This is a genomic window from Pseudomonas sp. AC239, assembly GCF_979258545.1.
Window position 1 is genome coordinate 3,628,396 of the sequence record NZ_OZ409864.1, and the last position, 226,665, is coordinate 3,855,060.

General features: G+C 60.0%; 210 protein-coding genes, 4 tRNA genes, 1 pseudogene and 1 riboswitch (2 of these 216 cut by a window edge). Of the genes and pseudogenes, 149 read left to right on the forward strand and 66 right to left on the reverse strand.

All coding sequences use genetic code 11. The features are described 5' to 3' along the window. The 3 genes from rluB to arfB form a co-directional block, all read left to right on the forward strand. Window positions 1–799, forward strand: the 3' portion of a protein-coding gene (gene rluB / locus ACZ0AZ_RS16530; protein ID WP_129999007.1) for a 23S rRNA pseudouridine(2605) synthase RluB. The gene continues 422 nt to the left of window position 1, outside the view; 799 of the gene's 1,221 nt are visible here — the last part of the coding sequence; its start codon lies beyond the left edge, outside the window; it ends in the stop codon at window positions 797–799. A 1,100-nt stretch (window positions 800–1,899) separates the two neighbouring features. Continuing rightward, entirely contained in the window at window positions 1,900–3,312 is a 1,413-nt protein-coding gene (locus ACZ0AZ_RS16535; RefSeq protein ID WP_039761099.1) for an amino acid permease, read from the forward strand. 224 nt (window positions 3,313–3,536) lie between these two features. Further along, complete coding sequence (gene arfB, locus ACZ0AZ_RS16540) at window positions 3,537–3,950, forward strand: alternative ribosome rescue aminoacyl-tRNA hydrolase ArfB (RefSeq protein WP_016771119.1); 414 nt, start codon at window positions 3,537–3,539, stop codon at window positions 3,948–3,950. Here arfB and ACZ0AZ_RS16545 read toward each other — a convergent pair. From ACZ0AZ_RS16545 to phhA, 6 genes are all read right to left on the reverse strand, one after another. Further along, the gene (locus ACZ0AZ_RS16545) at window positions 3,947–5,134 is read right to left on the reverse strand and encodes an MFS transporter (RefSeq protein ID WP_463538785.1); all 1,188 of its coding nucleotides are present in this window, start codon (window positions 5,132–5,134) and stop codon (window positions 3,947–3,949) included. The genes arfB and ACZ0AZ_RS16545 overlap by 4 nt on opposite strands. Before the next feature lie 112 nt (window positions 5,135–5,246). Beyond that, on the reverse strand, window positions 5,247–5,429 hold the full coding sequence (locus ACZ0AZ_RS16550) for a hypothetical protein (protein ID WP_039761215.1): 183 nt from the start codon (window positions 5,427–5,429) through the stop codon (window positions 5,247–5,249). A 70-nt stretch (window positions 5,430–5,499) separates the two neighbouring features. Further along, a complete protein-coding gene (locus tag ACZ0AZ_RS16555) occupies window positions 5,500–5,631 on the reverse strand; it encodes a hypothetical protein (protein WP_016771117.1) in 132 nt (43 codons plus the stop codon). Window positions 5,632–5,965: 334 nt separating this feature from the next. After that, window positions 5,966–7,159 (reverse strand): amino acid aminotransferase, encoded by a 1,194-nt coding sequence (locus ACZ0AZ_RS16560; RefSeq protein ID WP_463537748.1) that lies wholly within the window; start codon window positions 7,157–7,159, stop codon window positions 5,966–5,968. After that, complete coding sequence (locus ACZ0AZ_RS16565; protein WP_016771115.1) at window positions 7,159–7,515, reverse strand: 4a-hydroxytetrahydrobiopterin dehydratase; 357 nt, start codon at window positions 7,513–7,515, stop codon at window positions 7,159–7,161. Before ACZ0AZ_RS16565 ends, ACZ0AZ_RS16560 begins: the two co-directional genes overlap by 1 nt. Before the next feature lie 116 nt (window positions 7,516–7,631). After that, window positions 7,632–8,423: a phenylalanine 4-monooxygenase gene (gene phhA / locus ACZ0AZ_RS16570; protein ID WP_129999010.1), complete on the reverse strand. Its 792-nt coding sequence runs from the start codon at window positions 8,421–8,423 to the stop codon at window positions 7,632–7,634. A 393-nt stretch (window positions 8,424–8,816) separates the two neighbouring features. Between phhA and ACZ0AZ_RS16575 the strand changes: the two genes are divergently transcribed. From ACZ0AZ_RS16575 to ACZ0AZ_RS16840, 54 genes are all read left to right on the forward strand, one after another. After that, the gene (locus ACZ0AZ_RS16575) at window positions 8,817–10,379 is read left to right on the forward strand and encodes a sigma-54-dependent phenylalanine hydroxylase transcriptional regulator PhhR (RefSeq protein ID WP_039761109.1); all 1,563 of its coding nucleotides are present in this window, start codon (window positions 8,817–8,819) and stop codon (window positions 10,377–10,379) included. Window positions 10,380–10,723: 344 nt separating this feature from the next. Then, window positions 10,724–11,464, forward strand: coding sequence for a flagellar basal body rod protein FlgF (locus ACZ0AZ_RS16580; protein WP_129999011.1), 741 nt, complete (start codon window positions 10,724–10,726; stop codon window positions 11,462–11,464). A 45-nt stretch (window positions 11,465–11,509) separates the two neighbouring features. Continuing rightward, complete coding sequence (gene flgG / locus ACZ0AZ_RS16585) at window positions 11,510–12,295, forward strand: flagellar basal-body rod protein FlgG (RefSeq protein ID WP_016771111.1); 786 nt, start codon at window positions 11,510–11,512, stop codon at window positions 12,293–12,295. 51 nt (window positions 12,296–12,346) lie between these two features. After that, the gene (gene flgH, locus ACZ0AZ_RS16590; RefSeq protein ID WP_039761113.1) at window positions 12,347–13,042 is read left to right on the forward strand and encodes a flagellar basal body L-ring protein FlgH; all 696 of its coding nucleotides are present in this window, start codon (window positions 12,347–12,349) and stop codon (window positions 13,040–13,042) included. 27 nt (window positions 13,043–13,069) lie between these two features. Continuing rightward, the gene (locus ACZ0AZ_RS16595; RefSeq protein ID WP_052269122.1) at window positions 13,070–14,158 is read left to right on the forward strand and encodes a flagellar basal body P-ring protein FlgI; all 1,089 of its coding nucleotides are present in this window, start codon (window positions 13,070–13,072) and stop codon (window positions 14,156–14,158) included. An 11-nt stretch (window positions 14,159–14,169) separates the two neighbouring features. After that, window positions 14,170–15,486: a flagellar assembly peptidoglycan hydrolase FlgJ gene (gene flgJ, locus ACZ0AZ_RS16600; RefSeq protein WP_463537749.1), complete on the forward strand. Its 1,317-nt coding sequence runs from the start codon at window positions 14,170–14,172 to the stop codon at window positions 15,484–15,486. A 25-nt stretch (window positions 15,487–15,511) separates the two neighbouring features. Beyond that, on the forward strand, window positions 15,512–17,557 hold the full coding sequence (gene flgK, locus ACZ0AZ_RS16605; protein ID WP_073472814.1) for a flagellar hook-associated protein FlgK: 2,046 nt from the start codon (window positions 15,512–15,514) through the stop codon (window positions 17,555–17,557). A gap of 13 nt (window positions 17,558–17,570) precedes the next feature. Then, window positions 17,571–19,139, forward strand: coding sequence for a flagellar hook-associated protein 3 (locus tag ACZ0AZ_RS16610; RefSeq protein WP_039761124.1), 1,569 nt, complete (start codon window positions 17,571–17,573; stop codon window positions 19,137–19,139). Window positions 19,140–19,248: 109 nt separating this feature from the next. After that, window positions 19,249–22,836: a glycosyltransferase gene (locus ACZ0AZ_RS16615; protein ID WP_463570772.1), complete on the forward strand. Its 3,588-nt coding sequence runs from the start codon at window positions 19,249–19,251 to the stop codon at window positions 22,834–22,836. Window positions 22,837–22,990: 154 nt separating this feature from the next. Beyond that, window positions 22,991–24,925 (forward strand): calcium-binding protein, encoded by a 1,935-nt coding sequence (locus ACZ0AZ_RS16620; protein WP_463570770.1) that lies wholly within the window; start codon window positions 22,991–22,993, stop codon window positions 24,923–24,925. Between the two features lie 373 nt (window positions 24,926–25,298). Then, a complete protein-coding gene (gene rfbF / locus ACZ0AZ_RS16625) occupies window positions 25,299–26,072 on the forward strand; it encodes a glucose-1-phosphate cytidylyltransferase (protein ID WP_039761130.1) in 774 nt (257 codons plus the stop codon). Further along, window positions 26,054–27,136 carry a CDP-glucose 4,6-dehydratase gene (gene rfbG / locus ACZ0AZ_RS16630; RefSeq protein ID WP_039761132.1) on the forward strand — a complete coding sequence of 361 codons (1,083 nt, stop codon included), beginning with the start codon at window positions 26,054–26,056 and terminating at the stop codon, window positions 27,134–27,136. The genes rfbF and rfbG overlap by 19 nt, the downstream gene beginning before the upstream one ends. Next, entirely contained in the window at window positions 27,133–27,693 is a 561-nt protein-coding gene (gene rfbC / locus ACZ0AZ_RS16635) for a dTDP-4-dehydrorhamnose 3,5-epimerase (protein WP_129999016.1), read from the forward strand. The genes rfbG and rfbC overlap by 4 nt, the downstream gene beginning before the upstream one ends. Further along, on the forward strand, window positions 27,690–28,562 hold the full coding sequence (locus tag ACZ0AZ_RS16640; RefSeq protein WP_463537750.1) for an NAD-dependent epimerase/dehydratase family protein: 873 nt from the start codon (window positions 27,690–27,692) through the stop codon (window positions 28,560–28,562). The genes rfbC and ACZ0AZ_RS16640 overlap by 4 nt, the downstream gene beginning before the upstream one ends. Next, window positions 28,552–29,622, forward strand: a complete 1,071-nt coding sequence (locus ACZ0AZ_RS16645; RefSeq protein WP_463537751.1) for a class I SAM-dependent methyltransferase — start codon at window positions 28,552–28,554, stop codon at window positions 29,620–29,622. The genes ACZ0AZ_RS16640 and ACZ0AZ_RS16645 overlap by 11 nt, the downstream gene beginning before the upstream one ends. A 17-nt stretch (window positions 29,623–29,639) precedes the next feature. Then, window positions 29,640–30,377, forward strand: a complete 738-nt coding sequence (locus ACZ0AZ_RS16650; protein ID WP_039761138.1) for a cephalosporin hydroxylase family protein — start codon at window positions 29,640–29,642, stop codon at window positions 30,375–30,377. 54 nt (window positions 30,378–30,431) lie between these two features. Beyond that, window positions 30,432–33,347: a glycosyltransferase family 2 protein gene (locus ACZ0AZ_RS16655; RefSeq protein WP_463537752.1), complete on the forward strand. Its 2,916-nt coding sequence runs from the start codon at window positions 30,432–30,434 to the stop codon at window positions 33,345–33,347. A gap of 23 nt (window positions 33,348–33,370) precedes the next feature. Continuing rightward, window positions 33,371–34,372, forward strand: a complete 1,002-nt coding sequence (gene pseB / locus ACZ0AZ_RS16660) for a UDP-N-acetylglucosamine 4,6-dehydratase (inverting) (protein WP_110645058.1) — start codon at window positions 33,371–33,373, stop codon at window positions 34,370–34,372. Continuing rightward, window positions 34,369–35,529: a UDP-4-amino-4,6-dideoxy-N-acetyl-beta-L-altrosamine transaminase gene (gene pseC / locus ACZ0AZ_RS16665; protein ID WP_129999020.1), complete on the forward strand. Its 1,161-nt coding sequence runs from the start codon at window positions 34,369–34,371 to the stop codon at window positions 35,527–35,529. Before pseB ends, pseC begins: the two co-directional genes overlap by 4 nt. Before the next feature lie 27 nt (window positions 35,530–35,556). Beyond that, the gene (locus ACZ0AZ_RS16670; RefSeq protein ID WP_073472797.1) at window positions 35,557–36,177 is read left to right on the forward strand and encodes a pseudaminic acid biosynthesis-associated methylase; all 621 of its coding nucleotides are present in this window, start codon (window positions 35,557–35,559) and stop codon (window positions 36,175–36,177) included. Then, window positions 36,174–36,869 carry a pseudaminic acid cytidylyltransferase gene (gene pseF / locus ACZ0AZ_RS16675; RefSeq protein WP_463537753.1) on the forward strand — a complete coding sequence of 232 codons (696 nt, stop codon included), beginning with the start codon at window positions 36,174–36,176 and terminating at the stop codon, window positions 36,867–36,869. The genes ACZ0AZ_RS16670 and pseF overlap by 4 nt, the downstream gene beginning before the upstream one ends. Beyond that, a complete protein-coding gene (pseG, locus tag ACZ0AZ_RS16680) occupies window positions 36,866–38,371 on the forward strand; it encodes a UDP-2,4-diacetamido-2,4,6-trideoxy-beta-L-altropyranose hydrolase (protein ID WP_463537754.1) in 1,506 nt (501 codons plus the stop codon). The genes pseF and pseG overlap by 4 nt, the downstream gene beginning before the upstream one ends. Next, window positions 38,364–39,416: a pseudaminic acid synthase gene (gene pseI / locus ACZ0AZ_RS16685; protein WP_463537755.1), complete on the forward strand. Its 1,053-nt coding sequence runs from the start codon at window positions 38,364–38,366 to the stop codon at window positions 39,414–39,416. The genes pseG and pseI overlap by 8 nt, the downstream gene beginning before the upstream one ends. A gap of 227 nt (window positions 39,417–39,643) precedes the next feature. Continuing rightward, entirely contained in the window at window positions 39,644–40,570 is a 927-nt protein-coding gene (locus ACZ0AZ_RS16690; RefSeq protein ID WP_039761155.1) for a ketoacyl-ACP synthase III, read from the forward strand. An 87-nt stretch (window positions 40,571–40,657) separates the two neighbouring features. After that, window positions 40,658–41,947: a motility associated factor glycosyltransferase family protein gene (locus ACZ0AZ_RS16695; RefSeq protein WP_310407241.1), complete on the forward strand. Its 1,290-nt coding sequence runs from the start codon at window positions 40,658–40,660 to the stop codon at window positions 41,945–41,947. Beyond that, entirely contained in the window at window positions 41,944–42,210 is a 267-nt protein-coding gene (locus tag ACZ0AZ_RS16700; protein ID WP_024012098.1) for a hypothetical protein, read from the forward strand. The genes ACZ0AZ_RS16695 and ACZ0AZ_RS16700 overlap by 4 nt, the downstream gene beginning before the upstream one ends. Window positions 42,211–42,452: 242 nt before the next feature. Next, the gene (locus ACZ0AZ_RS16705) at window positions 42,453–43,304 is read left to right on the forward strand and encodes a flagellin domain-containing protein (protein WP_039761157.1); all 852 of its coding nucleotides are present in this window, start codon (window positions 42,453–42,455) and stop codon (window positions 43,302–43,304) included. Between the two features lie 73 nt (window positions 43,305–43,377). Further along, the gene (locus ACZ0AZ_RS16710; protein WP_039761159.1) at window positions 43,378–43,734 is read left to right on the forward strand and encodes a flagellar protein FlaG; all 357 of its coding nucleotides are present in this window, start codon (window positions 43,378–43,380) and stop codon (window positions 43,732–43,734) included. Window positions 43,735–43,816: 82 nt separating this feature from the next. Beyond that, a complete protein-coding gene (gene fliD, locus ACZ0AZ_RS16715) occupies window positions 43,817–45,265 on the forward strand; it encodes a flagellar filament capping protein FliD (RefSeq protein ID WP_039761160.1) in 1,449 nt (482 codons plus the stop codon). Window positions 45,266–45,394: 129 nt separating this feature from the next. After that, window positions 45,395–45,793, forward strand: coding sequence for a flagellar export chaperone FliS (gene fliS, locus ACZ0AZ_RS16720; RefSeq protein ID WP_041479013.1), 399 nt, complete (start codon window positions 45,395–45,397; stop codon window positions 45,791–45,793). Between the two features lie 11 nt (window positions 45,794–45,804). Then, window positions 45,805–46,101, forward strand: coding sequence for a hypothetical protein (locus ACZ0AZ_RS16725; protein ID WP_016771085.1), 297 nt, complete (start codon window positions 45,805–45,807; stop codon window positions 46,099–46,101). Between the two features lie 172 nt (window positions 46,102–46,273). After that, window positions 46,274–47,749, forward strand: coding sequence for a sigma-54 dependent transcriptional regulator (locus ACZ0AZ_RS16730; RefSeq protein WP_039761163.1), 1,476 nt, complete (start codon window positions 46,274–46,276; stop codon window positions 47,747–47,749). 110 nt (window positions 47,750–47,859) lie between these two features. Beyond that, entirely contained in the window at window positions 47,860–49,071 is a 1,212-nt protein-coding gene (locus tag ACZ0AZ_RS16735) for a sensor histidine kinase (RefSeq protein WP_129999024.1), read from the forward strand. A gap of 5 nt (window positions 49,072–49,076) precedes the next feature. Beyond that, window positions 49,077–50,459, forward strand: a complete 1,383-nt coding sequence (locus tag ACZ0AZ_RS16740; RefSeq protein WP_463570767.1) for a sigma-54-dependent transcriptional regulator — start codon at window positions 49,077–49,079, stop codon at window positions 50,457–50,459. Window positions 50,460–50,586: 127 nt separating this feature from the next. Next, window positions 50,587–50,916 (forward strand): flagellar hook-basal body complex protein FliE, encoded by a 330-nt coding sequence (gene fliE, locus ACZ0AZ_RS16745; protein WP_016771081.1) that lies wholly within the window; start codon window positions 50,587–50,589, stop codon window positions 50,914–50,916. A gap of 14 nt (window positions 50,917–50,930) precedes the next feature. Beyond that, window positions 50,931–52,718, forward strand: coding sequence for a flagellar basal-body MS-ring/collar protein FliF (fliF, locus tag ACZ0AZ_RS16750; RefSeq protein WP_463537756.1), 1,788 nt, complete (start codon window positions 50,931–50,933; stop codon window positions 52,716–52,718). Continuing rightward, window positions 52,711–53,730, forward strand: a complete 1,020-nt coding sequence (gene fliG / locus ACZ0AZ_RS16755; RefSeq protein WP_039761172.1) for a flagellar motor switch protein FliG — start codon at window positions 52,711–52,713, stop codon at window positions 53,728–53,730. The genes fliF and fliG overlap by 8 nt, the downstream gene beginning before the upstream one ends. A gap of 4 nt (window positions 53,731–53,734) precedes the next feature. Continuing rightward, complete coding sequence (gene fliH, locus ACZ0AZ_RS16760; protein ID WP_310407235.1) at window positions 53,735–54,541, forward strand: flagellar assembly protein FliH; 807 nt, start codon at window positions 53,735–53,737, stop codon at window positions 54,539–54,541. Further along, window positions 54,531–55,889, forward strand: coding sequence for a flagellar protein export ATPase FliI (fliI, locus tag ACZ0AZ_RS16765; protein ID WP_463537757.1), 1,359 nt, complete (start codon window positions 54,531–54,533; stop codon window positions 55,887–55,889). The genes fliH and fliI overlap by 11 nt, the downstream gene beginning before the upstream one ends. A gap of 6 nt (window positions 55,890–55,895) precedes the next feature. Next, entirely contained in the window at window positions 55,896–56,345 is a 450-nt protein-coding gene (fliJ, locus tag ACZ0AZ_RS16770; RefSeq protein WP_039761178.1) for a flagellar export protein FliJ, read from the forward strand. Window positions 56,346–56,536: 191 nt separating this feature from the next. Further along, complete coding sequence (locus tag ACZ0AZ_RS16775; RefSeq protein ID WP_129999028.1) at window positions 56,537–56,842, forward strand: STAS domain-containing protein; 306 nt, start codon at window positions 56,537–56,539, stop codon at window positions 56,840–56,842. A 5-nt stretch (window positions 56,843–56,847) separates the two neighbouring features. Beyond that, entirely contained in the window at window positions 56,848–58,551 is a 1,704-nt protein-coding gene (locus tag ACZ0AZ_RS16780; RefSeq protein WP_463537758.1) for an ATP-binding SpoIIE family protein phosphatase, read from the forward strand. 30 nt (window positions 58,552–58,581) lie between these two features. Then, window positions 58,582–58,929: an Hpt domain-containing protein gene (locus ACZ0AZ_RS16785; RefSeq protein ID WP_039761184.1), complete on the forward strand. Its 348-nt coding sequence runs from the start codon at window positions 58,582–58,584 to the stop codon at window positions 58,927–58,929. Between the two features lie 105 nt (window positions 58,930–59,034). Continuing rightward, complete coding sequence (locus ACZ0AZ_RS16790) at window positions 59,035–60,402, forward strand: flagellar hook-length control protein FliK (protein WP_463537759.1); 1,368 nt, start codon at window positions 59,035–59,037, stop codon at window positions 60,400–60,402. Between the two features lie 213 nt (window positions 60,403–60,615). Beyond that, window positions 60,616–61,119 (forward strand): flagellar basal body-associated protein FliL, encoded by a 504-nt coding sequence (gene fliL / locus ACZ0AZ_RS16795; RefSeq protein WP_016771071.1) that lies wholly within the window; start codon window positions 60,616–60,618, stop codon window positions 61,117–61,119. A 9-nt stretch (window positions 61,120–61,128) separates the two neighbouring features. Then, window positions 61,129–62,097, forward strand: coding sequence for a flagellar motor switch protein FliM (fliM, locus tag ACZ0AZ_RS16800; protein ID WP_003222890.1), 969 nt, complete (start codon window positions 61,129–61,131; stop codon window positions 62,095–62,097). A 55-nt stretch (window positions 62,098–62,152) separates the two neighbouring features. Next, entirely contained in the window at window positions 62,153–62,611 is a 459-nt protein-coding gene (gene fliN, locus ACZ0AZ_RS16805) for a flagellar motor switch protein FliN (protein WP_016771070.1), read from the forward strand. Then, on the forward strand, window positions 62,612–63,064 hold the full coding sequence (gene fliO, locus ACZ0AZ_RS16810) for a flagellar biosynthetic protein FliO (protein ID WP_463537760.1): 453 nt from the start codon (window positions 62,612–62,614) through the stop codon (window positions 63,062–63,064). After that, window positions 63,064–63,822, forward strand: a complete 759-nt coding sequence (fliP, locus tag ACZ0AZ_RS16815) for a flagellar type III secretion system pore protein FliP (protein ID WP_039761192.1) — start codon at window positions 63,064–63,066, stop codon at window positions 63,820–63,822. The genes fliO and fliP overlap by 1 nt, the downstream gene beginning before the upstream one ends. Then, the gene (gene fliQ / locus ACZ0AZ_RS16820) at window positions 63,819–64,088 is read left to right on the forward strand and encodes a flagellar biosynthesis protein FliQ (protein WP_016771067.1); all 270 of its coding nucleotides are present in this window, start codon (window positions 63,819–63,821) and stop codon (window positions 64,086–64,088) included. The genes fliP and fliQ overlap by 4 nt, the downstream gene beginning before the upstream one ends. 3 nt (window positions 64,089–64,091) lie before the next feature. Then, window positions 64,092–64,877, forward strand: coding sequence for a flagellar biosynthetic protein FliR (fliR, locus tag ACZ0AZ_RS16825; RefSeq protein ID WP_090282367.1), 786 nt, complete (start codon window positions 64,092–64,094; stop codon window positions 64,875–64,877). 3 nt (window positions 64,878–64,880) lie between these two features. Further along, window positions 64,881–66,020 (forward strand): flagellar biosynthesis protein FlhB, encoded by a 1,140-nt coding sequence (flhB, locus tag ACZ0AZ_RS16830; protein ID WP_129999032.1) that lies wholly within the window; start codon window positions 64,881–64,883, stop codon window positions 66,018–66,020. A gap of 298 nt (window positions 66,021–66,318) precedes the next feature. After that, window positions 66,319–66,657 carry a hypothetical protein gene (locus tag ACZ0AZ_RS16835; RefSeq protein WP_463537761.1) on the forward strand — a complete coding sequence of 113 codons (339 nt, stop codon included), beginning with the start codon at window positions 66,319–66,321 and terminating at the stop codon, window positions 66,655–66,657. Next, a complete protein-coding gene (locus tag ACZ0AZ_RS16840) occupies window positions 66,658–66,984 on the forward strand; it encodes a hypothetical protein (RefSeq protein WP_463537762.1) in 327 nt (108 codons plus the stop codon). 133 nt (window positions 66,985–67,117) lie between these two features. Here the strand turns inward: ACZ0AZ_RS16840 and ACZ0AZ_RS16845 are convergent, their stop codons facing one another. Further along, window positions 67,118–68,467: a hypothetical protein gene (locus ACZ0AZ_RS16845; RefSeq protein WP_463570765.1), complete on the reverse strand. Its 1,350-nt coding sequence runs from the start codon at window positions 68,465–68,467 to the stop codon at window positions 67,118–67,120. 347 nt (window positions 68,468–68,814) lie between these two features. On the opposite strand from ACZ0AZ_RS16845, the gene ACZ0AZ_RS16850 reads away from it, so the two are divergent. Then, window positions 68,815–70,083, forward strand: coding sequence for a cytochrome D1 domain-containing protein (locus tag ACZ0AZ_RS16850; RefSeq protein ID WP_463570763.1), 1,269 nt, complete (start codon window positions 68,815–68,817; stop codon window positions 70,081–70,083). A gap of 113 nt (window positions 70,084–70,196) precedes the next feature. On the opposite strand, the gene ACZ0AZ_RS16855 is transcribed toward ACZ0AZ_RS16850, so the two are convergent. From ACZ0AZ_RS16855 to ACZ0AZ_RS16865, 3 genes are all read right to left on the reverse strand, one after another. Next, window positions 70,197–70,556 carry a DUF6124 family protein gene (locus ACZ0AZ_RS16855; protein ID WP_463537766.1) on the reverse strand — a complete coding sequence of 120 codons (360 nt, stop codon included), beginning with the start codon at window positions 70,554–70,556 and terminating at the stop codon, window positions 70,197–70,199. Between the two features lie 539 nt (window positions 70,557–71,095). Continuing rightward, on the reverse strand, window positions 71,096–73,453 hold the full coding sequence (locus tag ACZ0AZ_RS16860) for an Ig-like domain-containing protein (protein WP_463570761.1): 2,358 nt from the start codon (window positions 73,451–73,453) through the stop codon (window positions 71,096–71,098). Window positions 73,454–73,772: 319 nt separating this feature from the next. Beyond that, window positions 73,773–74,132, reverse strand: coding sequence for a DUF6124 family protein (locus tag ACZ0AZ_RS16865; RefSeq protein WP_463570759.1), 360 nt, complete (start codon window positions 74,130–74,132; stop codon window positions 73,773–73,775). Between the two features lie 591 nt (window positions 74,133–74,723). Here ACZ0AZ_RS16865 and flhA point away from each other — a divergent pair. The 14 genes from flhA to ACZ0AZ_RS16935 all read left to right on the forward strand — a co-directional run bounded on the left by flhA (window position 74,724) and on the right by ACZ0AZ_RS16935 (window position 89,243). Next, the gene (gene flhA / locus ACZ0AZ_RS16870; RefSeq protein WP_463537768.1) at window positions 74,724–76,853 is read left to right on the forward strand and encodes a flagellar biosynthesis protein FlhA; all 2,130 of its coding nucleotides are present in this window, start codon (window positions 74,724–74,726) and stop codon (window positions 76,851–76,853) included. Between the two features lie 11 nt (window positions 76,854–76,864). Continuing rightward, window positions 76,865–78,205 (forward strand): flagellar biosynthesis protein FlhF, encoded by a 1,341-nt coding sequence (gene flhF, locus ACZ0AZ_RS16875; protein ID WP_415763314.1) that lies wholly within the window; start codon window positions 76,865–76,867, stop codon window positions 78,203–78,205. Between the two features lie 116 nt (window positions 78,206–78,321). Next, window positions 78,322–79,152 carry a flagellar synthesis regulator FleN gene (fleN, locus tag ACZ0AZ_RS16880; protein ID WP_016771060.1) on the forward strand — a complete coding sequence of 277 codons (831 nt, stop codon included), beginning with the start codon at window positions 78,322–78,324 and terminating at the stop codon, window positions 79,150–79,152. After that, entirely contained in the window at window positions 79,149–79,889 is a 741-nt protein-coding gene (gene fliA / locus ACZ0AZ_RS16885; RefSeq protein WP_039763595.1) for an RNA polymerase sigma factor FliA, read from the forward strand. Before fleN ends, fliA begins: the two co-directional genes overlap by 4 nt. 167 nt (window positions 79,890–80,056) lie before the next feature. Next, complete coding sequence (locus tag ACZ0AZ_RS16890) at window positions 80,057–80,428, forward strand: chemotaxis response regulator CheY (RefSeq protein WP_161986607.1); 372 nt, start codon at window positions 80,057–80,059, stop codon at window positions 80,426–80,428. A gap of 18 nt (window positions 80,429–80,446) precedes the next feature. After that, the gene (locus ACZ0AZ_RS16895) at window positions 80,447–81,235 is read left to right on the forward strand and encodes a protein phosphatase CheZ (RefSeq protein ID WP_016771058.1); all 789 of its coding nucleotides are present in this window, start codon (window positions 80,447–80,449) and stop codon (window positions 81,233–81,235) included. A gap of 53 nt (window positions 81,236–81,288) precedes the next feature. Next, window positions 81,289–83,562: a chemotaxis protein CheA gene (locus ACZ0AZ_RS16900; protein ID WP_129999041.1), complete on the forward strand. Its 2,274-nt coding sequence runs from the start codon at window positions 81,289–81,291 to the stop codon at window positions 83,560–83,562. A gap of 49 nt (window positions 83,563–83,611) precedes the next feature. Then, complete coding sequence (locus ACZ0AZ_RS16905; protein ID WP_463537769.1) at window positions 83,612–84,751, forward strand: protein-glutamate methylesterase/protein-glutamine glutaminase; 1,140 nt, start codon at window positions 83,612–83,614, stop codon at window positions 84,749–84,751. After that, window positions 84,751–85,491 carry a flagellar motor protein gene (locus tag ACZ0AZ_RS16910; protein ID WP_039763601.1) on the forward strand — a complete coding sequence of 247 codons (741 nt, stop codon included), beginning with the start codon at window positions 84,751–84,753 and terminating at the stop codon, window positions 85,489–85,491. The genes ACZ0AZ_RS16905 and ACZ0AZ_RS16910 overlap by 1 nt, the downstream gene beginning before the upstream one ends. Window positions 85,492–85,503: 12 nt before the next feature. Next, a complete protein-coding gene (gene motD, locus ACZ0AZ_RS16915; RefSeq protein WP_016771054.1) occupies window positions 85,504–86,394 on the forward strand; it encodes a flagellar motor protein MotD in 891 nt (296 codons plus the stop codon). A gap of 43 nt (window positions 86,395–86,437) precedes the next feature. Then, on the forward strand, window positions 86,438–87,226 hold the full coding sequence (locus ACZ0AZ_RS16920; protein ID WP_039763606.1) for a ParA family protein: 789 nt from the start codon (window positions 86,438–86,440) through the stop codon (window positions 87,224–87,226). Window positions 87,227–87,316: 90 nt separating this feature from the next. Continuing rightward, complete coding sequence (locus ACZ0AZ_RS16925) at window positions 87,317–88,270, forward strand: CheW domain-containing protein (RefSeq protein ID WP_129999044.1); 954 nt, start codon at window positions 87,317–87,319, stop codon at window positions 88,268–88,270. Between the two features lie 90 nt (window positions 88,271–88,360). Then, complete coding sequence (locus ACZ0AZ_RS16930) at window positions 88,361–88,846, forward strand: chemotaxis protein CheW (RefSeq protein ID WP_016771050.1); 486 nt, start codon at window positions 88,361–88,363, stop codon at window positions 88,844–88,846. A 1-nt stretch (window position 88,847) separates the two neighbouring features. Beyond that, window positions 88,848–89,243 carry a DUF2802 domain-containing protein gene (locus ACZ0AZ_RS16935; RefSeq protein WP_016771049.1) on the forward strand — a complete coding sequence of 132 codons (396 nt, stop codon included), beginning with the start codon at window positions 88,848–88,850 and terminating at the stop codon, window positions 89,241–89,243. A gap of 120 nt (window positions 89,244–89,363) precedes the next feature. Here the strand turns inward: ACZ0AZ_RS16935 and ACZ0AZ_RS16940 are convergent, their stop codons facing one another. Then, window positions 89,364–89,693, reverse strand: coding sequence for an EscU/YscU/HrcU family type III secretion system export apparatus switch protein (locus tag ACZ0AZ_RS16940; RefSeq protein WP_039763610.1), 330 nt, complete (start codon window positions 89,691–89,693; stop codon window positions 89,364–89,366). Continuing rightward, window positions 89,690–91,264 (reverse strand): flagellar hook-length control protein FliK, encoded by a 1,575-nt coding sequence (gene fliK / locus ACZ0AZ_RS16945; protein ID WP_415763311.1) that lies wholly within the window; start codon window positions 91,262–91,264, stop codon window positions 89,690–89,692. Before fliK ends, ACZ0AZ_RS16940 begins: the two co-directional genes overlap by 4 nt. 197 nt (window positions 91,265–91,461) lie before the next feature. Between fliK and ccmA the strand changes: the two genes are divergently transcribed. The 10 genes from ccmA to ACZ0AZ_RS16995 all read left to right on the forward strand — a co-directional run bounded on the left by ccmA (window position 91,462) and on the right by ACZ0AZ_RS16995 (window position 98,859). Then, complete coding sequence (gene ccmA, locus ACZ0AZ_RS16950; protein WP_463537770.1) at window positions 91,462–92,097, forward strand: cytochrome c biogenesis heme-transporting ATPase CcmA; 636 nt, start codon at window positions 91,462–91,464, stop codon at window positions 92,095–92,097. Beyond that, the gene (gene ccmB, locus ACZ0AZ_RS16955; protein ID WP_039763615.1) at window positions 92,094–92,762 is read left to right on the forward strand and encodes a heme exporter protein CcmB; all 669 of its coding nucleotides are present in this window, start codon (window positions 92,094–92,096) and stop codon (window positions 92,760–92,762) included. Before ccmA ends, ccmB begins: the two co-directional genes overlap by 4 nt. A gap of 98 nt (window positions 92,763–92,860) precedes the next feature. Next, on the forward strand, window positions 92,861–93,616 hold the full coding sequence (locus ACZ0AZ_RS16960; RefSeq protein WP_129999047.1) for a heme ABC transporter permease: 756 nt from the start codon (window positions 92,861–92,863) through the stop codon (window positions 93,614–93,616). Further along, complete coding sequence (ccmD, locus tag ACZ0AZ_RS16965) at window positions 93,613–93,789, forward strand: heme exporter protein CcmD (protein WP_039763617.1); 177 nt, start codon at window positions 93,613–93,615, stop codon at window positions 93,787–93,789. The genes ACZ0AZ_RS16960 and ccmD overlap by 4 nt, the downstream gene beginning before the upstream one ends. Beyond that, complete coding sequence (ccmE, locus tag ACZ0AZ_RS16970; RefSeq protein ID WP_016771044.1) at window positions 93,786–94,241, forward strand: cytochrome c maturation protein CcmE; 456 nt, start codon at window positions 93,786–93,788, stop codon at window positions 94,239–94,241. Before ccmD ends, ccmE begins: the two co-directional genes overlap by 4 nt. 3 nt (window positions 94,242–94,244) lie before the next feature. After that, window positions 94,245–96,233, forward strand: coding sequence for a heme lyase CcmF/NrfE family subunit (locus tag ACZ0AZ_RS16975; RefSeq protein ID WP_129999048.1), 1,989 nt, complete (start codon window positions 94,245–94,247; stop codon window positions 96,231–96,233). After that, window positions 96,230–96,766 carry a DsbE family thiol:disulfide interchange protein gene (locus tag ACZ0AZ_RS16980; RefSeq protein ID WP_024012128.1) on the forward strand — a complete coding sequence of 179 codons (537 nt, stop codon included), beginning with the start codon at window positions 96,230–96,232 and terminating at the stop codon, window positions 96,764–96,766. The genes ACZ0AZ_RS16975 and ACZ0AZ_RS16980 overlap by 4 nt, the downstream gene beginning before the upstream one ends. Further along, window positions 96,763–97,233 carry a cytochrome c-type biogenesis protein gene (locus tag ACZ0AZ_RS16985; RefSeq protein ID WP_016771041.1) on the forward strand — a complete coding sequence of 157 codons (471 nt, stop codon included), beginning with the start codon at window positions 96,763–96,765 and terminating at the stop codon, window positions 97,231–97,233. Before ACZ0AZ_RS16980 ends, ACZ0AZ_RS16985 begins: the two co-directional genes overlap by 4 nt. Then, the gene (gene ccmI / locus ACZ0AZ_RS16990) at window positions 97,230–98,429 is read left to right on the forward strand and encodes a c-type cytochrome biogenesis protein CcmI (RefSeq protein WP_039763619.1); all 1,200 of its coding nucleotides are present in this window, start codon (window positions 97,230–97,232) and stop codon (window positions 98,427–98,429) included. The genes ACZ0AZ_RS16985 and ccmI overlap by 4 nt, the downstream gene beginning before the upstream one ends. A 25-nt stretch (window positions 98,430–98,454) precedes the next feature. Continuing rightward, window positions 98,455–98,859: a hypothetical protein gene (locus tag ACZ0AZ_RS16995; protein WP_073472737.1), complete on the forward strand. Its 405-nt coding sequence runs from the start codon at window positions 98,455–98,457 to the stop codon at window positions 98,857–98,859. 184 nt (window positions 98,860–99,043) lie between these two features. Here the strand turns inward: ACZ0AZ_RS16995 and ACZ0AZ_RS17000 are convergent. After that, window positions 99,044–99,118: pseudogene (locus tag ACZ0AZ_RS17000) on the reverse strand (PIN domain-containing protein); the annotation flags it as partial. After that, window positions 99,115–99,582, reverse strand: coding sequence for a helix-turn-helix domain-containing protein (locus tag ACZ0AZ_RS17005; protein ID WP_463537771.1), 468 nt, complete (start codon window positions 99,580–99,582; stop codon window positions 99,115–99,117). The gene ACZ0AZ_RS17005 and the pseudogene ACZ0AZ_RS17000, both read right to left, overlap by 4 nt. Window positions 99,583–99,765: 183 nt before the next feature. Here ACZ0AZ_RS17005 and ACZ0AZ_RS17010 point away from each other — a divergent pair, with 183 nt between their 5' ends. Both ACZ0AZ_RS17010 and ACZ0AZ_RS17015 read left to right on the forward strand, forming a co-directional pair. After that, window positions 99,766–99,978 carry a type II toxin-antitoxin system HicA family toxin gene (locus tag ACZ0AZ_RS17010; RefSeq protein WP_076566640.1) on the forward strand — a complete coding sequence of 71 codons (213 nt, stop codon included), beginning with the start codon at window positions 99,766–99,768 and terminating at the stop codon, window positions 99,976–99,978. After that, window positions 99,978–100,382, forward strand: a complete 405-nt coding sequence (locus ACZ0AZ_RS17015) for a type II toxin-antitoxin system HicB family antitoxin (RefSeq protein ID WP_016771035.1) — start codon at window positions 99,978–99,980, stop codon at window positions 100,380–100,382. The genes ACZ0AZ_RS17010 and ACZ0AZ_RS17015 overlap by 1 nt, the downstream gene beginning before the upstream one ends. 50 nt (window positions 100,383–100,432) lie before the next feature. On the opposite strand, the gene ACZ0AZ_RS17020 is transcribed toward ACZ0AZ_RS17015, so the two are convergent. The 9 genes from ACZ0AZ_RS17020 to gcl form a co-directional block, all read right to left on the reverse strand. Continuing rightward, window positions 100,433–101,620 carry an MFS transporter gene (locus tag ACZ0AZ_RS17020; RefSeq protein ID WP_463537772.1) on the reverse strand — a complete coding sequence of 396 codons (1,188 nt, stop codon included), beginning with the start codon at window positions 101,618–101,620 and terminating at the stop codon, window positions 100,433–100,435. Between the two features lie 167 nt (window positions 101,621–101,787). Continuing rightward, window positions 101,788–102,786: a sulfate ABC transporter substrate-binding protein gene (locus ACZ0AZ_RS17025; RefSeq protein WP_042607566.1), complete on the reverse strand. Its 999-nt coding sequence runs from the start codon at window positions 102,784–102,786 to the stop codon at window positions 101,788–101,790. A gap of 102 nt (window positions 102,787–102,888) precedes the next feature. Continuing rightward, on the reverse strand, window positions 102,889–103,713 hold the full coding sequence (locus ACZ0AZ_RS17030; protein ID WP_039763624.1) for an ion transporter: 825 nt from the start codon (window positions 103,711–103,713) through the stop codon (window positions 102,889–102,891). Between the two features lie 21 nt (window positions 103,714–103,734). Next, a complete protein-coding gene (locus ACZ0AZ_RS17035) occupies window positions 103,735–104,649 on the reverse strand; it encodes an urea transporter (RefSeq protein WP_463537773.1) in 915 nt (304 codons plus the stop codon). A gap of 211 nt (window positions 104,650–104,860) precedes the next feature. Continuing rightward, complete coding sequence (gene pyk, locus ACZ0AZ_RS17040) at window positions 104,861–106,276, reverse strand: pyruvate kinase (RefSeq protein ID WP_073472724.1); 1,416 nt, start codon at window positions 106,274–106,276, stop codon at window positions 104,861–104,863. After that, window positions 106,273–107,547 (reverse strand): glycerate kinase type-2 family protein, encoded by a 1,275-nt coding sequence (locus ACZ0AZ_RS17045; RefSeq protein WP_463537774.1) that lies wholly within the window; start codon window positions 107,545–107,547, stop codon window positions 106,273–106,275. The genes pyk and ACZ0AZ_RS17045 overlap by 4 nt, the downstream gene beginning before the upstream one ends. A 160-nt stretch (window positions 107,548–107,707) precedes the next feature. Further along, the gene (locus tag ACZ0AZ_RS17050) at window positions 107,708–108,601 is read right to left on the reverse strand and encodes a 2-hydroxy-3-oxopropionate reductase (protein WP_016771028.1); all 894 of its coding nucleotides are present in this window, start codon (window positions 108,599–108,601) and stop codon (window positions 107,708–107,710) included. A 119-nt stretch (window positions 108,602–108,720) separates the two neighbouring features. Continuing rightward, a complete protein-coding gene (gene hyi, locus ACZ0AZ_RS17055) occupies window positions 108,721–109,503 on the reverse strand; it encodes a hydroxypyruvate isomerase (protein WP_056783872.1) in 783 nt (260 codons plus the stop codon). A 210-nt stretch (window positions 109,504–109,713) separates the two neighbouring features. Continuing rightward, window positions 109,714–111,489 carry a glyoxylate carboligase gene (gene gcl, locus ACZ0AZ_RS17060; protein WP_016771026.1) on the reverse strand — a complete coding sequence of 592 codons (1,776 nt, stop codon included), beginning with the start codon at window positions 111,487–111,489 and terminating at the stop codon, window positions 109,714–109,716. 268 nt (window positions 111,490–111,757) lie between these two features. Between gcl and ACZ0AZ_RS17065 the strand changes: the two genes are divergently transcribed. Further along, window positions 111,758–112,198, forward strand: coding sequence for a GlcG/HbpS family heme-binding protein (locus ACZ0AZ_RS17065; protein WP_039763634.1), 441 nt, complete (start codon window positions 111,758–111,760; stop codon window positions 112,196–112,198). Between the two features lie 212 nt (window positions 112,199–112,410). After that, window positions 112,411–112,869: an REP-associated tyrosine transposase gene (locus ACZ0AZ_RS17070; RefSeq protein WP_463537775.1), complete on the forward strand. Its 459-nt coding sequence runs from the start codon at window positions 112,411–112,413 to the stop codon at window positions 112,867–112,869. 102 nt (window positions 112,870–112,971) lie between these two features. Here ACZ0AZ_RS17070 and ACZ0AZ_RS17075 read toward each other — a convergent pair whose 3' ends face one another. After that, entirely contained in the window at window positions 112,972–113,580 is a 609-nt protein-coding gene (locus tag ACZ0AZ_RS17075; protein WP_039763637.1) for a TetR/AcrR family transcriptional regulator, read from the reverse strand. A gap of 135 nt (window positions 113,581–113,715) precedes the next feature. On the opposite strand from ACZ0AZ_RS17075, the gene ACZ0AZ_RS17080 reads away from it, so the two are divergent. Then, complete coding sequence (locus ACZ0AZ_RS17080; RefSeq protein WP_463537776.1) at window positions 113,716–114,630, forward strand: DUF808 domain-containing protein; 915 nt, start codon at window positions 113,716–113,718, stop codon at window positions 114,628–114,630. Between the two features lie 87 nt (window positions 114,631–114,717). On the opposite strand, the gene ACZ0AZ_RS17085 is transcribed toward ACZ0AZ_RS17080, so the two are convergent. Then, window positions 114,718–115,506, reverse strand: a complete 789-nt coding sequence (locus tag ACZ0AZ_RS17085; protein WP_024012144.1) for an MlaA family lipoprotein — start codon at window positions 115,504–115,506, stop codon at window positions 114,718–114,720. Beyond that, a complete protein-coding gene (locus ACZ0AZ_RS17090) occupies window positions 115,499–116,797 on the reverse strand; it encodes a hypothetical protein (protein ID WP_064365440.1) in 1,299 nt (432 codons plus the stop codon). Before ACZ0AZ_RS17090 ends, ACZ0AZ_RS17085 begins: the two co-directional genes overlap by 8 nt. Before the next feature lie 224 nt (window positions 116,798–117,021). Between ACZ0AZ_RS17090 and ACZ0AZ_RS17095 the strand changes: the two genes are divergently transcribed. Then, on the forward strand, window positions 117,022–117,390 hold the full coding sequence (locus ACZ0AZ_RS17095) for a hypothetical protein (RefSeq protein WP_463537777.1): 369 nt from the start codon (window positions 117,022–117,024) through the stop codon (window positions 117,388–117,390). A gap of 120 nt (window positions 117,391–117,510) precedes the next feature. Here ACZ0AZ_RS17095 and ACZ0AZ_RS17100 read toward each other — a convergent pair whose 3' ends face one another. Beyond that, entirely contained in the window at window positions 117,511–119,106 is a 1,596-nt protein-coding gene (locus ACZ0AZ_RS17100) for a glycoside hydrolase family 17 protein (protein WP_463570757.1), read from the reverse strand. Window positions 119,107–119,403: 297 nt separating this feature from the next. Between ACZ0AZ_RS17100 and ACZ0AZ_RS17105 the strand changes: the two genes are divergently transcribed. From ACZ0AZ_RS17105 to ACZ0AZ_RS17115, 3 genes are all read left to right on the forward strand, one after another. Further along, window positions 119,404–120,255 (forward strand): glycine betaine ABC transporter substrate-binding protein, encoded by an 852-nt coding sequence (locus ACZ0AZ_RS17105; protein ID WP_129999063.1) that lies wholly within the window; start codon window positions 119,404–119,406, stop codon window positions 120,253–120,255. A 250-nt stretch (window positions 120,256–120,505) separates the two neighbouring features. Next, window positions 120,506–120,817 (forward strand): DUF485 domain-containing protein, encoded by a 312-nt coding sequence (locus ACZ0AZ_RS17110; RefSeq protein ID WP_016771016.1) that lies wholly within the window; start codon window positions 120,506–120,508, stop codon window positions 120,815–120,817. Beyond that, entirely contained in the window at window positions 120,814–122,472 is a 1,659-nt protein-coding gene (locus tag ACZ0AZ_RS17115; protein WP_039763646.1) for a cation acetate symporter, read from the forward strand. Before ACZ0AZ_RS17110 ends, ACZ0AZ_RS17115 begins: the two co-directional genes overlap by 4 nt. A 963-nt stretch (window positions 122,473–123,435) precedes the next feature. On the opposite strand, the gene gltA is transcribed toward ACZ0AZ_RS17115, so the two are convergent. Beyond that, window positions 123,436–124,725 carry a citrate synthase gene (gene gltA / locus ACZ0AZ_RS17120; RefSeq protein WP_003222994.1) on the reverse strand — a complete coding sequence of 430 codons (1,290 nt, stop codon included), beginning with the start codon at window positions 124,723–124,725 and terminating at the stop codon, window positions 123,436–123,438. A 363-nt stretch (window positions 124,726–125,088) separates the two neighbouring features. Between gltA and sdhC the strand changes: the two genes are divergently transcribed. The 12 genes from sdhC (at window position 125,089) to ACZ0AZ_RS17180 (ending at window position 139,658) form a co-directional block, all read left to right on the forward strand. Continuing rightward, window positions 125,089–125,463 (forward strand): succinate dehydrogenase, cytochrome b556 subunit, encoded by a 375-nt coding sequence (sdhC, locus tag ACZ0AZ_RS17125; protein WP_016773673.1) that lies wholly within the window; start codon window positions 125,089–125,091, stop codon window positions 125,461–125,463. Beyond that, window positions 125,457–125,825 (forward strand): succinate dehydrogenase, hydrophobic membrane anchor protein, encoded by a 369-nt coding sequence (gene sdhD, locus ACZ0AZ_RS17130; protein ID WP_008049683.1) that lies wholly within the window; start codon window positions 125,457–125,459, stop codon window positions 125,823–125,825. Before sdhC ends, sdhD begins: the two co-directional genes overlap by 7 nt. A gap of 3 nt (window positions 125,826–125,828) precedes the next feature. After that, window positions 125,829–127,601, forward strand: coding sequence for a succinate dehydrogenase flavoprotein subunit (sdhA, locus tag ACZ0AZ_RS17135; RefSeq protein WP_024012149.1), 1,773 nt, complete (start codon window positions 125,829–125,831; stop codon window positions 127,599–127,601). Window positions 127,602–127,612: 11 nt separating this feature from the next. Further along, window positions 127,613–128,317 (forward strand): succinate dehydrogenase iron-sulfur subunit, encoded by a 705-nt coding sequence (locus tag ACZ0AZ_RS17140; protein WP_016773675.1) that lies wholly within the window; start codon window positions 127,613–127,615, stop codon window positions 128,315–128,317. A 251-nt stretch (window positions 128,318–128,568) separates the two neighbouring features. Beyond that, window positions 128,569–131,400, forward strand: a complete 2,832-nt coding sequence (locus ACZ0AZ_RS17145; RefSeq protein WP_042607586.1) for a 2-oxoglutarate dehydrogenase E1 component — start codon at window positions 128,569–128,571, stop codon at window positions 131,398–131,400. A 44-nt stretch (window positions 131,401–131,444) separates the two neighbouring features. Further along, window positions 131,445–132,668 (forward strand): 2-oxoglutarate dehydrogenase complex dihydrolipoyllysine-residue succinyltransferase, encoded by a 1,224-nt coding sequence (gene odhB / locus ACZ0AZ_RS17150; RefSeq protein ID WP_129999278.1) that lies wholly within the window; start codon window positions 131,445–131,447, stop codon window positions 132,666–132,668. A 108-nt stretch (window positions 132,669–132,776) separates the two neighbouring features. Next, on the forward strand, window positions 132,777–134,213 hold the full coding sequence (lpdA, locus tag ACZ0AZ_RS17155; protein WP_016773678.1) for a dihydrolipoyl dehydrogenase: 1,437 nt from the start codon (window positions 132,777–132,779) through the stop codon (window positions 134,211–134,213). Window positions 134,214–134,535: 322 nt separating this feature from the next. Then, the gene (sucC, locus tag ACZ0AZ_RS17160) at window positions 134,536–135,702 is read left to right on the forward strand and encodes an ADP-forming succinate--CoA ligase subunit beta (RefSeq protein ID WP_016773679.1); all 1,167 of its coding nucleotides are present in this window, start codon (window positions 134,536–134,538) and stop codon (window positions 135,700–135,702) included. Continuing rightward, entirely contained in the window at window positions 135,702–136,586 is an 885-nt protein-coding gene (gene sucD / locus ACZ0AZ_RS17165; RefSeq protein WP_016773680.1) for a succinate--CoA ligase subunit alpha, read from the forward strand. Before sucC ends, sucD begins: the two co-directional genes overlap by 1 nt. Before the next feature lie 360 nt (window positions 136,587–136,946). Beyond that, window positions 136,947–138,260, forward strand: coding sequence for a branched-chain amino acid transport system II carrier protein (brnQ, locus tag ACZ0AZ_RS17170; RefSeq protein WP_039763657.1), 1,314 nt, complete (start codon window positions 136,947–136,949; stop codon window positions 138,258–138,260). Between the two features lie 259 nt (window positions 138,261–138,519). Further along, window positions 138,520–139,257 (forward strand): DUF599 domain-containing protein, encoded by a 738-nt coding sequence (locus ACZ0AZ_RS17175; RefSeq protein WP_129999277.1) that lies wholly within the window; start codon window positions 138,520–138,522, stop codon window positions 139,255–139,257. Continuing rightward, entirely contained in the window at window positions 139,257–139,658 is a 402-nt protein-coding gene (locus ACZ0AZ_RS17180; protein ID WP_310407174.1) for an MAPEG family protein, read from the forward strand. The genes ACZ0AZ_RS17175 and ACZ0AZ_RS17180 overlap by 1 nt, the downstream gene beginning before the upstream one ends. Window positions 139,659–139,720: 62 nt before the next feature. Here the strand turns inward: ACZ0AZ_RS17180 and ACZ0AZ_RS17185 are convergent, their stop codons facing one another. Next, window positions 139,721–139,957: a hypothetical protein gene (locus ACZ0AZ_RS17185; RefSeq protein WP_008082962.1), complete on the reverse strand. Its 237-nt coding sequence runs from the start codon at window positions 139,955–139,957 to the stop codon at window positions 139,721–139,723. 158 nt (window positions 139,958–140,115) lie between these two features. Here ACZ0AZ_RS17185 and ACZ0AZ_RS17190 point away from each other — a divergent pair, with 158 nt between their 5' ends. From ACZ0AZ_RS17190 to ACZ0AZ_RS17205, 4 genes are all read left to right on the forward strand, one after another. After that, complete coding sequence (locus ACZ0AZ_RS17190) at window positions 140,116–140,592, forward strand: PaaI family thioesterase (RefSeq protein WP_056783901.1); 477 nt, start codon at window positions 140,116–140,118, stop codon at window positions 140,590–140,592. Next, window positions 140,589–141,041: a PaaI family thioesterase gene (locus ACZ0AZ_RS17195; protein ID WP_039763665.1), complete on the forward strand. Its 453-nt coding sequence runs from the start codon at window positions 140,589–140,591 to the stop codon at window positions 141,039–141,041. The genes ACZ0AZ_RS17190 and ACZ0AZ_RS17195 overlap by 4 nt, the downstream gene beginning before the upstream one ends. An 81-nt stretch (window positions 141,042–141,122) precedes the next feature. Continuing rightward, window positions 141,123–143,027, forward strand: a complete 1,905-nt coding sequence (gene htpG, locus ACZ0AZ_RS17200; protein WP_071171478.1) for a molecular chaperone HtpG — start codon at window positions 141,123–141,125, stop codon at window positions 143,025–143,027. Between the two features lie 69 nt (window positions 143,028–143,096). Continuing rightward, window positions 143,097–143,825: a dienelactone hydrolase family protein gene (locus tag ACZ0AZ_RS17205; RefSeq protein WP_039763667.1), complete on the forward strand. Its 729-nt coding sequence runs from the start codon at window positions 143,097–143,099 to the stop codon at window positions 143,823–143,825. Between the two features lie 86 nt (window positions 143,826–143,911). Here the strand turns inward: ACZ0AZ_RS17205 and ACZ0AZ_RS17210 are convergent, their stop codons facing one another. Continuing rightward, complete coding sequence (locus ACZ0AZ_RS17210; protein WP_463537778.1) at window positions 143,912–144,784, reverse strand: pirin family protein; 873 nt, start codon at window positions 144,782–144,784, stop codon at window positions 143,912–143,914. A gap of 61 nt (window positions 144,785–144,845) precedes the next feature. Next, complete coding sequence (locus ACZ0AZ_RS17215) at window positions 144,846–145,262, reverse strand: OsmC family protein (protein WP_463548269.1); 417 nt, start codon at window positions 145,260–145,262, stop codon at window positions 144,846–144,848. A 129-nt stretch (window positions 145,263–145,391) separates the two neighbouring features. Here ACZ0AZ_RS17215 and ACZ0AZ_RS17220 point away from each other — a divergent pair, with 129 nt between their 5' ends. Together ACZ0AZ_RS17220 and ACZ0AZ_RS17225 are read left to right on the forward strand one after the other, a co-directional pair. Continuing rightward, window positions 145,392–146,438, forward strand: a complete 1,047-nt coding sequence (locus tag ACZ0AZ_RS17220) for an amidohydrolase family protein (protein ID WP_129999270.1) — start codon at window positions 145,392–145,394, stop codon at window positions 146,436–146,438. 138 nt (window positions 146,439–146,576) lie between these two features. Continuing rightward, window positions 146,577–148,202: a methyl-accepting chemotaxis protein gene (locus tag ACZ0AZ_RS17225; RefSeq protein WP_129999269.1), complete on the forward strand. Its 1,626-nt coding sequence runs from the start codon at window positions 146,577–146,579 to the stop codon at window positions 148,200–148,202. 191 nt (window positions 148,203–148,393) lie between these two features. Here the strand turns inward: ACZ0AZ_RS17225 and ACZ0AZ_RS17230 are convergent, their stop codons facing one another. From ACZ0AZ_RS17230 to purM, 3 genes are read right to left on the reverse strand one after another with little or no spacing between them, the layout of a single operon-like run. After that, window positions 148,394–149,107, reverse strand: coding sequence for a DUF3108 domain-containing protein (locus tag ACZ0AZ_RS17230; protein WP_016773693.1), 714 nt, complete (start codon window positions 149,105–149,107; stop codon window positions 148,394–148,396). 8 nt (window positions 149,108–149,115) lie between these two features. After that, window positions 149,116–149,766 carry a phosphoribosylglycinamide formyltransferase gene (purN, locus tag ACZ0AZ_RS17235; protein ID WP_463537779.1) on the reverse strand — a complete coding sequence of 217 codons (651 nt, stop codon included), beginning with the start codon at window positions 149,764–149,766 and terminating at the stop codon, window positions 149,116–149,118. Then, window positions 149,766–150,824 (reverse strand): phosphoribosylformylglycinamidine cyclo-ligase, encoded by a 1,059-nt coding sequence (purM, locus tag ACZ0AZ_RS17240; RefSeq protein ID WP_463537780.1) that lies wholly within the window; start codon window positions 150,822–150,824, stop codon window positions 149,766–149,768. The genes purN and purM overlap by 1 nt, the downstream gene beginning before the upstream one ends. Window positions 150,825–151,197: 373 nt before the next feature. On the opposite strand from purM, the gene ACZ0AZ_RS17245 reads away from it, so the two are divergent. The 5 genes from ACZ0AZ_RS17245 (at window position 151,198) to ACZ0AZ_RS17265 (ending at window position 155,834) form a co-directional block, all read left to right on the forward strand. Beyond that, the gene (locus ACZ0AZ_RS17245; protein ID WP_129999266.1) at window positions 151,198–152,256 is read left to right on the forward strand and encodes a DUF2066 domain-containing protein; all 1,059 of its coding nucleotides are present in this window, start codon (window positions 151,198–151,200) and stop codon (window positions 152,254–152,256) included. Between the two features lie 34 nt (window positions 152,257–152,290). Then, a complete protein-coding gene (locus ACZ0AZ_RS17250; RefSeq protein ID WP_039763677.1) occupies window positions 152,291–153,364 on the forward strand; it encodes an AI-2E family transporter in 1,074 nt (357 codons plus the stop codon). Window positions 153,365–153,568: 204 nt separating this feature from the next. Further along, window positions 153,569–154,273, forward strand: a complete 705-nt coding sequence (gene hda / locus ACZ0AZ_RS17255; RefSeq protein WP_007919828.1) for a DnaA regulatory inactivator Hda — start codon at window positions 153,569–153,571, stop codon at window positions 154,271–154,273. Window positions 154,274–154,464: 191 nt separating this feature from the next. Beyond that, window positions 154,465–155,082 carry a C40 family peptidase gene (locus ACZ0AZ_RS17260; protein WP_016773699.1) on the forward strand — a complete coding sequence of 206 codons (618 nt, stop codon included), beginning with the start codon at window positions 154,465–154,467 and terminating at the stop codon, window positions 155,080–155,082. Window positions 155,083–155,297: 215 nt separating this feature from the next. Continuing rightward, window positions 155,298–155,834: a C40 family peptidase gene (locus ACZ0AZ_RS17265; protein ID WP_310407153.1), complete on the forward strand. Its 537-nt coding sequence runs from the start codon at window positions 155,298–155,300 to the stop codon at window positions 155,832–155,834. Between the two features lie 127 nt (window positions 155,835–155,961). On the opposite strand, the gene ACZ0AZ_RS17270 is transcribed toward ACZ0AZ_RS17265, so the two are convergent. Together ACZ0AZ_RS17270 and ACZ0AZ_RS17275 are read right to left on the reverse strand one after the other, a co-directional pair. After that, window positions 155,962–157,275 (reverse strand): PQQ-dependent sugar dehydrogenase, encoded by a 1,314-nt coding sequence (locus ACZ0AZ_RS17270; protein ID WP_463537781.1) that lies wholly within the window; start codon window positions 157,273–157,275, stop codon window positions 155,962–155,964. 66 nt (window positions 157,276–157,341) lie between these two features. Continuing rightward, window positions 157,342–157,926 carry a hypothetical protein gene (locus ACZ0AZ_RS17275; protein WP_039763683.1) on the reverse strand — a complete coding sequence of 195 codons (585 nt, stop codon included), beginning with the start codon at window positions 157,924–157,926 and terminating at the stop codon, window positions 157,342–157,344. Between the two features lie 163 nt (window positions 157,927–158,089). Then, a riboswitch (cobalamin riboswitch) is annotated at window positions 158,090–158,318 on the forward strand. 81 nt (window positions 158,319–158,399) lie between these two features. On the opposite strand from ACZ0AZ_RS17275, the gene cobO reads away from it, so the two are divergent. From cobO to ACZ0AZ_RS17345, 14 genes are all read left to right on the forward strand, one after another. Then, the gene (cobO, locus tag ACZ0AZ_RS17280; protein WP_129999262.1) at window positions 158,400–159,011 is read left to right on the forward strand and encodes a cob(I)yrinic acid a,c-diamide adenosyltransferase; all 612 of its coding nucleotides are present in this window, start codon (window positions 158,400–158,402) and stop codon (window positions 159,009–159,011) included. After that, window positions 159,008–160,390, forward strand: a complete 1,383-nt coding sequence (locus tag ACZ0AZ_RS17285; protein ID WP_463537782.1) for a cobyrinate a,c-diamide synthase — start codon at window positions 159,008–159,010, stop codon at window positions 160,388–160,390. Before cobO ends, ACZ0AZ_RS17285 begins: the two co-directional genes overlap by 4 nt. After that, complete coding sequence (gene bluB, locus ACZ0AZ_RS17290; RefSeq protein WP_463537783.1) at window positions 160,387–161,037, forward strand: 5,6-dimethylbenzimidazole synthase; 651 nt, start codon at window positions 160,387–160,389, stop codon at window positions 161,035–161,037. Before ACZ0AZ_RS17285 ends, bluB begins: the two co-directional genes overlap by 4 nt. Continuing rightward, window positions 161,034–161,942: an adenosylcobinamide-phosphate synthase CbiB gene (gene cbiB, locus ACZ0AZ_RS17295; RefSeq protein ID WP_463537784.1), complete on the forward strand. Its 909-nt coding sequence runs from the start codon at window positions 161,034–161,036 to the stop codon at window positions 161,940–161,942. Before bluB ends, cbiB begins: the two co-directional genes overlap by 4 nt. Further along, window positions 161,935–162,927: a threonine-phosphate decarboxylase CobD gene (gene cobD / locus ACZ0AZ_RS17300; protein ID WP_039763694.1), complete on the forward strand. Its 993-nt coding sequence runs from the start codon at window positions 161,935–161,937 to the stop codon at window positions 162,925–162,927. The genes cbiB and cobD overlap by 8 nt, the downstream gene beginning before the upstream one ends. Then, window positions 162,924–164,375: a cobyric acid synthase gene (locus ACZ0AZ_RS17305; protein ID WP_039763695.1), complete on the forward strand. Its 1,452-nt coding sequence runs from the start codon at window positions 162,924–162,926 to the stop codon at window positions 164,373–164,375. Before cobD ends, ACZ0AZ_RS17305 begins: the two co-directional genes overlap by 4 nt. Before the next feature lie 120 nt (window positions 164,376–164,495). Next, window positions 164,496–165,017: a bifunctional adenosylcobinamide kinase/adenosylcobinamide-phosphate guanylyltransferase gene (gene cobU / locus ACZ0AZ_RS17310; protein WP_463537785.1), complete on the forward strand. Its 522-nt coding sequence runs from the start codon at window positions 164,496–164,498 to the stop codon at window positions 165,015–165,017. Next, on the forward strand, window positions 165,014–166,069 hold the full coding sequence (cobT, locus tag ACZ0AZ_RS17315; protein WP_129999256.1) for a nicotinate-nucleotide--dimethylbenzimidazole phosphoribosyltransferase: 1,056 nt from the start codon (window positions 165,014–165,016) through the stop codon (window positions 166,067–166,069). Before cobU ends, cobT begins: the two co-directional genes overlap by 4 nt. Next, window positions 166,066–166,641 (forward strand): alpha-ribazole phosphatase family protein, encoded by a 576-nt coding sequence (cobC, locus tag ACZ0AZ_RS17320; protein WP_129999255.1) that lies wholly within the window; start codon window positions 166,066–166,068, stop codon window positions 166,639–166,641. The genes cobT and cobC overlap by 4 nt, the downstream gene beginning before the upstream one ends. Window position 166,642: 1 nt before the next feature. Then, window positions 166,643–167,365 (forward strand): adenosylcobinamide-GDP ribazoletransferase, encoded by a 723-nt coding sequence (locus ACZ0AZ_RS17325; RefSeq protein WP_463537786.1) that lies wholly within the window; start codon window positions 166,643–166,645, stop codon window positions 167,363–167,365. A 175-nt stretch (window positions 167,366–167,540) separates the two neighbouring features. Continuing rightward, on the forward strand, window positions 167,541–167,945 hold the full coding sequence (locus ACZ0AZ_RS17330) for a MarR family winged helix-turn-helix transcriptional regulator (protein WP_463537787.1): 405 nt from the start codon (window positions 167,541–167,543) through the stop codon (window positions 167,943–167,945). 52 nt (window positions 167,946–167,997) lie between these two features. Next, window positions 167,998–169,206, forward strand: a complete 1,209-nt coding sequence (locus ACZ0AZ_RS17335) for an MFS transporter (RefSeq protein WP_129999253.1) — start codon at window positions 167,998–168,000, stop codon at window positions 169,204–169,206. Further along, window positions 169,203–169,325, forward strand: coding sequence for a hypothetical protein (locus tag ACZ0AZ_RS17340; RefSeq protein ID WP_268747873.1), 123 nt, complete (start codon window positions 169,203–169,205; stop codon window positions 169,323–169,325). Before ACZ0AZ_RS17335 ends, ACZ0AZ_RS17340 begins: the two co-directional genes overlap by 4 nt. 54 nt (window positions 169,326–169,379) lie before the next feature. Continuing rightward, window positions 169,380–169,940 (forward strand): glutathione peroxidase, encoded by a 561-nt coding sequence (locus ACZ0AZ_RS17345; protein WP_039763707.1) that lies wholly within the window; start codon window positions 169,380–169,382, stop codon window positions 169,938–169,940. Window positions 169,941–170,150: 210 nt separating this feature from the next. On the opposite strand, the gene ACZ0AZ_RS17350 is transcribed toward ACZ0AZ_RS17345, so the two are convergent. From ACZ0AZ_RS17350 to ACZ0AZ_RS17360, 3 genes are all read right to left on the reverse strand, one after another. Then, complete coding sequence (locus ACZ0AZ_RS17350) at window positions 170,151–171,422, reverse strand: OmpP1/FadL family transporter (RefSeq protein WP_039763708.1); 1,272 nt, start codon at window positions 171,420–171,422, stop codon at window positions 170,151–170,153. Window positions 171,423–171,568: 146 nt separating this feature from the next. Beyond that, window positions 171,569–172,051 carry a hypothetical protein gene (locus ACZ0AZ_RS17355; protein WP_024012180.1) on the reverse strand — a complete coding sequence of 161 codons (483 nt, stop codon included), beginning with the start codon at window positions 172,049–172,051 and terminating at the stop codon, window positions 171,569–171,571. Window positions 172,052–172,321: 270 nt separating this feature from the next. After that, window positions 172,322–172,546, reverse strand: coding sequence for a hypothetical protein (locus tag ACZ0AZ_RS17360; protein WP_016773719.1), 225 nt, complete (start codon window positions 172,544–172,546; stop codon window positions 172,322–172,324). A 912-nt stretch (window positions 172,547–173,458) separates the two neighbouring features. On the opposite strand from ACZ0AZ_RS17360, the gene ACZ0AZ_RS17365 reads away from it, so the two are divergent. The 3 genes from ACZ0AZ_RS17365 to ACZ0AZ_RS17375 all read left to right on the forward strand — a co-directional run bounded on the left by ACZ0AZ_RS17365 (window position 173,459) and on the right by ACZ0AZ_RS17375 (window position 177,004). Continuing rightward, on the forward strand, window positions 173,459–173,782 hold the full coding sequence (locus ACZ0AZ_RS17365) for an SEL1-like repeat protein (protein ID WP_024012181.1): 324 nt from the start codon (window positions 173,459–173,461) through the stop codon (window positions 173,780–173,782). Window positions 173,783–173,957: 175 nt separating this feature from the next. Next, the gene (locus tag ACZ0AZ_RS17370) at window positions 173,958–175,322 is read left to right on the forward strand and encodes a DNA recombination protein RmuC (RefSeq protein ID WP_163012219.1); all 1,365 of its coding nucleotides are present in this window, start codon (window positions 173,958–173,960) and stop codon (window positions 175,320–175,322) included. Between the two features lie 162 nt (window positions 175,323–175,484). Then, window positions 175,485–177,004, forward strand: a protein-coding gene (locus ACZ0AZ_RS17375; protein WP_374046330.1) for an IS3 family transposase whose coding sequence is annotated in 2 segments (ribosomal slippage) — window positions 175,485–175,950 and window positions 175,950–177,004 — 1,521 coding nt in all. Because the reading frame shifts where the segments join, the coding sequence is not laid out codon by codon here. A 233-nt stretch (window positions 177,005–177,237) separates the two neighbouring features. On the opposite strand, the gene ACZ0AZ_RS17380 is transcribed toward ACZ0AZ_RS17375, so the two are convergent. The 3 genes from ACZ0AZ_RS17380 to ACZ0AZ_RS17390 form a co-directional block, all read right to left on the reverse strand. Beyond that, complete coding sequence (locus ACZ0AZ_RS17380) at window positions 177,238–178,113, reverse strand: DUF1720 domain-containing protein (RefSeq protein WP_463538786.1); 876 nt, start codon at window positions 178,111–178,113, stop codon at window positions 177,238–177,240. 365 nt (window positions 178,114–178,478) lie between these two features. Next, complete coding sequence (locus tag ACZ0AZ_RS17385; RefSeq protein WP_310407131.1) at window positions 178,479–181,949, reverse strand: hybrid sensor histidine kinase/response regulator; 3,471 nt, start codon at window positions 181,947–181,949, stop codon at window positions 178,479–178,481. 222 nt (window positions 181,950–182,171) lie between these two features. Beyond that, window positions 182,172–182,714 (reverse strand): TetR/AcrR family transcriptional regulator, encoded by a 543-nt coding sequence (locus ACZ0AZ_RS17390; protein ID WP_463537788.1) that lies wholly within the window; start codon window positions 182,712–182,714, stop codon window positions 182,172–182,174. A 103-nt stretch (window positions 182,715–182,817) separates the two neighbouring features. Here ACZ0AZ_RS17390 and ACZ0AZ_RS17395 point away from each other — a divergent pair, with 103 nt between their 5' ends. From ACZ0AZ_RS17395 to ACZ0AZ_RS17405, 3 genes are all read left to right on the forward strand, one after another. After that, the gene (locus ACZ0AZ_RS17395) at window positions 182,818–184,005 is read left to right on the forward strand and encodes an MFS transporter (protein ID WP_039763756.1); all 1,188 of its coding nucleotides are present in this window, start codon (window positions 182,818–182,820) and stop codon (window positions 184,003–184,005) included. A 115-nt stretch (window positions 184,006–184,120) separates the two neighbouring features. Further along, window positions 184,121–185,272 (forward strand): TDT family transporter, encoded by a 1,152-nt coding sequence (locus ACZ0AZ_RS17400; RefSeq protein WP_039763750.1) that lies wholly within the window; start codon window positions 184,121–184,123, stop codon window positions 185,270–185,272. A 96-nt stretch (window positions 185,273–185,368) separates the two neighbouring features. Further along, window positions 185,369–187,240, forward strand: a complete 1,872-nt coding sequence (locus ACZ0AZ_RS17405) for an MFS transporter (RefSeq protein WP_129999249.1) — start codon at window positions 185,369–185,371, stop codon at window positions 187,238–187,240. Between the two features lie 113 nt (window positions 187,241–187,353). On the opposite strand, the gene sugE is transcribed toward ACZ0AZ_RS17405, so the two are convergent. From sugE to rdgC, 3 genes are all read right to left on the reverse strand, one after another. After that, window positions 187,354–187,668, reverse strand: a complete 315-nt coding sequence (gene sugE, locus ACZ0AZ_RS17410; protein ID WP_024012188.1) for a quaternary ammonium compound efflux SMR transporter SugE — start codon at window positions 187,666–187,668, stop codon at window positions 187,354–187,356. Window positions 187,669–187,787: 119 nt separating this feature from the next. Next, window positions 187,788–188,753 carry a bile acid:sodium symporter family protein gene (locus ACZ0AZ_RS17415; protein ID WP_463537789.1) on the reverse strand — a complete coding sequence of 322 codons (966 nt, stop codon included), beginning with the start codon at window positions 188,751–188,753 and terminating at the stop codon, window positions 187,788–187,790. Between the two features lie 144 nt (window positions 188,754–188,897). Next, window positions 188,898–189,818: a recombination-associated protein RdgC gene (gene rdgC / locus ACZ0AZ_RS17420; protein ID WP_463537790.1), complete on the reverse strand. Its 921-nt coding sequence runs from the start codon at window positions 189,816–189,818 to the stop codon at window positions 188,898–188,900. A 159-nt stretch (window positions 189,819–189,977) separates the two neighbouring features. Between rdgC and ACZ0AZ_RS17425 the strand changes: the two genes are divergently transcribed. The 4 genes from ACZ0AZ_RS17425 to ACZ0AZ_RS17440 all read left to right on the forward strand — a co-directional run bounded on the left by ACZ0AZ_RS17425 (window position 189,978) and on the right by ACZ0AZ_RS17440 (window position 190,513). Further along, window positions 189,978–190,053 (forward strand) — tRNA-Val (locus ACZ0AZ_RS17425). A 19-nt stretch (window positions 190,054–190,072) separates the two neighbouring features. After that, window positions 190,073–190,149: transfer RNA gene (locus ACZ0AZ_RS17430), tRNA-Asp, on the forward strand. 192 nt (window positions 190,150–190,341) lie between these two features. After that, window positions 190,342–190,417: transfer RNA gene (locus ACZ0AZ_RS17435), tRNA-Val, on the forward strand. A gap of 19 nt (window positions 190,418–190,436) precedes the next feature. Further along, window positions 190,437–190,513: transfer RNA gene (locus ACZ0AZ_RS17440), tRNA-Asp, on the forward strand. 89 nt (window positions 190,514–190,602) lie between these two features. Here the strand turns inward: ACZ0AZ_RS17440 and ACZ0AZ_RS17445 are convergent. Together ACZ0AZ_RS17445 and ACZ0AZ_RS17450 are read right to left on the reverse strand one after the other, a co-directional pair. After that, window positions 190,603–191,772 carry a catalase family protein gene (locus tag ACZ0AZ_RS17445; protein ID WP_463537791.1) on the reverse strand — a complete coding sequence of 390 codons (1,170 nt, stop codon included), beginning with the start codon at window positions 191,770–191,772 and terminating at the stop codon, window positions 190,603–190,605. Continuing rightward, window positions 191,769–193,580, reverse strand: a complete 1,812-nt coding sequence (locus ACZ0AZ_RS17450) for a di-heme-cytochrome C peroxidase (RefSeq protein ID WP_463537792.1) — start codon at window positions 193,578–193,580, stop codon at window positions 191,769–191,771. Before ACZ0AZ_RS17450 ends, ACZ0AZ_RS17445 begins: the two co-directional genes overlap by 4 nt. A gap of 269 nt (window positions 193,581–193,849) precedes the next feature. Here ACZ0AZ_RS17450 and ACZ0AZ_RS17455 point away from each other — a divergent pair, with 269 nt between their 5' ends. The 7 genes from ACZ0AZ_RS17455 to ACZ0AZ_RS17485 all read left to right on the forward strand — a co-directional run bounded on the left by ACZ0AZ_RS17455 (window position 193,850) and on the right by ACZ0AZ_RS17485 (window position 201,984). Next, window positions 193,850–194,566: an FKBP-type peptidyl-prolyl cis-trans isomerase gene (locus ACZ0AZ_RS17455; RefSeq protein WP_016773732.1), complete on the forward strand. Its 717-nt coding sequence runs from the start codon at window positions 193,850–193,852 to the stop codon at window positions 194,564–194,566. 292 nt (window positions 194,567–194,858) lie between these two features. Then, complete coding sequence (locus ACZ0AZ_RS17460) at window positions 194,859–195,314, forward strand: YkvA family protein (RefSeq protein ID WP_016773733.1); 456 nt, start codon at window positions 194,859–194,861, stop codon at window positions 195,312–195,314. A 112-nt stretch (window positions 195,315–195,426) separates the two neighbouring features. Continuing rightward, window positions 195,427–195,768: a helix-turn-helix domain-containing protein gene (locus tag ACZ0AZ_RS17465; RefSeq protein ID WP_129999245.1), complete on the forward strand. Its 342-nt coding sequence runs from the start codon at window positions 195,427–195,429 to the stop codon at window positions 195,766–195,768. Then, a complete protein-coding gene (locus ACZ0AZ_RS17470) occupies window positions 195,765–196,136 on the forward strand; it encodes a hypothetical protein (protein ID WP_003223109.1) in 372 nt (123 codons plus the stop codon). The genes ACZ0AZ_RS17465 and ACZ0AZ_RS17470 overlap by 4 nt, the downstream gene beginning before the upstream one ends. Continuing rightward, window positions 196,137–196,541, forward strand: a complete 405-nt coding sequence (locus ACZ0AZ_RS17475) for an SEL1-like repeat protein (RefSeq protein WP_039764018.1) — start codon at window positions 196,137–196,139, stop codon at window positions 196,539–196,541. 242 nt (window positions 196,542–196,783) lie between these two features. Then, window positions 196,784–201,568 (forward strand): RHS repeat-associated core domain-containing protein, encoded by a 4,785-nt coding sequence (locus tag ACZ0AZ_RS17480; RefSeq protein ID WP_463570753.1) that lies wholly within the window; start codon window positions 196,784–196,786, stop codon window positions 201,566–201,568. Continuing rightward, window positions 201,565–201,984, forward strand: coding sequence for a hypothetical protein (locus ACZ0AZ_RS17485; RefSeq protein WP_083353261.1), 420 nt, complete (start codon window positions 201,565–201,567; stop codon window positions 201,982–201,984). The genes ACZ0AZ_RS17480 and ACZ0AZ_RS17485 overlap by 4 nt, the downstream gene beginning before the upstream one ends. 64 nt (window positions 201,985–202,048) lie before the next feature. On the opposite strand, the gene ACZ0AZ_RS17490 is transcribed toward ACZ0AZ_RS17485, so the two are convergent. Further along, entirely contained in the window at window positions 202,049–203,794 is a 1,746-nt protein-coding gene (locus tag ACZ0AZ_RS17490; RefSeq protein ID WP_463537793.1) for a bifunctional diguanylate cyclase/phosphodiesterase, read from the reverse strand. Between the two features lie 118 nt (window positions 203,795–203,912). Continuing rightward, complete coding sequence (locus ACZ0AZ_RS17495) at window positions 203,913–205,997, reverse strand: carboxy terminal-processing peptidase (RefSeq protein ID WP_165368417.1); 2,085 nt, start codon at window positions 205,995–205,997, stop codon at window positions 203,913–203,915. Window positions 205,998–206,135: 138 nt separating this feature from the next. Here ACZ0AZ_RS17495 and ACZ0AZ_RS17500 point away from each other — a divergent pair, with 138 nt between their 5' ends. Further along, complete coding sequence (locus ACZ0AZ_RS17500) at window positions 206,136–207,098, forward strand: zinc-binding dehydrogenase (RefSeq protein WP_129999240.1); 963 nt, start codon at window positions 206,136–206,138, stop codon at window positions 207,096–207,098. Window positions 207,099–207,212: 114 nt separating this feature from the next. Here the strand turns inward: ACZ0AZ_RS17500 and ACZ0AZ_RS17505 are convergent, their stop codons facing one another. The 6 genes from ACZ0AZ_RS17505 to ACZ0AZ_RS17530 all read right to left on the reverse strand — a co-directional run bounded on the left by ACZ0AZ_RS17505 (window position 207,213) and on the right by ACZ0AZ_RS17530 (window position 212,644). Then, window positions 207,213–207,866: an HAD family hydrolase gene (locus ACZ0AZ_RS17505; protein WP_129999239.1), complete on the reverse strand. Its 654-nt coding sequence runs from the start codon at window positions 207,864–207,866 to the stop codon at window positions 207,213–207,215. A gap of 112 nt (window positions 207,867–207,978) precedes the next feature. Further along, window positions 207,979–208,968 carry an ABC transporter ATP-binding protein gene (locus tag ACZ0AZ_RS17510; protein ID WP_463537794.1) on the reverse strand — a complete coding sequence of 330 codons (990 nt, stop codon included), beginning with the start codon at window positions 208,966–208,968 and terminating at the stop codon, window positions 207,979–207,981. After that, window positions 208,965–209,765, reverse strand: a complete 801-nt coding sequence (locus ACZ0AZ_RS17515; RefSeq protein ID WP_039763773.1) for an ABC transporter permease — start codon at window positions 209,763–209,765, stop codon at window positions 208,965–208,967. The genes ACZ0AZ_RS17510 and ACZ0AZ_RS17515 overlap by 4 nt, the downstream gene beginning before the upstream one ends. After that, window positions 209,752–210,588, reverse strand: a complete 837-nt coding sequence (locus ACZ0AZ_RS17520; protein ID WP_161984092.1) for an ABC transporter permease — start codon at window positions 210,586–210,588, stop codon at window positions 209,752–209,754. The genes ACZ0AZ_RS17515 and ACZ0AZ_RS17520 overlap by 14 nt, the downstream gene beginning before the upstream one ends. A 5-nt stretch (window positions 210,589–210,593) precedes the next feature. Continuing rightward, complete coding sequence (locus ACZ0AZ_RS17525) at window positions 210,594–211,400, reverse strand: alkaline phosphatase family protein (RefSeq protein WP_463537795.1); 807 nt, start codon at window positions 211,398–211,400, stop codon at window positions 210,594–210,596. Window positions 211,401–211,576: 176 nt separating this feature from the next. Then, a complete protein-coding gene (locus ACZ0AZ_RS17530) occupies window positions 211,577–212,644 on the reverse strand; it encodes an ABC transporter substrate-binding protein (protein ID WP_463537796.1) in 1,068 nt (355 codons plus the stop codon). A 351-nt stretch (window positions 212,645–212,995) separates the two neighbouring features. On the opposite strand from ACZ0AZ_RS17530, the gene phnR reads away from it, so the two are divergent. Then, window positions 212,996–213,709 carry a phosphonate utilization transcriptional regulator PhnR gene (phnR, locus tag ACZ0AZ_RS17535; RefSeq protein ID WP_129999235.1) on the forward strand — a complete coding sequence of 238 codons (714 nt, stop codon included), beginning with the start codon at window positions 212,996–212,998 and terminating at the stop codon, window positions 213,707–213,709. A gap of 179 nt (window positions 213,710–213,888) precedes the next feature. Here the strand turns inward: phnR and ACZ0AZ_RS17540 are convergent, their stop codons facing one another. The 8 genes from ACZ0AZ_RS17540 to minC all read right to left on the reverse strand — a co-directional run bounded on the left by ACZ0AZ_RS17540 (window position 213,889) and on the right by minC (window position 222,050). Next, window positions 213,889–215,223 carry an amidohydrolase gene (locus ACZ0AZ_RS17540; RefSeq protein ID WP_463537797.1) on the reverse strand — a complete coding sequence of 445 codons (1,335 nt, stop codon included), beginning with the start codon at window positions 215,221–215,223 and terminating at the stop codon, window positions 213,889–213,891. 63 nt (window positions 215,224–215,286) lie between these two features. Beyond that, window positions 215,287–217,440, reverse strand: coding sequence for a mechanosensitive ion channel family protein (locus ACZ0AZ_RS17545; RefSeq protein WP_129999233.1), 2,154 nt, complete (start codon window positions 217,438–217,440; stop codon window positions 215,287–215,289). 74 nt (window positions 217,441–217,514) lie between these two features. After that, on the reverse strand, window positions 217,515–217,691 hold the full coding sequence (locus tag ACZ0AZ_RS17550) for a hypothetical protein (RefSeq protein ID WP_165839208.1): 177 nt from the start codon (window positions 217,689–217,691) through the stop codon (window positions 217,515–217,517). A gap of 191 nt (window positions 217,692–217,882) precedes the next feature. Beyond that, on the reverse strand, window positions 217,883–219,172 hold the full coding sequence (locus ACZ0AZ_RS17555; RefSeq protein WP_064364632.1) for a M18 family aminopeptidase: 1,290 nt from the start codon (window positions 219,170–219,172) through the stop codon (window positions 217,883–217,885). Between the two features lie 178 nt (window positions 219,173–219,350). Further along, window positions 219,351–219,986: an RluA family pseudouridine synthase gene (locus ACZ0AZ_RS17560; RefSeq protein ID WP_463537798.1), complete on the reverse strand. Its 636-nt coding sequence runs from the start codon at window positions 219,984–219,986 to the stop codon at window positions 219,351–219,353. A 90-nt stretch (window positions 219,987–220,076) separates the two neighbouring features. Continuing rightward, a complete protein-coding gene (gene minE, locus ACZ0AZ_RS17565) occupies window positions 220,077–220,331 on the reverse strand; it encodes a cell division topological specificity factor MinE (protein ID WP_003223146.1) in 255 nt (84 codons plus the stop codon). Next, window positions 220,331–221,143: a septum site-determining protein MinD gene (gene minD, locus ACZ0AZ_RS17570; protein ID WP_007913953.1), complete on the reverse strand. Its 813-nt coding sequence runs from the start codon at window positions 221,141–221,143 to the stop codon at window positions 220,331–220,333. The genes minE and minD overlap by 1 nt, the downstream gene beginning before the upstream one ends. 169 nt (window positions 221,144–221,312) lie before the next feature. Continuing rightward, complete coding sequence (gene minC, locus ACZ0AZ_RS17575; RefSeq protein ID WP_041479318.1) at window positions 221,313–222,050, reverse strand: septum site-determining protein MinC; 738 nt, start codon at window positions 222,048–222,050, stop codon at window positions 221,313–221,315. Between the two features lie 117 nt (window positions 222,051–222,167). Between minC and ACZ0AZ_RS17580 the strand changes: the two genes are divergently transcribed. Together ACZ0AZ_RS17580 and ACZ0AZ_RS17585 are read left to right on the forward strand one after the other, a co-directional pair. Beyond that, window positions 222,168–223,100, forward strand: coding sequence for a lipid A biosynthesis lauroyl acyltransferase (locus ACZ0AZ_RS17580; RefSeq protein ID WP_122505993.1), 933 nt, complete (start codon window positions 222,168–222,170; stop codon window positions 223,098–223,100). A gap of 34 nt (window positions 223,101–223,134) precedes the next feature. After that, window positions 223,135–224,307: a patatin-like phospholipase family protein gene (locus ACZ0AZ_RS17585; RefSeq protein ID WP_463537799.1), complete on the forward strand. Its 1,173-nt coding sequence runs from the start codon at window positions 223,135–223,137 to the stop codon at window positions 224,305–224,307. Between the two features lie 91 nt (window positions 224,308–224,398). Here the strand turns inward: ACZ0AZ_RS17585 and ACZ0AZ_RS17590 are convergent, their stop codons facing one another. The 3 genes from ACZ0AZ_RS17590 to ACZ0AZ_RS17600 all read right to left on the reverse strand — a co-directional run. Continuing rightward, window positions 224,399–225,184 carry an outer membrane protein OmpK gene (locus ACZ0AZ_RS17590; protein ID WP_039763795.1) on the reverse strand — a complete coding sequence of 262 codons (786 nt, stop codon included), beginning with the start codon at window positions 225,182–225,184 and terminating at the stop codon, window positions 224,399–224,401. Window positions 225,185–225,556: 372 nt separating this feature from the next. Next, window positions 225,557–226,342, reverse strand: a complete 786-nt coding sequence (locus tag ACZ0AZ_RS17595) for an outer membrane protein OmpK (RefSeq protein WP_039763797.1) — start codon at window positions 226,340–226,342, stop codon at window positions 225,557–225,559. Window positions 226,343–226,504: 162 nt separating this feature from the next. Then, a protein-coding gene (locus ACZ0AZ_RS17600) for a nucleobase:cation symporter-2 family protein (protein ID WP_039763799.1) crosses the window boundary here: on the reverse strand, window positions 226,505–226,665 show its end. It continues 1,192 nt past the right edge of the window; 161 of the gene's 1,353 nt are visible here — the last part of the coding sequence; its start codon lies off the right edge, out of view; it ends in the stop codon at window positions 226,505–226,507.

Below are 226,665 nucleotides of genomic sequence, written 5' to 3' on the forward strand. Positions count from 1 at the left end.
GATGCACCCGTCCTACGAGATGGACCGCGAGTACGCCGTGCGTGTACGCGGTGAAGTCGATGACGAGATGATCGAACGCCTGAAGGCCGGCGTGGTGCTGGAAGACGGTCCGGCGCGTTTTACCGATATTCAACAGGCGCCGGGCGGTGAAGGCTTCAACCACTGGTACCACTGCGTGGTCATGGAAGGGCGCAACCGTGAAGTGCGTCGTCTGTGGGAATCGCAGGGTCTGGTGGTCAGCCGTCTGAAGCGTGTGCGTTTCGGTCCGGTGTTCCTCAACTCCGATCTGCCGATGGGCCGCTGGCGCGAAATGAGCCAGTACGAAGTCGACGTGCTCAGCGCCGAAGTCGGCCTGACCCCGGTGGCAATGCCGCAGCTGAACGCCAAGAGCAAGGACAAGCTCGAACGCATGCAGCGTAAATCGTCGCGGCCGATGGCCAAGACCGAGCGCGTACGCACCCTGCGTCCAGCCGCTGGCGCACCGACCGGGCCACGCCCGGGCCGCGAGCCGCAGATTGAAGGCGAGCGTCCTGGCCGCAAACCGGTTGCCCGTGATGGCGAGCGTGCACCGCGTCCGGCCAATGGTCGTACCGAGCGTGGCGAACGCGGCGCGCCTGCCGGTCGCGGTACGCCAGTAGCGGATCGTCCAGCCGACAACACCAACAAGCGCCCGGCCAAACCGGCGCCGAAGCGTCCAGGGATCAAACTGGTCGACGGCGACAAGCCCTCGGGCAAACGCCGCGGCGCACCGGCCGGTTCCGGTCAGCGCCCGGGTTTCGGTCGCAAGAAGCCTGAGTGAGGCAGCTGTGAGTTTCTAGCGGCAAGCTGCAAGTTGAAGCGGAAACGCCAACCGTAGGGTTGGCGTTTTTTTTCGTCTGGCGAAACTCATGTAGCGTCTGACAAGGCGCTTTCGCGAGCAGGCTCGCTCCCACAGAGGATTTGTACGCCGCAGATCCAATGTGGGAGCGAGCCTGCTCGCGAAGGGGCCAGTCGCTTAGAACATGAATCGTCCGTCGCAAACCGGCTTGTCATCCAGCGCCAACACCCCGCCGGAAAAGATCAGGTCCAGGTGATGGCTGCCCTTGGGGGGCGGTGAGACGTGAAAAACCTGGTTGAGGGTTTTTTAATAGACTTCTTGTTCTGTTTTTCAGGGTGGGTTTTCTTACTTGAAAACAAAAAACAGGCCTGCGAAATGTTTAGCAAGCTAGCGACCGTCAATTTGTAGGCGTCCTACGGAAATTTCTGATTCGGAAAATATTCGTTACGCCTTGTAAAGATAACCTGACGATATTGGCCCGCCAACGCGGTGATTTCCGGTCTCGCCCTCCGTTGTAAGGAAAAGCTTCCGTAACCCGACGGAGCGTGCGCCACGCAAGGCTCTGGCGCGCTTGTTTCCAGCCTCCAGTCAGGGTGTGATGCGCCCCATGCCTGTCGTGCAGGCGAATAACAAGAAGGAGGCGCAATGAACGCCGCGACTGATTTCCACTTCTCCCCGTGGGACGGTTTTCTCCTCGTCCCCGCCGATGGCCTGCAAAGGCCTGACTCACATTTTGCAGCCGCTCGAGACTGTCGAGGCGGACACACGCAATCCCGGCAACCGACACGCTGATCAGGCGGGTCTGGCAGCAGGGGGTTAGCGGTGTACAATGCGCCGCGTTTTAACTGTGACCCTCTGCGTAATCGCAAAAATCTCGAGGCTATCCGCCTTGTTCACTCCGCCGCGCCACAAGCGTGCCGGGTTCGATTTCGTCACAGATAAAAACAAACAGGTGACGCATGACCGTTGTAAATGAGCTGAACTCCTGGTGCCTGCGCTGGGGTTTGATCGGGGCTGCCTGAAATCGCAACCTTGCAGCAACGTCTACTGAACATCATCAAACCTTGCGTGAGACCTTTTTCATGAGTGGACAACCCTCGCAATCAGGCGAGCTTAAACGCGGCCTGAAAAATCGCCATATTCAACTGATCGCCCTCGGTGGCGCGATCGGTACCGGATTGTTCCTCGGTTCTGCCGGGGTACTGAAATCCGCCGGCCCGTCGATGATCCTCGGCTACGCCATCTGCGGCTTCATCGCCTTCATGATCATGCGCCAGCTCGGCGAAATGATCGTCGAAGAGCCGGTGGCCGGTTCCTTCAGCCACTTTGCCCACAAATACTGGGGCGGTTTCGCCGGTTTCCTCTCGGGCTGGAACTGCTGGATTCTGTACATTCTGGTGGGCATGTCCGAGCTGACGGCGGTTGGCAAGTACATCCATTACTGGGCGCCGGACATCCCGACCTGGGTCTCCGCTGCTGCATTCTTCGTGCTGATCAACGCGATCAACCTGGCCAACGTCAAAGTCTTCGGTGAAGCCGAATTCTGGTTTGCGATCATTAAGGTTGTGGCCATCGTTGGCATGATCGCGCTGGGCAGCTACCTGCTGGTCAGCGGCCACGGCGGCCCGCAGGCGTCGGTGAGCAACCTGTGGTCCCACGGCGGTTTCTTTCCCAACGGGGTGAGCGGTCTGGTGATGGCCATGGCGATCATCATGTTCTCCTTCGGCGGTCTGGAAATGCTCGGTTTCACCGCCGCTGAAGCCGACAAGCCGAAAACCGTGATCCCGAAAGCGATCAATCAGGTGATCTACCGCATCCTGATTTTCTACATTGGCGCACTGGTGATCCTGCTGTCGCTGACTCCTTGGGATAGCCTGCTGGAAACTCTCAATGCGTCGGGCGATTCCTACAGCGGCAGTCCGTTCGTGCAGGTGTTCTCGATGCTCGGCAGCAATACCGCCGCGCACATCCTCAACTTCGTCGTGCTGACCGCTGCGCTGTCGGTGTACAACAGTGGCACCTACTGCAATAGCCGCATGCTGCTGGGCATGGCCGAGCAGGGCGATGCACCGAAAGGCCTGGCGAAGATCGACAAGCGCGGCGTGCCGGTGCGTTCGATTCTGGCGTCGGCGGCAGTGACGCTGGTTGCCGTGTTGCTCAACTATCTGATCCCGCAACACGCGCTGGAACTGCTGATGTCGCTGGTGGTTGCGACGCTGGTGATCAACTGGGCGATGATCAGCTACTCGCACTTCAAGTTCCGCCAGCACATGAACCAGACCAAGCAGACGCCGCTGTTCAAGGCGCTGTGGTATCCGTACGGCAACTTCGTCTGCCTGGCGTTCGTGGTGTTCATCCTCGGCGTGATGCTGCTGATCCCGGGGATCCAGATCTCGGTGTATGCGATTCCGGTGTGGGTGGTGTTCATGTGGGTCTGCTACCTGATCAAGAACAAGCGCAGTGTGCAGCCGGTGGTGGCTGCAACGGCGAAATAACCGCGCAAGCAGACACGACAAACCCGGCCAGAGTGCCGGGTTTGTTGTTTTGAAATGGAAAAATCTGGCATCACACCGAACCCTGTGGGAGCGAGCCTGCTCGCGAAAGCGGTCCATCAGAAACATCTGCATCGACTGACACACCGCCTTCGCGAGCAGGCTCGCTCCCACAGAGGTTGAGTGAATCAGGTTATCCTGCACCCTCTGATTACGGACGCTTTTCCATGCTGGTGATTTCCAACAATGTGCATCTGCCGGATGCCGAGATCGAATTGACCGCCATCCGCGCGCAAGGCGCCGGTGGGCAGAACGTCAACAAGGTCTCCAGCGCCATGCACTTGCGCTTCGACATTCCCAACTCGTCGCTGCCGGAGTTCTACAAGGAACGCCTGCTGGCGCTGCGTGACAGTCGTATCACCAGCGACGGCGTGCTGATCATCAAGGCGCAGCAATATCGCACCCAGGAAGCCAATCGCGCCGATGCGCTGGAGCGGCTGGTCGAGCTGATTCTCAGCGCCACCAAAGTCGAAAAGAAACGCCGCCCCACCAAACCGACCCTCGGCTCGAAGAAGCGTCGGCTGGAGTCGAAAACCAAGCGCGGTAGCATCAAGGCCGGGCGCGGCAAGGTGGACTTTTAAGCCTCGCGGTATCTCGCCGTGTGCTTGTACAGATAGACACTCAGACCGAGTCCACTCAACGCAGCGAAGGCCGCGAACAGAAAGATCGACGCAAAGCCGAACCCCGCCGCAATCGCCCCGGCCAGCGGTCCGGTGATACCCAGCGACAAATCAATGAACAAAGAATAGGCACCGACCGCCGCGCCACGGCTGGAGGCCGGGACCAGATTCACTGCCTCCACGCCCAGCGCCGGGAACACCAGCGAGAAACCGAAGCCGCTCAGCGCTGCACCGGCCAGCGCCCAATGCGCATCCGGAGCGATCCACAGCAACAACAAACCCAAGGTTTCCACCGACAGGCAGGCAATCGCCACGCGGAAGCCGCCGAGGCGGTTGATCAGGTTGCCGAACAGCAGCCGCGCGCCGATGAAGCTGGCGCCGAACAGGCTCAGGCACAGCACGGCGTTGTCCCAGTGCTGAGTCGCGTAATACAGGGTAATGAAAGTGGCGATGGTGCCAAAACCGATCGAACCCAGCGCGAGCCCGCAACCATGCGGGAAGACTTTGCCGAGCACGTGCATGAACGGCAGGCGTTCACCGGCAACAATCGGTGCCGCAGTTTTCGGCCATGCCAGCGCCAGACCGAGCAAAGCGAGGAGGATGATGCTCACGCCCATGCTCCACAAACCCAGCCGGCTCACCAGCCAGACACCGAACGGCGCGCCGATCGCCAGGGCGCCGTAACTGGCGATGCCGTTCCAGGAAATCACTTTCGCCGTATTTGCCGCGCCGACGCGACCGATGCCCCAGCCAATCGAGCCGGAACCGACCAGGCTTTCCGCGCTGCCCAGCACCAGGCGGCCGATCAACAGGCTGATCAGGCTCAGCAGCGGCAGGTTCGGTGTCCACGCCGAGATCAGCATGAACACACCACTCAAACCGCAACCAGCGAGGCCGATCATCACCGCGCGTTTGCTGCCCTGGTTGTCGATGATCTTGCCGGCGTCCGGGCGGCTGAGCAGGGTGGCGAGGTATTGCACGCTGATCACCAGCCCGGCGATCACTGCGCCGAAACCGAGGTCGCTGTGGACGTAGCCCGGCAACACGGCGAGCGGGATGCCGATGTTCAGGTAACCGATGAAGGTGAAGAGGACGATGGAAACTACTTGCAGCGTAACCGCCAGCGGACGCTGGGGCTCGGATATAGACGACATGGGTAACGATCCACGGGAGCAGCCGATTAGATAGGCTGCTCATGATACCGGCGTGAACCGCTCAAGGGCGGGGAAAAGTAAAACTATTTGCCGGGCGGCGCGTTCAGGATTTCGCCGGAGCGACCAGTTGCGTGGTGACGAGGGCGGCGAGGGCATTTTCTTCGCTGCCGAAACGCTCGAGCAGGGCGGCCTGTTTCTCGGGTGAGAGGCGATTCCAGATCTCGATCATTTTCTCGGTGGCGCCGATCAGCACGGCAGCTTGGCTTTCGGAGAATTCGTCGGTCATGGCGGGCTCGGGTTTCAGGCAGTGTGGAAAGCGCATGTTAGCGCTTTCCACACGGTCTGTACGGCGGGTCTTACTCTTCGCTGTCGGCTTTGCGGCTGTCAGCGGCTTCTTGCGGCTCGGGCTTTTCGGCGCCGGCGTGTTGCGGGGTCGTCTGCTCAGGTACGTGCAGGCTTGGGAAGGGGAGATTGGGAATCTCGTGCATGGTTGCGCTCCTCGCTAAGTCTGTTGATAGATCAGGTGCTCCGCGCTTTACAAAGCCTGCGCAGGATACAGCAGGAAAAATGACAATCAGACTTTTAATTCAAATTAATGCGACAGATGGCCGCAGGGAGGGGAGGCGACCACAAAAACCAAATGTGGGAGTGGACTTTTGTGGCGAGGGGATTTATCCCCGATGGGCTGCGAAGCGGCCCCAACCCTGCGTTCGCGGAATGTCTGACACTCCGCGATCAACGGTTTACGACTGCTGCGCAGCCGGTCGGGGATAAATCCCCTCACCACAGGGCTCGCTCCCACAGGGTTTTGTGTTGCAGTAACTATTTGCAAGCGCTGGCGATGGCGTCAGCCAGCAAGGCGAGGCGGGTGGCGTCGATGCCGGCGACGTTGGCCCGGCCCGAGCTGACCATGTACACGCTGTGCCGCTCGCGCAGGGTTTTCACCTGTTCCGGCGACAGGCCGGTGTAGGAGAACATCCCGCGTTGCACGCCAATGTGCGCAAAACGCTCGCGCAAACCGTGGGGCTCCAGCGCTTCGACCAGACCGCTGCGCAGCTGCGCGATCCGCAAGCGCATGGCTTCCACTTCATCGGCCCAGCGCGCTTTCAGCTCTGGATCGGCAAGGATGGTCGCGACCACCGTAGCACCGTGATCCGGCGGCGTCGACCACAGGTTGCGGGCGATATTGGCCAGTTGACTGCGGATGTCGATGAGCTTGTCGGCGCTGGTCGCGCAGACGATCAGCGCACCGGTGCGGTCGCGGTACAGGCCGAAGTTCTTCGAGCAGGAACTGGTGATCAGCAGTTCCGGCACTTGCGCCGCGAACAACCGGGTCGACCACGCATCCTGCTCCAGACCATCACCAAAACCCTGATAAGCGAAGTCGATCAGCGGCAGTAGGTCGCGGTTGCGCACCACTTCCAGCACACGCTTCCAGTCGTCATGGCTGAGGTCGAAACCGGTCGGGTTGTGGCAGCACGCGTGCAACAGCACTACGTCGCCCTTCGGCACTTCCCTGAGCACAGCGAGCATGGCTTCGACATCGAGGCGGTTGTCGCTGCCGACGTACGGGTAGTGGCTGACCTTGACCTTGGCGGCGGCGAAGATGGTTTCGTGGATCGGCCAGGTCGGGTTGCTCAACCACACGCCTTTGCCCGGCAGGCATTGCGCGATGAAGTCTGCTGCCAGCCGCAAGGCACCGGTGCCGCCCGGGGTCTGGGTGGCGCCGGCGCGTTGTTCGGTGAGCAGTTGTGAGTCGGCGCCGAGCACCAGCTCATTGATGACCTTGCCGAACAGCGGGTTGCCATGGCCACCGATGTAGGTCTTGGTGTCCTGGCTTTCGACCAGTCGCGCTTCGGCGATTTTCACCGCCTCCGGGATCGGCGTCAGGCCCTGGGCATCCTTGTAGACGCCAACGCCGAGGTCGAATTTGCGCGGATTGGCATCCTGCGCATAGGCCTCCATCAAACCGAGAATCGGGTCGCCGGGAACCCGGCCGATGGCGTCGAAGTGCATTACTTGCGTCCTTCTGCGGTCTTGGCCACTTCGTCAGTGCGCGCGGCCATGATGAAGTCGTTGCGGTGCAGGCCTTTGATCGAGTGGCTCCACCAGGTCACGGTGACTTTGCCCCATTCGGTCAGCAGGCCCGGGTGGTGACCTTCGGCCTCGGAGATCTCGCCCACTGCGTTGGTGAACGCCAGCGCATGTTTGAAGTTCTTGAACAGGAAAACTTTCTCCAGCTGCATGATGCCGTCGCGTACTTCGATGTTCCAGTCAGGGATCTGCTTGATCAGGATCGGCAGTTCTTCATCGCTGACTTGTGGCGCATCGGCGCGGCAGGCTTCGCAGTGGGCTTGGTTCAAAGTCGACATGGTGTATTCCTGAAAACGAGTGTGTTTTTTCATTAAAGCGCGTGTGCCGTCAATGCCGTCACGCTAAAGCAAAGTGACAGCGACGGACAGACGCAATTGTCAGCAAAAGTCGCGGTTCAGGCGGCTTTGGGTTTCGGCGGAAATTTCGGCGCGTGCAAGCCCAACTGCATGCCCTGACGAACCATGGCCATGATGTCTTCATGGGCCACGTCGAACAGGCGCTTGAGGTTCGGCAGGACAAAGTACAGCGGTTGCAGGATGTCGATGCGATACGGCGTGCGCATCGCTTCCAGCGGATCGAAGCGTTGATGCTCAGGCTCGTCCGACAGGCAGTAAACGGTTTCTTTGGGCGAGGACAGAATCCCGCCGCCGTAGATGCGCTTGCCCTGCGGGGTGTCGACCAGACCGAATTCGATGGTCATCCAGTACAGCCGCGCCAGATAAACGCGCTCTTCTTTGGTCGCTTGCAGGCCGAGCTTGCCGTAGGTGTGGGTGAATTCGGCGAAGTAAGGGTTGGTCAGCAGCGGGCAGTGGCCGAAGATTTCGTGAAAGATGTCCGGCTCTTGCAGATAGTCGAGTTCTTCGCGAGTACGAATGAACGTCGCAACGGGAAACTGCTTGCTGGCGAGCAATTCGAAAAAAGTCTGGAAGGGGATGAGCGCCGGTACCCGGGCAACCTGCCAGCCAGTGGTCTCGCCGAGGACTTTATTGATCTCGGCCAGTTGCGGGATGCGGTCGTGGGGCAGACCGAGTTTTTCGATACCGTCCAGGTATTCCTGGCACGCGCGACCTTCAATCACCTTCAACTGGCGAGTGATCAGCGTGTTCCACACCGCATGTTCTTCGGCGGGGTAGTCGATAAAACCTTGCGCATCGGGCTCGCGAGCCACGTATTGCGTCTGCTTCATGCTGCTCTCCTGCTAGGAAATTCGTTTTTGTTATGTCCAGCGATGGCTAAAGGAATACCCCAGAGTGCGAAGGCGCGCAGCATGTTGAGCCGTGAGTGGGTAGGAAAATTCGACTGATTTCGTAAAGTTATCGTTACGCTTGGTCGGGTAATGCGCGTTTGCCGTGATTGGCGGGTTTGAAACGGGTCGGGACTGTCACATAATCTTGACAACTATCTGCGTGCCTCGACAGAAAACTCTGCCTCGGGCGCGCCACAAAACCCTGTGGGAGCGAGCCTGCTCGCGAAAGCGGTCGGTCTGACACATCGATGTTGAATGTGCTGGCGCCTTCGCGAGCAGGCTCGCTCCCACAAGGACATGTGTTTACCTCTCAAACCTGTCGGGCCTTTTTCTATGCGCATCAAAGTCCACTGCCAGAACCGCATCGGCATCCTGCGCGATATTCTCAATCTGCTGGTGGCGTACGGGATCAACGTTGCCCGCGGTGAAGTTGGCGGTGAGCATGGCAACGCGATCTACCTGCACTGCCCGAACCTGATCAACATCCAGTTCCAGGCATTGCGGCCGAAATTCGAGGCAATCGGCGGGGTGTTCGGTGTCAAGCGCGTCGGGCTGATGCCCAGCGAGCGCCGGCATATGGAATTGAATGCGCTGCTCGGCGCGCTGGAATTTCCGGTGCTGTCGATCGACATGGGCGGCTCGATCGTCGCGGCCAACCGCGCGGCAGCGCAATTGCTCGGCGTGCGCGTCGATGAGGTACCGGGGATTCCGCTGTCGCGCTACGCCGAGGATTTCGATTTGCCGGAACTGGTGCGCGCCAACAAATCGCGAATCAACGGCATGCGGGTCAAGGTCAAGGGCGACATCTTTCTTGCCGACATCGCGCCGCTGCAATCGGAGCACGATGACAGCGAGGCCATGGCCGGCGCCGTATTGACGCTGCACCGCGCCGACCGCGTCGGCGAGCGGATCTACAATGTGCGCAAGCAAGAGCTGCGCGGCTTCGACAGTATTTTCCAAAGCTCGAAAGTCATGGCCGCCGTGGTCCGCGAAGCGCGACGCATGGCGCCGCTGGATGCGCCGCTATTAATAGAAGGCGAAACCGGCACCGGCAAGGAACTGCTCGCGCGCGCCTGTCACCTTGCCAGTCCGCGCGGACAGTCACCGTTGATGGCGCTCAACTGCGCCGGGTTGCCGGAATCGATGGCCGAGACCGAATTGTTCGGCTACGGCCCCGGTGCCTTCGAAGGGGCGCGTGCCGAAGGCAAGCTTGGTCTGCTGGAACTGACCGCGGGCGGCACGCTGTTTCTCGATGGCGTCGGCGAGATGAGTCCGCGTTTGCAAGTCAAATTGCTGCGCTTTCTTCAGGACGGCTGCTTCCGTCGCGTCGGCAGTGATGAGGAGGTGTATCTCGACGTGCGGGTGATCTGCGCGACCCAGGTGGACTTGTCTGAACTGTGCGCGCGAGGTGAGTTTCGCCAGGATCTCTATCACCGCTTGAACGTGCTGTCGCTGCACATTCCGCCGTTGCGCGAATGCCTCGACGGTCTGACGCCGCTGGTTGAACACTTCCTCGATCAGGCCAGTCGGCAGATCGGCTGTCCGCTGCCGAAACTGGCCCCGGCGGCGATGGATCGCCTCAGCCATTACCACTGGCCGGGCAACGTGCGGCAATTGGAGAACGTGCTGTTCCAGGCGGTTTCGTTGTGCGACGGCGGTAAGGTCAAGGCCGAACATATCCGCCTGCCGGATTATGGCGTGCGTCAGCCGCTTGGCGATTTTTCCCTGGATGGACATCTGGATGAGATTGTCGGGCGTTTCGAGAAAGCGGTGCTGGAGCGGTTGTATTCCGAGCACCCGAGCAGCCGGCAGTTGGGCAAGCGGCTGGGTGTTTCGCACACCACGATTGCCAACAAGCTGCGTGAGTATGAGGTGGGCAAAACCTCCGAAAGCTAAATAGAGCCTTTGTGGCGAGGGGATTTATCCCCGATGGGCGGCGAAGCCGCCCCGCTTTTCCTTCCCAGCGACCTCATTTGCAGGCTTGGCGACTGCTGCGCAGCCGAACGGGGATAAATCCCCTCGCCACAGGATCGCCATCCACCCGCTGAACTGAGGATTGCCACCAACCGGCATGACACCGCCGGTTTTTCGTCTTCGAAACATTTCAAATTCCCCTCCGATTCCCTCAAGTCCCTTGTTTACCGGGCCTTTGCCCGCCAATAAAAAGTTGGTCTGCAAATTGCTTATGGCTGAGCAGTACAGCGGTGGGCGGCAAACGTCCGGCATGCAGAGGAAACACTGTGGACAAGTACCTTTATGTGGCAATGACCGGCGCCAGCCAGAACGCACTGGCGCAACGGGCGCATGCCAACAACCTGGCAAACATTTCCACCAACGGCTTCCAGCGCGACCTCGAGCAGGCGCGTTCGATGCCGGTATTCGGTGACAGCTTTCCGGCGCGTGCGTTTGCCATGAGCGAACGGCCCGCCACCGATTTCACCCCGGGCTCGCTGGTGCAGACCGGCCGCGACCTCGACGTCGCGGTGTCAGGCAACGGTTTCATCGCCGTGCAGAACCCCAACGGTGGCGAAAGCTACGTGCGCACTGGCAGCCTGAACATCGACGCCCTCGGTGTACTGCGTGCCGGCAATGGCATGCCAGTAATCGGCAACGGCGGCCCGATCGCCGTGCCGCCCGAGCAGCAGGTCGAAGTCGGCGAAGACGGCACCATCAGTATTCGCGCAATGGGCGAAGGTCCGCGCGTGATGGCCGAAGTCGACCGGATCAAGCTGGTCAACCCGGACATCAAGAACATGAACAAAGGTCTCGACGGTTCGATTTACACCAAGGACGGCCAGCCGGCGCAAGCCGACGCCAACGTCAAACTGGTCTCGGGTTTCCTCGAGTCGAGCAACGTCAATGCCGTGGAAGAAATGACTTCGGTGCTGGCCCTGGCCAAGCAGTTCGAGTTGCACGTCAAGATGATGAACACCGCCAAAGACGACGACCAGGCCATGGCTCGGGTCTTGCAGATCAGCTAATTATCAGAACGTCGCGCCGTAAAACAGGCGCACGAGGAGAATCGAATGCTTCCGGCTCTATGGGTTGCCAAAACCGGTCTGTCCGCCCAGGACACCAACCTGACCACCATTTCCAACAACCTGGCGAACGTTTCGACCACGGGTTTCAAACGTGACCGTGCCGAGTTCCAGGACCTGCTCTATCAGATCAAGCGTCAGCCAGGTGCCCAGTCGACCCAGGACAGCGAACTGCCGTCGGGTCTGCAAGTGGGTACCGGTGTGCGCATCGTCGGCACGCAGAAAAACTTCACCGCCGGCAGCCTGCAAACCACCGAGCAGCCGCTGGACATGGCCATCGACGGTCGCGGTTTCTTCCAGATCCTGCAGCCGGACGGCACCACGTCCTACACCCGTGACGGTACTTTCCACCTCGACTCCAATGGCCAGATCGTCAATGCCAGCGGTTTCGCTCTGGAACCGGCGATCATCATCCCGAACGATGCGCAGACCTTCACTGTCGGCCGCGACGGTACCGTGTCGATCACCATCGCCGGCAACCCGGCCTCGCAAGTGATCGGCAACCTGCAGACCGCCGACTTCATCAACCCGGCCGGCCTGCAAGCCGTGGGCAACAACCTGTTCCTGGAAACCGCGGCTTCCGGCGCGCCTCAGATCGGCACCCCGGGCCTGAACGGTTTCGGTACCACGCTGCAGAACACCCTGGAAACGTCCAACGTCAGCACCGTTGAAGAGATGGTCAACATGATCACCACTCAACGCGCCTACGAGATGAACTCCAAGGTGATCTCCACCGCCGACCAGATGCTCTCGTTCGTAACGCAGAATCTGTAATCCAGTCTTTGGGGCGGCCCGAGGTCGCCAGCAACACCGTGAGGTAGGGTCATGAAGCGCTTTGTATCTGTTCTGGCATTGAGTGGGGTCGTCTCGCTCGCGGGCTGCGTCGCCCCGACGCCCAGGCCCAACGACCCTTACTACGCTCCGGTGTTGCCGCGCACGCCGTTGCCGGCGGCCGCCAACAACGGCTCGATCTATCAGGCCGGCTTCGAGCAGAACCTGTACAGCGACCGCAAGGCGTTCCGGGTCGGTGACATCATCACCATCACCCTGAACGAGCGCACCCAGGCGAGCAAAAATGCCAACTCGCAGATGGACAAGAACAGCGACAACAAGATCGGGCTGACTTCGTTGTTCGGCTCCAGCCTGACCACCAACAACCCGATCGGTAGCAACGACCTGAGCCTCAACGCCGGCTACAGCGCCGACCGTTCGACCAAGGGCGACGCCAAGTCGGGGCAGAGCAACAGCCTGACCGGCTCGATCACCGTGACCGTGGCCGACGTGCTGCCCAACGGCATCATTGCCGTGCGTGGCGAGAAGTGGCTGACGCTCAATACCGGTGACGAGCTGGTGCGCATCGCCGGCATGGTCCGCGCCGATGACATCGCGACCGACAACACTGTGTCGTCGACCCGTGTCGCCGATGCGCGCATCACCTATTCGGGTACCGGCGCGTTTGCCGACACGAGTCAGCCAGGCTGGTTCGACCGCTTCTTCCTCAGCCCGCTGTTCCCTTTCTAGGTGGCTACGTTGAATCTGAAAAGCCTCATGCTGGCCGCGTTGTTGTTGCCGGTTGCCTTCACTGCACATGCCGAGCGGCTGAAAGACATCGCCAGCATTTCCGGCGTGCGCTCCAACCAGTTGATCGGTTACGGCCTGGTGGTCGGGCTTAACGGTACCGGCGACCAGACGACGCAGACCCCGTTCACCCTGCAGACTTTCAACAACATGCTCTCGCAGTTCGGCATCAAGGTGCCGCCGGGGTCGGGCAACGTGCAGTTGAAGAACGTCGCGGCGGTGTCGGTGAGTGCTGATCTGCCAGCGTTTGCGAAACCGGGTCAGCAGGTCGACATCACCGTTTCGTCGATCGGTAACTCCAAGAGCCTGCGCGGCGGCACTTTGTTGCTGACGCCACTCAAGGGTATCGACGGCAACGTCTATGCAATCGCTCAGGGCAACCTCGTGGTTGGCGGTTTCGACGCTGAAGGCCGTGACGGTTCGAAGATTACCGTCAACGTTCCGTCGGCCGGGCGCATCCCTGGCGGTGCCTCGGTTGAGCGTTCGGTGCCGAGCGGTTTCAACCAGGGCAACAGCCTGACGCTGAACCTCAACCGCTCCGACTTCACCACCGCCAAGCGCATCGTCGACAAGATCAACGACATGCTCGGCCCTGGCGTCGCACAAGCCATTGATGGCGGTTCGATCCGTGTGACTGCACCGCTCGATCCGAGCCAGCGTGTCGACTACCTGTCGATCCTGGAAAACCTTGAAGTCGATCCGGGCCAGGCCGTCGCCAAAGTCATCATCAACTCGCGCACCGGCACCATCGTCATCGGCCAGAACGTGAAAGTGTCGCCGGCCGCTGTCACCCACGGCAGCCTGACCGTGACCATCACCGAAGACCCGATCGTCAGCCAGCCGGGGCCTCTGTCCAACGGCCAGACTGCCGTCGTGCCGCGCTCACGAGTGAATGCCGAACAGGAAGCCAAACCGATGTTCAAGTTCGGCCCGGGCACCACCCTCGACGAGATCGTCCGTGCGGTGAACCAGGTCGGCGCGGCACCGGGTGACCTGATGGCAATTCTTGAAGCTCTGAAGCAGGCCGGCGCTTTGCAAGCCGACCTGATCGTGATCTGAGGCCGGCCCCCATGGATATGCGCAAAAGCGGTCTGGTCAGCAGCAGCGATTCGGGGTCCTACTCGGACCTCAATCGTCTGAATCAGCTCAAGGTCGGCGACAAGAACAGCGATGAAAACATGCGCAAGGTGGCGCAGGAATTCGAGTCGCTGTTCCTCGGCGAAATGCTCAAGTCGATGCGTTCGGCCACCGAAGCGCTCGGCCAGGACAACCCGCTGAACACGCCGGCCGCCAAGCAGTATCAGGAAATGTACGACCAGCAACTGGCGGTTTCCATGTCGCGGGAGGGCGGTGGTATCGGCCTGGCCGACGTGCTGATCCGGCAGATGTCGAAGAACAAACCGATGGCTCCGGGTGAGGCTGCCGCTGCGTCCGCCGCCAAGCAGCAGGAAGCGCTGGCCAAGGCCGCCGCCGTGCCGACGCCGATTGCCGCCGGGACCGTCGCCACCGGTCCGCTGTCCCGCGTCAACGGCGAGCGTCCGTTGTGGGCATCGCGCTCGGTGCATGCGCCGAACAACATCGACATTTCCCATCGCAACGACATGGCGCTGATCAATCAGCGGCGTCTGGCGCTGCCGCCGAAACTGGCCGATCGCTTGCTCGCCGGCCTGGTGCCGTCGGCGCCGAGCGTGGCCACTGCGACCACTGCAGCAGCGGCGACCAACGCCTTGCCGCAACGGGCTGCGACCACCGCCGTCAGCGGTTCCGGCGCGTTGTACAACGGCGACTGGCTGGCCCGTGCCGAAGAGCAGAAAGCTGCCGGCGGGCAGATGCAGGTCTACGGCCGCGCTATGGCGCAGATTCCGCTGGCACCGGCGAAGAAGGCCTTCAGTTCGGCCGACGAATTCGTCAACACCATGCTGCCGATGGCCAAGGAAGCTGCCGACCGCATCGGCGTCGATCCGCGTTATCTGGTGGCGCAAGCGGCACTGGAAACCGGTTGGGGCAAGTCGGTCATGCGCGCTCAGGATGGCAGCAGCAGCCACAACCTGTTCGGCATCAAGGCGAGCAGCAACTGGAAGGGCGATTCGGCCCGCGCGATCACCAGCGAGTTCCGCAATGGTGCGATGGTCAAGGAGACGGCCGAGTTCCGTTCCTACGCCTCGTACAAGGACAGCTTCCACGATCTGGTGACGTTGCTGCAGAGCAACAATCGCTATCAAGAAGTGCTGAAGTCGGCCGATAACCCAGAACAGTTTGTACGCGAGTTGCAGAAGGCCGGTTACGCCACCGACCCGAACTACGCGACGAAGATTTCGCAGATTGCCAAGCAGATGAACAGTTTTGAAAACTACGCTGCGGCGGGTGTCTCCACCACGCCTTTATAAGGCACCAGGTAATAAGGTCTGAACCATGAGTTTGCTCAATATCGGGATGTCGGGACTGTCGGCCAGCCAGTCCTCTCTGGCTACGACAGGCAACAACATTGCCAACGTCGACACCGCCGGTTATTCACGTCAGCAAACCGTGCAGGGCACCAAGTCCTCGCAGCAGTACGGCAGCGTTTTCATCGGCACGGGCACGACCCTGGCCGACGTGCGCCGGGTGTACAACTCGTACCTGGAATCGCAGCTGCACACCGCGACTTCGCTGGACAGCGAATCGGCCGCGTTCCTCAAGCAGGCGACGCCGCTGGACGCCATGCTGTCGGACACCAACACCGGCCTGACCGGTGTGCTGCAGAAATTCTTCACCTCAATGCAGGGCGTATCGACGTCGGCCACCGATGACACTTCGCGTCAGTCGGTGCTGACCGGTGCGCAGGCGCTGACCAGCCGTTTCAATACCTTGGCCAAGCAGCTCAACGATCAGAACACCACGATCAACGGCAGCCTCGGCGACATGACCGCCCAGGTGAACAAGCTCGCCACGGCGATCGCCAATCTCAACCAGAAGATCGGCGAAATCTCCACCAGTGGCGGGGCGCCGAACGACCTGCTCGACAGCCGTAACGAAGCCGTGCGTCAGCTCTCCGAACTGACCGGTGCCCAGGTCGTCGAGCGCGGCACCAGCTTCGACATCTATGTCGGCAGCGGCCAGCCGCTGGTCATCGGCAACACCACCAACAGCCTGAGCATGGTCGCGAGCAAGACCGACCCGTCGCGCATGTCGATCCAGATGGATCGCGGTTCGAGCACCATCGACATCACTTCGGTGATCAGCGGTGGCGAAATCGGCGGTCTGCTGACTTATCGCAAGGAAGTCCTCGACCCGTCGCTCAACGAGCTCGGTCGCGTCGCTCTGGTGATTGCCGATCAGATCAACAGCCAGCAAGCCCAGGGCATCGACAAGAACGGTGACTTCGGCGCGGCGATTTTCAACAACATCAACAGTGCCGCCCTGATCAGTCAGCGCAGCATTGCGAAGGATGGCAACAGCGCCGGTTCGGGCAACCTCGATGTGACCATCAAGGACACCGGCAAGCTGACCACCAGCGATTATCAGGTGACCTTCACCAGTGCCACCGATTACACCGTCAAACGTTCCGACGGCACCGATCTGGGCGCATTCAGCACCACGACCAATCCGCCGCCAGTGATCGACGGTTTCACCCTGGCCTTGAATGGCGGCGCGCTGAGCGCGGGTGACTCGTTCAAAATCACGCCGACCCGCAACGCGGCGGCGAGCATTCAGACGGTCTTGACCGATCCGAAGAAAATCGCTGCGGCCGGTCCGCTCACCGGCGTCGCCAGCGCCAACGGTCTGGGCACTTACACCCAGCCGACGCTCAGCGACAAGATCGACATCTACAACCCGACCGCCCAGGCTGACATGCAGGCGGCGCTGAAGAATTCGACGCCGGTCAAACTGGTGTTCGGCGCAGCCAGCGGCGGCAGCCAATCGTACAATCTGGTCGACGCCAAGGGCGCGACCATCGGCACCGGCACCATCGTGCCCGGCCAGTCGAACACGCTGAACCTGAAAGTCGGCATCGTCGACGCCAGCGGCAACCCGGTGATGGACACTACGGTCACGCCGAACGTGCAGAAGACCTTCACCGTGCAGACCACCGTGGGCGGCACGCCGAAATCCGGCGAGACCTTCACCATGAACCTGACCGGCGCGGCGTCTTCGGACAACCGCAACGCCCAGGCACTGGTCGCATTGCAAACCAAACAGACCGTGGACACCGGTTCGGCTAGCAAGGGCATCAGCCTGACCGACGCCTATAACACCCTGGTGACCAACGTCGGTACCAAGACCGCCCAAGGCAAGTCCGACAGCGCCGCGACCACGGCGATTCTGGAGAACGCCAAGGGTGCCCGCGATTCGCTTTCCGGGGTCAACCTGGACGAAGAAACCGGCAACCTGGTCAAGTACCAGCAGTACTACACAGCGTCTTCGCAGATCATCAAAGCTGCGCAGGAAACTTTCGCCACGCTGATCAACAGCCTTTAAGGAGTCGTAATTCATGCGCATTTCCACCGCCCAGTATTACGGAACGCAAGCTTCGGATTATCAGCGTAACTTCAACAAGGCTGTCGCCACCGCGAGCGAGGCGAGCAGCCTGCAACGCATCAACACTGCCGCCGATGATCCGATCGGTGCCGGGCGTCTGCTGCAGCTGGGCCAGCAGGCAGCGATGCTCGATCAGTACAAGACCAACGTCAACACCACCAAAAGTGCGTTGAACGTGCAGGAGTCCACGCTGGATTCGATCACCACGGCGTTGGCACGGGCCAAGGAACTTGCGCTGGCCGCGAACAACGGCACGATCACCGACAAGGACCGCCAGGCTTACGCCTCGGAGATGGGCGAGATCCAGCAACAAGTGCTGGGCCTGATGAACGCCAAGGATGCCAACGGCAACTACCTGTTCTCCGGTTCGAAAACCGATACCGCACCGTACTCGAAGAATTCTGACGGCACGTTCAGCTACAACGGTGACCAGACCACTATTGATCTGGGCATCGGCGACGGCATGACCGTGGGTACCAACACCACTGGTTGGGATGCGTTTCAGCAGACCATCAACACCGGCCGCACCAACACCAAAATGACTGCACCAGCCGTGGATGACGGCCGTGTCGTGCTGTCCAACGGCACCGTCGGCACTGCCGCTACCTACGACGCCAAGTTCACTGCCGGGCAGCCGTACACCATCGATTTCGTCAGCAGCACCCAGCTGAAGATCACCGATGCTTTGGGCAACGACGTGACCGCCGAGGCCAGCCAAAATGGCCTGATCAGCAACAGCAGCGGCGCCAATCAGACCGTCAGTTTCCGCGGCGTCGACCTCAAGCTGAACGTCAACCTGAAGGCCGGCGATACCAATCCGGACGCCGTTATCGCAGGGCACAGCTTCCAGCTGTCGGCCTCGCCGGACTCGTTCACCACCACGCGTAATCCGGGTAACCCGTCGACCAGCGTGATCACTGGTTCGACCATCACCGATCAGGCAGCCTACACCGCAGCTTTCCCGCAGGGCGGCGCGGTGCTCAAGTTCACCAGCGCCACCGATTTCGATCTGTATGCCGCGCCAGTGACCGCCGACAGCAAGCCGGTTTCCTCGGGCACGGTGGCCGGCGGTAACGCCACCGCTGCCGGTGTGACCTTCGCGCTGGGCAACACGCCGGCTGCAGGTGACCAGTTCTCGATCCAGCCGAACAATCACCAGACCCAGAACGTGCTCGACACCCTGGGCCAGATGATCACCGCGCTGAACACGCCGGTTGACGGCGACCCGGTTGCCAAGCAGAAATTGCAGGGCGCAATGGAGGCGGGCCTCGGCAACATCGACGCTGCCGCCAATCAGATCGGCACCGCAGTCACCACCATTGGTGCGCGCGGCCAGGCCCTGGACATGCAGGCCATCACCAACGACAGCCTGACCACGGCGAACAGCACGACCCAGGGTTCGATCCGTGATTCCGATCCGGCAGAAGTCATGACCCGTCTGACCCTGCAACAGACCATGCTGCAAGCCGCGCAACTGGCGTTCAGCAAGATCAGTCAGTTGGGTCTGTTCAACAAGATCTGATGATTGGCGGGCGCGAGCGCGCCCGCCAACGTTGTGCCTCTGTTAATGATTTTTTGCGGTATCAAGGGCTCGTTTTTGCGAGCGGGCTCGTACCGCCTGTGAGCCCGCCGTGAATTCACTTCCTCTCGTCAGCATTGCCATCCCTGCGTTCAATCCGCGCTTTTTCGAGCGCACGCTGAACAGTGCCGTCAGCCAGACTTACAGCAATCTCGACATCGTCGTGTGCGATGACAGTCGTGGTGACGAGATCAAGGACATCGTCAGCCTGGTCATGGAGCAAACCGGGGCCCAGGTGCGCTACGTTCGCAATCCACAGACGCTGGGGCTGGTGGGCAACCTGAAAGCCTGCCTCGAACAGGCGCGCGGCGAGTTCATCAAATTCCTGTGTGACGATGACCTGCTGTATTCGGCCTGTATCGAACAGCAAGCCCATGAGTTACAGCGCGAAGAAGTCAGTCTGGTGATCGCTCAGCGGCTGCTGTGGGACGCCAGCGACATCATTCTGCCGGCCCGTTTGGAAAACAGCTCGCTATCACCTGTGAGCGCCTTGCTCAAAGGCGACGATGTGCTGAGCATTTTCGAAAAATTCCCGGTCAATGTCCTCGGCGGTTTCAGCAGTGCGTTGTTCCGGCGTGCCGATGTCGCCGAACTGTTGCCCGCTCTGACTGAAGCAGGTGCATGCTTCGTCGCGACCCTGGATTTTGCCTTGTACGTGTGTCTGTTGCGGCGCGGCAACATGGTGACGTCGAACAATGTCCTGAGCGCCGAGCGACTTTACCCTGAGCGCCTGAGCGCGCAGCAACCGATGAAGGATGCTGCCGAGGTTGAACGCGAGTGGCTTTCGCAAATGCTCAAAGTACGCAGCGGCGAGTCGGCGCCCGCCAAGGGCTGGGTTCGCTACGTGCAACTGACCAGGGCCGACGAGTCGCCTCGCGTTTGGGAAGAACTGCCGCTTAGCCGTACCCTTGGTACCAAGCAAAGCCGCCAGGAACTGGGCGTGGGTGTCGACAGCTTCAGTTTCGGCGAGCTCTATGCGCAGTGGCTGGCGTGTCGGGTGCTGACCGATACGCAGCGCCAATGGCTGCCGGAAACCCTTGCTGGCTGGCCGCAGCAGCCGAGGATCGTGCCGATCATCATCGATGCACAGGGTAGCCGCGACGGTCTCGAGCGCACCCTGCAAGCGCTCGCTGCACAGGACTACCCACCGGAGCTGGTGCTGGTACTGTCCGTAGCCTGTACAGAAGCAGTGTTGCAGGATCGGGTGTTCCACATGCCGTTGCAGGATGACGGTCTGGAGCAGATCAATGCGCTGTTGCCGCAACTCGAAGGCGCCGACTGGTTCTATCTGTTGCAACCGGGAGATCGCCCTGTGGCACCGGCGTTGCTGGTGATGGCCGATCGCATCGCGCATTCGCGGTCGCTGACGTGTCTGTACAGTGATGAAGGCAGCGTGCGCGACGGCGAATCGGCGGAACCGGCGTTCAAACCGGACTTCAATCTCGACCTCATGCGCAGTTATCCGTACGTCGGCCGAGCGCTGGCATTCCAGCGCGAACGCTTCCTCGTCCTCGGTGGATTTGCGCCAACGTTCGCCGAACTGGCGCCACACGACATGCTCTGGCGGATGGTCGAAAGCGATGGCCTGCAGGTTGTCGGTCATATCGCCGAGGTATTGCTGGAGTCGAAATTCGACCTGTCGCAATGGCTCACCGAGCCTGGCGTAGTGGAGCAAAGTCCGCGAATTCTCGAGGCGCACCTGCAGCGCCTCGGCATTGCTCATGAAATCCGCCAGAACGGGCTGCTCAATCGTGTCGACTACCGTCACGCGCAGCGCCCTCTGGTGTCGGTGATCATCGTCACTCAGGACCAGACTGCCGCCTTGCAGCGTTGTGTCGAAACGCTGCTGGAGAAAACCGCCTACACCGAGTACGAATTGCTCCTGGTCGACAACGGCAGCGAAAGCGCCGAAGCGCTGGCCTGGCTGGACGGCATGGCGCAGTTGGGCAGCGACCGGATTCGCGTGCTGCGGTATGCGCAAAAGGGCGATGCCGCCGCTGTGCACAACTTCGCCGCGCGCCAGGCGCGCGGTGAGTACGTGCTGATGCTTAACGCCTTTGCGGTAATCACCCAGGCCGACTGGCTCGATGAGCTGCTCAATCATGCACAACGCCCTGAAGTCGGGGTGGTGGGCGCCAAGCTGTTCAACCCGGACGGTGGCGTGCTGCACGCCGGTCTCATCCTGGGGCTGAATGGGCCGGCGGGACTGCCGTTCTACGGCCAGCCGATGCAGTCGGACGGGTATATGCACCGACTGCAAGCTGTGCATGATCTGAGCGCGGTCGGTGGCGACTGCCTGATGATTCGCAAATCGGTATTCGAAGCGGCCGGCGGTCTTGATGAGCAGGATTTCAAGCAAACGCTCAGTGTCGTGGATCTGTGCCTGCGCATTGGCCGCGACGGTTATCTGGTGGTGATGAACCCGCACGCCGTGCTGGCGGTGGGTACGCAGCCGGTTATCGCGGCGACGGAGCAAGAGCAAGCGCAGCACGCCGAGGAGAAGGACACCTTCTATCAACGCTGGCTGCCACTGGTTGCGCGCGACCCGGCCTATAACGTCAACCTGACGTTGCAGGGCGTTGGCGCCAGCAACTTCAGCCTTGAACCGGGCCTGCGTACTGGCTGGAGCGCGTTCTCCAAGGCGCAACTGCCGAACGTGCTCGCGGTTCCGATCAACGCTTCAGCCATCGGTCACTATCGCATGAGCCAGCCGATGATCGAACTGGAAGCGGCCAACCGCGTGGAAGGGCGCATCTGTTACGGCTTGCCGTCGATCATCGATATCCAGCGGCAGGCGCCCGATGTGATTGTCCTGCAGGGGCGCTACTCAGAGCACGCCATTGATGAGATCCCGCCGCTGAAGAAGTTCTTCAATGCCCGACGGATTTTCGAACTCGACGACTATGTCATCGACGTTCCCCATCGCAATGCACATATCCGCAACATGCCGGGCAAGTCGGACATGGAGCGAATGGTGCGCCGAGCGATCGGCCTGTGCGATCGCGTGGTCGTTTCAACCGCGCCGCTGGCCAACGCGCTGTCGGACATGCACCACGACATACGCGTGGTGCCGAACATGTTGGCTCAGGACTTGTGGGGACACCTGCGCAGCCAGCGTCGCACCTCGAAAAAGCCCCGTGTCGGCTGGGGGGGCGGGACCAGTCACCACGGCGATCTGGCCGTGATCGCCGACGTGGTGCGTGAATTGGCCAACGAAGTCGACTGGGTGTTCTTCGGCATGTGCCCGGATGATTTGCTGCCGTACATGCATGAGTTTCACGGAGTGATCCCGCTGGATGTCTATCCGGCAAAACTGGCCAGCCTGAACCTCGATCTGGCGCTGGCACCGCTGGAGTTCCACATCTTCAACGACTGCAAGAGCAATCTGCGGCTGCTCGAGTATGGCGCCTGCGGTTTTCCGGTGGTCTGCACCGATACCGAGGCCTATCGCGGCTACTTGCCGTGCACGCGGGTCAAGACCAACACGACCGATGAGTGGCTGCAAGCGATCCGCATGCATCTGGCTGATCCGGATGCCAGCTATCGCATGGGCGATGAATTGCGTGAAGTGGTGCTGCGAGACTATGTTCTGCGCGGCGATAACTTGCGCCATTGGGAGTATGGCTGGCTGGCGGATTGAATTGCCCGCAAGGCTTCATTGAAAGGCGATCTCTCGGATCGCCTTTTTCACAGGTTCATTGATTTGTTTGAGTCGATCAGCGAGGGAATGCGCTCCGGACAGGCAACGCCCGCACTGACAGATCCGGTTTCAACAACCACGCAAGGAAGATGTAATGACAATTGTGAATGGAACGAGTGAAGCGGATGTTCTGCTGGGCACCGACAGCAATGACCAACTCTATGGACTGGAGTCGGATGATGTCCTGCTGGCAAGTACGGGATCGGATGAGCTTGATGGCGGTGACGGCTTCGACACCGCGATTTACTACGCAATACCCTCTGGAATCAACGTCGAACTGGCCGATGGTGCGACCACCGTCACCGGCCCCGAAGGCAAGCTCGATACGCTGATATCCGTTGAGAAGATCGTCGGCACCTTTTCCAACGATACGTTCAGCAGTTCGGTAGCCGGCGTGACGCTGGAAGGCAGCAGCGGTGACGATGTCTACATCGTCAGCGCCGAAGACGTGACCATCGTCGAGGAAGACTGGGGTGGCTATGACGAACTGCGCACCAGCCTCAACAGCATCAAGATGGCTGGCTTCGTCGAGAAGCTGACCTTCACGGGTACCGGTGATTTCAAGGCTTACGGCAGCGACACCGACAACGAGATCATCGCGGGTGCCGGTAACGACTGGCTGTGGGGTGGTGATGGTGCCGATCATTTCTTCGGGGGAGACGGTTACGACACCGTCAGCTACAGCGACAGCCTTGAAGGGGTGCGAGTCGAAGACTTCGCCAACTACGACGGCCTGACCATCGCCTATGGCGATATGTTCACCGGCATCGAGGCGCTTCAGGGCTCGGGCTTCGATGATGTGATTTATCGTCACAAGGACTCGATGAGTATCGATGGTGCGCAGGGCTACGACACTGTGAATTACCGCTACGCCTTCGACGTAGCCAATGTCGTGATCGGCAATGGCAGCAACCTCGCTGGTGACACACTGCTCAACGTGGAAGAGGTTATCGGTACCTCAGGCGCCGATCGTTTTGTCGTCAATGCCAGTGGTGTGAAGGTGGCTGGCGGTATCGGTGATGACGTTTATACGATCAACAGCACCGGTGTGACTGTCGAAGAAGACGACAGCTTCATGGGCGGTACCGATCATGTGTACACCAGCCTCTCCGAGTTGAAGCTGAGTGCGTTCGTTGAGCGGTTGACCTATACCGGCAGCAGCGATTTCACCGGCTACGGCAATGACGAGAACAATACGATCATTTCCGGGGCCGGGAACGATGTGCTGCTGGGCGGTGCGGGGGCCGATAACTTTGAAGGTGGCGCCGGTATCGACATCGTCAGCTATGACGACAGCGCTGAAGGCTTGAGCGCTTCGCTGAATTGGGGGGTGCAGAGCGGTATCGCCTTCCATGACGTCTACATCGACATCGAAGGCCTGCGCGGCAGCCAGTTCAATGATGTTCTGGAAGGTGAGTGGGGCGACAACGTCCTTGAAGGCGGTGGTGGTGACGACCAGATTCAGGGTGGCGATGGCAACGATCACATCTACGGCGGTCTGGCGTCCGGTCTCGATGCAGCCGGGCAGTCCGACACCTTGTTCGGTGGCTCGGGCGATGACGTCATCATAGCTGCGCGCGATGGTCTGTTTACCTGGGTCAGTGGCGATGAAGGCAATGACAACATTACCCTCGGGCGAGGCGTGGCCTATGGTGGGCAGGGCAACGACGTGTTGATCTTCAACGGCGCCGGCCCGTCGGGCCTGGGCGGCAGCGGGTTTGGCGAGCAGGGCGATGATACCTATGTGGTGGACACGTCTGCCTTGGTGACCATCAAGGATGAAGGGCTGGATGCCAACGACACGCTGATTCTGAACACGATCGCTGACGCCAGTCAGTTGAGCGTGACCCGTGTGGGCGATGACATTTATCTGCACAGTGCCAATGATGATAGCAGTGGCGTGCCGGACAACGGTGTGCGGCTGGTGGACTGGTATGCGGGGTTTGCGACCATCGAGCATGTTCAGACGGCCGATGGTCAGATGTATGAGCTGCCGGTGGGTGGTGACGGGTTTGCGCTGTTCGGGTAGTTTTTGCGCATCGTTGAAGTAAGGGATGGGTCTTTGGATTCATCCCTTTTTTGTTTTTGGGCTTGGCGACCTTTGGGCCGACCAGACTCTCGGGGTTTGGGTGAATATCCGTTTCTGCGGGTGTTGCTGTAAGAGCGAAACCGCCAGCGGCAGCACCCGCAATAACGGATAGGCCCCCAATCAAAATCTCATCCCCGTTCCCCACCTCCTCGACTCTGAGCTGGCGCGTTTCCTGCAAGTCCCCCTCAAATCGCCATAAAACGAGCGCTTGCGGTCATTGCACTCGCGCCCGGAACGGCAAAAGGTGTCGCCGCAAGGTCCGCAACGCTCAACGAAGCCATGCGCAGCCCGGTGAAGAACAAGAGGGGAGACGATGAAGGCAGTAATTTTGGCGGGTGGCCTCGGCACGCGGATCAGTGAAGAGTCGCACCTCAAGCCCAAGCCGATGATCGAGATCGGCGGCAAGCCAATTCTCTGGCACATCATGAAGCAGTATTCCGCCCATGGAATCCACGACTTCGTCATCTGCCTGGGCTACAAGGGCTATGCGATCAAGGACTTCTTCGCCAACTATTTCCTGCACACCTCCGACGTGACCTTCAACATGCGCGAGAACCGCATGGAGGTGCACCAGAATTACAGCGAGCCGTGGAGCGTCACGCTGGTCGACACCGGCGAAGAAACCATGACCGGTGGCCGGCTCTTGCGCACTGCGCCTTATCTCAAGGACGAGAAAGCCTTTTGTTTTACCTACGGCGACGGCGTCTCGGATATCGATATCGGCGCTCTGATCCGTTTTCATGAAGCGCACGGCAAGCTCGCGACCGTTACGGCCGTGCAGCCTCCAGGCCGTTACGGTGCGTTGCAACGCACCGGCCACCAAGTCATGGGCTTTACCGAGAAGCCGCGAGGTGACGGCGGCTGGATCAATGGCGGTTTTTTCGTCCTGTCACCGCAGGTGCTACCTTACATCGCCGGCGATGCGACCAGCTGGGAAGCCGAGCCGTTGATGCAACTGGCTGAGTTGGAACAGCTGCATGCCTACGAACATTCGGGCTTCTGGCAGCCGATGGACACCCTGCGTGACAAGAACCATCTCGAAGCGCTGTGGCAGAGCGGGGAGGCCCCATGGAAGCAATGGGCCTGAGTGCGGATTTCTGGCGTGGCAAACGCGTTCTCGTTACCGGGCACACCGGTTTCAAAGGCAGCTGGCTGACCCTGTGGCTGCAAAGCCTTGGTGCGCAAGTCAGCGGTTTTTCTTTGGATCCGTCCACCGAGCCGAGCCTGTTCCAACTGGCGCGTGTACACGAGGGCATCAACGATCAACGCGGCGATCTGCGTGACCTCGGCGCCTTGCTGGAAATCATCGCCGAGACCGAGCCGGAAATAGTCCTGCATCTGGCGGCCCAGCCTCTGGTGCGCGAGGGCTATCGCGATCCACTCGGCACCTATTCAAGCAATGTCATGGGTACGCTGAACCTGCTCGAAGCGATTCGTCAGGTCGGCGGCGTGCGCGCCTGTGTGCTGGTGACCACCGACAAGGTCTACGCCAACAAGGAATGGCTGTGGCCGTACCGCGAAGACGAAGCCCTCGGTGGCCACGATCCTTACAGCAGCAGCAAGGCCTGCTGCGAATTGCTCGCGCAGTCCTACGCCGCGTCGTTCTTCCCGGCGGACAAACATGCCGAACACGGTCTGGCCTTGGCTACCGCACGCGCCGGCAATGTGCTGGGCGGCGGCGACTTCGCCCCGGAACGTCTGATTCCCGACGTATTGAAAGCCTGGACCGCCGACGAGCCAGTGACCCTGCGCTACCCGCAGGCCGTGCGCCCTTGGCAGCACGCGCTGGAGCCGCTGGCCGGATATCTGCAACTGGCCGCCGCCCTCTACGAAGAGGGCCCGGAATACGCCGGTGCGTGGAACTTCGGCCCTGGTGAGGCCGACATGTGCAGCGTCGGTGAGGTGGTCGAACTGCTTGCCAACCGCTGGCCGCAGGCCCGTGGTCTGCGCATCGAACCGAGTGAGCTGCACGAAGCCGGTCTGCTGCGTCTGGACAGCAGCCGCGCGCGGCAGGGGCTTGGATGGAAGCCGCGCTGGACGCTGGAACAATGCCTGACGCAGACCCTCGGCTGGCATCTGGCGTGGCAACACGGCGATGACATGCGCGCCGTTACCTTGAACCAATTGAATCTGTACAGAGAGCGTTCATGAGCGATTACACCCTGCAGAAAACGCCATTGGAGGGCCTGTACCTCATTGAGCAGAAAGTCTTCTGCGATGAGCGCGGGCGGTTCGCCCGGCTGTTCTGCCAGAGTCGTCTGACCGTCCAGGGACGTCCTTTTGCGATCCGCCAGATCAATCATTCGCGCACGTTGGGCCAAGGTAGCGTACGCGGTCTGCATTTTCAGAAAGCCGGTTATGCCGAATCCAAGCTGATCACTTGTGTGCGCGGCGCGGTCTGGGATGTGGCGGTCGACCTGCGGCCGCAATCGCCAACGTATTTGCAGTGGCATGCGCAAGAACTGCGCGCCGATGATGGCCTCAGTTTTTTGATTCCTGCCGGTTTTGCCCACGGCTTCCAGTCACTGACCGATGAATCGGAAGTGCTGTACCTCACCGATGCCGATTACGCACCGGAGCATGAAGCGGGTTTGTCGGCCATTGATCCGGCACTCGCGATCTCATGGCCGCTGCCCGTCAAGAATTTGTCAGCCAAGGATTCCAGGCATCCGCTGCTCGACAAACAGTTTCAGGGAGTCGAGCTTTGACGGCGACCACCACCACTGTGCTGGTCACTGGCGCCACCGGCTTCGTCGGTCGCCACTTGGTCGGCGCTTTGCTTTCCAAAGGCTGCAAAGTGCGTGCGGTTGCGCGCACCCTCGACTCTGCTCGCAGTTTGCCGTGGTTCGCGCAGGTGGAATTTGTCGCCGCCGATCTGCATGCGCCAGACCTTGATGTCGAGCGCTTGGTTGATGGCGTGGATGTCGTCGCGCATCTGGCCTGGAGCGGCTTGCCTAACTATCAGGCGCTGTTTCATTTCGAACGCAACCTGCCGGCCGATTACGCGTTTCTCAAGCGTGCGGTCGTGGCAGGGGTGAGCCAGGTGCTGGTCACCGGGACTTGCTTTGAATACGGCTTGCAAAGCGGCCGGTTGGCCGAGTCGGTCTTGCCCCAGCCTTGCACGCCTTACGGTCTGGCCAAGCACACCTTGCGCCTGTTCCTTGAAGCATTGCAGCGCGAGCAGGCGTTCACCCTGCAATGGGCGCGGTTGTTTTACCTTTATGGCGAAGGGCAGAACAGCAACAGCCTGCTGGCCAGCCTCGACCGCGCCATCGATGGCGGTGAGGCGCAGTTCAATATGTCGATGGGCGACCAGCTGCGTGATTATCTGCAGATTACCGAGGCGGCCGCGCAATTGGCTTCGTTGATCGGCCGGCCTGATGTCGACGGCGTCACCAACTGCTGCAGCGGCCAGCCGATTTCCGTACGCGCGCTGGTTGAACAGCGTGTCCGCGAACGCCAGTCAACGATCAAGTTGAACCTGGGCCATTACGGTTATTCCGCCCATGAGCCCATGGCGTTCTGGGGTGATGCTCAGCGAATCTCGCAACTGAAGGGGCAAGAACATGCTGCATGAGCTTTATCGCGCGACCGGACTGCCGGTATTGCAGAACCGCACGTTTTCCAGCGCCGAAGAGGCGCGGGCCTCAGGGGCGGCAGACATTGTTCTGGTACAGGACAGCCAAACCGGGTTGATCTTCAACCAGGCCTTCGATGCCGACAAGCTGAGCTATGACGCCGACTATCAGAACGAACAGGCGCACTCGGTGCAGTTTCAGGCGCACCTCAATGCCGTCGAAGCGATCCTCGCCCGGCACTTCAAGGGCCAGACCCTGATTGAGGTCGGCTGCGGCAAAGGTTATTTCCTTGAGATGCTGCGGGGCAAAGATTACGCCATTACCGGGATCGACCCTTCGTATGAAGGTGACAATCCTGACGTGATCAAGGCACCGTTCACCCGCGAGCTGGGGTTGGCAGCGGATGCGATTGTGTTGCGCCATGTGTTGGAGCACATCAGCGATCCGTTGGCATTTCTCGCGCAAATGGCTGCAGCCAATCAGGGCGGGCAGATTTATATCGAAGTGCCGTGCTTTGACTGGATCGTCGAACACAATGCCTGGTTCGACGTGTTCTATGAGCACGTCAATTACTTCCGTCTCGCCGACTTGCGCGCAATGTTCGGCACCGTGCTCGAGGCCGGGTATCTGTTCGGTGGCCAATATCTGTACATCGTTGCCGATCTCTCGACGCTGCAACGGGCGCCGGTCGAGACGCCGTCGTTGCTGACGCTGTCGACCACCTTCACCGCCAGTCTTGATCGCGCCGTGCAGATCATTCAATCCGCGCCGGCACAGGGCTCGGCCATCTGGGGCGCTTCGTCCAAGGGCGTGATTTATTCATTGGCCTTGCAGCGCGCCGGTGTGGCGGTAGATCGCGTCGTTGACATCAACCCGGCCAAGCAGGGCCGTTACTTGCCCCTCAGTGGCGTGCGAGTGTCCTCGCCGCAAGAGGCCATGGATGCTCTGCCTGCAGGCGCCCATCTGTTTGTGATGAATTCCAACTACCTCGAAGAAATCAAGCGGATGACTGGCGCACGCTACGTCTATCACGCCGTCGACAGCGCTTCGTTTCAGTGACCCTTGAGATTATTAAGATGACCGAAAACAACATCCATAAAGCCTTCGAAGCCGAATGCCAACAAGAGATCGCGCGCCAGGGTGATGATCAGAAAGTGGTAGCACTGGCCCGGGATTTCTTCAACGAATCGGCCCGCCATAAATACAGCTACCACTTCTCCTGGATGGGCCGTCCGATCATCCAGTTGCCGCAAGACATGATGGCGATGCAGGAGATCATCTGGCAGGTCAAACCGGACCTGGTCATCGAATGCGGCATCGCTCACGGCGGTTCGATCATCTATTACGCCTCGCTGTTGGAGCTGCAGGGCCACGGCGAAGTGCTGGGCATCGACCTCGACATTCGCCCGCACAACCGTGAGGCCATCGAAAGCCACCCGATGGCCAAGCGCATCCAGATGATCGAAGGTTCGAGTATCGACGAGGCGACCGCGCAGAAAGTCCGTGCGATTGCCGAGGGCAAGAAAGTGATTCTGGTCCTCGATTCCAACCATACCCACGACCACGTACTCGAGGAGCTGCGCTTGTACGCGCCGCTGGTTTCGGTGGGCAGCTACTGCGTGGTGATGGACACCGTGGTTGAAGACATGCCGGCGGACTTTTTTCCGGATCGCCCGTGGGGTCATGGCGATAACCCGAAAACCGCCGTGTGGAAATACCTGGAAGAGAACAAGGATTTCGAGATCGATCGGCAGATGCAGAACAAACTGCTGATCACCGTGGCGCCGGACGGTTATCTGCGCCGCGTTCGTTAATTCGCAACATTACCCAGCGTTGTTTCGGCGAGTCGCCGGTTGTGGAGAGAAGTTATGCAAGGCAAGTACAGTTCTGAACTGACGCTACCGCTCAACGAGTTGTTGACGGTGGTGCTGATTACTCACAATCGGCCGGCGTTCCTGCGCCGTGCGGTGAAGTATTACAGCAGCTTGCCCTGCCGAATCATGGTGCTCGATTCCACGCCGGAACGTCCGGAAGGCGATTTTTCCGCCGTCGATTATCATCATGTACCGCAATTCGCCTACTGGGGGATGCAGGCCAAACTGGCCTATGGCGTCGAGCAACTGAGCACGCCATACATGGTGCTGGCGGCGGATGACGATTTCATCGTGTTCGATTCGCTCTGCGAGTCTGTCGGCTTTCTTCAGGCCAATCGTGACTATGGCATGTGCCACGGCTATTGCCTGATGTACCTGGCGAAGGCCGATGGCGTGAACTACTACCGCCGCGACAAGAAGGTTCAGGAAGACTATTCGTCCGAGCGGGCGCAGGACCGCGTCATTGACTACATGAGTCAGTACATCCCGCCGTTTTATGCGGTGACCCGTACTGACCTGATGAAAACCTGGCACTCGTCATTGCCGCCGGGGACCAATTTCCAATGGCAGGAAATCGGGCATGTGTATTTCCTGCTGGCGAGCGCCAAGGCACGGATCCTGCCGATTCCCTATGTGGTACGCGAGATCAACTACGGCGTTTCCGAACACAATACCGACGTGTATCACTCGTTGACCTATGTTGATGGCAAGTCGGTCGCCGAACGAGAGGCGTTTGCCGAATTCCTCGTCTCGCTGCCGACCGGTATCCAGAACCTCGATGCCGGGCAGGCCAAGGCATTTGTTCTGGAGAGCTTTGCGGCGATGGCCGAGAGTCTGGCGGTCCGCCGGGCGCTGACTGCCGAGTTGATTTTCGAGTCGACCTGGAATCAGCAATTGCGGCGGCCTGATCGGCGTTTCGGCCCACTGCAGTACGTTGAGATGCCGTTCTACAACCAGGCGTTTTTCGACCTTCTGGAACAGTTTGAATTCATGATGCACACCCTGCCGGCGGGTCGCCTTCAGTTGGAGGGGCTGGAAGGCAGATGGACGCGTCAGGCGCATCTGCTCCAGGCGCGCAATAACGATACGCCGGAGAGCGTGGTCGACCGGTTGTGGCAGGCGCATGATCTGAATGCGTTCAACCAGGTGGTTGCCAAGCGTCTGGCTGCGCAGCTGCAAGTGCTCGGTGACGAGACGGCGGCGCAAGCCATGCATGAATGGGTCGCCCGCCTCGAGGCGCTGACGGTCGACGATCATCTGGTCACGTTCGACAAGATGCAATCGGGACGTTTGTTGCACTGGCTGGCTGCACGTGCGCCTGCCATCGAGCAGCTCGAGTCGATCAGCCAACACGTGGCTGCCGAAGGTGGTGGTCAGCAGTTCGGTATCTTCCTGCTTGATCTGGACAACGACATCGACAAGTTGCAGGTGTCGCTCGACAGCCTGGTCGAGGGGTACTGCAAAGCGTTCAGGATTGTCGTGTTCACCACTGGTGAAGCGCCGGCAGCGACCACTGCGCAGAACACCCTGCACTTTGTCCGTGTCACGCCCGGCAATCTCGTCGACAAACTCAACCAGAGCGCTCAGCAGTCGCCAAGCGACTGGTTGATGTTGGCTCAGGCCGGTGATGAGTTCACCGCTAGCGGCCTGTTGCGCGCCAGCCTTGAACTGATGGGTGCCGAGAGTGTGCGTGCGGTCGCCACCGATGAAATCCAGCGCAAGGAAAACGGCGCACTGGTCGACGTATTCCGCCCCGGTTTCAACCTGGATCTGCTGCAAAGCGTGCCGTCGCTGATGGCGCGGCATTGGTTGATCCGTCGCCAGGTGCTGCTTGACGCTGGCGGTTATCAGGCCGACTTCAGCAAGGCGCTGGAATTCGATCTGTTGCTGCGCATCATCGAACAGGGCGGACTTGACGGTCTCGCGCATCTCGACGAGCCGCTGCTGATCACCGAGCAGGCGCCTCTGGAAGAAAACGCCCACGAGCGTCAGGCGTTGCTGCGTCACTTGGGCAATCGCGGCTACAAGGCCAAAGTCACTTCGGCGGCGCCGGGCACTTGGCAGATCGATTATCGCCACACTGAGCAGCCACTGGTTTCGATCATTGTGCCGGTCATCGATGATTTGCCAGCGCTGCGCCGCTGCCTTGAAGGCGTGCTGCTCAAAACCCGATACAGCCGCTACGAAGTGCTGTTGGCAGCCAACGGCAAGCAGTCGGCAGCGGTCAACGACTGGCTGGGAACGCTGCGCCACGCCAAGGTCAACGTGTTGCGTGCCGACCAGCCGCTGAGCGAAGTCGCGTTGTACAACGCCGCCAGCGAACAGGCGCAGGGTGAATACCTGGTGCTGCTGGCCGCGGACAGCGAAGTGGTCAATCCGAACTGGATCGATTCGCTGCTCAACCATGCCCAGCGTCCTGAAGTCGGCATCGTCGGCGCCAAACTCGTCGATCGCGATGGCAAAGTCGCCAATGCCGGTCTGATTCTTGGTCTGAACGAAGGCGTGGGTTCGCCTTTCATCGGCGAGCAACACAAGGCCGAGGGCTACATGCAGCGGCTGGTTGTCGAGCAGAATTATTCGGCCGTCTCCAGGGTTTGCCTGATGGTTGGCAAAGAGCTGTTCGATGCCCTTGGCGGCCTCGACGAAGCGACCTTCGCTGACGGCTATGCCGATGTCGATCTGTGCCTGAAGGCCGGTCAGGCCGGTTACCTTACCGTGTGGACGCCACTGGTGCAGGTGCTGCACACCGGCGAGCTGCCACAGGCGCCAGCGGCATTGGCGGCATTGCGTGAAAAATGGCCCGACGCCTTTGCCCAGGATGCGGCGTACAACGCCAACCTGGCCTTGAGCGGCAAAGGTTTCACTCTGGGCGAAAACGCCTCGATCAATTGGGCGCAGTTGCTCGCCTGAGCAGGCCGGACAGGAACCACAACATGTTCAACGGACAATCGATCTTCATCTCTGGCGGCACCGGCTCGTTCGGTCGCAACTTCATTCGCCGCTTGCTGGAGCAATACCAGCCCAAGCGCGTGGTGGTGTTCTCCCGCGACGAGCTCAAGCAATACGAAATGCAGCAGACGTTCAATGCACCGTGCATGCGTTATTTCATCGGTGACGTGCGTGACGCCGAGCGCTTGCGCCAGGCGATGCGCGGCATCGATTATGTCGTCCATGCTGCGGCGTTGAAGCAGGTGCCGGCGGCGGAATACAACCCGACCGAATGCATCCGCACCAACGTCAATGGCGCGGAGAACATCATCGCCGCCGCCATCGACAACGGTGTGAAAAAAGTCGTGGCGCTGTCCACCGACAAGGCGGCCAGCCCGATCAATCTGTACGGCGCGACCAAGCTGCTTTCGGACAAATTGTTCGTCGCCGCCAACAACATTGCCGGCGAGCAGCAGACCCGTTTCGCCGTGGTGCGCTACGGCAACGTCGCTGGCTCGCGCGGCTCGGTGGTGCCGTTCTTCAGCAAGCTGATCGCTGACGGCGCGCAAGAATTGCCGATCACCGACGAGCGCATGACCCGATTCTGGATCACCCTTGATCATGGCGTGCAGTTCGTCCTCGATAGCTTCGCTCGCATGCACGGCGGCGAAGTGTTCGTGCCGAAGATCCCGTCGATCCGCATCGTTGATCTGGCGCGCGGCATGGCCGAGCATCTGCCGCACAAGAACGTCGGCATTCGTCCCGGTGAGAAGCTGCACGAACTGATGGTGCCGCTGGACGATGCGCGGATGACCCTTGAGTTTGACGACCATTACACGATTCAGCCGTCGATTCGTTTTACCAGCGTCGACGTCGATTTCGCCGTCGATAAACTCGGTGAACGTGGCCGTGCCGTGGACGAGGATTTCGAGTATCGCTCGGATACCAACCCGCATTTCCTTTCAGTGGGGCAGATCGCCGATCTGCACGCGAAGCTGTCGGTATGATTCCTTACGGTCGGCAGAGCCTCGATCAGGCAGACATCGATGCGGTGGTCGAGGTGTTGCAATCGGACTGGCTGACCCAGGGGCCGACCATCGAACGCTTCGAACAGGCGATGGCCGCGCGTTGCCAGGCCGATTTCGCCGTGGCGGTGTGCAACGCCACCGCGGCGCTGCACATTGCTTGTCTGGCCGCTGATCTGGGGCCGGGCGATCGCTTGTGGACCTCGCCGAATACGTTTCTGGCTTCGGCCAACTGCGGGCGCTATTGCGGCGCAGAGGTTGATTTCGTCGACATCGATCCATTGACCTGGAACCTCGACGCCTTTGCCCTTGAAGCGAAGCTCGAACAGGCCGAGCGCGACGGCACGTTGCCCAAAGTCCTCGTCGCCGTCGCGTTCTCCGGGCAGAGCTGCGATATGCGGCGCATCGCCGAACTGGCGGAGCGCTACCACTTCACCGTGATCGAAGACGCCTCGCACGCGGTGGGCGCCAGCTACGCCGGGCGCCCGGTCGGTTGTGGCGAATTTGCGGCAATGACGGTGTTCAGTTTTCACCCGGTGAAGATCATCACCAGCGCCGAGGGCGGCATGATCCTGACCAATCGCCCGGCGCTGGCCGAACGTCTGCGACGCCTGCGCAGCCACGGCATGACCCGCGATCCCGAGCACATGACCGAGCCGAGCCACGGGGCGTGGTATTACCAGCAAGTCGAGCTGGGCTTCAATTACCGGATCACCGATCTGCAAGCGGCGCTGGGACTGTCACAGCTGGGCAAACTGGATGAGTTTGTCGCCCGGCGCCGTGAACTGGCGGCGCGCTATGATCGCTTGCTGGCGTATTTGCCGGTGACGTTGCCGAGCCCGCAGGAAGAGGCGGAGTCGGCCTGGCACTTGTATGTGATTCGCTTGCAGACCGAGCGCATCAGCCTCAGTCATCGTCAGGTCTTCGAAGGTTTGCGCGCCGCCGGTATTGGCGTGAATCTGCACTACATTCCCGTGCACTTGCAGCCTTACTATCAGGGTCTGGGGTTTGCAGAGGGCGATTTTCCCGAGGCTGAACGCTATTACGCTCAAGCCATCAGCTTGCCGCTGTACCCCTTGCTGAGCGATGAGCAGCAGGATCATGTAGTCGAGCAACTGCGCCGACTGACCGAACGATGACCGCTGCGGCGGTAGACGAGACTGTGTATGCGCGATCTGAGCGAGCAGGAAAGGTTCTGGCAGGGTGAATTCGGCAACCAGTACGTTGAGCGCAACGTCGGCCAGGCGCTGGTGGCGGGCAACCTTGGCTTTTTCGCCAAAGCGCTGAGCCGCGCGGGGCGCGTCGACAGTCTGCTGGAGCTGGGTACTAACGCCGGCAACAATTTGCAGGCATTGCGTCAGTTATTGCCGCGTTGCGAACTGTTCGGTGTCGAGATCAACGAAAGCGCGTGCGCGCAGGCGCAGGCGCTGGACATCGCGCAAATCTGGCACGGCTCGTTGTTCGATTTTCCTGTCGAGCGCCGCTACGATCTGACATTGAGCAAAGGCGTGCTGATCCATCTGGCTCCCGAGCTGTTGCCGCGCGCCTATGCGCAGATGTACGAGCTGAGCCAGCGCTACATCCTGATCGCCGAGTACTACAATCCGGCGCCGATGGAAATTGCTTACCGCGGTAACAGCGGCAAGCTGTTCAAGCGCGATTTTGCCGGGGAAATGCTTGATCGCTATGCCGATTTGCAACTGCTCGACTATGGCTTCGTCTATCACCGTGATCGGCAATTTCCGGCCGATGACATCACCTGGTTCCTGTTGGAAAAACGCCCTTGAGCAACGTCGCAATCATCCCTGCCCGTGGCGGCAGCAAGCGTATCCCGCGCAAGAATCTCTTGCCGTTCGTGGGCGTGCCGATGATTGTCCGCTCGATCCGCACAGCGCTGGAATCAGGTTTGTTCGAGCAGGTCGTGGTCAGCACCGACGATGCCGAAATTGCCGACATCGCGAGGGCGCACGGTGCGCAGGTACCGTTCATGCGCCCGGCCGATCTGGCCGATGATTTCACCGGCACTGCGGCGGTCATCGTGCACGCACTGCAGCAGTTGCCGTCCTTCGATTTCGCTTGCTGCATTTACGCCACTGCGCCGCTGTTGCAGGCACGTTATCTGCGTCAGGGTTTGGAGTTGCTGGAGCAGCATCCGCATCGATCATTTGCGTTCTCGGTCTGCGATTTCGCGTTTCCGGTACAGCGGGCACTGACAGTCGACGGGGACGGCGCCTTGACGGCGTTGTATCCCGAGTTTCGCAATACTCGTTCGCAGGACTTGCCCGAGGCGTTTCAGGACGCCGGGCAGTTTTATTGGGGGCGCAGCGAGGCGTGGTTGCGCGGTGATGTGCTGTATTCGCCAGCCAGCCTGCCGGTGATCCTGCCGCGTCATCTGGTCCAGGACATCGACACTCCCGAGGACTGGCAACGCGCCGAATACCTGTACGCCGCGCTCAAGGCCGGCGGAGAGCTGCAATGAGGGTGCTGATTCGTGCCGACGCTTCGCCGACCATTGGCAGCGGCCATATCGCCCGCTGTCTGACATTGGCGCGGGTGTTGCGCGGGCAGGGCAGTCATGTCGCATTTGCCTGTCGGCGTTTGCCGGGGCATCGACTCGACGCCCTGAATGCCGAGGGCTTCGAGACCTTCGCGCTGCCCGAGCGCTATCGTGACGAAGACCCGCTGCAGGCCATCGAATCGATGTTGCCGTGGCAGTTCGATATTGATGCACTGGGCCTGCTGCTGGACGGGCGGGCACCGTTCGACTGGATCATCGTCGACCATTATGGCCTCGATCATCACTGGCAAACCGCTGCCCGGCGCTGGGCGCATCGAATCGCCGCCGTGGATGATCTGGCCACGCGGCGCTACAGCGTCGATCTGCTGCTCAATCAGAACCTGTCCGGTCTTAGCGAAAACTACGCGCCGCTGCTGCCGCCAGGCTGTCGCACCTTGCTCGGCCCGCGCTACGCCATGTTGCGCGATGAATTCAACTGCGAAGCGATCGAGATCAAGCCGCAGGCGCGGCGCGTGCTGGTCAATTTCGGCGGTTTCGACGCGGCGAGGCAGACTCATCACGCGATGTTGGCGTTGGCGGATTTCACTGAGTTGCAGGTGGACTTCGTCGCTGGCGCCGACAACCCGGCGTGGACGCAGATGCAAGCGTTGGCCGAGACGCGATCGAACTGGCGCCTGCACAGTTTCGTCAGCGATTTCCATCAGCGCATGACTGAAGCCGACCTGTTCATCGGCGCTGGCGGCGGCACGAGTTGGGAGCGCGCTGCGCTGGGTTTGCCGACCCTCTGCATCGCCGTGGCGAACAATCAGCAGGCCAACGGCGAAGTCATGGCCGCTGCCGGTGCGCATGTGTTCATGGGGGCTCGCGAGCAGGTCAGCGTCGAGCAGTTGCGTGATGCGGTCGGATTCGTCGTGAACAATCATTTTCTACGCCGCAGCCTCGCCGAGCGCTCGCGGCAACTGGTCGATGGCCGCGGTGCTGAGCGTGTGGCGGCGGCGCTGGCCGGTGCGGTGCTGAAACTGCGCCCGGCGACGCTGGACGATGCGCAGTTGCTGTTCGATGGGCGTAATGCAGAAGCGGTACGGCGCTGGTCGCTGGAAACCGGCGTGATCGATTGGGCGCAGCATCTGAACTGGTTGACGGCCAGTTTGCGCAACCCTCAGCGGCTGCTGTTGATTGCCGAGGCGGACGACGGCCCGGTCGGGGTGCTGCGCTACGACTTGCGCGGGTTCGATGCCGAAGTGTCGATCTATTTGCTGGAGGGGCGTTTCGGCCTCGGTTGGGGCAGGGCAGTGCTCAGTCGTGGCGAAGCATTTGTCGCTGCGCACTGGCCGCAATTGACGCGCATCACTGCGCGGGTCGTGCCCGCCAATCAGTCCTCATTGAAAGTCTTTCGCGACGCCGGGTTCACCCAGGAAACCTGTGCGTTCAGCCGTGTTTTGAAGGATCACCCGCATGCCTAGTTTCAAGATTGGCCACCACACCATCGGTGCCGATGCGCCGCCGTTCATCATTGCCGAAATGAGCGGCAACCATAACCAGTCCCTCGACGTCGCCCTGCAAATCGTTGAGGCGGCAGCCAAGGCCGGGGCGCATGCCTTGAAGCTGCAAACCTACACTGCCGAGACCATGACCCTGGATCTGGCTGAAGGCGAATTCTTCATCAAGGATCCGGGCAGTCTGTGGGCCGGCACGTCGCTCTACGATCTCTACGAAAAAGCTCACACACCGTGGGAGTGGCACGCGCCGATTTTTGCTCGGGCCAAGGCGTTGGGGATGCTCGCGTTCTCGACACCGTTCGATGACAGCGCGGTGGATTTTCTCGAAAGCCTTGAAGTGCCGGCGTACAAGATTGCCAGTTTTGAAAACACCGATCTGCCGTTGATCCGTCGAGTGGCAGCGACCGGCAAACCGCTGATCATCTCCACCGGCATGGCCAGCATCGCCGAACTGGATGAAACCGTGCGTGCCGCACGCGAGGCCGGGTGCAAGGATCTGGTGTTGCTCAAGTGCACCAGCACCTATCCGGCCACGCCCCTCAACAGCAACGTGCGCACGATCCCGCATCTGCGCGAGCTGTTTGGTTGCGAGGTGGGGCTGTCGGATCATTCGATGGGTGTGGGCGTGTCGGTGGCAGCGGTGGCGCTGGGCGCGACCGTGGTGGAAAAGCACTTCACCCTCGACCGTTCGGCCGGCGGTGTTGACGCGAGTTTTTCTCTGGAACCGGCGGAGCTGGCCAGTCTGGTCGTCGAAACCGAGCGTGCCTGGCAGGCGATGGGACATGTTCAGTACGGCCCGACCGAGGCCGAGCGCAAGTCGCTGGTCTATCGCCGCTCGCTGTATGTCACTGCTGACATGGCTGCCGGTGAAGCCTTTACCGGGGATAATCTGCGCGCGATTCGCCCAGGTCTCGGTCTGCCGCCCAAGCACACCGAAGCCGTCCTCGGACGCCGTGCGCGCACCGCGATCAAGCGCGGTACGCCGCTGAATTGGTCGCTGGTCGAATAGGCCAATCTGCCATCGATTCGGCAAAATAGCGTGACCTGCGAGTCATAACGCGCATCTTCACTGTATTGTATTGACCGGGGAGATGGCGCCTGGCCCGTTTTGCGGTTCCAGTGATAGCCCTTTGCGCTTCCCGTGGCTGCCCGTTGTGGCGGCCGTTTTCTGTTTGTCGGCGCCCCTCGAATCCTTGCGAGCGGTGGTTTTGGGCTGTTTTTTATTGGGAAGCCGTAATGATTGGCATAAAAAGCATTGCGAGCTACGTTCCTGTAGCCGGCGTGGACAATTACGCACAAGGTGCAAAATTCGAGAAGGATGAAGAATTCATCCTTGGCAAGATCGGTTCGGCGTTCCTGCCGCGCAAAGACGCTGAGCAGGAAACCTCCGACCTGTGCGTGGAAGCGGCCAATGCGCTGTTTGCCAGCAACCCTGAACTGAAGCGTGAATCGATCGATGCGCTGATTGTCGTCACCCAGAATGGTGACGAAGAAGGTCTGCCGCACACCGCTGCCATCGTTCAGGACAAACTGGGCCTGCCGACCAACGTCGCGGCGTTCGACATTTCCCTGGGCTGCTCCGGTTACGTCTACGGCATCTACGCGATCAAAGGCTTCATGGAAGCCGCCGGCCTGAAGAACGGCCTGCTGATCACTGCTGACCCGTACTCGAAAATCGTTGACCCGGAAGACCGCAACACCACCATGCTGTTTGGCGATGCCGCCACGGCAACGTGGATGGGCGAACACCCGACCTGGGCACTGGGCAAGGCCAAGTTCGGCACCGACGGTTCCGGCGCACCGCACTTGAAAGTGAGCAACGGCGTGTTCTTCATGAACGGTCGTCAGGTGTTCAACTTCGCATTGCTGAAAGTCCCGGCACACTTGCACGAGTTGCTCGACGATTCCAATCTCAAGGCCGATGACATCGACGCATTCTGCATCCACCAGGGCAGCGCGGCGATTGTCGACGCCGTGGCGCGACGCTTCGAAGGCGAGCCGGAGAAGTTCATCAAGGACATGGTCGAAACCGGCAACACCGTGTCGTCGAGCATTCCGCTGCTGCTGGAAAAACACGTGCTTGATTCCGACTGGCAGCGCGTTGCACTGAGCGGTTTTGGTGTCGGTCTGTCGTGGGGCTCGGCGATCATCTATCGTCCGTAAGCTGCTGCAAAAACCACTGATACAAAAATAGCGTTCAAGGTTAACCTTGAACGCTATTTTTTTGCCCGAGAAGGAGCGCGAGGCGCCATGAGCGAGTTTTTCCAAGCCAATGCCGAGGTGTTGCAACGGCGCTGGCCGGCGCTGTTCGAGCGATTGATGGCTGAAGACAGCGCGTCCGTACAGGCCGAACTCGTGCAAGGGCTGGGCTCGACGCTGAGCGTTGACGGCATTCAGTTGACCAGTCGCCATGATCGTCTGTACGAGGCGCAGGTTCAGGCGGCAAGCCTGCCGGAAAAACCGCAACTCCATGTCTATGGCACCGGCCTGGGCGACTTGCCCGGCGTGCTTCTTGAACGTGCGGGGCTCGAGCGCCTCTACGTGCACATTCTCAATGGCGCGCTGTTCGCACTGGTGCTGCAACTGCTCGATCAGCGCCAGTGGCTGCAGGATCCCCGTGTCGAACTGTTTTACGCGGGTGATCACCCGGACTTCTTCACGCCGTTCTTTGCCTTGCCCGCCGAGATGCTGCTGGCCGATGACTTCAACGCGAAGATCCGCGACCGGCTGATCAATGAAGTGCACCTGACGTTCAACAATCGTGATTTCGATCCGCAGTCGCCAGAAATCCAGCAACGCTTGCAGGAATGTCTGCCGGTGTTGCTTGGCGATGACGATGTCGCGCAGCTGTTCGGCAGTTGCGCTGGACGTGAAATCTACGTAATCGCCACCGGACCGACGCTGGAGCAGCATTTCGAACGTCTGGCGGCGATTCGTCAGCTTGCTGAGCGGCCGTTGTTCATCTGTGTTGATACCGCTTATCGACCGTTGCGCGAACATGGCATCGTGCCTGATCTGGTGGTTAGCATCGATCAGCGCATCGGCTTTCGGCATCTGCCCTTTCAGACGTCTGACGGCATTACGCTGGTGTACCTGCCGATGAGCGACCCGCAGGTATTGAAGGCATGGAAGGGCAAGCGCTATGGCGGCTATTCGGCCAGCCCGATCTATGCCGAGCTGCAAAAACAGTATCCACGCGGCGAGCTGCACGTCGGCGGCAGCGTGATTCATCCGGCGGTGGATCTCGCGGTAAAAATGGGCGCGAGCCGAATCACTCTGTTTGGCGCTGACTTCGCTTTCCCGATGAACAAGACCCACGCCGGTTGGGACGACGGTGATCTGGGCCCGCCGCTGGCCCAGGCGAGGCACTGGGTGCGCGATGGCCACGGTCAGCGCGTCAGTACTCAGCTGAATTTTCGCGGATATCTGTGTGTGCTTGAGCGTTATATCGCCGCGCATCCAAAGGTCGAATTTCTCAACAGCAGCCGCGCCGGTGCATTGATTGCCGGGACCGCTTTCAATCCGGAGTTCGTGCAATGAGTGCGCTGAGTCAATGTCAGGATCAGTGTCGTCAGTGTGCCGCGTTGTTTCGCCTTGGGCGTGACGTTGAGGCGGCACTGACGATGGTCGATGTATTCGAACAGGCCCAGCAATGTCTGGCGTCTGCCTCAGTGGGTATCCAGCAGGCGTGGGCACAGGTGCTCACGCAAATGCTCGACTGTCAGGAGCGCCAGAACTGGTTGGGCCTGGCTGACTATATGGAATACGAACTGGTCGAATTGCTGGAAAGTGCCAGGCGCTGAACCGCTGCGCAGCACTGGCCCGCGGCTTTGCGTTACAGGCGGTTTTATGACGTCATTTTTTCGCGCTGGATGTGCTGCTAAGTCTTTGTTTTCTCGGGGGTGGCGTGGTGATGGCAAAATTTTTTCAAAAAGCCCTCAAGCAACCTGCAATCCCGACGATAACTATTACGAAGGTTCTCTAGGCCATACCCGGCGGTTGCCAGGGCCGGAAGCCGCAGTACCCAACCAACGAGGAATTCGTCATGGCTTTAACAGTAAACACCAACACCACATCGTTGAACGTTCAGAAAAACCTGAACCGCGCTTCCGACGCTCTGTCCACTTCGATGCAGCGCCTGTCTTCCGGCCTGAAAATCAACAGCGCCAAAGACGACGCCGCTGGCCTGCAGATCTCCAACCGTATGTCTTCGCAGATCCGCGGTAACACCCAGGCCATCCAGAACGCCAACGACGGTATCTCCGTTGCCCAGACCGCTGAAGGCGCTCTGCAAGCTACTACCGACATCCTGCAGCGTATGCGTGAACTGGCTGTTAAAGCCCGTAACGGTACCAACGGCACTGCTGACCAGACCGCTACCAACGCTGAATTCGCTCAGATGTCCGACGAGATCACCCGTATCTCGGCTTCGACCAACCTGAACGGCAAAAACCTGCTGGACGGTTCGGCTGGCACTGTGACCCTGCAAGTGGGCGCAAACACCGGTTCGGCTAACCACATCGACCTGGTACTGAGCTCCAAGTTCGACGCCGTCAGCCTGTCGGTTGGCAGCGGCACTGTTGTACTGACTGGCGCCACCCCTTCTGACGCTGCCGTCGCCATCGACAGCGCGATCACTGCAATCGACGCAGCTATCGCTAACATCGGTGCAACCCGTGCCAGCCTGGGTGCTTCGCAAAACCGTCTGACCAGCACCATCCAGAACCTGCAGAACATCACTGAAAACACTACCGCTGCTCAGGGTCGTGTACAGGACACCGACTTCGCCGCTGAAACTGCTAACCTGACCAAGCAGCAGACTCTGCAGCAAGCTTCGACCTCCGTACTGGCTCAAGCCAACCAACTGCCTTCCGCTGTACTGAAGCTGCTTCAGTAATTTCGGAATGAGTTTAAGCGGGGGAGTGCGCTTGTCGTGCTCTCTCGCTTTTTTACGTTAAGAGGTGATGGGCATGGACATGAGCGTAAAGCTTAACGTGTCTTATCCGGCTCCCAAGCCAGTGACACCGGTTGCTGACAAACCGTCAGAGCTGCCCAAAGTCCAAAAGACTGAAGCGCCGGTCGCTGCCAAGGATCAGGATGCGGACGGCGCCAAGTTGAAACTGGCGGTGCAAGAGATCGAAAAGTTCGTCCAGTCGATCAAGCGTAATCTGGAGTTCTCGATCGACGAGCATTCCGGCAAGGTCATCGTCAAGGTGATCGCGAGCGAGACGGGTGAAGTCGTTCGACAGATTCCTTCCGCCGAAGCCCTCAAACTGGCCGACAGCCTCGCCAATGCAAGTCATGTATTGTTCGACGCCAAAGTCTGATAAATGGCATGAATAGTGTTTGTTCGTTCTCAGGACGCGTGTAACGGTCAAAAGAATGGCAGCAATCTGAAGGGAGATGCACATGGCAAGTCCAATTCTACCGGGTTCCGGACTGGGTTCCGGCCTGGACATCGGCGCGATCGTGACCGCGCTGGTCAACGCCGACAAGTCTGCCAAGCAGACGCAGATCGATACTGCAACCAAAACCAACAGCCTGAAGATTTCCGGTGTCGGTTCGCTGAAAAGTGCACTGGCTGCGTATCAGAAAGCGATGGGCGATCTGAACAAAGCTTCGAGTCCGGCGTTTGCCGGTTTTACCGCAACGTCTGACACCCCATCGGTTGTCGGTGCTACCTCGGATAAAACCGCCGTACCGGGTACTTACAGCGTCGTCGTGAAAAACCTGGCCACCGGCTCGAAAGTTGCCAGTGCCGCCTTTGCCGGCGGGGCCGCCAGTGCCATTCCGAGTGGTACTCTGAAAATCAGTCAGAATGGCATTGATTACAATGTCGCGATTCCGGCCAATGCCACCTTGCAGTCCACGCGCGATGCGATCAACACCGCGCAGTCCAGCAATGGCATTTCCGCGAACATCGTGACTGACAGTACCGGCGCCTCGCGTCTGGTACTGAGCTCCAACAAGACGGGCGCCGGCATGGACCTGCAGGTCAGCGGTATCGCCGGCCTCGAAATCGATGGCACCCAGAAGATGGGTGACAGTCCTGCGGCAGGGGCATCCGGTGCGGTCGGTGATGTGGCCAAGGACGCTAGCCTGACCATCGACGGACTGGCCGTTACCAGCAAGACCAATACCGTGACCGGTGCGATCAGCGGCATGACGCTTAACCTGACTGCTGCCAGTCCGTTGGTCAATGGCGTCGCAACGCCAGCGACCGTTTCGGTTGCGACCAATACCGCCGGCATCCAGACATCGCTGCAATCGTTCATCGATTCCTATAACACCCTTAAGAAAACCATCGACACCTTGTCCAAGGCAACGCCGGATGCCGATGGCAATTTGACCGTTTCGGCGGCGTTCACCGGTGACGCTCTGCCGCGTTCGTTGATGGCGGACGTGCGTGCTCAGTTGACAGATCCAGGGGCGGGCGGAGCGGGGCAATTGTCCGTGCTCTCGCAGATGGGTGTCTTGACTGACAGTAAAACCGGTTTGCTGACGCTCGATACCGCAGTATTCAACAAGCGTATGGAAATCCCTGGCATGGCTGGCCAGGTTCAACAACTGTTCAGCGGCACCGATTCCAAGAATGGTCTGTTGGCGCGTATGACTGCGGCGGTTGATCCGTACGTCAAGACTGGTGGGCTGCTCGATCAGCGCAGTTCCAACCTGACTAATCTGACATCGAGCCTGCAAAAGCAGCAGGCGGCGCTGGATCTGCGCGTGGCCAACCTGACGACGACATTGACCGCCAAGTACAATGCCATGGACTTGCTGGTAGGGCAGATGAAGGCAACGGCGAGCAACATCACGTCGTTCTTCAGCTCGCTGAACGCTCAGCAGTCCGCGAAGTAACAGTCAGTAACGACAAAAACCCGGCTACGCTTTATCAGCGTGCGCCGGGTTTTTGTCTTTTGATCTAAAGTTTTCGGACCGGTTGGCGATACACTGGTTATACGAGTCAACGTGGCAATGAGGTAGAACATGAACCCGATGTTAGCCCTTCGGCAGTACCAGAAAGTCGGCGCCCATGCGCAGACGTCCGAAGCGAGCCCGCACCGTTTGGTGCAAATGTTGATGGAAGGTGGCCTGGCCCGGATTGCGCAGGCCAAAGGCGCCATCGAACGCAAGGACATTCCCGGCAAGTGCACGGCGATCAGCAAGGCCATCGGCATCGTCAGTGGCCTGCGTGAAGGCCTCGATCTTGAGAACAACGCCGAGGCGCTGGCCGATCTGGATGGCCTGTACATCTACATGATGAAGCGTCTTGCCGAGGCGAACATCAGCAGCGACCCACGTGTGCTCGATGAAGTCGCCGGCCTGCTGACAACGGTCAAAGAAGGTTGGGACGCCATCGCGCCCGTGCCGGCTCCGCAGTTCTGAAGGAGATCACCATGAGTCTTGTATTGCAGCGAATAGCCGATACCCGTGAAGCGTTGGTCGGAGCATTGGCCGAACGAAACTGGGAAGCCATTGGTGAGTTGGACCTGGCTTGCCGTTCCTGCATGGAAGACGTCATGGCGGAAGCTTCGCTGGACGAAGTGGCACTGCGCGACAACCTTGAGGAGCTGCTATTCGTCTACAAAGAGCTTCTCGAGGTAGCAATGGGCGAGCGGCAGGCGATAGCCAACGAGATGTCGCAGATCACCCAAGCGCAAAAGGCTGCAAAGGTTTACCATCTGTTTGGTTGATTAACCGTCAGTTAAACCAGAGATGTGCGCCATAAATTTGACTGTGCACGGTTTTTTGACTTAACTAGTGGCTATTATCAGGTTTAGGGCGTCTACAGGCACATGGTGTCCTGCAAGCGTCTCGCTTGCCTTATTTTTCGGGCATTGAGTTGACTAGGGAAGTTGCTATTGCATGTGGCGTGAAACCAAAATTCTGCTGATCGATGACGATAGCGTCCGCCGCCGCGACCTGGCGGTGATTCTGAATTTTCTTGGCGAAGAAAATTTACCCTGCGGCAGCCATGACTGGCAGCAGGCAGTCGGCTCTTTGTCGTCTAGTCGTGAGGTCATTTGCGTATTGATCGGGACGGTCAATGCTCCTGGCGCGCTTTTGGGCTTGCTAAAGACACTCGGAACCTGGGATGAGTTCCTTCCGGTTTTGTTAATGGGCGATAATTCTTCCGTTGATTTGCCTGAAGACCAGCGTCGCCGCGTGCTGTCGACCTTGGAAATGCCGCCCAGCTACAGCAAATTGCTCGATTCGCTGCACCGCGCCCAGGTCTATCGCGAAATGTACGACCAGGCCCGTGAACGCGGCCGTCATCGCGAACCCAATCTTTTCCGCAGCCTCGTCGGCACCAGCCGTGCGATTCAGCACGTGCGGCAGATGATGCAGCAGGTCGCCGACACTGACGCCAGCGTGCTGATCCTCGGCGAGTCCGGCACCGGCAAGGAAGTGGTCGCGCGCAACCTTCACTATCACTCCAAACGTCGCGACGCGCCGTTCGTGCCAGTCAACTGCGGGGCGATCCCGGCAGAGCTGCTCGAAAGCGAACTGTTCGGCCACGAGAAGGGCGCCTTCACCGGCGCGATCACCAGCCGTGCCGGGCGCTTTGAACTGGCCAACGGCGGCACGCTGTTCCTCGACGAAATCGGCGATATGCCGCTGCCGATGCAGGTCAAGCTGCTGCGCGTATTGCAAGAGCGTACCTTCGAGCGCGTAGGCAGCAACAAGACCCAAAGCGTCGACGTGCGCATCATTGCCGCAACGCACAAGAATCTCGAAAGCATGATCGAGATCGGCTCGTTCCGCGAAGACCTCTATTATCGCCTGAACGTGTTCCCGATCGAGATGGCACCGCTGCGTGAGCGCGTCGAGGACATCCCGCTGCTGATGAACGAATTGATCTCGCGCATGGAACACGAGAAGCGCGGTTCGATCCGTTTCAACTCAGCGGCGATCATGTCGCTGTGCCGTCACGGCTGGCCGGGCAACGTCCGCGAGCTGGCCAACCTCGTCGAGCGCATGGCGATCATGCATCCGTACGGCGTGATCGGCGTGGTCGAGTTGCCGAAGAAATTCCGCTACGTCGACGACGAAGACGAGCAGATGGTCGACAGCCTGCGCAGCGATCTGGAAGAGCGCGTGGCGATCAACGGCCATACGCCTGACTTCAGCGCCAACGCACTATTGCCGCCGGAAGGCCTCGACCTCAAGGACTACCTCGGTGGCTTGGAGCAGGGCCTGATTCAGCAGGCGCTGGACGACGCCAATGGCATTGTGGCTCGTGCCGCTGAGCGTCTGCGTATTCGCCGCACGACCCTGGTCGAGAAGATGCGCAAGTACGGCATGAGCCGGGCTGGAGGAGACGAACAGGCGGATGATTGACGCCTGTTTTTCAAGCGCTTCATTTATAAGCGGTTTTTTTTAGGCACGGGTATTGCTATAGCCCTCGCAACGTTCCGTTTCACTGACGGTCAGCCAAGCGAGAGAGCCCAATGCCCCAAGCCGCCCAGATCTCTTCTGCCTCCAATATCGTGGGGCAACCCTCGTCCGTAGAGCAGGCAAGTCGTCAGGGACTTGAGCAGGCCTTCCAGCTGTTCAACCAGATGTCGAGTCAGCTGACTGACTCATACAGCCTGCTCGAAGCGCGGGTCACCGAACTCAAGGGTGAACTGGCCGTGGTCAGCGCCCAGCGCATGCAGGAACTGGCGGAAAAAGAGCGCCTGGCCAATCGCTTGCAAAACCTCCTCGACCTGTTGCCCGGCGGCGTCATCGTCATCGACGGCCACGGTCTGGTGCGCGAGGCCAACCCGGCCGCCATCGACTTGCTCGGCTCGCCACTCGAAGGCGAGCTATGGCGCCATGTGATTGCACGCTGCTTCGCTCCCCGTGAAGACGACGGTCATGAAATTTCCCTGAAAAATGGTCGACGCCTGTCGATTGCCACCCGCTCGCTGGACGCCGAGCCGGGGCAGTTGGTGCTGCTCAACGACTTGACTGAAACCCGTCATCTGCAAGATCAACTGGCACGGCACGAGCGCTTGTCTTCGCTGGGCCGCATGGTCGCGTCTCTGGCTCATCAGATTCGTACGCCGCTGTCCGCCGCGTTGCTCTACGCCAGTCATTTGACTGAGCAGCAATTGCCGGTGGAAACCCAGCAGCGCTTCGCCGGCCGCCTGAAGGAGCGTCTGCACGAACTCGAACATCAAGTGCGCGACATGCTGGTGTTCGCTCGCGGTGAATTGCCGCTGACCGACCGCCTCACCCCTGATGCCTTGATGCAATCGCTGCAGGCTGCGGCGCTGACCCACGTGCAGGATCTGCCAATCCGCTGGCAGTGCGACAGCCATGCCGGTGAGCTGCTGTGCAACCGCGACACACTGGTCGGGGCATTACTGAATCTGATTGAAAACGCCATTCAGGCGAGCGCCGGCGAGGCGCGCCTGAAAGTGCATTGCTACACCAGAGGCAATACGCTGCGTCTGTGTGTCAGCGACAACGGCAGCGGTATTGAGCCGACAGTTTTGGCGCGCCTTGGCGAGCCTTTTTTTACTACCAAAGTCACCGGGACCGGCCTTGGCCTGACCGTGGTCAAAGCAGTGGCTCGCGCGCATCAGGGAGAATTGACCCTGCGCTCGCGAGTCGGGCGCGGCACCTGCGCGCAGGTTAGCCTGCCACTGTTTTCCGCTGCACAAGGAGTTGAATAAACGTCATGGGCATCAAGGTGTTGCTGGTCGAGGATGACCGTTCGTTGCGCGAGGCGCTGGCCGATACGCTGCTGCTCGCCGGCCACGACTATCACGCCGTCGGCAGCGCCGAAGAAGCACTGACGACTGTCGCGCAGCAAGCTTTCAGCCTGGTGGTCAGCGACGTCAACATGCCAGGCATGGACGGACATCAATTGCTCGCCCTGCTGCGCGCGCGCCACCCGCAGTTGCCGGTGCTGCTGATGACTGCCCACGGCGCGGTCGAACGTGCGGTCGATGCCATGCGCCAGGGTGCAGCGGATTATCTGGTCAAGCCGTTCGAGCCCAAAGCGCTGCTCGATCTGGTGGCGCGGCATGCCTTGGGCAGCATTGACGCTGGCGAAGCGGAAGGCCCCGTCGCCGTTGAACCGGCGAGTGCGCAACTGCTTGAGCTGGCCGCACGGGTCGCGCGCAGTGACTCGACTGTGTTGATCTCCGGCGAGTCCGGTACCGGTAAGGAAGTGCTGGCGCGCTACATTCACCAGCAATCGCGGCGGGCCAGTCAGCCCTTTATTGCGATCAACTGCGCGGCGATTCCCGACAACATGCTCGAAGCGACGCTGTTCGGTCATGAGAAAGGTTCGTTCACCGGTGCTATCGCCTCGCAGGCCGGCAAGTTCGAGCAGGCGGACGGCGGCACCATTCTGCTCGACGAAATTTCCGAAATGCCGCTGGGCCTGCAAGCCAAGTTGTTACGTGTTCTGCAAGAGCGCGAAGTCGAGCGCGTGGGCGCCCGCAAGCCGATCAGTCTGGATATTCGCGTGGTCGCCACGACCAACCGCGATCTGGCCGGTGAAGTGGCGGCGGGGCGTTTTCGCGAAGACCTGTTTTACCGCTTGTCGGTTTTCCCCCTGGCGTGGCGTCCACTTCGCGAGCGCACTGCCGATATCCTGCCGCTGGCGGAAAAGTTGTTGGCCAAACACGTCAATAAAATGAAGCACGCCGCAGCGAAGCTATCGCCCGAAGCGCAAGCCTGCCTGACCGCATATCCGTGGCCGGGCAATGTGCGTGAACTGGACAACGCCATTCAGCGTGCGTTGATTCTGCAGCAGGGCGGTTTGATTCAGCCGCAGGATTTTTGCCTGAGCGGTGCGGTGACATTTGCGCCGTCGCCGGTCGCGGCACCGGTGATCCGCGAGGTAGAAATCGAGGCGGATTCTTCCGGCGCCCTGGGCGATGACCTGCGCCGCCGGGAGTTTCAGATGATCATCGACACCCTGCGCGCCGAGCGTGGCCGGCGCAAGGAAGCTGCCGAAAAACTCGGCATCAGCCCGCGTACCCTGCGCTACAAACTGGCGCAAATGCGCGACGCCGGGATGGACGTCGAAGGCTATCTGTTCGCCACCTGATTGATGCTGCAAAACATCCAGATGCTTTTCTCAGAAGGGTGCCCATGAGCTGGCACCCTTGTTGCTAATACCTGTGTACCCGCCGAGTGAGTGTCAAAAAATTGCGGGCCGCCCAAGAGAGTAGACCATGAGCCAAGGTATTGAATTTAATCGGTTGATGATGGACATGCAGGCCATGAAAGTGGATGCCATGTCTGCGCGTAAATCGACTGCCGCTGTCCCTGAAATCGCGGGCAGCAGCTTTTCCGACATGCTCGGTCAGGCGATCAATAAAGTCAGCGATACCCAACAGGCGTCGACTCAACTGGCCAATGCGTTCGAGATCGGCAAGAGCGGCGTCGACCTGACTGACGTCATGATTGCGTCGCAAAAAGCCAGCGTGTCGTTCCAGGCTCTGACCCAGGTGCGCAACAAACTGGTCCAGGCTTACCAAGACATCATGCAGATGCCGGTTTAAGGGCGAAATAAGTCATGGCAGAAGCAGTCGCTGATAACGTTCCGGCCAAGGCCACCCCGATCGACGGCAAACCGCCGCTGTTCGGCCTGTCCTTTCTGGAAAACCTTTCCCAGATGACCGTGCTGCGTCAGGTCGGCCTGTTGGTCGGTCTGGCTGCGAGCGTGGCGATTGGCTTTGCCGTGGTGCTGTGGTCGCAGCAGCCGGATTACCGTCCACTGTACGGCAGCCTTGCCGGCATGGACGCCAAGCAGGTCATGGAAACCCTGGCCGCCGCTGACATTCCTTACAACGTAGAACCCAATTCCGGCGCCTTGCTCGTCAAGGCCGACGACCTGTCCCGGGCGCGGATGAAACTCGCTGCCGCTGGTGTCACTCCCAGCGACGGCAACATCGGTTTCGAAATTCTCGACAAGGAACAGGGTCTGGGCACCAGCCAGTTCATGGAAGCGACCCGTTATCGTCGCGGCCTCGAAGGTGAATTGGCGCGCACTATCTCCAGCCTGAACAACGTCAAGGGTGCGCGCGTGCACCTGGCGATTCCGAAGAGTTCGGTGTTCGTCCGTGACGAGCGCAAGCCGAGCGCTTCGGTATTGGTCGAGCTGTACAGCGGGCGTTCGCTGGAACCGGGTCAGGTGGTGGCGATCATCAATCTGGTAGCTACTTCCGTGCCAGAGTTGAGCAAATCGCAGATCACCGTCGTCGATCAGAAGGGCAACCTGCTCTCCGATCAGGCCGAAAATTCTGAAATGACCATGGCCGGCAAGCAGTTCGATTACAGCCGTCGCATGGAAAGCATGCTCACCCAGCGCGTGCACAACATTCTGCAACCGGTACTGGGCAACGATCGCTACAAGGCTGAAGTCTCCGCCGACATCGATTTCAGTGCCGTCGAATCGACCGCCGAGCAGTTCAACCCGGACCAACCGGCGTTGCGCAGCGAGCAGTCGGTCAACGAACAACGCACCGCGAGCAATGGCCCGCAAGGTGTGCCGGGTGCCCTGAGCAACCAGCCACCATCGCCGGCCTCGGCGCCGCAGACCACCGGCGGCACCGCCGCACCGGCCGGTATGATCCAGCCGGGCCAGCCACTGGTTGACGCCAACGGCCAGCAGATCATGGACCCGGCCACTGGCCAGCCGATGCTCGCACCGTACCCGGCAGACAAGCGTCAACAATCGACGAAGAACTTCGAACTCGACCGTTCGATCAGCCACACCAAGCAGCAGCAGGGCCGTCTCAGTCGCCTGTCGGTGTCGGTGGTGGTCGATGATCAGGTCAAGGTCAACCCGGCCAACGGCGAAACCAGCCGCGCGCCGTGGACTGCCGACGAATTGGCGCGCTTCACTCGTCTGGTGCAGGACGCCGTCGGTTTCGATGCCAGTCGTGGCGACAGCGTCAGCGTGATCAACATGCCGTTCTCTGCCGAACGCGGCGAGGTGATTGCCGATATTCCGTTCTACTCCCAGCCATGGTTCTGGGACATCGTCAAACAAGTGCTGGGTGTGCTGTTCATCCTCGTACTGGTGTTTGGTGTGCTGCGTCCGGTGCTCAACAACATCACCGGCGGTGGCAAAGGCAAGGAGCTGGCCGGTCTGGGCAGCGACGTGGAACTTGGTGGCATGGGCGGCCTGGACGGCGATCTGGCCAACGACCGCGTGAGCCTCGGTGGTCCGCAGAGCATTCTGTTGCCGAGCCCGAGCGAGGGTTATGACGCGCAGCTGAATGCAATCAAGAGTCTGGTAGCTGAAGACCCGGGTCGCGTGGCTCAGGTCGTAAAAGAGTGGATTAACGCAGATGAGTGATAACCGAGCCGCCGCCGTCAAACTGACCAAGGTCGACAAAGCCGCGATTCTGCTGCTGTCCCTGGGTTCGACCGATGCTGCGCAAGTGCTGCGCCACATGGGCCCCAAAGAGGTTCAGCGCGTCGGCGTGGCCATGGCGCAGATGGGCAACGTCCATCGCGAACAGGTCGAGCAGGTGATGAGCGAGTTCGTCGACATCGTCGGCGATCAGACCAGCCTCGGCGTCGGCTCTGATGACTACGTGCGCAAGATGCTCACCCAGGCCCTGGGCGAAGACAAGGCCAACGGCCTGATCGACCGCATCCTGCTCGGTGGCAACACCAGCGGCCTCGACAGCCTGAAATGGATGGAGCCGCGCGCCGTCGCCGACGTGATCCGCTACGAACACCCGCAGATCCAGGCAATCGTGGTCGCGTACCTCGACCCGGATCAGGCCGGTGAAGTGCTCGGCAACTTCGACCACAAAGTGCGTCTGGACATCATTCTGCGCGTCTCGTCGTTGAACACCGTGCAACCGGCCGCCTTGAAAGAACTCAACCAGATTCTCGAGAAGCAGTTCTCCGGCAACTCGAACGCCTCGCGCACCACCCTGGGTGGCATCAAGCGTGCGGCCGACATCATGAACTTCCTCGACAGCTCGATCGAAGGCCAGCTCATGGACTCGATCCGCGAAGTCGACGAAGACCTGTCCGGTCAGATCGAAGACCTCATGTTCGTGTTCAACAACCTTGCCGACGTCGACGACCGTGGCATCCAGGCGCTGTTGCGCGAAGTGTCTTCGGACGTGCTGGTACTGGCCCTCAAGGGTTCGGACGAAGGCGTCAAGGAAAAGATCTTCAAGAACATGTCCAAGCGTGCCGCCGAACTGTTGCGCGACGACCTCGAGGCCAAAGGCCCGGTGCGCGTCAGCGATGTCGAGACCGCCCAGAAGGAAATCCTCACCATTGCCCGTCGTATGGCCGAAGCCGGCGAGATCGTGCTCGGTGGCAAGGGCGGCGAGGAAATGATCTAAGCCCATGGATAAGCCTGACGAGTCTGTGACGGATCTGATCCGCGCCCGCGATGTTCGTGGTTTCGAATCCTGGGCGCTGCCCAGCTTCGACCCGCCGAAGCCGGAACCCGAGCCTGAGCCGGAACCCGAACCGCCGGAAATGGAAGAAGTGCCGCTGGAAGAAGTCCAGCCACTGACCCTGGAAGAACTCGAAAGCATCCGTCAGGAGGCTTACAACGAGGGCTTCGCCATCGGCGAAAAGGAAGGTTTTCACAGCACCACGCTGAAGGTTCGCCAGGAAGCAGAAGCCGCGCTGGCGGCGAAAATCGCCAGCCTTGAGCTGCTGATGGCCAACCTGTTCGAACCGATCGCCGAGCAAGACACCCAGATTGAAAAGTCGCTGGTCGATCTCGTGCAACACATCACCAAGCAGGTGATCAAGCGCGAACTGGCCATCGATTCAACGCAGATCGAACACGTCATGCGCGATGCCCTCAAGCTATTGCCGCTGGGCGTGGAAAACGTGCGTCTGTACGTCAATCCGCAGGATTTCGCTCAGGTCAAAGCCCTGCGCGAACGCCACGAAGAAACCTGGCGCATCGTCGAAGACGAGTCGCTGTTGCCGGGTGGCTGCCGGGTTGAAACCGAGCACAGCCGCATCGACGCCAGTGTCGAATCGCGGGTGACCCAGGTCATGGCCAAACTGTTCGACCAGTTGCACGAGCAGGCCCTGCACCCGGCAGCGCCTGACTTGAGTCTGGATATTCCCGAAGACACCCTAGCGGCTGTCGACTCTGACGAGCCGCGCGCGGACGCCAGCGATGCGCCTTGAACGCACCAGTTTCGCCAAGCGCCTGAGCACCTACGCCGAGGCCACCGAGATTGCCGGCGCGCCGATCCTTGAAGGTCGGCTGCTGCGCATGGTCGGCCTGACCCTCGAAGCCGAAGGCCTGCGCGCCGCCATGGGCACCCGCTGCATGGTGATCAATGACGACAGCTATCACCCGTCCCAGGTGGAAGCGGAAGTCATGGGTTTTTCCGGCAGCAAAGTCTTTCTGATGCCGGTCGGCAGCGTCGCTGGGATTGCCCCGGGCGCCCGCGTGGTGCCGCTGGCTGATACCGGTCGCCTGCCGATGGGCATGAGCATGCTTGGTCGTGTTCTCGACGGCGCCGGCCGCGCGCTGGACGGCAAGGGTGGCATGAAGGCCGAAGACTGGGTGCCGATGGACGGCCCGACGATCAACCCGCTCAACCGTGACCCGATCAGCGTGCCGCTGGACGTCGGCATCCGTTGCATCAACGGTTTGCTGACCGTCGGCCGTGGCCAGCGTCTGGGGCTGTTCGCCGGTACCGGTGTCGGTAAATCGGTGCTGTTGGGCATGATGACCCGCTTCACCGAAGCCGACATCATCGTCGTCGGCCTGATCGGTGAGCGTGGTCGCGAAGTTAAGGAATTCATCGAGCACATCCTCGGTGAAGAAGGCCTGAAGCGCTCGGTAGTGGTTGCCTCGCCGGCGGACGATGCGCCGCTGATGCGTATGCGCGCGGCGATGTATTGCACGCGCATCGCCGAATATTTCCGCGACAAGGGCAAGAACGTTCTGCTGCTGATGGACTCGCTGACCCGTTTTGCCCAGGCGCAGCGGGAAATCGCTCTGGCCATCGGCGAACCGCCGGCGACCAAGGGTTATCCGCCATCGGTGTTCGCCAAACTGCCGAAACTGGTGGAGCGCGCCGGTAACGCGGAGAAGGGCGGTGGTTCGATCACGGCGTTCTACACCGTGCTGTCCGAAGGCGATGACCAGCAGGACCCGATTGCCGACTCGGCGCGGGGCGTGCTCGACGGCCACATCGTGCTGTCGCGGCGCCTGGCCGAGGAAGGCCACTATCCGGCGATCGACATCGAAGCCTCGATCAGCCGGGTCATGCCGGCAGTAGTTTCGCCGGATCACATGCAGCGCGCGCAGTACTTCAAGCAGTTGTGGTCACGCTATCAGCAGAGCCGCGATCTGATCAGCGTCGGCGCCTACGTGGCCGGCGGCGATCGCGAGACCGATCTGGCGATTTCCCTGCAACCGCAACTGGTCAGGTATCAGCGCCAGGGCCTCAACGACAAAATCACCATGGGTGAAAGCCAGGCCTACCTGGAAACCCTGTTCGCCCCAGCGGCGGGCGTGTAACCGGCCATGGCCGTCAGCCGCGCCGCGCGCCTGGCACCCGTGGTGGACATGGCCGAAAAGGCCGAGAAAGCCGCCGTGCAGCGCCTCGCCTACTTTCAGGGCCAGGTCAAAGTTGCCGAAAGCAAACTGGCCGACCTCAATGCCTTTCGTCTGGATTACTCGCAGCAATGGATCGTCCGCGGCAGCACCGGAGTGACCGGCCAATGGCTGCTGGGGTTTCAGGGCTTTCTGGCGCAACTCGACACCGCCGTTGATCAACAACGGCAGAGCCTGGTCTGGCACCAGAACAATCTCGACAAGGCCCGTGACGAGTGGCAACAGGCCTTTGCCCGCGTCGAGGGTTTGCGCAAACTGGTGCAGCGCTATCGTGACGAAGCGCAACGCCTGGAAGACAAGCGCGAGCAGAAGCTGCTCGATGAACTGTCGCAGCGGTTGCCACGGCGTGATGCCTTCTAAACCTCACCGCCAAACCCCTGTGGGAGTGAGCCTGCTCGCGAAAGCGCCGTGTCAGTCAATCCTGTATTCAACTGACAGAATGCCTTCGCGAGCAGGCTCGCTCCCACACTTGTTCCACCGTTGCGCCTTGCCCCAACCCTATCCAGCTGCTAAACCTTGTACAGGTTCGTCAATGACAAGGAAGCCAGTCAATGTCAGTTGTTACAGAAGTTTCACCGGATGGTCACAAGCTCACGATCGCGGTCAAAGGCCGGTTCGATTTCGGTCGCCATCAGGAATTTCGCGAGTCGTATGAGCGGCTCGACAAGAAACCCGAATCCATCGTGGTCGATCTCAAAGAGGCCACTTACCTCGACAGCTCGGCGCTGGGCATGCTGCTCCTGCTACGTGATCACGCCGGTGGCGACGAGTCGGATATCCGTGTCGTCAACAGCAGTTCCGATGTGAAGAAAATCCTCGCGATTTCCAACTTCGACAAACTCTTCGACATCAGTTGACGCCCATGCAGGCGCAAGAGCCGCTGACCATTCTTATCGCCGAAGACAGCGCCGCCGACCGGCTGCTGCTGTCGACCATCGTTCGCCGTCAGGGCCATCAGGTGCTGACGGCGGCCAATGGTGCCGACGCGGTCGAAACGTTCAAGGAGCAGCAGCCCGATCTGGTGTTGATGGACGCGCTGATGCCGGTGATGGACGGCTTCGAAGCGGCGCGGCAGATCAAGGCGCTGGCGGGTGAAGCGCTGGTGCCGATCATCTTCCTCACCTCGCTGACCGAGAGTGAGGCGCTGGCCCGTTGTCTCGAGGCCGGCGGCGACGACTTTCTGGCGAAGCCATACAACCAGGTGATCCTTGCCGCCAAAATCAAGGCGATGGATCGCTTGCGTCGTCTGCAGGCGACCGTTCTGCAACAGCGCGATCTCATCGCCAGGCATCACGACTATCTGCTCAACGAACAGCGCGTAGCCAAAGCGGTGTTCGACAAGGTCGCCCATTCCGGCTGCCTGAGTGCGCCGAACATCCGATACCTGCAATCGCCTTACGCGCTGTTCAATGGTGATTTGTTGCTCGCGGCGTACACGCCGGCCGGTGACATGCACGTCATGCTCGGCGATTTCACCGGCCATGGCCTGCCGGCAGCGGTGGGGGCGATGCCGCTGGCCGAAGTGTTCTACGGCATGACCGCCAAGGGCTACGGTCTGACCGAAACCCTGCGCGAGATGAACGCCAAGCTCAAGCGCATCCTGCCGGTGGACATGTTCTGCTGCGCCACGTTGCTCTGTCTGAGTTTCCAGAGCCGTTCGGTGGAGGTGTGGAACGGCGGCATGCCCGACGGTTACCTGCACCGCATGGCCAGCGGCGAGCGTGTGCCTTTGCCGGCGCGGCATTTGCCCCTGGGGATTCTCAGCGCGCAGGCCTTCGATGACCGTACGGATGTGTATCCGATGGCCGTGGATGACCGGGTGTTTCTGCTGTCGGACGGGGTGATCGATACCTGCGACACCAATGACCAGTTGTTCGGCGTCGAACGCTTGCAGCAGGTCTTTGCTGCCAACCGTGAACCGGATCGGCTGTTCGAGGACATCGAACAGGCGCTGCGCGATTTTCGCGGACAGGCCCGTGATGACGTAAGCATGGTTGAGGTCAGCCTGCTCGTGTCAATGCAGGTCCACGGCGCGGCGCCGGTGTATTCCGACAGCGGCCAGTCGTGCCCGCTGGACTGGTCGGCGAGTTTCGAGTTTCGCGGCGCCACGCTCAGGCGCTTCAATCCGTTGCCGTTTCTTTTGCAACTGCTGCTCGAAGTACATGGCCTGCGTCCGCAAAGCGGGGCGTTGTACAGCGTGCTCGCCGAGTTGTATTCCAATGCGCTGGAGCATGGCGTGCTGGGGCTCGACTCCAGTCTCAAGCGCGATGCGACAGGGTTTGCCCAGTACTATGAAATGCGCGCGGCGCGGCTGGAAGCGCTGCAAGACGGTTTCGTGCGGGTGCATCTGCAGGTCCAGCCGCAGGGCGAGGGCGGGCGCCTGGTGATCCGCGTCGAGGACAGCGGCAAAGGTTTTGATGTGGCGCGGATCATGGAGCGGCCGCTGGATAACGTCCGCTTGTCGGGACGCGGTATCAGCCTCATCCGGCAACTGGGGCGCAACGCCAGCTGGTCGGACCAAGGTCGTAGTGCCAGCGTGGAGTTTTTCTGGGAGATTGAGGCATAATCCGCCCATTCTTGATCAAGGAGTGAGCAAGTGACAAACCCACATGTAGATCGCGAAGTCCTCGATACTTTGCGCGAGGTGATGGAGGACGGCTATACGGAATTGCTGGAGACTTTTCTGGCAGATTCGCAAAGCCGCCTGCACGAGTTGCAGGACAGCACCAGCGTCAAAGTGCTTTCCGATGTAGCGCATAGCTTCAAGGGCAGCGCCAGCAACATGGGCGCGGTTCGACTGGCCGAGTTGTGCCAGGACCTGGAGTCGAACGCCAAGGACAAAAGTCCGGAAGCGCTCGCTCAACTGGTGGCCGATATCCATTCCGAATTCGCCGAAGTACGCCCGTTGTACGAAAGCGAAAAGCACCACGCCCACATCCACTGAAGCTGCCGTCCGGCGCTTTTCGCAAGTGTCTGGCCAAACTGGCCCGGCACTTGCAGTCATCTTGCTCAACTGTACCTACGATCCCAGTGCAGCGGAGACCGTGTCATGCCTGCGACCCCCAACATTCTTCTTCAGACCGCCGCTCAGGCCAAGGCGCAAGCCGCCTCTGCCAAATCGTCGGCAATGGCCGCAGACGCCGGGGACAAGGCTTCCAGCTTCGCCAAAGTGTTTGCCGATCAAGCGCCGGCCAAGCCTGCCGTCAGCGCTGACAATTCAGTCAAACCGGCACGCGATAAGGTCGCTGATAGCAGCGCCAAAAAGGATATCGGCAAAGACCAGTCTGCCGCGCCCGAGCCAGCGGTTGCCGATAGCGGCAAAGCGTTGCCTGCCGATAAAGCGGCGGCGAGCGACGACGCGACTGCCACCGTCGATGACACCGCTGAAACCGCACAGACTCCTGTGGCCGATGCCGCGCCTGTAGACCCTGCGCTTGATCCGGCCTTGGCGCAAGTCGTCCAGCCATTGGTGGCAACGCCTGTGGTGCAGGCCCCGGTAGTCGCAACGCCAGCCCAGCCGGAAGCTGAAACGCCTGCCTTGGTCGCCTTGCCGGGCATGGTCAAAGATCCGGCGGCCACCGACAGCGATTTCGATCCTTCTGCTGATCCGCTCGATTCGCTGCCGGCCGTGCGCATGGCGATGGAGCAGGGCGGGCATATTTCTGCCGCCAGCCAGGCGCAACCGAAAGCCACGCCTGCTCAAGCTCAGGCTGACGGCGAATTGACCGCCGCGCAGAACTTCGCTGCCGGCATGGCCAGCATGCTCGATGTGCAAGCCGACAAGGACAGCACCAGTCAGGGCGGCGAAAAAGCCTTCAGCGGGTTGATCGATGATGGTCTGAAGGATTTGAAATCCGCCACCAGCGACACCCGTGTCGATGACTTCGCCAACCGTCTGGCGGCACTGACCCAGGCCGCTACGCCGAAAACCGCGAACGCGCTGCCGGTGAATCAGCCGATCGCCATGCACCAGAGCGGCTGGACCGAAGAAGTGGTCAACCGCGTCATGTACCTGTCCAGCGTCAACCTGAAGGCCGCCGACATTCAGTTGCAGCCGGCGGAGCTGGGGCGTCTGGATATCCGCGTGAACATGGTTCCCGATCAGCAGACCCAGGTCACCTTCATGAGCGCGCACCCGAGCGTGCGCGAAGCGCTCGACAGCCAGATGCATCGCCTGCGCGACATGTTCAACCAGCAGGGCATGGGCCAGGTCGACGTCAATGTCGCCGACCAGAACCGTGGCTGGCAGGGCCACCAAGGGCAGGAGCAGGCGCAGCAGGGCCAGAGTGGCCGGACCAGCGCTGCGGGTGGTCGCCTTGATTCGGTGGATGAAGAATTGGCACCGGTTACTGCCGCTGAAGTGGCGGCGCAGACCACCAGCGTCATCGGCACCAGCGCGGTCGATTATTACGCCTGACGCAACGCAATACCCAATGTGGGAGCGAGCCTGCTCGCGAATACGGTGTGACATTCAACCTATATGTTGACTGACACATTGCTTTCGCGAGCAGGCTCGCTCCCACGTTTGTTCATGGCGCCGTTCAGATGACGCGCCGACATTTCTGGCATAACACTTGCTCTTGCCTTGCCGTGCGACTGTGAAACCCCCGATTAGTGACGGATTATTGGCATGGCGAAGAGCGAAGCTGCAGCAGTAAAAGACCCCGCAACCAAAGGCAAACTCAAGCTGATCATCGTGATCGTGCTGGCGTTGCTGGTGGCCATTGGTGCATCCGTCGGGGCGACCTGGTTCTTCATGCACGGCGCGCAGAGCAAGCCTGCCGAGGCCGCTGAAGCTGCGCCGGTCGGCAAGCAGGCGGCGATTTTCGAGCCGATGGCGCCGGCCTTCGTTGCCAACTACAACCAGAACGGCCGCCAGCGCTACATGCAGGTGAGCATCACCATGCTGGCGCGTAATCAGGCCGATCTGGACGCGCTCAAAGTGCACATGCCGGTTATCCGCAACAACCTGGTAATGCTCTTCTCCGGTCAGGATTTCGCCACGCTGGCGACCCCGGTCGGGCAGGAGATGTTGCGCCAGAAGGCCACCGCCAGCGTCCAGGAAGTGGCGCAGAAAGAACTGGGCAAAGTGGTCATCGAACAGTTGCTTTTCACTAATTTCGTACTGCAGTAGGAACACGACATGGCCGTGCAGGATCTGCTGTCCCAGGATGAAATCGATGCGCTGTTGCATGGCGTCGATGATGGTCTGGTACAGACCGATAATGCTGCCGAACCCGGCAGTGTCAAAAGCTACGACCTGACCAGCCAGGATCGCATCGTCCGTGGACGCATGCCGACGCTGGAAATGATCAACGAGCGTTTCGCCCGCTACACCCGCATCAGCATGTTCAACATGCTGCGCCGCTCGGCGGACGTGGCTGTCGGTGGCGTGCAGGTGATGAAGTTCGGCGAATACGTGCACTCGCTGTACGTGCCGACCAGCCTCAACCTGGTCAAGATCAAACCGCTGCGCGGCACCGCGCTGTTCATCCTCGACGCCAAGCTGGTGTTCAAGCTGGTGGACAACTTCTTCGGCGGCGACGGCCGTCACGCCAAGATCGAAGGGCGTGAATTCACCCCGACCGAACTGCGCGTAGTGCGCATGGTGCTCGAGCAGGCTTTCGTCGATCTGAAAGAAGCCTGGCAGGCGATCATGGAAGTCAACTTCGAGTACATCAACTCGGAAGTGAACCCGGCCATGGCCAACATCGTCGGCCCGAGCGAAGCGATTGTGGTCTCCACCTTCCATATCGAACTCGATGGCGGCGGCGGCGATCTGCACGTGACCATGCCGTACTCGATGATCGAGCCGGTGCGCGAGATGCTCGACGCCGGTTTCCAGTCCGACCTCGACGATCAGGACGAGCGCTGGGTCAACGCGCTGCGCCAGGACGTGCTCGATGTCGACGTGCCCATCGGTGCCACCGTGGCCCGCCGCCAGTTGAAGCTGCGCGACATCCTGCACATGCAACCGGGCGATGTGATCCCGGTCGAGATGCCGGAAGACATGATCATGCGCGCCAACGGCGTGCCGGCCTTCAAGGTCAAGATGGGCTCGCACAAAGGCAACCTCGCGTTGCAAGTGATCGAGCCGATCGAGCGTCGCTGAGGCGGCGCCTTTCACCCCCGTATTTAACCGAATTGTTGCCCGCCGAGGACACATGATGAACGACGATATGAACGCGCAGGACGATCAGGCACTGGCCGATGAATGGGCTGCGGCCCTGGAAGAAACCGGTGATGCCGGCCAGGCTGACATCGATGCACTGCTGGCCGCCGACGCCGGTACTTCCAGCTCCAACCGTCTGCCGATGGAAGAGTTTGGCAGCGTGCCGAAGAACAATGATCCGGTGACCCTCGACGGTCCGAATCTGGACGTGATCCTCGACATCCCGGTGTCGATCTCGATGGAAGTCGGCAGCACCGACATCAATATCCGCAACCTGCTGCAACTCAACCAGGGTTCGGTGATCGAGCTTGATCGGCTGGCCGGTGAGCCGCTCGACGTGCTGGTCAACGGCACCCTGATCGCTCACGGCGAAGTAGTGGTAGTCAACGAGAAGTTCGGCATACGCCTGACTGACGTGATCAGCCCAAGCGAACGCATCAAGAAGCTGCGCTGAGTGAAGAGGTTTCTCTGGGTTCTGCTGGCATGGCCGTTGAGCGTGCTGGCTGCCGAGCCGAGCGCAACCACGGCTGCGCCGGCCGCCACCGCGCCGATGGTCAACAGCGGCGTGGCCGGTCAGTTGACGCAACTGGTGTTCGGCTTGCTGCTGGTGCTGGGCCTGATCTTCTTCCTCGCCTGGCTGTTGCGCCGGGTGCAGCAGGCAGGTCCGGCGGGCAAGGGCCAGGTGATCGAGCTGATCGGTTCGCGCGCGCTCGGTCCGCGTGACCGTTTGCTGCTGGTGCAGGTCGGCAACGAGCAGATTCTGCTCGGCTTGAGCCCCGGCACCATCACCGCGCTGCATGTGCTCAAGGAACCGGTCGACGTGCCTGCGACCAGTGAAAAAGCGACCCCGGAGTTTGCTCAGCATCTGCTGAAGATTCTCGGCAAGGACCAAAAGGATACGAAGTAATGGGTGCGCTCCGCATCGTCTTGACGCTGGTCCTGTTGCTGGCCGCGCCGCTGGCGTTGGCCGCCGATCCGTTGTCGATCCCGGCGATCACGCTGGGCACCAACGCCGACGGCGCGCAGGAATATTCGGTCAGTCTGCAGATCCTGCTGATCATGACCGCGCTGAGCTTTATTCCGGCGGCGGTCATCCTGATGACCAGCTTCACGCGAATCATCATCGTCTTCTCGATCCTGCGTCAGGCCCTCGGCCTGCAACAGACGCCGTCGAACCAGATCCTCACCGGCATGGCCCTGTTCCTGACGCTGTTCATCATGGCGCCGGTCTTCGACCGGGTGAACAAGGACGCGCTGCAACCGTATCTGGCTGAAACCCTGACCGCCCAGCAAGCGGTGGAAAAGGCCCAGGTGCCGATCAAGGACTTCATGCTTGCGCAGACGCGCAGCAGTGATCTGGAGCTGTTCATGCGCCTGTCCAAGCGCACCGACATCGCCACCCCGGATCAGGCGCCGCTGACCATTCTGGTGCCGGCGTTCGTCACCTCCGAACTCAAAACCGCGTTCCAGATCGGCTTCATGATCTTCATCCCGTTCCTGATCATCGACCTCGTTGTGGCGAGCGTGCTGATGGCCATGGGTATGATGATGCTCTCGCCGCTGATCATCTCGCTGCCGTTCAAGATCATGCTGTTCGTGCTGGTCGATGGCTGGGCGCTGATTATCGGTACTCTGGCCAGCAGTTTTGGAGGTGTGTCGCCATGACGCCGGAAGTCGCGGTCGATATCTTTCGTGAAGCGCTGTGGCTGACCACCATGATGGTCGCCATCCTGGTGGTGCCGAGCCTTCTGGTCGGCCTGCTGGTGTCGATGTTCCAGGCCGCCACGCAGATCAACGAACAGACCCTGAGCTTCCTGCCGCGTCTGCTGGTGATGCTGGTGACCTTGATCATCGGCGGTCCGTGGATCGTGCAGACGTTCATGGAATACATCATCCAGTTGTACAAAAACATTCCGATGGTCATCGGCTAAGCCATGCAATCGCTGCTTCAGCTGACCGACACCCAGATCAGCACCTGGGTGGCGTCGTTCATGTTGCCGCTGTTTCGCGTCGCCTCGATGCTGATGGTCATGCCGATTTTCGGGACCACCCTGATTCCACGGCGCGTGCGCCTGTACTTTGCTGTGGCGATTACCGTGGTGATCACGCCGGCGTTGCCACCGATGCCGGCCGTCAGCCCGCTGGATCTCAGCGGCCTGCTGCTGATTGCCGAGCAGATTCTGGTCGGCGCGGTTTTGGGCTTTTCCCTGCAATTGTTCTTTCAGGCATTTGCCGTGGCCGGGCAGATCGTCGCGATCCAGATGGGCATGGGCTTCGCCTCGATGATCGACCCCACCAACGGCGTTTCGGTGGCGGTGATCGGGCAGTTCTTCACCATGCTGGTGACGCTGTTGTTTCTGTCGATGAACGGCCATCTGGTGGTCTTCGAAGTCCTCACCGAGAGTTTCACCACGCTGCCGGTCGGCGGCGGTCTGATGACCGCGCATTACTGGGAGCTGGCCGGCAAGCTCGGCTGGGTGCTCGGCGCCGCGTTGCTGCTGGTATTGCCGGCGGTGACTGCGCTGCTGGTGGTCAACATCGCTTTCGGCGTAATGACGCGGGCCGCGCCGCAATTGAACATCTTCTCGATCGGTTTTCCGCTGACCCTGGTGCTAGGCCTGTTCATTGTCTGGGTCGGGCTGGCGGATATTCTCAATCAGTATCAGCCGCTGGCCAGCGAGGCCCTGCAGTTGCTACGCGAACTGGCACGGGCGCGCTGAGTCATGGCAGAGAGCGAAAGCGGTCAGGACAAAACAGAAGACCCCACGGAGAAACGCAAAAAGGACTCCCGTGAGAAGGGCGAGATTGCCCGCTCCAAAGAGCTCAACACTCTGGCCGTGATGATGGCCGGTGCCTCTGCGCTGCTGATCTTCGGCGGCATGCTCGCGCAAGAACTGATGGACGTGATGCGCTTGAACTTCACCCTGTCCCGCGAAGTGGTGATGGACCAGGGCGCCATGGGCCGGTTTTTGCTGGAGTCGGGCCTGATCGCGCTGCTGGCGATTCAGCCGGTGATGATCACCCTGTTGCTCGCCGCCATCATCGGGCCGATCTCTCTCGGTGGCTGGCTGTTTGCCGCAAGCTCCCTGGCGCCCAAGTTCAGCCGCATGAACCCGGCCGCCGGCCTCAAGCGCATGTTCTCCTTCAAGGCCGTAGTCGAACTGCTAAAGGCACTGGCCAAGTTTCTGATTACGTTGGGCGTGGCGTTGCTGGTGTTGTCCGCCGACGTCGATGACCTCTTGCGCATCGCCCACGAACCACTGGACATGGCGATCATCCACAGTGTTTTGCTGGTGGGCTGGAGCACGCTGTGGCTGGCCTGCGGCCTGATCATCATCGCCGCCGTCGACGTGCCGGTGCAGCTCTGGGAAGCGCACAAGAAACTGCTGATGACCAAGCAGGAAGTGCGCGACGAGCACAAGGACCAGGAAGGTCGCCCTGAGGTCAAGCAACGCATCCGCCAGACCCAGCGGGAAATGTCCCAGCGCCGCATGATGGCGGCGATTCCCGAAGCCGACGTGGTCATTACCAACCCGACCCACTACGCCGTCGCGCTCAAATACGACTCGGAGAAGGGCGGCGCACCGGTACTGCTGGCCAAGGGCAGCGACTTCATCGCCCTGAAAATCCGCGAGATTGCCGTGGCCAACAACGTGATGCTGCTCGAGTCGCCTGCGTTGGCGCGCTCGATTTATTACTCAACTGAGCTTGAGCAGGAAATTCCTGGCGGGCTGTATCTGGCAGTGGCGCAGGTGCTGGCCTACGTCTACCAGATCCGCCAGCACCAGGCAGGCAAGGGCAAGCGGCCGGATCCGTTGAAGGATGATTTGCCGATTCCGCCGGATTTGCGGCGCGATTCCTGACGTTGTTGTGCAGCCGTTGGGTATTGAGCACCTGATCGTCTCACCGCGTACACAGCCGAAAACGAAGAACCCGCCGCCCCGATTTAACGGGGCAGCGGTTGTTTATGCCTGCACATATGCGGGTCGGCTCCTGCAGCGGTCATTGCGGCGGGGGGGTTATTGATCGTGCCTACGCTCTGCGTGGCAGTGCCGTTGGTCTGGAAAGGCCTTGAACCTGTCAACTCTGACAGAAGACGGGGAGCTGTCCATAGCAGCGAAATAGTGGGCGGACATTTTCCGTAACCTGGAGAGCACGATCATGGTAGAGCGTATTTACCGAAAACTTGAGGGCATGGGGCTGAAGTTTGTTTCAGGACGACTTGAACAGAATACACAGGAGCGGACCATCGGTTACACCGTCACTTTCGACATGGATCTGGACTTCACCCATTTCAAGCAGATGGCCAATCAATATATCCCGAACTATCTCGACAGCCGCGCCAACGCGATCAGGCCTGAGCTGGATGGTTTGGCTGGCCACAATTCCTACAACCTGTTGGCAGAGGTGGAAAATATCGGTGGCAATCAGGCGTTGTTCGCACTCTTCACCTCCCCCAAAAATTACAACGATCAATGGGCGACCGGTCCTAAACGGTGAGTGCGTTATGGCAAACCGCAGTTTGTGCAGGACGGGCAAAAGCTACGCGTGACTGCACGCAGAGACTTCAGATCGCTGGATGACACTGCTCAGATCAAACTCGGTGAGTTGCCGGTCATTCAGTTTCATTGGGAGCTCAATCTGCTGCAAAGTGATCTGGCGGCTCCGGGAGTCACTGCGCCAGTGACCAAGGTCGTGTTGATGTACATGAATGAGGACTTCGTTGAAGTCGAAGGTGAGCAGCTTTTTCGGGGAACACTCTACATTGACCGCAATCGGCTCGGCTTCGGCAATATTGCGCCCGATCAGATCCTGGCCGCGCAATAACCTGCGTTAAAAAACGCCGTCCCGGTTGCGCGGTGCGGCGGTTTTTATGCCTGCAAACATGGCTTGGCTGTAAGGCTGCTTAGATCGACAATGGCAGCCACCGCCAAGGCGCACAATCCGACGGAGTAGCCGATCAGGCAAGGTCTACTCTTAATGAGACTGTGAGTACAGTGTCCTCCTTGAGTTCTTTCAGCCACTGCACCGGGGCCGCCACCGACAACCCATCCGGCGCATCGTTGGGCTCTCCTGACCTCACGTCAGTGCTGACCGGATTGCCATTCTTGTCGATGCCGCTACAGGTAACCCAGACTGGCTGCCCTGGCTTGAACGACGTCCATTGCTGCGCGAGGATCAGCGCACCTGCCGGTAGTTGTTGGACGTTCAATTCCTTGCTGACGCTGCCTGCGATGTTCGGCGTCGGCAAACGCGAGTCCTCATCGGCGATTTTTTTAACGTCAAACTTTACCACCGGAGATTCCCCGGCTGGCACTCCAGCACGAATCAATTTCCACTGAAACTCGATCGACTTCCCATGCCATGCCGCCAGATAGGTGGCGCGCAATAAAGTCTTTGCGACCCCTCCCACAAAATCCACCGGCTCAAGTGGCGGTGCACCCACCGGCGCATTCACCTGGACGAACTGAGCCTTATCGCCTTGCTGTGCTGTGAAATCTTTGATCTGCAGCCACACTCCGTTCGGATAAGCCAAGACATCGATCGGGCTCACAGCGGGTGGCGCCAGGGTTGGCGGTGGCTGAACTGGCCGAGGTTTCAAGTGCACATCGATAGCTAATGGCAGCGAACGTGCCGATCCGTTAGTCAGATAATCGACAACGTAATAGAAGAACTGGAACGCGGGGGAATCACCCTCTTGTTCGAACACTGATCTGGGAATCGGGATATCTATACTGGGTGGAACGGGTGGAAGTGGCGAAGTGGTCTCCGGCACCAGTTGGTGCTTGAACAGGTAGCCTTCGCAGATCACATGGATTCGGTCGTACCAATTAGCTTTGTTATAGCTAACGGTCAAAAAAAACTTGTCCGCTTCGTCGGGACCGACACTGGTGTGGCTGGCCTTGAGTCTCAGCACTGGCGGCGTGCCACCTGGCGGAAAGCTATGGTAGAGCAGCTTCAGTTCCGGGGTTAGCACCTCCTCTTGGGAGCTGCGCTTGATACCAAAGCTAACCCTGTTGAGACCTGAATGGAAACGTCCGGCTGGCATCAATAAAGATGTGTCTTTTGATTCTTCTTTCTCTTTGATAGTCGTGTTAGCTACCAGGTCATCATTGAGATAAAGCCTGACCACATCGCCTTTTTGCTGATTGAGATAGGCAAGCATGATCATTTCGAATCCGTTCTCATCCATTCCGTCTTCAATGGATACGCCGCCATGGTAGTTCTCATGGGCGGGTTGCAAAACAATCATCTCAGGCGCATAGGGCTGGGACAGCCGGACGGTTTTAGGTTCACGCTTGCATTCCATGATGAATCTCCAAGCTACGTTGCGGGTTGGCTTGCAGATATGTAGTTCCAGAAAAGTCTTTTAGTCACCTGTCAAACCTGACAGGTAGGAGCGTGTTTCCGACGAGTGGCTGTTGGAGCGGCAGTCCGATAATTACGCCGAAGCCAGGGGCGGGGGTGTGTAGCGCATGGAATCGTTGTGGAGATTGAACCGATACCGGAGCGTCGGTCGGTCAAACGAATTTTGGATGTGTGGGGCTACCATTCGTCGGATTCACCTGCCTACCTGTAATTTCTGACAGTAGCCAAATCTCCCGTTCGGGAGTGTAAATGCCTGTACCGCACCCACGCTGATCAGGACGCTCGCCCATGGCTAATCAGACCTCGAATTCCCCGGATACCCGTAACGCTGGTACTCCGGTGTTCTTTCCAAAGCGCACCTATACGATCACTTCAAAAAAGTATGGTGAGCCGACGTTCACCAATGCGCCCTATACCATTGCACCGGGTGGGCGGCTCAAGGATATTGAATTGCTCCTGACTACCGGCAATACGCCAGTTGCCGGTGGTCATGTCAGTCTGATGATTCCGGACGACTTCAAATACGCCGATGGTCTCAGTGGCAAGCGTGACTTCGTCACCGACGCTGGCGGTAGAGTCAGCATCAGCGGGGTAAAAGGCACGCCTGTGCCCGGTCCCTACACCTTGATCGCTTCCAGTGGTGCTAAGACCGCCAAGGCAGATGTGACGGTTACTGCCTTGGGGCCGGTCGGCAGCATCCCGGTCGGAAAGAACCCGTGGAACATCGCCGTCAGTCCGGATGGCGCCCGCGCATATGTTTGCAATAGTTATGGCGAATCGGTGTCGGTGATTGATACGGCAACGAATCGGGTCATGGCCGAGATCCCGACTGGGAAAGCGAAGGGGGTCGGTTTTAGTCCAGACAGCAAACGCGCTTATGTAAGTGGTGCTGAAGACACCGTCTTGGTGATTGATACGGCGACGAATAAGGTTCTACAGACCGTTGCGGTCGGAATGCGGCCGAGCGGCGTCGCGGTCAGCCCGGATGGTAGCCGCGCTTATGTTTGCAATGAGGCTGATAAAACTGTCTCTGTGATAGATACGGCGACGAATGGAGTCCTGACAACCATACCGGTCGGTGGGCAACCGCACGATGTCGCTTTCAACCCGGACGGTACCCTAGCCTATATCACTTGTGGGGGTTCGCTGTCGGTATGGTTGATTGATACGGTGACATATCAAGTCCAGCAGGGCATCGAATTCGACTACCGAAGTTATTACGTCGCTATCAGTCTGGACGGTACCCGCGTTTTTGTCAGTCAAGATCAAAGCGAAAAAGTCTGGGTATTTAACGCGGCGATAGATCAGGTACTGGCGCAAATCGAGGTCCCGCGGAATCCAGGAGGCCTCGCTCTCAGTCCAGACGGTAGCGTCATCTATGTCTGCAGCGGTGTTGGCAAGGTGGTCTCGGTGATTGATACGGAGACGTATCAAGTCCGCAGAAACATCCCTGTCGGCGAATTTCCGCTCGGGATCGCCGTTAGTAAGGATGGCAGCCTGGCTTATGTTACCCAATTCAGTGATAACACGGTCTCGGTGATTGAGCTTCAGGTTTGAACGTTATTATCAGCAACCAATGCAGCCCAAGACGCTAAGCGTCACTATCCGAACCGACGCCGAGCGTTTTTAGGCATTCCCGCGGGAGCGTTGGAATGCCTTAACGGAGCGCGCTACCGTGGCAACTCCAGATTATCCAGCACCCGATTCACCGCCAATTCTCCGAGCATGATCAGCTGTGCAATCCCCATCAGCGTCCGGCGCTGGGATGGTTTCACCAGCCCGGCGAATTCCTGGGCGATGGTTTTGGCCGAGGCGAGGGTTTCGCAGGCGTTGGCCAGCAGGTCTTCGTTTTTGGTGTCGGCGGTGACGGCGTACATGGCGCGGGAGCTGAAGGGTGGCGGGGTGGAGCCGGGTGGGCAGAGGTAGTGGTCGAGGGCGCGGTCGGCGGCTTGGTGGAGTTTTTTTGAATCGAGGGATTCGTAGGGGGAGGTGGGGTCGGTTTCGGGTGGGTTGGGTGTTGGTTTGATCATGGCGAAGCTCCTTTGAAGTGGAGCCGCTACAACCTGTCGCTAAACAGGAAGGGTGGCGGCTGTACGCGGGTTAGCGAACCGGTCAAAGGCACCCGGCAGACCCGAAGGTCTCCCGCATACAGCCACCATGACGAAATCGCGAAAATACAGATCCGCAACGAAGCCTGGAACGCTGATGCACCTTTGACATGAGTTCGAGTCGCTAAACCCGATCGCTGATTCGTCAGCGACCGGACCACAATAGAACCCGACCCCAAAGCGCACAAGCCGGCGGATTCTGGCTTGGCTGTAGGCAAAGGCGCAAGGATTTGTAGCCTCGAAGGCGTGTCTGGAGGTGTCTTTTAAACACCTGAGTTTAAAAGGCGATTTGCGCTGACTTCAGTGACTTCTCCGCGAGCAAGATCGCTCCCACATTTGGAATGCGTTTCCCTGTGGGAGCGAGCTTGCTCGCGAAAGGGCCATCCCGGTCAGCAGAAACCTCGATGAAGTCCCGCTGCCCAAGTTGCTGGTTAAATAAATTCGCCCCCTTTTCTCGATTATTACTCCATCTTTGCGATACAGAGTGCGATGTAGGAGCCAGGCTGGGAACCAGTTGACGCAGGAATAAAGGTACCCATTCCGGAGCCCGAGGTTTGCACCCACGTGAAACCGGTCTGGGTTGGAAGTCCAGGATACGTTATATACCATCCCGGAAAATAACGACGTTCTGAGTGGTTTCCCGCGACCAGCACTCTGAACTTCACGTTGAGCTGATTAACGTCGGTACTATTAGGTGGAAAGGGGCTACCACCAACACTTCTCATCCAAGCTTGGGCGGCGGTGTGGCTGAGATTAGTGCCACCATATAGAACTTTTCGTACATTACTTGCGTTCACAAGAATATCTCGAGACTGTCCCGAAGCATCCGATACGGTAATGGTGGCTGCCCCGTTCGCTACAGAGCGAATCGTGCCCGAGCTGTCTACAGACACAATACCAGGGGCGCTTGATGCATAGGTATATGGCGCTTTCCCCCCAGTAGCTGGACGTGTCACGGCTGTATTTGGCAAATCCGTACCGGTTAGCTCCCATCCAACCGCTGCAAGATCGACGGTGTAATTCAGTCCAGACAAACTGACGGGCGAAGTGTCTACTGAGAGGGCGGACACCGCAGTTAGATTCCTTTCCGCTGATACTTGGCCACTACCATAAAGTGCCTTGGCCTTATAGCTATGATTTCCCTCGGCCAAGTCGTTATCTTGATGGCTCCAAACGCCCGCGTCGCTAACCGTCGCTTTGCCTATCGAGACAGTGTCATCAATAATCTCGACTTCCAGACGAGGTGTGGCAGTGCCGCTCAGTTTGATAGTGGTATCTGATGTGAATCCATTGTTTGGTATTTCCACTCCTCCGGAGTCCTTAGCCGAATCAATGGCAGGCGTCAGCGCGTCCGAAAGAGTAAAAATCCTCTCGGCAGAGATCTGCCCCGTGCCGTAGTCTGCTTTCGCGGTAAATGTCCGAGTTCCGACGCCCGACAATGTGGTTTCGTAAGTCCATTCGCCATCGGCATTGACCGGCCATTTTCCTTTTGAGGTACTTCCCTCGAAAACCTCGACTCGCTGCCGTGGTGTCGCAGTACCGGTCAGCTTCACTTGAGGATCGACGGTGCCACCGTTATGCAGGATTTCCTTGTTCAGGGAATCCGTTACCGAGGTGATTTCCGGTTTCAGGTCAATTGGGGCAGTGTCGGTTACGGTAGCTTTGGCTGTGTTGGAGCTCCCCACCAGATCACTATTAGGCCTGCGCAGTTCGTAAGTCACGGTAACGCTACTGCCCGCGAAAACCTTGTCGTAGGGCACTTCAAGGAACAAGGTTTTCTTGGAGCCAAAAGGATCCGCTTCAACTTTTCCGGGGACAGTCACCACTACGTCGGTGGGCTGGCCTGTGTTTTTAGCGGTGTAGGTTGCGAGCACTTCATCGCCCGCCACAAAGCGGTTGTCCGCCGTCAGAACCACCACCAATAACGGATTACCGGCCAGTTTTTCCAGATCGATGATGCTCGCGTCGTCTCCCGGGAAGTCTTCCAGTCGTTCCAGCAGAATCGGCATCGGCAGCAGAATGCCATCCAGATCCTCATCCACCGTCTGCACCGGCGACCACGGCGCATCGGTATCCGGGCCGTTGCCGATCTGGTCGGTGACGGAAAAGACAAAATCCAGCTTTTTATCCTCGCGTTTAGCCTTGTCCAGAAAGGCGCGGGTAATGGTGAAGCAAATAGTGATGGGCGTTTCGGAGCCGGGATTCGGTGGCTGCGGTGCCTGATTCGGATTGACCCTGGGCTTGGGTTCCAGCAGTTCGCCGTTGCACTTGAGGGTGATGACGTCATACGCCCGGCAATACGGGTAGGCCACGCACACTTCGGCGCTGACGAAGTCCGGGCCGACGCCGTTCTTGATCACATCGGGCAGCAGCAACTTGAGTTCGGAGTGGCCACCGGGGTCGGTCAGGCGATCCTTCAGGCCAGGGCGGATGCGGTTATAGAGGATTTCCAGCATTGGTTCAGAGGTGCCGATATTGCTGCTGCCACGTTTGACGGTGTAGTACAGCTTGTTGACCTTGTCCGGATGCAGGCGACCCTTGGGAATGCGCAATGTGGTGCGCACGTCCGGATCCTCAATGGTCTTGCTGTCCAGTGCGGCTGGTTCATTCTCAAGCCAAAGCTCCATGATATCGCCGCGATCCATGGTGCCCTTCAACGGTGGGTCGACCAGGACATAGGCGCCTTCACCGTCGGTGACCAGATCATAGTTCACCAAAGACAAGCCGATATGTGCACCTACCACGGGCTTGGTCTGGCCGTTGACCATTGGCGGGAGAAGGACGAGGACGGTGTTGTCCGGTGGGGTTGAGGTGGTCATGGATGAGGCTCCTGCGCGGTGGGAATGGGCAGGGGTTATCAGAGCGCTTAATTGAACATTGCGCACCTGTCAGATCTGACAGGTGCCGATGGGTTTCTGACGAATGGTCGGGTTGAGCGATGGAGCAATGAGGCGCGCCATCAAGGTTGATGGGGGGTATGTGGCACGAAGATGTGTTGCCTGGTAGTCAGCTTTCGCGAGCAGGCTCGCTCCCACAGGTTCAGCGTGTAGACACCGGTTTGTGATCGACACCGATCCCCTGTGGGAGCGAGCCTGCTCGCGAAGACGTCAGCAGCGATAGCGCTTTATTCAGTGTTTGTTACTGCGGCAACTCCAGATTATCCATCACCCGATTCACCGCCAGTTCCCCCAGCATGATCAACTGAGCAATCCCCAACAGCGTCCTGCGCTGCGACGCCGGTATCAGATGAGCAAAGTCATGGGCGATGGTTCTGGCTGAAGCGAGTGTTTCGCTGGCATCGGCTAGCAGTTCCTCGTTTTTGAAGTCTGCGGTAACGGCGTACATCCGGCGGGTTTTACGTGGCGGTGGGGTCGAGCCGGGTGGACAGAGATAGTGATCGAGGGCGCGCTCGGCGGCGTCGTTGAGTTTTTTTGAATCGAGGGATTCGTAGGGGGAGGTGGGGTCGGTTTCGGGCGGGTTGGGTGTTGGTTTGATCATGGTGAAGCTCCTAGAGTCAATGAAGCCGATACCTTTCGCTGCGATACGAAAAGGAGGTGGCAGCTATACGCGGGTCGCAGACCGGGACTCTAGAACCGGCAGACCCGAAGGTCTCCCACGTACAGCCGCCATAAAAAGCGGGTGTTGTGCGTCCAGAGATCGACGGGCTGCGAGACCCGATCGCTGATTCGTCAGCGACCGGACCACGATAGAACCCGACCCCAAGGTGCACAAGCCGGCGGATTCTGGCTTGGCTGTAGGCAATGGCGCAAGGATTTGTAGCCTTGAGACCGTGTCTGCAGGTGTCTTTTAAACAGCTTCGTTTAAATCTAAGAATTGCGCCGGACCTGATGGCCTCTTCGCGAGCAGGCTCGCTCCCACAGGGATCTTCAGTGGTTGCAGGTTTTGTGCCCGACACGGACCAAATGTGGGAGCGGGCTTGCTCGCGAAGGGGCCGGCCCGGTCAGCAGAAAATCTTCAATCAAATACCTCTGTATCAATGAATGGCAAAAGTTGGAAAGCTTCTTGCAGTAGCCGCCCTGCGCCCGTTCTGGGCGTCAAAAGTTTGCTTTAAAGGAACGGGGAAAACCGGTGGATCGCACTCAGTTATTCAATACAGCACGCACCAACGTTGCCGATCTCAGTCGAGGCAATCTGGGCGTGCCGTTGCTGCTGCTGGTCATGCTGGCGATGATGATGTTGCCGGTGCCGCCGTTCCTGCTCGACGTCTTCTTTACCTTCAACATTGCCCTGTCGATCGTCGTCCTGCTGGTCTGCGTGTATGCGCTGCGGCCGCTGGATTTCGCCGTGTTCCCTACCATTCTGCTGGTGGCGACGCTGTTGCGGCTGGCCTTGAACGTGGCCTCGACGCGAGTGGTCATGCTCCACGGTCAGGATGGCCACGCCGCCGCCGGTAAGGTGATTCAGGCCTTCGGTGAGGTGGTGATCGGCGGTAACTACGTGGTCGGTATCGTGGTCTTCGCGATCCTCATGATCATCAACTTTGTCGTGGTGACCAAGGGTGCCGGGCGGATTTCCGAGGTGAGCGCGCGTTTCACCCTCGATGCGATGCCCGGCAAACAAATGGCGATCGACGCCGACCTCAACGCCGGCCTGATCGATCAAGCCCAGGCCAAGGCGCGCCGCCAGGAAGTCGCGCAAGAGGCCGAGTTCTACGGTTCGATGGACGGTGCCAGCAAGTTCGTCCGCGGTGACGCCATCGCCGGTCTGCTGATTCTGTTCATCAACCTCATCGGCGGCATGGCCGTCGGTATCTTCCAGCACGGCATGAGCTTCGGCGATGCCGGCAAGGTTTACGCTTTGTTGACTATCGGTGACGGTTTGGTGGCGCAATTGCCATCACTGTTGTTATCGACAGCGGCGGCGATCATGGTGACCCGTGCCTCCGGCTCGGAAGACATGGGCAAACAGATCAACCGCCAGATGTTCGCCTCGCCGAAAGCGCTGGCCGTGGCGGCTGGTTTGATGGCGGTGATGGGCCTGGTGCCGGGCATGCCGCACTTCTCCTTCCTGAGCATGGCGGCGCTGGCTGCGGGCGGCGCGTACCTGTTCTGGAAGAAGCAGAACGTCGCCAAGGTCGTGGCGCTGGAAGAGGTCAAGCGTCAGCAGGAACTGCTGCCGTCGCCGGCACGGGCCATGGAAACCAAAGAGCTGGGCTGGGACGACGTCACGCCGATCGACATGATCGGCCTCGAAGTCGGCTATCGCCTGATTCCGCTGGTGGACCGCAATCAGGGTGGGCAATTGCTCGCGCGGATCAAGGGCGTGCGCAAGAAGCTCTCGCAGGATCTGGGCTTCCTGATGCCGACCGTGCACATCCGCGACAACCTCGATCTGGCGCCGAGCGCGTATCGCCTGACCCTGATGGGGGTGATTCTGGCCGAGGCCGAAATCTACCCGGATCGCGAACTGGCGATCAACCCGGGCCAGGTCTACGGCTCGCTCAACGGAATCAACGCCAAAGATCCGGCTTTTGGCCTGGAGGCGGTGTGGATCGAAATCAGCCAGCGCGCCCAGGCGCAATCGCTCGGCTATACCGTGGTCGACGCCAGCACCGTGGTTGCCACGCACTTGAACCAGATTCTCTACAAGCACTCCAGTGAGCTGATCGGCCACGAGGAAGTGCAGCAACTCATGCAATTGCTGGCCAAGAGCTCGCCGAAACTGGCGGAAGAGCTGGTGCCGGGTGTGGTTTCGTTGTCGCAGTTGCTCAAGGTCCTGCAAGCGCTGCTCGCCGAGCACGTGCCGGTGCGTGACATTCGCAGCATCGCCGAAGCGATCGCGAACAACGCCGCCAAGAGTCAAGATACCGCCGCTCTGGTCGCGGCTGTGCGGGTCGGCGTATCCCGCGCAATCGTCCAAAGCATTGTAGGCACTGAGTCCGAGCTGCCTGTGATCACATTGGAACCAAGGTTGGAACAGATATTGCTCAATAGTCTGCAGAAGGCAGGACAAGGCTCGGAAGAGGGCGTTCTGCTGGAGCCGAGCATGGCCGAGAAGCTGCAACGTTCGTTGATCGAAGCGGCCCAGCGGCAGGAAATGCAAGGCCAACCGGTGATCCTGCTGGTAGCAGGCCCGATTCGCGCGATGCTCTCGCGCTTTGGCCGCCTCGCAGTCCCAGGGCTGCACGTGCTGGCCTACCAGGAAGTACCGGACAACAAGCAAGTGACCATCGTTGCGACAGTAGGGCCCAACGGCTGAGGTAGTGGTTTATGCAAGTTAAGCGTTTTTTCGCCGCCGATATGCGTCAGGCCATGAAGCTGGTTCGCGATGAGCTGGGCGCTGATGCCGCCATCATCGGCAACCGCCGCATTGCCGGCGGCGTCGAGTTGACGGCGGCTCTGGATTACAAATTGTCGGCGCTGGCGCCACGGGTTCCGAACATGGAACTCGAAGACGAGCTGCGCAAGACCCAGTCGCGCATCGTCACCGCCCAGGCCGAACTGAGCCTGCGTGGCGAAGCCGACGGCAACACCAATCAGCAGTTGTTCGCCGGGCTGCCATTGACCGCAGGCCTGCCGCTGACCGCTGCCGAGCCGCTGAGCGAGCCGACCTATGCTGCACCGACGCGTCCGGCCGCAGCACCTGCGCAAGCTTCGGCGGGTGTCGATCCGCGTGCGCTGGATTCGATGCGTTTTGAATTGAACAGCCTGCGCGAGCTGATGGAAGTGCAGCTCGGCACCCTGGCCTGGAATCAGCTGCAAGGCAGCCGTCCGGCCCAGGCCAATCTGTATCGCCGTCTGCAGCGCATTGGCCTGTCCGGCCCGCTGTCGCGCGATCTGCTGGCACTGATCACCGATATCGAAGAACCCCGTCAGGCCTGGCGCATGCTGCTGGCGCACCTGGCGCGGATGATCGCCGTACCGGAAGTCGAGCCGCTGGAAGAGGGCGGTGTGATTGCCATGGTCGGCCCCGCCGGCATGGGCAAGACCACCACGCTGGCCAAGCTCGCTGCGCGTTATGTGCTCAAGTACGGCGCGCAGAATGTTGCGCTGGTCAGTATGGACAGCTTCCGCATCGGCGCGCAGGAACAATTGAAAACCCTCGGGCGCATCCTCAACGTGCCGGTAACGCACGTCGATCCGGGTCAGTCGCTGGTGCAGGCATTGGATCCACTGCTACGCAAACGCGTGGTTTTGATCGATACTGCCGGCCTGCAAGCCAGTGATCCGGCGTTGCGCATGCAGCTTGAGAGCCTGGCCGGGCGTGGCATTCGCTCGAAAAATTATCTGGTCCTGGCAACCACCAGCCAGAAACAGGTTCTAACCGCCGCTTATCACAGTTACAAGCGTTGCGGGCTGGCCGGCTGCATCCTGACTAAACTGGATGAAACGGCCAGTCTCGGCGAAGTGTTGAGCCTGGCGATCAGTCATGAATTGCCGGTCGCGTACCTGACCGATGGCCCACGGATTCCGGATGATTTGCATCTGCCGCGTCGTCATCAGCTGGTCAGCCGCGCCGTCAGCGTGCAAATGCAGGAAGAACCCAGCGAAGAAGCCATGGCTGACATGTTCGCTGATATCTATCACAGCCCGACCAAGCAGGTTGGCTGAGGTAATCATGAACAGTTTTTGTACCTACATCGATGGTCTGCCACGCATTGTTCCGATCAGGAACGCGCAGCCAGTAATGTGGCCTCCGTCTATGCAAGACAAGGTAAAGAAATAACATGGGCAGCATGCATCCCGTACAGGTGATCGCGGTGACCGGCGGCAAAGGTGGCGTCGGCAAGACTAACGTGTCAGTGAACTTGTCGCTGGCGCTGGCAGAGCTTGGCCGTCGGGTCATGCTGCTGGACGCCGACCTCGGCCTGGCGAACGTCGACGTTCTGCTGGGGCTGACACCCAAGCGCACACTGGCCGACGTCATCGAAGGCCGTTGCGAACTGCGCGACGTGCTGTTGCAGGGCCCGGGCGGGATTCGCATCGTGCCGGCGGCCTCCGGCACGCAGAGCATGGTGCACCTGAGTCCTGCGCAGCACGCCGGCCTGATCCAGGCGTTCAGCGACATCGGCGACAATCTCGACGTGCTGGTGATCGACACCGCTGCGGGCATTGGTGACTCGGTAGTCAGTTTCGTGCGCGCCGCCCAGGAAGTCTTGCTGGTGGTCTGCGACGAGCCGACTTCGATCACCGACGCTTACGCGCTGATCAAGTTGCTCAATCGCGACTACGGCATGAACCGCTTCCGCGTGCTGGCCAACATGGCGCAGAGCCCGCAGGAAGGGCGCAACCTGTTCGCCAAGTTGACCAAGGTCACGGATCGCTTTCTCGACGTCGCCCTACAATACGTCGGCGCCGTGCCGTACGACGAAAGCGTGCGCAAGGCAGTGCAGAAGCAGCGCGCCGTCTACGAAGCCTTTCCCCGTTCCAAGTGCGCGCTGGCCTTCAAGGCCATCGCCCAGAAGGTCGACACCTGGCCGCTGCCGGCCAACCCGCGCGGGCATCTGGAATTTTTCGTCGAGCGTCTCGTGCAGCAAACCGCAGGGCCTGTGATATGACCGCCAGTGGCATGAATCTTTATAAAAAGTCGGCGCGTGACGCGCAATACGAATTGATCGAGCGCTACGCGCCACTGGTCAAGCGCATTGCCTATCACTTGCTGGCACGCCTGCCGGCCAGCGTGCAGGTCGAAGACCTGATCCAGGCCGGGATGATCGGTTTGCTCGAAGTCTCGACCAAATACGACGCCAGCAAAGGCGCCAGTTTCGAAACGTACGCGGGCATTCGAATCCGCGGCGCGATGCTCGATGAAGTGCGCAAAGGGGACTGGGCGCCACGCTCGGTTCACCGTAATACCAGGATGGTCAGCGACGCGATTCGCTCGATTGAAGCTAAAACCGGCCGTGACGCTAAAGATCACGAGGTTGCGGCCGAACTCCAATTGAGTCTCGACGATTACTACGGGATTCTGAATGACACCTTGGGCAGCCGCCTGTTCAGTTTCGACGACCTGTTGCAGGACGGCGAACACGAAGGGCTGCACGAGGATGGCGCGAGTGCTCATATGGAGCCGTCACGCGATCTGGAAGATGAACGCTTCCAGTCGGCGCTGGCGGACGCGATTGCCAATTTGCCGGAGCGTGAGCGACTGGTGTTGGCGCTGTACTACGACGAAGAGCTGAACCTCAAGGAAATCGGTGAAGTCCTTGGCGTCAGTGAATCGCGGGTCAGCCAGTTACACAGCCAGTGCGCGGCCCGTCTGCGGGGGCGTTTGGGGGAGTGGCGAGCGCGCTGAAGGCAGTGTGGGGACACTGCGAAACGAGGCTGGTGCGGTGATGAACGGCGCCGGTCTCGATCCGTTGTGCTCCAGACAAACTTCGAGTGCTATGCCGATTGATTGAAGTGGCGCGTCCAGGTGCTGGGCGCGTTTAAGACTGCTTGGAGGTCGAATTGAACAAAGACATGAAAATCCTCATCGTTGATGACTTCTCAACGATGCGGCGGATCATCAAGAACCTGCTGCGCGATCTTGGGTTCACCAACACCGTCGAGGCCGACGATGGCGTCACCGCCATTCCGGTGCTCAACAGCGGCAGCATCGACTTTCTGGTAACGGACTGGAACATGCCGGGCATGACCGGTATCGACCTGCTGCGTCACGTGCGCGCCGATGAAAAACTCAAGCACCTCCCGGTGTTGATGGTGACTGCTGAAGCCAAGCGCGAGCAGATCATCGAGGCCGCTCAGGCCGGTGTGAACGGTTACGTAGTCAAACCTTTCACGGCTCAAGCGTTGAAAGACAAAATCGAGAAGATTTTCGAACGCATCGGCTGATGAATGCGCGGGGGAGCTATGGAGCATAACGAATCATCACAGGGCGATTTCGAATCGACCCTGAAAAAACACGCAGTCGAACTGGTCGAGAGCCTTGAAAAAGGCAAGTTCGGCGACGCGGTGCAACTGATCCATGAGCTCAATCAGACCCGTGACCGCGGCCTGTATCAGGAAGTGGGCAAGCTCACACGTGAACTGCACAGTGCGATCGTCAATTTCCAGATCGATCCGCACATGCCGCAGGCTGAGGAAGTGTCGCAAATCACCGACGCCACCGAACGCCTGGGCTATGTGGTCAAGCTGACGGAAGCCGCGGCCAACCGCACCATGGATCTGGTGGAAAGCGCCACGCCGGTGGTCAACAGTCTCGCTGATGAAGCGCAGACCTTGAGCGCCGATTGGGGCCGCTTCATGCGTCGCGAGGTCGGGGCTGAAGAGTTCCGCGAACTGGCGCGCCGGGTCGACGGTTTTCTGTCACGCAGCAGCACGGACAACCGTGCGGTGTCGAGCAACCTCAACGACATCCTGCTGGCTCAGGATTACCAGGACCTCACAGGTCAAGTGATCAAGCGTGTGACCCAACTGGTCACCGAAGTCGAAAGCAATCTGCTCAAACTCGTGCTCATGGCCAGTCAGGTCGACCGCTTTGCGGGCATCGAACATGACCGCGCCGCAATGCTTGCTGAAAAAGATCCACAAAAACATCTCTCGCAGGGTGAAGGTCCGCAGATTCATGCCGATAAACGAGAAGACGTTGTGTCCGGTCAGGACGATGTGGACGATTTGTTATCCAGCCTTGGATTCTAGAGTTTCGGAATTCGGGTTTTTTGGGTTTTTAGACCTGTAGGAGCACCCCATTAATGAGCTTCGGCGCCGATGAAGAGATCCTTCAGGATTTCCTGGTTGAGGCCGGCGAGATTCTTGAGCAACTGTCCGAACAACTGGTCGAGCTGGAAAGCCGCCCGGATGATGCAGATCTGCTCAATGCAATTTTTCGCGGTTTCCACACTGTAAAAGGGGGCGCCGGCTTCCTTCAGCTCAATGAGCTGGTGGAGTGCTGTCACATCGCCGAAAACGTGTTCGACATCCTGCGCAAGGGTGAGCGTCGCGTTGATGCAGAACTGATGGACGTGGTGCTCGAAGCACTGGACGCGGTGAACAGCATGTTCAGCGAAGTCCGTGAACGTGCACCGATCACCGCCGCGACGCCGGAACTGCTGGCCGCGCTGGCGCGTCTGGCCGAGCCGCAATCGGCGGATGAAGCCGTGGCCGCACCGGTAGAAGTGGTGGAAGAGCCGGTCGCCGAAAGCGCATCGGACGACATTACCGATAACGAATTCGAACAACTGCTGGACTCGCTGAATGCCGTCAAGGCTCAGGCCGAGGCCCCGGCCGCTGTTGTTGCTCCGGCGCAGGTTGCCGACACGGCCGCCAGCGATGAAATCACCGACGCCGAATTTGAATCGCTGCTCGATCAACTGCACGGCAAAGGCCAGTTCGCTGTCGATGCGGTCGCTCCGGCGCCCGCAGCAGCGGCTCCGGCCGCACCTGCTGCGGGCGACAGCTCGGACATCACCGACGACGAATTCGAAGCCTTGCTCGATCAGTTGCACGGCAAGGGCAACTTCGCCGTTGACGCGCTGGAATCGGCCATTGCTTCGGCGCCGGCAGCCCCTGCTGCACCGGCAGCCGCTGCGGCCGGCAGCGACCTGATCAGCGATCACGAATTCGAATCGCTGCTCGACGAATTGCACGGCAAAGGCAAGTTTGACGCCAGCGCTGCGACTGGCGGCTCTGCCTCGAGCGTCGCCACGCCAGCGGCGAAAGCTCCGGCTACCGCTGCTGCGCCGAAACCTGCGGCCAAGCCTGAGCCGAAAGCCGAGGCACCGAAACCGGCCGCCGCTGCTGCACCGGCTGCGGCTCGCGCTCCTGCGACACCGCCCGCGGAGAAACCGGCCAGCGAAGCGGAAACCACCGTACGCGTCGACACCGCGCGGCTCGACGAGATCATGAACATGGTCGGCGAGCTGGTGCTGGTGCGTAACCGTCTGGTGCGCCTGGGCCTCAACAGCGGCGACGAAGCCATGTCCAAGGCCGTGTCGAACCTCGACGTGGTCACCGCTGACCTGCAGACCGCCGTGATGAAGACGCGGATGCAGCCGATCAAGAAGGTCTTCGGGCGCTTCCCGCGTCTGGTTCGCGACCTTGCACGTCAGCTCAAGAAAGAGATCAACCTGGAACTGGTGGGTGAAGAAACCGACCTCGACAAAAACCTTGTCGAGGCTCTGGCCGACCCGCTGGTCCACTTGGTGCGCAACGCCGTCGACCACGGCATCGAGTCGCCGGAAGAACGCGAAGCATCGGGCAAGGCCCGTGGCGGTCGCGTGGTGCTGGCGGCCGAGCAGGAAGGCGACCATATCCTGCTGTCGATCTCCGACGACGGCAAAGGCATGGACCCGAACGTGCTGCGCGCCATTGCGGTAAAACGCGGCGTGATGGACAAGGACGCGGCCGATCGCCTGAGCGATACCGAGTGCTACAACCTGATCTTCGCCCCGGGTTTCTCGACCAAGACCGAGATCTCCGACGTGTCCGGCCGTGGTGTCGGCATGGACGTGGTGAAGACCAAGATTTCCCAGCTCAACGGTTCGATCAACATCTACTCGACCAAGGGCCAGGGCTCGAAGATCGTCATCAAGGTGCCGCTGACCCTGGCGATCATGCCGACGCTGATGGTCATGCTTGGCAATCAGGCGTTCGCGTTCCCGCTGGTCAACGTCAACGAAATCTTCCACCTCGACCTGTCGACCACCAACGTCGTCGACGGTCAGGAAGTGGTGATCGTGCGCGACAAAGCGCTGCCATTGTTCTACCTCAAGCGCTGGCTGGTCAGCTCCGCCGCTCACGAAGAGCAGCGCGAAGGCCATGTAGTGATTCTTTCGGTGGGCACTCAGCGGATCGGCTTCGTCGTCGATCAACTGGTCGGCCAGGAAGAAGTGGTCATCAAGCCATTGGGCAAAATGCTTCAGGGAACTCCGGGCATGTCCGGCGCCACCATCACCGGTGACGGCCGCATTGCGCTGATTCTCGATGTTCCAAGCATGCTCAAGCGTTACGCCACGAAGCGTATTTGAATCCGGGGCGGCGGCGCGATGACGCGCTGCTGCACCTAATGGAGTGTTTATGGCAGTCAAAGTCCTGGTGGTGGACGATTCGGGGTTTTTCCGCCGCCGCGTCTCGGAAATTCTTTCGTCGGATCCGAGCATCCAGGTGGTCGGCACGGCCACCAACGGTAAAGAGGCGATCGATCAGGCCATGGCCCTCAAGCCTGACGTGATCACCATGGACTACGAGATGCCGATGATGGACGGCATCACGGCGGTGCGGCACATCATGCAGCGCTGCCCGACCCCGGTGTTGATGTTCTCCTCGCTGACTCACGAAGGCGCACGGGTAACCCTCGATGCGCTGGACGCCGGTGCGGTGGATTTCCTGCCGAAGAATTTCGAAGACATCTCGCGCAACCCCGAGAAGGTCAAGCAACTGCTGTGCGAGAAAGTCCACAGCATCTCGCGCAGTAACCGTCGTTTCAGTGCCTACAGCGCGCCGGCTCCCGCCGCTGCGCCAGCGCCGACGCCTGCTCCGGCAGCGTCGAGCTACGGCAGCCACACGAGCCACAGCAGCGCTGTCCCGGCACGTCCGGCGCCAACGCCTGCCCGTGCCTCCGCTGCCAGCGCTTCGTCGCCAGCACCGAAACGCAAAGCCTACAAACTGGTGGCCATCGGCACATCGACTGGCGGCCCGGTTGCGCTGCAACGTGTACTGACGCAATTGCCGGCGAACTTCCCGGCGCCGATTGTGCTGATCCAGCACATGCCGGCGGCGTTCACCAAAGCGTTTGCCGAACGTCTCGACAAACTCTGCCGCATCAGCGTCAAGGAAGCCGAGGATGGCGACATCCTGCGTCCGGGCTTGGCGCTGCTGGCGCCGGGTGGCAAGCAGATGATGATCGACGGCCGTGGCGCGGTGAAGATTTTGCCGGGTGACGAACGTCTGAATTACAAGCCGTGCGTGGACATCACGTTCGGTTCGGCGGCGAAATCCTACGGCGACAAAGTTCTGGCAGTCGTGCTGACCGGCATGGGCGCCGACGGCCGCGAGGGCGCGCGTCTGCTCAAGCAGGGCGGCAGTTCGGTGTGGGCGCAGGACGAAGCAAGCTGCGTGATCTACGGCATGCCGATGGCCATCGTCAAAGCCGATCTGGCTGATGCGGTGTACGGTCTGGACGACATCGGCAAGCACATCGTCGAGGCGTGTATCTGATGGATGTTCTCAGCCTTATCGGCCTCATCATGGCGTTCGTCGCCATCATCGGCGGCAACTACCTTGAAGGCGGCCACCTCGGCGCGCTGGCCAACGGCCCGGCAGCGCTGATCGTGCTGGGCGGCACGGTCGGTGCTGCGCTGCTGCAATCGCCGATGAGTGCGTTCAAGCGCGCCATGCAGATTCTCGCGTGGATCTTCTTTCCGCCGCGTGTCGACCTCGCCGGTGGCATCGACCGCGTGGTCAATTGGAGCCTGACGGCGCGCAAGGAAGGCCTGCTCGGCCTCGAAGGCGTGGCCGACGCCGAACCCGACAGCTATTCGCGCAAGGGCCTGCAACTGCTGGTCGACGGCGCCGAGCCGGAAGCCATTCGCAGCATTCTCGAAGTGGATTTCTACACTCAGGAATCCCGCGATATCGAAGCGGCCAAAGTGTTCGAAAGCATGGGCGGCTACGCGCCGACCATTGGCATCATCGGTGCGGTGATGGGCCTGATTCACGTGATGGGCAACCTCGCTGATCCGTCGCAACTGGGTAACGGCATTGCCGTGGCGTTCGTCGCGACCATCTATGGCGTGGCCAGTGCCAACCTGATCCTTTTACCGGTCGCGGCCAAGCTCAAGTCCATCGCGTTGCGGCAGTCGCGTTATCGCGAGATGTTGCTGGAAGGAATCCTGTCGATCGCCGAAGGTGAAAACCCTCGTTCCATTGAGTTGAAGCTGCAAGGCTTCATGGACTAAGGGAATAACCTCATGGCTCGTCGTCGCCACCAGGAAGAACACGTCAATCACGAGCGCTGGCTCGTGTCCTACGCGGATTTCATCACTTTGCTGTTCGCGTTTTTCGTGGTGATGTACTCGATCTCGTCGATCAATGAAGGCAAATACAAAGTCATTTCCGAAGCGCTGATCGGCGTGTTTACTGACTCCGACCGCTCGCTCAAACCGATTCCGATCGGCGACGAACGACCGAAAACCGTGACCCCGGCCAAGCCGCTGGTCAAGGATGCCGAGCAGGTCGACGCCGGTATATCCGGTGCCAGCGATCCGCTGAAGAGCATCGCCGATGACATCAGCGCCGCGTTCGGTGACTTGATCAGCTCCAATCAGATGACCGTGCGCGGTAACGAGTTGTGGGTCGAAATCGAACTCAATTCCAGCCTGTTGTTTGGCAGTGGCGACGCCATGCCGAGCGACATCGCGTTCAACATCATCGACAAGGTCGCGGCGATCCTCAAACCGTTCGACAACCCGATCCACGTCGAAGGTTTCACCGACGATCAACCGATCCGCACCGCGCAGTACCCGACCAACTGGGAACTGTCCTCGGCGCGCTCGGCGAGCATCGTGCGCATGCTCGCCATGCAAGGCGTGAATCCTGGGCGACTGGCGTCGGTGGGCTACGGCGAATTCCAGCCAGTGGCCAACAACGCCACGGTCGAAGGCCGGGCGAAGAACCGTCGTGTGGTGCTGGTGGTGTCGCGCAATCTTGATGTGCGCCGCAGCCTGACGGGCACCGGAACCGCCAATGCGCAACCGGACGCGGCGTTGAAGCGCGCTGGCACACAAACTGCACCGACCCCGGTCAAGACGCCGGGACGCGAGAGTGCCGTCAATTCTCCGTCGCCCGCATTAACACGCTGAAGCATGTCTCGGTCAATCAATCTGGCCGGGAGGAACGAACTGAATGAGAGTCTGGGCAGTCGCCAATCAAAAGGGTGGTGTCGGTAAAACCACATCCTCCATCGCTCTAGCCGGGTTGCTGGCCGAGGCGGGCAAGCGCGTGGTTGTGGTCGATCTCGACCCGCACGGCTCGATGACCAGCTATTTCGGCTATGACCCCGACAGCCTGGAACACAGCAACTACGACCTGTTTCTGCACAAGGGCAGCGTGCCGCAAGGCCTGCCGGGGCAGCTGCTGTTGTCGACCAGCGACGAACGCATTTCCCTGCTGCCATCGAGCACCGCACTGGCCACCCTTGAGCGGCAGTCGCCGGGGCAGAGTGGCTTGGGTCTGGTGATCGCCAAGAGTCTGGCGCAACTGTGGCAGGACTTCGATTACGCGATCATCGACAGCCCGCCGTTGCTCGGCGTGCTGATGGTCAACGCCCTCGCGGCGAGCCAGCAATTGGTGATCCCGGTGCAGACCGAGCACTTGGCCGTGAAAGGTCTGGAGCGCATGGTCAACACCCTGGCGATGATCAATCGCTCGCGCAAACAGCCGTTGCCGTTCAGCATCGTGCCGACCCTGTTCGACCGCCGCACGCAGGCGTCGATGGGCACCTTGCGCGTGCTGCGTGACAAATTCCCCGAAGACATCTGGCACGGCTACATCCCGGTCGATACTCGTCTGCGCGACGCCAGCCGAGCGGGCGTCACGCCTTCGCAATTCGACGGCAAGAGCCGTGGCGTGCTGGCCTACCGCGCGCTGCTCAAGCACCTGCTCGCGCAGCAACTTGTTCCGCAGGTGGCCTGAGATGATTTCGATCTGCTTGCCCGAACCCTGTGGGAGCGAGCCTGCTCGCGAAGCAGACAACGCGGTTTCCCTGTCAGGCGCTGATCACCGATGAACCGCCCAGTGAAACTCACGTCACGTCCGCAACGGGCCTTGCAGTCCTATCTGGAAGACCTGCTGCTCGACCTGCCCGAGGACTTGCCGCCGTCGGTCGAAGCGCTGCCGCCAATCGTCGAACCGGCGCAGCCTGAAGCGGTGGAAAGCACCGAGGCCATGGACGAGTTCCAGGCCGCCGTGCTGGAAGAGCAGGCCCGCGACGCGCAGAAATCTACCGGCCCGGTCGCCGCGCCCGCTGTTGCCCCCGTGGCCAAAGCACCAGTCGCGCTGATTGATGAACCGCGCGCGCCGCTGTCGACCTTGGCGCCGCTGCTGCAAACACAATTATTGACCGTGCCGGAACCCGAACCGGAGCCAGAACCCGCGCCGCAGATTGCTGAGCCGCAGGTGCTGGTTCCGCCGCTGGTCGAGGTGCACCTGCCGCCGAACAACCCGCCGCCACCGGTCGAGCCCGATGGCCGTCCGGCCTGGGCTGCCGAAGCCTTCGAATGCTTGCTGTTCGATGTCGCCGGGCTGACCCTGGCGGTGCCGCTGGTGTGCCTCGGCTCGATCTATTCGCTGGCCGGCCACGAGCTGACGCCGCTGTTTGGTCAGCCGGAGTGGTTCCTCGGGATTCTGCCGAGCCAGGCCGGAAATCTGAAAGTTTTGGACACGGCGCGTTGGGTCATGCCGGATCGTTACCGCGATGACTTCCGGCAGGGCCTGCAGTACGTGATTTCGGTGCAAGGTTACGAGTGGGGGCTGGCGGTGCATCAGGTCAGCCGCTCGTTGCGCCTGGACCCGAATGAAATCAAATGGAGAAGTCACCGGGGTCAGCGGCCATGGCTCGCCGGCACCGTGATCGAGCACATGTGTGCATTGCTTGACGTGTCCGCGCTGGCCGAGTTGATCGCCAGCGGCGGGGCAAAGCATTTGAGCGGCAACAAGCCGCTACATAAACCGACATAGCAGCCGACATAACAATCAGGCGATGGCATTTTTCAACGCCACCACACAGAACACACACCGCCCAGGGCGGTTTTTTCGAGGGGTCAGGGTATGAGTAGTCAGGCGTCGAATGCAAAAGGTTCTGAAGATCCGATCCTGCAATGGGTGACCTTCAAACTGGATAACGAAACCTACGGCATCAACGTGATGCGCGTGCAGGAAGTGCTGCGCTACACCGAGATCGCCCCGGTGCCGGGTGCACCGAGCTACGTGCTGGGCATCATCAACCTGCGCGGTAACGTGGTCACCGTGATCGACACCCGTCAGCGCTTCGGCCTGCACAGCGGCGAGATCAGCGACAACACCCGTATCGTCATCATCGAAGCCGACAAGCAAGTCGTCGGCATCATGGTCGACAGCGTTGCCGAAGTGGTTTACCTGCGTCAGTCGGAAATCGAAACCGCACCAAACGTCGGTAACGAAGAATCGGCCAAGTTCATTCAGGGCGTGTGCAACAAGAACAACGAGCTGCTGATTCTGGTCGAGCTGGACAAGATGATGAGCGAAGAAGAATGGTCGGAACTGGAGAGCATCTGATTTGATTCTCGAGGTTGCGGTAATTGTTCTGTTCCTGTTCTGGGCCGGCACGCTGGCGATGTTCGTCTCGTACATCAAGGCGCAGCGAGTAATCGCTGCACAGCAGGCCCAGGGTGATGCGCTGCGTGATCAGCGCATCAAGGAGCTGGCCAAACGCGTCGACGACTACCAGAACGGCAACGTGCGCATGGGCGAAGCCCTGCACGAATTGCGCGCGGTGGTGAGCCCGTTGCCGGACAAGATCGTTGCACTGGAACAACGCGACCCGTCGAGCCTGTCATTCGCCCAGGCGGCGAAACTGGTAGGCATGGGCGCCAGCGTCGATGAACTGACTCAGTCGTGCGGCTTGACCCAGGCTGAGGCGGAGTTGATGCGCAAGTTGCACAAGGGCAGCTAGAAGCTTCAAGCTTTCAGCGGCAAGCAAGATCAAAAGCGCTATTCGCGAGCAGGCTCGCTCCCACATTTGATCACGGTCGAATGTGGGAGCGAGCCTGCTCGCGAAGGCGTCTTTGAAACCTCAATAGTCATCCCCGCGTGCGGTGATGTCCTTCTCGACCATCGGCGCGTTCGGGTCCTGTCCCTCGGGGAATTTGCCCTTCAGATTCCACGCAAACGCGATGATCTCGGCGATGGTGCGATAGAGCTCTTCGGGGATGCTGTCGCCCAGTTCCATCCGCGCGAGCAGGCGCACCAGTTCGGCGTTTTCGTAGATCGGCACTTCGTAATCGCGGGCGATGCGCAGGATTTCTTCGGCCAGTTCATCGTCGCCCTTGGCGGTGAGGGTCGGGGCGTGGTTGCCGTCGTATTTGAGGGCGATGGCCTGGCGTGGGGCAGTGGAATCGTTCATGCGGTTTCGTCGACCCAGCGATGTTCGAGGCGGGTTTGGTTGCCTTGCGGCGGCGTGCCGTGGTGGCAGTCGAGGTCGCCGACGTTGAGCCCGGAATCGAGCAAACGCTGACGTAATGCGAACAGATTGTTTTCAATCAGATCAGCCGTGTACGGCCGCTCGGCCCACAGCTGGCTGGACAAGCTGCCGGCGATCAATTGCGCCTGAATTTGCATGGGCCCGAGCGGTTCCAGATCGAAGGCCAGGTCGACGCGCCACAGTTGCTGTTTGGCTTCGCGCTCATCGCGGCGTTCGTGCGGCTGCGGTTCGCGCTCCGGCGCTTCTTCACGCTGGAATTTGACCTGCAACGGCACGATGTCCTGCAGGTTGCGCATGGGGATTTCCAGCTGCCAGGTGCTGAGCAGGCGGCCATCGTCGGTGACGCCGGTCTGTTCCAGACTCGACAATTGATGGCTCTGCAGACGCGACACTGCGGCGGCGGCAAGACGCAGCAGCTGTTCGAGATCGCCTTCGCCTTCAAGATTCGCCAGCAGCCGTTCAGGTAGCGGGAAGCTGCTCGGCACCGGTTTGGCACTGACCTGGCCGAGGGTGCCGAGGGCGTTCCGCACGAAACTCGGCAAGGCTTGTGCCAGCGTGTTGGCGGCGATGATCGCGTTGAAATTGGTGTTGCTCGGCAGTCCCGGCGTCAGTTGTGCGATCAGCTTGAGCAGGTCTGCCTTCATGTCCGGGGCGAGGCTCGGGTTTTGTCCGCCGAGCAATTTTGCCTCGAGGAACGCGCCGCTATTCGCCAAGGCCAGCGCCACGCCTTTGGCTGTGCTCATTTGCTGCACGTCCGGCAGGCTCGCGAGTAGCTTGTCGACCACTGCGCGCAGATCGGCCGAGGTCTGATCGCTGGCCGGCGGCAGGTTTTGCAGCACTTTCAGCAAGCCATCCAGCGAGCCCTGGCGACTTTGCTGGCCGAGCAATTGCTGACTGACCGCCAGTTGCTCCTGACGGCTGCTCAGCGGCACGAATTTGAGGGTTTGCGCGTCCTGCACCTGCGCCGACAACAAGGTGCCGATGCGCAGCGGTTGCGGGCTGTCGACGCTCAAAGTGCTGCCGCTCAAGGCGGTATTGAGCAAAGTGACCATCGAGCGAAATACCGCCGCTTGCCCCGGCGTCTGCGGCAGGGCTTGCGAGGTCACGACTTTGCCTTGCAGCAGGGTGCCGGCGGGCAATTGCGCGGTATCGATGCGGGTCAGGGTAGCGACGCTGCTGGCGATTGCTTGCTGTACGGTGATCGCCAGATTGCCGGCCGACGGCTGAGTGATCGCCAGATTGGTGCCCTGTGCCAACGGTAGATTGCTGCTGGCCTGCACGGTGGTCTGACGGCCGCTGTCGAGGGTGACTTTCAACAGCAATTCAAAGGTCTGATCGGCCTGCTTGAGCGACAACACCTCGGCCTTGGCGCTTTGCCCGGCACCGATCAAACCCTCGACCGGCGTCAGCAGCTTGAGCAGCTCACCCATTTGCGGGCGAGCGCTCGCCGGCACGGTCGGAGGGAGCGGGAGGATGTTCATTTCGCCTGTCATACGCGGACACAACCTGAGGAAATTGCACTCTTGAGAGTAAGGCACGGCATGTATAATGCCGCGCGTCGTGCGCTTCGTTCAAAAAACCTGGCAATTGTTTGATCCAGCTCGTCAGATCGAGCGATCAAAGCATCTATGCTGCCTCTCTTTAACGGCCGTTCCAGAGCCGACTTGAACCGTATAAGGCCCGTGATCCCTTGACCAGTCCTGTCCTGCAAACCATTGCCCTGGCGTGTGAACGCGATCTGCGGCTGCTTTTCGAAAACCTCGAATTGCGCCTGGCCAGTGGCGACATGGTGCAGATCAGCGGCCCCAACGGCAGCGGCAAGACCAGTCTTTTACGTCTGCTCGCCGGTTTGATGCAACCCACCGATGGCCAGGTGCTGCTCAATGGTCAACCACTGACCGAGCAACGCGGCGAACTGGCGCGCAATCTGTTGTGGATCGGCCACGCCGCCGGGATCAAGGATCTGCTCACCCCCGAAGAAAACCTGTCGTGGCTCTGCGCCCTGCATCATCCCGCCGAACGCGAGGCGATCTGGCAGGCGCTGGCAGCGGTAGGATTGCGCGGTTTCGAAGACGTTCCCTGCCACAGCCTCTCCGCCGGCCAACAGCGCCGTGTGGCGCTAGCGCGGTTGTATCTGGACAGCCCGCCGTTGTGGATTCTCGACGAACCTTTCACCGCGCTGGACAAGCAGGGCGTTGCGCAACTGGAAGCGCATCTGGCCGGCCACTGCGAACGCGGCGGTCTGGTGGTGCTGACCACCCACCACACCCTGAGCCGTATGCCGGCCGGTTATCGCGACATCGATCTGGGGAAATGGGCGGTATGAGTGTCTTCGGCCTGCTGCTTGCCCGTGAATCCCGACTGCTGTTTCGCCGCCCGGCGGAGCTGGCCAATCCGCTGATTTTCTTCGCCATCGTCATTGCCCTTTTCCCGCTGGCCGTCGGCCCGGAAACTCAAGTCTTGCAAAACCTGTCCCCGGGGTTAGTCTGGGTGGCGGCGTTGTTGTCGGTCCTGCTGTCGCTGGACGGATTGTTTCGCAGTGACTTTGAAGACGGCTCGCTGGAACAGTGGGTCCTTTCGTCGCATCCGCTGCCGCTTCTGGTCCTGGCCAAGGTGCTGGCACACTGGCTGTTCTCCGGTCTGGCACTGGTGTTGCTGTCGCCGTTGCTGGCGTTGATGCTCGGTTTGCCGGCTGCGTGTCTGCCGGTGCTGCTGCTGTCGTTGCTGCTCGGCACGCCAGTGTTGAGCCTGCTCGGTGCAGTCGGCGCGGCGCTGACGGTCGGTCTGAAGCGCGGCGGCCTGTTGCTGGCGCTGCTGATTCTGCCGTTGTACATCCCGGTGTTGATCCTTGGCAGCGGCGCATTGCAAGCGGCGCTGCAGGGCATGCCGGCGACGGGATACCTGTTGTGGATGGCCAGCCTCACAGCACTGGCGATCACCCTGACACCCTTTGCAATAGCCGCTGGCCTGAAGATCAGCGTCGGCGAATAATAATGAGGCCTGGTCAAAAAATTGACCACTTCTATCAGAAGAAAGGCATGACCCTCTGCCAGCTCGCGATGATGAGCGGCAACCGTGATGGAAACAGTATGAACTGGACCTGGTTTCACAAGCTCGGCTCGCCCAAGTGGTTCTATGGCATCAGCGGCAAGTTCCTGCCGTGGTTGAGCATCGCAGCGTTGCTGCTGATCGGCATTGGTGTGGTCTGGGGCCTGGCGTTCGCGCCGCCGGATTACCAGCAAGGCAACAGTTTTCGCATCATTTATATCCACGTACCTGCGGCGATGCTCGCTCAATCGATCTACGTGATGCTCGCGGTGTGCGGCGTGGTCGGGCTGGTGTGGAAGATGAAACTCGCCGACGTGGCTCTGCAATGCGCCGCACCGATCGGTGCGTGGATGACCGCCGTGGCGCTGGTCACCGGGGCCATCTGGGGCAAACCGACCTGGGGCTCGTGGTGGGTTTGGGATGCACGCCTGACTTCGATGCTGATTCTGCTGTTTCTGTATTTCGGCGTGATCGCGCTGGGCAATGCCATCAGCAATCGTGACAGTGCCGCCAAGGCCTGCGCGGTGCTGGCCATTGTTGGCGTGATCAACATTCCGATCATCAAATACTCGGTGGAGTGGTGGAACACCCTGCACCAGGGCGCGACGTTCACACTTACGGAAAAACCGGCAATGCCGGCGGAGATGTGGCTGCCGCTGCTGCTGACAGTGCTGGGTTTCTACTGCTTTTTCGGCGCTGTGCTGTTGCTGCGCATGCGCCTTGAAGTGCTCAAGCGCGAAGCCCGCGCCAGTTGGGTGAAAGCCGAAGTGCAGCAGAATCTGGAGGCGGCGCGATGAGTTTTGCTTCATTCGGCGATTTTCTCGCCATGGGCCATCACGGCCTGTATGTCTGGTCGGCCTATGGCATCTGCCTGGCGGTGCTGGCCCTCAACGTAGTGGCGCCGATTGCGGCGCGCAAGCGTTATCTGCAACAAGAGGCGCGTCGTCTGCGCCGGGAGAACGGCCAGTGAATGCGCTGCGCAAAAAACGTCTGATCATCATTCTGGCGATTCTGGTCGGAGTGGGCGCTGCTGTCGGCCTGGCCCTGAGCGCACTGCAGGAAAACATCAATCTGTTTTACACACCGACGCAGATCGCCAACGGCGAAGCGCCGCAGGACACGCGCATCCGCGCCGGCGGCATGGTCGAGGCGGGTTCGCTGCAGCGCTCCAAGGACTCGCTGGACGTCAAATTCGTCGTCACCGATTTCAACAAATCCGTGACCATCGCCTATCGCGGCATCCTCCCGGATCTGTTCCGCGAAGGGCAGGGCATCGTCGCCCTCGGCAAGCTCAATGCCGATGGCGTGGTGGTCGCTGATGAAGTGCTGGCCAAGCACGACGAGAAGTACATGCCGCCGGAAGTGACCAAAGCGCTGAAGGACAGCGGTCAATCCGCACCGACGCCTGTGAAGGAGGGTTGATCGATGGCTGCCGCACTGTTTATTCCTGAGCTGGGCCATCTGGCGATGATCCTTGCGCTGTGTTTTGCACTGGTTCAAGCGGTGGTGCCGATGCTCGGCGCATGGCGCGGCGACCGCTTGTGGATGAGCCTGGCGCAGCCGGCTGCGTGGGGCCAGTTTGCTTTTCTGCTGTTTGCCTTTGGCTGCCTGACCTACGCGTTCATGACTGATGATTTCTCGGTCGGCTACGTGGCGATGAACTCCAACAGCGCGCTGCCGTGGTACTACAAATTCAGCGCGGTATGGGGTGCTCACGAAGGTTCGCTGCTGCTGTGGGCGTTGATCCTCGGCGGCTGGACTTTCGCTGTGTCGGTGTTCTCCCGGCAGTTGCCGCAAGTCATGCTCGCTCGGGTCCTGGCGGTGATGGGCATGATCAGCACCGGTTTCCTGCTGTTCCTGATTCTTACCTCGAACCCGTTCTCGCGGATTCTGCCGCAGATCCCGGCGGACGGTCGCGACCTCAACCCGTTGCTGCAGGACATCGGCCTGATCGTGCATCCACCGATGCTGTACATGGGTTATGTCGGTTTTTCTGTGGCGTTCGCATTTGCCATCGCCGCGCTGCTCGGTGGTCGTCTCGATGCGGCATGGGCGCGCTGGTCGCGGCCGTGGACCATCGTCGCCTGGGCGTTTCTCGGCATCGGCATCACCCTCGGTTCGTGGTGGGCGTATTACGAACTCGGCTGGGGCGGCTGGTGGTTCTGGGACCCGGTGGAAAACGCCTCGTTCATGCCATGGCTGGTCGGCACCGCGTTGATTCACTCGCTGGCGGTCACCGAAAAGCGTGGCGTGTTCAAGAGCTGGACGGTGTTGCTGGCGATCGCCGCGTTCTCGTTGAGCCTGCTCGGCACCTTCCTCGTACGCTCGGGCGTGCTGACGTCGGTGCACGCGTTTGCCTCGGACCCCGAGCGCGGCGTGTTCATTCTGATTTTCCTGCTGTTTGTGGTGGGCGGTTCGCTGACGCTGTTCGCACTGCGCGCGCCGGTGGTGAAAAGTCAGGTCGGTTTCAATCTGTGGTCGCGTGAAACCTTGCTGCTGGGCAACAACCTGGTGCTGGTCGTCGCTGCATCGATGATCCTGCTTGGCACCTTGTATCCGCTGATTCTTGATGCCATCAGCGGCGCCAAACTGTCGGTCGGCCCGCCATACTTCAATGCGTTGTTCATTCCATTGATGGCGTTGCTGATGCTGGTCATGGCGGTCGGCGTGATCGTGCGCTGGAAGGACACGCCAGTGAAATGGCTGGCGAGCATGCTCACTCCGGTGCTGCTTGGCAGCGTCGCATTGGCCGTGGTGGCCGGCGTGGCTTACGGCGATTTCAACTGGGCGGTGATCGCGACGTTCCTGCTGGCGGCATGGGTGTTGCTCGCCGGCGTGCGCGATCTGTTCGACAAGACTCGCCACAAAGGCCTGATCAAAGGTTTGCCGACGCTGACCCGCAGTTATTGGGGCATGCAGATCGCCCACCTCGGCATCGCCGTGTGCGCGCTGGGCGTGGTGTTGTCGAGCCAGAACAGTGCCGAACGCGACCTGCGTCTGGCACCGGGCGAGTCGATGGATCTGGCCGGTTATCAGTTCGTCTTCGAAGGCGCCAAGCATTTCGAGGGACCGAACTTTACCTCGGACAAAGGCACCATCCGCGTCATTCGTGACGGCAAGGAAATCAGCGTGCTGCACCCGGAAAAACGTCTGTACACCGTGCAGAACTCGGTGATGACCGAAGCCGGCATCGATGCCGGTTTCACCCGCGATCTCTACGTCGCTCTCGGCGAGCCGCTGGATAACGGCGCCTGGGCCGTGCGCGTACACGTCAAACCGTTTGTGCGCTGGATCTGGTTCGGCGGCTTGCTCACCGGATTGGGTGGTTTGCTGGCGGCGCTGGATCGGCGTTATCGGGTCAAGGTGAAAAGCAAAGTGCGCGAAGCGCTGGGCATGACGGGAGCGGCGGCATGAGGCGTTGGTTGATGTTGTTGCCGCTGGCGATATTTCTGCTGGTGGCGGTGTTTCTTTATCGAGGGCTGTATCTGGATCCGGCGGAGCTGCCGTCGGCGATGATCGACAAGCCGTTCCCGGAGTTTTCCCTGCCGAGTGTGCAGGGTGACAAGACGCTGACCAAGGCCGACATTCTCGGCAAACCGGCGCTGGTCAATGTCTGGGGCACCTGGTGCATCTCCTGCCGGGTCGAGCACCCGGTGCTGAACAAACTTGCCGAGCGCGGCGTGGTGATCTACGGCATCAACTACAAGGACACCAATGCCGACGCCTTGAAGTGGCTGGCCGAGTTCCACAATCCGTACGCGCTGGATATCCGTGATGACGAAGGGTCGCTGGGCCTCAACCTCGGTGTCTACGGCGCGCCGGAAACCTTCTTCATCGACGCCAAAGGCATCATCCGCGACAAGTTCGTCGGGGTGATCGACGAGCAGGTCTGGCGCGAAAAACTCGCGGCCAAGTATCAGGCGCTGGTCGATGAGGCCAAGCCATGAAGCGTTTTCTCGCAGCAGTGGTGTTGGGCTTGAGCCTGGCCGGTGTCGCCCACGCGGCCATCGACACCTACGAATTTGCCAAAGAGGGCGACCGCGAGCGTTTCCGCGAACTGACCAAGGAACTGCGTTGCCCCAAATGCCAGAACCAGGACATTGCCGACTCCAACGCGCCGATCGCCGCCGACCTGCGCAAGGAGATTTTCCGCATGCTCGGCGAGGGCAAGGACAATCAGCAGATCATCGACTTCATGGTCGATCGCTACGGTGATTTCGTCCGCTACAAACCGGCGCTCAATGCCAAAACCGCGCTGCTGTGGTTCGGCCCGGCCGGGCTGCTGCTCGGTGGTTTCGTGGTGATCGCGCTGATCGTGCGCAGGCGTCGCGGGCAACGCGCCGAAACGCCGTCATCGCTGTCTGCCGAAGAACGTCAGCGCCTCGACCAACTGTTGGATAAAAACCAAGAATGATTGATTTCTGGCTCGCCGCAGGGCTGTTGCTTCTGGTCGCCCTGAGTTTTCTGCTGATCCCGGTGCTGCGCGAACGCCGTGCCCAGCGGGAAGAAGATCGCACCGCGTTGAACGTCGCGCTGTACCAGGAACGGGTGGCCGAGCTGCAAGCGCAGCAAGCCGAGGGCGTGCTCGACGCCGCGCAACTGGACAGCGGCCGCGCGGAAGCTGCGCGTGAACTGCTCGCCGACACCGAAGGCGCCGCCGCGCCGCGTGTCTCGCGCCTGGGCAAGCCGTTGCCGCTGCTGGCCGCCGTGCTGGTACCGGTGCTGGGTCTCGGTCTGTACCTGCATTTCGGCGCCGCCGACAAGGTCGAACTGACCCGCGAATTCGCTCAGGCACCACAGTCGATGGATGAGATGACCCAGCGTCTGGAACGTGCGGTGGCCGCACAACCGGATTCCGCTGAAGGTCTGTATTTCCTCGGCCGTACCTACATGGCTCAGGATCGCCCGGCAGACGCGGCGAAGATGTTCGAACGCGCCGCCAACCTCGCCGGCCGCCAGCCGGAGCTGCTCGGCCAGTGGGCGCAGGCGCAGTATTTTGCTGACGGTAAAAAGTGGTCGGAGAAGATTCAGAAACTGACCGACGAAGCGCTGAAGGCTGATCCGAAAGAAGTCACCAGCCTCGGTCTGCTCGGCATCGCCGCGTTCGAAGGCGAGCGTTATCAGGAGGCCATCGACTACTGGAATCGCCTGCTCGCGCAACTGCCGCCGGATGACAACTCTCGCGTTGCGCTGCAAGGCGGCATCGAGCGTGCCGCCGAACGCCTGAAAGCCAGCGGCGGCAAAGTTGCCCAGGCAGCGGCGCCGAAAGCTGCGTTGCTGACGGTCAGCGTAGATCTGGCCAGCGAACTCAAAGGCAAGGTGCAGCCGGGCGACAGCGTGTTCATCTTCGCCCGCGCCACTTCAGGCCCACCCGCGCCGCTGGCGGCCAAACGCCTGACCGTCGCCGACCTGCCGGTGACCGTCGAACTGGGCGACGCCGACGCGATGATGCCGCAGTTGAAACTGTCCAACTTCCCTGAAGTCCAACTGGTGGCGCGCATCTCACGGGCCGGTCAACCGACCTCCGGAGAGTGGATCGGTCGCAGTGGCCCACTGGCCAGCAGCACCACCGCGCCACAAAAACTGACTATCGACAGCCCGGACAAATAACCGGATCCAACAGGAAAGCACCGCCATGCACACCATCGCCCGAATTACAGTCCTCACACTGGCCCTGGGCTTGAGTGCATGTGCGGTACAACGCCCGGAACCGACCACCAGCCTGCCACCGATCCCGCCCTCGCAACCGAGCCCGACCCCGTCGACCTCGCCGACCCCCGGCAAAAGCATCCCGGCCAAACCCGCCAAGCCGGTGCCACGCACCTCCGCCAGCTTCGCGCCGCCACCGGGCGGCAACAGCCACTGGGACCAGAAACTCGGCGTCTACGTCCTCGACGACCAGACCAACACCTTCTACCGCCAGCGCACCTACTACCGCTGGAACAACGGCTGGAGCCGCTCGGTCAGCCCCAACGGCCCGTGGGAAGACACCAACATCCACGGCGTCCCGCCGGGGTTGGGGAAGAAGTTCGGGCAGTGATGAGAAACGGCGATCCTGGGATCGCCGTTTTTTTTGCGTCTGATTTTCAGAGAATCGCATAGTTACCTAACGCCTTTACCGACTCGACCAATCCTTGCCGTTGGAGAAAGCCAAGATATTTGTCCACCTCCACAGTGGGCGTTTTCAATTGCCGTCGCTGGCTCTGAGCCGCAGCGACGACGGCCATCAGGAAATCTCTTAAAGGGGCCGGATATAAAACGCATGCATCGTATACAGCAGTGAAAGAGGAATGCCTCACTCGTACCCTGTCCTTAGCGCCTGTGCCTGCTCCGCGAGAAGCATCATTGCCTGCTCGCTGGCGGTGTCTCGCCGGGTTTTATATTCCATCAGATCTGCAAAACGCACACGTCGGTGCTTGCCTGTTTTGTGGTAGGAAATCTCACCGTTCTCCAGCAGTTTGATCATGTGCGGACGTGAGACGTTGAGCAGATCGGCAGCTTCCTGCGTGGTCAGCTCCGCGTGGATCGGTACCACCTTCACAGCGTTGCCCTGCGCCAGCGCCGCGAGGATATCGCTCAGCAAGCGTAATGCCGATGTTGGCAGCTCCACGCTGTGGGCTTCGTTCTGTTCATCAAAAATCTGGATTCGCTGAGTTTCAAAAGCGGTTGTGAGGAAGGCGCTCAGGGCACGCTGGCCTTCAATCGCGGCTTTGACCTCTCGTTCGACAGGCAGATTGATGGCAGATGGAGTAGCGGTGGTCATAAGACTGTTCCGGCATTGTAAGGAAGATCTGCGGACGTTATTCGAATCAAACGAAATTCGCAATAAACGAAACTGGTGCAGGAATACTCTGTAAAACAACCACCCATCACTCCGCCCCATTCTGCGCTTGAGTAAAGATAACTCTAGAGTTACTTTTAATGGGCCAAGCCAAGGAGGCGGTTGGTGCAGAGCAGGCTATTGATGAAGGAGCTGGAGGAGGCGGGCTGGACGCTGGATCGGGTTGCCGGCAGTCATCACATCTTCACTCATCGTTACAACCCGAACACGATTGCCGTCCCGCATCCGAAAAAGGATTTACCGCTGGGGACAGTCAAAAGCATTCGGCGGCGCGCGGGGTTATTCAGCCCGCCAACCCGTCATGAAGGAGATCCGTAATGCAATATCCCATCTGCATCGAGTGGGGTGACGAGAACACTGCCATCGGCATTCAGATCCCCGATATTCCCGGCGCAGTCACTGCCGGGGACAGCTTTGAGGAGGCCTACAACGCGGCCGTGGAAGTGGCTCACCTTATGCTGCAGGAAATCGCGGCGGCCGGTCAGGCGATTCCGATGCCGACCTCGGCAGCGGCGCATCGCAATCATCCGGATTTTGCCGAGATGGGCTGGGGCATGCTGGAGCTGGATATCTCGCCGTACCTGGGCAAGACCGAAAAGGTCAACGTTACGCTGCCCGGCTATGTCATTCAGCGTATTGATCGCTATGTACGCGAGCACAACGTCAAAAGCCGCTCCTCGTTTCTGGCGGATGCGGCGATGGAGAAACTGGTTCGGTATTGAAGGTACGTCCAATTGCGGGAGCGAGCCTGCTCGCGAAGCTTTTGACGCCCTTAAGCCGTGGCCAATGAAGCGCGTCGTGAAACACTCAAAAACCGCACCAACGCCAACAACGGAAAGATGCTGCCGACAATCACGATCCACAACCAGCCGCCATGCTCGTACACCGCGCTGGCCACGGAGGAGCCGAAGGCGCCGCCGATGAAGATGCTGGTCATGTACAGCGCGTTCAAACGACCACGACTTTTCGCGTCCAGCGAGTACACCGCGCGTTGGCCCAGGACCATGTTCATCTGTACGCAGAAGTCCAGCACCACGCCGGTCACGGCCAGGCCGATAACGCTGTAGGCCGGGTGGATGAAGGCGGGCAGGAAGCTCAGGCTGGCAAACAGCATGGCCAGCAGCGAGGCGATGCGTGTGTGACCGGCATCGGCGAGGCGGCCGCTGATTGGCGCGGCGATGGCACCGATGGCGCCCACCAGAGCGAAGATTGCGATTTCGCTTTGCGACAGGCCATGGTTACGTGCCAGTTCCAGTGGCACGGCGGTCCAGAACAGGCTGAACGTGGCGAACATGCAGCCCTGATAAAACGCTCGCTGACGCAGCACCGCTTGCTGGCGCAACAGCGTCCACAGCGAGCCGATCAGTTGGCCGTATGTAGCGCTGTGATCCGGCTGGCGCTTGGGCACGGTCAGCGCCAGCACTACGCTGATCGCTGCCATCAACGCTGCGGCGATCATGAACATGGCGCGCCAGCCGAAGTGGTCGGCGACCACACTCGACACCGGTCGCGCCAACAGAATACCCAGCAGCAAACCGCCCATGATCCCACCCACCACGCGACCACGGGACTCTTCCGGCGCCAGATGCGCGGCCAGCGGAATCAGGATCTGCACCGACACCGAGCTGAAGCCGACCAGCAACGAGATCAGCAAAAACACGTTGGGTTGCTCGGTAAACGCTGCGCCCAGGAGACTGGCAATCGCGACCAGCGTGGTGATGATCATCAGCCGCCGGTTTTCCAGCAGATCCCCCAGCGGCACCAGAAAGAACAGGCCCAACGCATAGCCGATCTGCGTCAGCGAAACGATGAAACTGGCCATGGTGTCGGAGAGGCCGATGTCCGGCGCGATGAGACCGATGATCGGTTGTGCGTAGTAGATGTTGGCAACGATGGCGCCGCAGCAGAACGCGAACAGCAAGACCATGCCTCGGGTCATTGCGTGAGGAGTGGTGGTCATAGGGAATCTCGGGTCGGGCACAGGAAAGGGCTGAGGCTAATGGACAATGTGGACTGGCAGAAGACGTTTTCGGATGATAACTGTTATTACGCAGTGTAATGACCGGTATTGCCGTGCAACAAAAAGGCGACCTTGGTGGGTCGCCTTTTGATTTTTCAGGTCAAGCCTTACTGCCCGCTATAAATCTGATCGAAAACCCCACCATCATTAAAGTGAGTCTTCTGCACCGTGCGCCAGTCACCAAACGTCTTCTCCACCGAAAGGAAGTCGACTTTCGGGAAACGGTCGGTGTACTTCGCCAGCACCGCCGGGTCACGCGGGCGCAGGTAGTTGGCCGCCGCAATTTCCTGGCCTTCCGGCGACCACAGGTACTTCAGATACTCGTCAGCCGCAGCGCGCGAGCCTTTTTTGTCGACGACTTTGTCGACCACCGAAACCGGCGGCTCGGCTTCGGCGGAGACGCTTGGGTAGATGACTTCGAATTGATCGCGGCCGAACTCGCGAGCGATCATTTCCGCTTCGTTTTCAAAGGTCACCAGCACGTCGCCGATCTGGTTGGTCATGAACGTGGTGGTAGCGGCGCGGCCACCGGTGTCGAGTACCGGCGCCTGCTTGAACAGCTTGCCGACGAAGTCCTTGGCCTTGTTCTCGTCACCACCGTTTTTCAGCACATAGCCCCAGGCTGACAGGTAGGTGTAGCGGCCGTTACCCGAGGTTTTCGGGTTCGGCACAATCACCTGTACGCCGTCCTTGAGCAAGTCCGGCCAGTCTTTCAGCGCTTTCGGGTTGCCCTTGCGGACGATGAACACCGTCGCCGAGGTAAACGGCGCGCTGTTGTTCGGCAGGCGCGTGACCCAATTGTCGGGGACCAGTTTGCCGTTGTCGGCAAGGGCGTTGATGTCGGTGGCCATGTTCATGGTAATAACGTCAGCCGGCAGGCCGTCGATTACCGAGCGCGCCTGCTTGCTCGAGCCGCCGAAGGACATCTGCACGGTGATGTTTTCCTTGTGCTCGGCCTGCCAGTGCTTCTGGAACGCAGTGTTGTAGTCCTTGTAGAAATCGCGCATCACGTCGTAGGAAACGTTAAGCAGCGTCGGTGCCGCCTGAGCGATGTTGGCCAAGGCCAGGCCGGCGGCGAGAAGTGAGGCGCCAAAGAGTTTTTTCACTGCGCATTCCTTGTTCTGTGGGGGTGTTGTATCAAATGAGGCCATTTGCCAGCGACTATAGCGGGCCTCGCATAGTCGCTTAAAGATTAAAAAGCTCTGTGCTTATTCCACTTTCTTGAACAGCTGACTGCCGCAGCGCGAACAGAACGCTGCGCTCTGTTCATGGTTCTTTTTCTGGCAGCCCGGGCAGTCATGTTGCAGCTGTTCGCCGCGCATGGCGTTGGCCAGCTCTGCGGTAAAGATCCCCGTGGGCACGGCGATGATCGAGTAACCGGTGATCATCACCAGCGAGGAAATCACCTGGCCCAGCGGCGTCTTCGGCACGATGTCGCCGAAGCCGACAGTGGTCAAGGTCACGATTGCCCAATAAATGCCCTTGGGAATACTGGTGAAGCCATGCTCCGGGCCTTCGATCACGTACATCAGCGTGCCGAACACCGTCACCAGGGTGCACACGCTGACCAGAAACACGACGATTTTCTGCTTGCTGCCACGCAGCGCCGACATCAGATAGTTGGCTTGTTTGAGATACGGGCTGAGCTTGAGCACGCGGAAAATCCGCAGCATCCGAATGATGCGGATGATCAGCAGATACTGCGCATCGCTGTAATACAGCGCGAGGATGCCCGGCACGATCGCCAGCAGATCCACCAGCCCGTAGAAGCTGAAGGCATAGCGCAACGGCTTGGGCGAGCAGTACAGACGCAGGATGTATTCGCCGAGGAAGATCGCCGTGAAGCCCCACTCGATATAGGCCAGAACGTCGGCGTAATTGCGGTGAATGCTGTCGATACTGTCGAGCATCACGATCACCAGACTGGCGAGGATGATCAACAGCAGGATGCCGTCGAAGCGACGCCCGGCCGGGGTGTCGCTCTGGAAAATCATGACGTAAAGCCGTTCGCGCCAATTGTTGCTGCTGTCCATGGATAACGCCTGAATCGAAGATCAGCGCAGCCTAGGGTGATTCTCCTCGTGAGCGCAAGGCTCATGCGCCAGCGACGCTTTGCCAAGCATCTGAATGCCGACGCGGATCAGCCAGCAGGCGAGGATGAACGGTGCGGTGAGCGTCGCCAATCCAAGGGCAGCAAACAGCGGTGTCACCAGCAGCGCCAGGACAATGGCGAGCAGCGGCAGCCACGGATTTTGTCGCTGAGCGCTGAAGGCGAGGGCGGCGAGTACGGCGTTGTAGCCACCGAGCCCGAGCAGTGCGGCGGACGTCTCGTGGTGCAGCAGACTCGAGCCCAGGCCGATCGCCGAAGCCAGCAGTGCCCAGCAGAACGCGCGACGATCGGCAAGCAGCAAACCGCTGGCAATCAACGCCCCGGCCAGAGGATGGTCGAGAAACATCACCTGGCCAAATCCGCGCAGTTCAGCGGCCAGCAGATTTGTCGTGTTCAGGTCGGCCGATGCCATCGGCGTGGACGGTTCGGCGAACACCAGCAGCACCCAGCTGAGCGCCACGAACGGCGAGGTATACGCCGGTATGGCGCGACTGCGGTACACGTGTTTGAGCCATTGCTGAGTGAGCATCGCGCTCAAGCCGCCCGCTGCAAGAATCAACGGCGGCAGCAGTGGCGACCAAGGGAAATACAGGCTCAGCAGCAGACCGAGCAGCACGCCGTTGTAGCTGAACAGACCAGCTTGGCGATCGGCCTTGGCGTAGTTGCGCCGCTGCGCGGTGAGCAGACCGGCAACGCCACCGAGCAGCGCCCCGGCGAACAGCACCGGCGCGGTCAGCAGAATCGCCAACAGACACAGCAGGCCGCACAGCGGATGACGCTGAAAGAAAATCTGACTGAAACCGTTGAGCAAAGCCTCGGCCCAGTCGGGGCAGTGGGTGTTGAAGTGATTGGCAGGCATGTTGAGAAAATCTGGGCAGTTGGAACATCAAAAGGTCTTGCAAGTGGCTGTAGCGAGGGGATTTATCCCCGTTGGGCTGCGAAGCAGTCGTCGCTTTTAAGGGTGTGACGGTTTCCACAGAGAAACCGCATTCTCCGATGGGGGGCCGCTTCGCAGCCCAACGGGGATAAATCCCCTCGCCACAAACTTATGCACCCACTTTTAGGGTGGGTTAAATCAACGTCTCGATGCGCAGCGAATTGGTCGACCCCGGCTGCCCGAACGGCACGCCAGCGGTAATCAGCAGCGTGTCGCCACGCTCGGCCATGCCTTGCGCCTGAGCAATCTCCAGTGCCGTCGAGCAGACTTCGTCGACCTGACGCAGGCGATCGTTGACCACCGAATGAATGCCCCACGCCACGCTCAAGCGCCGCGCGGTTTGCAGGTTCGGCGTCAGATTGAGGATCGGTGCTTTCGGCCGTTCCCGCGATGCGCGCAACGTCGAGGCGCCGGACTCGCTGTAATTGACCAGCACCGCCACCGGCAGCACGTTGCTGATCCGGCGGATCGCACAGCTGATCGCATCGGAAACCGTCGCCTCGGCTTTCGGTCGACTGACGTCGAGCTGGGTCTGATAATCCGGGCCGTTCTCAACCTGACGGATGATCTTGCTCATCATCTGCACGGCTTCCAGCGGGTACTCACCGGACGCGGTCTCCGCCGAGAGCATCACGGCATCGGCGCCTTCGGCCACGGCGTTGGCGACGTCAGTCACCTCGGCACGGGTCGGGGCAGGGGAGAAACGCATCGACTCGAGCATCTGCGTCGCCACCACCACCGGTTTGCCCAGCGCACGGCAGGTGGTGATGATGTTTTTCTGAATCTGCGGCACGCTTTCCGCCGGCACTTCCACACCAAGATCACCGCGAGCGACCATGATGGCGTCGCTCAACTCAGCAATCTCACGCAATTGCTCGACCGCCGAAGGCTTTTCGATTTTCGCCATCAGAAAGGCTTTGTCGCCGATCAATGCGCGGGCTTCGACAATGTCCTGCGGGCGCTGCACGAACGACAGCGCGACCCAATCCACCCCCAGTTCCAGACCGAAGCTCAAATCGCGGCGATCCTTGGCGGTCAGCGGGCTGAGGTCGAGCACCGCTTGCGGCACGTTCACACCTTTGCGATCAGACAGTTCGCCGCCGTTGAGCACGGTGGTGTCGATTGCATCGGCGTACTTGGTGACCACGCGCAGACGCAGCTTGCCGTCGTCGAGCAGCAGATCCATGCCCGCTTCCAGCGCGGCAATGATCTCCGGATGCGGCAGGTTGACCCGGCGCTCATCGCCCGCTGTCGTATCGAGATCGAGGCGGAACGCCTGACCGCGATGCAACTGCACCTTGCCGTCAGCGAACTTGCCGACGCGCAGTTTCGGCCCCTGCAAGTCCATCAGAATGCCCAGCGGGTAGTTGAGCTGGCGCTCGACTTCGCGGATCCACTGATAGCGCTTGGCGTGGTCGGCGTGATCACCATGGCTGAAATTCAGGCGGAAGATGTTGACCCCGGCCTCGACCAGCTCGCGGATGTCGTCGATACCATCGACGGCGGGGCCGAGGGTGGCGAGGATTTTGACCTTTTTATCAGGCGTCATGATTTGCAGTTCTCAAGGATCAGAATGGCGCGGAAGTCGTTGACGTTAGTGCGGGTCGGCTCGGTGACGATCAGCGCATCGAGCGCCTGGAAGTAGCCGTAGCCGTTGTTGTTATCCAGCTCGTCGCTGGCGCTCAGACCCAGTGCGGCGGCGCGGGCGTAGCTGTCCGGGGTCATGATCGCGCCGGCGTTGTCTTCCGAGCCGTCGATGCCATCGGTGTCGCCGGCCAGCGCATAGACGCCGGGCTGGCCCTTGAGGCTGTCGGTCAGGCTGAGGAGGAATTCGGCGTTACGCCCGCCACGGCCATTGCCGCGCACGGTTACCGTGGTTTCACCGCCGGAGAGAATCACGCAGGGCGCCGCCAGCGGCTGGCCGTGATTGATGATCTGCCGGGCAATGCCGGCGTGGACTTTCGCCACTTCACGGGACTCGCCTTCGAGGTCGCCGAGAATCAAGGTGCTGAAACCGGCCTGCCGGCATTTCACCGCAGCCGCGTCGAGCGATTGCTGCGGGCGGGCGATCAACTGGAAATGACTGCGCGCCAGACTCGGATCGCCGGGTTTGACGGTTTCCGATTCCGGACTTTGCAGCCAGGTGCGCACGGAGGCGGGAATGTCGATGCCATAGCGCTTGATGATCGCCAGGGCTTCGGCCGAAGTGCTCGGGTCGGCCACGGTCGGGCCGGAGGCAATGACGGTGGCGAGGTCGCCCGGTACATCGGAAATCGCGTAGGTGTAGACCGTCGCCGGCCAGCATGCCTTGCCGAGGCGGCCGCCCTTGATCGCCGAGAGGTGCTTGCGCACGCAGTTCATCTCGCCGATGGTCGCGCCGGATTTCAGCAGCGCTTTGTTGATCGACTGCTTGTCGGCGAGGGTGATGCCTTCAGCTGGCAGGGCGAGCAGGGCAGAGCCGCCGCCGGAGAGCAGGAAGATCACGCGGTCGTCTTCAGTCAGGTTGCTGACCAGCTCCAGCACGCGTTTGGCCACGGCCAGACCGGCCGCATCCGGCACCGGGTGTGCGGCTTCGACCACTTCGATTTTTTCGCACGGAGCGCCGTGGCCGTAGCGGGTCACCACCAGGCCGGTGACTTCACCCTCCCAGCAACGCTCGACCACCTGCGCCATGGCGGCAGCGGCTTTGCCGGCACCGATGACGATTACCCGACCACTGCGGTCGGCAGGCAAATGGGCTTCAAGGACATGGTTCGGATGGGCCGCGTCGATGGCTGTGGCAAACAGCTCGCGCAGCAGTTGTTGCGGATCGACCGACATGGCGGGCTCCCGGAATTCTTGTTATTCGAAAGGGCGGTAGAGATCCCTGTGGGAGCGAGCTTGCTCGCGAAAGCGATGGATCAGTCAATATCCATGTCGACTGATACTCCCTCTTCGCGAGCAAGCTCGCTCCCACAGGTTTAAGCGGTGGGGCAGTGACTTATTTGTTGTCGCGAATCGAGAAATTGGCCATGTGCTCAAGGCCCTTGATCAGCGCCGAGTGGTCCCAGTTGCTGCCGCCGATGGCCGCGCAGGTGCTGAACACTTGCTGGGCATTGGCGGTGTTCGGCAGGTTGATGTTCAGCTCCTTGGCGCCTTGCAGGGCCAGGTTCAGGTCCTTCTGGTGCAGGCTGATGCGGAAGCCCGGGTCAAAGGTGCCCTTGATCATGCGCTCGCCGTGCACTTCGAGAATCTTCGAAGAAGCGAAACCGCCCATCAGCGCTTCACGCACCTTGGCCGGATCGGCACCGTTTTTCGAGGCGAACAGCAGGGCTTCGGCAACGGCCTGGATGTTCAGCGCCACGATGATCTGGTTCGCCACTTTGGCGGTCTGGCCGTCGCCATTACCGCCGACCAGGGTGATGTTCTTGCCCATGGCCTGGAACAGCGGCAGGGCGCGTTCGAAGGCATCGGCGTCGCCACCGACCATGATGCTCAGGGTCGCGGCCTTGGCGCCGACTTCACCGCCGGACACTGGCGCGTCGAGGTACTGCGCGCCTTTTTCGTTGATCTTGGCGGCGAAGGCTTTGGTCGCGGTCGGCGAAATCGAGCTCATGTCGATGACCACTTTGCCTTTACCGATACCGGCCGCAACACCGTCAGCGCGAAACAGCACGTCGTCGACTTGCGGGGTGTCCGGAACCATGACGATGATGAATTCGGCTTCCTGCGCTACTTCACGCGGGTTGGCCAGGGCGACGGCGCCAGCGGCGACCAGATCGGCCGGGGCCGCGTCGTGGTGTTGCGACAGGAACAGGCTGTGACCGGCTTTCTGCAGGTTCGCCGCCATTGGGTGGCCCATGATGCCGGTGCCGATGAATCCGATTTTAGCCATGAGAAAATCCTCTTGTTTTTGTCGTGCCCCCAACCCATGGCTGGTGAGCTTTTGTGGCGAGGGGATTTATCCCCGTTGGGCAGCGCAGCTGCCCCAGATTTTTTGCAATGCGTGGTCAATCAGATTGCGTTGTGTGATTTCAACCAACCCAGGCCCGCTTCGGTGGTGGTCAGCGGTTTGTACTCGCAACCAACCCAACCCTGATAACCGATGCGATCAAGGTGTTCGAACAGGAAGCGGTAGTTGATCTCACCGGTGCCCGGCTCGTTACGCCCCGGGTTGTCCGCGAGCTGCACATGGTTGATCTCGCCCAGGTGCGATTGCAGGGTGCGGGCCAGATCGCCTTCCATGATTTGCATGTGGTAGATGTCGTATTGCAGGAACAGATTGGCGCTGCCGACCTGCTCGCGAATCGACAGGGCTTGCGCCGTGTTGTTCAGGTAGAAACCGGGAATGTCGCGGGTGTTGATCGCTTCCATCACCAGTTTGATGCCCACCGCTTGCAGCTTGTCGGCGGCGTATTTGAGGTTGGCGACGAAGGTCTTTTCCACGGTGGCATCGTCAACGCCTTGCGGGCGGATACCGGCCAGGCAGTTGACCTGGGTGTTGCCCAGCACTTGTGCGTAGGCAATTGCCAGATCGACCCCGGCGCGGAATTCTTCAACACGATCCGGCAGGCACGCGATACCGCGCTCGCCCTTGGCCCAGTCACCGGCCGGCAGGTTGAACAGCACTTGGGTCAGCCCGTTGGCCTCGAGTTTTGCCTTGATTTCAGCCGAGCTGAAGTCGTACGGGAACAGGTATTCCACGCCACTGAAACCGGCCTTGGCGGCGGCGTCGAAACGGGCAAGGAAATCCTGTTCGGTGAACAGCATGGACAGGTTGGCTGCGAAACGCGGCATGGTGGTCTCCCGTAAATCTTGTGAGGATCCCCTGGGGGAGCGAGCTGTGGCGAGGGGATTTATCCCCGTTCGGCTGCGAAGCAGTCGTAAACCATTGTATGCGGTGTACCTGATACGCCGCGGTTTCAGGTTTTGAGGCCGCTTCGCGCCCTAACGGGGATAAATCCCCTCACCACACAGGCTCGCTCCCGCAGGGAGAGCAGTCAGCAGTTAATCCAACATCGAAATCGCCGTCGGCGCGTCATTGCCGACCAGTGCCAGGTCTTCGAACTCGTTGACCGCGTTGATCTCGGTACCCATGGAGATGTTGGTCACACGCTCCAGAATGATCTCGACGATCACCGGCACCTTGAACTCTTCGATCATCTGTTCGGCCTTGCGCAGCGCAGGGGCGATTTCCGACGGTTCGAACACACGCAGCGCCTTGCAGCCGAGGCCTTCGGCGACTGCGATGTGGTCAACCCCGTAACCGTTGAGTTCCGGCGCGTTGAGGTTATCGAAGGACAGCTGTACGCAGTAGTCCATTTCGAACCCGCGCTGGGCCTGACGGATCAGGCCCAGGTACGAGTTGTTCACCACGACGTGGATGTAAGGCAGTTTGAACTGAGCGCCGACCGCCAGTTCTTCGATCATGAACTGAAAATCATAGTCCCCCGACAGGGCCACGACTTTGCGGTTCGGATCGGCCTTCACCACGCCCAGCGCCGCCGGAATGGTCCAGCCCAACGGGCCGGCCTGACCGCAGTTGATCCAGTGACGCGGCTTGTAGACGTGCAGGAACTGCGCGCCGGCAATTTGCGACAGACCAATGGTGCTGACGTAGCAGGTGTCCTTGCCGAACACCTGGTTCATTTCTTCGTAAACGCGCTGCGGCTTGACCGGCACGTTGTCGAAGTGAGTCTTGCGATGCAGGCTGGCCTTGCGCTGCTGGCAATCCTGCAGCCAGGCGCTGCGGTTCTTCAGCTTGCCGGCGGCTTGCCATTCACGGGCGACTTCGATGAACACGGTCAGCGCTGCCGCGGCGTCGGAAACGATGCCCAGATCCGGGGTGAATACGCGACCGATCTGCGTGCCTTCGATGTCGACGTGAATGAACTTGCGACCTTCGGTGTACACGTCAACCGAACCGGTGTGACGGTTGGCCCAACGGTTACCGATGCCCAGCACTACGTCGGATTTCAACATCGTCGCGTTGCCGTAACGGTGCGAAGTCTGCAGGCCAACCATGCCGACCATCAACGGGTGATCGTCAGGGATGGTGCCCCAGCCCATCAGGGTCGGGATAACCGGGATGCCGGTCAGCTCGGCGAACTCGACCAGCAGGTCGCTGGCATCGGCGTTGATGATGCCACCACCGGCGACCAGCAATGGACGCTCGGCCTGATCCAGCAGGGCCAGAGCCTTCTCGACCTGCACGCGGGTCGCGGTCGGTTTGGCCAGTGGCAGCGGTTGGTAAGCGTCGATGTCGAATTCGATCTCGGCCATCTGCACGTCGAACGGCAGGTCGATCAGCACCGGGCCTGGGCGACCGGAGCGCATTTCATAAAAGGCTTTCTGGAACGCGTAAGGCACCTGGCCCGGCTCCAGAACGGTGGTCGCCCACTTGGTCACTGGCTTGACGATGCTGGTGATGTCGACAGCCTGGAAGTCTTCCTTGTGCATACGGGCGCGGGGTGCCTGGCCGGTGATGCAGAGGATTGGAATCGAGTCGGCCGAGGCGCTGTAGAGCCCGGTGACCATGTCGGTGCCGGCCGGGCCGGACGTGCCGATGCACACGCCGATGTTGCCGGCCTTGGTGCGGGTGTAGCCCTCGGCCATGTGCGAGGCGCCTTCAACGTGGCGAGCAAGGACGTGATCGATGCCACCGACCTTCTGCAAGGCGGAGTACAGCGGGTTGATCGCTGCGCCCGGGATGCCAAAAGCGGTATCAACCCCTTCGCGGCGCATCACCAGAACGGCGGCTTCGATTGCTCTCATTTTGCTCATGGTTTTGTGCCTCTTTACGTTTTGTAATTGTATACAAGTGGCTTTGCGCAGAGTGTATTCACGGCGGACGGCGCAGGTCAATCCATTTTCTCAAGCGCCTGTTTCATTCGTCGGAAGCCCGAAGTGCTGTGGCTTTTCGTCGCATGTGGCGCTTTTCGAGAATTATTGTATACAAAAAAATAACTCATTGTGTTCTATTTGTGGCATCGGCCTGCGGCACAAACGCGCAGTCCCACGACTTTCCCTATAACAAAATGAGGACGGCACCATGAGCGCTTTAACCTTGAAAGTCGCAGTCAACCTGGTCAGCGAAGCCATCAACGCAGGACGCGGCATCAACGCCGCACCGCTGACCATCGCGGTACTCGACGCCGGTGGTCACTTGATTGCCCTGCAACGCGAAGACGGCGCGAGCCTGCTGCGCCCCGACATCGCCATTGGCAAAGCCTGGGGCGCCATCGCCCTGGGTAAGGGTTCGCGCCTGCTCGCCCAGGACGCCCAACAACGCCCGGCGTTTTTTTCTTCGTTGAACAGCATGGGGCAGGGCAGCGTTGTGCCGGCACCGGGTGGTGTGCTGATTCGCAACCAGGCCGGTGAAGTGCTGGGCGCGATCGGGATCAGTGGGGATTTGTCGGATGTCGATGAGCAGGTGGCGATAAGAGCGGTGGAGGCGCTGGATTTGCGGGCGGATGGTGGGGTGGCTGTTTGAACGTCAGTGTCTGAATAACCGCTTTCGCGAGCAGGCTCGCTCCCACATTGAGTTTGGGTTGGACACAAAATGTTCGAGTGTTCGAAAGCCCCTGTGGGAGCGAGCCTGCTCGCGAATACGATCTGCGCTACACATCTTGCTAAAAGTCTGACGCTCTCTTCGCCATCTCCACGGCTAGCCTTCTCATGATCAACATATGAAAAGGCAACGGAATGCCGGGTTTATCTGCTTCACATCGCTTGCGCATCGGACGCTATTCAGAACACAACCGCATTTACCTTCTGACCGCCAATACAGCCGGGAGAGAACCCGTATTCAGCGATTTCTTCCTTGGCAGAATGCTTGTAAGCCAATTCCGGGCAGCTGAGGAAACGGGATTGGCCAATTCTCTGGCTTGGGTCGTAATGCCAGATCATTTTCACTGGCTGATTGAATTGAAGAGTGGCTCGCTCGGCGAATTGATGCAGCGAACCAAATCCCTCAGCACCAAAGCGGTAAAGCTTTCTACGGGTCGAAAGACCAGCCTTTGGCAATCTGGTTTCCATGACCGGGCACTGCGTAAAGACGAGAATCTGGTGACGATGGCTCGGTATGTCATTGCCAACCCATTGCGGGCAGGGCTGGTCAAAAGCCTTGGCGACTATCCGTTGTGGGATTCGATCTGGTTATGAGTTGAGGTCTGCGGTGCGGCTATTCGCGAGCAGGCTCGCTCCCACAGGAGAATGCATTCCAAATGTGGGAGCGAGCCTGCTCGCGAAGCGGTTCCCCCGATCTCAGTGATCCGGCTCACACCCCTTCAACACCAACCGAATGATCGTCTGCGCCGCCGCTTCATAATCGGCTTCATCGAGTTTGTCTTTCCCGGTGACTGCAGAAATCTGCCAGTCGAAGTCGGCGTAGGTCTGGGTCGCGGCCCAGATGCTGAACATCAGGTGGTTGGGGTCGATCGGGGCGATCTGGCCGCGGTCGATCCAGCTCTGGATGCAGGCGATGTTGTGCTTGGCCTGGGCGTTGAGCTGCTCGACCAGGTCGGCGCTCAGGTGCGGGGCGCCGTGCATGATTTCACTGGCGAACACTTTGGAGGCGTAGGGCAGGTCGCGGGAGATGCGGATTTTGGAGCGGATGTAGCCGCTCAGCACCTCGCTCGGCACGCCGTCCGGGTTGAACGGGGTCGAGGCCTGCAAAATCGGCTCGATGATGCTTTCCAGCACCTCGCGGTAGAGGTTTTCCTTGGATTTGAAGTAGTAGTAGACGTTGGGCTTGGGCAATCCCGCCTTGGCGGCGATGTCGCTGGTTTTGGTCGCCGCGAAGCCCTTGTCGGCAAACTCTTCGCTGGCGGCGCGCAGGATCAGTTCTTTGTTACGCTCGCGGATTGTGCTCATAAACCCGGTGGTTCCTTGCCTGTTCTGGCGGTGGCGCATGGTAGCACCGGCCTTGAGCGGCGCTCAACAATGCAGCCTGTGGCCGGCGGTCGCGTTATGCTTGGCAACATTCATACACAGAAGGAAACAGGATTCATGGCAGGAAGCAGTTTGCTGGTGCTGGTCGACGACATTGCCACCGTGCTGGATGACGTGGCGTTGATGAGCAAAATGGCCGCGAAGAAGACCGCCGGGGTACTCGGTGACGATCTGGCGCTCAATGCCCAGCAGGTTTCGGGCGTGCGCGCCGAGCGGGAAATTCCCGTGGTCTGGGCGGTGGCCAAGGGCTCGTTCGTCAACAAGCTGATCCTCGTGCCGTCGGCGCTGGCGATCAGCGCCTTCGTACCATGGCTGGTAACGCCGCTGTTGATGGTCGGCGGTGCGTATTTGTGCTTCGAGGGTTTCGAGAAACTCGCGCACAAGTTCCTGCACAGCAAAGAGCAAGACGAAGCCGGGCATGCGCAGCTGACCGAAGCCGTCGCCGACCCGGCCACCGATCTGGTGGCGTACGAGAAGGACAAGATCAAAGGCGCGATCCGCACAGACTTTATCCTTTCGGCAGAAATCATCGCCATCACCCTCGGCACCGTGGCAGATGCCTCGCTGACTCAGCAAGTGGTGGTCATGTCTGGTATCGCCATCGTCATGACCGTCGGCGTTTACGGTTTGGTGGCGGGTATCGTCAAGCTCGACGATCTGGGCCTGTGGCTGACGCAGAAACCCGGGCAGATGGCGAAAAAGATCGGCGGCGGCATTCTCAGCGCCGCGCCGTACATGATGAAAACCCTATCGGTGGTCGGCACGGCGGCGATGTTCCTGGTTGGCGGCGGCATCCTGACCCATGGCGTGCCGGTGCTGCATCACTGGATCGAAGGTGTCGGCGCGGCAGCAGGGAGCGCCGGGTTCGCCGTGCCGATGTTGCTCAATGGTGTTGCGGGGATTATTGCCGGGGCTGTGGTGTTGGCCGTGGTGACTGCCGTGGGCAAGCTCTGGCACGCAATCAAAGGCTGAACATGAAACCCACATTCTGATTTGTGTTGAGCCACAAAAAAGGGCCATTCGACTTGCATCGAATGGCCCTTTTTGTACCCGCCGAGATTACTCGGCAATCTGCAACTTGCGCGCTTCGGTGTAAACGTAACGCACTTTCTCGTACTCGAACGGCGAGTTCATCTGGCCGTAGCGGAAGCTGGTCTGATAGCGCTTGTCGATCGCACGCAAGGCCCAGACTTCCGGATGATTCGAGCTGACTTCGGCGACATTGAGGAAGTTGATCGCGGTGTCGGCGGTGTAGTCCACGGCCAGACCTGCAGTGTCGCGGATATTCGACGGGCCGAAGATCGGCAGTACGAAGTAGGCGCCGCCGGGTACGCCATAGAAGCCCAGCGTCTGACCGAAGTCTTCGTTCTGGCGTGGCAGGCCCATGGCGGTGGCCGGGTCCCACAGGCCGGCGATGCCGATGGTGGTGTTGAGCAGCAGGCGCGCAGTGGTTTCCATCGAGCGCTGGCCCTTGAACTGCAACAGGCTGTTGACCAGGTTCGGCACGTCGCCAATGTTGTTGAAGAAGTTGCTCACCCCGGTACGCACAAAGCTTGGCGTGATGTAGCGGTAACCGTCGACCACCGGCAGGAACACCCACTGGTCGAAGCGGTAGTTGAAGTGGTAGACCCGGCGGTTCCACGACTCCAGCGGGTCATACACGTTCAGCGCGTTGAGCGTCGAGCGCTCGAATTCACGCTGGTCCAGGCCCGGGTTGAACTTGAGTTTGGTCAGCGGTTCCTTGAAGCCGTCGCTGTCGACCACCACCGGTGCGTCGGCTTTACTGTTGTCGGCCTGGGCCACGCCTGCACAGAGGAACGCTGCAATCAGCAGGAGATATTTAGCCACGGAAGAACTCCAGCATGGCGTCGCTGTTGACGCGGTAGTTAAGGTTGCCGCAGTGGCCGCCCAGTGGGTAAACGGTCAGGCGATCACCGAAGGTTTTACGCAGGAAGCCCAGGTCGCCAGGGCCGAGGATGACGTCGTCGGCGTTGTGCATGACGGCGATTTTCGGGCTGTCGTGCAGGTAATCCTTGAGCGCATACAGGCTGACCTGATCGATCAGTTGCAGCAGGCTGCCGCCGTCGGTGCGCGCGCGCCACATCGGAATCACCTGCTCGGTGATGTAGCAGTCGAAATCGCATTGCAGCGCACGCTTGAGGAACGGCGTAAGGCTGGTGCCTTCAGTGATCGGAAATTTCGGCGGGGTGATCAGGCCGCGACGGTTGACCAAGTCCGAGGTGTAGGCAATGTCGGCTGCCGAGAAGCGGAACGACGTACCGATAAGCATGGCCATCTGTTCGTTGGTCAGGTGCTGTTTTGACTGCTGGAAGTCATACAACAGCGCATCGTTGAGGTCGATGTAGCCTTTCTGCTGGAAGTAGCGGGTCAGTTTGGCCAGTACCAGTTCATAGAACGTGGTGCTGTTGTTAATGCCCTTGACCTCGGTCTGTACCAGCTTGTCGAGGTTGGTCACCGAGGTATAGAGGTTGACCGGCGGGTTCAGCAACAGGACTTTCTTGAAATTGAAGCTGCGGCGGGTCTCGTCCAGATGCGCGACGAACGCAGCATCGAGGGCGCCGAGGCTGTAACCGGTCAGGTAGTACTCGGTGACCGGCAGCTTCGGGTTTTGCGCCCGCACGGCCTGCATCACCCGGTACATGTCTTCGGCGTCTTCCTTGGTCACGCCCGGGGTGGCGAAACGCGAGGCGGCGCTGATGAAGTCGAAGCTGGTCGGCGACGACAACTGCACGACGTGGTAGCCGGCCTTGTAATACAACTTCTTCAGATATTCGTTGAGCGTGCTGTCAAAGCGCGCGCCGGTGCCGGCGATCAGGAAGATCAGCGGCGCCGGCTTGTCCTGGGTGGCGATGCGGTAGGTGAGTTTTTTGACTGCCCAGAAATTGTCCGGCAGCTGGAACTCGCGCTCCGGACGCAGGGTGAGGCTGCGATCCGATTGAGTGATGTCATCGTCCAGCGGCAATTCCGGACGCAGGTCCGGTGGCGTCGTGGCGATCGTCGCCTCGAACGGGTTGGTCAGCGGGTAGCCATAGCTGGCGGCGTCGATATCCACCGCCAGCGCGGACGCACTCAAAATTAGGCCGCTGAACAGCGCGGCGAAGCGCAAGGAACGGAGCATGACTAGATCCCTTAGAGGAAGGTGCCGATTGAAGTTCGCAGGCTATGACCACCGGCCGTGCGCCAAAGTGCCATGCTGCGGCACCAAACAGGCGGAATTCGGGGTAATAGTAGCTGGACGATACACGTTGCGAGGGCTTGCTGAACAGTTAACAGTTGTTAGTGCTTGCGAATGCCGGTCGGCAGATTAAGCTGGCCGCCGATTTCCGCAGATTGGAGTGCTCCATGTCCCGCCGCTTGCCCGTGATTGTGCTGCTCTTTTTGTTGCCTTTATGGCTGGCCGCCAGTTATGCCGCGCGCTATGGCTTCATGGAAGACGGGCAGTGGGTGGGCATCTGTGTCGACGAGGCCAGCCGCTGGGAATGCGTAGTGCGCTCGAACCTCGGGCTGATGATTCATTTCAAGGTGTTGGGCTGGGCGGCGGTGGGCGCGGCGGTATTGGCGTTTGTCGTGCCGGGACGGGCAGGGTGGTGGCTGGCGGTGCTGGCGCTGGTGTTCGGCCTGCCGGCATTGGCGTTGTACAACACGACGTTGGCGGTGTTTGCGGTGGTGATTGCCGGGTTGCGTCTGGTCCGCGAGTCCCGCAGCGCCTGACAGTCAGTCATCGCGGGCAAGCCCGCTCCCACAGGTATTGAGGTGAACACAACATTTGTGTGCAGCAGAAATCCTGTGGGAGCTGGCTTGCCAGCGATGGCGATTTCGAAGGCGCTGAAATCAGGCCTTGCGAACCCGCAGGCATCGCCACAACGCCACCACCATCAAGCCGCTCACCAGCGCCCAACCCCACGCCTGCTGGTTCTGCAAACCTTCCTGATACAACTGCGGCGCAATCCCCGCGCCGACGATAAACGTCAGCAACGCAATCTCCCGACGCGGCACGCTCACCGGGCGGCACAGGTAAACCAACGCGGGCAGCGCGAACGCCATGCTGGCGAAACTGCGATAGCGCGGATCGAAGACCATTTCCAGCATCATCACCGCCGCAGCAAAACCGGCCGCCGCGACCAGCCAGCCGGCGCGCCGCTCGAGGAAATCGAATGCTCGCGCGCGCCAACCGGTACGTGCGCTTAACGTCAGCGCGGCATGCGCGAGCACCAACAGATTCAACCCGGTCAGCAAGGCGACCCACAGCCATTCACCGGCAAATCGTGTGGTCAATCGAGCCAGATCGCCCCAAGCGGCAATCGAGCACGCCGCGACAGCGCCCAGCAGTGGCAGCACAAGCGCCGAGCGTATGGTGCGCACGCGCCCACCAACCACTAACGTGCCGAGGAAAATCACGGCGCCAACCGCCAGCCACTCTTTCCAGTACGGCACATTGCTCACCGGCCCGGCGAGCACGCCCTTGTCCTGGCGATCGGCATCGAACAGCCCCCAATAACCGCCGACCGCGCCTTCACTGCCGCGCTTCCACGGTTGATCGAAGGCTTCGATCAGGTTGTAGCGCCAGCCTTCCTGCTCGGCCATCGCCACAAATCCACGAATGAATTTCGCCTCGTTGACCCGGCTCGGTACGGCTGTTTCACGCTGACGGCCTTCGCTCGGCCAGCCGGTTTCGCCAATCATCACGTCTTTGGGCGCGAATTTGTTGCCGAACACCTGGCGCACATCTGCCACATGCCGCAGCGCGACGTCGATGTTTGATGGATCATCTTCCCAGTACGGCAGCAAGTGAATGGTCAGGAAATCCACGGCCGGGGCGATTTCCGGGTGCTTGAGCCAGAATTCCCAGACATCGGCGTAGGTCACCGGCTGCTTGACCTGGCTTTTGACCTTGTTGATCAGCCGTGCCAGTTGGGCGCCGGTAACCTCTTTACGCAGCAGTGCTTCGTTGCCGACGATCACCGCCGTAACAACGTCGGGGTTGGCGTTGGCGGATTTGATCAGCAGCTCGACTTCCTGCTCGGTATCCACGGGATTGCTGTTGACCCAGGCGCCGATCATCAACTTCAGACCGTGCTTGCGCGCCAGATCGGGCAGGGCGTCGAGGCCGGTCATCGAGTAGGTGCGGATGCATTCAAAGCGCGTCGCCAGCAGCGCGAGGTCGGCGTCCATACGCTCTGGGCGCAATTTGAACGGCACGTCGAACGGCGACAGGTCCTTGTCGAACGGTGTGTACGAGGCGCATTGCAGCTTGTGCGTCGGCGTTGCAGCGTCGGGCAGGATCACCGGTTGGCCGAGGCCGTACCAAAAACCACCAAGGGCCAGGAGCCCGAGCAGGCAGGCGAACAGATAGGGCAAAAAAGGAAATCGGGACGTCGCGGACATGGTCAGGCCGAGTGGCTGCAAAGCGACGCATGTTACCTGCATTTATAGAAGGGCAGGTGGCTCGCAGGCGTTGTACATGCAAAGTTCGGGCGGATTGCCTGGCGTCAATTAATCTCGCTTGATTAATGGCTTTCTGATGTCGTTTCTCGGTGTCTTGAGGTCGCTGACAGAGCAGGTCGCCGGCCGCTTGAGGTTGATGATCAAACCATCAGTACCCTTTTTGAAAAATCGGCTGATGTTCGGTGTGTGAGGTCCGGCGTGATGGGGGCGCTGTGCACCATAACAATACGTTGACGATGCCCGGCATCCGTCGGGCGCAGCATTTCGGGGAAGTAAACGATGAAGATGCGACGACTTTTAGGCGCAGGTGCCGCTCTGGTGCTTGCGATGAGTTCAACTTTCGCCAACGCTGAAAAACAGACCCTGAACATCGGTTACGTTGACGGCTGGTCCGACAGCGTCGCGACCACCCACGTGGCAGCCGAGGTGATCAAACAGAAACTCGGTTACGACGTGAAACTGCAAGCCGTCGCCACCGGGATCATGTGGCAGGGCGTGGCCACCGGCAAACTCGACGCCATGCTCTCGGCCTGGCTGCCGGTGACCCACGGCGATTACTGGACGAAAAACAAGGATCAGGTCGTCGATTACGGCCCGAACTTCAAGGACGCGAAAATCGGCCTGATCGTGCCGGAGTACGTCAAAGCCAAGTCGATCGAAGACCTGAAAACCGACGACAGCTTCAAAAACCGCATCGTCGGTATCGATGCCGGTTCAGGCGTAATGCTCAAGACCGATCAGGCGATCAAGGATTATGGTCTGGACAAGTACAGCCTCAAGGCCAGTTCCGGCGCCGGCATGATTGCCGAGCTGACCCGCGCCGAGAAGAAAAACGAATCCATCGCCGTCACCGGTTGGGTGCCGCACTGGATGTTCGCCAAGTGGAAACTGCGCTTCCTCGACGACCCCAAAGGCGTGTATGGCGAGGCTGAAACCGTCAACAGCATCGGCAGCAAAGGCCTCGAAGCCAAGGCGCCGGAAGTGGCCAAGTTCCTGAAAAACTTCCAGTGGGCGTCGAAAGACGAAATCGGCGAGGTCATGCTGGCGATTCAGGACGGCGCCAAGCCTGATGCAGCGGCCAAGGACTGGGTGGCCAAACACCCGGATCGTGTAGCTGACTGGACCAAATAACCGCAATTAGCTTCGGATCACCGCAAACCCTGTGGGAGCGGGCTTGCCCGCGATAGCGGTCTGTCAGTTGACTGATCAGTTGACTGAAACGACGCCATCGCTGGCAAGCCAGCTCCCACAGGTTTTTGTGTTTGCTTGAAAATGGCGAATACATCATGGCCATCTACTACTAAGGTCGTCTGGAACCTCTCTCGCAGCCGCATACATTAGCTACGTTCCAACAATAATCTGTGCTGCGAGGATAAAAACAATGAACGACAGCATTTACCTCTCGATTCAAAACAGTCCCCGATTCAAGGAGCTGGTTCAGAAAAGGGAACGATTCGCCTGGATTCTCTCGGCAATCATGCTTGGGCTGTACTCCGCATTCATTCTGCTGATCGCATACGGGCCGCATGTGCTCGGGGCGAAGCTCAGTCCTGAATCGTCAATCACCTGGGGCATCCCGATCGGTGTCGGCCTGATCATTTCGGCCTTCGTCCTGACCGGCATCTACGTGCGCCGCGCCAATGGCGAGTTCGACGACCTGAACAATGCGATTCTCAAGGAGGCTCAGCAATGATCCGGCGTCTACTGGCTCTTCTGAGCATTGCGGCATTCGCACCTGGCGCCTGGGCGGCTGACGCCCTGACCGGTGCGGTGGCCAAGCAACCGCTGAACATCCCGGCGATCCTGATGTTCGTGGCCTTCGTTGGCGCGACGCTGTACATCACCTACTGGGCCTCGAAGAAAAACAACTCGGCCGCCGACTATTACGCGGCGGGCGGCAAGATCACCGGTTTCCAGAACGGTCTGGCGATTGCCGGTGACTACATGTCGGCGGCGTCCTTCCTGGGGATCTCCGCGCTGGTGTTCACCTCCGGCTACGACGGCCTGATCTACTCGATCGGCTTCCTCGTCGGCTGGCCGATCATTCTGTTCCTGATCGCCGAGCGCCTGCGTAACCTGGGTAAATACACCTTTGCCGACGTGGCGTCCTACCGCCTTGGGCAAACCCAGATTCGCACGCTGTCGGCCTGCGGTTCGCTGGTGGTGGTGGCGTTCTACCTGATCGCGCAAATGGTCGGTGCCGGCAAGCTGATCCAGCTGCTGTTCGGCCTCGATTACCACGTTGCGGTGATTCTGGTCGGTGTGCTGATGTGCATGTACGTGCTGTTCGGCGGTATGCTCGCGACCACTTGGGTGCAGATCATCAAGGCCGTGCTGCTGCTGTCCGGTGCCTCGTTCATGGCACTGATGGTAATGAAGCACGTGGGCTTTGACTTCAACACGCTGTTCTCCGAAGCGATCAAGGTGCACGCCAAGGGCGAAGCGATCATGAGCCCGGGCGGGCTGGTCAAGGATCCGATCTCGGCATTCTCGCTGGGTCTGGCGCTGATGTTCGGTACCGCTGGCCTGCCGCACATTCTGATGCGCTTCTTCACCGTGAGTGACGCAAAAGAAGCGCGCAAGAGCGTGCTGTACGCTACCGGCTTCATTGGCTACTTCTACATCCTGACCTTCATCATCGGCTTCGGCGCGATCCTGCTGGTCAGCACCAACCCGGCCTTCAAGGATGCAGCGGGCGCCTTGCTCGGCGGCAACAACATGGCGGCGGTGCACCTGGCCAACGCGGTCGGCGGCAGCATCTTCCTCGGCTTTATCTCGGCGGTAGCGTTCGCGACCATTCTGGCAGTGGTAGCCGGTCTGACCCTGGCCGGTGCTTCGGCGGTCTCGCACGACCTGTACGCCAGTGTGATCAAGAAGGGCAAGGCCAACGAGAAGGATGAGATTCGCGTGTCGAAGATCACCACCATCGCCCTGGCGGTGCTGGCGATTGGTCTGGGCATTCTGTTCGAAAGCCAGAACATTGCGTTCATGGTCGGCCTGGCGTTCTCCATCGCGGCGAGCTGCAACTTCCCTGTGCTGCTGCTTTCGATGTACTGGAAGAAGCTGACCACCCGTGGCGCGATGATTGGCGGCTGGCTGGGTCTGATCAGTGCCGTGGGCCTGATGATCCTCGGCCCGACCATCTGGGTGCAGATTCTGCATCACGAGAAGGCGATCTTCCCTTACGAGTATCCGGCGCTGTTCTCGATGATCATTGCCTTTATCGGGATCTGGTTCTTCTCGATCACTGACAAGTCGGCGGCTGCGGATAACGAGCGGGCGCTGTTCTTCCCGCAGTTTGTGCGTTCGCAGACCGGGTTGGGGGCGAGTGGGGCGGTTTCGCACTAAGAGATGAAATGTGAGCTGCAAGCTTCATGCTTCAAGCTGCAAGAAAACGCCCTGGTTGAGAGATTGGGGCGTTTTTTTTGTGGGCGGTTATCGGTGGATCTGGTGTGAATATCCGTTGCTGCGGTAACGGCTTTTTACGGTTTCGCCCTTACGGCGACTCACTTTTTTTACAAACGCCTAAAAAAAGTAAGCAAAAAAACGCTTGCTCCTGCGTTCGGCCCTCGCAGGCTCGGGTTCCTTCGCTGCGGGAGCGGCTACGGTTTGCTTCGCTGCACCTCCTTCCGCTGTGTCTGGCTGCGCCAGACGGTCGCTGCGCTCCCACGCCCGGATCAATCCCTCCACTCAGCCTTCCGACGTCGCCGGTGGATCAAGATCAAGAGCACTCGAGCTTGCGCTCATTGTTGAGTGGTGCGGCTTCGCCGCGGGCGACTGCGCTGCTTTGCTTTTCTGTGGGAGCGAGCTTGCTCGCGAAGGCGGCCTGTCAGCCGACCTGTTTTTTGAGGGTGTACCCAATCCAATTGTAGGAGCTGTCGAAGGCTGCGATCTTTTGATCTGGCTTTTGCTCTTGCTCTTGCTTTTGCTCTGGCTCTTGATCTTTTGCCCCTTCGGCAGGGTTCGTTACGGGATCGATCCGGGGGTGGGAGCGCAGCGACCGTACGATGCAGTCGTACACAGCGAGTGTAGGTGCAGCGAAGCCAACCGTAGCCGCTGCGCCCGGATCGGTCCCGTAACGAAGGAACCCCGAGCCTCAGCGAGCGGGCCGTACGCCGGGGCAAAGCCTTTTGGGTTACCTTTTCGGCGTTTGGAAAAGGTAACTCGCTGTAAGAGCGAAACCATAAGAAGCCGTTACCGCAGCAACGGATATGCTCCCAATCCGATGAACACCAACAGAAACAAAAACGGCCTCTATATAAGAGGCCGTTCCTGACACACCACTAAACCATCACAAAAAAAGAAAAACCCTTATTTGCGATCTTCCAGCTTGGTGATGTCACGCGACTCGTAACCGGTGTACAGCTGGCGCGGACGGCCAATCTTGTACGGGCTCGAGAGCATTTCCTTCCAGTGCGAAATCCAGCCGACAGTACGTGCCAGGGCGAAAATCACCGTGAACATGCTGGTTGGAATGCCGATCGCCTTGAGGATGATCCCCGAGTAGAAGTCGACGTTCGGGTACAGCGAGCGCTCGATGAAGTACGGGTCGGTCAACGCGATCTCTTCCAGGCGCATGGCCAGTTCGAGTTGCGGATCGTTGTTGATGCCCAGTTCCTTCAACACTTCGTCGCAGGTCTGCTTCATGACAGTCGCGCGAGGGTCGCGGTTCTTGTAGACGCGGTGACCGAAGCCCATCAACTTGAACGGATCGTTCTTGTCCTTGGCCTTGGCGATGAACTTGTCGATGTTCGACACATCGCCAATCTCGTCGAGCATGGTCAGCACGGCTTCGTTCGCACCGCCGTGGGCAGGGCCCCACAGTGCGGCGATACCGGCGGCGATACAGGCGAACGGGTTGGCACCCGAAGAACCGGCCAGACGCACGGTGGAGGTCGAAGCGTTCTGCTCGTGGTCGGCGTGGAGGATGAAGATCCGGTCCATGGCCTTGGCGAGTACCGGGCTGATCGGTTTGATCTCGCACGGGGTGTTGAACATCATGTGCAGGAAGTTTTCCGCGTACGTCAGGTCGTTGCGCGGGTACATCATGGGTTGGCCCATGGAGTACTTGTAGACCATCGCTGCCAGGGTCGGCATCTTCGCAACCAGACGGATCGCGGAGATTTCGCGATGCTGCGGGTTATTGATGTCCAGGGAGTCGTGGTAGAAGGCCGAGAGGGCGCCGACTACACCGCACATGACGGCCATCGGGTGGGCGTCGCGACGGAAACCGTTGAAGAAGGTTTTCAGCTGCTCGTGAACCATGGTGTGGTTTTTCACGGTGCTGACGAACTGGGCCTTCTGTTCTGCGGTCGGCAATTCGCCGTTGAGCAGCAGGTAGCAGGTTTCCAGGTAGTCCGACTTTTCAGCCAGCTGTTCGATCGGGTAGCCGCGGTGCAACAGAATGCCGTTGTCGCCGTCGATATAGGTAATTTTCGATTCGCACGAAGCGGTCGACATGAAACCCGGGTCGAAAGTGAAGCGGCCCGTGGCCGTCAGGCCCCGAACATCGATTACATCGGGACCAACGGTGCCGGTTAAAATGGGCAGCTCGACGGGGGCTGCGCCCTCGATGATCAACTGCGCTTTTTTGTCAGCCATGTGGCCTCCTATTTATGCTTGAACCATCAGACAGACCCCCCACGCAGGGCCCGCACCACTATAGTGAGATAAATTCGAATGTCAATTTGCCTAAAGTCTTGCTCCAGAAGGCTTTAAGCCGACTTTTTCCTCGAAATTGCCTGCCATTTACGCCTTTTATGCAACTTGTGCAATCCGCTATTGGGGGTAGGTGAACGCGTTGTCATTAGTAGCCTAACTGTCTATACTCGGCCACCGACCGCCAAGGGCTTTTGGGCTTGCTTTCATTGGGGGTCGCATCCCTGGGTGGTGGTTACCTGACCAGTGCACTCCCCAACAACTTTGCCCTGATTGTTAGGGGCTCTTCAGTGTGAAAAAAAAGCCGTGAAAAGCCAACGACCTGTAAACCTAGACCTAAGGACCATCAAACTCCCAGTCACTGCTTACACGTCCATTCTTCACCGTATCTCCGGTGTCATCCTCTTCGTGTGCCTTGCCATCATGCTTTACGCATTGGACAAGTCGCTGAGCTCCGAGGAAGGCTTCGGTCAGGTGAAAGCGTGTCTGACCAGTCCGCTAGCCAAGCTAGTGATTTGGGGCATCCTGTCCGCTCTGCTGTATCACCTGGTAGCCGGTGTGCGCCACTTGATCATGGACATGGGCATCGGTGAGACGCTGGAAGGCGGCAAGCTGGGCTCGAAAATCGTTATCGCCGTTTCCGTGGTGGTAATCGTTCTGGCAGGAGTCTGGATATGGTAACTAACGTCACTAACCTGTCGCGTTCGGGCCTCTATGACTGGATGGCACAGCGTGTGTCTGCGGTCGTTCTCGCGGCTTACTTCATCTTTCTGATCGGATACATCGTCGCCAATCCTGGCCTCGAGTATGCCCAGTGGCATGAACTGTTCGCTCACAACGGAATGCGTATTTTCAGCCTGCTGGCCCTTGTTGCTCTGGGCGCTCACGCCTGGGTCGGCATGTGGACCATCGCGACCGACTACCTGACGCCAATGGCGTTCGGCAAGTCCGCAACGGCGATACGTTTCCTTTTCCAGGCAGTATGCGGCGTTGCGATGTTCGCTTACTTCGTCTGGGGTGTGCAGATTCTCTGGGGTATCTGATTCATGGCTAACATTCCAACGATTTCTTTCGACGCCATCATTATTGGTGGTGGCGGTGCCGGCATGCGCGCTGCGCTGCAGCTGGCACAGGGCGGCCACAAGACTGCGGTGATCACCAAGGTTTTCCCGACCCGCTCGCACACTGTATCCGCACAGGGTGGCATCACCTGCGCCATCGCTTCTGCCGACCCGAACGATGACTGGCGCTGGCACATGTACGATACCGTCAAGGGTTCCGACTACATCGGTGACCAGGACGCTATCGAATACATGTGTCAGGAAGGCCCGGCCGCTGTTTTCGAGCTGGACCACATGGGTCTGCCGTTCTCGCGTACCGAGCAAGGCCGCATCTATCAGCGTCCGTTCGGTGGCCAGTCCAAGGACTACGGCAAGGGCGGTCAGGCTGCACGTACCTGCGCTGCATCCGACCGTACCGGTCACGCGCTGCTGCACACGCTTTATCAGGGCAACCTGAAAGCCGGCACCACGTTCCTCAACGAGTACTACGCTGTTGATCTGGTGAAAAACCAGGAAGGCGAATTCGTCGGTGTGATCGCGATTTGCATCGAAACCGGTGAAACCTCCTACATCCGTGCCAAGGCCACCGTTCTGGCCACTGGCGGTGCAGGCCGTATCTACGCGTCCACCACCAACGCCCTGATCAACACCGGTGACGGCGTCGGCATGGCTCTGCGTGCTGGCGTGCCGGTACAAGACATCGAAATGTGGCAGTTCCACCCGACCGGCATCGCCGGCGCCGGTGTACTGGTTACCGAAGGTTGCCGTGGTGAAGGTGGTTACCTGATCAACAAGCACGGCGAGCGTTTCATGGAGCGTTATGCTCCGAACGCCAAAGACCTTGCCGGCCGTGACGTGGTTGCCCGTTCGATGGTCAAGGAAATCATCGCCGGTAACGGTTGCGGTCCGAATGGCGACCACGTGATGCTCAAACTCGACCACCTGGGCGAGGAAGTGCTGCACAGCCGTCTGCCAGGCATCTGCGAACTGTCGAAGACTTTCGCCCACGTTGACCCGGTCGTTGCTCCGGTTCCGGTTGTGCCGACCTGCCACTACATGATGGGCGGCGTTGCCACCAACATTCATGGCCAGGCGATCACCCAGAACGCCGAAGGTCAGGACCAGATCATTCCTGGTCTGTTCGCGGTAGGCGAAGTGGCTTGCGTATCGGTTCACGGTGCGAACCGTCTGGGCGGCAACTCGCTGCTCGACCTGGTGGTATTCGGTCGCGCTGCCGGCCTGCACCTGGAAAAGGCGTTGACCGATGGCATCGAATACGACGACGCTACCGAGTCCGACATCGAAGCTGCACTGTCGCGTCTGAACGCGCTGAACAACCGTACCGACGGTGAAGACGTCGCCACCCTGCGTCGCGAGCTGCAAAGCTGCATGCAGAACTACTTCGGTGTATTCCGTACCGGCGAATACATGCAGAAGGGCATCGCTCAGCTGGCCGATCTGCGCAAGCGTATCGCCAACGTGAAGATCAACGATAAGTCGCAGGCGTTCAACACTGCACGTATCGAAGCGCTGGAATTGCAAAACCTGCTGGAAGTGGCTGAAGCTACCGCCATCGCGGCCGAAGTACGTAAAGAGTCCCGCGGCGCTCACGCCCGTGAAGACTTCGAAGACCGTGATGACGAAAACTGGCTGTGCCACACCCTGTACTTCCCGGGTGACAAGCGCGTCACCAAGCGTGCCGTGAACTTCTCGCCGAAGACTGTTCCGACTTTCGAACCTAAAGTCCGGACTTATTAAGGGTGACCGCCATGTTGCAAGTCAGTGTTTATCGCTACAACCCTGATCAGGACGCTGCGCCGTTCATGCAGGATTTCCAGGTCGATACCGGTGGTAAAGACCTGATGGTGCTGGACGTGCTGGCCCTGATCAAAGAGCAGGACGAAGGTTTCTCCTATCGTCGCTCCTGCCGTGAAGGCGTCTGCGGCTCCGACGGCATGAACATCAACGGCAAGAACGGTCTGGCCTGCATCACGCCGCTGTCTGCCGTTGTAAAAGGCAACAAGCTGATCGTTCGTCCGCTGCCAGGTTTGCCGGTTATCCGTGACCTGGTCGTCGATATGAGCATCTTCTACAAGCAATACGAGAAGGTGAAGCCTTACCTGCAGAACGACACGCCGGCTCCGGCCATCGAGCGTCTGCAGTCGCCAGAAGAGCGTGAAAAGCTCGACGGTCTGTACGAGTGCATCCTGTGCGCCTGCTGCTCGACCTCTTGCCCGTCCTTCTGGTGGAACCCGGACAAGTTCCTGGGTCCAGCTGCACTGCTGCAAGCCTACCGCTTCCTGGCAGACAGCCGCGACACCAAGACCAGCGAACGTCTGGCTTCGCTTGACGACCCGTTCAGCGTTTTCCGCTGCCGGGGCATCATGAACTGCGTCAACGTATGTCCGAAAGGCCTGAACCCGACTAAGGCCATCGGTCACATCCGTAACATGCTGCTTTCGAGCGGCGTGTGATTCAGCTGCTGTAACCGTTGCACCGTAGAGGCTGTGGCGCGGGCTTCAACCCGCGTCATGGCTATAACCAGAGCAGTAGCCATAAGCTGCAGCTCTTCTTTTGAAGAAATGAGACAAGCAGGGGCATCCGGGCTGGTACCCGGACTATCAGTGTGATCCTAGGTGGCTTGTTTTAGTCGCTGCATTCGGACTTCTGCAAGTTTGCTCGGTGTCGACACCGATGGTGTTCCCCTAACCGAGGGTGACCAAGCATGCAAGAAAGCGTGATGCAGCGCATGTGGAACAGCGCCTACCTTTCAGGTGGAAACGCTGCCTATGTGGAAGAGCTTTATGAGCTCTACCTGCACGACCCTAACGCTGTGCCAGAAGAGTGGCGCACCTACTTTCAGAAGTTGCCAGCCGACGGCAACTCTGCCACTGATGTTTCGCACTCGACGATTCGCGATCATTTCGTGCTGCTGGCAAAGAACCAGCGCCGCGCCCAACCGGTTTCCGCCGGCAGCGTGAGCAGTGAGCACGAGAAGAAGCAAGTTGAAGTGCTGCGATTGATCCAGGCCTACCGTATGCGTGGCCACCAGGCAGCCCAGCTTGACCCGCTGGGACTGTGGCAGCGTCCTGCACCTGCAGACCTGTCGATCAATCATTACGGCTTGACCAATGCCGATCTTGATACGACCTTCCGTGCCGGCGACCTGTTCATCGGCAAAGAGGAAGCGAGCCTACGCGAAATTCACGAAGCGTTGCAGCAGACATATTGCCGCACCATCGGCGCTGAATTCACGCACATCACCGATTCCGAGCAGCGCCAGTGGTTCCAGCAGCGTCTGGAAAGCGTGCGTGGCCGTCCGACGTACTCCGCCGACATCAAGAGCCACCTGCTTGAGCGCGTGACTGCCGGTGAAGGCCTGGAAAAATACCTGGGCACCAAATACCCGGGCACCAAGCGTTTCGGTCTGGAAGGCGGCGAAAGCCTGATTCCGATGCTCGACGAACTGATCCAGCGTTCCGGCTCGTACGGCACCAAGGAAGTCGTCATCGGCATGGCCCACCGTGGCCGTCTGAACGTGCTGGTCAACACCTTCGGCAAGAACCCGCGCGAGCTGTTCGACGAGTTCGAAGGCAAGAAGAAGGTCGAGCTCGGTTCCGGTGACGTCAAATATCACCAGGGCTTCTCGTCCAACGTGATGACCACCGGCGGTGAAGTTCACCTGGCCATGGCGTTCAACCCATCCCACCTGGAAATCGTTTCCCCGGTGGTCGAGGGTTCGGTGCGCGCCCGTCAGGACCGTCGCAACGACCTGACCGGTGAGAAGGTACTGCCGATCTCCATCCACGGTGACGCGGCATTCGCCGGTCAGGGCGTGGTCATGGAAACCTTCCAGATGTCGCAGACCCGCGGTTTCAAGACCGGCGGTACCGTGCACATCGTGATCAACAACCAGGTTGGTTTCACCATCAGCAACCCGCTGGACTCGCGTTCCACCGAGTACGCCACCGACGTTGCGAAGATGATCCAGGCGCCGATCCTCCATGTGAATGGTGATGATCCGGAAGCCGTGCTGTTCGTGACCCAGCTGGCCATCGACTACCGCATGCAGTTCAAGCGTGACGTGGTGATCGATCTGGTCTGCTACCGTCGTCGCGGCCACAACGAGGCCGACGAGCCAAGCGGCACCCAGCCTCTGATGTATCAGCAGATCACCAAGCAGCGCACCACCCGCGAGCTGTACGCTGAACGCCTGACCCAGGCCGGTGTGCTCGACGCTGAACGTGTCCAGGCCAAGGTCGACGAATACCGCAACGCGCTGGACAACGGTCTGCACGTGGTGAAATCGCTGGTCAAAGAGCCGAACAAAGAGCTGTTCGTCGACTGGCGTCCGTATCTGGGCCACGCCTGGACCGCGCGTCACGACACGCGCTTCGATCTGAAGACCTTGCAAGAGCTGTCCGCCAAGCTGCTGGAAATTCCGGAAGGCTTCGTGGTCCAGCGTCAGGTCGCGAAGATCTACGAAGACCGTCAGAAGATGCAAGCCGGCGGCCTGCCGATCAACTGGGGTTACGCCGAAACCATGGCGTACGCGACCCTGGCGTTCGAAGGTCACCCGATTCGCATGACCGGTCAGGACATCGGCCGCGGTACGTTCTCGCACCGTCATGCTGTGCTGCACAACCAGAAAGACGCGGGCACCTACATTCCGCTGCAGAACCTGTACGACGGTCAGCCTCGCTTCGACCTGTACGACTCGTTCCTCTCGGAAGAAGCGGTACTGGCATTCGAATACGGTTACTCGACCACCACGCCAAATGCGCTGGTGATCTGGGAAGCCCAGTTCGGCGACTTCGCCAACGGTGCACAGGTCGTGATCGACCAGTTCATCACCAGCGGCGAGCACAAGTGGGGCCGTCTCTGCGGTCTGACCATGTTGCTGCCACACGGTTACGAAGGCCAGGGCCCTGAGCACAGTTCGGCACGTCTTGAGCGCTACCTGCAGCTGTGCGCCGAGCACAACATTCAGGTGTGCATGCCGACCACGCCGGCACAGATCTACCACTTGCTGCGTCGTCAGGTGATCCGTCCGCTGCGCAAGCCGCTGGTCGTGCTGACGCCGAAGTCGCTGCTGCGCCACAAGCTGGCCATCTCGACGCTGGAAGATCTGGCCGAAGGTTCGTTCCAGACCGTGATCCCGGAAATCGACGCTCTGGACCCGAAAAAGGTCGAGCGCGTGGTTCTGTGCAGCGGCAAGGTCTACTACGACCTGCTGGAAAAACGCCGTGCCGAAGGCCGCGAAGATATTGCCATCGTGCGTATCGAGCAGCTGTATCCGTTCCCTGAGGACGACTTGAAAGAAGTCCTGGCTCCGTACACCAACGTCAAACATGCCGTTTGGTGTCAGGAAGAGCCGATGAACCAGGGTGCCTGGTACTGCAGCCAGCATCACTTGCGTCGCAGCATCGCCAACCTCGACAAGACTCTCGTACTTGAGTACGCGGGCCGTGAGGCTTCGGCTGCACCAGCTTGTGGTTATGCATCGATGCACGCCGAGCAGCAGGAAAAACTGCTGCAAGACGCTTTCACTGTTTAACGCCTTCGCGCTGACTGAAACCGAATTTTAAGGACCCACAGATAATGGCTATCGAAATCAAAGCCCCGTCATTCCCGGAATCGGTTGCCGATGGCACCGTTGCCACCTGGCACAAGAAACCAGGTGAGGCCGTCAAGCGTGACGATCTGATCGTCGACATCGAAACCGACAAAGTCGTGCTCGAAGTGTTGGCTGAAGCGGACGGCGTGCTGGGCGCAATCGTTGCCGAAGAAGGCGCTACCGTTCTGTCGAACCAGGTTCTGGGCTCGATCGAAGAGGGCGGCGCTGCTGCCGCTGCTCCAGCCGCCGCTGCTGCTCCGGTTGCTGCTGCCGCTGACGCTCCGGCTGCCGACGGCGAAGATGATCCGATCGCAGCACCAGCTGCACGCAAGCTGGCTGAAGAGAACGGCATCAACATCGCTTCCGTTGCCGGCACCGGCAAGGGTGGTCGTGTGACCAAGGAAGACGTGGTTGCAGCTGTTGCTGCGAAGAAAGCCGCTCCGGCTGCCGCGCCTGCCAAGGCTGCTGCTCCTTCGGCCGCCGCTCCGGTGTTCGCCGCTGGCGACCGTATCGAGAAGCGCGTACCGATGACTCGCGTACGTGCCACCGTGGCCAAGCGTCTGGTTGAAGCCCAGTCGAACATGGCGATGCTGACCACGTTCAACGAAGTCGACATGACTGAAGTCATGGCGCTGCGTTCGAAATACAAGGACCTGTTCGAGAAGTCCCACAACGGCGTACGCCTGGGCTTCATGTCGTTCTTCGTGAAAGCGGCCACCGAAGCGCTGAAACGCTTCCCGGCTGTCAACGCGTCGATCGACGGCGGCGACATCGTTTACCACGGCTATGCGGACATCGGCGTTGCCGTTTCCAGCGACCGTGGCCTGGTGGTACCGGTTCTGCGTAACGCCGAACTGATGAGCCTGGCTGAAATCGAAGGCGGCATCGCAACATTTGGCAAGAAAGCCCGTGACGGCAAACTGTCGATGGACGAGATGACCGGTGGTACCTTCACCATCACCAACGGTGGTACCTTCGGGTCGATGATGTCGACACCAATCGTCAACCCGCCGCAGGCAGCGATTCTGGGCATGCACAACATCATCCAGCGTCCGATGGCCATCAACGGTCAGGTCGTGATCCGTCCGATGATGTACCTGGCACTGTCCTACGATCACCGCCTGATCGATGGCAAAGAAGCTGTGACCTTCCTGGTGACCATCAAGAACCTGCTGGAAGATCCGGCTCGTCTGTTGCTGGATATCTAAAAAGCAGCTGCAAGCTTTCAGCTACAAGCCTCAAGCTCAAGACGAGCGGTTAGGCTTGCAGCTCGAAGCTTGCGGCTTGTAGCTTTATTGCTAAAGAGGATTTTTTGAATGTCGCAGAAATTTGACGTAGTAGTGATCGGTGCCGGCCCTGGTGGCTACGTAGCGGCCATCAAGGCTGCTCAGTTGGGCCTGACCACTGCCTGCATCGAGAAATACACCGACGCAGAGGGCAAGCAAGCCCTGGGCGGTACCTGCCTGAACGTGGGCTGCATTCCTTCCAAGGCGCTGCTCGACAGCTCGTGGAAATACAAGGAAGCCAAAGAGAGCTTCAACGTTCACGGCATCTCGACCGGCGAAGTCAAAATGGACGTCGCTGCGATGGTTGGCCGCAAGGCTGGCATCGTCAAGAACCTGACCGGCGGCGTTGCCACCCTGTTCAAGGCCAACGGCGTTACTTCGATCCAAGGCCACGGCAAGCTGCTGGCCGGCAAGAAAGTCGAAGTCACCAAGCCGGACGGTTCGGTTGAAGTCATCGAAGCGGAAAACGTCATCCTCGCGCCAGGTTCGCGTCCGATCGACATTCCACCAGCTCCGGTTGACCAGAAAGTCATCGTCGATTCGACTGGCGCGCTGGAATTCCAGTCCGTTCCTAAACGTCTGGGCGTGATCGGCGCTGGCGTGATCGGTCTGGAGCTGGGTTCGGTATGGTCGCGTCTGGGTGCAGAAGTGACTGTTCTCGAAGCGCTGGACACTTTCCTGATGGCAGCGGACACCGCTGTTTCCAAGGAAGCGCTGAAAACCCTGACCAAACAGGGTCTGGATATCAAGCTGGGCGCGCGCGTTACCGGTTCGAAAGTCAACGGCGAAGAAGTCGTCGTCAACTACACCGATGCCAACGGCGAACAGACCATCACTTTCGACAAGCTGATCGTAGCCGTTGGTCGCCGTCCGGTGACCACTGATCTGCTGTCTGCCGACTGCGGCGTGGAAATCGACGAGCGCGGTTTCATCGCGGTCGATGACCATTGCGTCACAGCTGTACCGGGCGTCTTCGCCATCGGTGACGTGGTTCGCGGCATGATGCTGGCCCACAAGGCTTCGGAAGAAGGCATCATGGTTGTCGAGCGCATCAAGGGCCACAAGGCTCAGATGAACTATGATTTGATCCCTTCGGTTATTTATACTCACCCGGAAATCGCGTGGGTTGGCAAAACCGAGCAGGCGCTGAAGGCCGAAGGCGTTGAAGTCAACGTCGGCACCTTCCCGTTCGCCGCTTCCGGCCGTGCCATGGCTGCCAACGATACCGGTGGTTTCGTCAAGGTCATCGCCGATGCCAAGACCGACCGCGTATTGGGCGTGCACGTGATTGGCCCGAGCGCTGCAGAACTGGTTCAGCAGGGCGCGATCGGTATGGAATTCGGCACCAGCGCTGAAGACCTGGGCATGATGGTTTTCTCCCATCCGACCCTGTCCGAAGCCTTGCACGAAGCTGCTCTGGCAGTGAATGGCGGCGCCATTCACATTGCCAACCGCAAGAAGCGTTGAGGGCTTTGTGAAAACGTAGCGAGCGAAGGAAAGACAAGGCAAAAACAGGCGAGAAAGCGGAGTTGACGTCAGTCAATGAGCATTTGGAGCCTGTTTTTAACGCAGTATTTCCGAGCGCAGCAGTTTTCACATGCCCGAAAGAGACAATAAGAAACCACGGCGGTAGCGGCCCGTCGTGAGCCTTGCGAGCAAGACTCACCGCGGAATGTCCGCCGGACGCAGTCTTGCGTAGCCCAGCTACGCAAGCAGCAGTCACAGGTGGCGCGGCACTCAAACGAGCGCAGCGCCGAATGCGCAGTACCTAACGAAGACGGTAAAAAGCATGAATCTTCACGAGTATCAGGGTAAGCAGCTGTTCGCTGAATACGGCCTGCCAGTTTCCACTGGTTACGCAGTAGACACCCCGGAAGCAGCAGCAGAAGCTTGCGACAAGATCGGCGGCAACGAGTGGGTCGTCAAAGCCCAGGTTCACGCCGGTGGTCGCGGTAAAGCGGGCGGCGTAAAGCTGGTTCGCAGCAAAGAAGACGCCAAAGCCTTCGCACAGCAGTGGCTGGGCAAGCGTCTGGTGACTTACCAGACTGACGCCAATGGCCAGCCAGTCACCAAGATCCTGGTTGAATCGTGCACTGATATCGCTAAAGAGCTGTACCTGGGCGCTGTCGTTGACCGTTCGAGCCGTCGCATCGTGTTCATGGCGTCCACCGAAGGTGGCGTGGACATCGAGAAAATCGCTCACGACACTCCAGAAAAAATTCTCAAGGCCACTATCGATCCACTGGTTGGCGCTCAGCCATCCCAGGGTCGCGAGCTGGCATTCCAGCTGGGTCTGGAAGGCAAGCAGGTCACTCAGTTCGCCAAGATCTTCGTAGGTCTGGCCAAGCTGTTCAAAGACCACGACCTGGCTCTGCTGGAAGTGAACCCGCTGGTGATCAAGGCTGACGGCGATCTGCACTGCCTGGACGCGAAGATCAACATCGACGCCAACGCCATGTACCGTCAGCCTAAGCTGAAGGCTTTCCACGATCCGTCGCAGGACGATCCGCGCGAAGCGCACGCTGCCAAGTTCGAACTGAACTACGTAGCCCTGGAAGGCAACATCGGCTGCATGGTCAACGGTGCCGGTCTGGCCATGGGTACCATGGACATCGTCAACCTGCATGGCGGCAAGCCAGCCAACTTCCTCGACGTAGGTGGTGGCGCTACCAAGGAACGCGTTACTGAAGCGTTCAAGATCATCCTGTCCGACCAGAACGTCGCGGCAGTACTGGTCAACATCTTCGGCGGCATCGTTCGCTGCGACATGATTGCCGAAGGCATCATCGGCGCCGTGAAAGAAGTCGGCGTGAAAATCCCGGTTGTTGTTCGCCTTGAAGGCAACAACGCTGAGCTGGGCGCTAAAGTACTGGCAGAAAGCGGTTTGAACATCATCGCTGCTACCAGCCTGACCGACGCTGCTCAACAAGTTGTCAAAGCTGCGGAGGGCAAATAATGAGCGTCCTGATCAATAAAGACACCAAAGTTATCTGCCAGGGTATTACCGGTTCGCAAGGTAGTTTCCACACCCAGCAAGCCATCGAATACGGCACCAAGATGGTTGGTGGCGTAACTCCAGGCAAGGGCGGCACCGAGCACCTGGGTCTGCCAGTGTTCAACACCGTAAAAGACGCAGTAGCTGCCACTGGCGCTACCGCCAGCGTGATCTACGTTCCGGCTCCGTTCTGCAAGGACTCGATCCTGGAAGCGGCATTCGGCGGCATCAAGCTGATCGTCTGCATCACCGAAGGCATTCCTACCCTGGACATGCTGGACGCCAAAGTTAAGTGCGACGAGCTGGGCGTAGTCCTGATCGGCCCTAACTGCCCAGGCGTGATCACCCCAGGCGAATGCAAGATCGGCATCATGCCAGGTCACATTCACTTGCCAGGCAAGGTCGGTATCGTTTCGCGTTCCGGCACCCTGACCTATGAAGCTGTGAAGCAGACCACTGACGCCGGTTTCGGTCAGTCGACTTGCGTCGGCATCGGCGGTGACCCGATCCCGGGTTCGAACTTCATCGACATCCTGAAGCTGTTCCAGGAAGACCCGAAGACCGAAGCGATCGTGATGATCGGCGAGATCGGCGGTTCGGCTGAAGAAGAAGCGGCTGCCTACATCAAGGCTAACGTGACCAAACCTGTTGTTTCCTACATCGCTGGTGTGACTGCTCCTCCGGGCAAGCGCATGGGCCATGCTGGCGCAATCATCTCTGGCGGCAAAGGCACTGCAGACGAGAAATTCGCTGCGCTGCAAGACGCAGGCGTAAAAACCGTGCGTTCGCTGGCAGACATCGGCAAGGCCCTGGCCGAGCTGACTGGCTGGGAAGTGAAGAAGTAAGCTTCGGCTGACTTTTTGTTCCAGCAACAAAGGCCACCTTCGGGTGGCCTTTGTCGTTTAAGGGCAGCTTCAAGCTTCAAGCGGCTAGCTGCAAGATAAAAGCTTGCAGCTTGAAACTTGTAGCTTGCAGCTGCTTTTCTTATGTAAACGCGACACGGAAACGTCGCGTATCGGATAGTTCGCCCTCCAACAGTGCGTTTGTCAGGCAAATTCGTTAGGCTGGCAGCCATTTTTGCGTCCGCCGCCCACAAGGCAGCCACGCGCTTTAAGGGTCAGTCCCATACGGATCGACAGCATTTCCCTAATCCAACAGGGCAATCCCCCTCTAAATTCCGATTTCAGTAGTGTGGTATTACCTTAATGAAAGTTTTGAAAGGTCAGGACATCCTGGCACTTGGTTTTATGACGTTTGCCCTGTTTGTCGGGGCCGGTAACATCATTTTCCCGCCGATCGTCGGCTTGCAGGCCGGACCTCACGTCTGGATGGCCGCGCTGGGCTTTCTGATCACTGCCGTAGGTTTGCCGGTAGTGACCGTGGTGGCGTTGGCCAAGGTCGGCGGCGCGATGGATGCGTTGAGCAGCCCGATCGGCAAGATCGCTGGCGGTATCCTCGCGGCGGCGTGCTATCTGGCCGTGGGGCCGCTGTTCGCCACGCCGCGCACCGCGACCGTATCCTTCGAAGTGGGTCTGGCGCCGTTGACCGGCGAAAGCCCGCTGGCGCTGTTCCTCTACAGCTCGGTGTACTTCCTGCTGGTGTTCTTCATTTCGCTCTACCCTGGGCGTTTGCTGGATACCGTTGGCCGCTTCCTCGCGCCGCTGAAAATCATCGCGCTGGCAGTGTTGGGTATCGCTGCATTTGCCTTGCCGGCAGGTGACATCGGTCACGGCACGCCGGAATACGTCGCCGCGCCATTTTCGCAAGGGTTCATTAATGGTTATCTGACCATGGATACCCTCGGGGCACTGGTGTTCGGCATTGTTATCGTTAACGCGATCCGCTCCCGTGGCGTCGAGTCGCCGGCGCTGATCACCCGTTACGCGATCATCGCCGGGCTGATTGCCGGCGTGGGTCTGGCACTGGTCTACGTCAGCCTGTTCCGCCTCGGTTCCGGCAGCCATGAGGTCGCGGTCGGCGCCACCAACGGCGCGGCGGTGTTGCATGCCTACGTGCAGCACACCTTCGGTTCGCTGGGCAGCGGTTTCCTTGCGGTGCTGATCTCGCTGGCGTGTCTGGTCACGGCGGTCGGCCTGACCTGTGCCTGCGCTGAATACTTCAGCCGTGTGCTGCCACTGTCCTACAAGACGCTGGTGATCATCCTCGCGGCGTTCTCGCTGCTGGTCTCCAACTTGGGTCTGACCAAACTGATCGCCTTTTCGATTCCGGTACTCACCGCGATCTACCCGCCGTGCATCGTTCTGGTGGCGCTGAGCTTCTGCAAGGATTTCTGGCATGAGCACGGGCGCATTCTTGGCCCGGTGATGCTGGTGTCGTTCCTGTTCGGCACCATCGATGCTCTGAAAGGCGCTGGTCTGGCCGACCGGATGCCAACTCAGCTCAGCCACTTGCCGCTGAGCGAGCAGGGGCTGGCGTGGCTGGTGCCGTGCGTGATGACCCTGGTGGTCGCCGTGGTCTGCGATCGCCTGCTGGGCAAGCGCAGCGAAGTCACTGCGTAACGTGGTTTGACCCGCCACAAGTGGGTCGGGCCCGGTTAAACAGAAATGCCCCGTATCAATCGATACGGGGCATTTTTTATGCGCGTGAGGCAGTGTCTTTTTTGCTGAGCTAACGTCGAAGGGTTGCTTAGCTTTTATGTAGGAGTGAGCCTGCTCGCGATAGCGGTTTGTCGGTCACGTCACTATTGAATGAAAAACCGCTATCGCGAGCAGGCTCACTCCTACAGGTGTACAGCGTCTACATCTCACAAGGAATTGCATGTCGTTCATCCAAGCCAATCTGATCCACTTGCTCGCCGCCGTCTGGTTTGTCGTCTGCTGGGGCGGTTACACCCGTTATGCCACCTGGAAGGCTCGCGACACAGCGTGTCTGGCCAGCGTGTTGCACCTGTACCGCGAAGACTGGATGCGCCGCATGCTGCTGCGTGACAACCGCATTGCCGACGCCAGCGTGATCGGCAATCTGGAGCGCAACGCCTCGTTTTTCGCGTCCAGCACGCTGATCATCCTTGCCGGTATTCTCACCGTGCTCGGTGCGTCCGACCGAGCCGTGTCGTTGTTGGCGGATATTCCGATGGTGCAGCAGGCGTCGCAAGGCATGTCGGAGATCAAGTTGCTGTGCCTGGCAATGGTGTTCGTCTATGCGTTCTTCACTTTCAGCTGGTGCATGCGCCAATACAACTTCGCGGCGATTCTGGTCGGTTCAGCGCCGATGATCGGCGAGCGCCAAGTGACCGAGCAGGAACGCAAGGCCTTCGCTTCACGGGCGGCGCGGGTGATTTCGATGGCGGCCAACCAGTTCAACTTCGGCCTGCGTTCTTATTACTTCGGCATGAGCATGTTGGCGTGGTTCGTCAGCCCATGGCTGTTCATGATCATGAGCGCCGGTGTCGTGGTGGTTTTGTACCGCCGCGAGTTTCATTCCGACGTTCTCGATGTCATGGTCTATACCCCTACAGAGGCGCCCGTCCCTGAGGCAAACAAAGAGGCTGTTTGATGAGTATTCCGTTCTGGTGTGTGTTTATCAGTGCTTTATTGATCTACGTGGCGCGCATGCCGGTGGCCAGGGCCATGAAAGAGCAGGGCGGTTATGACAATCACTTGCCCCGGCAGCAACAGGCGCAGTTGACCGGCTTCGGCGCCAGGGCGCTGGCGGCCCATCAGAACAGCATCGAAGCGTTCATCCTGTTCGCCGTCGGTGTGCTGATGGCGCACACCACGCAAACCGCGGGTTGGCTGATCGATGCGCTGGCGATCATCTTTGTGATCTCGCGGATCTGCTACCTGTGGTTCTATCTGGCCGACCTGCCGAAGTTGCGTAGCCTGATGTGGCTAGTTGGATTTGTGTGTTCGTTGTTACTGATGATTAGTCCGACTTTTAGAACCGTGTTGCTCTAAACGGTAAATCGCAGGCAAAAGAAAACCCGCACTTGGCGGGTTTTCTTTTCACACCAGAAAGCTTATTGCTTTTTGGCGGCTTCGTCTTGAGCAGCGGCGTTCGATTCAGCCTGAGCTTTGGCAGCTTCAGCGTTTTCTTTTGCTGCGTCGTTCACTTTATCCTGAGCTTTGTTCATGTCTTGCTGAGCTTGCTCAGCATGTTGGTTGGCATCTTGAGCTTTGTCCTCGGATTTTTTATCGCAGGCAGCGAGACCGAGGGAAGCGGTCAACATCAAGGCAATAGCTAAAGTCTTACGCATGGGGTGTATCTCCTTATGGAAAATAACTACTGGCCTTAAGAACTCGGCGCTACGGGTTAAGTTCCTCAATTGTTTCAGATATATAAGTTTGTTTTATCACGGAACTTTTGCCGCTTTTCTCACTACTGGCACAAGGCCCAAACGCGAGTAATTATCACATGGCCGAAAACCCCGTCTTTGAGCGCGCGACGCGCTTTTTATCGGCATTGCGCCACTGTCAGGTCTTGGGTCTGCAAGTGCACAGTGCGTCCAGCGAAGGGCTGACGGTGATCCTGCCGTACAGCGAAAAAATCGTCGGCAATCCCGAAACCGGCGTCATCCATGGCGGCGCCATCACTTCGCTGATGGACACCGCTTGCGGTATGTCGACCCTGTGCGTGCTGCCAGAGTTCGAAGTCTGCCCGACTCTTGATCTGCGCATCGACTACATGCACGCCGCCGAACCGCACAAAGCGGTGTATGGCTTCGCCCAGTGCTACCGCGTTACCACCGACGTGATTTTTGCCCGGGGTTTTGCCTACCAGGACGATCCCGAGCAACCGATTGCCCACGTCGTCGGCACATTCATGCGCATGGGCATCGGTCTGAAGGGCAGCAAGGGTTTCGCGGGCGCGATCAAGGGAGCGAGCCAATGAGCAACGATATCAGGGAGCAGCTGCAACAGGCCCACGCGCAGGGCGATTACGCGCCGCTGCTGGCATTGATCCCTTACGCCGGGCTGATCGGTATCGAGTGCTCGCGAGTCGGCGATGAGTTGCTGTTCAAGCTGCCGGCGAACAAGGACAACATTGGTAACCCTTTATTGCCGGCGATCCACGGCGGGGTGATTGCCGGCTTCATGGAGCTGGCCGCAGCCCTGCATTTGCTGATATTTATCGGCACGCCGGGTGTGCCGAAGATCATCGATTTTTCCCTCGATTACCTGCGCGCCGGGCAGTTTCGCGACACCTGGGCCAGGTGCCAGGTCTGCCGTCAGGGCCGGCGCGTGGCCAACGTTGCGGTCACGGCGTGGCAGAGTACCGAGGCCGAACCGATCGCCACCGCCCGTGCGCACTTCAAAATTGATGAGCCCTTGAAATCCTGAACAGCGCCCCCAACTCAGATGACAACCCGCCGCAGACCATTCGGGTCGCGGCCAATGCCATCTGATTGGAGTTTGATGACCATGAGTGTGGAAACTCAAAAGGAAACCCTGGGCTTCCAGACCGAGGTAAAGCAGCTGCTGCACCTCATGATCCATTCGCTGTATTCGAATAAGGAAATTTTCCTTCGCGAATTGATCTCGAACGCCTCTGACGCTGTCGACAAGCTGCGCTTCGAAGCCCTGGCCAAGCCTGAGTTGCTCGAAGGTGGCGCTGACCTGAAAATCCGTGTGAGCTTCGACAAGGACGCCAAGACCGTCACCCTCGAAGACAACGGTATCGGCATGAACCGTGACGATGTGATCACCCACCTGGGGACCATCGCCAAATCTGGCACCGCCGACTTCATGAAAAACCTGTCCGGCGATCAGAAGAAAGATTCGCACCTCATCGGCCAGTTCGGTGTCGGCTTCTATTCGGCCTTCATCGTCGCCGACAAGGTTGACGTTTACAGCCGTCGCGCCGGCACTGCCGCCAGCGAAGGCGTGCACTGGTCGTCGAAAGGCGAGGGCGAGTTCGAAGTCGCCACCATCGACAAGCCAGAGCGCGGCACCCGCATCGTCCTGCACCTGAAGTCCGGTGAAGACGAATTCGCGGATGGCTGGCGTCTGCGCAACATCATCAAGAAGTATTCCGACCACATCGCTTTGCCGATCGAACTGCCGAAGGAAGTCACTCCGGCCGAAGGCGAAGAGGCTCCCGCCGTTGAATGGGAAACCGTCAACCGCGCCAGCGCCCTGTGGACCCGTCCGCGCACTGAGGTGAAGGACGAGGAATACCAGGAGTTCTACAAACACATCGCTCACGATTTCGAAAATCCGCTGTCGTGGAGCCACAACAAGGTTGAAGGCAAGCTTGAGTACAGCTCGCTGCTGTACGTGCCGGCCCGCGCGCCGTTCGACCTGTACCAGCGTGAAGCGCCGAAAGGCCTTAAGCTGTACGTGCAGCGTGTGTTTGTCATGGATCAGGCCGAGTCGTTCCTGCCGCTGTACCTGCGCTTCATCAAAGGCGTGGTCGATTCCAACGACCTGTCGCTGAACGTGTCGCGTGAAATCCTGCAGAAAGACCCGATCATCGATTCGATGAAAACCGCGCTGACCAAGCGCGTTCTGGACATGCTGGAAAAACTGGCGAAGAACGAGCCAGAGCAATACAAAGGCTTCTGGAAAAACTTCGGTCAGGTCATGAAAGAAGGCCCGGCAGAAGACTTCGCCAACAAGGAGAAAATCGCTGGTCTGCTGCGTTTCGCATCGACCCAGGGCGACGACGGTGAGCAGGTTGTCGGTCTGGCTGACTACCTGGCCCGCGCCAAGGAAGGTCAGGACAAGATCTACTACCTCACCGGCGAAACCTACGCGCAGGTCAAGAACAGCCCGCACCTGGAAGTCTTCCGCAAGAAAGGCATCGAAGTGCTGCTGCTGACCGATCGTATCGACGAGTGGCTGATGAGCTACCTCAGCGAATTCGACGGCAAGACTTTTGTCGACGTGGCGCGCGGTGACCTCGATCTGGGCAACCTGGACTCGGAAGAGGACAAGAAAGCTGCGGAAGAAGTCGCCAAGTCCAAAGAAGGCTTGGTCGAGCGTCTGAAAACTGCGCTGGGCGATTCCGTCGCTGAAGTTCGCGTGTCGCATCGTCTGACCGATTCGCCGGCCATTCTGGCCATCGGCGAACAGGACCTGGGCCTGCAAATGCGCCAGATCCTCGAGGCCAGCGGGCAGAAAGTCCCGGATTCGAAGCCGATCTTCGAATTCAACCCGAGCCACCCGCTGATCGAGAAACTCGATGGCGAGCAGAGCGAAGAGCGGTTTGGCGACCTGTCGCACATCCTCTTCGATCAGGCCGCTCTGGCGGCAGGCGACAGCTTGAAGGATCCGGCCGCATATGTGCGCCGTCTGAACAAGCTGCTGGTTGAACTGTCGGTTTGATCACGTTGTAGGAAAAACCCGCTTCGGCGGGTTTTTTCGTTCTGGTGTTTACTCAATCAGGAGTCAGAAATGAGCCAAGTCACTGTACGTTCCGTGGTCTATCAGATTGACGGCCAGGCCTATGAAGGTCGCCTTGCCTTCGACGCTGAGCATAAGGGCGCGCGCCCGGGTTTGCTGATGGCGCCGAACTGGATGGGCGTCAGCGCCGGTGCCGAAGACATCGCCAAAGCGGTGGCGGCCGAGGGTTACGTAGTGTTGATCGCGGATGTCTATGGCCAGACCGTACGTCCGCAGAATGCAGACGAGGCGCTGGCAGCAATGATGCCGCTCAAGGACGATCGCGCGCTGCTGCGCAAGCGTCTGCAGGTGGCTTTCGAGCAATTGCAGAGCCAGGGCGAAGCGGCGGTTGATACGTCGAAACTGGCGGTGTTCGGTTTCTGCTTCGGTGGTTGCTGTGCGCTGGATCTGGCCCGCACGGGCGCGCCGGTAAAAGCGGCGGTGTCGTTCCACGGCACGCTGGATTCGCCGAATCCGGCGGATGCGCAGAACATCAAGGGCTCGGTGCTGGTGCTGCACGGCGCATCCGATCCGTTGGTGCCGAAGGAGCAACTGCCGGCGTTTGAAGAGGAAATGAACGCGGCGAAGGTCGACTGGCAGTTGCTCAGCTACGGCGGTGCGGTGCATTCGTTTACTGATCCGCACGCCAACGTACCGGGCAAGATGATGTACGACGAAAAGACCGCCAAGCGCGCGTTCAAGTCGATGCATGATTTGCTGGATGAAGTGTTCAAGGGCTGATTGCCCTCAGATCAAAAGATCGCAGCCTTCGGCAGCTCCTACGTAAGTCCGGTGTAGGAGCTGCCGAAGGCTGCGATCTTTTGTTTTTAACGGCCTGGCGGTAATTCGATCCGCTCGACTTCCCCCGGCACCGTCGGCCAATCCTTGGCTGCCCATTTGCGCCGTGCCTCATCAATCGCCCCCGGATCACTGGCAACAAAATTCCAGTTGATCCGCCTCGGACCGTCCAGCGCCGCGCCGCCGAACACCACCGCGTGCACATCGCTTTCGGCAAACAGGCTCATCTCTTCGCCGGCTGGCAATACCACCAGCGCATGCGGCTCGATCGCCTCGCCATTCAACTGCGCATCACCGCTCAACACGTACACCGCGCGTTCTTCATGCTCGGTGGGAATCAGCAGGGTGGTAGCAGTCTGCATCTTCACTTCGGCATACAGCGTCGGAGAAAGCACCGGTACCGGCGATTCCAGGCAAAAACCTGACCCGGCAATCATGCGAATCTGCACGCCGAGGTTATCGCTGACCGGCAACGTCGCTGCCGGATGATGGCTGTAATGCCCCGGGCCCTGTTCGTGTTCTTTGGGGGAGGCCAGCCAGACTTGCAGGCCGTGCAGGGTGAAGGTCTCGGCGAGCAGCGGCGCAGGCGTACGCTCGACGTGGGCGATGGCGCTGCCAGCGGTCATCCAGCTGACATCGCCGGCAGCGACCACTTGATCAGAACCCAGACTGTCCTTGTGCTGCAATTGCCCTTCGAACAGATAGGTAAGCGTCGACAGACCAATGTGCGGATGTTGTCGGATATCCATGCCTTTACCGGTCAGATAAATCGTCTCGAGCATGTGGTCGAAAAACACGAAAGGCCCAACGTTGCGGCATTTGGCTGACGGCAGCGGGCGCAGAATCGGCTGGCCTTCGACGTCTTCGGCGCGGGGGCGGATGATCAGGAGTGGCGTGTCCATGGTGCATTCCAGGCTGAGCGGGTGATGCCAGAAGCATAACCCGCCGCTGGCATCGGGAGGATTATTGGCTATCGAAGCCTTGTGGCGCGTGAGTTTCGATGCTGACTTCGCTGGTGGTCATCAATTTGTGAATCGGGCAGCGATCGGCCACACGCAGCAGTTCCTCGCGCTGGGCGTCAGTCAGCACGCCTTTGAGCGTCAGGCTGACATGCAGGGCGTATTTGCCTTTCTGTTCCTGGCTGTTGTCGCGCTTCACTTCGACGCCCACGCCGGTCAGCGGGATGTCTTTTTTCTTCGCGTACATCTTCAGGGTCAGCGCTTTGCAGGCGCCGAGGGCGGCGTCGAAGTAGTCGTGTGGTTCTGGCGCGGTGCCTTCACCACCGGCGGTTTTCGGTACGTCAGCAAACAATTCGTGGTCGTCGATCTGGACGGTGTGACGAAAACCTTCGGCAGAGACAGTATTGACGGTGACAGTCATGGAAACCTCACAGGCGGCAGGAAAAATCGTTCGATCAAAACAGACCTTGCAGTTATAGAGCATTCCCGGCAGTTGGCGTTGCGCTTTTCGGCAGGGATGAACCCTTGTGGTGCGGACGCGGTCTAGGCTATGCCCATCTGCCGGAGATTACTTGTGTCCTTGTCTCGTCTGAGTCTTGCCTGCCTGCTGCTGTTCGCTGGCAGCGCCGGCGCCCGCGAATACACCTACAGCGACGCGCACCTGCATTACGTGGATTTTTTCCAGGAAAGCGCCGGCATGCAGAAATTGCTCACGGCCATGAAAGAAAATTCCATTGAGCACGTGATGATTTCCGGCATTCCCGTGGCGAAGAAATGGCATGAAGACGAACCCAAGCGCCCGCGTTATTACGCCGGCGATGACGCCGATGCCTATTGGTACAGCGCCACCGATGTGATCATTGCCGACGCGGTGCAAAAACTCGCGCCAGAGCAACGCCAGTACTTTCATCCGTTCCTGTCCGGCTTCAATCCCAATGACAAGAATTCCGCCGCGCACATCCAGCGCATGCTCGAGCTGTATCCGGGTCTGTGGCAGGGCATCGGCGAGGTGTTTACCCGACACGACGATCTGACCGCGCTGACCGCCGGCGACACGCCGCGGGCCAATAATGAGGCAATGACCAAGATCTATCACCTCGCCGCGGAAAATGATCTGCCGGTGATGCTGCATTCCAACATCACTTCAAAGCGTGAGAAAAATCCGCTGTACCTGAAGGAAGTCGAAGAGCCGCTGCGCAATCATCCGCACACGCGGTTCATCTGGGCGCACGCTGGCACCAGCGCCGAGATTCATCGGCATCAAACGCAATTACCGTTTTTGTTGCCAACCCTGACGCGCATGCTTGAGGCTTATCCGAATCTGTTTATCGACCTGTCGTGGAGCATGCTCACGCCGTACTTGCTGGACGAGCAGGGCAAGCCGCGCGCGCAATGGCTGGCGCTGGTGGAGAAATACCCCGAGCGCTTCATGCTTGGCTCTGACGTGGTAGGACGATTCAACAAGCTCGGTGAGGAAATGCACAGCTACAAACCATTTCTCGATGCGCTGCCAGAGGCGATTGCGCGAAAGGTAGCAAGGGACAACTTCCTGGCAATATTGCCGCGCAATACAAGCAAACCCGCCGACTCGCGCTGAAACGACAAAGCCATGGGTTCGAACTAGCCGCTCGTCTGCCTATCGCCTTTTCGTCTTACGCAAATTCAGGGCAATGCCGATACCTTCTAAAGCAACCCGCTGCAGGCTGATGCAGCGCTTTTGGAAGGAGCCAGAGTGATGAATATCCGTAGTCTCAATATTGCCCCGCGCGCCGGTTTCGGTTTCGGCCTGCTGGCCTTGATGGTGTTTGCCCTTGGCGCGTTCGCCTTGCTGCAAATGTCGAACATGCGCGCACAGTCCGATGAAGTCGACAACAACTGGCTGCCAAGCGTGATGGCCGTCGGTGAGATGAGTCAGGACATGCTGCGTCTGCGCGCACTGACCATGCGCCTGTTGCTCAATCGTGATCCCAGGGCACTGGAGCAGAACGTCGCCAAGCTCAGCGAACTGCGCAGTGGCTTGAGCGAGGCGCAGCAGCGCTATGACGTGTTGATCGCCTTGCCGGAGGAGCGTGCGCTGTTCGATCGCTTCAAGGTTGCCGAGCACAAGTACCTGGAGTTGCAGGCGCAAGTCCTACAGCTATCGGCACAAAATCGGGTCGCTGAGGCCTCGGCAATTCTTAATGATCAGATGAGCCCGCTGGCCGACGAGATCGCGGTCACTCTGCGCGATCTGGTCGAGATGAATAAACACAATGCCAACCTGGCCACCGAGGCGGCACGCTTGGTGTTCAACCAATCGCGGGTATGGGTTGGGGTGATGATCGCCATGGCCGCGCTGATCACCATTGGCCTGGCATTGCTGCTGACGCGCAGCATCGTCGTGCCGTTGTCGCAATCGCTCAGCGTGGCCGAGGTGGTGGCCGGCGGGGATTTGACCGGTGACATTCATATCGCTGGCAAAGACGAGCCGGCGCGCCTGCTGCAAGCGCTGAAAAGCATGCAGCACAACTTGCGCGACACGATCCGGCGCATTTCCGAGTCGTCGACTCAGTTGGCCTCGGCCGCCGAAGAGCTCAGCAGCGTCACCGAAGACGCCACTCGCGGCCTGCATCAGCAGAGCCAGGAAATCGAACAGGCCGCCACCGCAGTCAACCAGATGACAGCAGCGGTGGAAGAGGTGGCGAACAATGCCGTGGCTACGTCCGAAGCCTCCCGTGAGTCCGACCGCATCGCCCGCCAGGGGCGTGAGCAGGTGCAGCAGACGGTGACGTCGATCGAGTTTCTTGCCGGCGACGTCACCAACAACGCAGCGCAGGTCGAGGCGCTGGCGCAAAAGGTTCATGGCATCAGCAAAGTGCTGGACGTGATTCGCTCGATTGCCGAGCAGACCAATCTGCTCGCCCTCAACGCCGCGATCGAAGCGGCACGGGCCGGTGATGCCGGGCGTGGCTTTGCAGTAGTGGCAGATGAAGTGCGGGCGCTGGCGCATCGCACCCAGCAGTCGACCCAGGAAATCGAGCAGATGATCGGCGGAATTCAGCAGGGCACCGATTCAGCGGTCAGTTCGATGCAGCAGAGCAACTCACGGGCGCGCTCGACCCTCGAGCTGGCGAAGAGCGCAGGCTCGGCCCTGGAGGAAATCGCCTCGGCGTTTACCTTGATCAACGAGCGCAACCTGGTGATCGCCAGTGCCTCGGAAGAGCAGGCGGCGGTGGCACGGGAGGTGGATCGCAATCTGATGAACATTCGCGATCTGGCGATGCAGACATCGGCGGGGGCCAATCAGACCAGTGCGGCGAGTCAGGAGTTGTCGAAGTTGGCGGTGGATCTGAACGGGATGGTGGCGCGGTTTTCTGTCTGACCGCGCAATCCATTGCAATTAAAACCTGTGGGAGCGAGCCTGCTCGCGAAAGCGCAGTGTCAGCCAATGAAAAGGTTGGCTGAGCAGACGCCTTCGCGAGCAGGCTCGCTCCCACGGGTATTGTTGTGTTTGCGTAAACTGCGGGCAATAAAAAGCCCCGCATTCGCGGGGCTCTTTGCTGTTGCGGTCGATCAGCTGCCTTTGACAGTCTTGCCGTTGACCGTGCCGTCCTGGAGCATGATGTTGTACTCCTTGCCGTCGGTCTCGACCTGTTGCAGGCGCACCAGCAGGTAATCCCAGTCCTTGGCGAACCATAGCACGGTGATGCGCTTGCTTTGTGTCGGGTCGCGCACGCGTTCGACCTTGATCGCGTCGATCTGGCCGGCCTTGGTGTCGACCTTTTCCGAACCCAGCACGCGGAAGTCGTAGGTATCGACTTCGCCATCATCAACCACCTGATAGCTCATGCTTTTCTTGCCGGCGGCAACGTCATGCTGCAGCGCCAGTTGGTAGGTCGACTTGTCGACCATGCCACGGTTCAGCGGGATCTTCACCGCGTCGCCACGGTCGGTACCGGTGACCAGCTTGTTGGCCCAGTCGAAGTCCAGATCAGCTTTTTTTGCTTTGCCCAGACCACCGCGTTCGAAGTGGTAGGACTGCGGCAGTAGCGTGTCCTTGTCCAGCTTCAGGGTGCTTTCTTCGGTCAGGCTGGCGATCATCATCGAGGCCTTGAAGCTGAGTTTCCAGACGCCGTTGGCTTCTTTGGTCAGGCTGCGTTCGGCAGTGCCGCTCATGGGCAGCTGCTTCCAGTCGGCGGTGTAGCTGGCGGAGAACGGTTGAAGGTCCGCTGCCTGCGCGAAGGGCAGGGCGAGCAGAGCGCAAGCGAAGAGCAGGGCGCGACGCATAATATCTCCTAGTTTCGAATCAAGTGGCCGCTGGCGGCGAGTAGCTGGCCGTCGAGTAAAGCACCTTGGTCACCGAGTGTCAGCCTGCCTTCGGCAAACCAGCGTACTGCCATCGGGTAGATCAGGTGTTCCTGAGCGTGGACTCGTTGCGCCAGACTCTGCGGCGTGTCGTGCAACTCTACCGGTAATACTGCCTGTACGACCAGTGGTCCGCCATCGAGTTCCTCGGTGACGAAGTGCACGGAGCAGCCATGTTCCGTATCGCCGGCCTCCAGCGCACGCTGATGAGTGTGTAACCCTTTGTATTTGGGCAGCAGCGACGGGTGGATGTTGAGCAGGCGACCCTGGTAGTGGCGCACGAAATCAGCGCTGAGAATGCGCATGAAGCCGGCCAGTACCACGAGTTGGGGGTTGAATTGGTCGATCAGTTCGATCAGCGCGGCATCGAAGGCCTCGCGGCCCTCGAATGTCTTGTGATCCAGCGAGCGGGTGGCGATACCCGCGTCGCGGGCGCGTTGCAGGCCGTAGGCGTCGGCGCGGTTGGAAATCACCGCAGCGATGCGGACCGGGCTGTCGCCGGTCCGCGTGCTGTCGATCAGAGCCTGCAAGTTACTGCCGGTGCCGGACAACAGCACCACGACATCACAGGGCTTTGGCATCAGTGGGCCTTGAGGTTCTTCAGCTCGACCTGCGCAGCGCCTTCGGCGGCCACGGCGATCTGACCGATGACCCAAGGCTGCTCGCCAGCGTCACGCAGGGTGTTCAGGGCCACTTCAACGTGCTCCTGAGCTACACAGATGACCATGCCGACGCCGCAGTTCAGCACGCGGTGCATCTCGGTTTCATCAACGTTGCCTTTCTCTTGCAGCCAGTCGAACACGGCCGGGCGAGTCCAGCTGGCCACATCAACCACCGCCTGAGCGCCTTTTGGCAACACGCGCGGGATGTTGTCGAGCAGGCCGCCACCGGTGATGTGGGCCATGGCTTTGACCGCGCCAGTGTCCTTGATCAGCTTGAGCAGCGGCTTGACGTAGATGCGGGTCGGGGCCATCAGCAGGTCGGTCAGCGGGTTGCCGTCGAGCTGGGTGTTCTCAATGTCGGCACCGGAGACTTCGATGATCTTGCGGATCAGCGAGTAGCCGTTGGAGTGCGGGCCGGACGATGGCAGGGCGATCAGGGCGTCACCGGTGGCGACTTTCGAGCCGTCGATGATTTCCGCTTTTTCCACGACGCCGACGCAGAAGCCGGCCAGGTCGTAGTCTTCGCCTTCGTACATGCCTGGCATTTCAGCGGTTTCGCCGCCAACCAGCGAGCAACCCGACAGTTCGCAGCCAGCGCCGATGCCGGTAACCACTTGGGCAGCGGTGTCGACATTCAGTTTGCCGGTGGCGTAGTAGTCGAGGAAGAACAGCGGCTCAGCGCCGCACACCACCAGATCGTTGACGCACATGGCGACCAGGTCGATGCCGATGCTGTCGTGCTTGTTCAGGTTCAGCGCCAGACGCAGCTTGGTGCCGACGCCGTCGGTACCCGAGACCAGCACTGGCTGCTTGTAGCCGGCCGGGATTTCGCAGAGGGCGCCGAAACCGCCCAGGCCGCCCATGACTTCCGGGCGCGCAGTGCGCTTGGCGACGCTCTTGATGCGTTCGACCAATGCTTCACCGGCGTCGATGTCTACACCGGCGTCCTTGTAGCTCAGGGAGGGTTGCTTGCTCATGATCCAGGCCTTTAGGGGAGGGGATTCAGGGGGTAACGACCGAGTTCAGCGGGAACGTCGAACTCGATGGGCGATCGCCTCACGCGAGTTTCGAGGGGCCCGGCTGTTGCCGGTCTGCGAAGGCGCGCGATTTTATCAGGCTTGAGGGGCAGCGGCCATCCTCGCACCGACGGGCAGGGCCATATCGGCGGAAATTTTTTGCAATCGCAGGATATGACTGCCTGTATAAGGTGTGGCGATTAACCGTCTATCGTTAGGACTGTGCAAAAACTTACCGCCACCGTGTGAATGTTTTGCCAGAGCAGGGGGTCACAGCCTTGCTCAAACGGTTCACGCGGCGTGTTCCAGCCGCTCCTGTCGACGGGAATTTTCCATGCGTTTTTGTAAATTGTTATTTGTGGGCTGCCTGACACTGGTCAGCCTGGCGAGTCATGCCGAAAACCTCAAAGGCCTGTATCAGGTGCGTCAGCCGGTCAGCGGCCAGGCGCCGGAAGAGCGCGATCGCGCCACGCAGGCGGCGCTCGATACCCTGGTGCTGCGCCTGACCGGCGACCCGAAAGCCGCGCAGAACCCGGGGCTGGCACCGATTCGCAAGGATCCGCAGCAAATCATCAGTCAGTTCGGTTTCGACGCGGGGCCACCGGAAGTGCTGAAAGTCGACTTCGACCCGGCAACCACCGAGCAGGCCTTGCGCCGGGCCGGATTGCCGGTGTGGGGCGCCAGTCGGCCGTCGATGCTCAGCTGGTGGCTGAACGATTCAACCGAAGGTGCAAGTCTGGTCGGCGACGGTCAGGCCGCGGCCGCAACCTTGCGCACGGCCGCGCAACATCGCGGGTTGCCCCTGCGTTTGCCGCTGGCCGATCTCAGCGAGCAACTGGTGGCCACCGCGCCGGCGCTGGAAAGCGCTGACCCCGCGCCCCTGCGCAGTGCTTCGGACCGCTACAACGCTGACGCCCTGTTGGCCGTGCATGCCCGGGAAGAGGGCGGGCAGTGGCAGGCGAAGTGGCGCTTGTGGCTCGGTGATCAGAAAGAGGCCGGCAGCGTGCAGGGCGCCGATCAGGCCGCCGTTGCCGATGCGGTGATGCTGGCAGTGGCCGAGCGTCTGGCGCCGCGATTTGTCGCCAAGCCCGGCGCATCGGGTCAGCAGATTCTGGAAGTGCAGGGCATGAATCTGGAGCATTATGCGGCGCTGCTGCGGTTACTCGAACCGTTCGGCGTGCGTCTGCAAAGCGTGCAGGGTGATCGCATCATCTACCGGGTCAATGGCAGCGCCGATCAGTTGCGCGCGCAATTGTCGCTGGCGAAGTTGCAGGAGCTGCCTGCCGAAGCACCGGCTCCAGTGGCGCCGGCGCAGCCTGCCGTCGAGGGCGCGCCTGCGATTGCAGCGCCAACCCCGGCAGCGGCGGCACCGTCGTTGCGGTTTCGCTGGTAAGTCTTTCCTTATATAGAAGCATCAGGAGTGGTAAATGGCCGATACGCGGCGTTGGTTCTGGCTCGGTGGGGTGGTCCTGCTTTGCGCGTTTGTGTGGTTGCTGCACCCGATCCTCACGCCGTTTCTGGTCGCGTTGTTGCTGGCTTATCTGTTCGATCCGCTGGTGGATCGTCTGGAACGGCTCGGCTTGTCGCGAACCTGGGGGGTGATCGCCGTGTTTGCTCTGTTCACCTTGATCGTCACCGCGTTGATGCTGGTGCTGGTGCCGATGCTCGCCAAGCAGTTGCTGCGTTTGTACGAGTTGGCGCCGCAGATGCTCGACTGGTTGCAGCACACCGCTGTGCCGTGGGCGCAAGCGAAGCTCGGCTTGTCGGACGGCTTCTGGAAGTTCGACAAGGTCAAGGCTGCCATCAGCGAGCACATGGGCCAGACCACCGACATTGTTGGCGTGGTGCTGAGTCAGGCGACGGCCTCGAGCCTGGCACTGATCGGCTGGCTGGCAAATCTGGTGCTGATCCCGGTGGTGAGCTTTTACCTGCTGCGCGATTGGGACGTGATGATGGGCAAGATCCGCAGCCTGCTGCCACGTGATCGCGAAGAGCGCGTGGTTGCGCTGGCGGGCGAGTGCCACGAAGTGCTCGGCGCGTTCGTGCGCGGGCAGTTGCTGGTGATGGTTGCGCTGGGGGTGATTTACGCCGCCGGCCTGATGATCGTCGGTCTGGAGTTGGGGCTGTTGATCGGGCTGATTGCCGGGCTTGCGGCGATCGTGCCGTACATGGGTTTTGTCATCGGCATTGGCGCCGCGCTGATCGCCGGGTTGTTCCAGTTTGGTGGCGATCTCTACCCGATGGTCGGGATTGTCGCGGTATTCATGGTCGGACAGGCGCTGGAGGGCATGGTGCTGACGCCGTTGCTGGTGGGCGATCGTATCGGTCTGCATCCGGTGGCGGTGATTTTCGCGATTCTGGCGGGCGGCGAATTGTTCGGTTTCACCGGCGTGCTGCTGGCGCTGCCGGTGGCGGCGGTGATCATGGTGCTGGTGCGGCATGTCCACGACTTGTACAAGGATTCCGAGATCTACAGCGGCGTCGACGAACCCGAGCTGTAACGGCGCGGGCGGCCCGGCGCTTGGCCGGGCTGGCCCATGTCGTGCGGGCGAGGGCGCCAGAGAATCTGTCACAAAACCGCTGCGGTAACGCAAACCTTTGATTTTGCTTGGAGTCTGTCGCATTGTGCGCTCAGCCTCACGGGTATAAACTTCGCAAACTTTACACAGAGGCCACTAACGGTTCCTTTGAACTGTTCAGTCAGCATGAAACCGATTCAGCTGCCCCTAGGTGTGCGTCTGCGTGACGACGCCACCTTCATCAACTACTACCCAGGCGCCAATGCCGCTGCACTCGGCTATGTCGAGCGTCTGTGCGAAGCCGACGCCGGGTGGACGGAGAGCCTGATCTATCTGTGGGGCAAGCACGGCGTCGGGCGCACGCATCTGTTGCAGGCGGCGTGCCTGCGCTTCGAGCAGATGGGTGAACCGGCGGTGTATCTGCCGCTGGCCGAGTTGATGGACCGCGGCGTGGAAATCCTCGACAACCTTGAACAGTACGAACTGGTTTGCCTGGATGACTTGCAGGTGATTGCCGGCAAGGCTGACTGGGAAGAGGCGATGTTCCATCTGTTCAACCGACTGCGTGACAGCGGTCGGCGCTTGCTCATCGCTGCGTCCACTTCGCCTCGCGAATTACCAGTGAAGCTGGCTGACCTGAAATCGCGCCTGACCCTGGCGCTGATCTTCCAGATGCGCCCACTCTCCGATGAAGACAAATTGCGTGCGCTGCAATTGCGCGCCTCGCGTCGTGGTCTGCACCTGACCGATGAAGTCGGGCACTTCATTCTCACTCGCGGCACGCGCAGCATGAGCGCGCTGTTCGATCTGCTTGAGCAGCTTGATCAGGCATCCCTGCAAGCGCAACGCAAGCTGACCATTCCCTTCCTCAAGGAAACTTTGGGCTGGTAGTAGTGGGCTTTTGCCAGCTTTCAGGCGCCAGAAAACCCGCGTACCTGCGGCGTTTCACCGGCCAAACGAGTTAAGCGCTTAGATGTAAACGCGAAACCGGGAAGTCACATAAAGTTCGATTGAATTTGCAAATGAGGACGATAGCGGGCATAGTCTCGGCTTCTTTACAACTATCAGCCACGGTCGTGCCCATGCTAAAGCGCTTCGCACCCCTCGTGCCTCTCGCACTCGTTACCCTGTTATTCGGTTGTGCTGCTCATTCTCCGGTTCAAGAGCCGCCGCAACAGGTCAAGAATTCTGCTACCGCCCAGTCTTCCGTTATTTACCAGGAAGAGCTGGACACCGAAAAAGAACTCAACCAGTTCAACGGCAGCAAGCCTTATCAGCTTCCTGTACTGGCTGACAGCATCCTCGAGCGCGGCATGTCCCTGATCGGTACCCGTTACCGTTTCGGCGGTACCTCTGAAGCCGGCTTCGATTGCAGCGGTTTCATCGGTTACCTGTTCCGCGAAGAGGCGGGCATGAACCTGCCGCGCTCCACTCGTGAAATGATCAACGTCGATGCGCCGCTGGTTTCGCGCAGCAACCTTGAGCCGGGTGATCTGCTGTTCTTCGCCACCAATGGTCGTCGCGGTCGTGTCAGTCACGCCGGGATCTACCTGGGTGACAACCAGTTCATTCACTCCAGCAGTCGTCGCAGTGGCGGTGTTCGCATCGACAGCCTGGGTGACAGCTACTGGAGCAAGACTTTCATCGAAGCCAAGCGTGCACTCGCCATGGCGCCGACCGTGGTCACCGCTCGCAAGTAACCCCGATGTCGCTGCGTTCGCGGCGACAAAACGGCCCGGCGACGGAGTAGACGTAAACTTTACAAGGTGAAGTTAAAGTCTTACTTGAAGTTTGCCGCGTAGCCGCTAGAATCCTGAATCTATATTGATGGCAAACCGCCTGCGTGATGACGCAGGCGGTTTTGTTTCTGTCCATTCGGCAGAGAAAGCCGCAGCCAGATCAGGATGTTCTGCTTATGACGATGTCGGCCCGCCTCACCTTGATTCTTTGCGCCGCGCTGCTCAGCGCCTGCGCCAGCCGTACACCGCCGCCAGCCCCCGTGGTTCGCGCGCCAATCGTGTTCGCACCTACCCAGACTTTTTCCCCTGTTGCTGAAGACGTGCTGTTCCGTGCCTTGGGCCTGGTCGGTACGCCTTATCGCTGGGGCGGCAACACGCCGGATTCCGGTTTTGATTGCAGTGGCCTGATCGGTTTCGTCTACCGCGACGCGGCGGGCATCTCGCTGCCGCGCTCGACCCGCGAAATGATCGTCATGCAGGCGCCGAATGTGGGCAAGGAAGGCTTGCAGACCGGCGACCTGATCTTCTTCGCCACCAATGGCGGCTCGCAGGTCAGCCATGCGGGGATTTACGTGGGTGAGGGGCGCTTCGTGCATGCGCCTGCCACGGGCGGCACGGTCAAACTCGACAGCCTGTCGAAGGCTTATTGGCAGAAGGCGTATCTGAGCGCCAAGCGGGTGTTGCAGCCGGGACAGTTGGCGCATAACCCATAGTTCGAATGCATAACGAAATGTGGGAGCGAGCCTGCTCGCGAAGGCGGAGTGTCAGTCGACCATGATTTGACTGATAAACCGCTTTCGCGAGCAGGCTCGCTCCCGCATTTTTTGCGTCGCGCTTAGCTTATTTGCTGGCCGAAACGCGCCACACTTTGTTCCCGACATCATCCGCCACCAGCAAGCCACCTTGCTGATCGATGACCACGCCCACTGGGCGGCCCAGCGCGTTCTCATCCTTGTCGAGGAAACCGGTCAGCACATCTACCGGTTGCCCGGTCGGTTTGCCGCCAGTGAACGGCACGAAAATCACCTTGTAGCCGCTGTGCGGTTTGCGATTCCACGAGCCGTGCTGGCCAATGAACGCGCCTTCCTTGAATTGCGCCGGTAAGCGGTTGCCCTCGGCGAAGGTCAGGCCCAACGAAGCGGTGTGCGGACCGACCGCGTAATCCGGAGCGATGGCCTTGGCCACCAGATCAGGATTCTGCGGTTTGACCCGCACATCGACGTGCTGGCCGTAGTAGCTGAACGGCCAGCCATAGAAGCCGCCGTCCTTGACCGAGGTGATGTAGTCCGGCACCAGATCGCTGCCGATTTCGTCACGCTCGTTGACCGCTGTCCACAGCGCGCCGCTGGTGGGTTCCCAGGCGAGGCCGTTGGGATTGCGGATGCCCGAGGCGAAGATGCGGTGATTGCCGGTCGCACGATCCACTTCCCAAATCGCCGCACGGCCTTCTTCCTGATCCAGACCGTTTTCGCCGACGTTACTGTTCGAGCCGACGGTGACGTACAACTTGCTGCCGTCCTTGCTGGCGATGACGTTCTTGGTCCAGTGGTGATTCAGCGTGCCGCCGGGCAAGTCGACGACTTTGATCGGTTGGGTCTTGATCTCGGTGGCACCCGGCTCGTAGTTGAAGCGCAGCAGGCGATCGGTGTCGGCTACGTACAGATCGTTGCCGACCAGCGTCATGCCGAATGGCGAATTGAGGTTCTGCAGAAACACCGTGCGGGTTTCGGCGACGCCATCGTGGTCGGCGTCACGCAGCAGGGTGATGCGGTTCGGGCTCGGCACCCCAGCGCCGGCCTTGCCCATGACTTTCTTCATTACCCAGCCGCGAATGCCTTTGCTGTCGTCAGGCTTGGGCGGCGCGTTGGTTTCCGCCACCAGCACATCGCCGTTGGGCAGCACATAGAGCCAGCGCGGGTGATCGAGGCCTTCGGCAAACGCCGCGACCTGGGTGCCGGCCGCTGCGGTCGGTTTCGTGCCTTGTGGCCAGCCCACCGCCGGGGCGATGTTGACTGTCGGGATCAGCGTCTTGTTCGGTTCGGGCAGTTTCGGCGACGGGCCGGTGCCGTCGGAGACTTGCAGGCTGGAGGTTTCACCGCAGGCGGCGAGCCCGCCAGCGACGGCGATGATAAGAGCGAGTTGGGCCTTGCGCATTGCTGATCTTCCCTATGAATGCATTCCTAAACATAGAGGAGGGCGCAGGCCCGATGGTTCAACTGCTCAGCCGCGGGCTTCCTTGAACAGCATGGCGATGCCCGGATGATAATTGCCCGTGTCGCTGTGCAATTTGCGGTAGGCGTAGGGGAAATACCAGGCTACCGCGCAGGTGTGCTCCTTTTGCAGGTCGTCGACCATGTCCTGCAGTTCTTCGGGGCTGGCGCTGTGCTGGGCTTTTTGCGGAGCGACGAAAAGGCAGCCGAGCTTGAGATCGCTGGCGTAGCTGATGCGTTTGGCATCAACGGTGATGTCGAGCAGCGCCTGGGTCAGGTTGAGGTTGTTGACCCGTGGCCAGCGTTGCGTGGCTTGAATGAACGCGCGGTCTTCGGCGCCGGCAATCAGCAGGTCGGCGCGGGCATTGCGTTCGCCTTCTTCGTTCTGTTTGCGCGTGGCGGTGTCGTTCAGCGTGACCATTTCCGCCATCCACGCCGCTGCCGCGAGCAGGCCCAGATTGGCTTTCTCGTCGTGCCAATACGGCGTGTCGTTGTCGCCGCGAACGGTGTTGTAGCGATCGATACAGTCAAACCAGCGTTCCAGCACCGGGCGCAGGAATTCCAGGCGCGGGTTGCTGATGATCATGCCTTGCATCGTCGTCATCCTTATTGTTGTAGTGGGCTTTTTGGAAAAAAGCATGGCTCTTTGATATCACTTGTCACAGTCTGGCACAAGATTGCCGCTGCACAATTGATCAGCGGCAGCTATTTGCGCGCAATGCGCCTCTTCAATTGACGCTCCACCCCCAACCCTCTAACCTTCGCCGCTTGTTTCAGGTGCTCTGTGGCCCCGCGTCGACAGAGTGAAACAGGGAAGCCGGTGAGGGTGGTCTTCAAGCGAAGCCACGACGATCCCGGCGCTGCCCCCGCAACGGTAAATGAGTGAAAACTGCGCCTTGAGCCACTGCCTCGAAAGAAGCGGGAAGGCGCGCAGTCCGGCCGATGCCGCTCATGAGCCCGGAGACCGGCCTGATCCATCTCAGCGGCATCACGGTGGGCGATGCCAGGCTTTTTGCCGTCTATTCTTGTGCCTGCCCGCCGTTATCCAGCCTCAACGGAGAGCTCCCCATGACTGATTCCCCCGAGCGTGACGAACGCCATCTGGCGCGCATGCAGCGCAAGAAAGCCGTGATCGACGAACGCATCGCCAACTCGCCCGACGAGTGCGGCCTGGTGCTGGTGCTGACCGGCAATGGCAAAGGCAAGAGCAGCTCAGCGTTCGGCATGCTCGCCCGCGCCATGGGCCACGGCATGCAATGCGGCGTGGTTCAGTTCATCAAGGGCCGCAACAGCACCGGCGAAGAATTGTTCTTCCGCCGCTTCCCCGAGCAGGTGCGTTTCCACCTCATGGGCGAAGGCTTCACCTGGGAAACCCAGGATCGCCAACGTGACATCGCCGCGGCGACCGCCGCTTGGGAAGTCTCGCGGGAATTGTTGCGCGACCCTTCGATCGGTCTGGTGGTGCTCGACGAATTGAACATTGCCCTCAAGCACGGCTACCTTGATCTCGATCAGGTGCTCAGCGATTTGCAGGCGCGCCCGCCGATGCAACACGTGGTCGTTACCGGTCGCGGCGCCAAGCCGGAAATGATCGAGATGGGCGACACGGTCACCGAGATGGGCATGCTCAAGCACGCCTTCCAGGCCGGGATCAAAGCGCAGAAAGGCGTCGAACTTTGAAGCAACCACGTCACTGTCCGGCGGTGTTGATTGCCGCGCCGGCCTCCGGTCAGGGCAAGACCACCGTCACCGCCGCACTCGCCCGTTTGCATCGCAACCAAGGGCGCAAGGTGCGCGTGTTCAAGTGCGGGCCGGACTTTCTCGACCCGATGATCCTCGAGCGCGCCAGCGGTGCGCCGGTGTATCAACTGGACATGTGGATGGTCGGCGAGCAGGAAAGTCGCCGTTTGTTGTGGGAAGCTGCCGCCGAGGCCGAGCTGATTCTGATCGAGGGCGTGATGGGCCTGTTCGACGGCACGCCATCCAGCGCTGATCTGGCGCGCCACTTCGGTGTGCCGGTGCTCGGTGTGATCGACGGCACCGCCATGGCGCAGACGTTTGGTGCCTTGGCGCTGGGCCTGGCGAAGTATCAGCCGGACTTGCCGTTCGCTGGCGTGCTGGCCAACCGCGTCGGCACCTTGCGCCATGCGCAATTGCTCGAAGGCAGCCTCACCGAAGGTCTGCGCTGGTACGGCGCACTGTCCCGCGAGACCGGCATCGAATTGCCGAGCCGCCACCTCGGCCTGGTCCAGGCCAGCGAATTGAATGATCTGGATCTGCGTCTCGACGCGGCCGCCGATGCGCTGGCCAGCAGTTGCCAAGTCGCGCTGCCACCGGCGGTCGAATTCGCCGCGCCTGATGTCATCGAAGCCGAGCCTCTATTAAAAGGTGTGCGCATCGCCGTCGCCCGCGATGAAGCGTTTGCCTTCACCTATGGCGCCAGCCTCGATTTGCTGCGGGCGATGGGCGCCGAGCTGCACTTTTTCTCGCCGATCCGCGACACGCAATTGCCCGACGCGGACAGCCTGTATTTGCCGGGCGGCTATCCAGAGCTGCATCACGTCGCGCTGGCGCAGAACACCTCGATGCTTGCAGCCATCCGCGCGCATCACGCAGCGGGCAAGCCGTTGCTCGCTGAATGTGGCGGGATGCTTTATTTGCTTGATTCGCTGACTGACGTGGAAGGCACTCGTGCTGAGCAGGTCGGTTTGTTGAAAGGTGATGCGGTGATGCAGAAGCGTCTGGCGGCATTGGCGTTGCAGGCGGTTGAGTTGCCGGAAGGTTCTTTGCGAGGGCACACGTATCACCATTCGCTGACCACCACCGAGCTGACGCCGATTGCCCGGGGGTTGAGCCCCAATGGCGGGCGCGGCGCTGAGGCGGTTTATCGCGAGGGGCGGATGACAGCTTCCTATGTGCACTTTTATTTTCCGTCGAATCCGACTGCGATTGCTGCATTGTTTGCGCCAGACCGTGAGGCCGCCTTCGCGAGCAGGCTCGCTCCCACAATGGATCACCTGAACCCTGTGGGAGCGAGCCTGCTCGCGAAAGGCCCATGACCGACAACACATTCTCCGCAGCCGAACGCGCAGCGGTCTACAAGGCCATCGCCGAACGCCGCGACATGCGCCACTTCACCGGTGGCAGCGTCGAGCCGCAGCTGCTGCGACGTTTATTGGAAGCCGCCCACCAGGCCCCAAGCGTCGGCCTGATGCAGCCCTGGCGCTTCATCCGCATCAGCGATGGTGCCTTGCGCGGGCAGATCCGCGATCTGGTGGAAGAAGAGCGCATCCGCACCGCCGAAGCCCTTGGCGAGCGCAGCGATGAGTTCATGCAGCTCAAGGTCGAAGGCATCAACGACTGCGCTGAGGTGCTGGTCGCGGCGCTGATGGACGATCGCGAAAAACACATTTTCGGTCGGCGCACGTTGCCGGAAATGGACATGGCTTCGCTGTCCTGCGCGATCCAGAATCTGTGGCTGGCCTCCCGCGCTGAAGGTCTGGGCATGGGCTGGGTCTCGCTGTTCGAGCCGCAAGCCTTGGCGGATTTGCTCAAGTTGCCGACCGGTGCCAAGCCGCTGGCGGTGTTGTGTCTGGGCCCGGTCAAGGAATTCTATCCGGCCCCGATGCTGGTGCTCGAAGGCTGGGCGCAGGCGCGGCCGCTGAACGAGTTGCTGTACGAAAATTATTGGGGAGTGAGTCAATGAGTGTGGCGTTGCTGAGTGTCGCCGCGGTAGCGCTGGATGCGCTACTCGGTGAACCGAAACGCTGGCATCCGCTGGTGGCGTTCGGCAATTTGGCCGGGCGCATCGAGCTACGCTTCAACGCCGGCGGCCGTGGCTGGCGCAGCCATGGTGTGACCGCATGGGTGCTCGCGGTGCTGCCGCTGACCTTGCTCGCCACGGCTTTTTCCTGGGCACCGTATGTGGGCTGGATCGTCGAGATTCTCGCGCTGTATTGCGCCCTCGGCATGCGCAGCCTCGGCGAACATGTTGCGCCGGTCGCGGCGGCGTTGCGCGCCGATGATCTGGACGAGGCGCGCAAGCGTGTTGGCTATCTGGTCAGCCGCCAGACCGATGAACTGGACAGCAACGCTGTGGCCCGCGCCGCCACCGAATCGGTATTGGAGAACGGCAGCGATGCGGTGTTTGCCGCGCTGTTCTGGTTTGTCGTCGCCGGTGCGCCGGGCGTGGTCCTGTATCGCCTGAGCAATACCCTCGATGCGATGTGGGGTTATCGCAACGAACGCTTCGAACGTTTCGGCTGGGCCGCGGCGAAAATCGACGACGTGTTGAACTACATTCCTGCGCGTCTGGTGGCATTGACCTACGCGCTGCTCAGCAAAACCCGACTCGCACTGAAGTGCTGGCGCACCCAGGCGCCAAAGTGGGACAGCCCCAACGCCGGCCCGGTGATGGCAGCTGGTGCCGGTGCGCTGGGCGTCGAGTTGGGTGGCCCGGCGATCTATCACGGCGTACTGCATGAGCGCCCGCAACTGGGCGAAGGTGCGCCGGCCGATGCCGAATCCATCGACCGTGGCTGGCAATTGGTCCAGCGCGGCGTATGGTTGTGGCTGCTGATGCTTTGCCTGGGGGCGGAATTTTATGCTTGAGCACGGTGGCCGGCTGCGCAAGGCTGCACTCGATTACGGGATTGCCGAAGCCGACTGGCTTGACCTGTCCAGCGGCCTCGCGCCCTGGCCGTTCCCGATTCCGGAGATTCCGCTGCGCGCCTGGGCGCGCTTGCCGGAAACCGACGACGGTCTGGAACAGGCGGCCTGCGATTATTACGGCGCCGCGCAGGTGCTACCGGTCGCCGGCTCGCAAATGGCCATCCAGCTGCTGCCGCGTTTGCGCCGGGCTGGAAAGGTCGGCGTGTTGTCGCCGTGCTATGCCGAGCATGCCGAAGCCTGGCGGCGCAGCGGTTACATCGTCCGTGAAGTGCTCGAGCAGGAAGTCGAGTTCTTTCTCGACAGTCTCGATGTGCTGGTGGTGGTCAATCCGAATAACCCGACCGGCCTGAGCCTGACCCCGGCGCGCCTGCTCGACTGGCATGCGCGGCTGGCGCAACGCGGCGGCTGGCTGGTGGTCGATGAAGCGTTCATGGACAACACGCCGCAACTGAGCCTGGCGCCCTATGCCCATCAGGTCGGGCTGGTGGTGTTGCGTTCGTTCGGCAAGTTTTTCGGCCTGGCCGGGGTGCGCCTCGGTTTCGTTCTGGCCGAGCGCAAGTTGCTCAAACTGCTCGCCGAACAGGTCGGGCCGTGGGCGGTGAGCGGGCCGACGCGGGTGCTCGGTACGGCGTGTCTGCAAGACACCGAGGGTCACACCCGTCAGCGGATTCGCAGCGATGCAGCGAGCGGACGGCTGGTGGCGCTGCTGACCCGTTGCGGTTTTGCACCGCAGGGTGGCTGCGCGCTGTTTCAGTGGCTGATCACCGAGCACGCCGAAGCGCTGCACGAATTCCTCGCCCGGCGCGGCATCCTCCTGCGCCTGTTCAGCCACAACAGCAGTGTGCGTTTCGGCCTGCCTGCCGATGCCGCGCAAGCGCTGCGTCTCGAACAGGCTTTGCAAGCTTTCACCAAGGACAATCCATGACCACTCTGATGGTGCAAGGCACCACGTCCGATGCCGGCAAAAGCACTTTGGTGACCGCGTTGTGCCGCTGGGCCACCCGCCAGGGCGTGGCGGTGGTGCCGTTCAAACCGCAGAACATGGCGCTCAACAGCGCAGTGACCGCTGACGGCGGCGAGATCGGCCGCGCGCAGGCAGTACAGGCGCAAGCGGCCGGTCTCGAGCCGCACACCGACATGAACCCGGTGCTGCTCAAGCCCAACAGCGACACCGGCGCGCAAGTGATCATTCATGGCCGCGCGGTGACGACGATGAACGCCGTTGCCTATCACGATTACAAAACCATCGCGATGCAAGCGGTGCTCGCTTCCCATGCGCGGCTCACTGCGGCGTATCCGCTGGTCATGGTCGAAGGCGCCGGTTCGCCGGCCGAGATCAATCTGCGCGCCGGCGATATTGCCAACATGGGCTTTGCCGAGGCGGTGGATTGCCCGGTGTTGCTGATCGCCGACATCAATCGCGGCGGCGTGTTTGCGCATCTGGTCGGCACGCTGGAATTGCTTTCGCCGAGTGAGCAGGCGCGGGTCAAAGGCTTCATCATCAACCGTTTTCGCGGCGATATTGCCTTGCTGCAACCGGGCCTCGACTGGCTGGAGCAGCGCACCGGCAAACCGGTGGTTGGCGTGTTGCCCTACGTGATGGACCTGCACCTTGAGGCCGAAGACGGTATCGACCAACGCCAGACCGATAAGGCCGAGCAGGTGTTGAAAGTGGTGGTGCCGGTGCTGCCGCGCATCAGCAATCACACCGACTTCGACCCGCTGCGTCTGCATCCGCAGGTGGATCTGCAGTTTGTCGGCCCGGGGCAGGCGATTCCTGCCGCCGATCTGATCATCCTGCCAGGCTCGAAAAGCGTGCGCAGCGATCTGGCTTATCTGCGCGCCAACGGTTGGGACGCAGCAATCAATCGGCATCTGCGCTACGGCGGCAAGGTGCTGGGGATTTGCGGCGGTCTGCAGATGCTCGGCGAGCAGGTGCACGACCCGCTTGGGCTGGAAGGCGCTGCCGGCTCCAGTGCCGGCCTGGGTCTGCTGGCGTTCGAAACGCAACTTGAAGCCGACAAGCAACTGCGCAACGTGCGCGGGCGGCTGGCGCTGGAAAACACCGCAGTCAGCGGTTATGAAATCCATGCTGGCGTAACCACCGGGCCGGCGCTGGAAAACCCCGCGGTGCATCTGGACGACGGTCGTTGCGATGGTGCGCAAAGTGCCGATGGCCAGGTGTTCGGCACCTATCTGCACGGCTTGTTCGAATCCCCCGAGGCGAGCGCGGCGTTGCTGCGCTGGGCGGGCTTGAGTGATGTGCAAGAGGTCGATTACCACGGCTTGCGCGAGCGTGATATCGAGCGACTGGCTGATCTGGTGGAGAAGCATCTGGACACCGGGCTGTTACGTCAGCTCTGCGGGATTTGAGTTGTCTGGGCTGGTCTCTTCGCGAGCAGGCTCGCTCTCACAGGGAACTGCGATCAACTGTGGGAGCGAGCCTGCTCGCGAAGGGGCCGGTTGTCTCACCACACATTTTTGGATGAACCCATGCTCCAACTGATCCTCGGCGGCGCCCGCTCCGGCAAGAGTCGTCTGGCGGAAAAACTCGCCAGCGACAGCCATCTCGCGGTGACCTACATCGCTACCAGCCAGCCGCTGGACGGCGAAATGAACCAGCGCGTCGCCCATCACCGCGCGCGCCGCCCGGCTGAATGGGCGTTGATCGAAGAGCCGCTGGAACTGGCCCGCGTGCTGCGCGAATCCGCCGGCGCCGAGCGCTGCCTGCTGGTCGATTGCCTGACCCTGTGGCTGACCAATCTGCTGATGCTCGACGACGCCGAACGTCTCGCCGCCGAGCGGGAAGCCTTGCTCGATTGCCTGGCGTCGTTGCCGGGTGAAATCATTTTTGTCAGCAACGAGACCGGAATGGGTGTCGTGCCGCTGGGCGAATTGACCCGCCGCTATGTCGATGAAGCCGGTTGGCTGCATCAAGCTCTGGCCGAGTGTTGTCAGCGCGTTGTCCTGACCGTCGCCGGCCTGCCCCTGACTTTGAAAGGACCTGCGTTATGAGCCCGACCTGGTGGCTGAACCCGTGCAAAACAGTGAATGCCGAGATGGTTGCGCAAGCGACCGAGCGCCAGCAGCAGTTGACTAAACCGGCCGGTTCGCTGGGACGCCTTGAATCGGTGGCCGTGCGACTGGCCGGTCTGCAAGGTCAGCTCAAGCCAACGCTGGATCAAGTCTGGATCACGATTTTCGCTGGCGACCATGGCGTGGTAGCCGAAGGCGTATCGGCTTATCCGCAGGAAGTCACCGGACAAATGCTGCTCAACTTTGTCAGCGGCGGCGCGGCGATTAGCGTGCTGGCGCGTCAGCTCGGCGCGCAGCTGGAAGTGGTCGATCTGGGCACGGTGAATCCGACGCTGAATCTGCCCGGCGTGCGCCATCTGAACATTGGCGCGGGAACGGCGAACTTCGCTCAGGGTGCAGCGATGACTCAGGCGCAGGGCGAACTGGCCCTGCAGGCCGGTCGCGACAGCGTGTTGCGCGCGAAAGCCGCCGGCACGCAGTTATTCATCGGCGGCGAAATGGGCATCGGCAACACCACTGCAGCCAGTGCGCTGGCCTGTGCCTTGCTCGATTGCCCGGTGGCGCACCTGACCGGGCCCGGTACCGGGCTGAATGCCGCTGGCGTCAGCCACAAGGCGCAAGTGATCGAACGCGCGCTGGCCCTGCATGCCGCACAGCGTGGCGACGCCTTGCAGACGCTGTTCAAGGTCGGCGGTTTCGAGATTGCCGCGTTGGTCGGCGCTTATCTGGCCTGCGCGCAGGACGGCATCGCGGTGCTGGTCGACGGATTTATCTGTACCGTCGCCGCGCTGGTCGCAGTGCGCTTGAATCCGGCCTGTCGTGAATGGCTGTTGTTCGGCCATCGCGGTGCCGAGCCGGGCCATCGCCACGTGCTGGAAACCTTGAGCGCCGAACCGTTGCTGGAACTCGGCCTGCGCCTGGGCGAGGGCAGTGGCGCGGCGTTGGCGGTGCCGTTGTTGCGTCTGGCCTGTGACCTGCACGGGCAAATGGCGACGTTCGCCGAAGCAGCCGTGGCGGATCGCCCGGCATGAGCCTGCGCCTGGACCTGTTGCGCCACGGCGAAACGGAACTCGGCGGCGGCCTGCGCGGCAGCCTCGACGATGCGCTGACCGCTAATGGCTGGACGCAGATGCGTACGGCGGTGGTCGACGGCGGGCCGTGGGATCGTATCGTCAGTTCGCCATTGCAGCGCTGCGCGCGCTTCGCTGCTGAACTCGGCGAGCAACTGAACCTGTCCGTGCATCTGGACAAGGATCTGCAAGAGCTGCATTTCGGCGCGTGGGAAGGGCAGAGCGCGGCGGCGTTGATGGAGACGGATGCCGAAGCGCTGGGGCTGTTCTGGGCTGATCCCTATGGATTTACGCCACCGCAGGGTGAGCCGGTCGGCGATTTTTCAGCGCGGGTGTTGGCGGCGGTTGCGCGGTTGCATGCGGCTTACGCCGGCGAGCGGATTCTGCTGGTCAGCCACGGCGGTGTGATGCGCTTGTTGCTGGCGCAGGCGCGAGGGCTGCCGCGCGAACAATTGCTCAATGTCGAAGTCGGCCACGGCGCGCTGTTTGCGCTGACGGTCGAGGCCGATGGCGCGCTCAAGGAAGGTCACTGAGATGTTGCCGCTGTGGATCGCCTTGCAGTTTCTCAGCAGCCTGCCGATTCGCCTGCCGGGCATGCCCAAGCCGCAACAGCTTGGCCGTTCGCTGCTGTTTTATCCGCTGGTGGGATTGCTGTTCGGGCTGATCCTCTACGCGTTGAATCTGCTGCTTGCCGGCGCGCCGATGTTGCTGCATGCGGCGCTGTTGTTGACCCTGTGGGTGTTGCTCAGCGGGGCGCTGCATCTCGATGGCTTGGCGGACAGCGCCGATGCCTGGCTCGGTGGCTTCGGTGATCGCGAGCGCACGCTGACGATCATGAAAGATCCCCGCAGCGGGCCGATTGCGGTGGTCACGCTGGTGCTGGTGTTGTTGCTCAAATTTGCCGCGCTGCTGGCACTGATCGAACAAGGGCATACCCTGGCGCTGATTACCGTGCCGGTACTGGGGCGAGCGGCGCTGTTGGGGTTGTTTCTGACTACGCCGTATGTGCGTGCGGGTGGCTTGGGCCAGGCACTGGCCGATCATCTGCCGCGCAGAGCGGGGTGGTGGGTGCTGGGGTTGAGTGCGCTGGGCTGCGTGTTTATCGCGGGTATCGGCGCGGTGCTGATTTCGCTGGTCGGGTTTGTCTGGCTGCGGCGGTTGATGATGCGGAGGCTGGGCGGGACTACCGGGGATACGGCGGGGGCGTTGCTGGAATTGCTGGAGATGGGGGTGGTGGTTGGGTTGGCCCTCGTCTGAAAGATTTGGGTTGGTAATGCCGGCCTTATCGCGAGCAGGCTCACTCCTACAGTTGGAATGCGTACTCCTTGTAGGAGTGAGCCTGCTCGCGATAGCGATCGGTCAGGCGCCACAAATGCGTGGATAAACTCATCTGTAACTTGATTTAACACACTCGCGGGTATATACACGCATCATGCTTCCTTCTCAGTGTTTGTGCACCAACCTGCGTCGCGCCGCGCGTGGCGTCAGCAGGCATTACGACGGCGCTCTCGACGGCTTCGGGATCAACGTTGCCCAGTATTCTCTGCTGTGCAATCTGCAGCGGCTGGAGCAGCCGAGTATTTCCGAACTGGCCGAGGCCATGGGCCTGGATCGCAGCACTCTCGGGCGCAATCTACGTGTGCTGGAGGGTGAAGGTCTGGTGGCGCTGGCCGAAGGCGAGGACATGCGCAACCGTATCATCCGGCTCACCGAAACCGGCGTGCAGCGCCTGGCAGCAGCATTGCCGGCGTGGGAAGCGGCGCAACAGCGGCTGATCGACCGTCTCGGTGCCGAGAAACGCGAAACTTTGCTCAAACTGCTCGACGAACTGGCCTGACGCCGGTTTTTTCGCGCTCAAGCGGGTATATACCCGCGACTGGAGAATAACAATGACAACGATGTGGCGGACGTGCGGTTGGGTGTTACTGGGGAGTGCGCTGATCCTGGCGTTGTCATTGGGCGTGCGCCACGGGTTCGGTCTGTTCCTGTCGCCGATGAGCGCACAGTTCGGCTGGGGCCGCGAAGTGTTCGCCTTCGCCATCGCCCTGCAAAACCTCATCTGGGGCCTGGCGCAGCCATTCACCGGTGCGCTGGCTGACCGCTTCGGTGCAGCGAAAGTGGTGCTGGTCGGCGGCATGCTTTACGCGCTGGGTCTGGTGTGCATGGGCCTGTCCGACTCGGCGATGACTTTGTCGCTGAGCGCCGGCCTGTTGATCGGCATTGGTTTGTCCGGTACGTCGTTCTCGGTGATCCTCGGCGTGGTCGGTCGCGCTGTCCCGGCCGACAAACGCAGCATGGGCATGGGTATTGCCAGCGCTGCCGGTTCGTTCGGCCAGTTCGCCATGTTGCCGGGCACGCTCGGTTTGATCGGCTGGCTCGGCTGGTCCGCCGCATTGCTGGTGCTGGGTCTGTTGGTGGCGATGATTGTGCCGCTGGTAAGCATGCTAAAAGACAAGCCGCTGCCGGTGCTTGGCCACGAACAATCCCTTGGCGAAGCGCTACGTGAAGCCTGCTCGCACTCCGGTTTCTGGCTGCTGGCGTTCGGCTTTTTTGTCTGCGGTTTTCAGGTGGTGTTCATCGGTGTGCACTTGCCAGCGTATCTGGTCGATCAGCATCTGCCCGCCAGTGTCGGCACTACGGTGCTGGCGTTGATCGGATTGTTCAATATCTTCGGCACTTACACCGCCGGCTGGCTCGGTGGCCGCATGTCCAAACCGCGTCTGTTGACTGCGCTGTATCTGTTGCGCGCAGTGGTGATCGTGCTGTTCCTGTGGTTGCCGGTGACCACCACCACAGCGTATCTGTTCGGCATGGCCATGGGTTTTCTGTGGCTGTCGACGGTGCCGTTGACCAACGGTACGGTGGCGACCTTGTTCGGCGTGCGCAATTTGTCCATGCTCGGCGGCATCGTCTTCCTGTTCCATCAGCTCGGCTCCTTCCTTGGCGGCTGGCTGGGCGGAGTGGTGTATGACCGAACCGGGAGTTATGACTTGATCTGGCAAGTGGCGGTTCTCTTGAGCCTGCTCGCGGCGGCGCTGAACTGGCCGGTGCGCGAGCGTCCGGTGGCGCGCCTGCAAGCCGCTGCGAGCGCAGCATGAGCCGGATCTGCGCGCGATTCGCCGTCACCGCAGTCGCTGCAGCGCTATTGGCGCTGGTGTGGTGGGGCTGGCAGCGCGGCGGTCTGGCGCTGATGCAGTTGGGCATGAGCATTTGCTAGATCGCAGCGTGGCGAGTAACGTCAAAGCCTGATGACTGCCCAAGGAAGTTCGATATGTTGATGCGCTGGTGTGCTGTTCCCGCGTTGCTGATGGCGTTGACTGGCCTGGCCCAGGCTGCCGACTGTCCTGAGCTGCTGCAAGGCTCGCTGCCGAAGCTGCGCGCCAAGGAATCCATCGATCTGTGCAAGCAGTACGCCGACAAGCCGCTGGTAGTGGTCAATACCGCCAGCTTCTGCGGTTTCGCCCCGCAGTTCGAAGGCCTTGAGGCGCTGAACAAGCGCTACAAGGCGCAAGGGCTGGAGATGCTCGGCGTGCCGTCCAATGACTTCAAGCAGGAGTCCAAGGACAGCGCGGAAACCGCCAAGGTCTGTTACGCCAACTATGGCGTGACCTTCAACATGACCGAGCCGCAGAAAGTTCGCGGCGACGACGCCACACATCTGTTCCAGGTGCTGGCCGCGCAGAGCAATGCGCCGAAGTGGAATTTCTACAAGTACGTGGTGGACCGGCAAGGCAAGGTCGTGGCGAGTTTTTCCAGCTTGACCAAACCGGATGACCCCGAGTTTATCGCCGCGATCGAAAAGGCCATTGCCTCCGAACCGCTGACTCACTGACTCATGCTTTACCCTGTGGGAGCGAGCCTGCTCGCGAAGCGGTGTGTCAGCCAGCAAATCTACATCTGACATACCGCCTTCGCGAGCAGGCTCGCTCCCACAAGGGTGATTTAGTCGTTCCAGTGAAAAGTTGCAGGCAAGAAAAAGCCCCGCCTCTGTAAAGAGAGCGGGGCTTTTTAGTGGGCGAGGGGTTAGCCTCGCCATCGAGCATCAGAAGCGGTAAGTCGCGCCGACACCGAAGCCGTTCGCCGAGTTTTCATACTTGGCATCGTAGGTCTGGCCACGGGCATTTTCGTTGCGGATGTTGACCGACTCTTCTTTCAGGTACGAGTACGCGACGTCGATGGTCAGGTCGTCGGTCGGGCTCCAGCCGGCGCCGATACTGAAGATGGTGCGGTCGCCAGTCGGGATACGCGGCGAGCGGTCTTCATTGTTGGTCGGAGACTGATCGAAGGTCAGACCGGTACGCAGTACCCATTCCTTGTTCAACTGGTACGAGGTACCCACGGCGTAGGCCCAGGAGTCATGCCAGTTCTGGTCTTCGTTGATCGAACCGAACTGACCGGCCAGCAGAGGCTGCACGCCGGAGTTCTTCACGGTGATCTTGTCCAGTTGGCTCCAGCGAGTCCAGGTGGTACCGGCGTAGACGTTCCAGCGATCATTGATCGCCTGGGTGACCGAGAAGTCCACGGATTCCGGTGTGGTGATCTTCAGCGAAGCGTCGTACTTCTGGTTGGCGCCGACACCCACGAGCGCCAGCGCGCCGTAGTTGACCTTGGTGTTGCCTTCGAGCTTGTAGTCGACCTTGGAGTGATAGGTCAGGCCCAGGCGGGTAGTGTCAGTGGCCTGGACCAGCAATCCGACGTTGTAGCCCAGCGCGGTGTCGTCACCCTTGATCTTGACCTTGCCATCCGGCAGTGCCTGGGTGATCGACAGGTTGGATTCCAGCGCGCCGTCGATGCGGTTGATAGTCGGGCCGAAACCGATCGACACCTTGTCGTTGAAGGCGTAGCTGACGGTTGGCTGGAAGGTGATGACTTGTACTTCGGACTTGCTGCCGAAGTAACGGCCGGCGAAGCCGTTTTCGTAATCCGTGATCAGACCGAACGGCACGTACACACCGAGACCGAATGCCCAGTGATCATCAATCGGTTTTACATAGAAGCCCATAGGTACAGCGGTGAAGGGCACCATGTCGCCTTTGTTGCTGCCGCCATTCGGGCTGGAGCTGGCGTTGCTGATATCGGTGTGTGCGTCGACAACGGCGACGCCACCGGTGACCTGTTCGCGCTTGATGCGCGCCATGCCGGCCGGGTTGCCATAAACAGTGCTTGCGTCGTCGGCAGAAGAAGATCGCCCGGCAAAACCAGTCCCCATGCCACTGATGCTTTGTTCGTTGAGGGCAAAACCTGCCGCGAAGATTTGTGTAGAGGCAAGGGTAACGGCGAGGCTAAGGGTGGTTTTGAGCATGACTTTTTTCATTATTAGAACTCCTGGTGATCACCGGGGCGAAAATTACCAACATTTTCGTCCCAGCGCTATAGCCTGTATGCCTTGAGTTAGAGCGGTTTTGTAGGACAATCCGACCAAAATGGCGGCCTGATGCGAGAACTTGTGAAACCGCCTGGTCAGCAAGCGACCTGATTCAGCGGTGAAACACAGGTTTGCCAGGCATAGGTGAAGTCGCGCAGGCGACCTTGCGGTTGAAAGGTCTGGCGCCAGATGCGCGCCATGCCGAGCAGGTCGGTCGGAGCGGGGAGGGTGGGGTTTTGTTCTTCCACCAGTAGCCAGGCGATGGCCGTGGCGTAACGCAGGTTGACGGTCAGTTCCAGATGCGGGCCGCTGAGGAACGCATGCTGACTGGCCAAGCCGCGCACCAGGCTGGCGCGCTCCGGATCGAGCGCCAGATAATCGTCCCAGAGTGCCTGATGGCGATGCTCGGCGATCCGGTAGAGGCCATGGCCACGGCGGTCATGCAGGGCAGACCCGAGGGCGGACTGGCTGGCAGCGATACCCAGCAGCAGGGATTCGGCGGTTGCGCAGTGGCGTCCCAGATAGATCAATGTGGGACGGATCACATAGCGGCACAGTTCGCTGGCAGCGATACCCATAACACCCTCGGTTCTTGTTGTTGAGGGCGAGTCCTGAAGGGCTTTGGCAGCTGTGGATCGACTCAGGCTCGCCGCAAGCGGGTCACGCCGCTTGAGTTGAAGTGTAGTGTCATATTCAGCGTGTAAAGGACTGTTTTTAAAATATTTCCGCCATGGCTTTCCCGGCGTTAGATCGGAACCTGCTTAGAAGCGCAGCGTTAACAGTGAAATATCAGGCAATAAAAAGCCCCGCTTTTCAGCAGGGCTTTGCTTTTGCAGCCTGTCCGGCTTTCAGGCAACCAGTGCCTGCCGGGTACGCTCGATCACGGCCTGCAGCGGTTCGGCGCTGGAGTATTGATCGGGGTACAGACGCTCGCTGTGACGAGCGATGCCGTGTTCATTGACCACGGTGAAGCTGAAGCAGCCTTTGCGAGCGGCCATGATCAGGCAGTTCATTGGAGCAAAAGCGTTGGTTAGGGTGCGAATGGCATCCTGAGTCTGGATTTGAGTAGACATAGTTATTAGGTGTTCCTACAAATGACACGGATAAGAACCGTGCAACGTTAAAACGTTCCAGTAACGTTGATCACCATTGATCGAACGAAGAACCCGACTGGAACAAAGCAGCCAGTTTGAAGCGCTGATAAGTGAGCGCGCTTGGGCTGGCAGGTAGGTACTTAGGAGGACAGGCATCACAGCGAGGGCAAAGGTTCTGGGCCCGGGGTGAAGATCCTGATCAATTTGCAGGTTGGTTCGGTCAGAGTAAGTGTTCTTCGCAACGCCCTTTGCTTTCATTCAAAGGCAGCGTCGTCGCAAGATTTACCTGGAAACCATCGAGGGGTCGTTCCCGCTTTTTTCGGCAGTAGCTTCTTGTTTGGAAGTTGACCGTGGGGAGATGTTCGACCGGAATTGACTTTCAGCTTGGTACTAACGCCGCGGATAGTAACGGATCCGTTCGAGCGAAGCAAACCCCACGACCAAAAAAAGGATCACAGGGAAAGGTCGTGTCGCACCGTCCGTCGGCGTGCATGCTTTTCGCAGAGCCTTTCGGTCGCTCGCAGCTGCGCAAAATGACCCGAAAAAGCGCACGCATATAACCGGCTCACAGGTACTTGTGCACATTAGTTGCGCAGAGCGTAACGCAACTGTCACATCGATCCTGACTCCAGTCGCTGCCTGTATCAAAAGTTTAAGTCAATGAAAAATATCGTCTTTTTTTGTTGGTGAAAAAATCGTCAGTTTGACTGCGAGCCCCATTCCATAAGGCTTTGCGAGGATCAGAGAGCGGTTGTCCACTGACTTATCCACAGCTTCTGTGGATTGTCCCTAGCGCTTGCTCTAGGACGGGCGTGCCGGGTTTTTTTCGACTTTACCTGTAAGAAAAAGAGAGTAAAGTGGCGCGCCTTCCGATCTGTCCCGCAGTGCTTTATGAAGTTTCGCTCAGTATCAGACTCTGTTACCTCCAATCCGACCTCCGTGACCGCTCCCAAGCGTTTTTCCGTACGTGTGGCTGAGTGGCTGCTCGATGCGCCGCGTCTGAGTGACAGTCCCAGCGCCAAACACCTCGCTGGCCGTCTGCTCAAGCAACCGGCCCGTGAAGGTGTGGTCGCTGCACAGAGCCGTCTCGGCCAATTGATTTGCCGGGAGTGCGGCAATGCCCGTGACCGCCGTATCGGTCAGGAGTTGCTGCGTCAGGCCGCCCGTGCCGGTGACCGTCGCGCGCAGCAGGAACTCGGTCTGATCGAAGACTGAGCTGTCCAAGCCCAGACACCTTGGTTAACCTTCAGGCTTTATCCGATTGGCAGGAGTCGCTATGGCTATGGACTTGACCAGCATATTGCTTGGTCTTGCGGCAGCAGGGGTGCCGCTGCTGGCGCTGGCCTGGCAACTGCAACGCCGTGCCAGCAACGCCCAGGCCGATCTGGCCTTGCTCGAAGAGCGCCTGGCCATGGCGCAACTGGCCCAGGACGGCCTCACCGCGCAGCTTGAAGCCAGCCGCGATGAAATCGCCGATCTTGGCCAGGCCAACGCCGCCAAACAGGCAGACCTCGCCGCGCTGCGCCGCGAAGTCGAATTGCTGCAGATCGAACGCGATGACGCCCGCGACGCCTCTCACGCCTGGAACCTCGAACGCGCCAACAAGGATGCTGAGTTACGCCGCCTCGACGCCCACGCTGCCTCGCTGAGTGCCGAACTGCGAGAGCAACAGGAAAGCCATCAACAACGTCTCAACGACCTGCAAGGCTCACGCGATGAACTGCGCGCGCAATTCGCCGAGCTGGCCGGCAAGATCTTCGATGAACGTGAGCAGCGCTTTGCCGAAACCAGCCAGCAGCGGCTCGGGCAGTTGCTTGATCCGTTGAAAGAACGCATCCAGTCCTTTGAAAAGCGCGTTGAAGAAAGCTATCAGGCCGAAGCCCGCGAGCGCTTCTCGCTGGCCAAGGAGCTGGAGCGTTTGCAGGCGTTGAACCTGCGTCTGAGCGACGAAGCCACCAATCTGACTCGCGCGCTCAAGGGCCAGAAAACCCAGGGCAATTGGGGCGAACTGATCCTCGAGCGCGTTCTTGAGCACGCGGGTCTGGAGAAGGGCCGCGAGTATCAGACTCAGGTCAATCTCAAAGGCCCCGACGGTGAGCGCTTCCAGCCCGATGTGATCATTTATCTGCCCGGCGACAAGCAGGTGGTAGTCGACTCGAAAGTCAGCCTCACGGCCTATCAACAATATGTTGCGGCTGATGACGACACGTTGGGGCAGATCGCGATCAAGCAGCACGTGTTGTCGCTGCGCAATCATGTCAAAGGTCTGGCCGGCAAGGATTACAAGCGTCTGGAAGGCTTGCACAGCCTCGATTTCGTTTTGCTGTTCGTACCGATCGAAGCAGCGTTTTCTGCGGCATTGCAGGCTGAGCCGTCGCTGTTTCAGGACGCTTTTGACCGCAATATCGTGATTGTCAGCCCGACCACGCTGTTGGCTACGTTGCGGGTGATCGACAGTCTGTGGAAGCAGGAACGGCAGAGCCAGAACGCCCGGGAAATCGCCGAGCGCGCGGGTTGGCTGTATGACAAGTTCGTGCTGTTTATTCAGGATCTGGACGAAGTGGGCAATCGTCTGCAGCAACTGGACAAGGCTTACAGCTCGGCGCGTAACAAGCTGACAGAGGGGCGCGGTAATCTGGTCAGCCGCAGTGAGCAGTTGAAGTTGCTCGGTGCGCGGGCGAGCAAGAGCTTGCCGGCGGATTTGCTGGAGCGGGCGATGACGGACGTTGATGGGTTGGTTGAGTTGCCTGAGTAAAAGCTTTGTTTGGCTGATTGGGGGCATATCCGTTGCTGCGGTGATGCGGCTGGCGGTTTCGCCCTTACGGCGACTCACTTTTTTTACAAACCCCCCCGTGTCAGCCTACCTGTCACCTCTGTTGATTGACTCAACCATTCATGGGGGCGAAGGTGTCTAGCAATGCCGAAGCGTTATGACGATGACTTCAGAGACTGGGCTGTTCTTCAAATGATGCCGCCCTTAAACCGTTCCGTAGCAGAGCTCGCCGTTGCAATCGGCGTCACCCCACAGTCACTGCGAAACTGGAGGCAAATGGCTAGAGATAAAGGATTGATTGTTCCTGGGAATAATAAAACCAGCAATCAGTGGTCCAGCGCCGACAAATTCAACGCCGTTCTGGAAACCGCGCCGTTGAGCGAGGTAGAGCTTTCACAATATTGCCGAATCAAGGGCATTTATCCTGAGCAGATTCAGCAATGGCGCCAAGCTTGCCAGAATGCCAACACTGCGATGGAGCCTCAGCCCAACAAAAAACCGACCACCGAGCAAATACGGATAAAGGAGCTGGAGCGACAACTGCTTCGATCCGATGCTGATTGCAAGGAGGCGGTCGCTTTACTGGAACTCAGAAAAAAAGCCAATGCGATCTGGGGCAAGGACAAGGAAGGCTGATCAGCGCCCCTGATCGTGTGCAGGCTTTGGGCCTGATCGCTGAGGCAGTAGCAAGTGGTGCTCGTCGGTTTCGTGCATGCAAAGAGATCGGGCTGTGTTTGCGGACGGTTCAGCGTTGGCGACACTGCGAAGCCGACAAGCGCCAGATCATCAAGCGCGAAGCACCGTCCAACAAACTCAGCGTCGCAGAGCGTCAGGCTGTTTTGGATGCTGCTAATCAACCTGGCTACGCGAGTCTGACACCGCACCAGATTGTCCCGAAGTTAGCTGACGAAGGTATCTATCTGGCATCGGAATCAACATTCTATCGGGTGCTGAAAGAGGCAAATCAGAATAGCCGTCGAGGCCGAGCCAAAGCTCCGAAGCGCCGAGCTTTGACCACACATTGTGCTGATGCCCCAAATCGAGTTTGGTGTTGGGATATCACGTGGTTACCCACCACCGTTAAAGGTCGCTTTTACTACTGGTACATGGTCAAAGACATCTATAGCCGCAAATTAGTGACCAACGAAGTACACGAATCCGAACGCGCAGAACATGCATGCGTACTGCTTGAAAAAGGATGCTTGCGAGAGCGTACGGCGGGTCGTCCGCTGGTACTGCACTCGGACAACGGTCACGTAATGAGAGGCTCGCTTCTTCGAGAAAGCATGATTGCATTGGGCGTCGAACCGTCGTTCAGCCGACCCCGAGTAAGCAATGACAACGCCTATGCCGAAGCGCTTTTTCGTACGGCCAAGTATTGCCCGCTGTGGCCCGAGCGGCCCTTCGACAACCTCACGGAAGCACGACTCTGGGTGCAGAAATTCGTTGAGTGGTACAACGACGAGCATCGTCATAGCGCCTTGAAATACGTGACGCCCAATGAGCGTCACGAAGGCAAGGCACCTGCGTTACTGCAGGCACGGGAGAATCTTTACAAGGCAGCCAAAGCAACTAACCCTAGCCGTTGGAGCGGCGAAGTACGTAATTGGAAACTCGCAAACGCTGTTTACCTGAATCCAGAGCGCCCTGAAACAAGGGCGTAATAGACTCCTAAAACAGCCGTGAAGCGACAGATACGTTGACACGCACCGAAACGCCTAAAAAAAGTAAGCAAAAAAACGCTTGCTCCTACGTTCGGCCCTCGCAAGCTCGGGTCCCTTCGCTCCGGGATCGATCCGGGCGCAGCGGCTCCGGTTTGCTTCGCTGCACCTCCTTCCGCTGTGTCTGGCTGCGCCAGACGGTCGCTGCGCTCCCACCCCCGGATCAATCCCTCCACTCAGCCTTCCGACGTCGCCGGTGGATCAAAAGCAAGATCAAAAGCACTCGAGCTAACGCTCATTGTTGAGTGGGGCGGCTTCGCCGCGGGCAGCTTCGCTGCTTTGCTTTTGCTTTTGTTGTGGGAGCGAGCTTGCTCGCGAAAGCGGCCTGACAGCCGACCTGTTCCTTGCGGTTGTACCCAAATCCAAATGTGGGAGCGAGCTTGCTCGCGAAGGCGGCCTGACAGCCGACCTGTTCCTTGCGGTTGTACCCAATCCCAAATGTGGGAGCGGGCTTGCTCGCGAAAGCGGCCTGACAGCCGACCTGTTCCTTGCGGTTGTACCCAATCCCAAATGTGGGAGCGAGCTTGCTCGCGAAGGCGGCCTGACAGCCGACCTGTTCCTTGCGGTTGTACCCAATCCCAAATGTGGGAGCGGGCTTGCTCGCGAAGGCGGCCTGACAGCCGACCTGTTCCTTGCGGTTGTACCCAATCCCAAATGTGGGAGCGGGCTTGCTCGCGAAAGCGGCCTGACAGCCGACCTGTTCCTTGCGGTTGTACCCAATCCCAAATGTGGGAGCGGGCTTGCTCGCGAAAGCGGCCTGACAGCCGACCTGTTACTTGCGGTTGTACCCAATCCCAAATGTGGGAGCGGGCTTGCTCGCGAAGGCGGCCTGACAGCCGACCTGTTCCTTGCGGTTGTACCCAATCCCAAATGTGGGAGCGGGCTTGCTCGCGAAAGCGGCCTGACAGCCGACCTGTTCCTTGCGGTTGTACCCAATCCCAAATGTGGGAGCGGACTTGCTCGCGAAAGCGGCCTGACAGCCGACCTGTTACTTGCGGTTGTACCCAATCCCAAATGTGGGAGCGGGCTTGCTCGCGAAAGCGGCCTGACAGCCGACCTGTTACTTGCGGTTGTACTCAAATCCAAATGTGGGAGCGAGCCTGCTCGCGAAGGCGGCCTGACAGCCGACCTGTTCCTTGCGGTTGTACCCAATCCCAAATGTGGGAGCGGGCTTGCTCGCGAAAGCGGCCTGACAGCCGACCTGTTCCTTGCGGTTGTACCCAACCAAATGTGGGAGCGGGCTTGCTCGCGAAAGCAGCCTGACAGCCGACCTGTTACTTGCGGTTGTACCCAATCCCAAATGTGGGAGCGGGCTTGCTCGCGAAAGCGGCCTGACAGCCGACCTGTTACTTGCGGTTGTACTCAAATCCAAATGTGGGAGCGAGCCTGCTCGCGATAACGTCTGCAAGGTCACCTTCTACAGCGGCAAATACCGACTCAAAAGCGCCCGCAACGCCGCCGGCTTCACCGGTTTGGCCAGGTAATCCAGGCCCGCCGCATGCACTTGCGCGACGGTCTCCGTGCGTCCATCCGCGCTGATGACCACGCCGGGCACCGGTTCGCCCAGGCGCGTGCGCAACCACGCCATCAGCTCTGTGCCGGTATCGCCGTGGTCGAGGTGATAGTCGACCAGCGCCAGTTGCGGCCGCACACCTTCATTCAATATCGCTGCGCATTCTTCGCGATTGCGCGCTGTCCACACCTGGCAGCCCCAGCGGCTCAACAGACTGTTCATGCCGATCAAAATGCTGTCTTCGTTATCGATGCACAGTACCTGCGCGCCGCTGAGCAGTTTGCCGTTCAGTTCCACCGTGGCGCTAACTGGAGGCGTTTGCGCGCGGGCGATCGGCACCGTCACGCTGAACACACTGCCGCGCCCCGGCCATGAACGCACGCGCAAGGTATGCCCGAGCACGCGGCACAGGCCGTCGGCGATCGCCAGACCCAGGCCCAGGCCTTTCTCGGCGCGGGTCTGGTGGCTGTCGAGGCGTTTGAATTCCTCGAAGATCACTTGCTGCTTGTCTTCCGGAATGCCCGGTCCGCGATCCCAGACTTCCAGACATAACTCACCACCGCGTCGACGCACGCCCAGCAGCACCGGACCTTTGGCGTAGCGGAAAGCGTTGGTGAGGAAGTTCTGCAGAATTCGCCGCAGCAGTTTGATGTCGCTGTCGATGCGCAACTGACTGCCACGCACCCGGAACGTGAGCTTTTGCTCTTGCGCCAGCGCCTTGAATTCCGCGCCGAGGGTGTCGAACAGTTCGTTGACGGCAAAGGCCTTGCGATCCGGGTTGATCTTGCCGTTTTCCAGGCGCGAGATGTCCAGCAAATCGCTGATCAGGTCTTCCGCCGAACGCAGTGAGCTGTCGAGGTGGTGCACCAGCTGCTGCGCCTCTGGGCTCAGACCTTCGTTCTGGTGGGAGAGGGCAGCGGAGAAAAGCCGTGCGGCATTAAGCGGCTGCATCAAGTCGTGGCTGACGGCGGCGAGGAAGCGGGTTTTCGACTGGTTCGCCGCCTCGGCGTTGCCCTTGGCTTCGGTGAGCGCGACGTTGAGTTGCGACAGTTCCTGGGTGCGCTCGCTGACCCGTTGTTCCAGCCCTTCGTTGGCCTCGGTCAGTGCCTGTTCGGCTTCGCGGAACGCGGTAATGTCGGTGAAACTCATGACGAAGCCGCCGCCGGGCATCGGGTTGCCGATCAGCTCGATCACCCGGCCATTGGGGAACAGCCGCTCGGAGGTATGCGCGCGGCCCTGACGCATCCAGTGCAAGCGTCGTGCAACGTGCACTTCCGCTTCGCCGGGGCCGCACAAACCGCGTTCGGCGTTGTAGCGAATGATGTCGGCGATCGGGCGGCCGACGCTGATCAGGCCGTCGGGGTAGTTGAACAACTCCAGATAACGGCGGTTCCACGCCACCAGTTTCAGCGACTGGTCGACCACGCTGATGCCCTGGGTGATGTTCTCTATCGCGCCTTGCAGCAGCGCACGGTTGAATTGCAGCACTTCCGAGGCTTCGTCAGCGATACGGACTACGTCCTCCAACTGCATTTCCCGACCTTCGATGGCAGCCTTTACTACGGCGCGTGTCGAAGAAGCGCCAAGGACACCAGCCAGCAAACGTTCGGTATGGGCGATCCATTCACTGTCGGCGTTCTGGTTGGGGTTGAAACCCTTGCCCTGGCGGTAGGCGAAACGAATGAAGCTCTGCCGCGCGCGTTCTTCGCCAACGAAACGCGCCGCCAGTTGCAGCAGGTCGTCGATCTGCACTGCCAGCATCGAGCGTCCGTTCGGACGGGCGCTGATTTCCTGACCGATGAAACGCCCGGCCTGCCAGTGCTCGGAGACTCGCGTGCGCGACAGCACCGAGACCCAGGCGAACACGGTGAAGTTACCGGCCAGCGACAGCACCACGCCCTGGGTCAACGGCGTGATCGGCAGGTTCAGCGGATTGCTGTGCAGCCACGCCAGGCCCGGAAAACTCGCCAGCGACCAGCCGAGACTGTGCGCGGCAATCGGCAACACCAGTGTGTAGAACCAGAGGAAAGTGCCGGTGGCGAGACCGGCGAACACGCCGCGGCGGTTGGCTTGTTTCCAGTACAGCGCGCCGAGCATCGCCGGCGCCAGTTGCGTTACCGCCGCAAAGGCGATCTGGCCGATGGTCGCCAGGCTCGCGGTCGAGCCGAGCAAGCGATAACTGACGTAGGCCAGCAGCAGAATCACCACGATGCTCACCCGGCGCACCGAGAGCATCCACTGGCGGAACACTTCGAACGGGCGCTCGGCGTTGTTGCGACGCAACAGCCACGGCAACAGCATGTCGTTGGAAACCATGGTCGACAGCGCGACGCTGGCGACAATCACCATGCCGGTCGCTGCCGAGGCACCACCGATGAACGCCAGCATCGCCAGCGCCGGATGGGCCTGGGCCAGCGGCAGGCTGATCACGAACGAGTCGGGCAGCACGTGACTGGGCAGCATCATCTGACCGGCCAGGGCGATCGGGACTACAAACAATGCGGCCAAAGCCAGATAGGCGGGGAACACCCATTTCGCCAGACGCAGATCCTGCGGGTCGATGTTTTCCACTACGGTGACGTGAAATTGCCGGGGCAGACAGATGATCGCCATCATCGCCACGCCGGTCTGCACCACCATCGACGGCCAATTAATCGTTTCCTTCCAGTACGCCTCAAGGCGCGGGGCGAGCATTGCCTGATTGAACAGGTCATCGAAACCGTCATACAGGCCGTACGTGACGAAGGCGCCGACGGCGAGAAAGGCGAACAGCTTGACCAGCGATTCGAACGCGATCGCCAGCACCATGCCACGGTGGTGTTCGGTGGCATCGAGGTTGCGCGTGCCGAAAACGATGGTGAACAACGCCAGCACCAGCGACACGATCAGCGCCGTGTCCTGAGCGCGGGTGCCCATGGCATCGGCGCCGGCGCCAATCAACAGGTTCACGCCGAGGACAATGCCTTTAAGTTGCAGGGCAATATAGGGCAAGACGCCGACCAGACAAATCAGCGCCACCACCACCGCCAGCGATTGCGATTTGCCGTAGCGCGCGGCGATGAAGTCGGCGATGGAGGTGATGTTCTCCTGTTTGCTGATCATCACCATTTTTTGCAGGACCCACGGCGCGCCGACCAGCAGCAAAATCGGCCCGAGGTAGATCGGCAGGAATGACCACAGTTGTTCCGCCGCCTGACCGACCGCGCCGAAAAACGTCCAGCTGGTGCAGTAAACCGCCAGCGACAGGCTGTATACCCAGGCACGCACCCGCGGCGGCAACGGTGTGCTGCGACGGTCGCCGTAGAAGGCGATGGCGAACATGATGGCCATGTAGGCCAGGGCAACGACGGCGATCAGCCCGGTGGACAACGACATGCAGCACTCCCGACAAAAGACTCCCCGGCACTCCTGCCCGGGCGGACAGTCTCGCACGGGCGCGGCGGTTAGTCAGTGTCGACCAAGGTCGTGGCGTGGCGGGGTGTCGCAGGCGGGGTACCGGGTGGTTTTTGTGGTGACCGGGCGGGCCTCTTCGCGAGCAGGCTCGCTCCCACAGTTGGAATGCATTCCCTTGTGGGAGCGAGCCTGCTCGCGAAGGCGTCAGTCCGGCCGCAATGCAATATCGATCAACCGATGCAACTCATCCACCTCCAGCGCCGCCGCCGAAAACAGAATCCGGAACACCACCGGCGCCACCACCAGATTGATCAAGCGATCGACACTCGGCGTTTTCTCATGCGGATAGCGATCGACAATGGTCTGCAACTGCGCACCGATGATCGTCACGCAATAGCCAGGCGTCGCACTCGCCTGCACGTCACGCATCATGTTGCGCCCGACCTCCGAGCTCATCTCGTCCAGATATTGCTCGGCCCACGCACGGATATCGCCGCGCAGGCTGCCCGTCTCTGCCGGTTCGCTGTCGGGACGCATGCGGGCGAGGGCGACGTCGGCGAGCAATGCCGCCAGATCGCCCCAGCGCCGATAGATCGTCGACGGCGTAACCCCCGCGCGGGCGGCGATTTGCGGAACGGTCACGGTGGAACGCTCCTGTTCTTGCAACAGCGCATTGACCGCCGAATGAATCGACTGCTGCACCCGGGCACTGCGGCCACCGGGGCGTAAACCTTCTTTAATAGCCATGCGGCAGACCTTAACACAAAGAATTTGCTTTAAGCGCTGGGCGGTAGCACACTGCGCAAAAGCAAAAAATTAGCTTTTGCGGAGTGTGCCCATGACCAGCCCCTTGAATAGTGTCGCTTCCCACCGGTCGAGCCTGTGGTTTCTGGCGATCACCTTACTCAGTTTTCTCGCCGCTTCCACCGCGCCGACGCCGTTGTATCACTTGTATCAGGATCAACTGCATTTCTCGGCAGCGATGTTGACGCTGATCTTCGCCGTTTACGCTTTCAGTCTGTTGGCAGCGTTGCTGACGGTCGGTTCGCTTTCTGACCATCTCGGACGCAAACCGGTGATCTTCGCCGCCGTGTTGCTCAATTCGCTGGCCATGTTGCTGTTCATCTATGCCGATAGCGTGGCTTGGTTGATCAGCGCACGGGTGTTGCAGGGTTTTGCCACCGGCATGGCCACTGCCGTATTGAGCGCAACGCTGCTCGACACCGACCGTCAGCAGGGGCCGCTGATCAACAGTGTTGCGCCGTTACTGGGGATGGCGCTGGGCGGTTTGGGTTGTGGCTTGCTGGCAGAATTCGCGCCGGCGCCGTTGCAGTTGACTTACTGGTTACTGTTGGCGCTGTTCGTGTTGCAAGGCGTGTATGTCTGGCGCCTGCCGGAAAGTGTTTCGCGGCAAGGCGGGGCATTGGCCTCGTTGCGGCCGACCCTGCACGTGCCGGTGCAAGCGCGTTCAATGTTGTGGCGCGTGCTGCCACTCAACACCGCAACCTGGGCGCTCGGTGGTTTCTACGCCTCGCTGGCGCCGTCATTGGTGCGCACCGCGACGGGCTCCACTTCTAATCTGATCGGTGGCGCTACGGTAGCGGCGCTCACCGTGACCGGCGCATTGATGATCTTCATGATGCGCAATCGCCCGGCCGCTCAGGCGCTGCGGCTGGGGGCAAGTCTGCTGCCGGTCGGGCTGATCCTGATTCTGCTCGGCGTGCATGGCGCCAGTCTGCCGCTGTTTTTCTTCGGCACACTGGTCGCCGGTTGCGGCTTTGGTTCGGGTTTCCTCGGTGCGGTGCGCAGTCTGGTGCCGCTGGCTTTGCCGCATGAACGAGCCGGGTTAATGTCGGCTTATTACGTGCTCAGTTACTTGGCGTTCTGTTTGCCGGCGCTGCTGGCCGGTTATCTGGCGCGCAACTTTGGACTGCTGGCGACCACCTACGGTTACGGTACTGTCTTGATTGTGCTGGCCGTGGCTGCGCTGCTGCTCAGCCTGCGTCCGCAGGCGGGCAGAGTTTGCAGCGCTTCTTGAACGCGTGTAGGTGTTTATCTATAAAACAGATAACAGTTAGAGATATTACCCGTTATATAGATATTCGATTCGGATCTACCATGGGCTCAACCTCACCAGAGGACAGGAGTTCATGATGATTTGCCCCAACAGCGTCACCCCCGGCTACAAACCTTTCAGTCAGCTTCAGCATCCGCGTGAAGTGATCCGCCAATTCACCCCGAACTGGTTCGCCGCGACCATGGGTACCGGTGTGCTGGCGCTGGCCTTGGCGCAATTGCCACTGGCGATACCCGGATTGCGCGCCGTGGCTGAAGGGCTGTGGTTGTTCAACATTTTGTTATTCACGCTGTTTACTGTTGCTTACGCTGCGCGCTGGATTTTGTTCTTTGACGAGGCGCGGCGGATTTTCGGCCATTCCACCGTATCGATGTTTTTCGGCACCATTCCCATGGGCCTGGCGACGATCATCAACGGCTTTCTGTTGTTCGGGCTGCCGCGCTGGGGCGACGGTGTCATCCACCTCGTTGAAGTGTTGTGGTGGATCGATGTAGCGATGTCGCTGGCCTGCGGTGTGCTGATTCCGTACATGATGTTTACCCGCCAGGAACACAGCATCGATCAGATGACGGCGGTCTGGTTGCTGCCGGTGGTGGCGGCGGAAGTGGCAGCAGCCAGTGGCGGTTTGCTCGCCCCGCATCTGACTGACGCCCATGCGCAACTCATCGTACTGACCACCAGCTATGTGCTTTGGGCCTTTTCCCTGCCGGTGGCGTTCAGCATTCTGACCATCCTGTTGTTGCGCATGGCCTTGCACAAACTGCCCCACGAAAACATGGCCGCGTCGAGCTGGCTGGCCCTCGGTCCGATCGGCACCGGTGCGCTGGGCATGCTGCTGTTGGGCGGTGAGGCGCCAGCGATTTTTGCCGTGAATGGCCTGCCCGGCGTCGGTGAAATCGCTTCGGGCTTGGGGCTGGTGGCAGGGATCACCCTGTGGGGCTTCGGTCTGTGGTGGATGTTGATGGCGCTGTTGATCACTGTGCGTTATCTGCGTGACGGCATCCCCTTCAACCTTGGCTGGTGGGGCTTCACTTTTCCATTGGGCGTTTATTCGCTGGCAACGCTGAAACTGGCGAGCATTCTCGGTCTGACGTTTTTCAGCGTGTTCGGAACCGCGCTGGTGATCCTGCTCGCAGCGATGTGGCTGATTGTCGGCAAGCGCACCGTGCAGGGCGCGTGGCGTGGCGAGCTGTTTGTCTCGCCGTGTATTGCAGGTTTGAAGAAATAATCTGCAAAGTTTAGGTAAGGTGTGGCCTGGATCGCGGTGCGGCATTCCAATAACAAGCACCCAGGCCTCTCTACCTAACATCAGGAAACACGGAAGATGAGTCACCCCTCACAGTTCAACCTGTTGCGCACCCGGCGCTTTTTGCCCTTCTTTATTACCCAGTCGCTCGGCGCGTTCAACGACAATGTGTTCAAGCAGTCGTTGATCCTTGCCATCCTCTATCGGCTCACCATCGAGGGCGACCGCTCGATCTGGGTCAACCTTTGCGCGCTGCTGTTTATCCTGCCGTTTTTCCTGTTCTCGGCGCTGGCGGGGCAGTTCGGGGAAAAATTCGCCAAGGACGCGCTGATCCGTCTGATCAAACTCGCGGAAATCGCGATCATGGCCGTAGGATCGATCGGCTTCCTCTTCGATCACCTGTCGCTGATGCTGGTGGCGCTGTTTGCCATGGGCACGCACTCGGCGCTGTTCGGCCCGGTGAAGTATTCGATCCTGCCGCAGGCCTTGCGCGACGATGAACTGGTCGGCGGCAACGGTCTGGTGGAAATGGGCACGTTTCTGGCGATTCTCGCCGGCACCATCGGCGCCGGGATCATGATGTCGACCGAGCACTACGCGCCGGTAGTCTCCGCAGCGATCATCGGCATTGCCGTGCTGGGTTATCTGGCCAGCCGCAGCATTCCGCGCGCGGCGGCCTCGTCGCCGGAGATGCGTCTGAACTGGAACATTTTCAGTCAATCCTGGGCGACCCTGAAACTCGGTCTGGGCCAGACGCCAGCGGTGTCACGCTCGATTGTCGGTAACTCGTGGTTCTGGTTTGTCGGGGCGATTTACCTGACGCAGATCCCGGCCTACGCCAAGGAATGGATGCACGGTGACGAAACCGTGGTCACGCTGATCCTGACCGTGTTCTCGGTGGGCATCGCGCTGGGTTCGATGCTCTGCGAGAAGCTCTCGGGGCGCAAAGTCGAGATCGGACTGGTGCCCTTTGGCTCGTTTGGCCTGACCGTGTTCGGCCTGTTGCTGTGGTGGCATTCCGGTGGGATCCCGGACAGCGTCACCGGCCATAGCTGGGTTGCCGTGTTGGGCTTCGTGCACACCTGGGCGGTGTTGATCGACATCCTTGGCCTCGGCATTTTCGGTGGCTTCTACATTGTGCCGCTGTACGCGCTGATTCAGTCGCGCACGGCTGAAAACGAACGGGCGCGGGTGATTGCCGCCAACAACATTCTCAACGCGCTGTTTATGGTGGTGTCGGCGATTGTTTCGATCGTCTTGTTGAGCGTCGCCAAACTGTCGATCCCGCAACTGTTCCTGGTGGTGTCGCTGCTGAACATCGGCGTCAACGCTTACATCTTCAAGATCGTTCCGGAATTCAGCATGCGCTTCATGATCTGGCTGCTCAGCCATTCCATGTACCGCGTCGAACACCGCAACCTTGAAGCGATCCCGGACGAAGGCGCGGCGCTGCTGGTGTGCAACCACGTGTCGTTTGTTGACGCCTTGCTCATCGGCGGTGCCGTGCGTAGGCCAATTCGCTTTGTCATGTACTACAAGATCTACAACCTGCCGGTATTGAACTTTATCTTCCGCACGGCGGGCGCGATTCCTATCGCCGGACGCCAGGAAGATATCCAGATCTACGAAAAAGCCTTCGCCCGCATCGCTCAGTATCTGAAGGACGGCGAACTGGTGTGCATTTTCCCGGAAGGCAAACTGACCGCCGATGGCGAGATCAACGAGTTTCGCGGCGGCGTGACGCGGATTCTCGAGGAGACCCCGGTGCCGGTGATTCCGCTGGCGCTGCAAGGATTGTGGGGGAGTTTCTTCAGTCGCGATCCGAACAAGGGCTTGTTCCATCGCTTGTGGTCGCGGGTGACGCTGGTGGCGGGGCCGGCGATTACCGAAGGGACCGAGCCGGCGAAATTGCAGGTGTTGGTGGGGGAATTGCGCGGGGCTGTCAGATAGTCGGTGTATCAAAAGGCCCCTTCGCGAGCAGGCTCGCTCCCACAGTTGACCCTGTTCCAATGGCGGAGCGCGGTTAATGTGGGAGCGAGCCTGCTCGCGATAGCGGTAGTGGCCTAAGCGCTGACTTTAAGGCCTATCAAACCCGTGACGATCAACGCCACACTGACCAGCCGAATCAACGCCATCGATTCACCAAACAAAATGATCCCGGCGATCACCGTGCCCACGGCACCAACACCGGTCCAGATCGCATACGCCGTGCCCAGCGGCAATTCCTTCATCGCCAGACCGAGCAAACCAAGGCTGATGGCCATGGCGGCAACGGTCAGGGCGGTGGGGAGCGGGCGGGTGAAGCCGTCGGTGTATTTCAGGCCGACGGCCCAGCCGACTTCGAACAGGCCGGCGCAAAACAGAATGATCCAGGACATGCACAACCTCCATCGATTGACGGGGTCGTCCCCAGATTAATGACTCGATCGAGCCGCAGGGTCGTCCCCGCGTTGCGCAATATAGTGACGAGCATTAACCCGAGGATCAAGTTTTCAGCTCAGTCGGCAGCGCGTTGCGCGAGGTTGTCGCGGTCTTCCTTTTCGCTCATGCGCCGGAAGTACGTCGACAGCAGCGCCCCGGAAATGTTGTGCCAGACGCTGAACAACGCGCTCGGCACCGCCGCCAGTGGCGAGAAGTGCGCACTGGCCAATGCCGCGCCCAGTCCCGAATTCTGCATGCCGACTTCCAGTGCCAGCGACTTGCGCTGAGCCAGCGGCAGACCGAACAGGCGCCCGGTGAAGTAGCCAAGCAGATAGCCGAAGCTGTTGTGCAGCATCACCACGGCCATGATCAGCAGGCCGGACTCGGCGATTTTCGCCTGACTCGCCGCGACCACGGCGGTGACGATAATCACGATGCTGACCACCGACACCAGCGGCAACACATCCACCGCATGCCGCACCTTGTCGCCGAGCAAACGCTGCGCGACCACGCCGAGAACGATCGGCAGCAGCACCACTTGCAGGATTGACCAGAACAGCTCCATGAACGATACCGGCAACCACGCCGAGGCCAGCAGCCAGATCAGTGCCGGGGTCAGCAGCGGAGCGAGGAGGGTGGTGACGGCGGCAATCGCCACGGAAAGTGCCAGATCACCGCGCGCCAGCCAGGTCATCACGTTTGACGAGGTGCCGCTCGGGCAGCAGCCGACCAGAATCACCCCGACGGCGATTTCCGGCGGCAGGTGGAACACCTGGCAGAGTAACCAGGCCACACCGGGCATGATCACGAAATGAGCAATCACGCCCAGCGCCACCCGCCCCGGATGGCGAGCAACGGCGGCGAAATCGTCGAGTTTGAGGGTCAGGCCCATGCCGAACATCACCAGACCCAGCAGCGGTACGATCGCGCTTTTCAGACCGATGAACCACACCGGTTGCAGGAAGGCGATGACGGCGAAGATCAGAACCCAGTAAGCGAAGGTATTGCCGACAAAGCGGCTGAGTGCAGCCAGTGCGCGCATGGCTTGATCCTTGTTATTAGTTACGTCTTAAAACATTGTGGGAGCGAGCCTGCTCGCGAAAGCGGTGAGCCAGACACATTAATGTTGACTGGCACACCGCATTCGCGAGCAGGCTCGCTCCCACAGGTTAGATACTCGTCAGAGTCAGATCCCCTGCGGAATCTCTTCCCCACCCAACGCTTCAACCAGCGCCGGCAGGAAATCGCCGAAGGTCAGCATCATCAGCGTGAAGCTGGCATCCAGTTGGCCCAGGGCTTCGTCGCCGCCGTCCTGTTCCGCCTGATCCTGCAACAGATCCTCGAACTTCAGGCGCTTGACGGTCATCTTGTCGTCGAGCATGAACGACAGTTTGTCCTGCCAGGCCAGCGACAGCTGAGTGACGACTTTGCCGGTGCTCAGGTGCAGCTGGATTTCCTCGCTGGTCAGGTCCTGGCGCTTGCAGCGGACGATGCCGCCGTCTTCGTGGGTGTCGCGCAGTTCACACTCATCCAGCACATAAAAATCGTCGGCGGCTTTCTGTGTGGTGACCCACTCGGTCATCACCGCAGTCGGTGCCATTTTCACGGTCAATGGGCGCACGGGCAGGGTGCCGATCACTTCGCGCAGGGTCGACAGCAGGTCTTCGGCGCGTTTCGGGCTGGCCGAGTTGACCAGGATCAGGCCCTGTTTCGGCGCGATGGCGGCGAAGGTCGACGAACGACGAATGAACGCGCGCGGCAGGAACGCCTGGATGATTTCATCCTTGATCTGATCGCGCTCCTTCTTATAGACCTTGCGCATCTGCTCGGCTTCGATCTCTTCGACCTTTTCCTTGACGGCGTCACGCACGACGCTGCCCGGCAGAATACGTTCTTCCTTGCGCGCAGAGATCAGCAGGAAATCGCCGCTGACGTGCACCAGCGGCGCATCTTCGCCCTTGCCGAACGGTGCGACGAAACCGTAAGTGGTCAGCTCCTGGCTTGCACACGGCCGCGCCAGTTTGGTCGCCAGTGCAGTTTCCAGCGCCTCGGCATCGACAGGCAGGTCTTGGGTCAGGCGATAGATCAGCAGGTTCTTGAACCACATGGGGCGAGTCACTCCTTTATACAAAGGGGGGCATTATTGTCTTCGCCGGGGCATAGGCCAACCCTTCTCTAAGCCTTTGGAAGGCCTCGGAAAATTATTTAAAAAAGTGCTTGCCAGAGGTTGGGGTGCTCCGTAGAATGCGCGCCACACCGAAGCGAAGGGTGATTAGCTCAGCTGGGAGAGCGTCTGCCTTACAAGCAGAATGTCGGCGGTTCGATCCCGTCATCACCCACCATTCGTTTCTAGTGTTTAGCGCAGCGGTAGTTCAGTCGGTTAGAATACCGGCCTGTCACGCCGGGGGTCGCGGGTTCGAGTCCCGTCCGCTGCGCCATATTCGGTAACCTGGACCACTGAACGCCAGGTCACCACGGAAAAAACCCGCTGAGGCGGGTTTTTTTCTGTCTCAAGGTTGTACCCGCGGGATGTGTCGTTTCACCGGTTTTCAGATTGTTTTGAAAAAATATTCAATTAAATCAACACGTTACGAAAACTTGTGGCATAATGCGCCCCGTAACGAAGCGAAGGGTGATTAGCTCAGCTGGGAGAGCGTCTGCCTTACAAGCAGAATGTCGGCGGTTCGATCCCGTCATCACCCACCATTCGTTTCAAGCGTTTCGCGCAGCGGTAGTTCAGTCGGTTAGAATACCGGCCTGTCACGCCGGGGGTCGCGGGTTCGAGTCCCGTCCGCTGCGCCATATTCGGTATCTGGAACTGAACGCCAGACACCAACGGAAAGCCCGCCTTGTGCGGGCTTTTTGCTGTCTGCGATTTATAAATCGTCGCGCTACTGCGCCGCATTGCGGGCATGCCGATAATCGCTCACCGCCTCATACACCGTCCTGCGCAAGCGATTGATCCCGCCAATCGGCCGATGCGCCTCGATGCCGAACCACGGATTGAACGACAGGTTGTCGCATTGCACATTTAGCGCCGGCGTATCGAAGTCCTGCGCGGGCAGGGTGATCCGCGCCACGGTTTCAAACGGTGCATCCTGCTCACGCCACTCAATGCTGGTGTCCTCGATCGGCATGTACTTGTTCGCGTCCTGGCGCTGGATCTGCAGGGCGAAGCACGCCGGCACCCGATCCGTCGACAACTGCTGATTCAGTGCGCTGCGCAGGAAATTCGGCAAGTCGTGATTCTGTTTGGGCAGCGTATACGCCGGGCAACGCTCCGGATCCGGCACGACGCGGAACTTGGCATTGGCCTCACCGAATTTGTAAGGCGATACCGAGAAGTAGGTCGTCGCGGTCGGGCTGTCCGGCGGTGCTGACAGGGTTGCCAGCGCAATGAATAGATGACGGACCTGCCAAGTGCGCGGATCCCATGTCGGAAAAAACGCCATGACCTTCTTGCCATCAGCCTGCGCCGCCACATTCTGACGGTACTCGGCGACATCGCTGACAAAGAAATTCGGATGGCTGAACATCACGAAATCCTGTTCATGCTGCTCCTGGCGATTGCCGAGCAGTTGCGTGCCTTGAACCTCAAGCAACTTGATTGCCATCCCGCGCGCGTCGCGAATGCTGTCGAATTGCGGATAGGCATTGCCGTTGGACAACCGGATCAGCGCCTGCCAGGTTTTGCCCGGTTCGCTGAACACACCCTGTCGCAGCGATTGCGCCAGTTCCGGTAACACCTGCACTTGCGCCTTCACGCAGCCATGCGCTTTGGCGTGGGCATCGCGCAGATAGCGCGTGCTTTCGCGGTGCTGGTCGACGATGCGCACTGCGGTTTGAATGATGTCCTGGGTCATCGCCGCTTCGCCCGCTGGAATCTGTTCCTGCGCCGACACCGGCCCGCGATGCTGCCAGGCAAACCACGCGGTGGCGATGGCCCAGCCGAGCAGGGTTATGATCAGCAGGATCAGTAGCGTCTTGCCAAGCAAGCGTCCCAGCCAAAGCCAGAAACGCGCGAGTGGCGGCAGTTCCTTTTTGAATGTCGGCATGATCATGGCAACTGCGCCTCCAGTGGTCCGCCCAATACTTTCAGGTATTCGAGCAACGCCCAGCGCTCCTCGGGTTGCAGGAACCGGCCGATCACTCCATTGCCGCGAGTGCCAGCGCGAAATTCGTGGCCGCTGTTGCGGTTGCCGCTGATGCGCGTGTCGAACAGAAAACCGTTGGCGAAAGCCTCGGTGCGATAGCCGAGATGGCGCGGGTCGTATTCGACCGTGCCTTTATAGAAGGTCGTCGCACGCTCGTCCTGCGGTGACAGCAACTGATAAATGCTCGGCACCGAGCCGTTGTGCAGAAACGGCGCAGTCGCCCACACGCCCGCCAGCGGCCGGGCTTTGTAAGCGACTTTTTCGCGCACCCCGATCGGCAGGCCGAAACCATCCATGCGCGGTTTTTCTTCCGGCGTGATCTTCGCTTCTTGATAGGCACGGTTTTCCACGAACGCGGTGACGTAAGCCAGGCCCTTGGCCACCGACAATTGGCTCAGATCAAGCGGCGCTTTAGGTACGGGGTGCAGTCTGACGTCCATCTTTTCCAGCTCTTTGACCTCCCATTGCAGGGCGGTGAGGTCGAAACGGTGGCTGGCGATGTTGTTGGCCGCGTTCGGATCTGTGCCGATCATCTCCAAGGGAATCATGTGCAAGTGCTGCACCCAGCGTTCGCCTTCCTGCGATTTGCGCGGGACATGGCAGCCGACGCAGTTTTCCGCGAACAGCGCGCGGCCTTTGGCGGCCAGCGGCTTGTCGATCGCACCGAACAGATCTTCCGGCCAGGTTGGCGGCTTGAGTTGTTGCAAGGTTTCTTCGATGGCATGCAGATCGCGCACGCGCACGCTGGAGGGGTAGCGCTCAGCGCCTTGCAGCGGCTGACCGTTGGCGTCGAAGAAATTCAGCGTGGCACCGACGCCGAGCGCCTCGCCGATATTGCGCGCCATTGGCTGCTGGGCCGAGCCGTTCCACTGCACCCAGTCGAACGTCCACATGTCCCACAGTTGCGGATAATCCACCGGGGCATCGGCCACTCGATAGTTGGCAGGGGAAATCGCATCGCCGAAGGTGGCGTTGGCAATCCGGCCGAACGCATCGGTGCGCCCCGGGCCTTCCTCGGTCGGATAGAGGCCGCGATGCGTGTCGTTCCAGGCCACTTTGACGAAGGTGTTCAGCGACGTCTTGAGCTCGCTGCGCAACCGTTCGCGGCGCGCTTCGTAATCATCTCCGAGCACCTGACGGGCGAAGCGCTCGAATTTCCATGGGTTGTAGTAAGTCGAGGCGAGACTGGCGACCAGGGCCTGTCCGAAGCTGCCACCGCGCAACGTAGGAACGCTGGAAGGCAATACATGTTGCGCGGCACCGCCATCGATACGCACGGCCTGGCCTTTGAAGCGCAACTCGCCGGTGTGGCAAGCGGCGCAGGTGATGTCCAGATAGTGCTCGGAGGCGTTGCCGGGATTCTGGTGCCGGGCAAAACCGACGGGGAGGTTGCCAGGGTTGTTCGCGCTCGCTTTCTGCTGCGGGTCGACCAGGAAGCCGAAGCGGGCGAGATATTCAGGGGAGGCGAAGCGCTGATCGGAGAAGGGCAACTCCAATGCCTGGAACCACTCGTAACGCAGGCCTTTGACCTGCGTGCCCTGCGGCGTGAAGTAGTAAGTCTGGCGTTGCGCTTCGCTCCACTGATCCAGGTAGCGCACCTGCTGGGGCGGGGTGTGGAAGGGCAGTTTCGGGTTGGCGACGTAATAGACGATCACTGCAAGGGCGATTACCGCCAGCACGATCACCACAGCGAGAACGCGGGATAAGAGGCGCAAGTTGAACATCCTTGTCGAATTGTTGCGCTGTTATGCCTGAGCTGTGCGGACTGGGCAAGTGGCCATTACGCCAGATGTTGAGCCGTGAGCCGATAAGCCTTGTCGTCCACGGATGACAGAAGCTTCATCCAGCCGCTGCCCAAATGCGTTTTAATCCCTGAACTTATCGGAAGATTCCTGCTCTCATGCCGGTAGCCATTGGTCGTGGCGGCCTGATAAGCTCGCGGCTTTACTCGATTGCCCATTCGGCGCATGAACAAGGAAATAGCATGAAACAGCATCGGTTGGCGGCGGCGGTAGCCCTGGTTAGCCTGGTACTCGCGGGTTGTGACTCGCAGACCAGCGTAGAGCTGAAAACCCCGGCGCAAAAAGCTTCCTACGGCATCGGCCTGAACATGGGCAAAAGCCTTGCCCAGGAAGGCATGGATGATCTGGACTCCAAAGCGGTAGCCCAGGGCATCGAAGATGCCGTTGGCAAGAAAGAACAGAAGCTGAAAGATGAAGAACTGGTCGAAGCCTTCGCCTCGCTGCAAAAGCGTGCTGAAGAGCGCATGGCCAAGATGAGCGAAGAGTCGGCAGCCGCCGGCAAGAAATTCCTCGAAGAAAATGGCAAGAAAGCCGGTGTAACCACCACCGCTTCGGGCCTGCAGTACGAAGTAGTGAAGAAAGCCGATGGCCCACAGCCTAAGCCGACCGACGTCGTCACTGTTCACTACACCGGCAAGCTGACCAACGGCACCGTGTTCGACAGCTCCGTCGAGCGCGGCAGCCCGATCGATTTGCCAGTCAGTGGCGTGATCCCGGGTTGGGTTGAAGGTCTGCAACTGATGCACGTTGGCGAGAAGTACAAACTGTACATCCCTAGCGATCTGGCTTACGGCGCTCAGTCGCCAAGCCCGGCAATCCCGGCCAACTCGGTTCTGGTTTTCGACCTGGAACTGCTGGCCATCAAGGATCCAGCCAAAGAAGACGCCGCTGCCAAGTAACACGCAACGGCTCGAAAACAACGCCTCGCTTATGCGGGGCGTTGTTGCATCTGCAGGTCAGGGAAGGTAAACAGAGCGAACTGACGCCGTTCAACACAGTCATAGCTTTGAGGCTGCCCGCACTAGACGCCCTGAGCCGCCAAGTCAATGAAATATTGGGCTTTTTTATGTGAGTAAAAAACGCCCGATCTAAGCGCAGCCCTTATGAAACGGGGCTCTCAGCGCTGAAAAGTAGCTCTGTTCACAAGGTTATCCACAATTTGTGTGGATAACATTTCAACGGGAAGAATAGATGAAAGCTCCATGGAATTTCGCTCGATTCCTGCCGTTGGCCGGTCGCCTGCTGGCCCGTGGACGCCTGCCGACCCTATTGTTTGCCGTGGCCAGCAAAGGCGCCGCGCAAGGCAATCGTCTGGGCAAACTCAAGGATGACCTGCGCTTGCTGCAGTCGCTGTGCCTGGCCTACTGGCGTGGCGAGTACCGCGCGATCAGTGCCAAATCGCTGATTTCGGTGGTGGCGGGCCTGATGTATTTCCTCAGCCCGGTGGATGCCATTCCGGATTTCATTCCCATGTTCGGCATGCTCGATGACATCGCGGTCCTCGCCTGGCTGATGAAAACCCTCGATGACGAGCTCAACGCCTTCCGCCTGTGGCGCAAGCGTCAGCAACCCGAGAAGCTGGCGGTGGTTGAACGCCTCCCTGATACCCCTGAACAATTGCAGCTGCAAGGCCCGAAAAAGCCCTGACTGACCAAGACTGCCTACAGATAGATACCACTCGCGACCTTAGCCGCTGTTAGGATTACACTTCTAGGGAAAAGTGCCGACTCGCTAAGTGGTGTTGTCCTACGGGGTAGTCATGGATATTCAGATAATTGCACGCGATGGCGAACCCGAATACGCGGTTCTGCCGTGGGCTCAATATCAGGCTCTACTGAAAGCAGCAGGGATCAACGCAATACCGGCGCCGCAGCCAGCAGCGCCGCTCGCCGCCTCGCCGGAGCCGATTCTTCCGGCTCTGGATCAATTACGCAGTTTGCGCGAAGGGAAGGGCATCGCCATCGAGGCGCTGGCCCGCACGGTAGGCATCAGCCCGTCTTATCTGGCCATGATCGAAAGTGGTGAGCGTCAGCCCGACGCCGCGATTCGCCGCAGCCTGGCCTGGGAACTGACGGTGCCAGGTTGGAGGGATGAATCGTGAGCGTACGCATCAGCCGTCAACATTGGGACGGATTGCTGGGGGAACTGGATCAGGCGCGCCGTCAGCGCCATCTTCTGACTTATCGAGCTCTGCTCGAGCGTTTGCAGCTGCCGACTCCGGCGATGCAGACGCTTACGGCTGCGCTTGAGCATCTGGCCGCACTGGATGCCAAAGCCGAACAGCCGTTGCGCAGTTCGCTGGTCATCAGTCAGGGCGCGAGTCGTTTGCCGCGTACCGGGTTCTTTGAATGTGTCGAGCGTCTGGGGCGCTTTTCCGGGCCGTCGGACGGCGTTGCAGCGGCGTCCTGGCATGCGTCCGAAGTGGTCCGCGTCTTCGAATACGAATACCCTGAATCGGCGGAGGCCTGAGTGTTTCTGCGCCTCAAGGCGCGAGCCGGTTACTGGCTGGCGCGCAGGCTGTTTCATTGGTCGTGGTTCGTCCGCCAGCCGCGTGGCTGGCGCTGGCTCGAAGGCCGGTTTGCGCGCATGGCCAACCTCGGCGATGTCGGTGCGCAAAGCTTTTATGGGCACATTCTGACTTTTCGCGGCGTCGGGCTAGGCGCGCATGAAGAAGGCGTGCGTTTACTACGCCTGGCGGCGCTGGCTGGCGACGGCAAAGCGGCGTATCAAGTCGGCGTCATTTGCCTTGCAGGTACCCCGAGCAAGGCGTCGGATCCCGCTGAAGCCGCTCGTTGGTGGAGCATGGCCGCCAGGGCCGGGCATCCGTTGGCCGAGCTGAAGCTGCAACAGCTGAAGGCTGGTGATTCAACGTAGTAATTCCATATATGTCTTCTAAGTAAACGCGGCGTGAGGTTTTCCTCGCGCCGCGTTTACGTTTCTGCCTGCACGTTTTTCGCTTGAAGCTCGATTGCAGATTAGTCCTACATCCTTTGCCTACTCGCCTGACTTCTTTCCTTTCTGATCCCCCGCACAGTTCCCGCGACTAATTTCTTGCGCGAGGGACCGCTCATGCTTCAGCCCGTTTTTCAGCCCACCATGTTTGCTCGCGTGTGTTGATGGAAGCCATCGCGCGCATCGAGCAGGAACTCGACAGCTTTCCGCAAACCCTCAGCCTCTACCGCAAACAGCTTGATCACTGGCTGAGTCGCAGGGCCGATCAAGTCAGCGAGGCAGCAGACCTGCCGTCGCTGGTGGGCATGGAGCGGATCATTCGCTTTGGTGATCGCAGCTCGGCGGTCAGCAGCAGCGACGACGAATTTTCCTCCAGTGTCGTTCAATGCCCGCAGGGCGGGCTGATGCAGATCGAGAGCAAGTTCGAATCGGTCTACGACATCCCGCTGGGCAACATCAAAGTCGATGTGGTCGACGTGACGGGCGGCAAGACCACTCTGGTCACCCTTGATCAGCAGGGCAGGGGTGAATTCAGAGGCGAACCGGGCAAGTTCTACCGCGTGCATGTTCATGGCGCAGTCACCTCCGATCAAATCGCCGAGCTGTTCGAATCCTATGACGGTTTGATCGGCGAACTTGAACGCTGGCTGCGTAGCGAGTGGCGAGGTTTCAAGCCGCAGTGGTCACAGTCGGTGGCAACCGCAGCCAGCAACGGCATGCTCGCCGGCAGTTGGGCGGCCATCGAGGGGGTATGGGACAGCCTCGGTCTGCTCTCGGAAATTCTTCAGGATCCCGGCAAGTTTGCCGAGCGTCTGGGCAGTGGCGCGGCTGACCTGATCAAGCTGGCGCAGACCGCGCCGGATCTCATGGAAAAGCTGCAGTTGCTGATCAGTGACGAAGCGGCGATGTGCTTGCTGCTGAGGTCGGCAAGCCTGTGGCTGGACATGCTGCCGCCCAGCGAGATTGCCGGCAAGTCTGCTGAAGTGGCGTCGATGATGATCGTGCAACTGATCATCGATGTACTGATCAGCGTGGTGCTGACGTTTATCGGAGCGGGGGCGGGAATCGTTTATCTGACGCTGCGTCTGGCTGACCGCGCAACGCAGCTGTTCAACGTCGCCAAGCGTCTGGTCAAGGCGCTGTTCAGCATCGTCAACGCCTTTATTGAATACGTCGACCGCTACAAAGCCGTTGCCGCGCGGGGTATCGCCGCCGGGGTGAAAAAGGGTCGGATGCAATTGCGCTGGGATGCCAAGCGCAACGCCATGTTGAAGAAAGACGAACAGCACGACGACGTCCCCGATCAAGCGAAAAACCCCAACGGCGATGCCGCCGATTGCGTGCCCAAAACCTGTACCAATGGCTGCCCGGTGTCGATGGTCACCGGCGAAGAACTGCTGACCCTGACCGACGCGGTGCTCGACGGCGTGCTGCCCTTCGAGTTCACCCGCTTGTACCGCAGCAGCGCGGTCGAGATCGACATCGGCCTGGGTTTCGGCTGGAGCCATACGCTGGCCCATCGGCTGACCTTCGACGGCGATGGCGTGATCTGGATCGATCATGAGAACCGCCGAACCCGCTTTCCCTTGCCCAATGTCGCGCGTCCGGCGATTCACAACAGCCTGTCGCGGGCGGCGATCTTTCTCGGTGATGAGCCGGAAGAACTGATTCTGGCGTTGGCCGGTGACAGCGCACGGTTTTACCACTTTCGCGCCGGCCGGCTGACCGCAATCAGCGATGTCTTCGGTAATCGTCTGACCCTGCAACGCGATCGCTCCGACCGCATTCAGCGTCTGGACAATGGCGCCGGCCGCTCATTGCTGTTGCGTTATGACCGCACGCAACTGGTGGCGGTCGATTACCAAGTTTTAGTTCAGGGCGAGTGGACCACCGAGCAGAACCTCGCCACCTACAGCTTCGATGCGCGACAACGCCTGCTGATCGCGACCAACGCGGTGGGCGACAGCGAACGCTACGACTACGACGACCACCACGTCATCCTCCAGCGCCAGTTGACCGGCGGCGCGAGCTTCTTCTGGGAGTGGCAGCGCGAGGGCAAAGCGGCGCGCTGCGTGAGGCACTGGGCGTCGTTCTCGCAGATGAACACCCGTTACGTCTGGAACGATGACGACGCCAGCGTGACCGTGCATTACGTCGACGGCACCGAAGAAGTCTACGTCCACGACGAGCGCGCACGGCTGGTGCGCCAGGTTGCGGCCGATGGCGGCGAGCAGCTCAAGGCCTATGACCAGCAGGGGCGCTTGATCGCCGAGCAGGATGCATTGGGCGCGGTCACCGAATATCGCTACGACGAAGTCGGACGGCTGATCGCGCTGATTCCACCGGACGATGCACCAACGTCCTACGAGTACCGCAACGGTTTTCTCTACAAGCGTTGCCGTGGTGATGCGGTGTGGATCTACCGGCGCAACGCTGAAGGCGCCGTTACCGAAGCGGTCGATCCCGACGGCCAGGTCACGCATTACTACTACAACCTGCGCGGGCAATTGCTGTCGCTGCGTTATCCGGACAGCAGCCGCCACCGCTGGGTGTGGAACGAGCTCGGCCAGCTCATCGAAGAAACCCTGCCCGATGGCGGCGTGCGGCGCTTTTCCTACGATGCGCTGGGCCGGCGGATTACCACTCAGGACGAATTTGGTGTTGTCAGCCGTCAGCAGTGGGACGCGGCTGGCCGACTGATCCTGACGACTTCTCCTACGGGCAGCACGCGCGCCTACAGCTACGGCGCCTACGGCCAGATCACCGCCGAACGCGATGAACTGGGGCGCATCACCCGTTACGAATATGACGACGACCTGCATTTGGTCTCGCGGCGGATCAACCCCGACGGCACCCGCGTGCAGTATCGCTATGACCATGCGCGGCTGTTGCTGACCGAGATTGAAAACGAATCGGGCGAAAAATACCGACTGGATTACACGCCGACCGGATTGATCCGACAGGAAACCGGGTTTGATGGGCGGCGCACGGCTTACGTCTACGACCTCAATGGTCATTTGCTGGAAAAGACCGAGTTCGGCGAGCAGGGTTTATCGCTGGTCACCCGGTACGAGCGCGACGCGGCTGGACGTTTGCTGGTCAAGACCCTGCCCGATGGCGCCAAGATCCGCTATGACTACGACCGCCTCGGTCGGTTGATCGGTGTCGATGACGGGCAAAACCATCCGCTGGCCTTCGAGTACGATCGTCAGGATCGGCTGATCACCGAGCATCAGGGCTGGGGCACCTTGCGCTACGCCTATGACGCCTGCAGCCAGCTCAAGCGGATGCGCCTGCCGGACAACAGCAAGCTCGACTATCACTACGCCAAGGGCGGTGCGCTGTCAGCCATCGACCTCAACGGTACGCCGCTGACCCGGCATGTGTATCAGTCGGGTCGCGAACAGCAACGCCAGCAAGGTCTGCTGCTCAGCGAATATTCCTACGACGATCAGGGCCGCTTGCTCGCCCACGCTGTAGGTCATCGCCACGCCTCGCTGTACCGCCGCGATTATGCCTACAGCGCCAACGGCAATCTCGAGCACATCGCCGACAGCCGCCACGGCCAGCGCACCTACGGCTACGACGCCCTCGACCGGTTGATCCGCGTACGTCACTCGCGCGACGAACTGCCCGAATCCTTCGCCCACGACCCGACCGGCAACCTGCTGATGCAGGACCGCCCCGGTCCCGCCCAGATCAAAGGCAATCGCCTGCTGATGCAGGGCGACCGCCATTACGACTACGACGCCTTCGGCAACCTGATCCGCGAACGCCGTGGCCACGGCCAGACCCTGGTCACCGAATACCGCTACGACTGCCAGCACCGCCTGATCGGCCTGACCCGCCCCGACGGCCAGACCGCCACTTATCACTACGACGCCTTCGGCCGGCGCATCCGCAAAACCGTCGACGGCGCCGTCACCGAATTCTTCTGGCAAGGCGACCAGCTCGTCGCCGAAAGCAGCGCCACGCAATACCGCAGCTTCCTTTACGAACCCGGCACCTTCCGCCCACTCGCGATGCTCGACGGCAAAGGCCCGAAAAAGGCCTGCCCGTTCTACTACCAACTCGACCACCTCGGCACCCCGCAGGAACTCACCGACTACAGCGGCGAAATCGTCTGGTCCGCGCAATACGACGCCTACGGCAAAGTCGCCGCCGTCACCCTCGCTGGCGAGGATTACCTCGATCAACCACTGCGCTTTCAGGGGCAGTACTTCGACATTGAAAGCGGCCTGCACTACAACCGCCATCGTTATTACGACCCGAGATTGGGGCGGTATCTGACCCCGGATCCGGTGAAGCTCGCGGGTGGGTTGAATCAGTACCAGTACGTGCCGAATCCGACGGGGTGGGTGGATCCGTTGGGGTTGAGTTGCATTTGTCCACCGTCAGCGCCGCGACGTCCGATGCGATACGAGGCTGGTCGCGTGGTCGTCGAAGAGGGGGCGCCGCCACTGCCGAAAATGACGGCGCAGGAGCGTAGGGCGAGAATTGATGAGGTCGCTGAGGAGAACGCTAAGCGTCGGGTGCATGAATATGAAGATCTTTATGACATGCACACTATAAAAAAACATAGCTCAGAAATTTCTGATCCAGCGCTTAGGCAGCGCGGCATTAATGGCGCAGACCCTCACACCGGAATTGTCCCAATACGTGCCAGAGGAAATCTAAGCTCGCAGTTCCACAACTGGCGGATGCATCTGAGCGCGTTGAATAAAGCGATGACGAGAGATAAACATGGCCAGATAATACATACCGGCTTTGACCATAATAATAATCCAATAGTGAGGTTGGAGCTGCCTGGGGCCGGTCGCGGGTATAGGCCAAACAGGCGGGATGCTCAGAACCCAATTTTAAATGAGAACCTAAATTGGTTTGAGGTTAAGTTTGATGATGTAAACACTCAAAGGCCATTTACTGGATTTCCTTCGGAGGTGAGATGATGTTGAAAAACCCTTACATTAATAAAAAATTTGAACCTGGTTTAAGTTGGTTTGTTGGTGTGCTTGATGTTTATGATCGCGAAGAAACAAAAGGCGTGGAGCTTGCCGCTTATAATCCAAATGATGCGCGTGACAGAGAGGTATTGATCAGAAAATATTGTCTGAATCTTCCCTATCTTTCATATAGGCATAAGCTGGCTTTAATTGAAAATCTTGCAGAAAAACTTAGGGATCCTAATTATGAATTCCAACTTCTTTTTGAGATCGACCCGTATGAGGCTGCAAGTTGGCCTCGGGAAGAATGGGATTCCCTAGAAAACCCCCGGGGTTTCTTTCAAGAGCTCTACAGGTTGGCGGTGGAGGTCTGGGAGCAGGATCTTACGAGAGCATCTGAGGAGGATCGATCGACATGGTAGAAATGGGGGTGTCTCGACATTTAACCATCATGTAAAACTATTGCTTCGTCCCAAGGCATAGTGTTCAGCTTTCGATAACATGCACACTGAACCCCGAAACATTCTTCGCATGATGCTTAGCCTGCGAAGCCATCTCCGCTAGCTGGCTGGCATCAAGCGTTGCGCAAGCTTCAGGTCGCAAATGCACCACTCCGATCGATAACGACAACAGCTCAAACTCCTGCCGCACGCCTTGGCGATTGGGTGCAACGAAGCAGCCGGCTTCCAGATGTTCGGGCCGGTAGAACCGGCGGCATTGACTTTGGAAGTCGTCGAGCAGTTGGTTGAGGCGTTTGCGCCAGTCTTCGGGGCCGAGGACGAGGAGGAAGTCGTCGCCGCCGATGTGGCCGACGAAGTCGCGGGTCGGGTCGATGCGTTCGTTGAGGCATTGGGCGAGGCAGAGCAAGACTTCGTCGCCGCGACCGTAGCCGTAGATGTCGTTGAAGGGTTTGAAGCTGTCGATGTCGACGTAGCAGATGATTGACTCGCGGGCCTGTTGCAGCAGGCGGGTGAGGCATTGCTGGATCGGTACGTTGCCCGGGAGCAGGGTGAGGGGATTGGCGTAGCGTGCCTGCTGGATTTTCAGTTCGGTGATCAGTTTCAGCACGTCGATGACCCGGCCGAGGCCAAGGTATCCGCCGTTGAGGGTGATGATGAAATCTTCTTCGATGCGCTGGCGGGCGCGGCTGGTGATCAGGCGGCTGACTTGCTGCAGTGACTGGCTGATTTCCACGGCGAGGAAGTCATCGTTCATCAGGCGGCTGATCGGTTTGCGCGCGAATAGATCGGTGGCAAACGGTTTGAGCAGTGCGTCCGACAGCGAGTGGCGATGGACGATGCCGCAGGGCTGGCCTTGTTCGTCGAGCACCGCGAGCGAATTGAGGTTGGCCTGGCGGCGAAATGCTTCCAGCACGGTGGCGGTAGGTGTATCACGTTGCACGGCGGGCTGGTCGTTGAGCAGGGCGCTGAGGTCGCTGCCTTCGTCATTCAGCGCGACAGCGCTGCTATCGTGTTTGGGCATCAAGGCGCGAGCGTCGCGGGATGGATGTTCCTGAGGGCGGCCGAGCAGGTAGCCCTGCACCAGGTCGACGCCCATTTCAGTCAGCACCGCGAGTTCTTCCGGTAGCTCGATGCCCTCGGCAATGACTTGCGCACGCGAGGCTTTGGCGATTTGCAGAATCGAACCGACAAACTCTCGTTTCAACGCATCCTGATGAATGCCATCGATGAAGTGCCGGTCGATCTTCACGTAATCCGGACGCAATTCCGACCACAGGCGCAGGCTCGAATACCCCGCGCCCAGATCGTCGAGCGCAATGGAAAAACCCATCGCCCGGTAGTGATGCAGGGCGGTTTGCAGCAACTGGAAGTCATCGATCGGGGTCTGCTCGGTGAGCTCGATGACCACTTGGCTCGGCGCAATGCCCAAGTCCTGCAGCAGTTGCAACGTACGCCCGGGTTGGTGCGCGGCTTCGAGCAAGGATTCTGGAGACACGTTAAGGAACAGCTTGCCCGGCAGTTGCTGCTCATTGAACCGGCGGCAGGCGCTTTGCCGGCAGGCGATCTCCAGTTCGCTCAATCGGCCAGCCTGTCGCGCCACGGCGAACAGGGCAATCGGCGAGTGAAGAGGGCTGTTGGACGGGCCACGGGTCAGGGCTTCGTAACCGAGAATGCGGCGTTCGGAAAGACAGATGATCGGCTGGAACAGGCTGTGTAAACCGCTTTGAGTCAGGATCGAGCTCAAGGCGCTCAGCTGTTCGGTCGTGGTCATGGCAGTCTCTGGCGATAAAAAAAGGACCGGGAGCGCTTGCTCCCGGTCCTTTATTGCACGACAGAATGATGACTGTTTGATGACGATCCGGGGATCGTCAGCACTAAATTGCCATCACTTACTTCTTGGCCACCTGATTGCTCAGTTTCAGGTAATCCAGCAGGACGCGCCCGGTTTCGCTCAGGTAGGCATCGTCTTCCGGTTTGACCTTGTCCGGCTCGGCAGCGGCCAGTGCGTCTTCGTCTTCTTTCTTCAGCTCTTTGAGCGGTTCTTCGCCTTTGGCCTTGCGACGGATGTTCTCCATCGCCAGTTGCTTGGCGTCGATGTCGGCGTGCTGGGCACGACGATCGGCTTCGTTGAGGCTGACGGTTTTTTCTTCCATCAGTTTCTGCGCCAGGGCCAGCTTGTCGCGGATGAACACGAACTCGGCATCCTTGTTGGTGCGCGAGTCATGTTCGGACTTCAACTGGGCGAGGAACGGCTTGAACGGATCGGCTGCTGGTTTGATCGCCGCGCGGATGGTGTCCCACGGCATGGCTTCCGGCAGGGCGCTTTCACCGATTTCCTTGGTGTCGATCAGCGACGGGTAGTCGATGTCCGGCAGCACGCCCTGATGCTGGGTGCTCTGCCCGGAGACACGATAGAACTTGGCCAGGGTCAGTTTCAGTTCGCCATGGTTCAGCGGCTGAATAGTCTGCACGGTGCCTTTGCCGAAGGTCTGACCACCGATGATCAGCGCGCGGTGGTAGTCCTGCATGGCGCCGGCGAAGATTTCCGAAGCCGAGGCGGACAGGCGGTTGACCAGCAGCGCCATCGGGCCTTTGTAGAACGCGCCCGGGTTTTCATCTTCCAGCACGTCGACACGGCCATCGGCATTACGCACCAGCACGGTCGGGCCCTTATCGATGAACAGGCTGGTCAGCTCGGTGGCTTCCTGCAAAGAGCCGCCGCCATTATTGCGCAGGTCGATGACCACGCCGTCGACTTTGTCCTTCTGCAGCTCGGTCAGCAGCTTCTTGACGTCGCGGGTGGTGCTCTTGTAATCCGGATCGCCGGCACGGAAGGCCTTGAAGTCGAGGTAGAAGGCCGGGATCTCGATCACGCCGAGTTTGTAGTCCTTGCCGTCCTGTTTCAGGCTGAGAATCGACTTTTTCACGGCCTGGTCTTCGAGCTTCACCGCTTCACGGGTGATCGGCACGATCTTGGTGGTCTGGTCGTTCGGCGCATTGCTCGCCGGAATGACTTCCAGACGCACCACGGTGCCTTTCGGACCGCGAATCAGTTTGACCACTTCGTCCAGACGCCAGCCGACCACGTCGACCATTTCCTTGTTGCCTTGGGCAACGCCGATGATCTTGTCGGCCGGGGCGACTTGCTTGGTCTTGTCAGCCGGGCCTGCTGGCACCAGACGCACGACTTTCACTTGATCGTTGTCGCTCTGCAACACGGCGCCGATACCTTCGAGGGACAGGCTCATGTTGATGTCGAAGTTTTCCGCGTTATCTGGCGACAGATAATTGGTGTGCGGGTCATAGGACATGGCAAAGGTATTGATGTACGCCTGGAAGATATCCTCGGCACGGGTCTGGTCCAGACGTGCCAACTGATTCTTGTAGCGCTTGGTCAGTGTTTCCTGGATCTGCTTCGGCTCTTTGCCGGCGATCTTCTGGCGCAGCACTTCGTCCTTGACGCGTTTGCGCCACAGGTCGTCGAGTTCTGCGGTGGACTTGAGCCAAGGCGCGTCCTTGCGGTCGATCAGCAAGGTCTCCCTGGTGTTGAAGTCCATCTTGTCCACGCCTTTGTTCAGCTCGGCGAGGGCGAAGTCCAGACGCGCTTTGACGCGGTCCAGATAGCGCTTGTAGATGGTGAACCCGGCGTTGAGGTCGCCGCTCTTGAGGAAGTCGTCGAACTGCGTCTTCCACTTGTCGAATTCGGCGATGTCGCTGGCCATGAAATAGCTGCGCGACGGGTCGAGCAGCTTGATGTAGCTGTCGTAGATGATCACCGAGCGCGCATCGTCGAGCGGCGGCTTGCTGTAGTGGTGACGCTTGAGCAACTCGACGACGTTCAGACTGGCGATGACTTCATCGCGATCAGGCTGCAACTTGTCCCAGCTGTTGGCTGCGAATGTGGTGCCCGACACCGGCAACAGACCGATACCGATGAAAAGAGCGAGGGCGGTGCTGGGGAGCAGATGCTTCATGCTGATTCGACGCGGGGACAATTGATAACGCATATTAGGCCGTCTTTGAAGTCGCCGGTTCTTTGAGAGCCGGTCGCATAATGCAAAAAGCCCGGCGCTACAGCTTCGGGCTCAGTCCAGACTCACTATGGAGGCAGTGTGAAGGCATTGCAAGGCGTTGAAGGTCAAGTGGCATGGCTTGAAGAGCCGAGTCCTACATGTGATGTAGGACAAGTACGCATCCGTGTAGCGGCCGCGGGCCTCAATCGCGCCGATTTATTACAGAAGGCAGGGCTTTATCCGCCGCCGCCAGGCGCCAGCCCAGTGCTCGGTCTTGAGTGTTCCGGCGTGATCAGCGAGGTCGGCGCGGGCTCGTCCTGGCAAGTCGGCGATCGGGTTTGCGCCCTGCTGGCCGGGGGCGGCATGGCTGAAGAGGTGGTCGTCGACGGACGGCACGTGCTGCCGGTGCCGGAGGGCGTTTCGCTGATCGAGGCGGCGGCATTGCCCGAGGTGTACGCCACCGTCTGGCTGAATGTGTTTCAACTTGCAGCGCTGAAACCCGGTGAGAAAATTCTCCTGCACGCCGGCGCAAGTGGAATCGGTTCAGCCGCCATTCAGCTGTGTAAAGCCTTCGGTAACCCGTGCTGGGTCAGCGTCGGTTCCGCCGAGCGCCTGGCTTACTGCGAAGCGCTGGGTGCCCAGGGCGGCGTGGTGCGTACCGATGATCTGGAGAGCCTGCGCGACTTCGGGCCGTTCGATGTGATCCTCGATCCGGTGGGTGGCGATTATTCGGCGCTCAATCTCAGGCTGATGGCGCTGGACGGCCGTTGGGTGTTGATCGGTTTGATGGGCGGGCGCGAGGCGAAGCTGGATCTGGCGCAGGTGCTCGGCAAGCGCGTGCAGTTGCTCGGTTCGACTTTGCGCAGCCGCAGTGATCAGTTCAAAGCGGATCTGCTGAGTGACTTGGGCCAGCATGTGTGGCCACTGTTTGCCGAGGGCCGCTTGCGTCCGCAACTGGCCAAAGCGTTTGCAGTGAAGGATGCTGAAGCGGCATTTGCCGAACTGGCGAGCAATACGGTGGCGGGGAAGTTGGTGTTGGTGATTGACGACAGTCTTAGCTGACACAACAGGTTCCTGTACAAGTGAGCCTGCTCGCGATTGCGGCGTGTCAGCCAACATCAATGTTGACTGGAACACCGCCATCGCGAGCAGGCTCACTCCTACATTAAATCTTCGTCATTTCCAGAGGTGGATCGGCCAGCCGGCCTTTTCTGCGTGCTCGAGCAGCACCGGATCCGGGTTGACCACGTGCGGGAAATCGACCTTCAGCAGCAGCGGCAGATCATTGCGTGAGTCGGAATAGAAACTCGCGCCTTCGAGGTTTTCTTCTTCGGCATCCAGCCATTCCAGCAAGCGGGTGATCTTGCCTTCGCGGTAAGTCAGGGTACCTACGGTGTTGCCGCTGTACACGCCATGGCCGACTTCCAGTTCGATGGCCAATATCTCGTCGATGCCCAGACGATCGGCGATCGGGCGAACCAGGTGCGCACCGGATGCCGAGATCACCAGAATCCGGTCGCCGGCCTTGCGGTGGGCGGCGATGGTTTTGGTCGCGTCGCTGAAGATGATCGGCTCAATGAAATCTTCCACCCACGGGCCAACCAAGTGCTCGATTTCCTCAGGGGTGCGGCCTATCAATGGTTCGAGACTGAAGGCCATATAGTCTTCCATCGCCAGATGTCCGCGGCCGTAGGCATCCATCAGTTCTTTGTCGCGCTGCATGAACGACTCGCCATCGACCCAGCCGAGGCGGACCATCTGCTCACTCCATAGCGAGGAGCAGTCGCCGTGGATCAACGTTTCGTCCAGATCAAAAATTGCCAAAGCCATCGGGTTCTCTCCGAGAACAGCTGCAAGCTACGAGCTAATAGCTGCAAGAATTAAAATCAGGTGCACCGCAGTCTACAACTTGAAGCTTGTAGCTCGAAGCTTGCAGCTGCTTTTAAGCAACTTCGCACAAGGCCGTCGGATCGATGGAAAGTGCCAAACGCTGTCCGTCGGGATGCAGATCGGCGGCGGAGCGGTTGAGCACATCGACCACCAGTTCCACGCCGCGCGCTTCGACGCGATAGCGAATGACGTTGCCAAGCAGGCTGTGGCTGCGAATCTGCGCGTCGAGTTCGCCGTTCAAGCTCAGTTCGATGGCTTCCGGGCGGATGGCGATGCGATGGTTGATCGGTCGTTGCAGCAGCTTCGACGCGTCCTCGGCGTCGAGCAAGTTGTAGTTGCCGATGAAGCCGGCGGCGAACACGTCGACTGGCGCGGTATAGAGGGTTTCGGCATCGCCGCTCTGGACGATCTTTCCCTGATTCATCAGGAAAATCCGGTCCGACATGGTCAGCGCTTCTTCCTGATCGTGGGTGACGAAGATCGTGGTCAGGCCGAGTTCGCGCTGGATCTGACGGACCTGTTCGCGCAAGTGCTTGCGAATCCGTGCATCGAGTGCCGAGAGCGGCTCATCCAGCAGCAACAAGCGCGGGCGGGTTACCAGTGAGCGGGCGAGGGCGACGCGCTGGCACTGACCACCGGACAGTTGATGCGGATAGCGGCCGGCGAAGTCGTGCAGTTCAACCAGTTTCAACACTTCAGAGACGCGCTTGTGGCTGTCATCGGCGTTGACCTTTTGCATGCGCAGGCCGAAGGCGACGTTCTGTTCGACGGTCATGTTGGGGAATAACGCGTAGCTTTGAAAGACCATACCGATGCCACGTTTCTGTGGGCTCAACGGCACGAGGTCGACACCGTCGAGGAGGATCTTGCCGCCATCCACCGGGGTCAGCCCGGCGATGCAACGGAGCAAGGTCGACTTGCCGCACCCGGACGGGCCGAGCAGGGTGACGAACTCGCCTTTGTTGATTTCGCAATCGATGTCGCTGAACACCGTAGTGCCAGCGTAACTTTTCTGCAGGTGTTGGACGCTGACGTAGCTCATTCGCTTTTGTCCTTGTTCAAGATGTTGGCGATCCAGGTCAGGACCAGCACGAAGAAGAAATACGAAATGACCAGCGCACTGGTGAAGTGACCGCTGCTGTTGCGCATGTTGTTCAGATAGACCTGCAGGGTTTCGTAGCGCGTGCCGACGAGGATGTTGGCGAACACGAACTCACCGAACAGGAACGAGAACGACAGCAGCAGCGCCACCATCAGGCCCTTGCGCAGATTCGGCAGCACCACCAGAAACGCCGCTTGAAAAGTGCTGGCGCCAAGCAGTTGCGCGGCGTCCATCAGGTCGCGCAGGTTGATCGCTTGCAGGTTGTTGGTGATCGCGCGGTACATGAACGGCAGCGCCACGGTGAAGTAGCAGCCGATCAGAATCCATGGTGTGCCGACCATCGCCATCGGCCCGGAACCGTAGAGCTGCAACAGCCCCACCGAGGACACCACCGGCGGTACCGCGAAGGGCAGCAAGATGAGGATGTTCATCAGCGCATCGAGCTTTGGAAAGTAGTAATGCACGACAAACAGCAACGGCAAGATCAGCACCACCGACAGCACCAGCGCGCCAACACAGACGATCAGCGACTGGCCGAAGGCGTGGAGAAAACGCGGATCGCTCCACAGCTCTATGTACCACTTGAAGGTGAAGCCGCTGGGCAGAATCGTCGCCGACCAGCTGCTGGCGATCGAATAGACCAGCGTGCCCAGCAGCGGCAACAGCAAAATGGCGAACAGCAGATAGACCACGACGCGGTGGTAGAGGCCGGCCGGGCCGGATTCAGCGCGAGACATGGTAGCTCCTCTTCAACAGCAATTGATGCACGACGGTGACAATGGTCATCAGCGCCACGAGCACCACGGCCAGGGCGCTGGCCAGGTTCGGATCAAGGGAGATGTCGCCGGAGACCATCGCCGCAATACGGATCGGCAGAACGTTGAAATTCCCGGTGGTCAGGGCGTAAACCGTGGCGTAGGCACCGAGGGCGTTGGCCAGCAGGATCACGAACGTGCCGAGCAACGCCGGGGTCAGCACCGGCAGGCCGATGTGCCGCCAGAACTGCCAGCCGTTGGCGCCGAGCAGTGCGGCGGACTCGCGCCAGTCTTCACGCAGGGCGTCGAAAGCCGGATAGAGCAACAGCACGCCGAGGGGAATCTGGAAGTAGGTGTAGAGGATGATCAGACCGGTTTTCGAATACAGGTTGAAGTCCTGAATGATCCCCGACTGCTTGAGCATGATGGTAATGCTGCCGTTGAAACCGAGCAGGATGATGAAGGCGAACGCCAGCGGCACGCCGGCAAAATTGCTGGTCATGTTGGCGAAGGCATTCACGAAGTTGCGCAGCTTCGAATCGACGCGGCGTAGTGAATACGCACCCAGCACGGCGATGATGATGCCGAATACGCTCGACCAGAAACTGATCTCCAGGCTGTACTGGATTGCCTGCCGATAGAACTTGGAACCGAAGATCTTGCTGAAGTTGGCCAGGCCCCAGCCGGATTCTTCCGATTGCAGGCTGTTGATCATCACCCACACCAGCGGGGCGATTTCGAAGACGATAAAGAACAGCGCGAAGGGCACCAGACACAGCGCCGCGAGCCATTTGCCGCGATTCATGGCATTCACTTGAGCAGCTCCCGGCACACAGGTTTGTCGTGGGGCACGCCGAGCAGCTCGCAAACTGTGCCGCAGAGCTCGGTCTGCTTCGGTGTGACATCAGGGTTGAGGCTGAACGCCTCGCCGAGGACGAATAGCGGCACCTGACGTTCTTCCGCCAGCAGGCCGTTGTGCGAGCGATCGTTGTTCATGCCGTGGTCGGCGGTCACCATTACCTGATAGCCAGCGTCGAGCCAGCTTTGCAGATAGTCGGCGAGAATGACGTCAGCCGAGCGCGCGCTGTTGCGGTACTGCGAGCTGTCAAGGCCGTGCTTGTGCCCGGCATCATCGATGTTCATCGGGTGGATCAGGAGGAAATCCGGCGCGTGGCGCAGGCGCAGGCTTTCAGCGTCGGCGAACAGGTGCGAGTCCGGGTAATGATCGTTCCAATAGAAGTGGCCGTGCTGGATCGGCAATGACGGATCGTCGGTGTGGCGGTCGCGCGCCGCCACGAACGGTGAGCGGTTGTACAACTCGCTGACCCAGTGATACGCCGCAGCGGCGGTTTTCAGTCCGGCATCGCGGGCGTAATGATAGATGCTGCGCTGGCTGGACAAGCGCGAGACATTGTTGTGGACGATGCCGCTGTCGATCGGCGGCACGCCGGTGAGAATGCATTCGTAAAGCGGTCGGGACAGGGCCGGCAATTCGCACTCCAGCTGATAGAGCGCCGCGCGTCCTGCGCCAACATAAGCCTGCAGATGCCCCATGGCGTGACACGCAACCTCGTAGTTGAGGCCATCGAGTACGACAAGGATGACGGTGTGCTTCATAGGGGCAAAAACTCCGCGAAATTCAGATATTCCGAAATCAACTCAATCCCTTGTGGGAGCGAGCTTGCTCGCGAAGGCGTCAGATCAGCCAACATCAATGTTGAATGAATAACCGCATTCGCGAGCAAGCTCGCTCCCACAGGGATCTTTGTCGGATCAAGCAGTGGGTCAAGCCATCACTTCATTTCTACGATGACTTCTTCGTTCCACTGCTGTGGCAGGGCTTTGGAGGTCTTTTCCCATGCGTCGACGTCCTTGACCGGCGTGACGCCCTTGTACTGCTCGTTGGGCAGCAGCTTGGCTTTTACGTCTTCCGGCAGTTGCAGGTGTTCGGCGCGGATCGGCCGGGCGTTGCCTCGGGCGAGGTTGGTCTGGCCGGCGTCGCTGAAGATGTATTCGCGGGTCAGCTTGGCGGCGTTGGGGTTTTTTGCGTACTTGTTGATGATCGTGGTGTAGCCGGAAATCACCGAGCCGTCAGACGGAATCAGCACTACGTAATCATCCGGGTTGGCCATCTTGGCTTTGTAGCTCAGGCCATTGAAGTCCCAGACCACGCCTACTTCGATCTCGCCTTTTTCCATGGTGGCGATCGTTGGGTTGGCCATCGACAGACGACCCTGTTTGGCGAGGTCGGCGAACAACAGCAGGGCAGGCTTGATGTTTTTCTCGTCACCACCGTTGGCCAGTGCGGCAGCGAGGACACCGTTGGCGGCCTGGGCAGCAGTGCTCACGTCGCCGATGGAGACTTTGTATTTGCCGGTTTTCAGGTCAGCCCATTTGGTCGGCACGTCGGAGCCGTTCAGCAGCTTCTTGTTGACGATGAAGGCGATGGTGCCGGTGTAGGCCAGTGCCCAGTTGCCGTCCTTGTCCTTGGCCCAGTCCGGAATCTGATCCCAAGTGCTTGGCTTGTAGGGTTGCACCACGCCTTGCTTGACCGCGATCGGGCCGAAGGCAGCACCGACGTCGCCGATGTCAGCGGTGGCATTGTCTTTTTCAGCGGCGAACTTGGCGATTTCCTGGGCCGAGCTCATGTCGGTGTCGATGTGCTTCAAGCCATAATTCGCAGCCAGGTCATCCCAGGTGCCTTTCCAGTTGGCCCAGTTGTCCGGCATGCCGACGCTGTTGACGGCGCCTTCCGCCTTCGCAGCGGCTTCGAGGGTTTTCAGATCGGTGTCGGCCGCCATGGCGGCGCTGCACATAGCAATGGTCGAGCCTAACAGTGTTGCCAGGAAAAGCTGTTTCATTCCGAAGCTCCTTGGTCGTGTTCAACGCTGCGATTGCGGTTGGTGTTGGTCTAGGTCAGCAATACCTGAGCCAATTTAGGTCGGCTGGATGACATTTTGATGTCGATGGCCTCTTGGCTGATCTTTTATCAACCATTGTCAGGAAGGTGCCAGATCAGCGTAGACCAAACCCAAAGGCCCGTAGGGCAGGGGACTTGGCCGATGTATTGCAAGCCGTGAAAGCGACCGTTCGGTAGTTTTGTCATCTGTCGGTCATCTGCACTGCCTAGGCTTGCAATATACGAAGGCGCTTTGATCGGCGTTCGGATTTGCCCCGAAACAGTGCTGGTCTAGTCCAGATAGGTAACGTTGATGCGCGATGAGGCAACGAAAGCGGTGACAGCGATTGGCCAGGTGCTGCAGGAGCAAATCGATCATGGTTTGCTGGCGGCCGGGAGCAAGTTGCCCGCTGAACGCAAACTCAGCGAGTTATTCGGGACGACGCGGATCACTGTGCGTGAAGCGCTATTGCAGCTTGAGGCGCAGGGGCAGATTTATCGCGAGGAGCGGCGTGGCTGGTTCGTGTCGCCGCCGCGTTTGGCTTATAACCTGATGCAGCGCAGTCACTTTCACGCGATGGTCAGTGCGCAGGGGCGTGAGCCGTCGACCGAGGTGATTTCGGCGCGTTTGCAACCGGCTTCGGCGGCGGTGTGTGCATGGTTGCAGCTGCCGGCGTTGTCGAGCGTGATTCAGATTTGCCGCTCGCGGCGCATTGATGGGCGGCTGGTGCTGTACGTGGAGCACTATCTGAATCCGCAGTTTTTTCCGGGGATCCTCGAGTTCGATTTGAATCAGTCGATCACCGAGCTGTATGCGCGGCATTACGATTTGCACTATGGGCGGGTGCGGTTCGAGATGGTGCCGACGGCATTGTCGGTGGATGCAGCGGCGGCGTTACGGGTGTCGGTGGGGAGCCCGGGGTTGCGGATTGCGCGGGTCAATTATGATCAGCATGGGCGGTTGATTGATTGTGATCTGGAGTTTTGGCGGCATGATGCGATTCACGTTGGGGTTGATGTGGTTTGACCTTGGCGGCCTTCGCTGCACCTGCACTCGCTGTGTACGACTGCGTCGTACGGTACTCGAGCTTGCGCTCATCGATGGAGGAGCTGCCGAAGGCTCGGGCCGGGATCGGACGATCTTTTGATTTTGCTGTTCTGTGGGAGCGAGCCTGCTCGCGAAAGCGCCCCCACAGTCACCCCTCTCTACTTGCCCACCGCCGCATTCCCATACAAATAATCCGTCGCCAACGACGCTAATGTCCTCACTCCAACCACCAACGCCGATTCATCCACAAAGAACCCCGGATTGTGATTCGGCGCAGCCTTGCTCATGTCCTGATCTCTCGGAGTCACTCCGAGAAACACAAACAATCCCGGCGCCTCTTTGGCAAAGAACGAAAAGTCTTCCGCCCCACCCACCAGCGGTCCCTGCACCACATCGTCCTTGGCCGCCCACTTCAACGTCGGCAGCATTTTCTCAGTCAATGCCGGGTTGTTAATCGTCGGGTCGTATTTTTCGATGATGGTGACATCAGCTTTGGCGCCGCCGCTCTCGGCGATTTTCTCGATGGTCTGGCGTACATCGCTGTGCAGTTTCTGGCGGATGCCGTAGTCGTAGGAACGGATGGTGCCGGTCATGTCGACGGATTCGGGGATGATGTTGTAGCGGGTGCCGCCGTTGATGGTGCCGATGCTGACCACTGACGGGTAAGAGGAAATGTCGGTGCGGCGGCTGACCACGGTTTGCAGGCCGACGATGGTTTGCGCGCCGACGGTGATCGGATCGATGCCGTCCCAAGGGCGGCCGGCATGGGTTTGTTTGCCGTGGATCTTGATGCGCAGGTCGTCGGAGCTGGCCAGGGTCGGGCCGGGGCGGTAGGCGATCTGGCCGGCGGGGACGCCGGCCCAGACGTGCAGGCCGAACACCGCGTCGGGTTTCGGCGCTTTCATCACGCCTTCTTCGACCATCATCTTCGCGCCCCAGGTATTTTTGCCATCGGGAATGAAATCGCTCGGGCCTTCTTCGGCGGGCTGAAAGTAGAACACTACGGTGCCGGGCAGGGTGTCGCGCATGCCCGTCAGAATTTTCGCTGCGCTGAGTAGGATCGCGGTGTGGGCGTCGTGGCCGCAGGCGTGCATGACGTCGACTTCCTTGTCGAGATACGTGCCTTTGGCTTTTGAAGCGAACGGCAGGTCGGAGACTTCCTTGACCGGCAGCGCGTCCATGTCGGCGCGCAGGGCCACGGTCGGGCCGGGCAGGGCGCCTTTGAGAATGGCGACAACGCCGGTGCGGGCGACGCCGGTTTTCACTTCCAGGCCCATGGCTTGCAGCTGTTTGGCGACCAGTTCAGCGGTGCGTTTTTCAGTGTTGCCAAGTTCTGGATGAGCGTGCAGGTCGCGGCGGGTTTCCAGCAGCTCCGGCTCGAGCTTCTGCGCCTGCTCGGCGATCTGTGTGCGGGCGCTGTCCATCGTCGCGGCGCTGGCGTGGCTGGCGACCAGGGTGAGCAAAAGGGTCTGGGCAATGCGCGTCAGTTGCATGGGCTTCTCCTTGATTATTGTTGTTGGCTTCCTTGCCTGTGACTGCATCCGCGCGCTTGAGTGCTATTCCTTCGGTTGACCGCCGCCGGCAGTAATCACCTGCACACTCATCCGCGGCGTCGCCAGATCCAGCCCCGCCTCATCCAGTTGCCGCTTCAACGCCAAGTTGAACGCCCGGGAAACCTCCCACTGCTTGATCGGCGCAGTCTTGAACCGTGCGCGCAAAATCGCGCTGCCGGACTCGAAACTTTCCACACCCTGAATCTCCAGTGGCGACCAGATGTTGCGGCGTTGCAGCGGATCGCTGCGCATCTTCTGGCCGACGTCGCGCATCAGTTTGATCGCATCGTCGATTTCCATGTTGTACGGCACGGCGACGCGGAAGATGGCGTAGCCGAATTCCCGCGAGTAGTTCTTGATGCTTTTGATTTCGCTGAACGGAATGGTGTGGACGATGCCGTCGATGTCGCGCAGCCGCACGGTGCGGATGGTCAGACCTTCGACGGTGCCGAGGTGGCCGCCGACGTCTACGTAATCGTCAATGGCCAGCGAGTCTTCGATGATGATGAACAGGCCGGTGATCAGGTCAGCGACCAGCGATTGCGCGCCGAAGCCGATGGCCAGACCGATCACACCGGCACCGGCCAGCAGTGGCGTGACGTTCATGCCCATGTTCGCCAGCGCGACGATCAGCGCGATGATGAAAATCGCCACGAACAGCACGTTGCGGATCAGCGGCATCATCGTCTGCGCGCGGGCGTTGGCCAAACCCTTGCGCGAGCGGGTGAGGGCGTGGTGCACGGCGGTGTCGGCGAGGATCCAGATCAGCCACGAGAAAATCAGCGTGCCGATCAGGCTGAACAGTTTGACGCTGATGTCATGGCCATCGCCTTCGGCGAACGCGATCAGCGAATGGCCCCAGACGCGCAGGCCCAGTTCGATGAAGATCAGCCACACCAGCAAATGCGTCAGGGTGTAGAAGAAGTTTTTCAGGCGCTCCGAGTACAGCGCATGGCGTTTCGGCCCGCGTTGCGGTTTCAGCGAATGGCGGCGCACCAGGCCGTTGATGACCATGCACAACACCAGCAGCACCGTGCAGATCAGCGACTGCCGCAGCGCGGTACTGGTATCGCCGGCAGAGACAAATGTGGCGAACAGCGAGATGCCGACCAGCACCAGTGCCGGCACGTACCAGAACGTGCCGAGGATCTCGATGGTGTCGCTGAGGGCGCGGCGGGTCAGGCGGCGTGACAGCGGTTGGTTGCGGATCAGGTGCGCGATCGGTCGGCGGAATCGCAGAATGAACAGGCCGGTCGACAGTGCCGCGAGGACATTGGCGGTGGTTGCGGCGGTGTGGGCCAGATGCACGCCGAGGCTCTCGACCAGACGCGGATCGCTCAGCGCTTCACCGAATGCGGCGAAGCTGCCGATCAGCCACAGCGGCCGAAACGCCTGATGACGCAGGATGTACAACGCGCGATGGCGGTGCGGGCCGTCGAGTAGGGAGAAAGCAATCACGCAGATCGCCGAGAAACAGGTGCCGACCACCAAGGCATAAGCCAGCACCATCGCCAGGCTTTTGCCCAGCGACGACGGCAGCGCGTAGCTCATGTACACCGTCATCACCAGGGCAATCAGCCACGGCCCGAGCTTGCGCAGGGCAAAGCGCAGCATGTCGAGGGCCTTGGGGTGTTGCGGCAGTTCTTCGGTGAGGCCAAAGCGCATGCGCACGCGGTGGCCAAGCCAGATCAGCGCGGCGGCGAGCAGGCTCCAGACCATCAGAATCACGGCGAAGCCGAAGATGATCGGCAGCCATTCGTTGGCCGGGAGCAGCTTGCTGGTGAGTTCGTCCTTGGCCAGATCGAATTCGTTGGACCAGCGAGTGATCGGGCTGTCGGCGCCGGAAAACTGTTTTTCGAAGTTGGCGAGGGTGCCGCCGATCAGGCCCAGCACGCCTTCTTCCGGGGTGGCCTGCGCTTTTTTCGTGGCGTCGCGCAGCTTCTTCAGATCACTGAGCAGCTGCGCGCGTTGCTTGTCGTTTTCCAGCGACTTGATCACTTCGTCCAGCGACTGGCCGAGGGGTTCCACGGCTTCAGGCTGCGGTTTGGAAGTGTTGAGCAGGCCGGGCAGACCGACTGCCTGGGCGGGCGCCAGCGGCAGCAGCGTCATCAGGCAGACTAGCAGCAGACCGGGCAAAGCAAAAAGACGAGCAAACACCAGGGGACGACCTCGGGATAGGCGGATGCGCTGGAGTGTACGAGGCCCTCTGGCGCAATGCGAGCCGGGGGCGGTCATTCGTTGAGTTTGGCGAGGATCTTGTAGACCACCGTGGCGAGGATCATCAGCATGCCGATCCACATGGCCAACACCCCGGCGTTCTTGTCACGGAAGTTGAAGCCGATGGCGAGCAGGATCATCCCGCTGAGGATGGGAATGAGCATGGCATGGAAGGACGACATCGAGATCATGAAGACTGCCTTGTCTGTGGGGATGCTTGCAGTCTAGGCGGGTTTTCGAGGCAGGGTGTGATGTGGCTCAGGAATGCATCTGGCCAGAGAGGATTCTGCTGGCTGCACAGGCGCTTTCGTGAGCAGGCTCGCTCCACAGGTGAATGGCATTCCATTGTGGGAGCGAGCCTGCTCGCGAAGCTTGTCAGCCGTTACGGCAATTCACGACTGGCATAAAACGCGCTGAGCACTTTGACCAGATGCGCCAGATCATGGCTGCCGCACAGCTCGCGGATCGAGTGCATGGCGAAGGTCGGCAGGCCGATGTCGACGGTGCGCACGCCCAAGTGACTGGCGGTGATCGGGCCGATGGTCGAGCCGCAGCCCATGTCGCTGCGCACCACGAAACTTTGCACCGGGACTTCTTCGGCCATGCACAAATGGCGGAAGAAACCGGCGGTTTCGCTGTTGGTGGCGTAGCGCTGGTTGCTGTTGACCTTGATCACCGGGCCGGCATTGAGTTTCGGGCCGTGGTTGGCGTCGTGCTTTTCCGCGTAGTTGGGGTGCACGCCGTGGGCGTTATCGGCCGACACGAGCAGGGATTTCTGAATGGTGCGGACGAACTCGTCACCTTCCGGCAGTAGGCGCCGCAGGGTCTGTTCTAGCATCGGTCCGTCGGCACCGCATGCCGAGCAGGAGCCGACTTCTTCGTGGTCATTACAGACCAGCACGCAGGTTTCGTCGGTCTCGGCGGTGAGCAACGCTTGCAGGCCGGCGTAGCACGACAGCAGGTTGTCGAGGCGTGCGCCGGCGATGAAATCACCGTTCAAACCGATCACCGCAGCGCTTTGCGTATCGTAGAAGCTCAGCTCGTAATCCAGCACCACGTCGGCATTCAAGCCGTGCTCGCGGGCCAGTTGATCGGTGAGCACGGCGCGGAAATCGACGCGCTCGTCGCCGGCGAACTGGGCGAGGATCGGCGGCAGTTCGGTCTGCGCATTGATCGCCCAGCCCTGATTGGCTTCACGGTTGAGGTGAATGGCCAGGTTGGGAATGATCGCGATCGGTGCCTTGAAGTCGATCAACTGGCTCTCGACCTTGCCGTCACGGCGGAAGGTCACGCGGCCGGCCAGCGACAGATCGCGGTCGAACCACGGCGCCAGCAGCGCGCCGCCGTAGACTTCGACGCCCAGTTGCCAGAAGCCTTGGCGCTGCAGTTCCGGCTGCGGCTTGACCCGCAGGCATGGGCTGTCGGTATGGGCGCCGACCAGGCGGATACCGTCGTGCAGGGGCGAGTTGCGGCCCATTTTGATCGCGACGATCGAGGAGTCGTTGCGGGTGACGTAATAGCGGCCGTTGGCCTCGGTGGACCATGGCTCACGCTCGTCGAGGCGCACATAACCGGCGGCCTCCAGACGCTGAACAAGGCTGGCGGTGGCGTGGAACGGGGTAGGGGAGGCCTTGAGGAAATCGATCAGGCCCTGGTTCAACTCTGCGCGCATAAGAAACTCCAGACAGCAATGGACGGGAGTTTAACGTATTGGCCGAACAATTGAATCCGAACGGATCCCCTGTGGGAGCGAGCCTGCTTGCGAAGGCGATTGATCAGTCAACATCGATGCTGAATGTGAAACCGCTTTCGCGAGCAGGCTCGCTCCCACATGGGGCCGGTGCTGGCTGTCAGAACGGGGCCGGGCACTCGAAGCGCAGGCGTTCGCCGGTTTGCGGATGAGTGAAGCTGAGCATGCTGGCGTGCAGGCACAGACGTGGCCAGGCTGCCAGCGCCTGTTCATGGGCATAGAGCCCGTCGCCGAGCAGCGGGTGGCCGATCGACAACATGTGCACGCGCAGTTGATGCGAGCGGCCGGTGATGGGCGTCAACTCAACCCGGCACCAATCGCCGCAACGTTCCAGCACCTTCCAGAAGGTCAGCGCATGCTTGCCGAGTTCGTGATCGACCACGTGCCGGGGCTTGGTCGGTGGGTCGTAGCGCAGGGGCAGATCGATGCTGCCGCTGTCCAGTTCCGGCTGACCCCAGGCCAAAGCGGTGTAGGCCTTTTCGGTTTCGCGGTCATGAAACTGCCGCGACAGCTCACGATGGGTGTCGGCATCCCGGGCCAGCAGGATGATGCCGGAGGTTTCCCAGTCCAGACGATGGACGATGCGCGCTTCCGGGTAGCCGTTTTCCTGCAGGCGGGTGATCAGGCAGTCCTTGTTGTCGTCAGCGCGACCGGGCACCGAGAGCAGCAGGGTCGGTTTGTCGACCACCAGTACGGCGGCGTCCTGATGGATGATGCGGATGTTGGACAGCGGCATTAAAACAGCCTCGTAACAAATGCCAACGGCGGTTCAGGACCATTCCACTGGGGAATGGCCCTGAACCGCCGTCATACCTGCCGGATCGACTCAGCGATCGGGCAGGGTGATGTTGAGTTCCAGAATCGAGCAACTGCCCTGGCTTTCCAGTGCAACATGTACGTCATCGTTGCCGATGTTGACGTACTTGCGGATCACGTCGACCAGTTCCTTCTGCAAGGCTGGCAGGTAATCCGGCGTGCTGCGCTGGCCGCGCTCATGCGCCACGATGATCTGTAGACGCTCTTTCGCTACCGAGGCGGTACTTGGCTTTTTGTTGGCACGAAAGAAGTCAAAAAGGTTCATTACCTACCTCCAAACAGGCGCTCGAAGAATCCCTTCTTCTCGACATCGAGGAATCGGTGGGCTTTTTCTTTGCCCAGCAGGCGGTCGACGGTATCGCTGTAAGCCTGACCGGCATCGCTCTGGTCGTCGAGAATCACCGGCACGCCCTGGTTGGAAGCCTTGAGCACCGCCTGGGATTCCGGGATGACGCCGAGCAAGGTTACCGAAAGGATTTCCTTGACGTCTTCAACGCCGAGCATCTCGCCCTTTTCAACACGCTCCGGGTGGTAGCGGGTGATCAGCAGGTGTTCCTTGATCGGGTCTTCGCCACGTTCGGCACGGCGCGATTTGCTCGCCAGCAGGCCGAGCATGCGGTCCGAGTCACGTACCGAGGAGACTTCCGGGTTGGTCACGACGATCGCTTCGTCAGCGAAGTACATGGCCAGGTGCGCACCTTTCTCGATGCCCGCCGGGGAATCGCAGACGACGAACTCGAATTGTTCCTTGAGCTCCATCAGGACTTTTTCCACGCCTTCGACGGTCAGCGCGTCTTTGTCGCGGGTCTGGCTGGCCGCCAGTACGTAGAGGTTTTCCAGGCGCTTGTCTTTGATCAGTGCCTGTTGCAGGTTGGCTTCGCCGTTGACCACATTGACGAAGTCATACACCACGCGGCGCTCGCAACCCATGATCAGGTCAAGGTTACGCAAGCCCACGTCGAAGTCGACGATCACTGTTTTGTGGCCGCGCAGAGCGAGGCCGGTACCGATAGCGGCGCTGGTGGTGGTCTTACCCACACCACCCTTGCCGGATGTAACCACGAGAATCTTGGCCAAGGTGTTTCACCCCTAAGGAAGAAGGACTGTTCAGCCCCTGAAAAACATCTCTTGAAAACTACTGCAGTCGGACAGCCTTGGCTGGAATTTGGCTTTGGGCCTTTTTCCTACTTCGTTTGAGCCGTTTTCGCTACGTTTTAGAGATGCTTGGAAAATGCGGCAGTATCCGTTAAAGCCGAATGATGTTCAACACGTCGCCTGACAGGCTGACCTGGACGCCCGAGCCCCACATCGGATCACGACGCAAATCCTCGGAGACCTTGTAATGACCGGCGATGGAGATCAGTTCAGCGCTCAATTGCTGACAGAAAATCCGTGCCTTGGTGTCACCTTTGACGCCGGCCAGTGCTCGGCCGCGCATCGGGCCGTATACATGGATGTTGCCATCGGCGAGAAGTTCCGCCCCCGGACTGACCGATGAGACCACTACCAGATCGCCACCCTGGGCATATATCTGTTGGCCACCACGTACTGGCGTGGTGATTACGCGGGTCGGTTTGACCGTCGGCTCAGGTGGCTTTTCCGGCTTCTTTTTGACTTCGGCTTCCGGCGTCTCCAGCGGGCGCTCGCGGGCACCCGAGGGCGGTAGCACGGGGATGTCGATGGCGATGGCAGCGGCGATGTCTTCGATGCGGCTGGCACGAATGGCCAGGGTACGCAGGCCGTGCTGGCGGCAGACGCGCATCAGCCCCGGCAGGTCAACCGCGCCCTGGTTCGGCGGCAGTTTGTCGAGTGCCAGAACCAGCGGTGCATTGCTGAAAAAATTCGGCGCCTGGGCGACTTTGGCGGCCAATTGCCGATCGAGGCTTTCGAGGTCGTTACGGGCCAGTTCCAGCACAGTGATGGCCAGCATGCTGCCCTTGAGCTGGAATACGGGATCTTGGTCTAACGGGTCGGTTTGGCTCATGTCGGCATACAACGGCTTGTCACTAAAAGTGCCGAGACTTATAACGAGAACGCCCGCGAGCCGCAAGCCGGGTCGAACGATGTAGAATGCGCGGCCACTGTATTTACGGAAGCTTTAATGGATCGCCCGCGTTTTCGAAAAGCATATCTTGCTCCGCGCTTCTGGCCGCTCTGGTGCGGCCTGGGGCTTTTGTGGCTGATCGTGCAGCTGCCGTATCCGGCGCTGTTGACCATCGGTCGAGTTTTGGGCGCGTTGATGTATCGCGTCGCCAGCGACCGGCGAACCATCGCCCGGCGCAATCTGGAATTGTGCTTCCCGGAAAAATCCGCCGCCGAGCGCAAACGCCTGCTCAAGGAAAACTTCGCCTCTACTGGCATTGCCTTTTTTGAAATGGCGATGAGCTGGTGGTGGTCGCGCGAGCGTCTGGCGAAACTGGCCCACGTCGAAGGCCTTGAACATCTGCAAAAAGCCCAGCGCGAAGGCAAAGGCGTGATCCTCATGGCCGCGCATTTCACCACGCTGGAAATCGGCGCGGCGCTGCTCGGCCAGCAGCACACCATCGATGGCATGTACCGCGAGCATAAAAATCCGTTGTTCGACTTCGTTCAGCGCCGTGGCCGTGAGCGGCACAATCTCGATTCGCTGGCGGTGGAACGCGACGATGTGCGCGGCATGCTCAAGCTGCTGCGCTCGGGCCGGGCGATCTGGTATGCGCCGGATCAGGATTACGGCGCCAAGCAGAGCATCTTCGTGCCGCTGTTCGGCATTCAGGCCGCCACTGTCACTGCGACGACCAAGTTCGCGCGCCTGGGTAAAGCCTTGGTGGTGCCGTTCACGCAGGAACGTCTGGCCGACGGCAGTGGTTATCGCCTGGTGATCCATCCGCCGCTGGATGACTTCCCCGGCGAGAGCGAGGAGGCCGATTGCATCCGCATCAATCAGTGGGTCGAGAGCGCTTTGCGTGCCTGCCCCGAGCAATACCTGTGGGCGCATCGGCGCTTCAAGAGTCGCCCGCCGGGTGAGCCGAAACTTTATCCCAAGCGTCGTTGATTAGCCGATCTGACAAGCACCGTGGAGTGTTGCGATGAGTCCTGCTGAACCGGTCACAGGTTTGATTCTTTCCGGCGGCGGGGCTCGGGCGGCTTATCAGGTCGGGGTGCTGGCGGCGATTGCCGAGTTGCTGCCGATCGGCGCGGACAATCCGTTTCCGGTGATCGTCGGCACCTCGGCCGGGGCGATCAATGCGGTCAGCCTGGCCAGTGGCGCTACGGACTTTCGCGCCGCCATCGAACGCCTGACCCAGTTCTGGCAGGGCTTTCGCAGCCACCGCGTGCTGCGCAGCGACTGGCCGGGCGTGATCCATCAAGCCAGCCGCTTCGTCAGCCACAGCCTGCTCGGCCTCGGTCGGCAGATGCCGGTGGCGCTGCTCAACAGTTCGCCGCTGCGCGAACTGCTCGAGGAAAAACTGCACCTGCCCGGCATCGCCGAATCCATCGCGCGCAAGCAATTGCATGCGGTGGCGGTGACCGCGTTCGGCTACGAATCGGGGCAAGCGGTGACGTTCTATCAGGGCGGCGGTACCATCGACGCCTGGCTGCGGCACCGCCGCATTGGCGTGCCGACGCAATTGTCGGTCGATCATCTGTTGGCCAGTTCAGCGATTCCGCTGTTGTTCGCGCCGGTGAAAATCGGCGAGGAATATTTCGGTGACGGCGCAGTACGCCAGTCGGCGCCGATCAGCCCGGCGCTGCATCTGGGTGCCAGTCGCGTGCTGGTGGTGGGCGTCAGCGGCAACCCGCGCGGCGTCGATCCGCAGCAGCCGCTGGAGCGCGCCTACAGCGGCCAGCAACCGACGCTGGCGCAGATCGGCGGGCACATGCTCAACAGCACGTTTATCGACAGTCTGGAGAGCGATATCGAGTTGCTGCAGCGTCTGAATCAGTTCAGTCATTTGCTCCCGGCCGGCACACCTACTCGTGCGCTGGGTGTGGCGCCGGTGGAGGTGCTTGTGATTGCGCCAAGTCAGCCGATCGACGAAATCGCCGCGCGGCATCGCCAGGAACTGCCAGCAGCGTTGCGCCTGTTTCTGCGCGGTCCGGGGGCGACGAAGACGAGCGGGGCGGGGGTGCTCAGTTACCTGCTGTTCGAGGCGGGGTATTGCAGCGAGTTGATTGATCTGGGGCGCAGGGATGCGTTGGCCAAGCGCGAGGAGCTTTGCCGGTTTTTGCGGATATCTGAAGCGGTGGCTCCTGCCTGAAATCTGCGGTGAGGCCTTCGCGAGCAGGCTCGCTCCCACATTGGAACTCGGTCTAAATGTGGAAGCGAGCCTGCTCGCGAAGCTTTTAGGGTCAGAAGTGGAACTTGACCAGGAAGCTTGTGGTGCTCTGATCGGTCTTGAAGTACTGGCTGTCCTTGATCCCGTACTTGTCCGACCAGTAGTCGTACTCGACACCGACATACAACTGCTTCTCGCCGAAATTCAGCGCCTTGCCCAGGTCGTATTTGACCTGCGGATTGAAGTGCAGGTTGGCGTGGTAGTCGCCCTTGGAATTGGAGTCGTTGTCGACCACCCAATCCATGAAGCCGTCGATGAGGATGTTCGATTTGCCCACCGGGATGGTGTAGGACCAGACCGGGGTGATCTGCCAGACGTTGTCACCGGCGCGTGCGCCCTGGGTGTGACGCTGATAGAAGTTCAGCTGGAAGTAGTCGAAGCCAGGAATCGCCAGGTCGAAGCCCGGACCGATCAGGTACGCCTCGGTATCGCCTTCACCGAACTCGTAGGTCATCGCCAACAGCACATCAGTCACCGGGCCGAAGGCCAGTTTCTGATCGAAGATCTTGCCGAACGACAGGCGCGGGCTGAGCTCGCCGTAGTAGGTGTTGGAGCCGACGCCGCCATCATCCTTGCCGTTGTAGAAGATCTTGTCGATGAACAGGAAGTTGTCCCCATACTTCCAGGCATCGGCGTGCTCGAAGGTCACGGTCTGCTGAATGCGCGGGTTGACCTGGAAGTCCTTGCCATACAGGTAGGTCAGGCTGTTGTTCTGCCACTGCAGCAGGCCTTCGGCCATCGCCTGGCCGCCGGCGAACATCGATCCGGCCAGCATCAGGCTGGTGCACATACGTTTCATTCGGTTGCTCCCAAAGTAGGTGTTCCACGTTATTTTTTTAAGATCGGCGCTCTGATGTGGCGCCTTTTTTCGTACCGCAAATTTCATCCGATCGGTCAGCTTTCAATGCTGGTAGCAAAAGCTGCGCCAAGGCTTTCGAAAAACCAAAAAACGCCCGTTCGGCTGTTGAGAAACAGTCGACGAGCGTGTTTTTCGGAATGCCTCAGGGCTGACCGCGGCCGGGATAAGTTGGCTTTTCGGTCAGAAATTGAATCCGGGCTTTTTTTTAGAGCGAATTCGGAAGGCGGCGGAGAATACTGACTCCACGGCCAAGGCTCAAGTGCCCCGCAACAGAGCACCGACGGCAGGTATGGCGCACGGTTGCGGGCCATCTCAGAAGTGCACCTTCAGCAGCAGGCTGGCGGTGTTCTGGTTGGTATCGAAGGAGTGGCTGTTTTCAATGCCGTATTTGTTCTTCCAGTAGCTGTACTCGGTGCCGACGTACACCTGCTTCTGGCTCCAGCCCATGGCTTTGCCGAGGTCATATTTGATCTGCGGATTGATGTGCAGGTTGGCGTGGTAGGTGCCGCGCGAGTTCTCGTCGTTGTCGACGACCCAGTCGAGGTAGCCGTCGATCAGCACATCGGAATTGCCCAGCGGGAAGCTGTAGGACCACGCGGGGGTGATTTGCCAGACGCCATCACCGGGGCGCGGGCCTTCGGTCTGGCGACGGAAAATGTTCAGGGTGACGTAATTGAAACCGGGCACTTTCAGATCGAAACCGGGACCGATCAGGTAAGCCTCGCTTTCGCCTTCGCCGTACTCGTAGGTCATTGCCAGCAGCACATCCTTGATCGGGCCGAACTCGATCTTGCGGTCGAGGATCTTGCCGAAGGACAGGCGCGGGGTGAATTCGCCGTAGAAGGTGTGAGGGCCTTTGTTCGGATCTTCCTTGCCGTTGTAGAAGATCTTGTCGACGAACAGAAAGTTGTCGCCGTACTTCCATTTGTCGGCGTGCTCGAAGGTCACCGTCTGCTGATACGACGGGTTGATCGCGAAATTCTTGCCGTACAGATAGCTGAGGCTGTTGCTCTGCCACAGCAGCAGATCGCCGGCCATGGCCTGACTCGCGGCCAGCAGGCCGCCACTCAACAGAACGTTGCTTTGCGTGCGGATCATCTGTTGCTCCCTCTTGTTTTTATTGTTTGAGGCACAAGCAGTTGCGTAGTCCCTGTGGGAGCGAGCCTGCTCGCGAAGCGGTTGTGTCAGTCACCATCAATGTTGAATGACACAGCGCTTTCGCGAGCAGGCTCGCTCCCACAGGTGGTGTGGTGGTTTCAATCAGTGCGCATGGCAATCGTTGATTGCTGCGCGCTCCTTGCCGCCGAGGATGTTGAACAGCAGGTTCAGGGTCAGCGCGCTGAGAGTGGCCATGGCGATGCCGCTGTGGGTGATCGGGCTCATCCACAGCGGCAGGTGGGCGAAGAATTCCGGACGCACCA

Bases quoted from the DNA above. Each gene is read 5' to 3' on its own strand.
- ACZ0AZ_RS16535 (WP_039761099.1), top strand. From the start codon at position 1,900: ATGAGTGGACAACCCTCGCAATCAGGCGAGCTTAAACGCGGCCTGAAA.
- arfB (WP_016771119.1), top strand. From the start codon at position 3,537: ATGCTGGTGATTTCCAACAATGTGCATCTGCCGGATGCCGAGATCGAA.
- ACZ0AZ_RS16550 (WP_039761215.1), bottom strand. From the start codon at position 5,429: ATGACCGACGAATTCTCCGAAAGCCAAGCTGCCGTGCTGATCGGCGCC.
- ACZ0AZ_RS16555 (WP_016771117.1), bottom strand. From the start codon at position 5,631: ATGCACGAGATTCCCAATCTCCCCTTCCCAAGCCTGCACGTACCTGAG.
- ACZ0AZ_RS16560 (WP_463537748.1), bottom strand. From the start codon at position 7,159: ATGCACTTCGACGCCATCGGCCGGGTTCCCGGCGACCCGATTCTCGGT.
- ACZ0AZ_RS16565 (WP_016771115.1), bottom strand. From the start codon at position 7,515: ATGTCGACTTTGAACCAAGCCCACTGCGAAGCCTGCCGCGCCGATGCG.
- phhA (WP_129999010.1), bottom strand. From the start codon at position 8,423: ATGAAGCAGACGCAATACGTGGCTCGCGAGCCCGATGCGCAAGGTTTT.
- ACZ0AZ_RS16575 (WP_039761109.1), top strand. From the start codon at position 8,817: ATGCGCATCAAAGTCCACTGCCAGAACCGCATCGGCATCCTGCGCGAT.
- flgG (WP_016771111.1), top strand. From the start codon at position 11,510: ATGCTTCCGGCTCTATGGGTTGCCAAAACCGGTCTGTCCGCCCAGGAC.
- flgH (WP_039761113.1), top strand. From the start codon at position 12,347: ATGAAGCGCTTTGTATCTGTTCTGGCATTGAGTGGGGTCGTCTCGCTC.
- ACZ0AZ_RS16595 (WP_052269122.1), top strand. From the start codon at position 13,070: ATGCTGGCCGCGTTGTTGTTGCCGGTTGCCTTCACTGCACATGCCGAG.
- flgJ (WP_463537749.1), top strand. From the start codon at position 14,170: ATGGATATGCGCAAAAGCGGTCTGGTCAGCAGCAGCGATTCGGGGTCC.
- flgK (WP_073472814.1), top strand. From the start codon at position 15,512: ATGAGTTTGCTCAATATCGGGATGTCGGGACTGTCGGCCAGCCAGTCC.
- ACZ0AZ_RS16610 (WP_039761124.1), top strand. From the start codon at position 17,571: ATGCGCATTTCCACCGCCCAGTATTACGGAACGCAAGCTTCGGATTAT.
- ACZ0AZ_RS16620 (WP_463570770.1), top strand. From the start codon at position 22,991: ATGACAATTGTGAATGGAACGAGTGAAGCGGATGTTCTGCTGGGCACC.
- rfbF (WP_039761130.1), top strand. From the start codon at position 25,299: ATGAAGGCAGTAATTTTGGCGGGTGGCCTCGGCACGCGGATCAGTGAA.
- rfbG (WP_039761132.1), top strand. From the start codon at position 26,054: ATGGAAGCAATGGGCCTGAGTGCGGATTTCTGGCGTGGCAAACGCGTT.
- rfbC (WP_129999016.1), top strand. From the start codon at position 27,133: ATGAGCGATTACACCCTGCAGAAAACGCCATTGGAGGGCCTGTACCTC.
- ACZ0AZ_RS16645 (WP_463537751.1), top strand. From the start codon at position 28,552: ATGCTGCATGAGCTTTATCGCGCGACCGGACTGCCGGTATTGCAGAAC.
- ACZ0AZ_RS16650 (WP_039761138.1), top strand. From the start codon at position 29,640: ATGACCGAAAACAACATCCATAAAGCCTTCGAAGCCGAATGCCAACAA.
- ACZ0AZ_RS16655 (WP_463537752.1), top strand. From the start codon at position 30,432: ATGCAAGGCAAGTACAGTTCTGAACTGACGCTACCGCTCAACGAGTTG.
- pseB (WP_110645058.1), top strand. From the start codon at position 33,371: ATGTTCAACGGACAATCGATCTTCATCTCTGGCGGCACCGGCTCGTTC.
- pseC (WP_129999020.1), top strand. From the start codon at position 34,369: ATGATTCCTTACGGTCGGCAGAGCCTCGATCAGGCAGACATCGATGCG.
- ACZ0AZ_RS16670 (WP_073472797.1), top strand. From the start codon at position 35,557: ATGCGCGATCTGAGCGAGCAGGAAAGGTTCTGGCAGGGTGAATTCGGC.
- pseG (WP_463537754.1), top strand. From the start codon at position 36,866: ATGAGGGTGCTGATTCGTGCCGACGCTTCGCCGACCATTGGCAGCGGC.
- pseI (WP_463537755.1), top strand. From the start codon at position 38,364: ATGCCTAGTTTCAAGATTGGCCACCACACCATCGGTGCCGATGCGCCG.
- ACZ0AZ_RS16690 (WP_039761155.1), top strand. From the start codon at position 39,644: ATGATTGGCATAAAAAGCATTGCGAGCTACGTTCCTGTAGCCGGCGTG.
- ACZ0AZ_RS16695 (WP_310407241.1), top strand. From the start codon at position 40,658: ATGAGCGAGTTTTTCCAAGCCAATGCCGAGGTGTTGCAACGGCGCTGG.
- ACZ0AZ_RS16700 (WP_024012098.1), top strand. From the start codon at position 41,944: ATGAGTGCGCTGAGTCAATGTCAGGATCAGTGTCGTCAGTGTGCCGCG.
- ACZ0AZ_RS16705 (WP_039761157.1), top strand. From the start codon at position 42,453: ATGGCTTTAACAGTAAACACCAACACCACATCGTTGAACGTTCAGAAA.
- ACZ0AZ_RS16710 (WP_039761159.1), top strand. From the start codon at position 43,378: ATGGACATGAGCGTAAAGCTTAACGTGTCTTATCCGGCTCCCAAGCCA.
- fliD (WP_039761160.1), top strand. From the start codon at position 43,817: ATGGCAAGTCCAATTCTACCGGGTTCCGGACTGGGTTCCGGCCTGGAC.
- fliS (WP_041479013.1), top strand. From the start codon at position 45,395: ATGAACCCGATGTTAGCCCTTCGGCAGTACCAGAAAGTCGGCGCCCAT.
- ACZ0AZ_RS16725 (WP_016771085.1), top strand. From the start codon at position 45,805: ATGAGTCTTGTATTGCAGCGAATAGCCGATACCCGTGAAGCGTTGGTC.
- ACZ0AZ_RS16730 (WP_039761163.1), top strand. From the start codon at position 46,274: ATGTGGCGTGAAACCAAAATTCTGCTGATCGATGACGATAGCGTCCGC.
- ACZ0AZ_RS16735 (WP_129999024.1), top strand. From the start codon at position 47,860: ATGCCCCAAGCCGCCCAGATCTCTTCTGCCTCCAATATCGTGGGGCAA.
- ACZ0AZ_RS16740 (WP_463570767.1), top strand. From the start codon at position 49,077: ATGGGCATCAAGGTGTTGCTGGTCGAGGATGACCGTTCGTTGCGCGAG.
- fliE (WP_016771081.1), top strand. From the start codon at position 50,587: ATGAGCCAAGGTATTGAATTTAATCGGTTGATGATGGACATGCAGGCC.
- fliF (WP_463537756.1), top strand. From the start codon at position 50,931: ATGGCAGAAGCAGTCGCTGATAACGTTCCGGCCAAGGCCACCCCGATC.
- fliG (WP_039761172.1), top strand. From the start codon at position 52,711: ATGAGTGATAACCGAGCCGCCGCCGTCAAACTGACCAAGGTCGACAAA.
- fliH (WP_310407235.1), top strand. From the start codon at position 53,735: ATGGATAAGCCTGACGAGTCTGTGACGGATCTGATCCGCGCCCGCGAT.
- fliI (WP_463537757.1), top strand. From the start codon at position 54,531: ATGCGCCTTGAACGCACCAGTTTCGCCAAGCGCCTGAGCACCTACGCC.
- fliJ (WP_039761178.1), top strand. From the start codon at position 55,896: ATGGCCGTCAGCCGCGCCGCGCGCCTGGCACCCGTGGTGGACATGGCC.
- ACZ0AZ_RS16775 (WP_129999028.1), top strand. From the start codon at position 56,537: ATGTCAGTTGTTACAGAAGTTTCACCGGATGGTCACAAGCTCACGATC.
- ACZ0AZ_RS16780 (WP_463537758.1), top strand. From the start codon at position 56,848: ATGCAGGCGCAAGAGCCGCTGACCATTCTTATCGCCGAAGACAGCGCC.
- ACZ0AZ_RS16790 (WP_463537759.1), top strand. From the start codon at position 59,035: ATGCCTGCGACCCCCAACATTCTTCTTCAGACCGCCGCTCAGGCCAAG.
- fliL (WP_016771071.1), top strand. From the start codon at position 60,616: ATGGCGAAGAGCGAAGCTGCAGCAGTAAAAGACCCCGCAACCAAAGGC.
- fliM (WP_003222890.1), top strand. From the start codon at position 61,129: ATGGCCGTGCAGGATCTGCTGTCCCAGGATGAAATCGATGCGCTGTTG.
- fliN (WP_016771070.1), top strand. From the start codon at position 62,153: ATGAACGACGATATGAACGCGCAGGACGATCAGGCACTGGCCGATGAA.
- fliP (WP_039761192.1), top strand. From the start codon at position 63,064: ATGGGTGCGCTCCGCATCGTCTTGACGCTGGTCCTGTTGCTGGCCGCG.
- fliQ (WP_016771067.1), top strand. From the start codon at position 63,819: ATGACGCCGGAAGTCGCGGTCGATATCTTTCGTGAAGCGCTGTGGCTG.
- fliR (WP_090282367.1), top strand. From the start codon at position 64,092: ATGCAATCGCTGCTTCAGCTGACCGACACCCAGATCAGCACCTGGGTG.
- flhB (WP_129999032.1), top strand. From the start codon at position 64,881: ATGGCAGAGAGCGAAAGCGGTCAGGACAAAACAGAAGACCCCACGGAG.
- ACZ0AZ_RS16835 (WP_463537761.1), top strand. From the start codon at position 66,319: ATGGTAGAGCGTATTTACCGAAAACTTGAGGGCATGGGGCTGAAGTTT.
- ACZ0AZ_RS16845 (WP_463570765.1), bottom strand. From the start codon at position 68,467: ATGGAATGCAAGCGTGAACCTAAAACCGTCCGGCTGTCCCAGCCCTAT.
- ACZ0AZ_RS16850 (WP_463570763.1), top strand. From the start codon at position 68,815: ATGGCTAATCAGACCTCGAATTCCCCGGATACCCGTAACGCTGGTACT.
- ACZ0AZ_RS16855 (WP_463537766.1), bottom strand. From the start codon at position 70,556: ATGATCAAACCAACACCCAACCCACCCGAAACCGACCCCACCTCCCCC.
- ACZ0AZ_RS16860 (WP_463570761.1), bottom strand. From the start codon at position 73,453: ATGACCACCTCAACCCCACCGGACAACACCGTCCTCGTCCTTCTCCCG.
- ACZ0AZ_RS16865 (WP_463570759.1), bottom strand. From the start codon at position 74,132: ATGATCAAACCAACACCCAACCCGCCCGAAACCGACCCCACCTCCCCC.
- flhF (WP_415763314.1), top strand. From the start codon at position 76,865: ATGCAAGTTAAGCGTTTTTTCGCCGCCGATATGCGTCAGGCCATGAAG.
- fleN (WP_016771060.1), top strand. From the start codon at position 78,322: ATGGGCAGCATGCATCCCGTACAGGTGATCGCGGTGACCGGCGGCAAA.
- fliA (WP_039763595.1), top strand. From the start codon at position 79,149: ATGACCGCCAGTGGCATGAATCTTTATAAAAAGTCGGCGCGTGACGCG.
- ACZ0AZ_RS16890 (WP_161986607.1), top strand. From the start codon at position 80,057: ATGAAAATCCTCATCGTTGATGACTTCTCAACGATGCGGCGGATCATC.
- ACZ0AZ_RS16895 (WP_016771058.1), top strand. From the start codon at position 80,447: ATGGAGCATAACGAATCATCACAGGGCGATTTCGAATCGACCCTGAAA.
- ACZ0AZ_RS16900 (WP_129999041.1), top strand. From the start codon at position 81,289: ATGAGCTTCGGCGCCGATGAAGAGATCCTTCAGGATTTCCTGGTTGAG.
- ACZ0AZ_RS16905 (WP_463537769.1), top strand. From the start codon at position 83,612: ATGGCAGTCAAAGTCCTGGTGGTGGACGATTCGGGGTTTTTCCGCCGC.
- ACZ0AZ_RS16910 (WP_039763601.1), top strand. From the start codon at position 84,751: ATGGATGTTCTCAGCCTTATCGGCCTCATCATGGCGTTCGTCGCCATC.
- motD (WP_016771054.1), top strand. From the start codon at position 85,504: ATGGCTCGTCGTCGCCACCAGGAAGAACACGTCAATCACGAGCGCTGG.
- ACZ0AZ_RS16920 (WP_039763606.1), top strand. From the start codon at position 86,438: ATGAGAGTCTGGGCAGTCGCCAATCAAAAGGGTGGTGTCGGTAAAACC.
- ACZ0AZ_RS16925 (WP_129999044.1), top strand. From the start codon at position 87,317: ATGAACCGCCCAGTGAAACTCACGTCACGTCCGCAACGGGCCTTGCAG.
- ACZ0AZ_RS16930 (WP_016771050.1), top strand. From the start codon at position 88,361: ATGAGTAGTCAGGCGTCGAATGCAAAAGGTTCTGAAGATCCGATCCTG.
- ACZ0AZ_RS16940 (WP_039763610.1), bottom strand. From the start codon at position 89,693: ATGAACGATTCCACTGCCCCACGCCAGGCCATCGCCCTCAAATACGAC.
- fliK (WP_415763311.1), bottom strand. From the start codon at position 91,264: ATGACAGGCGAAATGAACATCCTCCCGCTCCCTCCGACCGTGCCGGCG.
- ccmB (WP_039763615.1), top strand. From the start codon at position 92,094: ATGAGTGTCTTCGGCCTGCTGCTTGCCCGTGAATCCCGACTGCTGTTT.
- ACZ0AZ_RS16960 (WP_129999047.1), top strand. From the start codon at position 92,861: ATGAACTGGACCTGGTTTCACAAGCTCGGCTCGCCCAAGTGGTTCTAT.
- ccmD (WP_039763617.1), top strand. From the start codon at position 93,613: ATGAGTTTTGCTTCATTCGGCGATTTTCTCGCCATGGGCCATCACGGC.
- ACZ0AZ_RS16975 (WP_129999048.1), top strand. From the start codon at position 94,245: ATGGCTGCCGCACTGTTTATTCCTGAGCTGGGCCATCTGGCGATGATC.
- ACZ0AZ_RS16980 (WP_024012128.1), top strand. From the start codon at position 96,230: ATGAGGCGTTGGTTGATGTTGTTGCCGCTGGCGATATTTCTGCTGGTG.
- ACZ0AZ_RS16985 (WP_016771041.1), top strand. From the start codon at position 96,763: ATGAAGCGTTTTCTCGCAGCAGTGGTGTTGGGCTTGAGCCTGGCCGGT.
- ccmI (WP_039763619.1), top strand. From the start codon at position 97,230: ATGATTGATTTCTGGCTCGCCGCAGGGCTGTTGCTTCTGGTCGCCCTG.
- ACZ0AZ_RS16995 (WP_073472737.1), top strand. From the start codon at position 98,455: ATGCACACCATCGCCCGAATTACAGTCCTCACACTGGCCCTGGGCTTG.
- ACZ0AZ_RS17005 (WP_463537771.1), bottom strand. From the start codon at position 99,582: ATGACCACCGCTACTCCATCTGCCATCAATCTGCCTGTCGAACGAGAG.
- ACZ0AZ_RS17015 (WP_016771035.1), top strand. From the start codon at position 99,978: ATGCAATATCCCATCTGCATCGAGTGGGGTGACGAGAACACTGCCATC.
- ACZ0AZ_RS17020 (WP_463537772.1), bottom strand. From the start codon at position 101,620: ATGACCACCACTCCTCACGCAATGACCCGAGGCATGGTCTTGCTGTTC.
- ACZ0AZ_RS17030 (WP_039763624.1), bottom strand. From the start codon at position 103,713: ATGGACAGCAGCAACAATTGGCGCGAACGGCTTTACGTCATGATTTTC.
- ACZ0AZ_RS17035 (WP_463537773.1), bottom strand. From the start codon at position 104,649: ATGCCTGCCAATCACTTCAACACCCACTGCCCCGACTGGGCCGAGGCT.
- pyk (WP_073472724.1), bottom strand. From the start codon at position 106,276: ATGACGCCTGATAAAAAGGTCAAAATCCTCGCCACCCTCGGCCCCGCC.
- ACZ0AZ_RS17045 (WP_463537774.1), bottom strand. From the start codon at position 107,547: ATGTCGGTCGATCCGCAACAACTGCTGCGCGAGCTGTTTGCCACAGCC.
- ACZ0AZ_RS17050 (WP_016771028.1), bottom strand. From the start codon at position 108,601: ATGGCTAAAATCGGATTCATCGGCACCGGCATCATGGGCCACCCAATG.
- hyi (WP_056783872.1), bottom strand. From the start codon at position 109,503: ATGCCGCGTTTCGCAGCCAACCTGTCCATGCTGTTCACCGAACAGGAT.
- gcl (WP_016771026.1), bottom strand. From the start codon at position 111,489: ATGAGCAAAATGAGAGCAATCGAAGCCGCCGTTCTGGTGATGCGCCGC.
- ACZ0AZ_RS17065 (WP_039763634.1), top strand. From the start codon at position 111,758: ATGAGCGCTTTAACCTTGAAAGTCGCAGTCAACCTGGTCAGCGAAGCC.
- ACZ0AZ_RS17070 (WP_463537775.1), top strand. From the start codon at position 112,411: ATGCCGGGTTTATCTGCTTCACATCGCTTGCGCATCGGACGCTATTCA.
- ACZ0AZ_RS17075 (WP_039763637.1), bottom strand. From the start codon at position 113,580: ATGAGCACAATCCGCGAGCGTAACAAAGAACTGATCCTGCGCGCCGCC.
- ACZ0AZ_RS17080 (WP_463537776.1), top strand. From the start codon at position 113,716: ATGGCAGGAAGCAGTTTGCTGGTGCTGGTCGACGACATTGCCACCGTG.
- ACZ0AZ_RS17090 (WP_064365440.1), bottom strand. From the start codon at position 116,797: ATGCTCCGTTCCTTGCGCTTCGCCGCGCTGTTCAGCGGCCTAATTTTG.
- ACZ0AZ_RS17095 (WP_463537777.1), top strand. From the start codon at position 117,022: ATGTCCCGCCGCTTGCCCGTGATTGTGCTGCTCTTTTTGTTGCCTTTA.
- ACZ0AZ_RS17100 (WP_463570757.1), bottom strand. From the start codon at position 119,106: ATGCAGGTAACATGCGTCGCTTTGCAGCCACTCGGCCTGACCATGTCC.
- ACZ0AZ_RS17105 (WP_129999063.1), top strand. From the start codon at position 119,404: ATGAAGATGCGACGACTTTTAGGCGCAGGTGCCGCTCTGGTGCTTGCG.
- ACZ0AZ_RS17110 (WP_016771016.1), top strand. From the start codon at position 120,506: ATGAACGACAGCATTTACCTCTCGATTCAAAACAGTCCCCGATTCAAG.
- ACZ0AZ_RS17115 (WP_039763646.1), top strand. From the start codon at position 120,814: ATGATCCGGCGTCTACTGGCTCTTCTGAGCATTGCGGCATTCGCACCT.
- gltA (WP_003222994.1), bottom strand. From the start codon at position 124,725: ATGGCTGACAAAAAAGCGCAGTTGATCATCGAGGGCGCAGCCCCCGTC.
- sdhD (WP_008049683.1), top strand. From the start codon at position 125,457: ATGGTAACTAACGTCACTAACCTGTCGCGTTCGGGCCTCTATGACTGG.
- sdhA (WP_024012149.1), top strand. From the start codon at position 125,829: ATGGCTAACATTCCAACGATTTCTTTCGACGCCATCATTATTGGTGGT.
- ACZ0AZ_RS17140 (WP_016773675.1), top strand. From the start codon at position 127,613: ATGTTGCAAGTCAGTGTTTATCGCTACAACCCTGATCAGGACGCTGCG.
- ACZ0AZ_RS17145 (WP_042607586.1), top strand. From the start codon at position 128,569: ATGCAAGAAAGCGTGATGCAGCGCATGTGGAACAGCGCCTACCTTTCA.
- odhB (WP_129999278.1), top strand. From the start codon at position 131,445: ATGGCTATCGAAATCAAAGCCCCGTCATTCCCGGAATCGGTTGCCGAT.
- lpdA (WP_016773678.1), top strand. From the start codon at position 132,777: ATGTCGCAGAAATTTGACGTAGTAGTGATCGGTGCCGGCCCTGGTGGC.
- sucC (WP_016773679.1), top strand. From the start codon at position 134,536: ATGAATCTTCACGAGTATCAGGGTAAGCAGCTGTTCGCTGAATACGGC.
- sucD (WP_016773680.1), top strand. From the start codon at position 135,702: ATGAGCGTCCTGATCAATAAAGACACCAAAGTTATCTGCCAGGGTATT.
- brnQ (WP_039763657.1), top strand. From the start codon at position 136,947: ATGAAAGTTTTGAAAGGTCAGGACATCCTGGCACTTGGTTTTATGACG.
- ACZ0AZ_RS17175 (WP_129999277.1), top strand. From the start codon at position 138,520: ATGTCGTTCATCCAAGCCAATCTGATCCACTTGCTCGCCGCCGTCTGG.
- ACZ0AZ_RS17180 (WP_310407174.1), top strand. From the start codon at position 139,257: ATGAGTATTCCGTTCTGGTGTGTGTTTATCAGTGCTTTATTGATCTAC.
- ACZ0AZ_RS17185 (WP_008082962.1), bottom strand. From the start codon at position 139,957: ATGCGTAAGACTTTAGCTATTGCCTTGATGTTGACCGCTTCCCTCGGT.
- ACZ0AZ_RS17190 (WP_056783901.1), top strand. From the start codon at position 140,116: ATGGCCGAAAACCCCGTCTTTGAGCGCGCGACGCGCTTTTTATCGGCA.
- ACZ0AZ_RS17195 (WP_039763665.1), top strand. From the start codon at position 140,589: ATGAGCAACGATATCAGGGAGCAGCTGCAACAGGCCCACGCGCAGGGC.
- htpG (WP_071171478.1), top strand. From the start codon at position 141,123: ATGAGTGTGGAAACTCAAAAGGAAACCCTGGGCTTCCAGACCGAGGTA.
- ACZ0AZ_RS17205 (WP_039763667.1), top strand. From the start codon at position 143,097: ATGAGCCAAGTCACTGTACGTTCCGTGGTCTATCAGATTGACGGCCAG.
- ACZ0AZ_RS17210 (WP_463537778.1), bottom strand. From the start codon at position 144,784: ATGGACACGCCACTCCTGATCATCCGCCCCCGCGCCGAAGACGTCGAA.
- ACZ0AZ_RS17215 (WP_463548269.1), bottom strand. From the start codon at position 145,262: ATGACTGTCACCGTCAATACTGTCTCTGCCGAAGGTTTTCGTCACACC.
- ACZ0AZ_RS17220 (WP_129999270.1), top strand. From the start codon at position 145,392: ATGCCCATCTGCCGGAGATTACTTGTGTCCTTGTCTCGTCTGAGTCTT.
- ACZ0AZ_RS17225 (WP_129999269.1), top strand. From the start codon at position 146,577: ATGAATATCCGTAGTCTCAATATTGCCCCGCGCGCCGGTTTCGGTTTC.
- ACZ0AZ_RS17230 (WP_016773693.1), bottom strand. From the start codon at position 149,107: ATGCGTCGCGCCCTGCTCTTCGCTTGCGCTCTGCTCGCCCTGCCCTTC.
- purN (WP_463537779.1), bottom strand. From the start codon at position 149,766: ATGCCAAAGCCCTGTGATGTCGTGGTGCTGTTGTCCGGCACCGGCAGT.
- purM (WP_463537780.1), bottom strand. From the start codon at position 150,824: ATGAGCAAGCAACCCTCCCTGAGCTACAAGGACGCCGGTGTAGACATC.
- ACZ0AZ_RS17245 (WP_129999266.1), top strand. From the start codon at position 151,198: ATGCGTTTTTGTAAATTGTTATTTGTGGGCTGCCTGACACTGGTCAGC.
- ACZ0AZ_RS17250 (WP_039763677.1), top strand. From the start codon at position 152,291: ATGGCCGATACGCGGCGTTGGTTCTGGCTCGGTGGGGTGGTCCTGCTT.
- hda (WP_007919828.1), top strand. From the start codon at position 153,569: ATGAAACCGATTCAGCTGCCCCTAGGTGTGCGTCTGCGTGACGACGCC.
- ACZ0AZ_RS17260 (WP_016773699.1), top strand. From the start codon at position 154,465: ATGCTAAAGCGCTTCGCACCCCTCGTGCCTCTCGCACTCGTTACCCTG.
- ACZ0AZ_RS17265 (WP_310407153.1), top strand. From the start codon at position 155,298: ATGACGATGTCGGCCCGCCTCACCTTGATTCTTTGCGCCGCGCTGCTC.
- ACZ0AZ_RS17270 (WP_463537781.1), bottom strand. From the start codon at position 157,275: ATGCGCAAGGCCCAACTCGCTCTTATCATCGCCGTCGCTGGCGGGCTC.
- ACZ0AZ_RS17275 (WP_039763683.1), bottom strand. From the start codon at position 157,926: ATGCAAGGCATGATCATCAGCAACCCGCGCCTGGAATTCCTGCGCCCG.
- cobO (WP_129999262.1), top strand. From the start codon at position 158,400: ATGACTGATTCCCCCGAGCGTGACGAACGCCATCTGGCGCGCATGCAG.
- bluB (WP_463537783.1), top strand. From the start codon at position 160,387: ATGACCGACAACACATTCTCCGCAGCCGAACGCGCAGCGGTCTACAAG.
- cbiB (WP_463537784.1), top strand. From the start codon at position 161,034: ATGAGTGTGGCGTTGCTGAGTGTCGCCGCGGTAGCGCTGGATGCGCTA.
- cobD (WP_039763694.1), top strand. From the start codon at position 161,935: ATGCTTGAGCACGGTGGCCGGCTGCGCAAGGCTGCACTCGATTACGGG.
- ACZ0AZ_RS17305 (WP_039763695.1), top strand. From the start codon at position 162,924: ATGACCACTCTGATGGTGCAAGGCACCACGTCCGATGCCGGCAAAAGC.
- cobU (WP_463537785.1), top strand. From the start codon at position 164,496: ATGCTCCAACTGATCCTCGGCGGCGCCCGCTCCGGCAAGAGTCGTCTG.
- cobT (WP_129999256.1), top strand. From the start codon at position 165,014: ATGAGCCCGACCTGGTGGCTGAACCCGTGCAAAACAGTGAATGCCGAG.
- cobC (WP_129999255.1), top strand. From the start codon at position 166,066: ATGAGCCTGCGCCTGGACCTGTTGCGCCACGGCGAAACGGAACTCGGC.
- ACZ0AZ_RS17325 (WP_463537786.1), top strand. From the start codon at position 166,643: ATGTTGCCGCTGTGGATCGCCTTGCAGTTTCTCAGCAGCCTGCCGATT.
- ACZ0AZ_RS17330 (WP_463537787.1), top strand. From the start codon at position 167,541: ATGCTTCCTTCTCAGTGTTTGTGCACCAACCTGCGTCGCGCCGCGCGT.
- ACZ0AZ_RS17335 (WP_129999253.1), top strand. From the start codon at position 167,998: ATGACAACGATGTGGCGGACGTGCGGTTGGGTGTTACTGGGGAGTGCG.
- ACZ0AZ_RS17340 (WP_268747873.1), top strand. From the start codon at position 169,203: ATGAGCCGGATCTGCGCGCGATTCGCCGTCACCGCAGTCGCTGCAGCG.
- ACZ0AZ_RS17345 (WP_039763707.1), top strand. From the start codon at position 169,380: ATGTTGATGCGCTGGTGTGCTGTTCCCGCGTTGCTGATGGCGTTGACT.
- ACZ0AZ_RS17350 (WP_039763708.1), bottom strand. From the start codon at position 171,422: ATGAAAAAAGTCATGCTCAAAACCACCCTTAGCCTCGCCGTTACCCTT.
- ACZ0AZ_RS17355 (WP_024012180.1), bottom strand. From the start codon at position 172,051: ATGGGTATCGCTGCCAGCGAACTGTGCCGCTATGTGATCCGTCCCACA.
- ACZ0AZ_RS17360 (WP_016773719.1), bottom strand. From the start codon at position 172,546: ATGTCTACTCAAATCCAGACTCAGGATGCCATTCGCACCCTAACCAAC.
- ACZ0AZ_RS17365 (WP_024012181.1), top strand. From the start codon at position 173,459: ATGAAGTTTCGCTCAGTATCAGACTCTGTTACCTCCAATCCGACCTCC.
- ACZ0AZ_RS17385 (WP_310407131.1), bottom strand. From the start codon at position 181,949: ATGTCGTTGTCCACCGGGCTGATCGCCGTCGTTGCCCTGGCCTACATG.
- ACZ0AZ_RS17390 (WP_463537788.1), bottom strand. From the start codon at position 182,714: ATGGCTATTAAAGAAGGTTTACGCCCCGGTGGCCGCAGTGCCCGGGTG.
- ACZ0AZ_RS17400 (WP_039763750.1), top strand. From the start codon at position 184,121: ATGATTTGCCCCAACAGCGTCACCCCCGGCTACAAACCTTTCAGTCAG.
- ACZ0AZ_RS17405 (WP_129999249.1), top strand. From the start codon at position 185,369: ATGAGTCACCCCTCACAGTTCAACCTGTTGCGCACCCGGCGCTTTTTG.
- sugE (WP_024012188.1), bottom strand. From the start codon at position 187,668: ATGTCCTGGATCATTCTGTTTTGCGCCGGCCTGTTCGAAGTCGGCTGG.
- ACZ0AZ_RS17415 (WP_463537789.1), bottom strand. From the start codon at position 188,753: ATGCGCGCACTGGCTGCACTCAGCCGCTTTGTCGGCAATACCTTCGCT.
- rdgC (WP_463537790.1), bottom strand. From the start codon at position 189,818: ATGTGGTTCAAGAACCTGCTGATCTATCGCCTGACCCAAGACCTGCCT.
- ACZ0AZ_RS17445 (WP_463537791.1), bottom strand. From the start codon at position 191,772: ATGATCATGCCGACATTCAAAAAGGAACTGCCGCCACTCGCGCGTTTC.
- ACZ0AZ_RS17455 (WP_016773732.1), top strand. From the start codon at position 193,850: ATGAAACAGCATCGGTTGGCGGCGGCGGTAGCCCTGGTTAGCCTGGTA.
- ACZ0AZ_RS17460 (WP_016773733.1), top strand. From the start codon at position 194,859: ATGAAAGCTCCATGGAATTTCGCTCGATTCCTGCCGTTGGCCGGTCGC.
- ACZ0AZ_RS17465 (WP_129999245.1), top strand. From the start codon at position 195,427: ATGGATATTCAGATAATTGCACGCGATGGCGAACCCGAATACGCGGTT.
- ACZ0AZ_RS17480 (WP_463570753.1), top strand. From the start codon at position 196,784: ATGGAAGCCATCGCGCGCATCGAGCAGGAACTCGACAGCTTTCCGCAA.
- ACZ0AZ_RS17485 (WP_083353261.1), top strand. From the start codon at position 201,565: ATGATGTTGAAAAACCCTTACATTAATAAAAAATTTGAACCTGGTTTA.
- ACZ0AZ_RS17490 (WP_463537793.1), bottom strand. From the start codon at position 203,794: ATGACCACGACCGAACAGCTGAGCGCCTTGAGCTCGATCCTGACTCAA.
- ACZ0AZ_RS17495 (WP_165368417.1), bottom strand. From the start codon at position 205,997: ATGAAGCATCTGCTCCCCAGCACCGCCCTCGCTCTTTTCATCGGTATC.
- ACZ0AZ_RS17505 (WP_129999239.1), bottom strand. From the start codon at position 207,866: ATGGCTTTGGCAATTTTTGATCTGGACGAAACGTTGATCCACGGCGAC.
- ACZ0AZ_RS17510 (WP_463537794.1), bottom strand. From the start codon at position 208,968: ATGAGCTACGTCAGCGTCCAACACCTGCAGAAAAGTTACGCTGGCACT.
- ACZ0AZ_RS17515 (WP_039763773.1), bottom strand. From the start codon at position 209,765: ATGTCTCGCGCTGAATCCGGCCCGGCCGGCCTCTACCACCGCGTCGTG.
- ACZ0AZ_RS17520 (WP_161984092.1), bottom strand. From the start codon at position 210,588: ATGAATCGCGGCAAATGGCTCGCGGCGCTGTGTCTGGTGCCCTTCGCG.
- ACZ0AZ_RS17525 (WP_463537795.1), bottom strand. From the start codon at position 211,400: ATGAAGCACACCGTCATCCTTGTCGTACTCGATGGCCTCAACTACGAG.
- ACZ0AZ_RS17530 (WP_463537796.1), bottom strand. From the start codon at position 212,644: ATGAAACAGCTTTTCCTGGCAACACTGTTAGGCTCGACCATTGCTATG.
- phnR (WP_129999235.1), top strand. From the start codon at position 212,996: ATGCGCGATGAGGCAACGAAAGCGGTGACAGCGATTGGCCAGGTGCTG.
- ACZ0AZ_RS17540 (WP_463537797.1), bottom strand. From the start codon at position 215,223: ATGCAACTGACGCGCATTGCCCAGACCCTTTTGCTCACCCTGGTCGCC.
- ACZ0AZ_RS17550 (WP_165839208.1), bottom strand. From the start codon at position 217,691: ATGATCTCGATGTCGTCCTTCCATGCCATGCTCATTCCCATCCTCAGC.
- ACZ0AZ_RS17555 (WP_064364632.1), bottom strand. From the start codon at position 219,172: ATGCGCGCAGAGTTGAACCAGGGCCTGATCGATTTCCTCAAGGCCTCC.
- ACZ0AZ_RS17560 (WP_463537798.1), bottom strand. From the start codon at position 219,986: ATGCCGCTGTCCAACATCCGCATCATCCATCAGGACGCCGCCGTACTG.
- minE (WP_003223146.1), bottom strand. From the start codon at position 220,331: ATGAACCTTTTTGACTTCTTTCGTGCCAACAAAAAGCCAAGTACCGCC.
- minC (WP_041479318.1), bottom strand. From the start codon at position 222,050: ATGAGCCAAACCGACCCGTTAGACCAAGATCCCGTATTCCAGCTCAAG.
- ACZ0AZ_RS17580 (WP_122505993.1), top strand. From the start codon at position 222,168: ATGGATCGCCCGCGTTTTCGAAAAGCATATCTTGCTCCGCGCTTCTGG.
- ACZ0AZ_RS17585 (WP_463537799.1), top strand. From the start codon at position 223,135: ATGAGTCCTGCTGAACCGGTCACAGGTTTGATTCTTTCCGGCGGCGGG.
- ACZ0AZ_RS17590 (WP_039763795.1), bottom strand. From the start codon at position 225,184: ATGAAACGTATGTGCACCAGCCTGATGCTGGCCGGATCGATGTTCGCC.
- ACZ0AZ_RS17595 (WP_039763797.1), bottom strand. From the start codon at position 226,342: ATGATCCGCACGCAAAGCAACGTTCTGTTGAGTGGCGGCCTGCTGGCC.